Here is a 191,946-nt window from a genome sequence, read left to right on the forward strand (position 1 = left end):
ATATGCGTCTATTTCTTTTTAGTCTAATACTTATCACGTGCTCGCTTTGGTCTCAATCGACACAAGTTGAGCCTTACGACGTATCCGTAAGTGTTTTTTACCGACCCAACCAACCAGAACTCCCCACGACTAAACGTTTGATCGATTTAATGCAAGAAGACAAGACCATCAGTATCCAGCAATGGGGTGGAATTGAGTTGCCTGGTGGCGGCGCCAAAGCTAGTTTGATGATGTCCATCGCCGGTGACACGGCACCCGATCTTGGCGAAGCTTGGTTCCACGTCATCGGTTCCGAAGTACGCAATGGCTTTCTTTACCCACTCAATGAATGGATTGGTGAAGATGAAGATGGCAACGGAATAATTGATGATCACGAAGCTAAATGGGATGGCTGGAAAGATGTCCCCACACTCTGGCGTAAAGTTGCTATGCATGATGGCAAGATCTACGGTATTCCTCAAGCTACAAAAAGTACCATGGGGGTCATCTTCAGAACTGACCTAGTTAAAGCGGCTGGTTTAAACCCCAATAACCCACCTGAAACCTGGGAAGAATTCCGTCATTGGTGCGATGCCCTAACTCAGAAAGATAAAACGGGTTTGATCACTCAACGTGGCATTGGCTTACAACCCTATGGTTTCACCTTCCTCCCATGGATCCAAAGTGCTGGTGGTTCACCAATTGTACAGTACAAAACCAGCCCCACAAGCGGCGAAAAAATTGCTTTTCCAGCTGATGCAATAAGTTTCAAAAGCCCCAGTGGAGAAGATTTATCTAATGTCCCCTCTGAATGGCAAGCTAACTTTGACTCTCCAGAAGCTGCGCAAGCCGCAAAACTCTATCACGATCTCATCTGGCAAAAATGGATTAAGCACCCGGAGACGGGCAAAAGCATTTATTTAACGAAGGAGGATATTGCCAAAGGTGCCGTTAAAATTGATGGCAAAGAGATTTCATTTACTCAAGCAGAGCTCTATACAGGCACAGCCATTGGCCAAACAGGTCAACGCGGTGAGAGCGCCTTCGATTATTTAGCTAATGGTCGTACTGCTATGGTCACTTGGTTCGCCGATGACCTCAACAGCATGGGACAAAAAGTTAATATAAGTCCAGATCTCCTTTCTTGGTTTCCTTTCCCAAAAGGCCCCGGCCCTAAAGCAACGCAAGCTGTCCAAATCCAGAATCACTATATCGTCATGTATGAAGGTGTAGCTAGAAGATCCAAAGCTGAAAGAGATAAAATCTGGGAAGTGGCTACCGCACTAAGCGATAAAGAAGTGCGTGATAATGCCGTCAAACAAAAAGTCCTTTCCGGCATGGCCCGTTTTGCCAAGCCCAGCGATCTAAAGCGCCTCGGTTATGATGAGTATTTGGCGGAGATTCCCCAAGCGATTAAAGATAATTTCAAAAAAATGGATAGTGGGAAAATTGCCGCTGCGACAGAGCCTTACATGGGTTTCTGGAATACCGTTGATGGCGCTCTAAATCGCGAAGTCCTAAGTTTAATCATTTCTCAAACAGGTGAAAATTTTGATTACGACACAGCATTAAAAGCAGTTAATACCAAAGCCAACGGCGGCATGATGTTTGCCATGACAGACGAAAAACTTGACCAATATCGACCCAATGCCCGCATTATTTTCGGAATTATAGTCCTTATTATGGTCTTATTGGTGGTCAAAATCGTCAAAAACAATCTCAAGAATAACGATTCTAAACTTACTAAGAAAGAAGGCGCACGCAATGTCTATAATAAATATCTCGCTTGGGGCATGGTACTGCCAGCATTACTCCTTATAGCTCTTTGGTCTTATTATCCACTCTTTAAGGGTATGGTTATGGCTTTCCAAGACTATAAAATCACTGGTGATTCACCATTTGTTGGATTGGACAACTTTATTGCTCTCTTTTTAGACAAGAGCTTTTGGGCTTCCATTGGTCGAACTTTTTACTTTGTGGGGCTCAATATGATTTTTGCTTTCACCGCTCCTATTCTTCTAGCTGTTATGCTGACTGATATCCCTAAATACAAGATTTTTTATCGTACCCTATTCTTCTTACCACAGATGTCTTCGGGCCTAGTCATTGCTCTTCTCTGGAAGTTAATGTACGAACCCACTCCCCAGGGTTTCTTTAACCAAATCATCACTTTTATGAACCACATCCCCTTTGTCAACATCGATCATCAACAATGGTTACAAGACCCCCAATTAGCTATGCTTTGTGTGGTTATACCAACGGTATGGGCCTCTATGGGTATGGCTTCTCTGATCTACTTGGCGGCATTAGGCTCGATTCCAAGAGATATGTATGAGGCAGCGGACATTGACGGGGCATCAATTTTTCAAAAATTTAAGAAAATCACCCTACCGAGCATTCTCCCATTAATCATCATCAACTTTGTAGGAGCCTTCATCGGTACTTTCCAAAACATGGGCAATATCTTCCTCATGACTTTCGGGGGGCCAGGTGAGTCCACCACAGTTGTGGGCCTCAAGATTTGGATAGAAGCTTACAATAACCTACGCTTCAGTATGGCCACCGCCATGGCTTGGGTGCTGGGTTCACTCTTGATCGGATTTACTTACTTCCAGATCAAATTCCTCGGTAAAATCGAATACAAAAAAGCTAAATAGGAGGAACTGATATGTCACATTTACCAACCGTAGGTCGCAAGCACTGGAAAAGCCGTTTCTATCTCTTCTCGCTATACATTTTATTGTCTTTTATGGCGATAACCATGGTCGTCCCCTTCCTCATTACTGTTGGAGGCAGCGCCACTAATGACTTCGATTACCAACGCTTCAGTCCTGTGCCGCGTTTTCTTTACTCACAAGAAGATCGTTATGTTAAGGAGCTGACTAAGTACTTTAATAACTACCGAGGCTGGGACCGTCAGTTCCGAGCTTATTACACTGAGGCTCCAGCTCATTGGTCTTCTTGGATGAAAATTGGCGAAAACACCGAACTCTCGGATGAGTTCGCACTCAAATACCTCAAGGTCTTTAGATCAGATCGTGAACGCCAAGAATTCATCGCACAAGATTACTCTGAGTTCATGGACACTTATCCCATGATGGATACACAAGTTAGTCTTGAGCAAATTGAGGCTATCGAATTCCTTCGTCAGTACTACACTGATCAATACCTGCAGCAACACCCTGAGGCAAAAAATCTTTCCAACAGTGATCTAAGAGCTGCCTCGCTAAAACTTCTTTCAGATACTTGGCAAACGCCCTACGCCACTTATTACGCAATCAAGTTTCGCTCTGAAAGTAAATACCCTATGGAGTTCCAATCCTGGTACCCACCAGCTATGGACCCCAAATACGCTGATTATCTTAAGATCAAGGATGCTTACCGCAAGCAAATGTTTGTTCCAGGTTTAGAAGATCAATGGCTCGAATACGCTCAGTCAAAAGGTTTAGCTGCCAAGTTCCCCATTGCGCAAGATGCCGATCAAAAAACTCTCGACACTTGGCAACAATTTAAGGCTCAACAAGCACCTGCTTCCATGGTTATCCCCTTTGCACTTAGAGCAGAATGGTACCGCTTCCTCAGTGAAAATGAAATAGCACAAAACATTGCGGGAATTGCTCTATCGCAAAAATTCACTATTGCCGAATACAATCAACTAGCGGGTACAAACTATACTCAGCTCAACACCACTCCTTTTCCTATCCCACAAGATTTTGGACCAAAAATGCAGGAGCTATGGAAGTATTTTGTAAAAAACAAATACCCCCTACGCCTCAGCTCTTTCGAAGTAACTGCAGAGACACAAAAACTCTACACTCAATTCATTGAGAAAGAGATAAAAGTCATTCGCATTGCCAATGAACTCATCGGTACCAACCATGATTCTTGGGATCAATTCCAGGTTACGGGTTCTGCACCCGAAGGCTTTAGCAAAGAGGAACAAAATGCTCGTTCCATTTGGATGAATTTCATTAAGTCTTTGGAGCTCAAGTACCACCAAAAAACGTCCTCGGAAATTGCCTACCAAAAATTCCTAACAGAAAAATACGGCAATGTGGAAAAAGTCAATCAAACTTACGGCTGGGAACTCGCCCGTATTGAAGAGGCCTTTCCTCCCCTTGCCACGGCCTACACATCAACTTTCCTCAAAAACGAAGGCGCCATGACCAAAACTCCAGTGCTCAAGAATTACCGCATGATTTTTGATTTCTTAATCCTCAATGGCAAGGCCCTTGGCGTCACCTTTATCTTGGTATTACTCACCATCATCGCGACTCTAACGATTAATCCAATTTGTGCTTATTCACTCAGTCGCTTTAACCTTCCCGGTCAAAGTAAAGTCATCCTCTTCATGCTCGCCACAATGGCCTTCCCTGCCATGGTTTCGGCCATTCCAGCCTACCTTTTAATGCGCGACTTAGGCATGCTCAATACCTTTACTACCTTAGTTCTCCCTGGTGCCGCCAATGGCATGGCGATATTTATCCTCAAGGGCTTCTTTGACTCCTTACCCCAAGAACTCTATGAGGCTGCCACTATTGATGGTGCCAGTGAAATGCAAATCTTTAAAATGGTTGCCATGCCCATGGTTAAGCCTATCCTAGCCATTAACTGTGTGAGTGCTTTCATTGGAGCCTATAATGGCTGGGAATGGGCTCTCATTATCTGTCAGGACCAAGATATGTGGACCCTCGCAGTTTGGATGTACCAAGCCTCACAATGGTGGAAGGAATCCCCTTGGATTGTTAGCGCTGGATTTGTGGTTATTTCCATTCCGACCATGATCGTCTTCCTCTCAACGCAAAAAATCATCCTGAAGGGAATTGTTGTCCCTTCAATGAAATAGATCCATGCAAACACAAACTATTTTCCACCATCAGCCCGCCGGGGCTGATTGGAATCGTGCCTTTCCTGCTGGTAACGGACGACTTGGCGCCATGGTCTTTGGCGATATCGACGAAGAGCGTATCGCCCTTAATGACGACACCCTCTACAACGGTGGTCAACGCGATCGCTTTAACCCCGATTGCCTACCAAACTTAGACTGCATTCGCCAACTCATTTTTGACGGCAAGCTCAGCGAGGCCGAAGCCCTTACCCAAGAAGCCGTGACGGGTCTTCCCCCCATCATGCGCAACTACGAGCCCCTAGCTGATTTGCTGATCTCGCAAAAGTATTCTAAAGAAGCCTACAAACAGGTCGATCCCAATAATTTTGACCCCATGGATTTGGCCTACGGAAAAATTTATCAGGCGGCTTTTAGCGATTACCGCAAAAGTTTAGACCTAGAGAATTCCATTATCACTACCGAGTTTGAAGTAGCGGGAATCAAGTATAAACGCGAGCTCATCAGTTCATTTCCAGACGACCTCATTTACCTACGTTTAAGTGCTTCCGAAAAAAAATCCATCAATGTTAAACTGCGTATTGAGCGCGGCGATGCCGCCATGTACTCAACTCGTCATTACGACAAAGTGAGTAGCCCAGTGGAAAATAGCTTATTCATCGAAGGCAGAACAGGTTCCAATGAAGGTATAGATTTTGTCGCTGGCCTACGTACACAAGTGCAAGGTGGCAGCTGTGAAAAAATTGGTGAGAGCCTAATTATCAAAGATGCCGACGAAGTAGTGATTGCTATCTGTGGTCACACCTCAGTGCGACAAAATTCACCCATGACTTCACTCAAAAAGAGCCTAGAGAAAAACTTTGATTGGCAAGAAGTATATCTTCGTCACAGAGAGGATTACCAAAAGCTCTACAAGCGCGTAAAACTTGAAATTGCTCATCAAGATGATGAAAACCTCCCCACCGATGAACGTTTGCGCAAAGCGCAAAATAATCAAAGTGATGTAGTTCTGGATCAGCTCTACTTTAACTTTGGTCGCTACCTGCTTATTTCTTGTTCACGGCCGGGAAGTATGACCGCTAATTTACAGGGCATTTGGAACGATAGCTTCTCTCCAAGCTGGGGCAGCAAATACACTATCAATATCAATATTCAGATGAATTACTGGCCCGCTGAAGTTTGCAATTTAAGCGAATGTCATGAACCACTTTTTGATATGCTAGAAAAACTCCATATCAATGGTCAGGAAACAGCCAAAAAAATGTACAATTGCCGTGGCTTTGTTTGTCACCACAATACTGATAATACTTACGATACCTACCCTACTGATCGCAATGTTACCGCCTCTTACTGGCCCATGGGTGGTGCTTGGTTAGCGCTGCATTTGTGGGAGCACTATAAATTCACCCAAGATCGTGATTTTTTAAGTAAATATTATCAAATAATTCACGATGCCGCCCTCTTCTTTGTGGACTTCCTTTGTGAGAATCCTAAGGGGCAATTAGTAACGTCCCCTTCAGTTTCACCGGAAAACACCTACTTGCTCCCCAATGGGGAATACGGCACCATCTGTGCTGGCCCCACTATGGACAACAGCATTATTCGTGAAATTATTCTCGCCACTCAAGAAGCTTCGAGGCTTCTCAATAAAACCTTAGACCAAGACTACGACGGCATCCTCGCCAAACTTCCTCCTCTAGAAATTGGCAAACATGGACAAATCATGGAATGGAGTGAGGACTGGGACGAAATCGAACAAGGTCATCGTCACATCTCGCAACTCTTTGCTCTCCACCCAGGTAATGAAATCGATGTAGACAAAAACCCTGACTTTGCGCAAGCCGCAAAAATCACCCTAGATCGTCGCCTCGCCGATGGCGGTGGCCACACGGGCTGGAGTCGCGCTTGGATCATCAATTTCTTCGCTCGTTTGCGCAATCCGCAAAAGGCCTATAAAAACTTCCACGCCCTGCAAAGTCATTCCACCTTACCCAATCTCTTTGACGACCACCCACCCTTCCAAATTGATGGCAACTTTGGTGGCACCGCTGCGGTAGCAGAAATGCTCCTGCAATCCCACCAAGGACGCATTGACCTACTTCCATGCCTACCAAAGCAATGGGCCACAGGCCGAGTCTCTGGTCTAAGAGCTCGTGGTTCAGTTCAAGTCGATATAGAATGGCAAAATGAAAAAGTAACTAGCTTCCAGCTCCTCTCAGATTTTGATCAAGAAGTCACTGTGACTTTCAATAGTCAAAAACAAGTTATTAAACTGCAAGCCAAAGAGCCTTATCAGTATTAAATTATCAATCTCTTTCAGCGTGATCTAAGAAAACAAAATCTGGGAGTTTTTTTTCAAAACTTCTAAGTAGACTTTCTTCATATCATCTGACATAAAAGACTTATTGATCAGCTTGTAACTATGAGCTATTGTTGAATTTAAATCTTCATAAGCTTGATCAATAAGTCTTGTTTGAAGCTTCATCCTCTCAGCCATCAGTTTAAAGTCATTTGATTTTAAGTTGTTCTTTTTGCCATTGATAGTTAAGGCACTCTGCTCAATATCTTTAAACTCTTTATCATAAAACCTATAGACTGCGGTCGTATTTAATAAATCATAGGCTGGCGATAGCTGAATCACGCCTTTTTTAGTAGTGATAATAGAATAATTCTTGAGGTGCATGTCTTCATTTCCAAAGACAAAATTAAACAGAAGTAATCTAAAAATCTTAAGCATCTCGACTTTAGGAAAACTGCAATAAGTCTCAATCAAAGTCATCAGTTTTTCTACGCTATAATTATACTTCTTTTTTCGATTCAGTTCTGCTAATTGAGAAAAGTCTTCTACATGCAATTTTTTATTCCTAGCAATGCGATCAAAACGCTTGATGAAATAGGACAAGGAACCATCCGAACACCTAACTAAACCATTGAGTGGAGTTTCTATGCCATAATGATCTGCCATGTGCATCGTAAACGCTTCATTTTCAGGAAACTGAACCCACTCAGGATTTTGAGGTTTTACGATAAAAGTTCCGTATTTTTCTACTAAATCAAAACATTCATTTTTCAAATTAAGCCGCACGCTATATTTCGGCTGTACCCCTTGAATAGAAATTTTATCTACTTGATTTCTACTGATAATAATCTGCTGTTCTTGTGTATAGTTTAAGGTATTCAATGAACGAAGTTTAGGATTTAACTTCCTTAGAACTTTAGCTGTGTAGTCTGCTTGAGAAACATCTTCCATTGAGATTAAACAGGTCTTCATTCTACCAATTCCCTAACTGAAATGGCTCCTACAAAATCATCCCCAATAGCAATAAGTTGGGACATGTAATCATCTTCATCAATCTTCATACTTTTTAATAGGTACTGCAATTGTAAACCTTCCGGTAATAAACCATCAAAGAATGCAGGGAAATGATCAAACTCATAGATTAATGATGAAGCTGGTAGAGCCCTTGAAATAGGGTCTCCATTGTAGGCATCTAAATATTCTAAAGAATAATGATTTTGATCATATTCAATAAGTACTGCAGCTACCTCACCATGTAAGGAGACCTCAACTTTCCTCATCTAAATCACCTTTAACTGAGCTCACTAATTTTATTTGTATATTCAGTATATCTATTACCTTAAGTAAGTTATCAAATCGAACTGACTCTTTCCCCTTTTCTATATCAAAAATAGTCGTTTTCCCTACTCCAGATAGATTTGCTAGGTCTATCTGACTTAGGCCCGCTAACTTTCGATGTTCTTTGATTATTTTCGATATCTCTTTCATAAAATCCATCCTTATCACTGTTATAGCAGTAAAATATTACTGACATAGATTACAGTCAAGTTAATATATATAAAAATATGAAATAATTACTGCTACAGCAGTAATAAAATCCCTTAAGAGCTTAAGGAGAGAAGAATAAGTCCTTCTCAAACTTAAATTACCACCTAAGCAGTAATTTTATGTAAAAAAATCACCCATATATCAAATATCTACTATAATTTGGTTAACACGACAATCATGTACGGTTAATTAAAAGGTTTATTTTTAAATATAAAAATTATATATATAAAGTTAAATATATCAATTTATCCTTTATATAAAATAACTTATTATAACTAGAAAATACTGAAGAAAGAATTCTTGCGAACAATACAAAATACCTATCACACGATCTCAGAGTTTAGAAAAGTCACTCACAAGTATTATACTTTCTCCACCACCCCATTCTGGGCGATGATGTCTGAATAAACATTAGCCGATAACTTAGGCGTCCTCTCTTGCGTTTCGTAATCTACATGACACATACCAAAGCGCTGGCCATAGCCGTGGGCCCACTCAAAATTATCCATCAAAGACCAGGCAAAATATCCCCGTAAATCCACCCCCTCTTCTATCGCCTGACCAGATGCTTTTATATAGGATTTATAAAAATCTGCGCGCATAGTATCATTTAATGCAATTTCTTTATTGGGCTCATCACAAGCACAGCCATTTTCAGTTATATAAATAATAGGATTACCATAACGTTCTTTTATCCAATGAAGCAAACGTCGACAACCATCAGGTACGATATTCCACCCCATATGAGTTTGCTGCCAGCTGGGGTCAACTGATAAATGGACATTTTGGTCATCAATCATACCTCCATTACCAGCTAAATTAAGCTCTTCCAATTGACTTGCATTGGGTTCAGAAGCTAACATGGAACTGTAGTGATTAAGACCAAAAAAGTCGCTAGAACCCACCAGTTCTTTTTTCTCATCTTCAGTAAAATTCGGTAAACGATCACCTAAGACTTCCCTCATAACTTGGGGGTAATCACCCTTCCAAACAGGATCGGCAAACCAGGCTAAAAAGAATTCTAAACTGCGTTGTGCCGCCTCTCGATCTTGCGCTGAGTCCGTCAATGGATAACGGTAATCACAGTTATTCGTGATGCCAATGACTCCACCTTGATCTTGAAACTCTGTTTTATAAACTTTAACGGCTCTTGCGTGGGAAAGTAATAAGTTGTGCGCCGCAAGGTAAGGTTCAACTTTAGAGACGCGACCGGGGGCATGCTCGCCTAAACCATAACCCAAGACAGCTGAACACCAGGGTTCATTAAGGGTAATCCAATGCTTGACCCGATCACCAAAATTCTCGAAGCAAATTCTAGCATATTTCTCAAAATAACTAACTATATCTTTATTGAGCCAGCCATCGTGCTCTACCTGTAATGCTAGGGGTAGATCCCAGTGATACAGTGTTACCCATGGCTCGATATCATGTTCTAATAGGCAATCAATGAGTTTGTTATAAAAGGCTATACCCCGGGGGTTAACCTCACCTTTACCATCAGCTTGAATACGTGGCCATGCAATAGAAAATCTATACGCTTTTAAGCCTAAAGACTTCATCAATTTTACATCTGCTTCAAAACGATGATAATGATCACAAGCCACATCGCCTGTTTCATTATTGGCAATCTTTCCAGGGGTGTAACACATCATATCCCATATAGACATCCCACGACCTGCTTCTTTAACCGCACCCTCTATTTGGTAGCTAGCAGTAGCTGAGCCCCATACAAAATCTTTTGGAAACATAATCAAACCTCTTAATCATCATTTTTCTAGAAAAGTATTGTACAAAAATACATGATAACCTTATATAACTTTTTTGAAACTAATTTAAATAGTTTATTTCAATAAATTTGCTGACACATCTACCTATTAAGAAATAGTGACAATATCACTCCCTTAAATATTAAAAATAACTTGAATCCATTTAAAAATAACCTAATTTAACTTAATAAATGTTAGGAAATATAGATATGACTCCAGAAAACCCCGACTTCCACGCCCAGCACTCCCCGATGGGGGCACACAGCTCTTTCACATTAGGAATGCACCACGCCAATAGTGGTGCCGTATCAGAAAAAGGCTCCGTTGCTGAAGGCGCAACTCTCGTAGGCTACCGCACTGCATCCGGTCAATACCATTATTTCCCTTTCTTCGAAAAGCTCGAAAGTGAAAAAGATCGCTATGTCAGCGATGAAAACGCCGAAATTCTTCCCGATGTCATTTTTTCTAAGGAAAATATTGAGCGCGAATACCTCTGGGCCACGGATAAGTTCTCGGCACCGGGGATCCAAATGGAAGTCATATCTCCCTTTGACAGCATCCCCGATCCCGCACAAGCAAGTGATGATGAAATGCGTTTTGCCACCTGCCCCGCCACCCTAGTGCGATTGACTTTCGACAATCAGAGTAGCGAAGACTGGCAAGGCTTCTTTGCCCTCAGTCCCGACACGAGATGGACAGCTCTAGACAGCGACAACAATCGACAAGTCATCGGCGGGGTGAGTCGTGATCAACTGGCTGTGGCGACTACAGATCAAGAAGCTAAATCCTTTATGGACTTCACCCATGATACGGCTTTAGATCCGGACCATAGTCGACCCCACTTCTTACTGGGGCAAACCTGTGGCCTAGAAATCACAGTCCCAGCTGGAGAACAAAAAGAATTAGTTCTCTGCATTGCCTATTATTTAGAAAACAAAGCCACTTTTAATCGTTCGAGCAAATACTACTACACCAAGCTTTTTACCGACATCAAACATGTTATCAACTATGCCATGACGGAACAAGGTCGTTACTTTGCGCTGGCCGCAAAACGCGACGAAGAGCTGAGTTTGCGGACAGACCTAAACGATGAACAAAAATTTCTCATCGCCCATGCCACGAGAAGCTATTATGGCTCAACTGAATTTTTAATTGAATCAGATAAGCCTCTATGGGTGGTCAATGAAGGTGAATACTTGATGATGAACACCTTTGACCTCACAATTGACATGCTTTTCTTCGAGCTTAAATTCAATCCTTGGACGGTTAAAAACGTTCTCGAGAACTTTGTTTCCCACTACCGTTATTACGATGAGGTCTTTTCACCGGAGAATCCTGAAAAGCTCTACCCCGGTGGCGTATCTTTTGCCCACGACATGGGGGTTGCTAATCAATTCAGTCCTGAACCCTACTCCAGTTATGAGTCTTCTGGCCTTGATCGCAAATGTTTCTCTTTCATGACCTATGAACAACTCTGTAACTGGGTTTTAACTGCCGGGGTTTACCTTGGTCAAAATAAAGATACTGACTTCTTCACTCGTCACCGAGGTATCTTCCAAGATTGTTTAACGAGCTTACTCAATCGCGATAATCCCGATCCCGCAAAACGCAATGGCCTGATGTCTTTTGAGAGTTCTATGACCAAGGGTGGCGGCGAAATAACTACCTATGATTCACTAGATCACTCCCTCGGTCAATCGCGCAACAACATTTATTTAGCAGGCAAAGCTTGGGCATCCTACCTCATCATTCACGACCTCTTCAAAGGTCTTGATACAAAACTGAGCGAAGAAGCCTTCTCTGCTGCTCAGTTAACGGCGAAAGCCTTGTGTGCAGGTTATGACGAAGACCTAGGCTTTATCCCCGCTGTTTTAGAAAATGACAACAAGAGTGCTATCATTCCAGCCATCGAAGCCCTGGTTTACCCATGGGAGTTTGGTTCCAAAGAATACTGCTCCGAAGACGGTCCTTTTGCTCAATACATCAAGGTGCTCAAACGCCACTTTAATAATATTCACAATACCGACGCCTGCCTTTACCCCGACGGAGCCTGGAAGCTATCCTCGACCGCGGACAACTCTTGGATGAGCAAAATCTCTATCTGCCAATACGTCGCTCGCGAAATCCTAAAGATTGACCTCAAAGATGCCTCGGCACAAGCTGATTTAGCCCACGCACGCTGGCAACGGGAAGGCGCCAAGTACCATGCCTGCTCAGATCAATTCACTTCCGGCCAAGCCATTGGCAGCCTCTACTACCCAAGAATAGTCAGTAACATCCTTTGGCTCAAAGAAACTTGTTAATCATAAAAAATAATCAAGTTGTATTACGTAAAGAACTTCACTTAAAGAATCTTATTAAAAATTTGAAAGTGCTTTCTCTGAGCCAAAGAAACAAATTTTACAATGAGCATAAAAAACAAATTGTAAGCCCTTTAGAAATAGTTAAAATAGACAAATTTTAGGAATCAGCACATGAACTTTATTCACGACGACTTCGTACTTGAAAATCAGTACGCCAAAGACCTTTATCATCAGTTTTCAAAAGATCAGCCCATCATTGACTACCACTGTCATTTGATCCCCCAGGAAATTGCCGAAGATAGGCGCTGGGAAAACATCACTCAAATCTGGCTTTATGGCGATCATTACAAATGGCGCGCCATGCGCAGCAATGGCGTGGATGAACGCTTTTGCACTGGAGAGTCTTCCGATTGGGAAAAATTTAAGGCCTTTGCCGACTGCATGCCTAAACTCCTGCGTAACCCACTCTACCATTGGACGCAACTGGAGCTCAAACGTTACTTCAATATCGATAAGCTTCTAGGACCTGATACAGCCGAGGAAATTTGGAACGAGGCCAACAAAGTTGTTCAAGCAGATGACTTTTCAGCTCGTCAACTGATGGTTAAGAGTAAGGTAAAACTCGTCTGCACAACAGATGATCCCATCGACGATTTGCGTGGGCACAAACAAATTGCTGCCGATCAATTCCAAGTAAAAGTTCTCCCCACCTGGCGTCCTGACAAAGCCATGGCCGTGGATCAAAGCCAAGTCTTTACTGAATGGTATGCCCAACTCCAAGAGATCACCGATTTCCAAATCAATAGTTTTGACGATTACCTCAAAGCTTTAAAAATCCGCCAAGACTACTTTCATGAAAATGGCTGCCGCCTAAGTGACCACGGCATTAATGAATTCTACGCTAGCGAATACAGCGATGCGGACATCGCAAAAATCTTTGATAAAGCTCGTTCTGGTGAAAAAGTTAGTGAACGGGAAGACCTGCAATTCAAATCTTGCATGATGTATCATTTTGGCCTGTGGAATCACGAAAAAGGCTGGGTACAGCAATTTCATTATGGCGCCATCCGCAACAACAATACCAGAATGTATAATCAACTTGGGCCCGACACGGGTTTTGATTCCATTGGTTCGCCCAATACGGCATTAGCTATGAGTCGCTACTTTGACCGCCTAGATTCCAGTGATCAACTGGCAAAATCCATCATCTACAACCTCAACCCCGGCGACAACCATGTGATTGGTACTATGATTGGCAATTTCCAAGATGGCTCAGCTGCGGGCAAAATGCAGTTCGGTTCAGGCTGGTGGTTCTTGGATCAAAAAGATGGCATGGAAAATCAAATCGAAGCTCTCTCTCAACTTGGCTCCCTATCACAATTTGTGGGAATGCTCACCGACAGCCGCTCATTCTTGAGCTACACTCGCCACGAGTACTTCCGCCGCATCCTGTGTAATATTCTTGGTAAAGACATGGAAAAAGGCCTAGTCCCAGCCGACCTCAACTTAGTTGGCCCCATGATTGCCGATATCTCCTACAACAACGCCGCCAATTACTTCGATTTTAATCTTTAAAAAAAATTAAAGTCATGAATTCATTCATGACTTTATTATCAAAAACCTTCTTTATAGAGGAAGTTTTCGCAAGCTTGACACCATTGACTTGCTTGATTGCTGCTTCGAGCCAGGTCTTTGGCTAAGCCCAAACCGTGGCGTCCATCTGGGTAAACATGGAGTTCATGACGAATTTTATGTTTTTGTAGAGCCATGGCATAGAGGTAGGCGTTTTCCACGGGAACGGTTCCATCTTCAACCGTATGCCAAATAAAACTTGGGGGAGTTTTTGCGTGAACCGCATTTTCCATGGAGGTTTTTGCCACTAATGCCTCACTGGCCTGCTGGCCCAATAAATTTTCTTTTGAGCCCAGGTGAGCGAATTCTCCCCAAGAGATAACGGGGTAACACAAATAAGGGTCTATGCCCGCAAGGGAACATACCCTGTAGTTGATTTTAGCTCTTAATCAGCCTTCTGTCTCCTCCTGTGGTTTATTTTCAATTAGATCTATATACTCCTGAGTCAAAGATTTCGATAATCCTGTAGCGGCAGCTATTTTTTCGACTTTCCAACCTTCCTTTAAGCAAGTCTGAACTCTTTTGAAATCATTGGTATATCGCGTAACAGCTCGAACTGAGTGTGTTGTTTCCCGAGCGGTTTGTTCAATAGACTTTCCTTCATAACAATGTTTTATACAAATAATACGCTTATGAGTCAGCGTGGGACCAAGATCATGAATTGTACCTCGCCGAGGGACCAATCTGTTATGTTCTTTTTCATATTCTCTTAGATATGAAGAGATTGTACTTGGAGAAAGCCCCATGATGGCGCCAGCATCAGCAAGGGTTAAGACGCCTCCCTGTTGATAAGTTTGATCAAAGATTCGAACAACCTTCGTTATATTGCGTTTACGTTTCTTCTCCTTGGCTAAATACGCTTCAATATCATCATCGTGAATCATATCTAAAACAACAGGAACGAGCTTACATCGTTCAAGGGCTTTGCCATAACCGGCTGTTTCTGCGGCATCAACTGCGTACCACAAAGCTTGTCCCATTTTCATTCTTTCTGTTGCTGGATAATAGGTTTCAATAGTTTTAATGAGCTCTAAAACAAGACGTTCTACTAAGAGCTCGCCACCGAGCTGCGGACAATGCTGAAGAAAGAAATTCATGAGTACAGCTTTAAAATCCTTTTTAGTCCAGGCTGGCTCAGGTTTCGACTCTTTTTTATTAACGAGTTTATCTTTCATGTCTATTGCCCAGCCTTTTTTTTAGAGTCTACACTTTCCCAAAAACGGGTGCCCATAGTCTGTATTTCTTCCAAGCGCTCACGGTACGCAGCTGTTTTCATATACTGATCTCGAAGGTCAAGGCATTTGTTGGTCAAAGCTAATGAACAACCTACGATCAAGGATGTTTTCAAAGTATCAGAAACTTCGCTTTGACAATGGACTATACGACAAAAAGATGTGATATACGCTCTATAGCCCTGAGAGATGTTGCATATTACGGGCTATATCCTCGGGACATTCACCTTGGATAAACTTCTCTATGGCTTTTGTTCTGTGGGTAATACCTGGGCCGATATCTTTTTTGTTTCCCCGGGTTGGAACAAGGCATTCATGTTTCTTTTGATAATCACGAATGTCATTGCGCACCGTTTTTACATCACAATCCAGTATGCAAGCTAAATCTTCCTGAGTCAGTAAACACTCCTGATCATAGCATTCCTCACACATCCGAACAATTTGATTGGCTCGCTTGGCTGAGCGGCCATACTTCAAATACACTTCTTGATCATCCTCAAGCTGGTGAACCGTAAGGGTGATGATTTTGAATTGACAAGCTGCTAGAGGTTTTCCCGCAGGTTCCAAAGCACTTATTGCCTTCCATTTCATTTGACCTGGCTGCAGTTCGGCGTCTGGACTATATGGGCCGATGCCAAATACCTCCACTGCTTTGTCGGCTATGACTTCTGATTCAAAGCGTGAGCAACTGGTTCCCTCAACAATGACATTAACCAGGGTTGAGGTATTACTTCTGAGCGCAAGTCGTTTGCTACTGTCTTCTTTACGATTTATTGTATCTGATATCATGGGATACTCCTTATTGTTTTTGCTTTTTCACAATTAATATAAGGGATGTCCCATGCTATTTTTAGAGCCCTAAATCTTTAGCGGGTATACGCCCGTATCGGAAAACGCTCAAGTCTGGTCTAGCGCTCATCTTCTCCAATTCATCATCATAGTCTTGCTTGACTTCTGAATAGAGATTACTCAAACTAGCGGCGAGGTGCCCTCCAGCCGAAAAGCCCATCACACCTATGCGTTGGGCATCTATGCTTAATTCTTCGGCGTGAAAACGCAAGAACTGCATGGCACGTCGCGCATCCATCAAGGGCTGAGGATAACGAGCCGGCGCCACGGAGTATTCCAAAACAAAGGTACTTATGCCCAAGCTATTGAGCCAAGCGGCTATGGGAGCTCCTTCGTGCTTGGCACATGTGTGATAGCCTCCCCCGGGTAAAATTAAGAAAGCTGGTAAGTGTGCACCATTTTCAAGAGCGAAATTTTGCAAAGTCACTTTCTGTGGCAAATCCGGCCAAAGATCCATTTTTTCGTAGAGCTTAAACATTGTATTTCTTTTTAAGTTCCTGGATAACATTTTCGGCGGGGTCTAAGTGTAAACAGTAATCTTTCTGGTACTGAGTAGATAAATTCTTGAACTTGCTAGGTAATGATTCGTAAAAATCCCAAGCTTGATCGTAATCTCCGATGCCTTGAATAATTGCTTCTTTATCGTCATTACGTACCGCAGCATCAGCATAAAAGAGCGAACGATAAATCATTGCCACGCCTAAACCATAGTGAACAGAACCTTTTGCGAAGTCCGCAAGTTCCTCATCTGGCCAAGAAATTTGATCTGCTAAGGAACACATTTCCTGCCATATTGCCACGGCCTCATCTTTTAATGCTAGGCATTTCTCGATGGTCGCTTGATCGTCATGAATGTACTTAGGCCAAGCAAATCCCATATCTCTGGCCCACCACAAGTCCACATCACCTTCTAGGGTATTTCGCATGCGAATCACACCGTCTAAACTCAATAAGCACAGCTTCCTAAAGTGTTGACTTGATGCCTCATCTAAATTGAGTTTTTCCTTGCAATAACGTTCAAAGACCTGTTCTTCACTTTGGCTGGTATTTTGTGCCCAAGTGGCAATCACCCAGGCATTGAGCTCATACCACAATTTATTAGCTGCGAAGGGGCCATTCCAGCCACCGCCACGGCACCAAGTCCAAACCCCGGCATAAAGCTCTGGCGTCTGATCAACAAAAGTTTTGAGGGAATAGATCTCTAAACCCTGATTAAGGTTTTCCTCAAAGCCATTGATTACCCCAGCGGCGATGTAATTGGGGTGGGCTGCCTTGCCCTCATACTCGCGAGAACACTGAACTTCAATAATCTGGGGATGACGCCCCTGCCCTATGATTCGACTAAAAGCAGTACCACGGTGGAAATCATCTTCACTGTGTTTTACAGCTAAAGTTAAGTACTCATGAGGTTCAACTTCCTGATTGATGAGAGCGTATTGTTCGGGATCGCGGTCAAAGCTTAGCCAAGATCTGAAAATCAATTTTTTCTTGTGCTTTACGCAAATTTCTTCGCGCAACAAATTGATCAAAGGAATGATGGTCTCTTGGGTATTGTCTTTATCTTTAATGGCTCCTTGATGATGTGGGGCATCGTGCAAGTAGGTCTCGCCAATACGAAAAAGAAAACCATCCAAGTCGGGGAATTGCTCAAATGATTCGGCAATCTGTTTCTTAATCAAATCCACCACAAGAGGATTTTTGGGGTCACCAAATTCTTTTTCAATACCATAAGCTTGAATAAGACTTTTGGGGAGGAGCACCATGTCCGCTTGAGCATAGATAGCCAAGCCCGCAGCACGACATTTTGCGTGTTGCGCAAGAATGCTCTCACGCTTTTGCTTTAGCCACTTTTCTGACTCAGAACCCTCTGGAAATACATCCACGTCCACACTGCGCCAATCAATTGCTAAACTGGGGGACTCGAAGAGAAAATAAGCTTTGGCATTATAGCCAATTTCAGCTATGTAATCCGCCTCATTAAAAGGTGTTTCAAAAAGGGCTTCACCTGGGTTGTGGTGAACCATGTCCATAATGAGTGGAGACATTATTTTACCTCAATAAGCTGAGAGCTACGCGGCGCTAGTTCCACGCACAAATACTGACCATTGACTGTTATGGACTCATGGCTCCAAAAGTCAGACAATTGCTCCTTAGCAGAAAGTTGAGCTTTATCTAAAGAAAGGGTGATGAGCTTGCTTTCATTGGACCAGTTAAAGAAGGCAATATGTTGCTTCACGCCAGCTTGTTTCATGGGGCCGTCATCTTCGTAGCGCACCTGCAAGATCTCTGGCAAGGGCTCTCCCGTGAAGGCTTTGTCATCGAGTACATGTACTTTATTTCCACGATCCGCATTAGTTAAGAGCTTATTAAAGATGGTGAATTGTTCGGGTGTATGTTCTTCCAACTTACCACCAAATTCTAAAATACCTTGCGTGATGTAGCACCAATTGAGACGGAAAAACTGTTCGTTTTCTGGGTTGTCACCAAAGCCAAGGCTATCCATGTTAAGGAGGAAGGTATCTTTGCCTTTAATCATGGTTTGAGCCAATGTGCCCGAGCAAGCTCGAACCTGCTCGCTCCAGGTTCCATCGTGGATATCGAAACCACAACGATAGGAATCGGCATTTAGACCGGGAAAAGGGTTGCCTGCACTAAAGGCAATACAGGTCATAAAAAAGCCTTCATCGCCAATGCGTTTGCGGATTTCGCTAAAGGCAAAATCACGCCATTCTATACCACTTTTATGGCCAAATCGACTATCTTCTTTCAAGAACCACTGAGTCATAAAATCGTATTTCACACCCTCAAAACCCCACTGAACAAAGAGTGCATCAAGAACTTTTAAATAGAACTCTCTGGCTTCGGGATGGGATAAATCAAGAAAACTCGATTGACCAATAATTCGAACTGAACCATCTTTATCTTTCTGTAACCACTCAGGTTTTTCCTTTGCTAAGGGTGAGGACAAGTAAACTTTTGGCGATAACCAAATACAGGGTTTTAGACCTAAGTCACGAATGCCATCGGCCACGATTTTCATACCATTGGGGAACTTTTCTTTATCGTAACCCTCAACTGGTACAGGATAAAATGAATCGATACCAGCATTGGGATTATTATAGGAATTGCGTAATGCTTGGTAGCCATCATCGATCAAGAAATGAGTACAATTAGGCATGTTTTCAGCCATGGCCTTGGCTCGATTTAGAATCAAATCTTCTGTGATATTGCCAAAGGTTCCATAATTCCAAGTACAAAACACGCCTTCGCGCAACATCTTTGAATTCTTGCCTTGAAAGTTATGGTGCTGGTTAAGCTTTGCCACATAATCATCGAAGGCATATTGAGGGTGAGTATCGTACTTTAGTTGATAAAAGACTCGAGAGACTTCAACTCTCTCACCTGCAGCAAGGCTAAAGCCATTACTTAATGTAAAACGCTGAATCCCTTTGTAAGTCTTGGCTAGTTTAGATTCAGAAATGCCATCCAAGCCGAGCTCCCAAGAACGCTCGAATTGTACTTGGTTTAAATCACCTTGCACCAAAGTACAAACATAATCACGGTCAGCAGTAACACCGAATACCGGAAAGTGATTGGCTTCATCGTGATTGAAATGCACCGCATCATAAGGAATACATTTTACATAGGGATGCTCAACACGGAAACGTGGAAACTTTTCAGTTTTGATATTCGACGAATGAAAATAACGTAATTTATAATAATCAATGGGACTAAAAGGTTCATCAAAACAAATTTCTCCATCGGCGCTCAGGATTCCATCACTAACCGATTTAAATACTAATGGAGAATCCTCGGTATTGGTGATGGTTCGGCTTACCACAAGACTGGATGCAGCTGCATCTGTAGTAAAGTGAATCGTTTCGTTTACGCCCTGCCCTGCAAGTTTTACAGTTCCACCAGTGGACGTGATCTTGTTTTCTAATTCGGTATAACTAGAACTGAGTTGTCCGTTGAGTTCGAATTGAAAATTCTTCCAACCATGTCCAGATGTATCAAAAAAACTGAAACTCCCTAGTTCATATGTAAATTGCATTATTTATTCTCTTTTGTTTTGTTTTTATTATAAAATTTCACGATTAGCCAGCTAACATTGAAAAACTTGATACAACTAATTTTTTTATAGAATATTAATTACGTCTAAAAAAGGAGATGTATTATGTCTAAAAATAAAGTTCAATTTCAAGTAGAATTTAGTGCTCTTGAGTTTATCGACAACTTTGCATACAATTCAGCAATATCCTTGACGAAATCCAAATAAAGCACACGTAAGTTGTGACCACCCTCATCGGGATGTTTGCACTTTAAGATGCGATCGGCATCGGTTGAAGTAAAAAATCCAAAAACGGGAATACCAGGGCATCTATTGAATAAGACAGGAATAACTTTTAAACCAAGCTTGCGATTGATCTCGATTTATTTTTGCAGCTTACGCAAAAATAATTCACGGTTGACCCACCAGGCATCAAGCAACAACCAAATACGTGTTGTGTTGTACCAAGGGAAATAGTTAATCCCCCGGCGCAGTTCCTCTTCAATTGTTGCAGTATTAAAACGATCCAGCCAACGGGGAATACCGTGACCTGCAAAGGAAGGTTGGTAGTTAAAGCCACGTATGTGACTGAGGGAAGTATTGTTAAGTTTCATTATTATTACCTAAGAATTGACCTTTAAATTGAAATGGTTTTAATTTCTTTATTTTGAGCTTTTTCATCTAAGAAAATGACCGAGATATTGGCCGCTGGACGCTTTTTCTCTTCTTCTTTATCAGCGTAAGCTTTTTGTTGCAGGTAAAGGCGGAAGTTCCCCTTGGCATTAAATTGAATAATACAGGCACCCTGCTCGGCTTTAATGCTAGTGATGATTTGTTTGTTAGTTGGATCATCAAGAGGGGCAATGGCTAATTCACCTACACCCGCTTTAGCTGTTACAACGGTAATTAAGTTCGGCATTTCGTTTGTCACTTTAAAGTCCCAATAAGCCGCGATCTCTTTGTTTGCTTTCCATAAGTTCCCTGCTTGATTTGGTGAACCAGCCTCTTGGCCATCAACAATTAGATTCAATTCACGCTTCTTAAGGCTGTCGTGCAAGCGATCCTTACGAACCGTCTTTTCATTAGTAACTTTAATGAATTCAAAAGGTAGACCAACATTGAAATGAGGTTCGTAGCCTTTTGCCTGATAGCGAAATATAACATAGCCCTTTGAGCCTACCTGATTCGCTTGCAAATTGCCTTGACCAGCTAAATCAATGCTACAAGCAGCTTGTCCTTGATTAAAAGCCTGGGAACTTATAGCTAAATCACCTTTGACGTTTGAATAAACGCTGACATTGCTTGCGACTTGCGCAAATAAACCTTGAATGAGTAAGAGTAATGTTGATAAATATTTTAGTTTCATTTTTGTTTTCATGTTTTAATTGACGGCTAAAAGCAGTCATTTTTAATGATTAGAATATCAATCTACAAAGACGACTGCAGTACCATCTAAGCTTTTATTTATAGGGACTTATATATATCCAAGCTATTTAGTAAAAATAATAATTTTGGATGAAACTGTCAACCAACCTGTTGTTATAAGATTGAGGTATGCAGCTGTGCAGTTATTGGGCAAATCAGCGGTTATACTATTGTTTTCAATATTAATTTGTGCACTAAGAGTATGCCACTCACGTTCTGGCCAATTACACTTGTCTAAAGTCATAACAAGATTCGCATGATGTAGATGCTTAGCATCATCGTATTGAATAGATATTGTATTATTATTAATAACAGGAGAGCTTACATAAGGTAATTGACGACCTTCCATAAGGTAGGTATTTAAAAAACTTTCTAGCTCTGGTGTTTCTTCGGATTCTGGTATATGACCATGGGGCCAACGTACTTTCATACATAAGTGAGATGGGCCTTTAACAGTATCAATTGATTTTTGCCAAGCTGATGGCCAATAAGCAAAGTCATTAGTACCATTTAACCAAAACATTGGTGTTTTAATCTGCTGTAAAACTTGTGAGGGGTCGAAGTTTGCTTTCCAAAAGTCTGCTTGTTCATTTGTCAGACCATTAATCGCTCCATTTTCTGTCCATTCGCTACCTTCAGTAATAAAACCACATCCATATACGGGCGCAGCTACTTTAAAACGCGGGTCAATTCCTGCCACCATACAAGTTAAATAACCACCCCATGAAATACCAGTTAATCCAATTCTTGAAGAATCAACTTGAGGATATGAAGCTAGTAAGGTGTGAGCTTTTATAACTGCGGCTGGGGCATGATAACACCATTGATCCTCAGGAGCCCATGTCGCTTGATCCCACCCCCCCCAACCTTTGGGACCTGAATGTTGATGTCTTGGCCAATCTGCATTGCCAATTATTCCAGTATTAGGTAATGGCATTGCACCACAACAATCCATGGCAATAGCCGCATAACCTCTTTTATTCCACCATTTAACCCATCGTGAAAAAGCACTACCACCGCCTCCATGAATTAAAACTACCCCAGGTACAGAGTCCTTATCTGTAACACCATCAGGTAACCCAACCCAAGCAAAGACCCTTGTGGCTTTCTTCTCAAAAGGAATGCTCTCATAAAACAAAGCTTCTAGACCTTCTTCCTCTAAATGCGAACATAACCATGTTTTAGGTGGTGGTTCATTTATCCATTTTTCAGCAGCTTTCGATAAAATACTCATTGTTGTATAAAACTCATTTGAATTAATCCCTACATACTCTTTTTATATTTATCTTTAGTTTAGTTGTAAGCTAAACTAATTGATTTAGAGAGCTCCAAACTAAATAATTTGTGTGCTTATTATTCAGGATTTTTAATAAACTCTTTTCGAGCAAATGATCCTAGTTTTCCAAAATAGTTATTTTTAATATCCACTTTATCTGAATAATTTATGCTAATTACGCCAGTTGCTTTTAAGCGAATATCATTACCTGATTTATCACAATTTAATAAATGTGTATTTGAAAAAGTATTGCCTTCGACTGTTACATTGTCTGCAGAGGTAATTAATAGGCCTGGACCACCGACCCTCTCAATTTTATTATTGAGAATGCGAATATTACGGTTTTCTTGCACATATTTAGCTGATTTATCATGAAGAAAATGAAGTAAAACAATTGCACCTGTATTAGCTGCATTTTTATCAAATGTACGTTCATCAAAACAAGAGTCCATTATCGTATTATTTTTTACAACTATATCTTCAATCCACCCCCCCTCATTATGAATTGCATGGGGCCCTAGACTTATAGGAGTTGATTTTATACGCTCAAAACGATTCTGTTCAATCAAACCATGGGAAGCTCCTAAGCGTAAGCCTCTTGCTCTGTGATCATGAAAATAGTTCCGACGAAAGACGAAATTAGGGCAAGCAATTGCTGGTACCTCAACTTTATTTCCAGCTTCTGCATTTACCTTCTTATCTAGCTTTACTTGGCTATAAAATATTTTAGCTTTAGTGGGAAGTCGCCATTTCTTACGTAAATTTTGATCTAGTTCCTGGGGAGGGATAATCTTCATAAGGTTTAAAATCTTTGCTTCATTGATCAAACCGAAATCATTCCCATCAAGTATTCTAATTTTATCACCTGGCAGTACTTTTTGAAGTGGTTCATCTGACCAAGCACGGCCAATTAAAAATGTACTATCATCTATTTTCTTAACTACACTCATAAATGATCCATGTAAATTTACAGCATCATCGCCCATATAGGAAAATTCGCATTCCTCCATGGTAACACCCTGCCTGGAATAGGCGAGATTGAACCCATCTGCAATCGTACTCAATAAACGCTCATGTACGGCTCCCTTTGGTTTTGGCCCTTTTTCTATTTTACAGCGTTTCATTATCACTTTACCCGTACAGGTTCGCATTAAGAAGCCAGCTCCGGGTCCGGTATTCACTATGACATCCTCCATTGTGACATCACCACACCCTTTAAATAAAAAAACATTCCCATACATATTTTTAAAAGCAACATAATCACCTACTTTTATATTTCTGTACCCTTCCATTAGGTGTTTGAATGTAAATTGCCCTTTTCTTAGACTGATGCTTGTACTGTCTTTTGTATACAGATCAGGAACATTATCTTTCCATCTCAATGTCTTGGGGTCAAAGACAAAAATACCACTTCGTCCGATTGTTTTGTATTTTGGGAAGGCATCTAAACTTGGGTACCCTGGGTGCACTTCGTATTCATATTCAAGATGATCGTCACTAATTTTAGTAATTGTCCCCTGAGTGAATGGTAGTGGGTCACAATCAACGGTTAAGTTTTTTATGTGAATATTTTGTATGTTGCTAAAAAATAATAATTCGCCTTTGGGAGGCATGATCAAAGTGGAACCATTTCCATTAATGGTGAGAGATTTCGTATTGTTTATATGGATAGCCTCAGAGATTTTGTATCGACCTTTGGGTAGGTTTAGCTCTGTTTTTCCCTGAGCGAGAAGCTTTGTGATCTCATCTTTTAAGTCGAGCGATTCCATTTTCATCTTTTCCTCTATTTTTCTACTTACACAGGAAAATAAAGATAAACATAACAACGGTAAATATATTCGTTTCATTATTATTTTCATTTCTATATATCCTTATAGTATTCTAATTCTTTGGGCCACACCATTTTTTGAACTGTTTTTAACAGCTCCTCACGAGTTGATCGGTATTCAATATAGCGATTAAACAGTTCCTTTGAACAACCAACATTGTGAGGTAGTTGTTGGTATTGATTTTGTATGGGGCCTTTAAACTCGATTTCAATAGGAGTAGTATTTACCATATTTTCAGGATTCTCTTGCCCCCATTTTACAAGAGGTGATTTTTGGAATGGGGGCTTTTTACCCCATTCTAAAAGTACTGACTTTGAATAAGATGAATTCTTAAGCACAAGAATATTTTTTGGATTTGTATCTCGAATATGAATGCGACCATTCTCTAAGGCCAATATACAGCCCTCAAAACAAGCACTACTTTTATCAACACGAATTAGACCAGATCCAATGATTGTTACACTTTTAATCATGACATTCTCGCCAGCTTCAATACCAGTCTGAGTCTGATTGTCTGTAGATGCATCTGAAATGGCTAAAATATTTTCCATATTTGATTGGTGTGTTTTGATTGGACAATTGATGGCTATAGAGTTTTCAATGACTCCTCTTACAGTACCTTTATCATTTTTAAGACCACCTGTATTAGGACTATCAACAATCACATTACGTATGATTGTTGAAGAATTGTTTACATTGTGAATACCATTTGAACAATAGAGGAAAATGCCCCCATCAAGGGTAGTTTCACACTGACCATGAGAGCTAAAGCCTTCATCACCTGTAAAAAATGCGTTGCAATTTTCAAAGCGAATCTGTTTGGCCTTTCCATGAATATTGTAACCATCATTACTTGTATAGGCTACATTCAGGTTTTTAAATGTTATATGCTCATTCACATGATTGATAGTAACTCCACTTGGTCTTAAAATAGCCATCATATCTACCGGTTTTTCACCTGTGTGTGGACGGTAATACAATTCTTTGTCTTGAATCATACAGGAAGTGCCTTCTGGCAAGCGATCTAGGGCCGGAGAATCTAACAAAGGTGCTTCTACTCCATTTATTTGTATGGATTTAGGCGCCTGTTTAAAACCCCGCAAGCGTTTTAGCTTCGGGTTGTGCCTGTAGTTTGTATGTCCCCATTCAGCAGCTTCTACTTCTCGTATGCTTCCATCTCCTAAGATAATCTTAAACTTATCTGATTGATATGTATCTGTTGTGTAGAAATATAAAATATTAAATTTTTCTTTATACCAAAATTCACCTGGTTTTAAAGCATCAACATGATCTAGAACTGGAATTTTTTCTTTGTTTTTATATAGCGGGATCCCAAAATGGAATGTTCCTTTGAGTCCCTCTAACTTATAAACCTCCTTGGACCCATTTGGAGATAAACTCCAACGATCATTTGCTAAAGGGTCTATACAAGTTATCCAAGAATTATTGCCCTCTATCGTTATTTTTTGGGTCTCTTTACCTGACATCTCTTTAGGAATATTAATACTTTGGCGGTAGATTTTACCAGTATTGATAATGTGTAAGGTATCACCAGCTTGCAACATATGCAGTGCTTTATTAATTGTTTTTAGTGGTCCAGAATCACCTTGGATTTCACTCGATCTGCCATCTCTTTTATCATCACCAATTTTATTACTGACATAGTAATCTGAAGCAAAAGTTGATAATGCTAACATATAGATCGTTATTTTTGCAAGTTTCATCATGTTACGTGTTTCCTTAAGTTAAAAGTTGTACTCATTTGCTACAAGCCGCCTTGATAAGTAGAATAAGGCCAAATCCCTTGTCCTCCATATGCACCATCTTTACCTGAATTGCCTCGCTTAAAATCCCACCAACCAGCGGCGACACCACTTGGGACATTGATCCATTTTGCATGCCCATCAATATAGACACTATTCAAGCCCTCTGCTTCATGACAGGCTAATGTGTCATCGCCTGCATTAGCGCCAACAGCATCAAAATAACATTGGTAGTAGCTGGTCGCTGGGATCCCAGTACCACTATTTTGATAGGGGGAAGCTGCGTCATTATAACCGATGTTTTCACCTTCAAATCCAAACAAGCCTTCTTTCTCATAAAAAAAGTACCCACCGTACATATAGCTGGAATAAACGGCTGGAGAGCCATTTGGGTTGTTGAGTGCAGCGTTAAATCCACTCAAAAGCTCATCTCCATTCTTCGCATATACCGAATCTATCTTATTGCTTTCTGGACATAGTAAATTGTCTCCGACATTGATATAATCTAGAGATGCGACAAGTGCGATCCCAAAAAATTGTCGTTTCTGTATGCTCGAACCATAGGGAAAGCCATTTGAAAAAAAGTTACGATAGTGACCAGGGTTATTAAATCCGTTCCAAGACGCAGTTGGTAATTTTCCATCAAAATCTTCGCTATACATACTTGTGGCAAGATACATTTGTTTAAGATTGTTCATGCAACTGGTCCGTAATGCTTTAGACCTTGATTTATTTAATATAGGTAATAGAAAACTGGCCAGTATACCAATTATTGCAATTACGACCAATAGTTCAATTAAACTGAATTTCCTGGCATATCTATGATTCTTGTGTTTCAAATCATTTAGCTCCGGCAAGGCGTATGCAGTGTAATCACGATGTTCTTTTTCTATGATTGCTTTTAGTTCGGCAAAGATTTCAGGATTATCAGATTTAATATCTCTATCCTCATGAATATCTTCGTCTAGATTGAATAAATGTTCTTCTCCTTTAATATCCTTTAAATACTTCATCGCTCCTCTACGAACAGCAATTTGTCCTTCAAATTCAAAGTAAAGATACGCATGTTTTTGTTGATTTTCCTCATCTCCTAGCAATACGGGCTTCATACTCAGACCATCATTAGGACCCTCTGCTTCTAAGCCTGCTAATTCACAAAAAGTATTCATTAAATCAGGAAAATAGAACAAATCAGAATTGACTTGACCTGCTGGTATTCTACTAGGACAATGAGCTATAAAAGGTACCCGGATCCCACCTTCATGTAAGCTGCGTTTATATCCTTGGAAAGGACCCGCCGAATCAAACATTGTCACCTTGTGACCACCTTCTTCATGGGGGCCATTATCGCTTGAAAACAAAATAATTGTATCTTGATCTAGATTTAGTTCTTTTAATTTATCTACTATTTTCCCGACAGATTCATCGATACGTTGCACCATGCGCGCAAAACCTTTCTCATTATCTTTCCAAGGTTTATCTTTGAACTCACCATAATGATCCACTTCCATTCCATCTGCCGTATTTCCACCTTCATTGTTTGCATGAGGTAAGTTGGTACAATAATAGAGAAAAAAAGGATTGTTTTTATGTTCTTCAATAAAATCTAAAGCTTTAGATTCTACCATATCAGGCGAATAATCGATTTTTGTTTCAGCTACCCCAACACCAGTCTCCCACTGTAAAACATCTCCTTCTGGTGGGAGGTTACGAGTAAAAAACTTTTTGCCATTCTCCAATAACCATGGCGGGAAAAAATTATGCGCATGCTTCATACAATTATAACCATAATGAGAACCAAAGCCCTTCTGTAAGGCATCATCGTGTTGTTGCCCATTACCCACACCATACTTGCCTTGTATGCTACTTACGTACCCGGCCTTATTAAAAACTTTTGCAATATTATTATAATCGTTTGGTAAATATGGGTCATTTAATTCTCGAATCGGCAAATGACCTGAATGTAAACCAGTCATAATAGATGCTCGAGCTGGTGAACAAACTGGTGACGTGGAATAAAAATTACTAAACCTCGTCCCCTCTTCTGCTAGTCGATCAATATTTGGTGTTTTAAGTGTTTTTTGTCCATAACAAGACAAGTCACCCCAGCCTAGATCATCACAAAGAATAAAAATTATATTTACAGGCTTCATTAAACAGCTCCTTGATTTTAGATTAAATATAATTTATATACACTTTTATTTTATTTAAATAGTATTAATTTATAATTTATTATACTATAATATGATTTATGAATATTGAAGCACTTAATTATTTAGAGCACATCATAACTGATGGTGGTATAAAAAAACTATACATCAGCGACCAAAGTGTATTAGCGTTAGCCAAGCATAATTTTAGTTCTGGTTATCGTCTGGCTATTCCTTTGGATGGTTGCCATCGTATGAAAATCCCCTTAAATGGAAAAATTGAAACTATTTATCCCAAAAGGTACTCGGCAACTTTCATGCCTAAGAATAGCTGGAACTTACCCGACTGGGAGCTACCCGTAAAAGTCGTAACTTTGTTATTCAACGACGATGGCTTTATTTGTAATTACGTCAATACTCAGGGTGGATATGATCACTCTAAATTAAGCCAGAAAAGTATATACTGGTCAGGATTAGAAGGTCACACCGTCCTTAATTTATTGAAAGCGAGCCCTAAGCACGACCTACAAAAGCCCTATATACACTTAGTTAATGCTTTGCTGTTTTACTGTTTAAATTCATCAAGTAATCAGCTCGAGAATAAAAGCAGTAGCAAGGCCGAAAATACTTTTAAAAACATTTATCTATATCTCGAAGAAAATTATTCTTTGGTCAACTCTAGGGAAGATGTTGCCACTAACTTCAAATTAACTCCCAATTATATCTCACACTTATTTAAATCTCAAACTGGCATGAGCTTTAGTCATCACCTTACTACCATACGTATAAATCAAGCTTGCTACTTGTTGAAAAAATTCAATCAGAATATTGATGAAATTGCACGTGTATGTGGATATCATGAAACGAGCTATTTTTGTAGAGTCTTTAAAAAAATCAAAGGGCACACACCCAGTGCCTACAGGCTTAAACATAGTGTACGAAGCTATTAACTTTCTTTTCAAGATTGAACATTATAACAAAGAACAATTGCAATCAGTACTCATTGATCTCACTCCAAAAATTATTCATGTACACACAAATGGGCTAAACGTAAATGCAGACTCCTCTTTGGGCAGGGCAACTCAAGGTGATTTAATTGATGATCATTGGGCCCCGTCCCATATTCAATCCTCCCCCTTAATGGGAGGGAGCTTTAACCTAAAAAACTCAGTTAAACCAATGCAAGAGGTAACGCAAGCCCCATTATAAAATGGAGAAGAGTCATTAAACTAAGGCTGCTTTTTGCTGGATGAACTCCGACGGTTCTCTAAAAAGGCTATTAAAATAGTGTAAAAGAGTAAATCTTTTACCTTACCTGTTATATTAAAGATACTTACACACAAAAACAACACAGAGAAAACTTTATGGACTTTACACTTATCCCCGATATTTTTTTAATGACAAACTTAAAGAAACTGCAGGAATTTTAAGTGGTCTGCTTAGTATTGCGGGTAAAATCCTACAAAATCCAGATTTTGATGAGATTCAAAAATCAATAGAAAATGATCAAAGAGAACTCAGTAAATCTCGAGCTGCCTCTTTAATACTAGAGTCACCTTGCAACCTTCCACCAAGGTAATCTTCATACAGCATTAACATGGCATCTGTTGTATTGTCACCATGATTGCCGATATCTCATACAACAACGCCGCCAATTACTTCGATTTTAATCTTTAAAAAAATTATGAGCTAGTTCTAATCCATGGAACTAGCTCGCTATAGTTCTCGGTCTTAACGACTATTTTTTCTTATTTAACTTATTCAAGCGATCAATAAGAACTCCTTGAAAGTCTTTTTTGTCATCATTACTGAGTAAACTCTTTTCAATCATTTCCAAAATAACATGGTGACCTTTATTGAGTTTAGATAAATGGCTATCTAAAAGTTTAGTGGACACACCCGCTAGCTCGTACAAATAAGCAAATGTCTGATATGAGCTATGACCATCTCTTAGATAAATTTCTGATTCATAATCCCTGAAAAAATCTATGGCCATTTCATAGCTATGTCCTGGCATATTTCTAAGTAAACTTTCTGTATTGATGCAATCATACAATGGGCTTAGTCTTTTATATGTCGAATTTTTTTGAATATCTATTAGGGCAATATTCTTTAAATGAAAATCATCATTACCTATATAAAATTGAATGAGCAAAGCATGTAAAAATTCAACGACTGAAAAAGTATTGCTATGTTTTTGAATAGCTGTACAAACTTCTTCATAAGTCCCATCAAATTGATCTAAGTTTAGTATTTGTGATAAATCTTCAAAGTGGTGTTTTTTATTTCCTCTATCAAAGCGTTTGGTCAAATAAGCCAAATTTCCATCTTGTAGTTTAATCAAAGCACATTCAGCAAGCTTTCCCTTCAAAAGTTTTTCTGAAATTTTCATGCTTAGGTGTTCATAGATTGCTGATTGCTTTAAATCAGCAATGGCTGGTTTCAAAATAAATTGGCTACCAACTGCTTGTGGTTTCAACATTCCTTCTTCTAATACAACACCAATTTTTACTTGCATACCAGACATCGAAGCTCTTCTTACATCAGCATAAACTCGTAAATCAAAATCGCTTCTACTTAAAGGAACCACTGGTTCTTGTGTACTTCCGAAAAATTTCTTTAAACATTTTAAATGATAATCTGAATCACATGTCTCGAGACAGATCAGGCACATCCCTTCTCCATGAGAAATTTTATTCTTTACTGAATAATCATTTCTCAGTAAGGGAGTCATTTTTTCCACAGTTTTGAGTTCTACTGCACCAGGTAAATCTAAGCCATTCACTGCAAGCAAAGTAAAGGTATCTTTCGGATCAATACGATCTAAATTAAGTAGAGTCTTTTTATACCACCCTTGAGGCTCTAAACCTCTAAAAAAACTATGTAAATGCTCGGATAAAAATTCCTCGTTTCTCAATGGTAAAGTACAGGATATGGGTAAGGCATATTGATCTTGCAAATAATCACTTGCATAACGAAAAGAAAAACTAGCCTGATTACGTTCTAAATAACCCGCTTTCTTACCATCGTAATAAACGTCTACTCGATCTATCTTATTCATTAAAGAAGACCTTTAAACCTACCGCATGAGTAACTTTTAAAAAATTCTCTAACTTGACAGTTAAATGTCCAGCCTCAATGGCGGCAATAACATTTTTACTAAGACCTAAAGCTAAAGCAAAATCGTTCTGAGTAATCCCACGATCTTTTCTAAATCCCTTAATAAAAGGACCTACTTGTTCCAACTCAATAGCTTCTTCACGTTTCTTTCTTTCGTGCAATTCGAGGACTAAAGATTTGAAGGCATCTATATCTTGCAATACTTTTTGAATATCTTTCATAGTTAATAAAAAGGTTTATTATAAATAAAATGTAATTATAACACTATAAAACGACTATTATAAAATAAAAAGTATTTATAATAACTATTTCATATACAAAATATTAAAATAGACTTTTTATCAACTTTTTTGTATATGGATCTAAAAACCTTCTTTATAGAGGAAGTTTTCGCAAGCTTGACACCATTGACTTGCTTGATTGCTGCTTCGAGCCAGGTCTTTGGCTAAGCCCAAACCGTGGCGTCCATCTGGGTAAACATGGAGTTCATGACGAATTTTATGTTTTTGTAGAGCCATGGCATAGAGGTAGGCGTTTTCCACGGGAACGGTTCCATCTTCAACCGTATGCCAAATAAAACTTGGGGGAGTTTTTGCGTGAACCGCATTTTCCATGGAGGTTTTTGCCACTAATGCCTCACTGGCCTGCTGGCCCAATAAATTTTCTTTTGAGCCCAGGTGAGCGAATTCTCCCCAAGAGATAACGGGGTAACACAAAACGCTCAAGTCTGGTCTAGCGCTCATCTTCTCCAATTCATCATCATAGTCTTGCTTGACTTCTGAATAGAGATTACTCAAACTAGCGGCGAGGTGCCCTCCAGCCGAAAAGCCCATCACACCTATGCGTTGGGCATCTATGCTTAATTCTTCGGCGTGAAAACGCAAGAACTGCATGGCACGTCGCGCATCCATCAAGGGCTGAGGATAACGAGCCGGCGCCACGGAGTATTCCAAAACAAAGGTACTTATGCCCAAGCTATTGAGCCAAGCGGCTATGGGAGCTCCTTCGTGCTTGGCACATGTGTGATAGCCTCCCCCGGGTAAAATTAAGAAAGCTGGTAAGTGTGCACCATTTTCAAGAGCGAAATTTTGCAAAGTCACTTTCTGTGGCAAATCCGGCCAAAGATCCATTTTTTCGTAGAGCTTAAACATTGTATTTCTTTTTAAGTTCCTGGATAACATTTTCGGCGGGGTCTAAGTGTAAACAGTAATCTTTCTGGTACTGAGTAGATAAATTCTTGAACTTGCTAGGTAATGATTCGTAAAAATCCCAAGCTTGATCGTAATCTCCGATGCCTTGAATAATTGCTTCTTTATCGTCATTACGTACCGCAGCATCAGCATAAAAGAGCGAACGATAAATCATTGCCACGCCTAAACCATAGTGAACAGAACCTTTTGCGAAGTCCGCAAGTTCCTCATCTGGCCAAGAAATTTGATCTGCTAAGGAACACATTTCCTGCCATATTGCCACGGCCTCATCTTTTAATGCTAGGCATTTCTCGATGGTCGCTTGATCGTCATGAATGTACTTAGGCCAAGCAAATCCCATATCTCTGGCCCACCACAAGTCCACATCACCTTCTAGGGTATTTCGCATGCGAATCACACCGTCTAAACTCAATAAGCACAGCTTCCTAAAGTGTTGACTTGATGCCTCATCTAAATTGAGTTTTTCCTTGCAATAACGTTCAAAGACCTGTTCTTCACTTTGGCTGGTATTTTGTGCCCAAGTGGCAATCACCCAGGCATTGAGCTCATACCACAATTTATTAGCTGCGAAGGGGCCATTCCAGCCACCGCCACGGCACCAAGTCCAAACCCCGGCATAAAGCTCTGGCGTCTGATCAACAAAAGTTTTGAGGGAATAGATCTCTAAACCCTGATTAAGGTTTTCCTCAAAGCCATTGATTACCCCAGCGGCGATGTAATTGGGGTGGGCTGCCTTGCCCTCATACTCGCGAGAACACTGAACTTCAATAATCTGGGGATGACGCCCCTGCCCTATGATTCGACTAAAAGCAGTACCACGGTGGAAATCATCTTCACTGTGTTTTACAGCTAAAGTTAAGTACTCATGAGGTTCAACTTCCTGATTGATGAGAGCGTATTGTTCGGGATCGCGGTCAAAGCTTAGCCAAGATCTGAAAATCAATTTTTTCTTGTGCTTTACGCAAATTTCTTCGCGCAACAAATTGATCAAAGGAATGATGGTCTCTTGGGTATTGTCTTTATCTTTAATGGCTCCTTGATGATGTGGGGCATCGTGCAAGTAGGTCTCGCCAATACGAAAAAGAAAACCATCCAAGTCGGGGAATTGCTCAAATGATTCGGCAATCTGTTTCTTAATCAAATCCACCACAAGAGGATTTTTGGGGTCACCAAATTCTTTTTCAATACCATAAGCTTGAATAAGACTTTTGGGGAGGAGCACCATGTCCGCTTGAGCATAGATAGCCAAGCCCGCAGCACGACATTTTGCGTGTTGCGCAAGAATGCTCTCACGCTTTTGCTTTAGCCACTTTTCTGACTCAGAACCCTCTGGAAATACATCCACGTCCACACTGCGCCAATCAATTGCTAAACTGGGGGACTCGAAGAGAAAATAAGCTTTGGCATTATAGCCAATTTCAGCTATGTAATCCGCCTCATTAAAAGGTGTTTCAAAAAGGGCTTCACCTGGGTTGTGGTGAACCATGTCCATAATGAGTGGAGACATTATTTTACCTCAATAAGCTGAGAGCTACGCGGCGCTAGTTCCACGCACAAATACTGACCATTGACTGTTATGGACTCATGGCTCCAAAAGTCAGACAATTGCTCCTTAGCAGAAAGTTGAGCTTTATCTAAAGAAAGGGTGATGAGCTTGCTTTCATTGGACCAGTTAAAGAAGGCAATATGTTGCTTCACGCCAGCTTGTTTCATGGGGCCGTCATCTTCGTAGCGCACCTGCAAGATCTCTGGCAAGGGCTCTCCCGTGAAGGCTTTGTCATCGAGTACATGTACTTTATTTCCACGATCCGCATTTTCTAAGATTTTGTTAAAAATAGCAAACTGCTCTGGGCTATGCTCTTCTAATTTACCTCCGAACTCCAAGATTCCCTGGGTGATGTAGCACCAATTGAGACGGAAAAACTGTTCGTTTTCTGGGTTGTCACCAAAGCCAAGGCTATCCATGTTAAGGAGGAAGGTATCTTTGCCTTTAATCATGGTTTGAGCCAATGTGCCCGAGCAAGCTCGAACCTGCTCGCTCCAGGTTCCATCGTGGATATCGAAACCACAACGATAGGAATCGGCATTTAGACCGGGAAAAGGGTTGCCTGCACTAAAGGCAATACAGGTCATAAAAAAGCCTTCATCGCCAATGCGTTTGCGGATTTCGCTAAAGGCAAAATCACGCCATTCTATACCACTTTTATGGCCAAATCGACTATCTTCTTTCAAGAACCACTGAGTCATAAAATCGTATTTCACACCCTCAAAGCCCCACTGAACAAAGAGTGCATCAAGAACTTTTAAATAGAACTCTCTGGCTTCGGGATGGGATAAATCAAGAAAACTCGATTGACCAATAATTCGAACTGAACCATCTTTATCTTTCTGTAACCACTCAGGTTTTTCCTTAGCTAAGGGTGAGGACAAGTAAACTTTTGGCGATAACCAAATACAGGGTTTTAGACCTAAGTCACGAATGCCATCGGCCACGATTTTCATACCATTGGGGAACTTTTCTTTATCGTAACCCTCAACTGGTACAGGATAAAATGAATCGATACCAGCATTGGGATTATTATAGGAATTGCGTAATGCTTGGTAGCCATCATCGATCAAGAAATGAGTACAATTAGGCATGTTTTCAGCCATGGCCTTGGCTCGATTTAGAATCAAATCTTCTGTGATATTGCCAAAGGTTCCATAATTCCAAGTACAAAACACGCCTTCGCGCAACATCTTTGAATTCTTGCCTTGAAAGTTATGGTGCTGGTTAAGCTTTGCCACATAATCATCGAAGGCATATTGGGGGTGAGTATCGTACTTTAATTGATAAAAGACTCGAGAGACTTCAACTCTCTCACCTGCGGCTAAACTAAAGGCATCGCTCAGTGTGTACTTTTGTAAACCCTCATAAGTTTTGATAAACTTGCTATCAGACTCACCTTCTAGCCCCAAGTTCCACGAACGCTCAAACTTAACTTGATTTAAATCTCCTTGGACTAAAACAACTGAATGCTCACGATCAAACTCTACGGCAAAAACCGGAAAGTGGTTCGCTTCGTCACTATTGATGTGTACCGCATCATAAGGAATACACTTGATATAGGGATGCTCCACACGAAAGCGGGGATATTTTTCCGTTTTGATGTTGGATGAATGGAAGTAACGCACTCGATAATAATCAATCAATTTCATCTCTCTTGTGTAACATAATTCTGCGTCACTAGCCAAGATGCCATCTCGGATTGAATTCAGTTCCAAAACTTGCTCAGACGTATTGATGATACTGCGGCTTAAAACCAGACTATTGCTCTCGCCATCAAGAGTAAAATTAATCTCTTCTTGATAGCCTGAACCCGACAAAAGCACAGTGCCACCTTGATCAGATAACGTATTGGATAATTCTTGTAGCTTAGAACTTAAGACTCCATTGAGCTCAAATTGTAAATTCCTCCAACCATTACCCTCTTGATCCACAAAGGAAAAAGCTCCATCTTTATAAGTAAAATTCATCTTATTCAACTCTTTTATTTAGCCTGTGGCGGCCAAGGTTTTTTTGTTTCATAGACTTTTATTAGGTCGCTGTAGTAAGCCTTCTCTTTCTGCAAAAGTGCCGAGAAACTATGCTTTCTTTTTTTATTAATAACTTGATCCAGTTCATTATAGGTTTTTCGCTGATAACTCATATGGTAATTGAGTACTTGCTGCATCAAATCCATGCGAATGCTTTGGTAGTCGGCATGGGACCACAAGTTGTTTAATTCATCCGGATCATTGCCGCGATCATAAAGCTCACCCTCACCCGTCTCACGATAGTAAACAAGTCGGTATTGCTTAGTACGTATGGCAGTAGAAGTGTGATGTTCGCAAATAATCGCATCACTACCCTTGGCTTCACCCTTAGCGACTGGAACTAAACTGCGGCCATCCACATTGTCTGGAGCCTGGATATTGCACAAATCACATAGTGTCGCGTACCAATCAACTGATTCAACCAATTCTTTGTTTTTTACACCTGTTGGACCGCCGGGCCATTTGAGTAAAAATGGAATTCGATGAATCGATTCATAGATGCCAAGATTCTTTAAAAAGAGTCCATGCTCACCCGCAAAATCACCGTGATCGGCTGTATAAAAAATGATGGTGTTATCGTACTCTCCCGTTTCTTTGAGGTGATCAATGACGCGACCAATTTCTTCATCAATCTTAGTGATCAATGCATAATAACTGGCCAGGGCCCGTTTGAGTTTGGCTTCATCCGCTACACACATGGGGTAGTCGCCAGGATTCGCCACATAATCTTGCATGAATTGCGGTTTACCAACAAACTTATTCTCAAATAAATCGCTGATACTCTCTGGCAAAACGATATCTTCTGGATTGTACATATCGAAATCTTCTGGAGCCGGCGTAATAGGGTCATGGGGACGCTGAAAACTCATCTTTAAAAAGAAGGGACGATCCTGATCGCGATTTTCCAAAAACTCCAAACTCTTATTGCCCGTGTAATGCTCAATTGAATGCTTATAAGGCAAAGAAGCTGGCTGTGAACCATCGAGTGTCTGTTGACCTTCTTTTGGAGAACCCTCTTCGTAGTGATCTGCTAGGCCACGCTGAGCGAGGTAATCGAAGTAGTGACAAGTATGGGGATCATTATCATCTGCATCACACATATCCGTGTAACGAATGTATTCAAAGCCCTCTTTGTCCCAGCCCGTAATCATGTGACTCTTGCCAACGAGTCCCGTTTGGTAACCAAAACGGCGAAAGAGGCTTGATAGAGTATTAGGATTAGGAGTCGTAACATCGTTATTTCTATTGCCCAAATAGCCGTGATTATTGGTGTATAAGCCAGTGATAAAACTCAGGCGAGAAGGACTGCAAATGGGATTGTTACAAAAGCCCTGTTCAAATTCTACTCCCTCATTAGCCAAATCGTCTAGATTGGGAGTTTTCACATTTGGGTTACCTGCATAACCGGTGCAATTAGCATTGTGCTGATCACTCATCAGCCATAAAACATTTGGTTTAGACATGATTCAACCTACTTATTTAATTTCCATTCATCGTGGTAAACCACATGGGCAAAACGATTATTTTTTTTATCGAATTCGACGGGTAGCCAGACGTAACGAGAATCACCCAAATCATCCTGATTCCAGCGGTCCGCCATAAAGATTACCTGATCTTCTTTGCCGTCTTCCTGAACCACAAGAGCAAAGGAGCTTTGTGACTCAAAAGTCGTCGCTTGGTGCTCGGGGTCACCCTTAAGGCATTCACCACCACGTAGAGTAAACCAATCGCCCATGATGTCTTCTGCTGTAGTCAACCATGCACGGTTATCATTCCAGCCCGTACAGGCGGAAGTGAAGAGATAATAATAGCCATTTTTCTTAATGATTGCGGGTGCTTCGCGAACCATATTGATTAAGATACGGTGCGGTTCCCCTACTGGCTTGGTAAAGCTTTCATCCAGCAAGGAAATATGTATTGTTGAGTTATTCTCAGAAGTATAAATTAAATACCCCTTACCATCATCATCTTTAAAGAGGGTCATATCACGCAACATGCTGTCATTGGGTTGCATACTGCCTAGGTATTCAAAAGGACCTGTTGGTGAATCGGCAATGGCCACCCCACCCTTTGCCCAGGAGTAATCTTCGGCATCCAAGTGGAACCACATGACATACTTGCCTGTCGCATCATTATAAAGTACTTTTGGACGCTCCAAGACATTGCGTGGATGCAATTCATGGCCTTCTTCATTAACAGCTTCAAGAGCCAAGCCTTCATACTTCCAATTGTAGAGGTCTTTGGAGGAATAACAGGATACACCAATTAGCGGAGTACGAGCTGTCCCCAAGGAATTGACCGTTGTTTCGGCATCTTTATTTTCGCCATACCAGTAGTAGGTATCGTCAATTTTGATAATACCACCACCGTGGGCCTGAATTGGTTTACCATCTACATCATTCCAGACTTTTCCCGGTCGAAAGCTATCATAGGGCGCATTGGCATCCGCTTGTGTGTCAAAAGGATTATTTTCTATTGGGTACTGAGCCACCACATCGTTGATGGCTTCATGACCTTTGCGAAGCTGACCATTTTTGCGGATAAAGCAAAGATCTTCTGGAGCGCCCCAGCCATAGACTAAACCAACTTCTTCGCCGTGGGCATCCATCGCTGGACTCTCGCAAAGAATATAAGGAACCATGCCGGCACCAATCTCGAGAAAGACACTTAGTCCAGGGATATTCTCTGCGCGCTTCTCATCATCCCAAGCACCCCATGAGCATTCATTTACACACCAGGGTAAATTGTGCTTATTACAAAAATCAACGGTTTGCTTTACATTCTCACGAAATTTTTCAAGCGTCATGCAGTGAGGCACGTAATAACGGTGTGTTAAAATACAATCCACAAAGTGCACCACTCGCTCGTCATCACGCACGGGACCAAAATTTCCGACTCCAATAGGCGCCTGAACACCATGTGTACGCAGTTCTTCAGCTGATTTTTCAAGTAGCAGGAAGATCGCTTCACGAACAAAATCGCCTTCTTCTTTGTATTCCAGCCCTGGTTCATTACATAAATCCCATGCAGCAATAATATCATCCTTTGCATACAATTCAGCAATATCCTTGACGAAATCCAAATAAAGCACACGTAAGTTGTGACCACCCTCATCGGGATGTTTGCACTTTAAGATGCGATCGGCATCGGTTGAAGTAAAAAATCCAAAAACGGGAATACCTGGAACTCCATTAAACAAAACAGGCATGACCTTTAGGCCGAGCTTACGATTGATCTCGACTTCTTTTTGTAGGTTCTTTAAAAACAGTTCACGGTTATCCCACCATGCATCAAGCGACAACCAAATACGTGTTGTGTTGTACCAAGGGAAATAGTTAATCCCCCGGCGCAGTTCCTCTTCAATTGTTGCAGGATTAAAGCGATCCAACCAACGGGGAATACCGTGACCTGCAAAGGAAGGTTGGTAGTTAAAGCCACGTATGTGACTGAGGGAAGTATTGTTAAGTTTCATTATTCTTACCTGAGTAATTGACCTTTAAATTGAAATTGTGTTTATTTCTTTATTTTGAGCTTTTTCATCTAAGAAAATGACCGAGATATTGGCCGCTGGGCGCGTTTTTTCTTCTTCTTTATCAGCGTAAGCTTTTTGTTGCAGGTATAGGCGGAAGTTCCCCTTGGCATTAAATTGAATAATACAGGCACCCTGCTCGGCTTTAATGCTAGTGATGATTTGTTTGTTAGTTGGATCATCAAGAGGGGCAATAGCTAATTCACCTACACCCGCTTTAGCTGTTACAACGGTAATTAAGTTCGGCATTTCGTTTGTCACTTTAAAGTCCCAATAAGCCGCGATCTCTTTGTTTGCTTTCCATAAGTTCCCTGCTTGATTTGGTGAACCAGCCTCTTGGCCATCAACAATTAGATTCAATTCACGCTTCTTAAGGCTGTCGTGCAAGCGATCCTTACGAACCGTCTTTTCATTAATAACTTTAATGAACTCAAAAGGTAAGCTCACATAAAAATAAGGTTCGTTAGCATCCCACCAGCCTTTTGCCTGATAGCGAAAAATAACATAGCCCTTTGAGCCTACCTGATTCGCTTGCAACTTGCCTTGACCAGCTAAATCAATACTACAAGCAGCTTGTCCTTGATTAAAAGCCTGGGAACTTATAGCCAAATCACCTTTGATGTTGGAGTAAAGGCTGACATTGCTTGCGACTTGCGCAAATAGACCTTGACTGAGGATGAGTAATGTTGATAGGTATTTTAGTTTCATTTTTGTTTCCTTTTTTTTATAATTAAATTTTCTCTGAAGTGAAAGATGGCTGTAATTTTTTAAAATCGTTCATCTTTCAAGGACCCCTGCCTCACCACCGGCAAGACAGATACTTTCAATGCGCAGTTCCTGTGCTTCATCCTTGCTCAAAATTGGTCTTATTTCCAAAGTATGAATCGTATTGGGATCAAGATCAGTCATTAATAATTGATAATGCTGACAGTTGCCTCCGAAACGTTTTGAGGAGGCATCAAATATCGTTTTTTTCTTACGACTCCATGTGCAAGGTTTACCATCAACAAAAGCCTCATATTTTCCAGATTTTATGGTTTCTTCTCCAAAAATCAAAACACTTTCAGCTTTGAATTTTACGATTAAAGGCTCAACCAATAATTTGTTTGTGATTGTTTCTTTGGTCTTCTTGTCTTTCTTTACATCCATATTTTTTGCCGAGACAACATCATCGAGCCAGCGTGGCATATAAGCATCATACCAGGCAGAAGTAATGGATGGGTACGTGACTTTCCAACCTTTTGGAAGCGCTCTGAGTTGCGAGAGGCGATTGCGCGACCAAGTCATATAAATGTCTTTATTCAGCATCTTTGCCGGTGGGGTGCAAGTCATGTTTTCGCTGATACCTTTTTGGAATGCTTGCCAAGCTACGTCAGCAAAAACTTGATAGCCGTAATCGCCCGGATGACCATTACTAAGATCAGTATAATATTCCCAAATTTTATCAATAGTATTTCTATCTGTGTCAACCAACTTTTTGATGTGAAGGACCGCATCTCCGACTGGTACGTGATAAGCCTCGGCTATTTTAAGGTGAGCCGTTCGCCCTCTCATCTTCTCGAGAGTACGCCCGGGGTTATAATCCCATGGGAAAGGAAAGATAACCTGTACAAGGGCAGCCTTACCCTCAGTTATAATCCTGCGCACCAATGATTCGTATGCCGCAAGCGTCTCAGGGTCATCACTGTAAATATTATCGTTCGCCGAGAAGTCCAAAAAGACAAGATCAGGCTTATATTTCAAACAATCGCGTTGCAAACGAAAGACACCGAGGTTTGAACGCGTACCACCAATAGCACCATCAATGAAGGTAAAGTGCGCTTCTGGATATTTCTCTTGCAGCTTTTCCGCTATTCTCGCCCTGTATGAAGTGCGAGATTGGTCGCTGGCACAGGCTCCCCACGTTAGAGATGCTCCAAAGAAAGCAACCGTCAGTCGCTCCCCTTTTTTTGCGGCTTTATCAAAAGCAGAAAAGGAACAATCCTGTGCAGCAACAGGCATGGCTAATCCGACAACTGACAAAATAACAATTGAAATAGCTCTCATTTTTTCACCTAATTTTAAACATAAGAACTAAACTTTAGGAAATTCAAAGTCATCATTAATTTTTTGAGCCCAAGTTCTAATTAAATTATTTAATTCACTTCGTTTCTCATGAAACGCAGTATTAAAAGCTAAATTATTTTGCTCATAGGGGTCATCATTAAGATTAAACAGCAACCACTCGCCACCTCTTATGCACGCATATTTCCACCCATCCCGAGTAACCACACAGCGCCAAGCGTAAGCAGACTCTCTATCCCCAATTAATTGTGAATAAGCACTGTCCGGCTCTTCGTACACCCGTTTTTCTAAGTTCACTCCTGTGCGCCTATGGGAGTAATCAAAACCTTCCATCCAATCGGGGATGTCGACCCCACAAAGCCCTAAACTTGTGGGAGCGATATCAACATGATTCACAAGGCCAGGAGTATTCCCACATCGACGTCCATCATAGGCCATTGGCTTACCACCACCTATAATAAATGGTATACGAAGTGACTCCTCATATGGCACGCATTTACCGAATCGGCCCTGACTTCCCATCTGATCACCGTGATCACTAAAGAAGACGATGTGTGTATCTTCAATCATCTCATTCTCTCTTAGGTAGTCAACAATTCGTCCAACATTGGCATCGACATTTTCAATCTGAGCATAATATCCTGAAGACTGGAAACGCGCTTCCTGTTCTGTATCGCTTGGAATATTTGGACGAAGCTCAAGTTGTTGTGCTTGATAACGACGATGCTCTGGAGGAGCTAAAGTTGGTAAATGTGGAGGTTGCACAGACACAATCATAAAGAATGGATTGCTAGAATCCTTATATTTTGAAATTCGTTCAATCGCCATATCAGTCAGACAATCTGTTTCATAGCCAGGTAATCGATAGTGATCAATCTCTTTGCCATCTTCATGCCCGTGCACCCAACAGTCCCATTGACTATTATTATTATCGTAGCCGATCCATGTATCAAATCGACCCCGATCAATTACAGGCACTGTCTTAAGTGCTGAACGACCTTTCTCTTCTTTAATTCCTGCTAAATGCCACTTCCCAAGATAAATTGTATCGTACTGATTATCATTAAACACGTCAGTTATTGTAGTAGTAGATGGATCAAGTCTATCCTCATGGATCTGAACTGAATGATTGTTTGCATATTTGCCTGTTAGCATGCTCGCTCGAAATGGGCAACACAAAGGATATCCAGATATCGCATTAGGAAAGTTCGTTCCACAAATTGACATGTTGTCGAGGTTAGGTGTAAAGATATTTGGATCGCCGTTAACACCCATTGCCTGCCCTCGCATCTGATCGGCTATAAACCAGATTATATTTGAACGTTTTTCTTTCATAGAAATATTTTTTCCTTAAATCTTAACAATAAGCTGTCTCAGACAGCGATTATTTAATCCACAAAGATGGCGGTGATTGCTGCTGGCTTTCTCTTTTTCTCAGCAATCTCTTGATCTGTGTATGGGGCTTGCTTTAAGTTCAAACGTACTTTCCCCGAAAAGTTAAACTGAATCACACAGAGGCCTTCATCACCTTTGAGTTGAATCAATTGACGTTCTTCACCCTTGGCATTTGTTAAGCTAAAGCTTTGTTGACTGGCTTGATCAATGATGATAGTCATTTGGTGGAGCTTGTCATCTTTCGCCTCAAAATCCCAGTGAGCCACTTGGGCTTTCTTTTGTCGAGGCCATAAGGCCCCACCGAGAATTTTCTTAGGACCTGCAAGAGATTTACCATCTAAATTCATGCTGATCTTTCTGACTTTTGATCCAGCATAAAGACCATCATTAAAACGTCCAATTTTATGATGCTTAAAGCCAATCTTGTCACTGAGTTTCACTAGTGGAACATCATCGCTAAACCAGTCCTTGGCGTAAGGGCGGAAGATCACAAAGCCCAAACGACCTATCTTATTATCTCTCAAGGTCCCTTGACCCGACCATAGAATTTGCGCTTGATTATTCTTTATATCTAACTCACCCGCAAGGCCAGTGTATAGGTCTACCGCATCGCCTCGTTCTTGGAGTAGCTCTTCAAAACTCAATTTCTTTTCTACTTTGAGCTTAAGCTCGCCCCATAAGGCTGGCTTTAAAAGAGATTCTTCCGGCGCATCAAAGAGCATCACGGTATTTTTATTACTCCAATAAAGGCGACGTGTTGTGGTATTGCCATTACCTAAGAGCACACCAATATCACCCGTGATTTTCTGTCCCTGTGGATTCAAGCCAATAAGCTTCAGAGGAACTGCCACTTCATAGGCATCACCATTGCGTAACTGAACTTTGGTCCCAAAGACCACATTGGTATCGTGATGAGCGACCTTGGTTTTCCCTTGTGCCCATTGAACTTGCTCACTCACATCGGCAATGTAATCAAATTTCACGGTGCGATTCGGTGACGCAATTTCACTCGCATGACCTTGGTGTTTTGATTTCTGCTCGTAGTGAATGGCTCTGAGCTTGCCATTGACCTCACTCATTAAAAGACGTTGATCCCCTGATTTAGGATGACGCTTGTCATTTCCTGAAGTCGATATCATCAGATCTAAAGCTCCGCCAGTCTTGAACATGCCTTGCCAGGGATCTGAACCCGAGTTTTTCACTAAGTTTTTGTGAAGGGTTTTATACGCGAGGTATAACTTGTCCTCTGATAGACGCATGGCACCCCAAGTACGATCATCAATCGCCAGCCAATCGGCTCCAGCCCAATCATCTAAGTTGCCATCCAAAGCAATCTCATCTTGACGAATCGCCACTTTCGCAGATTTTTTACCCAAAGCGGCCTGTCGTTGGGCTTCTGCCTTGGAGAACCAAGCCAAACAGTCATCTAATTGTGTTTTACTTACATTAATTGTCTGTAAAGGTAAACGTTGCAAGCTATTCAAGCCATTGACACGATTAATCGAACTCGTATGATTCATTGCTTGAACGTAGACATTCCCATCTGCCGTCTTGGTAATGGTTTGCCAAAATCCCTCACCATCGCTGGTGTAATCATCCATAGCGATGCCACGCTCTGCTTTTAGGGGATTGGCTTTGGCAAAATAACCGTGTTTAAATAGTGCCGTCACAAACAAACCATCCGTTGTGAAAAGATAGATTTGACCTGAATTGGCATTTAAGGCCCAAAGTTCTTCTTTATCCTGACTAACCTTGAAGGTGGTTCCAATGACTTTTGTTGTACCAATGATGTCACCCGGCTTAGGTTCACGATTAATCGGATAACTCTGAGAAGCATGTAAACCAGTCCATTGATTTGGGTAATACCAACGGCGACCATCAGCTGTGATGCCACTGACGGAGCCATAGGCTTTGCCGTTGGGCTCTAACTCAACGAAGCCACAAAATGCGATGTCACCATTGCTAGCTGGAATGAGTACGGTATAGGGGATGGGAACACCGAGAGAACTAATGCGCTGAGCACCCTCCAAATCATAGTGTGGAACACCTTTCTTATCTATTTTAGAAACAGCTATTTTTAGAGCATCAGCCGTATAAAAGTTAAGCTGTTCATCTTGGTTCAAACCGCCTACTTTGCCGGCTCTTAGCTGTACTTCTTCGACTTGAATCTTCTGGTCATCATTCAAATCTGACCACGCATAAATCACCGCATTTTCATAAGGCTGTGTTCGGTCACTACGCCATTGCTGATTTGCAGGCACTGTAATGTCGTGTTCCGCAGGGATTTTATCCTTATAAGCCTCAGTTTTAAGGAAAGACTCAAAATTTGCCTGGCCAAGTGCTGCAACAGGTTTAGCAATACCATCTTCCACCAACCAAATTGTCGCTGTAACTCCGCCTCTAACCGGGTGCCCTGTGTAGGTATTGGTCATATACTGACGACCATTGATATAAATAGGAGTTTCGGGATTACCCGCTAAATCCCCTTTGTAGCTTGAGAATGGGATATTGTTTGGCTTATCTCGACGATAGAAAATATTTGTAATTTTATCTGTGCCCTTTTCCCAATCGAGCTCAAACTCCATTCCGAAGTAGTAGAAGCGCGTCTTATCTAAAGGATCAATTTTTCCACCACCACCATATTCGGTAGAACCGTAGAAAGCCTTTTTAAACGTGCCTTCTTTTGACCAGATGCTCACGCGCTTGGGTTGGTAATCTTCTTCAGCAACCCAAAGTTCACCAGAAGATGTAAGGGTCAAGCCCATGGGATAATGCATTTTTGTTTCGTCGTATTTGCCCACACTCGGTTTGCCTGCAGTACCAATTGTACGAAGTAACTTTCCTTGGGTATTGAATACTTTTACTTGGTGCGCATCGCCGTGATCCGAAATATAAAAGTCGCCATTCCCATCAATGATCAATTCTTGTGGATCCGATAAATCTTTTGTATTGACTACTTTTACCTGAACAAGTTTTTTACCATCGATTTTGAACTGAGTCAATTGCTTGGCATGTAAAACAAATAAATTGCCCTTGGCGTCAAAAGCTAAGCCACGGGGATCTTCTAGAGCATGGACAAAGTTTGGCTGACTCAGCTGTTTGCCGCTCGATAGATCAAAAAAGGCCAGTTCTTTACGCAATGAGTAAGAAATCACCGCTAGTTTTTTATAAACTGCTAAGCCCGCAACGGGGTAATCAACGATGTAATGACTTTTTTGATGCTTAATCTTCTCTTTGCGGTTAAATAAAGTTTTGTTTGCCTCTTCACCAATGGCAACAATGGACACTTCGCCGTGCCTTGACGCACCTAAGCCGTAGGCTAAAACATCCTTGTCCTGCCCGGCTTTATCCAGCGTTAAACGCACTGCGCCGGCCCAACCACCGCCAATGCCTTGAACCCCACGGATCTTTTCACCTTCAATATCTGTCCAAACGAGACCATGAGCACCTTCTGCTAATGAACTGCCAATCAGCATTTGCTCACTCGATGGCAGGTAGAGAACAGAACTTGGTGGCGTATGATCCGCCAACCATTGGCCCGAGGCATCGGCATTTCGCCAACTCGGGTTCGTAGGGCTGTAAGGTGTAAATTCATAGGTAATATCAATTTTATCATGAATCAAGGTGCGAACCGTGTATTGTCCTGGATCAACTAGCCGACCCGTTTGGGTATAGTTCCCATGGGGACCAATATTGGCACGTCCATGGTCATCCATGCCATCCCAATACACCCAGTGAGAACCCGCTTTAAAAAACTGATCTTTGAGTATGTTGCGTACACGTGTCCCCTCTTGATTTTCAATCACCATGGTTACATGGCTGTCTTTTTCAAGAACTAAGGGAATAGCTATGGGCGCCTGATTGCTATCCTTGCGCGGCATTTCCACTGAAGGTGATTCAGAAACCTCGCTTTGAATTTTTGTATCAGGACTCTGACATCCCCAAAACACCAAACTTAATGAAGTTGCTAATATGATTTTTTTATTGAACATTTAATTCACCCCAGTTCTTAGGATCCAGTTTTAATTCAAATACTTCATCGTTTACCAGTCCTGTGCTTTTATTACTCCAGTAGTTGCGAAGTACTGTATCTGTTCCTTTGGCATCACCATAAGTCACACCAAAGTCAACTGCTAACTTGTCTCCAGCTTTTGGTTTGATTCCCAGAACTGACCATGGAATGGAGGCTTGTACCCAATAGTTTTCACCACGAATCGTACTTTGAACTTTTACTGATGGTTCAACAGCAACATAGTCAACAGGGAAGTCGGTAATCACACCGGAACTGAAGGACATAGGCTTTTTCTCTGCAGATTTTTCACGGTAAAGCACTGCCATATCTTTGCCTTTTAGATTACCGATAGATAGACGTTGGTATGCCTTCTTCCCTTTGTAATCAGCCGCTTGAATTTGTAAGTCCACGGTATCGCCACGGCCATACATGTATTGCGCTTCTTCTGCACCGTTAATCCATGGTGTCTTATCTTTGACTTGCCAGCCCACATAAAGGTTCTTGTCATCGTACGATGCCACAACTCTCACGTGGGTATGAGTCGTTTTCTTGAATTTAATTTGTTCTTGACCTTTAAAGTCGGCATTTAAGTTGGCGAAATAAGCATCTGGCGTGTGCTTCTTGATTTTGTAAATGGAGGGTTCATCCTTTTCCTTTGCCATTTTCATGGTTAGATCCGCCGCCTTTTGGAAGTCTTCAGTCGTCACCTTAACGCTTGTAACAGCTAAGCGCTTTGTCTTGTCAAACCCTTTCAGTTCAAGGGACCAAAAAGCCGTATGACCACTTTGTGCATACACTTTGCCATCCTCGGTAACTTGTACATAGCCACCAAAGTCTTCTCCACCTCCACCTGATGGGGCACCATTCATACTCGCTCCATACTCAGGTTTTTCAGGCCATTTCCAATTCAAGTAATCGCCATTAAAGAGGTGAGTCAGATAAAATCCTTCTTCGGTGAGTACATGCCATTCACCAACATTAGTGGTAAAGACCCAGGCATTATCAATGGGCTCTGGAAGTTTAACGCTGCTTAGCGGCCCATAAGAACCACGAATCAAACCAGTCTGTGGAAATGCTGGCCCCTTATGAGAACCTTGAACCCCAACAAAGGTATTTGGATATTTCCAAAGTTCTTCGCCGGTTTTTCGGTCATAAGCCGTATACCAGGAATTATATTTACCCCAGTCCTTACGGCTGTAGGACAGCATCACATCGCTATTGATTGATCCCACACCTGCAACCGGCATGATCTCAGGATTGTTAATTTCAAAGATTGGCGCATTGCACTTTGTAAAGCCTTTGACAGGAAAAGCTTTTTCAGCTGAATAGAAAGTAAAATCACTCCACACGTGAAGGTTCCAAGGGTTAAAGTGTAAGATTTCATCAACCGTCGTTACTTCATTGTCCTGCTTTTCACCATCACCGTTTTGGTCCGCCCAGTAGTGGGTCTTTTTAGGTATCGAATCGTCTAATTTCTTCTTTTTCCCAAAGCGTCTTTTCCCTTCGTAAGTAAAGCTAGCTCGTTTAACAAAGTCACCATTGCTAATGCGTTCAAAAATATCCACATCACCGGCACGCCATTCTGTTGCTGAAATAAAGTAGACGCGACCATTGGATGCTTTAAATGCAACCGAGTTATCGGTGTTTTTACGAGTAATCACCCCGAGGCATTTAAAGGTCTGTGTTTTAGGGTCAAGCTCCCATTCCGCGCTATTACCCATCATCTTATTAGGATCGACCGGGTTAATGGCTGCACCAATAGCTCCGTAATTGGCCGCACCAAAGAATTCTTTAGAAAATGCACCTGTCTTGACATCCCAGCGACTAAAACGTAGAGGGTGATTGTCCGCTTCACAAACCCAAAGCTGATTATTTTTATCAACAGCAACGCCAGATACAAAGCGCATTCCATTTTGATCCCATGGCCCAGTTAGAGGACGTCCACCTGCTTTACCAATTTTCTTGAGGAGTTTTCCCTTAGCATTGTAGACATAGACCTGGTTGGCTGGTTCGCGTATGCCAATGTATACTTCACCTGCTTTATCCACATAAATACCGCAAGCATTTTTAAGCCCAGCAAAGGCAAGTCTTGTTGCTTTTTTTGTTGCTGTATCAAGCTTATAAATTGATTGACTTTCTACGACTTTTGGTTCATGAATGCCATTATAGCCATTGGGATCAAGGGTATAATCGCCACCACTTAGAACGTACAGATTACCCTGTGGGTCACAACTGATCTGCGCTGGCTTAGGAACATCAAATTCCGCAAGTTGTTTACCCGATTTACTATCGTATGCTCGTATTTTATTTGCCTGACTAAAGCTCAGATAAAAACGATCCGCAAAAGCTGCAATGGCTGTTGCTTCTTGCAGCTCTGCGACATCACTCATCTTGTTGATTGCCAACTCAGCTTCCGGTGAACCTTTCCATGTTTTGTAGAGGCCTGTTGCCTGATCTATTTTGTACACCGATGCACCATTAGCACTTTTGCCACGGGAAGGACCACCCAATACAAAGAGCGTATCTCCCGCAGTCGCCAAACCTTTGACTGAACTCATGCCGCCGAACTTTTTGCGCCACATCACCTTTCCATCAAAATCCGTAGCCACCAACGCTCTGCCGGACTCCGACTTAAACCAACCAAGAAATACGCCTTTATCACCAGTCGCAATGGCTGTTGGAGAACCGTGGTCTGCTCCCCAATTTGTTTTTGGACCATTTTCCCATGGTGTTTGTGCAGAGGAACCTGCCCAACCACGCCACATAATCTCATACTCTGGGTGCCATAAGCTATGAACAGTATATGCACCCGGTTGAATAGGCATGCCTAATGTCTCAAAATTTGGTGTTGACAAAACATCCCAGTTAAGAACATTCTTACCTTTTTTGACCTTCTGATTATTGGCTAAATGACGAACGATCTTTCCGTCTTTGTCTTTAATGATTGTTGATAGGTAACCATCTTCAGGGGCGTTTACTGCAATATTTTTAAACCCATCACCCTTCACTTCCTTCTTTAGCCCCGTCCAATCAATACTTGGTTCCTTACCATTCATAATCGTTGGAAAAATTCTGCCGTCACTCAAGCGAACGTCCAAAGGCTTGGAAACAGCTTTATCAGCTAGAGTGACATAACCCCAAGGACGAGGGTCTCTATAAGTAAATATGCGATCGATGGGTGAATTTGGGTCCCAGTTTCCCTTGATAGTAAGGCGTCCACCATTATCTAAAGTAAAGTTGGCTTCTGCAGCGAGTCTGAGTTTATCGCCTTTAACAAGCGCCTGTTTGTCCTTGGTAATCAATTCCCAGGGAATCGCCAGCTCTTGGATATAACCAGAACCATCATTACGTACAGTAAAGCCCTGCTTTACACCATTTAATTTGGCATTTTTTATTACAAGCTTTTTTCCTTTTACACCAAGATTACCGTATTGAAAGGTCACGATATCACCGCCCCCAACACCACGCCAAGCTGTTACATGGGTAATTTTTCTCTCTTTACCTTCCCCTGTCATGATACGAATTTGTAGAGAATCACCATACCAGCCATGATCTGCACTCACTTGTCCAGGATTATTCATGGGAGTCTTGTCATACCAGTAGCCGAGAAGATACAGATACTTTTCATCATACTTTGCACCGAAACGCATGGCGTAGGTTTCGGCATATAAATGTACGTCGTTACAGATAAAGATGGTTTGGGATAGATCCCAATCATCGCTTTTACCATCGATCTCAAGCTTGCCACCGGCTGACAAGGCATTAAAACCATAATTTTCACTTGGTGTTGCCATAACTTGTATCGAAAAAAGACACAAGGTGATCATGACTATATATTGATAAGCCTTCATTATTTTTCCTTTATTTATTATAAATTTCCGTAATCAAAAACATTTTTTCCGGTGACCAACCAGCCTCCTGGGCGACCAGATGTTTCAACATTTCCTGATCCATTATTCTTGAGAAAAAAGCTGGATATGGGTTGTAAAACTGAGCCATTAAGAGGACTTTTAGCTAAACTATTTTCTGTGGGAATATTCCCTCCGTAGTAGCGATACCAAGATACCGAACCATCTAAATGACTCACATTTGAACCGTCTGGGATGGACCCTTTTTCATGATTGGTATCTGCTGTTGTTCCGTAGGGCGTTGTACCGGTGAAGGCCATATCCGCCCACATGGCGGGACTGGACCCCCATGGTCCATTAACACTTGCATTTGCCATGCTAGAAAATCCTCTTTGCGCATCTGCCATACTCATTTTTATATCATTTGATGAACCCGCAAATAAACCATAGGAACCATATCTCCCTGACCAATAACTGTCCTTGGGATTACTAGGGCAAATATAAAAACCCGGTGGGTTAAATTTCACTGCCTCTTTAACACTAGACTCACCTTGCTGACCTCCACCAAGGTAATCTTCATAGAGCATTAACATGGCATCTGCTGTATGAGCACCATACCAAGAACCACTCTGGCTTCCCAAAGCTGGTAGTGACTCAAAATCCATTTCATAGGCAATGGTGGCGGTACTCAATTGCTTTAAATTATTCTTACAAACAGCTTTACGAGATGTCTCTCGAGCTTTCCCCAGAGCTGGCAGAAGCAATGATGCTAAAATGCCAATAATGGCGACGACCACTAAAATCTCTATAAGTGAAACTTGCTTTTTTCTCATTTTTTTTCTCCTTAGCTTATGGCTACAAGCTGGCTTACTTTTAATAAATTTTTTGAATGCTCTATGGCGCATAATTCTTCTTCAAATTTGGGCTCAACCAAAAGCTTGCTTTCCACCTCTTCTCCGAGCCTTTGTTTATTGATGTGATTGATGATCTGTTGAAATATATCCCGTACATCATAACCAAGACGCAAGCACGAATGCTTACTTTTCTGCAATAAAGGAAAGTTGGCGTGGCTCAAAACTTGCACCTTGCCAATCAGCTCCAACTGCTCCAAAACTTCTTCAACTTCTGGTAAAAAGTTATCGTCAAAGACAATTAATGAATCCGGTTTTTCTTCGGCTTTGAAGATCAGTGATAACAAATTTTTCGTCCATGATAAATGATGAATATCCAAAGATTGAAGCATGGACGCATCCATCTCTAGCCCCAAGCTCTTGGCCTGAAGAATTACAGCATCTTTTTGTTCATCATTAAATCCCATGGGCATTAGGGCTGCTACCTTTTTAGCCTGTGAAGACTTGAGTTTAGTCAAGGCCTTGCTAGAGAATGTACCCCTAGAAAACCTAAGAGAAGGAATATTTAAATTGTTGTGACTGAGAGAAAACCTTTGCAATTGTTGTGACTCCAAGACAGCTGTTCCAAGAAAGTCCTCTGGATTCATCGCAAAAACAACTCCGGCTAAACGCTGGCTTTCTACATCATCTAAAAGCTTGAGGTAGGACTCCGATCGAGTCTCTGCATTAACATCTGTTCGAACTTCAAAATTAAAGCGACTATTTTTGCTGATTTCGCCACAGACCGTTTGGATCACTGACCAATAATTGGTCCAGCCAGGTGAATCAGCTTTTGATTTGATGAGAACTGCAAAGTTATATTTGTGGGGCAAGTAGTCAGCAATATAGGTTCCTCTGCGCGGCACAACTTTAAGAAAGCCGCTCTGCACAAGTTGGTCACAGGATTTCTGTATTGTCTTAGGAGTTGTGGAAAAGCGCTGCTCCAACTCGGCTCTCGGTGTGAGCTTATCCTGGGGCTTTAAGTTCCCCTCAATAATCCATGAACGAATTTCACCAGCAATTGCTTTACTCAAATTGTATTCATTCTTAATCATGATCATCTCTGCTATATTTCATTAAACTACATAAGTATAGTACAGATAACGTGAGACTTCAAGAGCCGGAAAAAGATAAATTAACCTTTTATAACCTAAGCTTGTTTAAGGCTTGCGATTTCCGCAAGGACTGAGCCCGATAGGTGAATATGCTTTTGCATTTCTTTTAGGGCTTGGCTCTTTTTATTTTCTTTGCAATAACGCAGTACGTTTAAATGATGAATGAGACCAGAAAAACTCCCCTCATCTTGCTCACGAACACGTAAAGTATTGTAGATAAAGAAACTAATCAACAACTTATAACGATCAAAAAAACGATTAGAACAAGCTTCGGTCAAACCATGATGGAACTTATTATCTAACTCCATAAACTGCTCAATTCCATAATTTTCCTGATTCTTCAACATCTCCTCATGCAAATCATAAAGAGCTTCAAAACCTTCTCTAACAGGGTCATCGGGATCACGCTCCAGCATCTGTCTCAAAGCAAAGAGCTCAATAGCCTCGCGCAAGTCCACTACTTCCCTAGTACTCTCAACATTAATAGGAACAACGCGCCACTGACTACGGCCCTTCTTAAGAACCAAGCCATAAGATTGAATAGACAACAGCACTTCTCGAATGAGAGCTAAATGACAATCGTATTTTTTAGCTAAGTCGGTTTCGCTTAAAGCTTGGTCCGCTTGGTAATGGCCTGAGCCCAAGTCCATAAGAATCTCTTTCACAATCTGCGTCGACCTCTTCTCCGAACTCTCAGATATCTCAAAGTAATCATCACGAATAACAGCTCGACCAAAAGATTTTTTGTGGCCCTTAATGATCAATGTACCATTTTCCTCTAGAAGAGATTTGGCCCGTTGTACAGTAAAACGACTCACATCAAGTTTTTTCGATAAGTCACCATCGGTCAACAAAGCGCTTCCATCCTTATCTTTTAATAGATCAAGCCAGGAATTATAAACTCGCTTTATATAAACACTTAAATCTTTACTCATTAAATTCGCCTTTCTTTCGCTCCTAAAAATTAGAGATAAAAGCGCACTTTACCAAACAATCACAGAACTAATTTTTGAATAAAATATATAAAAATGCATTGTTTTGCATTTTTTTAGATAAAATGCAATTTGATAATACCCTATTATAACTTAATAGTATTTTTAGTTACAAAATATAAACAAGAAATGCTATGGATACACACACAGAAAAAATTCAATGGCAAGAGACTTGGACTGAGCAGCTCAAGCAAGCCTGCCCCAAAGCCCAAGTTTTGACCGATCAAGCCGAGCTGACCGTTTACGAAAACGATGGCTTAGGATTTCACCGCTACCTTCCCGACTGCGTCATCATTGTTAGTCATGCTGACGAAATTGCTTCCATCTTAAAAGTAGCAAAAAACTGCGGTTTCCCTTACACTGTTAGAGGTGCTGGCACCTCATTATCTGGTGGTCCTGTCGCCCTCGAAGGTGGGCTCATTATTCATCTCTCACGCTTAAATAAAGTTTTAGAGATCAAGCCAGATGATATGTACTGCGTGGTTGAGCCTGGCTTGGTCCTCAACCGACTCAACACATATCTAAAAGAGTATGGACTATTCTACCCACCAGATCCCTCCAGTGGTTTTGCCTCCACTCTTGGAGGCAATGTGGCTGAAAATGCCGGTGGCATTCGTTGCTTCCGCTATGGCGTGACTGCCAACTACGTTTTAGGCATGGAAGTCATCCAGCAAGATGGTCAATTAGTACGCTTCGGAGGTCCTAGTGCCCAAGGCGGCTCAGCGGGAACTTTCCACTGGAATAGCCTCATGGTAGGTTCCGAAGGCACCTTAGGCATCATCACCAAAATTTGGCTTAAACTCAAACCTATCCCAGAGAAAGTATGGACTTTCCTCGCCGAATACAAAGACTTACAATCTTGTACTAAAGTCATTAATGAACTAGTGCATATGCCCACCCCACCGGTGGCTATTGAGTTCATTGACAATGCTGTAGTGCAATTAGTAGAGAACTCAAACATGGCCGTTGGCATCGATAAAAAGTCCTGGGTAATCCTTACCGAAATCGACGGCCCGGCGCCCCTAGTAGATTGTCGTGTTGAGCAAGTTAAGCAAATCCTCCAGAGCTACAACGCAATAAAAGTCAGTGCCGAAGATGATGATGAAAAACGCCTCAAATTGTGGAAGGCTCGCAAAGTTGCTGGTGGCCTCATGGGTCAATTAAGTCCCGGCCTGATGATTCAGGATGCGGTTATTCCTCGCGCTCACTTACAAGAAGTCTTGCAATATATTTATGATTTGGGTGATGAATTAGACATACCTGTACTCAACGTATTCCATGCAGGTGACGGTAACCTTCACCCCAATTTTCTCTTTGACGATCGCGTTCCTGAAGAAATGAAAAATATTAAAACTTTATCCAATAAACTTATCGCCAAAGTTATTGAGCTAGGGGGTACCCTATCTGGCGAACACGGCTTAGGCAACGATAAGAGCTGTTACTTGGATCAAATTTTTTCTGCCGAAGAAATTGATTTTCAAATGAGCTTACTCCGTGCTCTCAATATCAACGACCAAATGAACCCGGGAAAAATCATTCCACAAAGATCCTTTGTCGGTTGTTGCGCTCCCCACAAACACGAAAGGAAAGCCTAAAATGACGCGACTCAAGCACTTTTATGATCCAGATGACATGTCTATTTGTGTTCCTGCCCATATTAAACTCTCTGAGCTCAAATCAAGTATTGAGGCAGATCAGCTCTACTTCCCCTTAGCTTGGGATGATGATGCTAGCCTTTTAGAGATGCTCAAACTCAGTCCCATATCGAGCTATTCCATGATTTACGGTTCTTGGGCTGACAATATCTTGGGCATGAACATTTCTTACAAAGGCCAAGACATTTCCATTGGTGGTCGCGTGGTTAAAAACGTCACTGGCTTTGACTTTACCCGCGCCATTGCCTATGGTGGCTGGTCGGTACTCGAGCCCAAGGATTTAGTCCTGCGTTTACGCCCCCTCAACAAAGTTCAGTCAGTTAAAATCAATGGTGAACTGGAGGATCTCTTATCCTTTTGCTCAGCCTTAGCCCGCAGTCCCTGGGCTCTTGCCATTGATGTGCTGGACCTGAACTACAGCCAAAAAGAAGTTTATGTAAGCTTCCACGGCGAACAAGTCGAACTAGAAGTCCTCTTACAAGAGATGGCTAGACGCGCCAAAGAGAATGATTTATTTATTGCTCCTCTCGATTACAAGTTTCCCTTTAAGATGGAAGATGAACTCACCGTTATTCACTGCAAAATCAGTGATAGCATGCAGTGGTGTGAGCTCATGCAAAAAGGGCTGGGTGGCACGGGGGTCCTGCACTATGGCAATGCTAGTATCATCTGGAAATCTGAGCAGGCTTTAGCTCCAGAAATGATCGATCAATGGAACAAGGAACTCGCCATTGACGGCGGTTTCATCAAAAGCAAAAACTACAGCCCAGTTATAAATGAAAATAATGAAGTCAGCCACCACAAATACCTCGAGCAATTAGGATTAACTCCATGAGCAACGAATTACGCATTCAAAATTTACTGACCCAGGAATCCGACAAGCTTCTGAACTGCATTCACTGTGGTCTCTGCCTAGATTCATGCCCTACTTACAAGCTTACGGGCAATGAAAATAACTCACCACGTGGCCGCTTAGCTATGTGGCGAGCAGAAGATGAAGGTCGAACTCAGCAAGCAGAAAAAATCAATCACTACACAAGTGAATGCCTCGGCTGCCTCGCGTGTGAAACGGCCTGCCCCGCCAATGTCCCCTACGGAGAAATCCTCATGGAACAGCGCATCAAGCAAGTTGAGCAAGGCGAAAAAGTTAACACCAAAGTCAAAGCTATTGCGGGCTTAGCAAAAAAGCCAGCTCTCATGAAAGCCGCTACCCTACCCATGCGCTGGCTGCGCAATGCTGGCATCCAAGTGGACCCACTCATCCCTCCGGGCAAGACAAGTCTATTTAAATCTAGTTATAGTTATGCCAAAGAAGCTCAAAAGCGGGAAGAATCAAAGGGCGAAACCATACGGTTTTTCACTGGTTGTCACACCGAGAACTTCTATCCCGAGATCAACTTTGCCACCATTGACGTACTAGCGGCTAATGGCGTTCAAATTGAAGTCCCCAAAGAGCAACAATGCTGTGGTGCTATTCACGAACACTCTGGCTTAAAAGATAAAGAAGAATTGGACAAAAAGAATCAGGCGGTCTTTGATCAAAACAAAGAAAAAGCTGTTCTCACTAATGCAGCTGGCTGTGGTTTGAGCCTGCAACACGCCCTAGCAAGCCCCGTTATGGACGCCTTGTCCTATTTGGGAAAAATGGAGCTCAAACAACCAAAAAGATTACAAAGTGCAAAAATCTTTATCGACATGCCCTGCCATCTCTACCACGGTCAGGGAGTTCAAGAAATCCCCAAAAATGTACTGGAGGTTTTGGGCTTAGACGTCGCTTATGCCCCCTCCTGTCAGGACTGCTGTGGTGCAGCTGGGACCTACAATATTGAAAAGGCAGAGAACTCTGAAAAAATCATTGACGAAAAAGTCTTGTTCCTCCAAAAACACACAGGACAAGAAGTGATTATCACCACCGCCAATGCCATTTGCATGCAGCAATGGTCAGCCTCTGTAAAACGCAATTTCCCCAATGAAAACTTTCGTGTGCAACACATCATGACTCTTTTAGCAGAAAATTATAACTAAGGAAACACTATGAAAAGATATGAAAATCAAGTCGCCGCCATCACGGGTGGCGCGACAGGTTTAGGTAAAGCTATTGCTCAGCGCTTCGCAGAGGAAGGCGCAAAACTTGCCCTGATTGACTTTAATGATGAGCTATTAGAAAAAACTAAAGCAGAATTCGAAGCCGCTGGTTACGAAGTTTTAACTTGCCAGGGTGACATTTCTTCTGAAGCAAGCGTCAATGCCGCTTTTGATAAAATTGAAGCAACTTATGGCCAACTCGATGTGATGGTAAATTCAGCTGGCATTGTGGGGCCCACAAAAATCAATTTTGCAGATGTGGATCTGGCTGACTTTGAAAAAGTTAATGCAGTCAACCTGACTGGCTCATTCCTCACGGCCAAAGCTGCGGTAAAAATAATGGAGAAACGCAATTATGGGCGCATCCTCCTCATTGCTTCAATTGCCGGTAAAGAAGGCAACGCGGGCATGACTTGTTACTCAACTTCAAAAGCTGGTGTGATTGGCTTAGTGAAAGCCGCTGGTAAAGAATATGCTGAAACGGGCATCACTATTAATGGCTTAGCACCGGCAGTTATTCGCACTGCCTTCATCGAAACTATTCCAGATGATCAAGTTAAGTACATGACCGATAAAATACCCATGAAACGCTGTGGTACACTAGATGAAGTCACTGGCATCTGCGCTTATATTTGCTCACCTGAAGCCGCTTTCAATACTGGTTATACTTTCGATATTAGTGGTGGTCGCGCAACCTATTAATTTTTAAAGGAGCAACAGATGCTATTAAAAGAAAAAGTCGTCATCGTCACCGGTTCTGCCAATGGACTTGGCAAAGGCATAGCCCGAGCCTGTCACGCCGATGGAGCCAAAGTTGTCATTGCGGACTTGGAACAATCTGCCTGTCAATTAGTCGTGGATGAACTCGGGTCAAATGCTTTGGCCGTAGCCTGTGATGTATGTAGTGATGAAGCACAACAAAATGTCATTGATAAGGCTATTGAGAAATGGGGTCGCGTGGACTGCATTGTCAATAATGCTGGTATCAACTTTGCTAAACCTTTCCTAGAAACCACTAAGCAAGACTGGGACAAGGTTCTCAACACCAATTTGCGTGCGGTCTTTTTCTTTATGCAAAAACTCTGTAAATACTGGATCGACAATCAAACCAAGGGGTCAATTGTGAATATTTCCAGTGTTCACAATCAAGCGACTTTACCAGGTGCTGGCCCCTATGCCGCTACTAAAAATGGCTTGTTGGGAATCATGAAATGTGCCGTCAATGAATTGAGCAGCAAGGGTATTCGCGTCAACACCGTCTCACCGGGTCTATGCAACACGAATATTTGGCAGGACATCATTGAAGCCGCACCTAATGAAAAAGAATGCCTAGATTATTGGAAGCAACAAATACCTATTGGTCGCCCCAGTGAACCAGAAGAAATTGGTTACACGGTGTCTTTCTTACTCAGTGATCGTTCCAGCTCCACTACAGGCACAAACATCTATTTGGATGGCGGCATGACGAGTCAACTAATCAGTCAAGCCCCTTATGATTCAGAGAGTATCGACTAAGACTAAAAAATTAATTTATAACACCATAAAAAACTTAAACTCGCCAGAAATGATATGACTAAAGATACCTGTAGCCCCTACGTGAAACGGACTAATTGCTGGCAGTAAATAATTAAACTAAAAAAAGGAAAATAAAACAATGAAACTCATTCGTTTTGGTGAAAAGGGTTCAGAGAAACCCGGCGTATTACTTGAAGATGGAAAAAGAATTGATGTCAGCTCAATTGTAGCTGATTTTGATTATGATTTTTTCAAAAACGATGGACTGAATAAACTCGCTCAAGCTGATTTATCTCAATGCCCAAGCGTAGCAGCTGATGTGCGCTTAGGCGCCCCGGTTAAACGTCCTGGCAAAATCATTTGCATTGGTTTAAACTTCAAGGATCACGCGGAAGAATCAAATATGGCCATCCCCGCAGAACCCGTGGTCTTTTTCAAAGCTACCAGCTCACTTGTTGGCCCCAACGATGATGTCATCATCCCAAAAGATTCGGAAAAAACTGACTGGGAAGTGGAGCTCGCCTTTGTCATGGGCAAAGATGCCTCTTACGTTTCTCAAGAAGAAGCCTTGGATTACCTCGGGGGTTATGTACTTCACAACGATGTTTCTGAGCGTGCTTTCCAGTTGGAAATGGGCGGTCAGTGGGTTAAGGGCAAGAGCTGCGACACCTTTGCACCCCTCGGTCCCTACATCGCTACTGCCGATGAAATTTCCGATATCAACAATCTTAAAATGTGGTTGACGGTCAATGGCGAAACGAAACAGGATGGCACAACGGCTAACCTGATTTTCGATATCCCCTACATCATTTCTTACCTCAGTCGTTTCATGACTTTAGAGGCTGGTGATGTGATCTCGACTGGTACGCCGGCGGGTGTTGGCTTTGGCTTTAATCCACAACAATACCTCAAGGATGGCGACGTGGTGGAATTAGGTATTGAGGGTCTGGGTTCTTCTAAACAAACCTTCAGAGCCTACCAAGCTTAAAATATCCTGCCCCGACCCTTTGTTGGGGCTTTCACACAAAAGGAAAAAGATGAAAAACTATCAGGCACAAATTTGTTTAGAGCAAAAAGCTCAACTAGGCGAAGGCCCCCTCTGGGATCACGACAAGCAAGCCCTTTTATGGGTAGATATTCTCGGCAATAAGTTACAATGCTATGATCCCGAGACGGAACAGAATCAAGTTCTTGCAGAAATTCCCCATGTCTCAACTGTTGTTAAGAGAGCGAATGGTGGACTGGTGATCACCACGCCTGATGGTTTTTATTCCTTTAATGAAGAAACAAAAGAGCTCTCCCCCATCAATTTACCTGAGCAAAACAATCCTCAAGTTCGTTTTAACGATGGTAAATGCGATCCTGCTGGTCGTTTTTGGGCGGGAACTATTGGCTATGAAACCAAACCCGAAACCGCCAAGCTTTATTGCTTAGAAGCCACTGGTGAACTCAGTGAAAAATTGGACAAGATCACCATTTCCAATGGCATTTGCTGGAATGGTGATAAAATGTACTACATCGATTCTCCAACTAAACAAATTCACCGCTTTGATTACGATCAAGCCACTGGCTCCATAAGCAATAAGCACATCCTCTTTGACGTGGGTCCAGAAGGTGGCTTCCCCGATGGTATGTGCCTGGATCAAGAAGGTTGCCTATGGGTAGCTTTTTGGGGAGAATCCATGGTGCGCCGCATCTCTGCCGATGGTGAAGAATTAGCCCAAGTTCACATACCAGGAGCTAGCCAAGTTAGCGCCTGTGCTCTAGGCGGTAAAGCTGGCGACACCCTCTTCATCACCACTGCTGCAGTAGAAATGGAAGACGAAGTCAATGCAGGTAAACTTTTCTCAGTAAAAGTCGACGCCAAAGCTGCCCCCACCTACTGCTTCGCTGGGTAAATCAACACGAACAAGTTCTACAGACACTTCCCCCCTTCCTACAGATTTCTATTTCAAATAGAAAATACATCTACCCAATACTAAATTTGAAGAAAAAAGATATATGTTTTCATATAAATCTGAAGAAAAAAGATATATGTTTCTACAGATATTTGAAGAAAAAAGATATATGTTTTCATAGAAATTTGAATAAAAAAGATATATGTTTTCATAGAAATTTGAAGAAAAAAGATATATCATTATCTTTAGAGTGAAGGGTAAAGATATATAAAATCTGGAATCATAATGTATAGAAGTAAAGAAACTCATTTACAAAAGTGGTACTCTAAAAATCGCCGAAAACCACTTGTCATTAGGGGGGCTAGACAAGTTGGCAAATCCACACTAGTAAGAAACTTCGCTAAATCACAGGCTATTGACCTATTCGAGATAAATTTAGAAAGGCACAAAAACTTAGAATTTATTTTCAAAGAATCAAATACAAAAGAAGTTTTGAAAGAACTCTCTTTTGCTATCGGTAAAGGGAGTATTAAAACTGAAAATAGTCTCTTATTTTTGGATGAGATACAAGCCACTCCAAGTGCTATACCTCTATTGCGTTATTTGTATGAGGATTACCCTAATTTAGCTATTGTATGTGCGGGTTCCTTATTAGAATTCACATTGGCAGATCACAGTTATTCTATGCCAGTGGGAAGAGTTGAGTATATGTATTTACAACCTATGTCATTTTCAGAATTTCTTTTAGCTCATAACATTTCTGATCTGTATGAACTCATTACAAATCTTACTACACATTCTATCCCTCTATCAGCACACCAAAGATTGATAGAACATTTTCGAGATTATTTGTTAATAGGCGGCATGCCTGAAGCTGTCCTAGCCAGTAGTGAAGGTGAAGACAGTGAGAGTATTTTTGATATACAAGCTTCGATAATCGAAACATATATAGATGATTTTGCTAAATATGGTAAAGGTAATCAATTAAATCGTTTACAATATTTGTTTAAATATATACCTGCCAATTTAGGGCAAAAAGTAAAATACTCACACATTGATCCCCATAGCCAAGCTCGCGACATAAAGCCAATTATTGATTTACTCGATAAAGCTGGAATCATATCAAAAGCTTATCACTGCAATTCTAATGGCCTGCCTCTACGCTCAGAAATAAATACCAAAGTACAGAAGCTATATTTCCTTGACGTAGGCTTAGTCAATAAAATATGTGGTATTCAACATATTAGTTTAGAAGATTTAAAGAGTATAGACTTTATCAACAAGGGTCAACTAGCTGAACAATTTATAGCTCAGCAGTTTCTTGCTACTGAAAAAGCCAACCAAATTCCTGAATTAAATTATTGGGTCAGAGAAGCCAAAGCAAACAATGCAGAAATTGACTTTATAAAAGTAATAAATGGAGATATTTATCCTGTAGAGGTCAAAGCTGGTAAATCTGGAACAATGAAATCATTACATCTTTTCATGTATGAAAAAAAGTCCTCTAAAGCTCTTAGATTTGACCTTAACCCACCGAGTACACAGCAAGTAAAAACTAGCTTCAAATTTGGTATAGGCTCAGCGGAAGTAAGTTATGACTTAATCTCACTACCTGTTTATATGGCTGAATTTGTGCAAAAATTTATAAATTGATAACCCCAATTCATCGCATTTGAATAAAACTTAAAATTTAATAAAATAGCTTACGAAATAAAATCGCAGATTCTCTATCTTTAAACCTATAAAGATAGAGAGCACAATTACTCGGTGATCCACAAAGCTTGTAGGCAGGCAATAAAGCCCTTGTTCTGGAACCAATCGTTGAGCACCGCGGTTTGATTGGATCGTAGACCGATTCTCAGTGCATCAATTTCCAGCTCTTTTAAGTCAACTTCGAAGCTGTTGATCGCTTGCTGATTACGCACTTTAGGGATAGTCCAAAGCTGAGTGAATTGACTCAGTTCTTTAAAGCCACTTTTGACGGTGAGTTCATATTCCCAATCTAAGTTTTCGGGTGAATGACACATCAAATAAACTTTAAAGTTTTTCCCAGAGTCTATATAGCCTTGTAAATTTTCTATCTCGATATACAAACCACGGGGGTGGCACCAATAGGATTGACCGGGGCCGAAAGCAACACCGCCATCGGCATACTCTTTTGCCTCAAGACCTTGCGCATGTGCAATGACAGTGCGATCAAAATGATAAGCACGGCTTTTTTCTTCCGTAGTCGCATCGCCAAAACAATCCATGTAATAAACGATTTGTTCATCACTAGGGATTTGTTCTTTGACCCATTGATCTTGTTCCGCTTGTATCTCCGCCAAGGGTTCGCGAAGTTTTTTATCATAATCACTTGGCGCAATATAATTTTCTTTTAAAAGGTCCACAATTTCTTCATTAGGCTGCAGGTCTTGCGCATCGAGCCCCCAAAAGCGAATCCATGGCTTGCGACCACTGAAACGCAAGGTCATTTCATCACCTGCTTGATAAGACTCCATGGCTTGATCAATATCATCTAAGCGACAGGCTTTGGGAGCCTTTAGAGTCAATTTTAGGTCCTTTAATAAAGGCATATCTAAATACAGTACACAGTGTTTACGCTCGCCCTCGCCTATTGTATGAACTTTCCATGCTTCGTGCCCTAGTCCTTCAAACTCGGCAAGATCAAGGACGCTAAAATACCGATAATGGCAACCACTACCAAGACTTCAATGAGAGTGAATTTTTTCATCATAAATTCTCCGCTTTAAATTTGAGGTGAGTCTCTGATTTTTTATAATCCTGTGATGAAATAGCGTGAATTGTCATTTCCAAAGCTTGTTGCGCCAAATGCTCAATATCTAGCTCAATTTTTCGTACGGGAGTCGAATAATAAAGTGGCACCTGTTTGTTACTTTGAATTATCAAGGGATTTGTTAAACCGTGCTGGCTCATTAAAGAACTAAGCTCTAGAGCTACCACATCATTGCGAACTATAATGTTATCAAAGCCCTTATTTTTGATCAATTCTAACAAGCTATCTACCGGCGTATTTGTAGATAGATGAACAAATTCTTGATAGTTTGTTAAGTAATGATGATGAGCTTTTTCGTCCAAAGATCCCAGATACAAAATTTTATCACCCTCATTTAACATATTTTGGGCAAGTGCATGAAAACTCTCTTCTGAATATTCAATTTTTAGCTGATAATTTTCATGTTTACCTAATTTACAAATAGGAATGTGATAACCCATGGCCTGATCAATAGCTGTTTGAGAAAAGTAAGCCGAAGAAATAATACCATCTAAACGCCCTGCCTGGCAGTCATTCTCCAACATGCCAAAGTGACTTAATTCGTGCAATTGATCTTTCTTATCATAGTTCAAAACATAAAAACGAATATGACAATGATTTTTTTGACTCTGTTCCTGTAAGTAACTGGTGAGAACATTTTGATACTGACTCTTGTGATTCACATCCATTAAACCGAAAGCTAAACCAATGCGCCACAAACCTTTTGGTTGGGATTTTAGGTTAAGTACCACGGTCCCTAAACCACGCTTGCGCCCCAGCATACCAGATTCAACCAAGAGATTCATTGCGGGAGTTACAGAGTTATGACTGTAGTTGAGAACTTTACGCAACTCTTCTTGACTGGGCAATTTATCTCCTACTGACAATTCATTGCTAGCAATATACCTCACTATATCGCGACAACATGCTGCCACCTGACTATCTGGATTTACTATCATACTTATTCACCTTTATTATATATACTCATATAAGAGTATAACTAAAAACAAAGAAAAGCAAGCCTTTTAAACTTACTTTTTAAGCTTTTACACTGAAAGAATATCGAAACTAAAGATGTGTGCCTCACCACTCCAGCCAACCACATTCTTTAATGTGATTTTAGAATAACTTGTATTTAATGGGATTTTGATCAAACGTTTAAAGTTCAATTCTAGCTTAATCGTTTCGACAACAGCACCATTTTCGTCACTTAAATCAAGCTCAAATGACTTGATCAATTGACCTGGCATTTTCGCTTTTTCATCTTCCAAAGTATCACTACATGGCATGCGCTTTTTACGACTAAAATCACTATCGCCAAGCAAGCGAATGACGCCCCCACTTTGCACTTTAGCAAAGCTCCAAGTTACACTGTCATCGGACTTGAGCCACAATCCATTATCACGCCCCTCTAGATCACGCTCCAGCTCGTTCAATAATGGATCTGCCTTGTCACAACTGGAAGTCAATTCACCCCCTATTTTTAAAGCTGATAAGGCTTGTGTTTTCCATGGTATATACTGGTCATCTTCGATGAGTTGGCGCTGCAATTCTGCTATGTGATTCTCATACACACCACGACAGTCTGTTTTCTCTTTAAAAGCTAAAGCAGCCGCTGCACCAACAGCCTGCCCCATCACTGCAGTTGTCCCCATAACTCTGGTAGAACTCATAGCCATGTGAGTGGCAGAAATATTGCGGCCAGCAAAGAATAAATTACTGATATCTTTAGAATAAAGTGAGCGATAAGGAATGCCGTAACAATGGGGTGTTTCATGGAAAATCGTCGGAAATCCGCGGTAGGCTATAGCATCGGGGTGATGGTCATCCATCTCCCAACCACCATGACAGACGCGATCATCAAAACGTCCTTCTTTTTCCAAATCATTTTGAGTTAATAAATGATCTCCAACGTAACGAATATTTTCGCGCTTTCCAGGTAAGGATCCCACCCATTCTAAGGTCCAATTATCACATATTCCCGAGGGATCATTTTTCATCATACCCCAAACACCATAAGCAATGGACATGGCTTCATCGCGAATGTCATCTGCATCATCTAAAGTATCCATTAATCCACCAAACTCCAACCACCAAAAGTTGTTGTGCTTAGGTGTTAAATTCCTACTCTCTAATTCTTCTCTTTTAAACTTCCTCGCCCAGGGAGGTGCCACGAAAGGCTCTTTATGACCAGGCACTTCACGCAATTGCATGAGGATAGAACTACCCATGGTTTTATCATCAGCTTGCTCAGGGGCATGTGACTCATCAAATTCCCCACGAGCTTCTCGGCCATGCCTAGTTTCCGCTCCACTTATACGCAATACAGAGTCCCCAGAACAATCGGCAAAGAAGTCAGCTTGTACTTCTACCCAGCATTGACGAGTCAGATGCCATGCGGCTACTGATCGAATCTTCGAACCTTCAGTTTTAACTTCATTAACGCTACAACTATAAATGACTTCTAAATTTTCTTCTTCGCGACAAATGCCGTATAAAACATCATCCCAGAGGGTGTATTTCATTTCACTATTATAATAAATATTACGCAGCATAATCTCTTCAAGAATACCCGCTTCTTTATTATCAGCGCCCCGCGCCCCGCAAATCCACATGCGAATTTCTGACGATGCATTACCTCCCAATACTGATCTATCTTGAATCAAAATTGTTTTCAAGCCTCTACGAGCTGCTGCAATAGAGGCACAAACGCCAGCCATGCCCCCACCGACAACACAAAAATCAGCTTGTTTCACCTCTCGAGGAAAATTATTTTCATTTAAAACAACATTATACATAACAAAACCTTTTTATTATACTCATTAATAAGAATAACTATATAACCCAAAATAACCTATACAAATCTAAATTGTCATAAAATCTATAATTGCGGCATAAGTTCTATAACTAAGCCCTTATAATCTTCGACTCCACTAAGGGATAAGACCTTAGCTTTTAAGCTCAAATTGATGTGATCTTGCTTAAACACCTGCCCTATTTTCCAATTACCTTCAAGCTCATACTCAATAGAGCTTGGCGCATTTTCAAAGCTATGTATCACTAAATAAGCACTCTCTTTTGCGTAACGCGCGAAGATTTGATATCCCTTCGGGTGCAAGTAACTACTCACGCCATGGCGAACAATGCGAATGTATCCTTGAGGAATGGACTTTTTTATCTGTAGGTACATTTCTTGACCCGCCTGCATAATCTGCTTTTGTTGCACATTCAGCAAAAATAAATCGCCACTCAAACACATACGCCCCATAAAAGTTGCCGCCATTGAATAATAAACTCGGCTCACATTATCATCTTCTCGCAAAACGGCCCAAATTTGATTCTTGCGCATGGCAATTTGCATGGCCGTATTGGCCGCAATAATAGGAATATCTGTTCCTTCATGAGAATCGGAAAAACCGCCCATGCTCGCCAAATCCATAAAACTAGGTTCTAAACGGTGGCCACCAGAACTACAGACCTCAATCACTAAATCGGGGATTTCTTCACGCATGCGACGATAAAAAGCCTGCACCCCTGCTAAATGCTGACGAAGACCTTCGCCCAAGGATTCAGCGCCATCACAACCCATTCCAATGGTATCGTTATAATCTGTTTTAATGTAAGAAATGTGATTATTTTTTAAGGTCTTAATAACTTTTTCGGCTAAATAATCGTGCACTTCTTGTTTGCGAAAATCTAAAAAACGGCGAGTCCCTCGCTGCAAGACAAAGCCATCAACTTTAAGCAAAAGCTCTTCTCGATGGAAAAGCTCGGAACCTTCGGTACAATTTTCTAATTCAAACCAAATACCAGGAATAAAACCTTTTTCTTGTAATTTCAAACATAGGTTTTTAAAGCCATTAGGATAAATAGTCTTGCTCACATTCCAGTCACCTAAGCCCTGCTGACAGCCAGGCTCATCATTAAACCAACCATCATCCATCACTAAATACTTAACATGTGAGCCAGCTAAAGCATCAGCAATTTTTAAAATATTATCTTCGGATGGGTGCCCCCAAGTGGTACACCAATCATTAAACACTATGGGAAGATCCTGCTCAGATTGAGGGAGCGATTCAAGTTCTCTTAATTGGTATTGCACCAAGCGATTTTGTAAATCCTCTATGCCACCACAACAAGTACTCACAATGGCTTGTGGAGTCGCAAAACTCTCATTTGGCTTAAGGTTCTTTAGCCAATGAGCGTGTTCACGATCACCTTGACCACCACTCAAGGAAACAAAGTCACCACGACGATAAAATTCCATTTGCCAAGAACCGGGTTGCGCTAATTGTGCCCCCCACATCACTTGATGCTGACGATCTTCTAGACCAATAAAGGGAAAATAGTCCTTAACAGGCATGGACCCCACTTGTCCATAACGCATTGTTCTAGCGCCGTGACCACTCCACGACCTCTCAAAGTTACAATCCTCAGCAGAACGTACTTCATGTTTACCTTCAGCTGACCAAGTGCTTAGAAAACGATGGAAATAATAAGCTCCTTCCCCGTCGTCTTGCTGAAAAGGCGAAAGGCCATCTAGGCAAAATGAACTTACATTCTCTAATTTTACTTCAGTTTCACCTCGATTAATCACTTTAGATGAAAGAAGCACATAATCATTTTCATGATTAAACTCCAACTTATGCTCCACTTCTAAATCAAAATATTTGTGTTTCAAGATCGTAATCACCCTATTACCTTCCACTCGCTGATCTTGAAAAAGGAGATTACTTTCCGTACTGCGCATGCTGCTACCCGCACTAAAGGCTCCCGGCGAAACCTCCCCTACACACTTAATCTGGACTAAATCATGCACTTTATAAGCTGGCCAATCACCTCCAAAAACTTTGATAATGGGAACGCATGTGGCCAAATCATTAATATTTTTGCGATGTTCCACGAGCTCATTCTTTTTAGCTCTGGGGTAAAGACTGAAGCCCACAGTCTGATCCTCGTTTATAAAATAAACAAATTCAGTATCATGGGAACTAAAACGTGACAATTCTTTAATGGGCATAATTTATTTCCTTTTATTATTACATCCTAACTTTACAAATGATTTTTATCGTTTAAATATAAAAAAAATGCTATTTATGGTAAAATCATGCTTAATAAATTTAATCAAATTAAATATGGAAATACTAATTTATTCTTTAAAAATATAAATTTTGAGCTTCCTTATAAATTATTAAATTTCGGCCGAGAAAGAGTCGTTTCTAGCGACTACAGATGGCACGGTCTAAAACGTGGCAAGTTGGAAACTGCCATCTGGCAATACACTTTATCCGGCTCTGGTAAGTTAAGAAGCAATAATACGACTTACACTATTCAACCTCATCAAGCCATGTTAGTCACAAGTCCGGATGATCACGAATACTTCTTTGATTCCATGGACTCCCACTGGGAATTCATTTACCTAAGTTTTTGTGGTACAGACTTAGTTCAACACTACAAAAACTTAATTGCCAAAACATCGCCTGTTTGTAGCCTACCCATCAATTCCAAGCTGATAAGTTTATTTTTGCAGCTCACGCAAAACCCTCACTTAAGCGATAGTCAAACACAAGTCCAGCACTCACAACTATGCTATCAATTTATTATGGAACTCCATCAAGAGATCTTAGCCGACAAACAAAAGCCTCTCCCCCAAGCAATACAAAATGTTTTAAATCATATCAACCACCACCTCAATCAAGCCATCAGCATCGATGAAATGGCCTCGGTCGCCAAATTGAGTCGCTATCATTTCTCTAGAGTTTTTTCAAAGGCCATAGGCATAAGCCCCAATGAATACCTCATCAAAACAAAAATGGAATACGCCCAAAAATTGCTTTTCACGCAAAACCTCAGCGTCAAACAACTCGCCCACGAATGCGGCTATCACGACCCCAGCTACTTTTGCAAAGTCTTTAAAAAACATTTTGGTCATTCACCTAAAGCCGATTTAAGCTAAGAAAATATTAAAAAAGACCTTGAATTATACATACCAAGGATTGAATTTACAGTGATATAACTTATTATAACCATAAATACACAAATTAATCTTCATACAAATAAAGAGTAGAGACTTAAGGTAACAATATTATGAAAAAAGCTGTTATTATCGGAACCAGCTTAAATGTGGATTCACGGTCTCAAGAGTTGGCTCAAATTTTTGAAGAAAAATTGACGAATAAAAAGGTTGATGTTTGTAGATTTGATATGAGAGAATTCAATCTACCATTTGCGGGAGCTTCAGGATCTTGGGATTCTGAAGAAACAAAAAAAATACATGAAGAGGTGGTTTCGGCATCTCACATTGTTTTTTCAGTCCCCATATATTGCTATGATGTCAATGCTGTTGCCAAAAATATCATTGAATTGATTGGTCATTCTTTTACAGATAAAGTTATTGGCTTTATATGCTCAGCAGGAGGCTCTAGTAGCTATATGTCTGTCATGGGATTTGCGAATCACCTTATGTTAGATTTTAGAAGTGTCATTGTACCAAGGTTTGTCTATGCTGAGGATAAAGATTGGTCTGAAGGTCAGGTAAATGAAATTATTAAGGAGAGATTTGATCTACTTATTGATGATTTATCGGCTATTCAAATAGCAAGAAACGAGCAGGTATGACTATAGAGAAATTCATCTACTCCGCTCGAGAATTCACTCAGTTAGAACTTTAGCTTATTGGAATTAATAAATGAAATTACATTTAATTAGACATGCTAAGACTAGGGCTAATGCTAATGGCTTCTTGTCTTGTGAAACTGAAGAGCCTTTGAATCAGGAGGGCTTCCAACAAGCAAGCTTGTTGGCAAAGTATATTGCCACAATTCAGTTCGATAAAATTTGGTGTAGCCCCCTTTTAAGAGCTATACAAACACTTGCCCCATTTATAGAGTCAGCTCGGTTTACGCCTGAATATTGGCCTCTTTTATGCGAGGGCCAATTAAACTTTAATGCTTTGGCTCCTATTTCTACCCCCGAGTTTTCCAAAGAATCAAATCTTCCTAAAGCTTCCGAGTCTGTAGGTAGTTTTCGGGGTCGAGTTTCAGAGTTTCTTTCAATGATAGCTAATGAAAACACAGATAAAATAGTTATTTGTATCACCCATGGTCACTTTATTCGTGAAGCCTTAAATCTATTTTTAGGTGCGTCAAATTATACAAGATTTCCAGTCGGTAATTGCTCAGACACTTTAATTGAGCTAGGTGAGCATCAATTTATTCACTACGTAAACCGAACTACAATCTAAGAAAAAGTGTAATTGAGTCCTTATATGCCAACAAAACCCTTTCATATTCTCGCCAAACCTTCGGGACCTATTTGCAACCTGGATTGTGACTACTGTTTCTACTTAGACAAGGTCGAACTCTTTGAGAATGAAAAGTCTTTTAAAATGCCTCCAGATGTGCTCGAACAGCACATAAAAACCTACATCTCTTCCCAAGTCAACAATGGCGCAGAAATCAACTTTGCCTGGCAGGGCGGTGAACCCACCTTGATGGGACTGGATTACTTCAAAAAGATTGTTGAACTGCAAAAGAAATACGCCCCAGCTCATGCAAATATCACCAATGCCATGCAAACCAATGGCACATTATTAGATGATGAATGGTGTATCTTTTTAAGGGAGAATAATTTTCTTGTGGGTATCAGTATTGATGGACCCGAGGATCTGCACGATCACTACCGCAAAGACAAAGCTCGCCGCGGTACCTTCAATCAAGTTATGAGAGGACTTTTGTTGCTCCAACAACACAAGGTTGAATACAATACTCTCACCGTGGTCCAAAGCCACAACGGCGATCATCCTCAGAGAGTTTATGAATTCCTCAAATCTATTGGCTCACAATTTATGCAATTCATCCCCATTGTTGAGCCTACGCATGGCTCAAAGGTCAATGAGCGCTCTGTACGACCCAAGCAATGGGGGGACTTTATGATCAGTATTTTTGAACAATGGCGCAAAAATGATATTGGGAAAATTTTTATTCAGCATTTCGATGGTGCCTTAGCTAATGAGCTCAAAATGCCCGGTTCCATCTGTGTTCACTCACCAGAGTGTGGCCGTTCTTTAGCCATCGAACACAACGGGAATGTCTACAGTTGTGATCACTTTGTCTACGACAAAGATCTAGTAGGTAACATCATGACACAATCCTACGAGGAAATTGTAGACAGCCCACAACAGCTGCAATTCGGTCGCGATAAATATGAAAAAATGCCCAGTAAGTGCCTTAAATGTCCTGTTCGTCCCCAATGCCATGGTGGATGCCCAGCTCACCGCTTTACCAGTACTTCCAATGGAGAGAAACACCTCAATTACCTCTGTGAAGGGTATTTTGATTTCTTCACTCATCTCAGCCCTTATCTAAAAGCCATGGGAATGGCCTTGCGCAAGCGCCTCCCTGCCACTGAATACTACCAATTCATGCCTAAACAAGATATAGGACGCAACGATCCATGTCCTTGCGGAAGTGGTAAGAAATCCAAAGCCTGCCATGCCTAAAACACCCATCATCACCAGCACACATAACTAAAAATCAAACAGTTGAAAAAACGGTAAAAAAGGTTGCAAAACTATCGAAAAAGGGAGCAGTTCCTTGCTTAGATGATTGTCTGGGGGACATGGTGTCGCAGGTTCAAATCCTGTCGTTCCGACCATTTACTAAAAAGCACTTACATTTCTGTAAGTGCTTTTTTTTTGGAAAAATAGGTTTCAAAACTCATCAAAGAGATTTGGCCTTCCAGTGATTGGGATAATGAATTCCAATACACGGGCTTATGTCTGTAAATCTTAGAAGTTAAATTTTCTGCTGATTAATTTAGTTCTATAATAGAGAGCTTTCTGTACCAAACGGGTTGGCCGTGATATTGAACGCCGATGCGACCATTATGAGGCAAATCCTTGAGTGCTGTTTTAAATTTATTTTTAGTGCCATCTGGATTTTTATTTGCTGTGTTCCAATCGTTGATATTTAGGTTCTGAACCTCGACTCCATTGAGTACCACCTTGATTTTTGGCCCTTTACAGGTCAAAACCATAGTATTCCATTCTCCATCGGGTTTAACAGCGATTTCAGAAGGTTCTTTAGCGTCGTATAACGAGCCTACTACGTGCTTACCATTGTAGAGCCCTGGTGATGCCACCTGTATTTCAAAACCTTCCTGTACTGGATTGTTTATATTCGTTCTAAAAAATATTCCACTATTGCATTCTTCAGAAGTTTTAAACTCGACAGTGAGCTCGAAATTTGAGAAACTCTTTTTAGTCCAGACGATGTAGCCTGGTTTTTCCGATGGATAAAGTAAGCCGTCTTTTAATACCCATTTGCTATTCATTTCAAGCTCGTCAGCGCTTAATAAATTGATGGCTTCATTCTTGCCAAAAGATGATAAGGATAGAAAGCTCAGTGCAAGTAAAAATTGTATTTTGAGAAGTTTTTTCATATTGGAGTTCCAAATATTTAAGATTATAAAATAAAGTTTTTGTTAAGAATACTACTTTGCCAATGACTCCATGTAATCAATGACATCAGTTAGTTGTTTTTTGCTCATATTCGGTGCCAAAGTCGGCATGATTGGCTGGTAGCCTTTAGCTACTTCTTCTGCTGGTTTAGTAATTGAGCGACGAAGGTAAGCGCGGTCCGCGTGGACTTTTTCTTCTTTGCCATTTTTAATGACCGTTCTCATGCTTTTAGCCAAGCCTTTAAAAGTCGGCCCCACGAGTTTAGACCCATCGAGACTATGACAAGACATGCAGAGTGCACGATAGACTTCTGCACCGGGATGTTCATTACTGGACGTAAAAACATTTGAGATAAGCTCCACATGAGATGGTACTGATTTGGCAATCATTACTTTATTTTGTGGTATTTTATTGAGTGTGTAGTAAGCATCACCAGTAAAGAGCTGGGCTCCGGATTTCGATGCAAAATTATTCGCTAAGCGCAAGTTAATGACATGCTTTTCTTTCATCCCAGCGATTTCAACAAAGACCTTTTTTAGATCTTGGCTTGGTGTGACCGAAAGCACCTCTAATTGTTGCTTATCAATTTTTGGCCCTCCGTAATTACGAGTCGGCTTATATGTCCACTGATTAATGCGATAAAGACTTTTAGTCCAGGCAATATTTTCTGCTACGGGTTCAGTAAATTCGATCTCTATACCATTGCTCTTTGCGCGGATCGCAAGCATCTCGAAAATTGACTGATCATAGAGTTTAACACGCATGATGCCGTCATGCTTTAAACCCTCTGTAGCCCAGTTCCCCCCCATACCACAACCGCCTAAATATAAGTAATTGTCTTTATCAAAAATCGTTCTGTTAATTGAGGCTCTCAAATTCTGAGTAAAACGAAAGGCAGCTGATTGATATTCGCCATCAATTTTTTCAAAGAAAATTCTCTTTAGACCACCATGGTGAATGTCACCAATGAGCAATTGATCTTTATATATTCCATGGGGAACAAAAGAACCTTGAGTTGGTGAGTTAGCTATTTCATTTTGCTGCAACCACGCGGCGGGTTGTGTGACTTCTTTATCCGCAAAAGCATGTTTCGGCGAGTAGGTATGATTATAAAAAGCACCTTCTTTAATATGCATAATTTTGTTTGCGGGTAGATAATCTCCCTGATTATCTGCTACAAACATGTCTCCTGCGGCATTAATCATTAAGCCATTTGGAGTGCGCAAACCAGCAAGCACAACACGGTAATCACCACTTTTGGGATCAATCTCGATAATGGTCCCACGATCTTTTGTCTGCGGATTAGTCGTAACTCCACCGGGGTTAACTGCCACAGCTAGAGCAATATAAAATTTACCATCTTTATAAAGTGGTCCAAAAGAAAATTCATGAAAATTTGTCGTAACGTCCCATTTATTTGAGATACAGACATACTCATCTGCCACACCATCTTTATCGGTATCATCCAAGCGTGTCAATTCACTTTTCTGTAGAACATAAACTTGATCATCGACTACCTTTATACCTAGGGCTTCATGTAAGCCCTCTGCATACTTAATGTATTTGTGCTCTTCTTGTGGTGCGAGAGGATTCTCTAGAATATAAACCCTTCCCTTGGCATCCCATAGAGAAATAGCTAAACGGCCATCGGAAAAGAAATCAAATCCACTGACGCGAAATTTCGAAATATTTGGACTAATATCTTGGTAATCAATGCTGGGATTAATACTGAGTAATTTTTCACCAAAGCCAGGAGAGCGATCAAATACATGGCTAGTGGCATTAACGGGATCTGCCATAATACCTGGTATTAGACTAAAGAGGCTTAATAAGATAGTTTTGTACATTATTTAACCTCCAAAGTAATGGAACCATTTTGGCTCACTTCAAATTTATTCAAGTTGATTTTTTCTCCCTTTTTGAGACCTGAGATAAGAAAATTACGGTAAAATCTCCCTTGCTTGAATTCGGGACTTTCGATAATTTTAATACTTGAAGCATCTGACCTAAGTATTTTACATGTCAGGGTTTTTCTCACTGGTGAATAAGAGACATATTGAGCTTCTTTCGCGCCTAGAGACCACACATCCTGAGTCTTACGTTCCACAATTATTTCACCATGTGAAATGGGTTGAGGACCATGTCCCCCCGAATTATACACGGCACCTACAAATTCAACACCAGGCTTTTTATCAGATGCCTGCCAATACTTCCAAAAGCTCCCCTTATGAGTGTCGTAGGCGATAAAATCCTTGCTAAACTGAAAAACTAGAATTCTTGCCCGTAAATCTAAATTACAGCGAAAAGCTCCTTCTTGAGCATAGACTTGGCTACTGATAGCCATGATCAAAAGTAGTAAATACTTCATAATTTCCTTTTAAGTTTTATTATAATGTTTGTGATTAATTTATTAGTAAATATGATGAGCTAAATCAATAGCCCATAGCCGCTTCCATATACATTTTTTTAGCAGCTCTATCCGTCAATCCATAAGGTAAAAAGTATTTAATGACACTGCCATCAGTGACTAAGAGATTATAATTACCGGTATTATTATGGAATTTGGAATCTCCTGCAAGTCCTCCTGATTGAGTAAATGCATCATAAACAAAGGGTTTGCGTGTTTTTTCCGACCATAATGTGTAATTATTGGGGTCGGCATGAAAACCTAAAGCATAGACTTGATCCCATGTTACTGGGTATCCAATATTGCGGGACATAAAACCCTGGTATGACCTGTCTTTAAAATTCCATTTATCAGCAAGATAGTAATCCGAACTTTGATCTATTTCAGTGGCCGGGCAGGCATAAACAGCTGAATCTCTAGGCCCTAAGTAGGGTTCTAAAAAGGGCGCACCATCAGAATGGATATTCACATTGGACCATTCATTTGGACTAGTATTTACATTATATACGCTTAAGGTCATCCAATCAGGGCCCTGATCATTTGTAAAAACCATATTGTCATTGTCATCGGCAAAGAGTACTTGAGCCGTGTAAACTTGCTTCAAATTACTTTTGCAGACAGCAATTCTCGAAGTCATGCGTGCCTTGGAAAGGCTGGGCAGTAATAACGAACCCAAAATTCCGATAATGGCCACTACAAGCAATAGTTCAATCAATGTGAATTTCTGTTTCATCTTTACCTCGTTAATAAAGTTTATTATTCTAATACTAAAAATATAAGAGGCGCATGTTTAATCAGCGTAACAAATGACTAGAAAAATTTTTATTAAAAGTTAGGTGTTTTTACACGGACATCTGTGAAATTATTTAACTTGGCTGAGTTTATCATTGATAAGCATCGCCTTATCTTTAACGAAGAACTGAACTTCCAGCCAAGGGTTATTCCCTTCATTATTGTTGATAATTTTAATTTCATTATCACCATCGCTTGCCTGGCATTAATTATTTCTGATGGGAGGCTCTTTTAGTTTATTCCAGTTCAGGTCGTAAACACCTACAAATTCAACACCAGGCTTTTTATCAGATGCCTGCCAATACTTCCAAAAGCTCCCCTTATGAGTGTCGTAGGCGATAAAATCCTTGCTAAATTGAAAAAATTAGAATCTTGCCCGTAAATCTAAATTACAGCGAAAAGCTCCTTCTTGAGCATAGACTTGGCTACTGATAGCCATGATCAAAAGTAGGAAATACTTCATGATTTCCTTTTTAGTTTTATGATAATGTTTGTGATTAATTTATTAGTATATATGATGAGCTAAATCAATAGCCCATAGCCGCTTCCATATACATTTTTTTAGCAGCTGTATCCGCCAAGCTATAAGGTAGATAGTATTTAACGACACTGCCATCAGTGACCAAGAGATTATAATTTCCGGTATTATTATGGAATTTGGAATCTCCTGCAAGCCCTCCTGATTGAGAAAATGCATCAATAACAAAGGGCTTTCGCGTTTTTTCAGCCCATAGCCTTGTGTGTATACTAGCACTATCAAAACCTAAAGCATAGACTTCATCCCATTTAACTGGGTATCCACTATTCCTATCCATAAACCCCTCGTAGGACCTATCTTTAAAACCCCATTTATTAGTGGGATAGTAATCTGAAGTTTTATCTATTTCAGTAGCCGGGCAAGCATAAACCGCGGAATCACTTGGTCCTAAATAGGGTACTAAAAAAGGCGATCCATCTGAATGAATAAACTGTCCAGCGTATTTATTTTTAGGGAGACCATCAGAATCAAAATTTTTATTAAACTTCGTTAAAGTCATCCATTCAGGACCCTTGTTATTTGTAAAAACCATATCGTCATTGTCATCGGCAAAAAGTACTTGAGCCGTGTAAACTTGCTTCAAATTACTTTTGCAGACAGCAATTCTCGAAGTCATGCGTGCCTTGGAAAGGCTGGGCAGTAATAACGAACCCAAAATTCCGATAATGGCCACTACAACCAATAGTTCAATCAATGTGAATTTCTGTTTCATCTTTACCTATTTAATAAAGTTTATTATTCTAATACTAAAAACATAAGAGGCGCATGTTTAATCAGCGTAACAAATGACAGGAAAATTGATTATAATTCGCGAATTTTTATATTGCGGAACCAAACTGGATCACCGTGATCCTGCAAACAAATAAAGCCTTGCTTATTTTCCGAAAAACCGGGATACTTTTTGAACTTTGAACCCGCAATCAAAGCTCTCCATTCCGCACTCTTCACATCAAAATCGGCCGTCTTGACTCCATTGAGAAAAAACTGATAATGACTGCCCTTTACAATGATATGCACATCATTCCATGCCATTGCCTTATTAACGGCTCCCTCTGGCGCTGCAATTAAATCATAGCAGGACCCTGCTTTGGTCAATGGATTTTTTGCATTGGGATGTTTCTCGTCATCAAGAATTTGCATCTCTACTCCTGACATCCATGGATACTGATATCTCTCAGAACTTCTGATAAAGATCCCACTATTGCCACGCTCAGAAATCTTCCATTGCAACTTTAGTTCAAAGTCTTTAAAGGGCTGATTATAAACAATGTGCTGACCTCCCTTTTCTGTTAAGTGAATAGCACTATCTTCTACGATCCATTTTCCATTAATTCCCTGACTGTTATAATTCCTCCAGCCTTGTAAATCTTGGCCATTAAAGAGGCTCTGCCATTCATTATTTTGATTTGAGATACAGCCGGTCAATAGAGCCATTAAACTGATTAAAATATACTTCATTTTTGTTCCTATATGTACTAAAATATTGTTGAAAAATTATTTAACTTGGCTGAGTTTATCATTGATAAGCATCGCCTTATCTTTAACGAAGAACTGAACTTCCAGCCAAGGGTTATTCCCTTCATTATTGTTGATAATTTTAATTTCATTATCACCATCGCTTGCCTGGCATGAATTATTTCTGATGGGAAGCTCTTTTAGTTTATTCCAGTTCAGGTCGTAAACACCTACGGAATCCCCCCCCATATACCAGAGGTAATGTCCTGATTTAACTTCACCAACTATGGTCATTTCACCTTCACCAATCTGAATGACAGGATCTTTCAACACTGACTCTTTCTCAGGTAAAAAACGCAGATCTTCTATTAGCACGGAGGTTTTTGATTTTACATTATTAAAGCCAATTCCAATACCAGTGATTTTATTTGACCTCCAGCGCTTGTAGGCATTTAGAAATGGCCAGCGCGCATCTACCCAGGAGACCTGAGGAGATGGGATTTCTATATATCTTTTTCCCTTAAAGTCCAAATGGACAATATAATCCCTGGAACCATCGCCTTTGGTGCGAACGACCAAAGTAGAGCCACTGCCATCACCGTGCACAACAAGTCCTAGGCCACCAGCTTGGTCAATATTACTATTTACTGGATACCAAGATAGCGTATCATTTTTACTGTTCACTTGATTGAGTTGTACATCAGAATTATTGGCACAAGTAATGCGAACTCCATTTGATTCTTGAGTAAAAGTTACGGACCCCTTGACTCGAATTTTCTTTTGTGGGTTTTTCTCATTGGGATTGGGCATAATGCGATAATTAATTTTTGTATTCTTATCATTATCAACTTTTTTCTCTTCAATCACTACGCCAGAGGCACCCTGAAACTTATCCAGCATATCATTGAACTTCTTATCTTCAGCACTTTCAGTTTTTGATAGCGCATTCACCACATCAATATTTCTTTTAAAGTCAGACATGACGCGAATAATAAATTCAGGATTTTGCTGGTCATAAGGATTCTCCACTTTCATGCTTTGACCGGGGCGCAAGTACTGGTAAGGATACACTGTCCCATGTTCCTGGTGATAAGTCCAGCCACGATCATTTTTGCCTTTCATCATTCTGAAAGGAACCACGCTAAGCGCCTCCCCCTCACCCTCAAAGCGAAAGAGTTCATCAATCAATGAATAACGCGCTTCCCATGGATTCTTATACCATGAATTGAAGATGCGTTCTCTAATGTGTGCAGGTAATTGGCTCCCGTATTTACTCCATTGCTTAAAAACCTTGGCATAAAAATCAATAAGTCCGTGCTGATTAATAATTTCTGTTGTCACGTCGTGAAAACCAGCTTGCGCTGATACAGCCAGCTGACGCCCCGCTGCTGCATTGGCTGGAATTGCCCAGACATAGGCATAGGGACTACTCGCCGACCAATGACTTTGGTGTAAGCCCAACTTCATATCAACAGCGTATGGAATCCCTTTAGGTCTTGTAGCTCTCCATGGATCTTCAGCCATTTTTACTGAGTTAAACATCCCTTCAATAAAGCCCCAAGTGAGTCCTGGTCCCGAGGTGCTGCCATGCATTGGCGTTTTAATATGCTTATAGACTTCACCCATGAATTTGGTGTCGCCGTAATTATACATCATTTCGTGAACCTCAAGTGCATCAAAATTAACAATACCTGCATTTATATCGTTATGAAATTCACCAAAATTCTTTGCCATTTCTTTCATTAACTTAGAGTCAGGGTCTGGTGCAAAAGCAATGCCGTAAATTCTGTAAAGCCCTCGTGCTGGGCTGTCTACTTTGTGATTAGTGGCAACTGAATTACCAAAACCACGCTTGCAGCCTTTCAAAGTCCAGGTCTTGTCACCATTATCAACAAAGGATTTAAAAGTGATGAGCTCATTGCCTATTTGAATACATTTACGATTAAAAATATTGTCCCAGCGATAATTAGTATCAAACTCTGTTCTCTGCTCATTCGTTTCAGTCACTATGATTTCAGTGGCCTGTGAACTAATATCTGTAGCAAGCTTACCTTTCCACCAAGTCGCCAATTGCGCATGGGGAGTTTCGCCAAGATACTCTGGGTGCTTCCCTCCTAATGCATAACTTATACTTCTAAGAGTGAGCTGCATATCTTTATTTTTGAGCAATTGGCCAAAGGCCTCCATATCTTTACGACCATCTGGAAAGATATCATGATTGACCTCAAGGTTATCTCGGTCATTAGCCCAGTAACGCCCTCCCCAGGAATTTAAATGCATGTAAAGTTTTGAGATACCAAATTTATTTGCCACTTGTGAAATCTCTTTCAAATCTTCTGGTTTGCGAGGACCTATGATCATTTCACTTGTATGCTTTTTACAAACTAATTCTATGTAATCAGCAATCCACTGCTTGGCACGTTCCACAGTCCATTCACCATCGACATTTGGATGGGGCATATCTTCATTGGCCCATACTTTGTAAAGTACTTCATCTTCTTCGAGTCCTTCTTTTGAGGCCCACATAGAGATACTACCAAGCGGCAAGTCATCTGAGCGCTGCAACACACCAAAAAACTTAGGATCATCCTTGAAGCGACTACTTTTTTTAGTAACGCTATCCAGTGGCATCCAACTGGTATGTGCCAGTTTTCTCATGGTTAAAACAGTTGCATTTTCATTCTCAAGATTTTTCATGGAAATGAGTTTAAGAATGAAGTAATCACCCTTGTCAATTGTCTTAAAAGTAAAACTTGGGAGTTCTCCCTTCGCAGGAGCCACAGTAATTTCACCTTGATTGTATGAAGCATGCTTCAGTTCTACCGTACGTCTTTTTCCATCCTTGAGTCCATAGACATTTTCAAGCAAGGTCACACTAAACAATGGACCTAGCTTATTGTATTGATTTAAGCTTTCACCATGGGACAGGACTTTTCTAAGTTTGCCATTTGAATTTATGCTTATACTCAGTTGATCATTGCCTAAGTTAAAATTACTTAAAGACGAATTTAAATGTACGTCCGCAAAGAGAGTCAGACTTACAAAGACCGTGAGAAAAATTTTATACACCATTTTTTACCTTTATTTCATTAAATTATTTGCTAAAATAAGAGGAAAGTGTTTAATAGCGTAACAGATGAACAAGCCATAATTCAATCTTTTCATTAATTACATAATAAAAAAGCCTCTTTTATGACATAAAGCCTAGGCAAATTTGTATTAAAAAAATAAGAGACGTCTATTACAATATGAAAGATCAGTATAAAACACGCTTCACCCTCATTCAGCGAATTCAAACTGAGTCTCGCGATGATAAAACATGGGAAGACTTTGTAGCGTCCTACGAAAATTATATTTATGTGATTATCAGAAGCTTTAAACTGAGTCCAGCACTATGCCAAGACCTACTTCAAAATGTCTTACTGCAATTATGGAAAGACCTACCCAAGTTTGAATACCGTCCCAATAAATGCCGCTTTCGTACTTGGTTGAGCGTAGTTACTAAAAATGTAGTAAGAACTTATCTCAAATCAAAAGCTGGACGCAACGAAAAGCAAAATATTGAATACTCCAGTGCATTGCATTCAGTCGATAATATTAGTGATGCAGAAATAGAGCAAATTGCCGATAAAGAGTGGAAAATCTTCATTTTAGAGAAAGCCCTAGATAATTTAAAATCATCGATCTCAGAAAAAATCATGATCGCATTGCAGGATTCATTTGATAATATCCCTACAAGAACCACTGCAGAAAAACTTTCTACCACAGAAGCTTCTGTAAGAGTTTATCGTCAACGTGGAACTAATGCACTAAAGAAAGAAGTGCTAAGGCTCAATACTGAACTGGATATGTAATCGCTCCGCTGATCAAACCTCACTGCAAGCAAAAGTCTAAAACCTAATTTGGGCGAGCCAAATATTTTATTGTGGCTTATTTCATCTAACTCATGCTTACTGCATTCAGAAGATCATTCTGTGCTCAGCCCTCCTAGGATTTCAAGGCTCTGTGAAAAACACAATAAAGGTGCAGCGCACCGATATACAATAGCGTGCGGTAAAGCCGCACGTACGAGATAATAAAATGAATGGAGGGCTCGCGGATGTGAGTCCGGCATAGAGTGTCGGACCCAAGCTTGGGCCCTAGATTAATTCCGAACCCATTTTCATGCCCCTGACGGAGCATGCTACATTCTAGCGGACTCACAGTTGAGCCCTGAAAATTTAGATATTCTGAGTCATGCAGTTTTCATGTATGCTAAAAATTGTAGGCTCTAATTCGTTTATTATTTATTTTTCATACAGCCACTTACCTTATCGGACTTGTTTAAAGTATACTTTCTGCATTAACTACTAGTACATTTCTATATGATTACCGAATAACTAGGGCTTACTGAACGGGATGTTTTTATCTGATTATCAAAGCATTAAGAAAGTAATTTTGATTTTTTCTGCAAGAGAAGCAATAAGCTTTATGGAATTGCAGTTCATAACCGATCCCTATAAACCGTTTTTTGAAAGAATAATTGCGCCTACGGATCGTAGTATTTTTATACAACTTCGCCTTGTCACAAATCATTCTTCCTTAAAAACGCAATTATTCAGCAAGCCCTAACTCAATAGCTATTCTGAGTACTTGCTCACCCCAACTCTATTTGGGTATAGAATTGAGTGTGTAATAGGCTTTCGATAGAAAGGCACCTACGGTTTTGCCAAAGCTAGTCTGCGTAAGATCTAGGTAATAGACTCTTGAGGTATGGCCCGCAACTTTTTCATCCTCAATCTTAAAGCTTTTAAATTCCACCGAGCAAGTCTTTTTGTCCGCACTCCACTTAATTGATGATATCTCTTCAGAACGACCACCTTTCTCTGGAGATCCATAATGGCGGGAATCTTCGTAATACCAAGAGCTCACTTTAATAGGACCAAAATTTTGACTGTCTTGAGCTTTGATAAAATGAATATCGAAGCCCTTGGCATTTACCTTAATAGTGTAAATCGCATTGGGCTCTTGACCGTTAAAGGTGATCTTCTGTAGACTACTTTCTGCCCCACCTCTTGCTCTCCAACCTCGGCCAGTTTGACCTACCCATAGGCTCTTATCTTTGGGGTCGAAAGTCAAACGCATGACCCCTGATGCCAATTTGTTTGCAAAGGGCAGTACAACACCTTGATCAATCCCATTGATGGTTTCAGTGTCAATACGATAGATGCAGGATTGAGTTTGATCACCAAGAAACATTTGGTCTTTGAATGGGCCAAAAGCGCCTTTTGTGAGATCCCAGGTTGGATTACCAGGGGCATTCATGACCTTATTATGAGGGAGTAAGATCATGGCGAGTTCACGCTTGTCTTTGACGGCATCCCATTGCACCTCTGGACTTTTAAAAGTATGTCCTGGGAGATCGACGAGACCCGTAGGATTTCCGTAGAACTTCCCTTTTTCGACTTTGAAAACTTTTGAAGTACCGACGTATTCTCCTTGGTTCTCGGTATAAATGATTTCTTTATCTGGTGAGAGCGATAAACCTGCTGGACTTCTGAAGCCATTGGCAAAAGTCGAAAAGTTACCATCTTTATCGACGTAACACATCCAGCCCTTTAAGCCTCCTCCAGTCCCCATAAAATTACCACCGGCTTTGTAATTAGAGGGTAAGTTGTGAGTAAGGTTTAAGTTGTAGAGGTAGCCACCTTTGTAGGAAATCGGGCCGTGTAGGTATTCGTGGTAATTACCACTGAAACGGAATTGATCAGAAATGTTTTCGCGCTTGTCGGCCCAATTATCGCCGTCGCTGTCTATGAGGCGAGTTAAACCTGGCTTTTCGCCAATAACTATAGAATTTTCTGATTCGATGACCAAGCCGAGTGAATCGTAGTGACCTTCCGAGAAAAGAAACCACTTGTCATTAACAACTTTCCATACACCCGCAGTTCGGGTTGTGACAAAAGCAATGTCCTTATTTAAAAACTCAATCCCCAGCGGCTCAAAGAGTTGTTTACGACCGTGAATATCTTTGGGGACTTCTGCATTGTAAAGTGTATAGGCTTGGTCCATACCGGCTTTTTTCTGCTCAGCATCATTGGCTTTGGACCACTGAACTTTTTGACCAAGGAGATTTTCTCTTGGAGCAGAATTCACTCCTGCAGTATGAACTTTTTTGAGCTTAGACTTGCGCTTAGCAGTGAAATTAATATTTTCATGAGAGCCTGCAGGAATTGTCCATTTACCATCCAAAACAGTGCCCACGCTAGCCGTGAAATCGGTAAAGTTACTTGTGGGAACACTAAGGCTTAGGTCACGTTTAAGTTGGGCATTAAAAATAGCTTTTATTGAGTTGTTTTTTAAGACCTCAAAAGTGAGCTCCAGTTGATTCCCCTCTACCTCATAATTAAATTTTGGGAGCTTGCCTTTTGAGGTTTCCACAGATAGCAACTTGCTATCCATTTTGCGGACCTCTTCTAAATAATCACCTTCAAACTTTAAGTTATTTGAGACGTAATGGGAATCGGCTCTCGCCGATTCAGTAAAGGAACGATCAAGCAATCGACCCGATTTCAAATAGGGAGTAAAGAAGTCACTCGTCCCTTGCGTCCACAATATGGCTTTATCGCCGATTGAATTGCTCTTGCCACGACCGTTCATCATGCCATTAATACTCACAAAAGGACCATTCCAAATCATCGATATCCCCATGCTGCGCGGATCAAAGCTGTAGTTGAGGTTTCCAGGTAAACCAACAAAATAGGATCTTGCCGATGTCCCAGGAATGTCTGCCCGCTGCATACGAGGGCGATCCTGCACAATGACTGATCCACGATCTTTCCAGATATTGTATTCATCCTTGGGTTTATTAAGCCAGCTAACTTTAGGGCCCGCATTTTTTTCTTCATTGAGAGTGATGAGGTAATGATATAAGGCTTCGATTTCACTATCTTTTAGCGTTTCAGGTGTGAAGGCCGGCATGATAGGCAGAAAGGCTTTGTTATTATCTTTTTTATTGAGAGAGAGGTGCGCGGTAGGTTCACGTAGAGATTGATAGAGGTAGGCTTTGTCCGCAGGAAGATTGACAATGTGATCCTCGGCACTTTCTTTAACTGTTATGCTAATAGGTTTCTTTTGAAAGATTCCATAAATGGCAGGTCCAGTTTTAACGATCTGGTCATTTGTCGTAGTGTTGTGACACTCTATACAGCCTTTGTTTTGAAAAACATCTTTACCCATGGCTACCATGTCTATCATGGGATCTCCATTTTGTGCTAAAGGGCGTTGTTCATCTGGAGATAATTTCTTTGTTTTTATATGACTTAAATCGATTTCCTTAACGGTCATCTTCCGGATGACAATGGGGCCGTGATCACCTTGGATCATGATGGGTCCTTTTGGAGCTTCGTCATTGTATTGAGAAGAGCGAGTCGGTCCAACAGCATAAAGGTTCTCTTGAGCCAGCTGACCATTGATTTTGACTTCTTTGAAGAATGCCTGAGAAACTCTTCGACCTGTTTCATCAAAACGAGGCGCCCGAAAAATAACATCCATAGTTTGCCATTCACCCGGCTTCTTTGCGGCGTTGACTTTAGCTGGAACACCAGCACCACGCTGTGGAGGCCAGCGCTGATAGAGACCACCCAAAACGTCAAAACCCCACTTATCTTTTCCATAGGAATCGAGGATCTGTATTTCATAACGCCCCATAAAGTAGACACCAGCATTTGAGCCTTTAGCCAACATGAATTCGAGATGGAACTCTATATCTTGATAATGTTTTTTCGTAGAGATGTTATTAGTCTTGCCTGTGCGCCCGTTGATCAGCATTCCTTCGCCTTCTTCAGTAACAATGAGTTTGTGACCTACTGCTTTAGCATCGGCAATATCTTCCCATCCACCAGGCTTGAAAAAGGCATCACGAAGTGTCGGACTTGCATTGGTAGCTACTCTAGGTCTTGGCTTGATACTTTTCTTTGCTGACTTACCCAAACTTAGGTAATCAATATTCAAACATTGAGTTGTAGATTCTTTCATTTTAAAAGATATGGCATTAGTACCCTGTTTCAGGGAAACTGGAATACTGACCTCGCTCCATATTTTCCAACTCCCCGTACTTGGCATGGAAAATTCTTGCTCTTCCTTATTGACACCTAGAATTATGACGGCATTTCCAAAACCAGCTGCGTAGCGAACGGTAATGTATTGTGGACCAGTTTTTTTGGCTTGAACTGTGAAAGTCAGTAATCCGTCAGCATTGTTATAGAAGCCTTCTACAAAGCCCTCTCCAGAAAAACCCAGATGGTTATTCTTAATAGTTAGTTGGTCTCTTTTTGCATCCTCTGCTTCATAAATTTTATGAAAGGGTTTAGTATCTCCCATAGCACAAAGGGACATTAATAAAATATTGAAATTAAAAAAAGATTTAAGTGTTAAGGATTGCATAGACTCCCTTTGATTCGATAAAAATTTAATTGTGTAAAACTGTTTTTAGAAAAAAATTATAATTACTAAATACTGTCATTTAGTAGTACAAGAGGCTAATCCACTGCTGGCGTAACAAAAAACATCCATAAAGTGAGAATTATGACCTTATTAGTGAACACCAGATTCTTCTCACTAGAAAATCTTCACCCTAAAAAAACGAAAACACCTTACTATAAACTAGGCAATCATGTTAAACTTTACTAACGCTTCCCCGTTATATACAAACTTTTTTTGGGGATCTGGAAAGTCAGAGCCACTACTGCTGATGCTAACAAACGGGAATCTGCACCATAGCCATTACTATCCCTGTTAGGTTGATAATAAAAAGTTTTGTCATAGCATTGTGATAAAGTAAACCAATAACGGTTGGCTTTCATAAGTCTTTGAAAGTTGTTTTTGTCTAAAGCCGCTCCCAAAGCCGTGTAACCCATTCCCATCAAAGGTGATGCATGGGTATCTGGGAAGCTGAGTGGAAAATCACCGATCAATTTTGATTGTAATAAAGCGTGTTTTTTATATTCATTAGAGGAATCTGATGCTAGGCTGTGAGCAATGGCACTTACCCCAGTCCGCCCCATATCTGCGTACTTATTGTGAGCTGAATGCTTGTCTGCATACCATGTGTAACCATTATTTCCCGTTCCACGATGTAGAAAATCAAAGGCCATTTTTAATCTATCTTGATCAACTTCGATTCCACAAAGACTCATGAGTGTAAGAGCAAGTGCTCCTTTGCCGGTAATCATTGCGATCGGCCCATAACCTTGATATCCCGGATTATGCCCCCACCCACCTTTCGCTTGCTCTTTTGTTGGGTTTTTACGATTGGGGTTACCCAATGGATCCCTTTTACTCACCTGAGAATAATCAGTATATTGAGATTTATATAAAAAATCATAGGTCAACTGAATTGCGGGCAGAATCTTCCGATCCCGAGTTTTTAAGTAGTATTCACTCAATACGATCCCAGCCGTGACATAATGCCAATTAATTAAACCTTCATTCCTGTTTTTATAATTTTCCACCGACCTTGCTTGTAGGTACACATTCTTTTTCACGGCCTTCATTGATTTGCGATCTCCGCTAGCCATCAAGGCAAGAGGACACCAAAGGTCATCTACTGGGTGACCAAATCCCCCATTGGGGAATTGATTTTTTATAATATAATCTAGAAGTTCTTTGGTGATTTTTTTACTTTTTTGACAATTGACTGGATAGCTATCAGCATAAGCTCCGTACTTAGTTGAAACTTTTAATCTCACCTGTACCGGCTTATTTTTTCGAAGAATATTTAATGTTAAATAGCCCCTACCCTGGAAAGTCTGTGCTTTTTCCAGCACATGAGCAAATTCTTCAATTGGACCTTGCGCTCCAAATTTATCCATTCCATAGCCATTTAAATGATCTTTCTGAAAATTCTTGCCATTGACACCAACAATTAAATCATTCACATAAACCTTTTTAGAAGCCGGTGATTTTGCAAAGACATACTTAACTTGAAGTGCCTTTAGGTTTACGGGGTCTAACTGAACTCTGATTCCAGTGATACCCAAATTATAGTACCAGCCAGGCACCTCGGCATCGGGTCCTGTTTTTGTCCGTGTACTCCATGGTTTGCCATCGTCTTTATAGTGAACCTGCCCAAGCAAAGTATTAAAATTCACAAAATAAATAATTAAACTTAAAACAAGGGACTTAGTCATCAAGCTAGACAAGGGATTTATGGAAAATTTCATATCACTCCTTATACTTAGATTCTTTTTAGAATTAAGAGTAAATTTTTTAACAGCGTAACAAATTGAGTAGTTTTTACTAAATAAATCATTTTAGGATTTATACACTCTAGAGCAGATTTTATATAAAAATCTTAAAGCAAAACTTCCTGTAAATCTTACTTTTTTAATCGTGAATCCATGAGCCTGTAATAATATTTTTCGAAAAAAAATTGAGCTCAAAAAGTATGATTTATTAATTATTTATCATTAAATACTTATAAAATTTTCAAAAAAGTGTTACGCCCCATATAAAGGCGCCTCTAATTCTTCTGTGATTATAATATAAATATTAACAAAGGATAATGATGAGTATTAATCGCTTAAGCTATGAAAGAAATTCAGCGCTCTCGAAAAAGAGTGAGATAAAATTATGAAAACCAACACTAGATATTTAAAACTCACCCAGAAGGCAAAAAGTTTATTTTTACTTATCGCCTTATTTTTTACGGCTTTTACTTATGCTGATGATACAAAAGTACTCATCATTGGCTCGGATCAAGACCTCGGCGATAAGTATGGATCCGACTCTGCTGCGTTTTCGCCCACTGCTATTGCAAGCGAACTACAGAGTATCCTTACTCAAAACGGACCCGGCGATGCCACCGTCACGGTGGCAGAACGCTTTAATGATATTAACCCATCTGGGTTTGTATATAATGGCCATACTTTCGGGTCGAGATCTTACAACCTGACTGGTTGGTTCCACTACCCGCTCCCAGCCGGTGCGGAAGAAGCTCGCTGGGCGAACCTGCGTGGAGAAGGCGACCATGTCTGGGATTATGTCGTGATCATTGGCGACCCTTACACCATGGAAAAGACTCCCGGTATGTATGCCCAGGGCGTGGCTAAAGTAGCCGAAGAAGTTGCCAAAGGTGCCGATCCCGCAGAAGTCATCCTATTGATGAACTGGCCAGCATCTGCATCTTCATCAACAGTTGATCATTATAAGGAAATCGTTTACCGCGCTGGTCGCTCTGGCGGCTACAAGGTAGCACCTGCTGCCCTGGCCTGGCAGGAAGCCGGTTCTCCAAGCGGTGGCAGTCACCCGAATGCGGACGGCGCTTATATCGCCGCGGCTTCGATCTACAGCCGTATCTACAATCAGAGCGCCTCAAATTCCGATTACACCTATAACGACACTCTGGCCAACACGGTGCAAACCACAGTTGCAGCCAACGTGGGTCAGCCTCAATACTCGGGTGATTTTAACTTTATAAATCCCTACCTGATGCTGGGCGACAAGCGTCGGGATGTGCATTTCAGTGAAAATGGCACCAGCACGGAAGAGGATTTCAAGAACGCAGCGAAAGCAGCCATGAACCGTAGCCGGGTGACACACAACACAATCGATTATTGCCCCGGCGGTAGTTCTTCATGGGCTACCTACAATAGCAATACCCCGGAGGACGACGGCCTAGGCTGGCCTGTCGGCAATGAGATGCCGATTGCCTGGAACCACGGACGATCCTATCCAGATGGTAGAATCAAGCTGAATCCAGATTACTGGCAGCTGGGACTTGGCTTTGAATATCAATGGAATACCACCGCCTATTCCACTGAAATCGCCAACGATCACTACATCGCCATGATGGATTATTACGACACTGGCAGAGCCAACGATAGGCTCTCAGATGCCGCGATAGGGGCACGCTGGATGCCCACCCGCATGCTCTGGGCGCAATTTCATAAAGAATATCCGGACCGAAACCCAATGCGAGATAGCAACCATCTCAACTGGGACCAGACCCACGCCGTCGGAACCTACATGTACACGCTCTACTCTGGGCGCTGCCCGCTGGATCCGGAGCCCTCACCCATGACCGAGGTCTGGATGGCCCAGAAGATCGGTTATGAGACTGCCTGGCGTATGGGCCGCTGCCAGACCCGAGCACCGGGATTCAAGGTGATGCCATCTGCGGCATCGGCAAAATCGGTCACGCCAAGCAGCTCGGACACTATGACTGTTCAGTTCATCATGGCGCCAACCCATGACGTCACCGTCAACATCGCCTCGAGCGACGCTCTCAAGGGCAAAGTCAGCCCAAGCCAGCTTACCTTCACACCAGAAAACTACAATGTACCCCAGACGGTCACTGTTATTGGAGAAACCGGAGCTGCCGGATCCTTCGAATTTGATGCCCAGTTCAGCACCACTTCCACCGACCCGGTTTACGATGGCCTCTCCGACACCTGGACCTACACCAACACCCGTACCCAAGGTCTAAGTCAGGTTTTGGGCAATGATGTCGTTATAGAAACCGGCGACACAACCCCGGATCTTACGGACGGTACAGACTTCGGTTATGTGGATGCCTCGCTCACCAAGGTGTTCACCATTTTAAATCAGTCCGCTACCGATACCGTTAATCTCACAGGTTCACCTCGTGTCACCCTCTCCGACGCATCCGGCAACTTCACACTGACGCAAGATGCCGCTTCCGGGGCGATTGCGCCGTTGGGATCGACCACTTTTAGCATCACCTATGATGCCACTGCCGATTTAAGCGGAGGCCTGCACACAGCTACAGTCTCTATCTCCAGCTCAGACCCACTTCTCCCAACATACACCTTTACCGTTCAGGCCCTTAGCCCCGGACAACCTACGGTGATTAATGCGGGGGCCACCGGCGGCCAGCTCAGTTCCACACTCGAGGGGCAGCTGAGTGTCGGAGTCACCGCCGATGTCATTATCTACTGGGGCGCTACCGACGGTGGCACCACTCCCGGCAATTGGGAGAACGCTGTCCCGATCGCTGCGGCAACAGAGGGAAATAATTTCTCTGTAGAGCTGACTGATCTAGTTGCCGGACGGCAATACTACTACCGTGTTTTTGCGAGTAACTCCAAGGGCGAGGCATGGTCCGAATCCACTGAACTGTTCATGACTGAGGCACCTGTGACACAGCCGAGCACCCCGGTTCGCTGGGGGGCTCCAGCAAAGTACTGGAGTATTGAGAAACTTAATCCGGCTCTCTGGCTTGACGCCAAAGACCTTGATGGTGATGGTATTGAAGAGGGTAATTCGGAGAGCGGACTGAGCGGATCAAATGTGTTGACTTGGGCAGACAAGAGCGGAAATGGCAATGACGCCACAACCGGAATTGGTAATCCGGTTTATGACGGCAATGTGTTAACATTTGATGGAGACGACTATCTTAATGTCGCACACGGTGTCATGCCAGATACCGATGAGCCATCTATGGTGTTTATCGTAGGAGAAGCAACAGGCACATACCAAGGCTTTCTCTCAAATGGACGATTTCAAAATAACAGTCAGTCATATTCGTTCAGAATAGGGGATTCGGCAAATGAGATAACATGGTATGCTTGGGCTAATGACTTGACGGGAGGAACTTCAACTACAGGGTCACATATTTGGGGTATCAATCTAAGTACGGACAACTCGACAATTTCTTTAAAGAGCGATGGAGATTCTGTTGCATCTAAAAGTTTTACTGGTATAGCAAATGGTGGTAGCGAGCTAGGATTGATTGGTGATACTTATGTGGCTGATGAGGGTCTCACAGGCTCAATTTCAGAAATAATTGTTGTTAAGGGAGAGCCTGATGTCGATACCCGTCAAAAAATAGAAGGCTACCTGGCATGGAAATGGGGGCTTGAAAGTAACCTTCCAGTGGATCATCCCTACAAGAGTGTTGATCCCCGACTTGAAATTGTCAGTAACTCCGCAGACATAGATAATTTGCCGAAAGCTCTCTGGCTTGACGCTTCCGATGCCTCGACGATCACCGAGAGTGGTGGTGCGGTTTCGCAGTGGGCCGACAAGAGTGCAAATAATAATCACGCATACCAGGGCACGGCAGAACGCCAGCCCACCTTGAATGGTGATCAGATAGACTTTGACGGTGGTGATATATTGTCTGTTACGAATGACGTCTTCAAAGACCTACAGAATCCCTGTGTCATCGTTTTAGGTAAATGGGACAGCTCATCTGGATGGGGCAATGCCTTTGCCGCCTACCACGGAGAAAACGGTGTCGGGTGGCAGTTACGGCAGCGCTCTGCAGATGTTGATAAGCTTACACTCACTGTGCGTGGTACTGCAGGAGCTGGTGACCCTGACCCTTCCGTCACGGCTAACACCAGTTTCTTTATTGGAAGCGCCTATCGGAGTAATGCCAGCACCCGAACCATAAGACACAACGGAACGCAAACATATACTGACACAGGTGACACAGGAACAATTACTTATAGCGGGTCAGAACGCTCTTCTATTGGAGGTCGGTATCATGGAGATGCTTTTTCGGATCCTGCGGGATTCCTGAATGGCAGCATAAAAGAGATTATAGTGCTGGATAATGCGACAGACCAGCAGGTCCAACAAATCGAAGGCTACCTGGCATGGAAATGGGGTCTTGAAAGTAACCTTCCAGTGGATCATCCCTACGCTAGTGAACCGCCTGCCAGTGCAGAGCACATGGTAACAGCTGATGTTAGCATGAGTGCAGCAGATAGCTACAATGCTTCCACACCGATCAGCCCCGCTCTTGGCGTCAACGATTATTACCTTACCGATATCACCAACCGTACGCCGGAATTTTACGGTGCGCACCAGGCCGGCCTCACCATCAAAAGCGATGCGACACAAGGCTATGCCGAACTGGCAGAAGAGATGATTACTGGGGATCGTACTAAAGCCATGATGGTCTGGAAAAAGACAGACTTCCTGGCCGACCGGAACGTCACTCCTACTCGTTTCAAGCTAGACCTAATCGGGTCGGCCGATCTGAGCTATGAAAACCGCTGGGTGGTGGAGAAGGACGGCCAGTTCTACATCAGTGATCAAACCTTTACCACCGGCAATCAGGATGTGGATGTATCCACCCTGACTTGGAGCGAGTACACACCGCTGAACGGTGGTTCCGACACCATAGGGGCACCTGCGACGATCTCTCTCCATGGCCTGGATTCCATTGGTTTCTATGTTAACGCTGAGCGAACGGCGAACAGCGGTGACAGCTGGATGCGGACATCCGTGTATTATTTCGTCGTGGATGGCGATGAAGATCCGGATCTGAGCGCGACGGTCAACTACGTCACCTACGAGGCTGGTCCTAACGGAAGTATCACTGGTATAGCCACACAAGAAGTCATCTACGATGGTAGCACTACAGCAGTAACAGCCACGCCGGATGCCAATTATGAGTTTGTCAACTGGAGTGACGGCAGCACCGCCAACCCACGTTCCGATACCAATGTGACGAGCAGCCAAACCTATACGGCCAACTTTGCACTAGTAAATCTTAATCAGGCTCCGACTGCTAACGCCGGCGAAGACCAGACAGTTGAGGACACAGACAACAACGGAAGTGAGAGCGTAACACTCGATGCTTCTGCTTCAAGCGACAGCGACGGCACAATTGCTAGCTATGTTTGGACAGCGAACGATGTGGAAATTGCAACTGGCGCAAATCCGACTATCGATTTGGCTGTAGGTTCCCACACCATCACACTGACGGTGACTGACGATTACGGAGCTACTGCTTCGGACTCAATCCTGATTACAGTAAATGCGGCTCTTACCCATGAAGTAACTTTTAATCTCAATGGAGGAAGCTTAGTGAGTGGCGAACTTGTACAAAATGTACTTGATGGCGAAGCTGCTACTGCACCAACTGTGGCAGCGCCAGCAGGACAGTCATTTACGGGATGGGATACCAGCTTCACAAATGTAAGTTCCGATCTCACTGTCACAGCTCTCTACGAATCAAAACAATTACAGCTTTCATCTTTAACGATGTCGAATCCGAGTTCTCATACCCTGACTTGGACAGCTCTGGACAATACGGCCTACTACTATTTAGCCGTTGGTACATCTGTAGGCATGGATGATCTCTATGGCATGTACCTTGATTCCGATGTTACGACTGTAGATCTTAATCTCAGTGGCTATGAAAATGTCTATGTGCGCCTGTGGACTTATGCCAATGGCGAATGGCATATCGAGGACTCGGTAATTACCGATCCTAATTTTACTCCGGCAAATGCCTCGTTCACTTCCTATAGTGGCGATGCCTCTGAGCTACGTATCGAATGGAACAGAAGTACTTACGATGGCTGGTACTACATTCAGCTAGTGAATAAATTTACTCAGGATGTTGAATGGAGTGATTATTTTGCTCGAACAAGTGCTGAAGCACTCGTGGGTGCAGTGAGTCAGCCATTGGATTACTATGAAGTTCACATTTGGTCCTATGATATGAATCTTGGGCAATGGAATCAGGATATTAAGGACCTGGCCACAAGTGAAAATCAGGCCGCGACTTATGCTTCCCATGGTCTTGACGGTACGAGTTTAACTCTCAACTGGAATCAAAGTAACTACTTGGGTTGGTACTACATTGAGCTAGAAAGGATCTCAGACGGAGCCTTTATCGATGGCTCCTATTTCGACTGGAATGTGGATTCAGGTGTTTTTGATATCACCGGTACGCTAGTTAATGATATTCGAGTTAGAATTTGGACTTACAATGCGGACTTAGGTGAGTGGAACTCATCACAAAGTGACCTAAACACCCCCTAAGTATTAAAAACTGTAAACTTACGGGACTGTCGAGAATGAATTCTCGACAGTCTAGGATCCCCCTGTGCTTTTTACTGCAATTTGAGGATCAAGCATCTGTTTACACAAGATGGAAACAAGGAGATAAAATGAGAAAAATATTACTGGTATTCGGGACTCGTCCTGAAGCAATAAAAATGGCTCCCTTGGCACTGGAACTAAAAAAATCTGCGCACCTGAAAGTAAAAATCTGTGTCACGGCTCAGCATCGTGAAATGCTCGATCAAGTAATGACTTCCTTCGGTTTAAAAGCAGATTATGATTTAGACCTCATGCGTGCGGGTCAAAATTTAAATAGCATTACTTCTGATGTTGTGATGGAACTCAAGCCAGTTCTTCATGACTTCAAACCTGATTTAGTTTTAGTCCATGGTGATACTACAACCACAATGGCGGCATCTTTAGCTGCATATTACGAGCAAATTCCCGTTGGTCATGTTGAGGCCGGCTTGCGGACTCATAATATCTACAGCCCCTGGCCTGAAGAAATTAACCGCCAATTAACGGGTAGAATTGCCAGCTATCATTTCGCTCCCACCGAAGAAGCTGCCATGAACTTGATGAAAGAAGGTGTGGATCGTGAAAAGATTTATGTCACGGGTAACACGGTTATCGATGCCCTACTATTCAAAGTAGAGAAAATACGCAATGACCTCGAACTGAACCAGGGCTGTCATCAAGCTATTTACAAATCTGGGTATGACCTTGATACAGCTAGGAAATTCATTTTAGTTACAGGTCATAGGAGAGAGAATTTTGGTCAGGGTTTTGAAAATATATGTCTGGCACTTAAAGATCTTGCCAAGCGCAATCCCAATATTGATTTTGTCTACCCAGTACATCTCAATCCCAATGTAAAAAAACCAGTAGAACAGCTGCTCACGGGCGTATCCAATATACATCTGATTGCACCTCAGGATTACGAACCCTTTATCTACCTCATGGATAATTGTTTGCTAATCATGAGCGACTCAGGTGGGATTCAGGAGGAGGCTCCAAGTCTAGGTAAGCCCGTTCTAGTGATGCGCGATACAACCGAGAGACCTGAGGCTGTAAAGGCCGGAACGGTTAAACTTGTGGGTACTGAAGTCGACGCTTTAGTTAAGGAAACTCAGCAGCTGATTGATGACTCCAAACTCTATGAAAAAATGAGCCGAGCTCACAATCCCTATGGCGATGGAACTGCCAGCAAACGAATTTTAGATATAATTTTAGCCAAAAGAAAAGAGGTAGCAAATGTTTAGCAAGAAATTATTAATTGGGCTGACCCTTATGAGTATGGCAACAGCCCTCAATGCCCAGCAAAACGGTAAAAAATTTAAGTATGATGGGGAACGTTATTACTCAATAGAAAAAGGCCCTGAACTAAGCCTAGAATCAATTCGGTTAGGCTATAACTATGTTGACTTAAGTGACGGCTTGGATGATGTCAATAATTACAGTGTTTTAGCTCGAATGAGTCTTGGCGAGCAGTGGAAACTGGGAGCTGAAGTATTTTACACAGATTTCTATGATCAGGCCATTGGCGGTGGAGCTTTTGCGGAATACAAAATTGATGGTCATTGGAGCCTCTATGGTGATTTATTTTTAGGAAGTGAAGGTAATGACATCCCCAAGCATAACTGGGCGACTGGAATCGTTTATGACGATAAAGTAAGTCGTGTCTACAGGGCCACATACCGCAATAAACGTTTTCGTAATAATCAGTCCATCTCGCTTTTGAGTATGGATCTTGTCCAGTATTTCACTGCTCAGCACGAATATTTCTCTGTGGGGCAAATTAATATCACACCCGAATACCTTGATCAAGACAGTAAAACTGGCTACAGCGCAAGTGCGCATTATAGCTATGGCAAGATACATGATTGGCGTTTAGGTGGTGAACTTCTCATTGGCAAATCAAATTATATTTCTGTAGTGGATAAAATCACCGAGGTGAAGCAAGATATCTGGGGCTTTAGTTTAGAAGCAGGAAAGTTCCTTAAAAAAGACCTGGAGCTTGGCGTTGAGTATGCATATACAGATGTGGAGTCCTATCACTCCCATTCAATCTTGATAAGCGCTACATGGTTGTTTTGAAATGATATTCTTTTTTATCTATATTCTAGTGGGGCTCATTTTACTTAGGTCCTTATTCATGACTTTTTATACTCTCTCAAATAATGAAAAAAACATTGATGAGGGATTGGAAATTGATGAGGAGTACAACCCAAAGGTTTCCGTTCTTGTTCCGGCACATAATGAAGAGGCTGTTATCGAAGGTTGCCTAGAATGTATGAATAAACTAGATTATAAAAAAGACCAATTGGAGGTAATTATTCTCAATGATCGCTCCAGTGATGGTACCAAAGATTTAATCGATAATTTCTTACGCAAAAACCCCAAAAGTCATATTCGAGCTCACCACCGCCCCATGAGCGCCGAGCCGGGTAAAGCTGCAGCCATGAAAGAGATTATTGCGACCCTGAAGTCAGAAATCATTGTGATCTTTGATGCTGATTACCTTCCTCAAGCAGATTTGATTAAACGCCTCATAAATCCTTTCAAAGATCCTGAGGTTGGCGCCACGATGGGGCGAGTTGTTACCTACAACGCCAATGCCAATATTATGACGAAACTCATTGATTTGGAAAGACGCTCAGGTTATGCAATCGACCAAAATGTAAGAAATCATTTTGATCTGCTACCGCAATTTGGTGGTACTACTGGAGGTATTCGATTGAGTGCATTAGAAGACGTAGGGGGATGGGACACTCGAACCCTCACAGAAGATACTGACTTGACCTACAAGCTTTATCTCAATGGCTACAAAATCAAATATCTCAATGCGGCAGCCTGCTTCGAAGAAACGCCGGAAACCTGGCAGGCTAGGTACAAGCAAGTGCGTCGCTGGGCTTATGGTCACAATGACTGTATGATTAAGCACTTTATTCCAACACTCATGCATACGGATAAAAATCTGTTGAGAAAACTGGACGCGCTCCTGTTGCTGACTATTTATGCAGCTCCAGCGGCATTACTGGTTTTATCCATTGTAGCTTTTTTATTTGGTAATATAAGCGTGAATATGTCAGCTTCCCTCATTACTTTATTTTTATTGTTTTGTGGATTTGGCAATTTCAGTCCTTTCTTTCAAATGTTTGCCGCTTGCATCAAAGATCGGCAACCTCATTGTATTCGCTACATTCCCTATATTTTTGTATCGTCTACAATTAGTATGCTAGCTTCCACTCATGCCCTTCTTTTGTTGCCTATTGAAAAGCTGGGACTTAAAAAATCTTTGAGCTGGGATAAAACACTTAGGTATAGGAAAAAGGCTATCTCATGATTGTTTTTATATTAATTGCTTGTCTGTATCTCATGATTCAGTTTTCTCAGCATAGCCTTTTGAAAAAATTTAATCATTGCAGTCGGCTCAACTTAGACGAAAAACAAAAACTTATTTGCATAAAAAAAATTACCTTTACACATGGCTTAGTCCTTTTGTTTGGCTCAATAATTTTTTATTTTAGCTTACAATTCAGCCCCAAAAATCATATGTCTAATCTTCTTGTTGACCCACAAACAAAAACCTGGGTCACGGGACTTGTTATGATGGCTTTTTTGCTAACTTTAAGGTGGCTCACATTGAATAAAAAAGACTCATTATTTTACCCAGTTTTGAGCTTTGTCATGATTATTATTTTACTTGCGGGCCTAAAAGACATGATTCAACCCGAACTTGTAAAGCAATTTGGCTATTATTATTTCTTTAGTCAAACTATTATTTTTATTGCTTTTGTTATAGCCATGATTTTTTCGTCTATTTATTTTTTCAAACGACAAGTAATAATTCACCTATTAAGATTGTATCTTTTTGCTAGCTTGAGTAATATTTTGGCCTTTGTAATTTCACAGTACCTGGCTCATTATTTGTACTCTAGTTTATATTTTATTACTTGTATTGCACTTTCAATTTATCTGCCCATGTGGCTCTCCTTGGTCAACCTTTGTCACATCTTTAATGACTACGATAACTTGGATGATGATTCAAGTGTGCAGGAAATTCAAGCATGACCAAGTCTATTGGTATCGCCTTATGTGTAATTGCTGCATTAGCTGCTTTTTTTATTTCAAATCACAATAATCAACACGAAGAAATTGAGCCTCAAATAAAAGAAATTAAAACGAACAAAAAAGACTTGAAAGAAAAAGAAAAACCAGCTTTAAGAATGAGCAAAGCACTTAAAGAAACACCTTCAATCATAGAAGCTGAAGCTCGTCTTGAAGAAAAAAAGCCAAGAGTAAAAATAAGAGGTGAAATCAGCACTCCAAGAATAGAGGCTGTTGACATTAGTGAACAAACTAAAGTTCACAATGAAAATATTGACGAGTTGAGAAAAGTCAGTCAATCTATTGAAAAAAATGTTTTGAAGAAATACACACCATTTCTCATGGGCCTTGATGATGAAAAATCATTAGAAGTCTATGAGGTTTTATTTGATCACCACATGAATATATTCGATAAAGTTGCTGCTCAGGAGAACATCGACATGAACGCTGAAAAAACTGCGCGAGATAATAAAATCAAAGAGCTTATAAATGAAAATGAGTTTAAAAAGTATCAGCTCTTCCTCAATTCAAAACTGTAAGAAGCTTATGATTTTATAACCTGAAATAAAACAACTTTAAATCGCTACGAAACAAAAATTGCGCTACTAAACAATCTTTTAGTTAGCTTTTTCAAAAGAATAAACTCAAATTATTGGCGAATTATAACTTCTAAACCTTTTGCGTACTTGATAAAGGATGGGTATTGAGACTCTTTGGCACTTACAGTTATTTTTTTTAAGTTTTTATAATGCATCAAAAAACCATAATCAGTCAACCTGCAATGGCTGACATCAAGTTCTTCCAGGGGCAAGTCCTTGAGAAGTGCCATTCTAAAATCCTTGATTCCACTTCCCGAAAGGTTCAAACCTGTGAGAGGCATACTGCGAATCCCTACGACACTGTGCACATCTGGATTATTGGATAAATCTAAAAAATACTTACCCTCTTTTTCTGTGAGTTTTATATTTAGATTTTCAACACTGTTATTTTTAACATGAATCATTTTCTCTACGGCCTTGATATGCTCATAAATATCCGAGTAATGGAGAATTTCATATTCATAAGAACTCCAGGCATGCTGTATATTGAATGCTTCCAATTCACCTAACAATTCAACAAAATCATCGCCTTTGAGCAAAACTTGATCAGAAGATTTTCTTTTTGCATACTTTCTCGCCATCGTGAGCAAAAATTTATTATTTCGTTCTTTGGTTCCCTCTAACAACGTAAGAGCTTTATTGTATTGCTGCCGATAAAATGCGACTCGTCCAAACAAGTCTCTCACCTGTATTTTCTGAGCTTCAGTAAATTCGCTTTCGGGTATTTGTTCAATAACCTTTTCCGCTTCTTCAAAAGAGTGAAAAACTACCATTTGTTTGGCTTGTTTGATGAAAAAATCAACCCCAAGGTCACTGAGGTACTGACGCTTCTCTTTTTCCTCTTGAGCTAAAGCTAAGGCCTTATTGGCTTTATCTCGCTCGTTTTTGAGTGAATCAACATAGGCGAATGATAAAATTAATATTAAAATAAAACTGGCTAATAAGCTGAAACTAACGGCTATATTGCGTTTAATGAACAAAGAGAAAACCTTCCATAGCCCTTTTTCTTCAGCACTTGTTAGGTAGCCATTTCGGTAGGACAAAATATCATCTTTCATAGTACTTACAGAATTATAGCGATCTACAGCTCTCAAGCTCATTGCCTTGAGACAGATCGATTCCAGTGCCTTAGGGATATTTTCTCGATGAACTGAAGGTTTGCAAAAATCACCCTCTAGGGTTTTAGCTATAATCGCATTGATATCCCCTCGAAAAGCTTGTTTGTAAGAAAGGATATAATATAAAATGACTCCCAGGGAGTAAACATCTGTGGGGATACCTTTACGATCTTCAGTACTGCCTGCTTGCTCTGGAGCCATGAAGCCAGGTGTTCCCTTAATATATCCATCAACAGTCAATTTATTCATATCTTCTTGGTTGATGGAATACTGTTCAAGCGAGCCAAATTCATCAGTAATTTTATCCGAACCATCAATCAATCTTGCTAAGCCCCAATCACAAAGCTGCACATCGCCAAAATTATCGATTCTTATATTCTCAGGTTTTAAATCGAGGTGTAAAACCCCGTTGGAATGAGCGTAACTAGTGGCATCACAAATTTTTAAAAAGATATCAATCAGCTCTGTTCGACTATACTCTGCGGAAGTTGCACTCTCATTTTTACGCAAAGAGCGAATGATATCCGCCAAAGTTCTACCATGGACAAACTTCATTGCGAAAAAGGGTTCATCTTCATTAATCCCTATATCATAGACAGGTACAATATTGGGATGCTGAAGCAAGGCATTGATTCGCGCTTCACGGAGAAAGTTTTCTGTTTGTCCTTTAGTCGCACTACCCTTCAGTTTAGCAAAGGCCACCTGACGCTGAGTCATTTGATCCTGAGCTTTAAAAATGGCTTTACTACCACCCTCTTCGTAAAAATCAAAACCAGTGTAACGCTGATTACAGTCCAGTATAGAATTGAGAATCGAAGCTGAACAATCATCGCCATTGATGACTTCATCAAAAAAGTCTTCTAAATTGTCACGCCTTTCGTTCAATGAGCCTTATCCTTTAACTTGTCAGTTATCTAAAATTAATCCTACAATCATTGTACAAACTTCATAAATCAAGCCTGTACTTCACTCATAAGTGAAAATCGCTAAGCCGAAATACAATTGATACCCCTCACATCGAGTGAGGTGAAGCTCTGTTTTCCAGTTAATTCCCCCCTTAGTAAACATAGCATACATAAGCTTACGCTCTGGGTTCATTTTACTTTTCACTAAAAGACTGCAGATAAGCAATAAGATCAGTGAATTGCTGGAGGCTTAGGCCATCAGTTAAGTGAACCGACATCATATTGAGCCCCGACTCGCGTTTCTCCACTTGTGATGTGGCAATTTTCCTTGGCACACCAGCAATATTGTGAAGAATGATTTCGCTCTTGGATTCTTTAACAATCGTGCCCATATAAACTGATCCATCTTTTAAACTTAGGTTGACCCAACTTTTTGCGATGCTCGCACCTGGCTTAATAATAGATTCTGCCAGATCAGCTTTACTGAGGTGACTTAGTTTACTTAGATCCGGCCCCTTAACCGTCATACCTGGAGCCGTATTATGACAACTGATACAACCCACGGTATTAATAATTTGCGCACCTTTCTTCGCATCACCTTTATTTTTATCGATGTAGATAACAATATCTTCTATCGCAGAATCTGCGATTTTGATATCTCCAAGCTTTTTTGGTTTAGCATCTGCAACTTTAACTTTGCCATCCAGGTTACAACGATTTTTCTCTACCGCCTTGAGGGCTACAGCCTTTTCACTTGCAGATAAAGAGGCTAAATGAAGTTTTATAATACCTGCAATACGCGTCGACTGTTCCCAATTACTTGGCTCAAAATATGGACCCGTCGGATCGGGACGAGTGCTCCACCAAGTACTGCCATCCCAGTCAACATCTTTTTGCTGAAGTCGCATCAGAGTTGAAATAATATCCTTTTTGAGCTGAGAGTTAGCTTGATTATAAGCTCCTTCAAGAGCGTCAATGACTTTTTTATGATGCATAAACTTCATAACACCGAGTGCACTCTTCTGCAGTTTGCTATCCCCACTATTTAAAGCATCTATGACCAGGTCATGGGCACCTAAGTTTACCAAAGCCTGACGCGCGACGTGAGGAACAATCATATCAGGATTCGGATTTGAACACTTAGTCCCTGACTTAACGGGTCCCTCCTTCTTTATCTTTTCGCTTACGATGAATTTAAAGGATGCGCTACTACTCGCACCTTTTGTTATCGTCCCTTGAGCTTTGAAGGTCACCGCATCTTGAGGGAGAGTATAAACAATATTGGATGTCGCATGAGTACCGATTCCCTTCAGAGCTTCACCTTTAAGGTTCTGAAGTGCATTACCCTGGCAGTCTTTATTAACTAGAGTTTTACCCCAAGAACCTTTAGCCTCTTGCCATTTTACTTTGGTTAAATCAATTTCCTTACCATTTTTTAGGACAACAACAGGATTCACCCAGGCGGCATGATCGCCGGTATCCCAGTCAAGACTGTCGATCGTGAGTGTAAGAGACTTGAACTCACTAATATCAAATTCTATATCGACAAGTGAATTATTGGGATCAACTTTTTCAGAGGTGAACTTACTGACCTGATCTGCATTTTCGTCTTTTGGGGCAGCCTTTGACTTCGGAGCTATGGCCATGGCAAGGAGTTCTTTAGCTGCAGCCACATTATTCATTCTACCCAGTGCAACACTAGCAGCCACACGAACGCGAGGATTCGAATCATTCAAGTATTGAACCACAACTTTTATATTAGCTGATTGATTAAAACTCTTGCGGTCTCCAAGCAGACGAATCGCATGTTCTCGAAGTAGCGGATCTTTTGCAAGTTTTTCCAGTGCAGGAAAAGCTGATGCTTTTGCTAACTGGGCCAAAGTATACACAGCGGCAACTCGTGCTTCGAGAGTATTTGCACTGTACGCTAACTTAATTAAATCATTGCTCATGGAAGTATCATTTCTTCGCAAAATTTCCTGCTGCGCATAAACACGTGCCGTCGCACTTTCAGAATTAATCAGGTCAAGTAGCTGATCATTAGAATTTTTTGTTAAAGAAGGAAACTCCTTGTACTGCCAGCCTACAGGCACATAACGCTCTACGTAGCCCTTGCTAGAACTGCCTTGGTAACCCGCACCTGCCCAAGCGGCCACGTACATACGCCCGGAAGCATCTACGTCTAGATCTGCAACCTGAGGAACTTCTAGAAATTTTTTAGGTTCATTGGTGAAGCTTGGCCCGTCGGGAGTGACTTCGTGAATAATTATCTGGGAGCGTCCCCAATCAGCCATTAAAGCTTTGTTATTATATTTTGCTGGCCAGGAAGGTTCCTGAAGAAAAAGTGCCCCAGTGCCAGAGCCACCACCATACATACCAAGAGCCGGAATCATTTCATCGATAAAGTTTTTATAGAGACAAGGGTAGCCATATTCTCCCGATTGGATGTAATGAGTAAATCGGACCCACCAGCCAACACCATCGTTCGTGTTCTCTCTTGAAAAAACATTCATAAAAGGATCTATGGCCACGTCGTAGACATTTCTCGTTCCGTGAATAAACATTTCCAGTTCCGTACCATCGGGTCTAACACGAGCGACACCCCCACCATAACATGTAAGCTTTTTGCCATCCGTTCCCTCGGCGTCAACAAAACCAAAATCACCTACAGAAATATAAAGCCAGCCATCGATACCTAGACGAATATTATTTGTACAATGATCGGCACCACGACTCTGTATGAATTTCGGATTACCAATGCCTTTAACTAAGACCTTTCCAGGACCATCAGCCACACCATCGTCATTTGCATCTGTAAAAACAGATATGTCCTGACCATAAACTTTACCGTCTTTCTGAGTACAGTGAAGAACAATCAATTTATTTCCAATGGAAACAATTCCACGCGGGTTATCAACGCTAACATAATGACTTACTTCTTCAGCAACACCATCATTATCATTATCCCTTAGACGTTTAATGGATCCCATATTTATCTTTTTACCCAATGAGCCCTGCAAGTCTAATCCAACAAAAACATCTCCATAAGGCGACGCTGCAATGACCGCAGGTGAAGGCGTTTGAGTTTCATTAGAGAAACGAGTTTTTTGAAGATCAGCAGATCGTCCATACATTGAGACTCCAAGCAATACGGAGAAGAGAATTCTATTCATGAATAGGCCTAGTTATATTTTTACATTATTTATAATAAGAGTAAATATTCTCGGCACTGTAACAAGTTTTAGAAAAAACTTAGATCTTCATAAAAGTTAATCTGTAAGTTGAATCACTGAGCTACTACTTCGGCCAGTATCTAGATTGAGAAATGTCAATTTTAATGCAGTCGGCATGTTATCGTTTAAGCTCATGGCATCAGACAAGTTAATTAGCTAGAGCTCTACCCTTCCTTCACAATTCGAAGCTCAGCTCATGATGATTGCTTCAAAGCCTAAAAAATAATATTTATTTCAAATACTTGTTACGCTCGCAGACAAATCTCCTCTTGTTTATTTTTATAAATTCAACCTTAATCTTGCTGAACAATTAGATACATAATGAAATTTTTTTGTAAATATTGCCAACAAAAACTCGATGCCCCTCGAGAACTTTACGGTTGCGAACTTGATTGCCCTTCATGTGGGAAACTCATTTCAATTGCGGTTTCAAATGACTGTTGCGAACTTACTGAATTAGAAAATAGTGATGAGCCATGTGCAAGTGCTGAAAAATCCCTCGACAAAAAAATAAACGCACAGCCAGAGTCAAGTCCGAGGAAGAGGACAAAAAAATTCACCGCCGTCAACCGGAAGAAAAGGAGCACGCCCCCTAAATCAGCAAATGACAAGAAAAAAAGCTCCTCTAAATATGCTGTCTTTTCTACCTTTATTTTTGCGGGCTTAGCTATTGTTGCTTACTTCTTAATTGTATCAGATCCTCAAGATACTGAAATTCATCAAGCCTCAATAGAAAAAAACTTTCATGCCGATCAAGAAATACAGACAAACTTAAAATCACTGACCGAAATCGAACCCTTCATAAACAAGTATTGCACCGACTGTCACAATGCAGAAAAGCAAAAAGGCAATCAAAGGTTGGATAACCTCGATTACGATTTAAAAGAACACTCATCAGTTGAAAACTGGCAAAATATTCTTGATGCGCTCAACCTGAGTGAGATGCCCCCTAGGAAGGCCGACCAACCACAGGATAAAGAGCTAATGATGGCAATTGCGACAATCACCGAAAAACTGAGCCAAGCTTACAAAAAAGATATTCAAACTGGTGGCGTCATAAAAATGCGCCACCTCAACAAAAGAGAATACCGCAACAACATTAAAGATCTTTTTGGTTTTTACTTAGCGGATAACTTTATGCCAGATGATATAGCAGTGGGCTTCGATACCAACGGCTCTAATCAGCAATTTTCATATAATGATATCGAGAATTACCTAGAACTTGGCAAATGGATTGTTAGGACAAATATCGATACCTTCCACAGAGGTTGGCGAGCGACCAGGCCTAAACACAAAAAGTGGGATTCAAACCCTAATGTAGAGGCCTTTAATCACTTATTTAAAGATGTCCGCGGTGGCCATCGCTATAAGTTCACTATTCAAGCTTACAGCGAAGAAGACGTCAAAGCCAAAATAACCATGAGTGATCCCAATGTTCCTGGAACACCTGAAATTATTGGCTGGCTCGACCTCAAAGCAAAAAAAGGTGAAAAACAAAAGTTTGAGATTTTTCATCAAACTAAAAAAAGTCATAACGGTCATATAATAAATATAGAAGTCGGACGAGCCAAAGGGGCTTATATTGCTGAAATTCTACGAGAGGGGCCAATCAAAGAAGATAGTCTTTTTCACGATCTTATCAAAAGTTTACCTAAGAAAAACCCAAGCGAACAAGACATTGCCCGAATTTTGCGCACCTTTGCCGAAAAAGCCTTTCGCTACCAGGGCTTTGACCCCTCATACCTAAATGGCCTCATGTCCATTTATAAAACAAACAAAGAAAGTGGCAAAGATGTATTAGCCGCCCTTGTAGAACCATTTTCGATCATTATCTCCAGTCCTTCCTTCCTCTACATTAAGGAAAAAAGCATAGAGAAATCCGCTCTTTTAAATCAACATGAGTACGCCATAAGACTAGCTAATTTTTTATGGAGCTCACCTCCTGATGAGGAGCTTTATAAACTCGCCAAAGAAGGGAAACTTAACGATCCGGCCATTCGCAAAAAGCAAATGTACAGAATGCTGCAATCCAGCAAAGCTGAAAGCTCTCTGGAAAGTTTTATTAATCAATGGTTGGGAATGATCCGTTACGATGAGACAGATATTCCGGATGAACTGGAGAAGTCCGGCTTTAGAGCGTCAGCGCGCCAAGAACCCGCGGAATACTTCAAATACTTAGTGCGCCACAACAAACCAGTCGATGAGCTTATCGATGCCGACTTTGTCGTTGTCGATCACGTTTTGGCTAAACACTACGGTATTCAGGCCGATATCAATGAATTCCAAAAGGTAGAACTTCCCCAAGATCACCCACGCGGTGGCCTACTGACACAAGCGGCGTTTCTAGTAATGGGGAGCACAAATGGCCGAACTTCACCGACTATACGAGGAACTATGCTGCGCGAGACTTTTCTTCACAATCCACCGCCCTTGCCACCGCCAAATGTGCCGATGATTAGTAGCGAACTCAACAATTCAGCAACGGTCAGAGAATTAGTCGAATTGCACCAAAACACACCCCAATGTGCCTCCTGCCATGACCGCATAGATCCCATCGGACTGGGCCTCGAAAATTTTGATTATCTGGGGCAATTTAGAACGACTGAGTGGGTCAATGAAAAAGACCGGGTGATGCTCGGTGACTTTGAAGGCGATGACTATACAAAATGGCATGCTAAAGGCGATGCATTCTTACCAAAACGAGAAGTTGGACACAACAGCAGCCCCATAAAATACTGGGTTAATAAAGGCCTGGCAATAACTACCGGCCGCAGTGTCGGAACCCTGACGTCTCCTGAATTTATCATAGATCACAAGTATTGTAATTTTCTCATCGCAGGCTGTAAGGACAATAAAGTACGACTCGAACTAATGGTGGAAAATGAGGTCGTCGACGTCGCTTTAGGTAATAGTACTCATTTGAAATCTAATTATTTTGACCTCAGTGAATATAAAGGCAAAAAAGCACAACTTAGAATTGTCGACGAAAACAGTGGCGGCAGTGGAGATGGATTGCGAATTCTCAATGGAAACATCGCTCTAGATGAAGTATTCCTCGCCAATTATAAAGTCAAAGAAGATGTAATTATTGGCAATTTTGAGGGAAAGGACTTTGAAGACTGGAAAGTAACTGGCACTGCCTTTGGCGATAAACCCGCAAACGTTCATTGGCGGGATTTCACTGGGACTGTTGCGAGCTCTCACTCTGGAACGAAAAACGCCATAGGAACTCTGACTTCACCCGAATTTCGTATTACGCATAAATATATTAACCTGCGTGTTTCGGGGAAAAAGAGTAAATACCTTTCAGTGCAACTCATACAAAATCATAAGGTCATAGATACTATCTACGGCAGTGAAGGCTGGGTTCCAAGAACTTTTGATGTCAGAAAATTGCTAGCCCAAAAAGTTCAAATAAAAATTATCGATGATGATAAACGTACTCGCGGTAGTGGGAATCGCCTTCAAGGCATGCACATTCTCGTAGATGATATACGCCAGTCAGACAGCCCTTTCATGCCAGAAGGAAATGAAGGCCTCGAAGAAGTGCCTGTCGATGCCACCGGCTATTTGCCCAGCGGTGAGGAATATACTGATTCCAGAGGTCTTAAAAAGAGCCTCATGAAAAATAAGCGCAGACTTGCCGAGTCAATCTACTCATCTTTACTTTCATACGGAATTGGCCGCGAAATTGAATTTATCGATCAAGACGAAATCCATCAGTCCTTAAATGATCTACAAGTCAGTAATTTTCTCCTTCAGGAATTGCTTTACGAAGTCATTAATTCCCCAATATTTTCAAAAAAATAATCCTTGAGGTTCTTAGATGAGTCAAATAATTAACTTTTCACGCCGTTCTTTTTTAAAGTCCTCAAGCGCTTTCTTGGCACTTCCTTGCCTTGATACTTTTGCCAAACAAAAAGTTAGCTCTACAAATAACAATACCAAAATGATCTTTCTGAGCAGGGGCTTCGGATTCGTTGAAAAAAGCTTTTATCCCACTAAAGCGGGGCGCTTCTCCGATATCGGCCTCACTGAAGGTTTGGCTCCATTGGAAAAGCATAAAAATGACATCTCCCTGCTCGGCAACTTGGTAAATCTCGGCCATAGCTCGGCCCATGAAGGCAGTTTAACCTTTCTGACGGGGGCTCCTTATAGCCATCCCTATAAAATGAAAAATACCATTTCTTGTGACCAACTTGCAGCTGAATACCTTTCTGAAGATGTCCGCTACAAAAGTTTAGTGCTTTCTACAGATGATCGAAACGGTCATGGGGCTATAGCCGTATCCCTATCCATAGACAAAAAAGGTACGAAAATACCAGGGATCATTAACAGCCTAGATTTGTATAGGAAACTGTTCTCTTCAAATGAAAATGCAGAACAAATAAGACACAGAATAAACCATAAAGGCAGCATACTGGATGTGGTCAAACTCGATCAAAAAAATATCTCGCGCCGAATCGCCAAAGCCGACCAAGAAAAGCTGCAAGGATATTTCGATGGCGTCAGAGATATTGAGAATAAGCTAAAGAGGCAAACGTTCTGGTTAAAGACCCCAAAACCGCAGGCTCCTTTTGAATATCCCGCTGATATGGATGGAGAAATGGAAGTTAAACTTATGTTCGATATGATCGTTCTTGCCATGCAAACAGGTCAGACAAACATTGCCACTTACATGATGCCACAAACGGCTCTGCTACGCAGTATGGGCAGTAAACTCGGACCTCATGCTCTATCACACTATGGCCATGGAGAAAGACTTGAGACCGCCAAACAACTGGACGCTAAAAAAATGGAGCTTCTCAGCTACTTTATAGACAAACTGAAATCAACCAAAGATATCAACGGTCAAACTCTCTACGACTCAACTCTTCTGGCCTATGGCACGAATCTTCGTACGGGTCATACGACTCGTAACTTTCCAGTAATTTTATCCGGTGGTGCCATCAAGAACTTAAGACTTGGAGAAAGCCTTATGCTGCCCAAAGATACACCGCTGCAAAATGTCTGGCTGACGCTTCTTCAAGAAGCAGGAATTCCCATAGATAAATTCAGCATTAGTACCGGAAGAGTCCCGCAGTTGTTGAGTTAACATAATATTTTAAGAAATTTGATAACGATCATACAATAATCACTCCTAAAGTTCGTTTATATTAAAAACAGAACTTAGGAGAACTCGATGACTAAAACAACACTATGCTTACTTTTCTTTTGCCAGTTCGCATTTACACAGCAATCTAAGAACGAAAAAGTGATCTGGGATAAAACTGAATATAGTGGAGAGAGATCTGACAAAGATATAAGGATGGCTCTGCTTTCAAAGTCATTTTCATGGTTAAGTGGTTCACCGGCAGATAACGAAAAATTATCTGTTGGTAAAACTGCACAGTTTTTTGGATTTGTATCTCTTAGATATTCCAGTGGAAGAGCTGCACAAAGAGGTGCTATCGGAAGAGCTTTCTACGACTTGGCTACAGTTACACAAAGAACTCTGCTACTTAAAGCAGTCAAAGAAGAAGACAAGACTTTAAAAGAGTGGTGGGCTAAGCGAAGTCAAATTCTAAGAATACTGGAAGCACATCTCTACACAGGGGAATCAATAAAACTGAGCCAGCTCAATTTACTCGCTAAAGAATTTGGCTGGCTTAATTCTAAAGCCGCCCTTTTCGAAGCTAAGGCTTTCGCGGCTCTTGAAGATAGTTTAACTAAAGAACAATGGGCACAATTGTCGGCTTTCCGCAAAAACCCGGATTTAACTAATTCCGGTTCACGAAAAAAGAAAATCAAAAGCGGTACTCTAAGTAAAGAACAATCAGCGCAATTCGAAGATTTATTTGCCAAATGTTTTACCTGGCTAACCGGAACTATGAAGGACAATCAGGTTGTCCCACTGGGACAACCTGCACAGTTTTTTGGATTTGTATCCATAAGGCATAAAAGCGGTCATGGAGCCAGCCGGGGAAAAATTTCTAAAGAATTTGCAAAAATTCTCAATGACTCTCAAAATAAACTTATTAATCAAGCCGTCATGGAAATAACTCCCTGGGTGAAAAAATTCCTAAGCACAAGAAATGATCTGCTCCTTGAGTTAGACAAGCTTAGAAAGAAACCAGCTGAGTTCAACTTTACTACCTTTAAAAAGCTTTCCGAAGATCTTGGCATTTTAGAAATACAATGTGCCCTAATAGAAGCTCAAACTTATCATAAAATACGCAAAACTATGAGCGAATTACAATCAAAAAAAATGATGGAACTTCGTTCTAATTATGTCCTGGATTCAAAACAAATGGAAAATCTTAGCATGAATCAAAGAGGTCAAAAAGTCTTTACACTTTGTGCTGCCTGCCACAGCAAAAATTCACAGTTAGCTCCCGACCTAAAGGGTATTTTCAATAGTCCTATAGCAGAAAAAAACTATCCATATTCAACAGCTCTAAAAGAATATGCTAAAAATGGTAAATGGACCGCTGAAAAACTTAACAGTTTTTTAAAATCACCAATGAAAACAGTTCCCGGAACGAAAATGGCATTTCAGGGACTCCTCAATGAAAAAGACCGTGTCGCCGTCATCGAATATCTTAAAAATTTAAGGTAAATCAACATGAAGTATTTCTTAGTTATTTGCTCCCTTATTATCTCTGCAATTGCAGATAACAGGCCAAACATTATTTTTATGATGGCTGATGACCAGGGATGGGATGGGCTCTCTGTTCAAATGCACCCTGAGATTAAAGAATCGAAACATTCTTACATCCAGACTCCGGTGTTAGAAAAAATGGCCAAAGAAGGCATGCGCTTTTCGTCAGCTTATGCCCCCTCTCCCGTATGTTCTCCGACAAGAATCAGTCTGCAAACTGGTAAATCACCAGCAGCACTTCATTGGACAAAGGCTGCGAAATCTATTTCAGGAAGTCATAATTTTAAGCTTCTACCACCAAGAAATATCAAAGCACTTTCTGAGTCAGAAACGACAATTGGCGAAATTTTGCAAAAAGCCGGCTACAAAACAGCACACTTTGGCAAATGGCATATTAATGGAGGCGGACCGGGCAAACATGGTTACGACTTCCACGATGGGGATATCGGCAATGAATATGCGTTCAACTATAAAGACCCAAATCCTGCCGATATTTACGGAATGGCAAAAAGAGCCTGTAATTTTATGGAGTCGGCAAAAAAAGATGGTAAACCATTTTTCATCCAAATGTCATTTCATGCTCTTCACGCGCCACAAAATGCAATGAAAGATAGCATACAAAAATACGAAAAATTAGCCACTAAAGGAAATGAAAAGGAAATTGGCAGAGCAGCACTCTCCGAAAACCTGGATACTGGTGTCGGTATTGTTCTTAAGCACTTGAACAAACTGGGGCTTGATAAAAAAACCTATGTCATTTACATGTCCGATAACGGTGCAGGAGGTAAAAAAGGTATTCTCAGAGGTGGCAAAGGAGATGCATGGGAAGGTGGCATAAGATCTCCAATGATAGTCAGAGGTCCGGGAATTAAAGAAAATTCATGGTGTCATCAAAGAGTTGTGGGCTATGACTGGTATCCTACATTTTGTCACTGGGCCGGGGTTGAGAACTTGCCACAAGGACTTGAAGGCGGAGATCTGAGTAAAGTTTTAAAAGACCCCTTAGAGGGAAAAGTCATACGACCAAGAAATGAACTTGTCTTTCATTTCCCCCATTACCAAGGAGACACTCCTCATACTGCATTAATCTCAGGAAACTGGAAACTGATCAAATTCTATGAGACAAATGAATTTAGGCTTTTTAATCTGGGAAATGATATTTCAGAGAAAAATAACCTGGCCTCAATAAAACCTGAAGTCACAGCATCTCTAAAAGAAAAAATGATTACTTATTTAAATGAAGTCAATGCTCAAATGCCTTCAAAAAACCCTGATTATGACCCAAACAAGGAGTCGACTCCATTAAAGGGTAAAAAAGGGAATAAGAAAGATAAAAAGAAGAAAAAGTAACGAGTCCTCAAATGAGCAATAAAATCAACATTTCCTTTATTGCATAGCTAAAAAGCTTTAAAATCTACAGAGTCTTTGCTACGCTCCTCAGAACGACTCCTCCTAGCTAAAAAAACAACTAGGAGCTCTTTTAAAAAAGCTTTTATCCACCTTTATCATCTTGAGTGCATTCGCTACTCAACTACATACCTCTGAAAGGCCGAATATACTTTTTATCTTTGCCGATGATTGGAGCTGAGGCGATATGAGTTCAATTTGCCACTGCTTCAAATCTCATGGTAAGATCGAACACAAAAACACCATGTTTAAATACGGACTCTTTAGGGGGGTAGATTCAGTGATAGTAAATAAGCGTCGAGTAAAATCAGACAATTATTCACCTATTCTTAAATAAACAATTCATGTCTCTTGGCATAGAAGCACTTGAGCTTAAGACGGCACGGGACAGTTTAAGTATTTTACACAAAAAAAATAGCCTGTGGCTTCATCCACCTCACGGCGGAGGCTATTAACTATCGCTGCCTTGCACCTAAAAGCTGAAACACTTTGGGCGATCGTATAATGCAATAGAGTCATCTATTTCATAGATCAACTGATGCTTAGAAAGTCAAAGGCTACCATCTTCAATAGCAAAAAACAATATTTATTTCAAATATTTGTTACGTTCGCTTAAGTCAGGCTTCTTATTGAAAATAGGTAAAGTAAAAATATTTGGATCAAATGAAAATCAGAAAATTCTTATTACTACTCGCATTTACACTTCTAGCCTTCTCAAATGGCAATGCGACTGAAATAAAAACAGAAAATATGACGATGAAATTTGCGTCAGATGGTAAGCCAAAGTCCCTCACCCACAAAGGCAAAGAATTACTCAACGTACGTGATCCTGGTAAAGGCTTTGAAATCTGTGGTTTTGCGTACAATTGGCTTGCTCCAATAAAAATCCATCTCAATAAACTAAGCTACGATGGCCGCAACTTGATAGCAAAAAACAACCACATCAGCATAACAATGGAAGTCACAGAAAAGCATGGTGGACTTGTTTTTAGTCTGAAGCGCGTGCAAGGGCTTTCTAAGAAAAATCAGCTCTGGTTGAAATTTGGACTTAACTGTGATGCATCGCTTAAAGCAGTCCCTCTCGACTATGTTACGGAATGTGACAAGGGTAAGCAAGGTATAGAAGTGTCCCTCCCCTGGTTATGGGAAAGAAGTGAAACTGTTCCAATGGGTAGCTTCGCACTGACTCCGAGCACACAAAGTATTAAATTGCCGAGCAAAGCAAAGTGGAGTGATCTCAAGGCAAAGTTGCTTAAAGATAAATGGTATAAAAAAGTACAAAAAGCTTTTACAGTAAAGCTGACTGCGTCCAATAATGAAGGTTCCTTGCAAAATCTCTTGGACCAAGACAAAGACAATCGTTATACCACCGAATCCAACATGAAACCAGGCATGTGGCTTGTCATTGAATTCAGCGCAGCTTATCTCGTAAACACACTCATTCTCGATGCAGGAAAATCCGCTGGTGATTATCCTCGGGAGTACCGCATTTTTGTCAGTGAAGATGGTAAAAACTGGGGTAAAAGCATAAAAAAAGGGACAGGTCAAAAATTAACCAAAATTGAAGGTATCGATAAAAAAGCCAAATTTGTTAAGATTGAACAAACAGGTTCAAATAACGTTTGGTGGTCTATTCATGATTTAAAAATTAATGGCATCTCTTTAAGCAAGCCAAGTATGTTAGCCGCAGAATCAAGACCCAATAAAGTAGTAAAAGCTAAGACAGACCCAATTCGTATAGAAACAAGTAAGTACTCGCTGGAGATCAGCAATAATGGTCAATTCACATCATTTAAGTATGGCGGAAAAGAATTAATTAATAAGAAGAAGAATTTACCTGAGTTCCAAGTCAGCGGATTTAATCATGAAAAAAGATCATTCGAAAAGTATCGACTTGGTAATGCCAAGTATAAAAACGGTAAACTGTTACTTAAAAATGGCCCATTTGCAGTGCTCTTTGAAGTAAAAGCAGAAGAGCATTACCTTGCATTTAAGATTTTGAAAACAAAAGGTTTCAATAGTAGCGATTTGACCATTTTCGGTTTCTTTGGTTTTCTTGAATCAGCTATCAATGTGTTTCCTCTCGATTACATGACTGATTGTGGAAAAAGCCACACGGGAGAAACTAACGTCAAGTGGAAATGGAAGTGGGCAAAAGGAAAAGATCTTCCCCGTGGTGGTTTCGCATTTATCCATGCTACAACAGATGACGAATACGATGAAGCGCTTCACCATATCTGGGTGAAGGAAAACCAGCCTCACCCCAAAATAAATGGCGAGTGGACAGTTGAAAGATCAAAGCAATGGATGAAAGAATGGCAGGAAAAAAACATGGACCGGAGCCGATTTATTCTAACCGCTCATTCCATGGATGACCTCTTTTACCTTGCAGATAAGGCAGAACAACTCGACATGAAAGAGATCTACCTGCACACAGATACGTGGCGAGGAGAATACTGGCCCATCAAAAGAGGTTTTTTAACCGTAAACCCTAAAATATTCCCTAATGGAGAAAAAGATTTTCAACGTTTCTCAGGGTATTTAAAAGAAAAAAATATAGGTTTAACCATTCATACTCTTAGCTGCCCTATTGCCAATGAAGATCCGGACTATACCAAACCTACGATAGACCCCAGACTTGCAGATTGGGTCAAAGGCACACTGGCAAAGCCCGCTTCAGCGACTGATAAAACTCTTTACTTTAAAGCACCTCCAGGCTCAGAATTACCAACCATTGAAAAAGGCGTGTTTGGGCCTGAAAGTATCCAGCCCTGGGACAATATTAATACCTTTCAAATTGCTGATGAGTTTGTAACAGTGGGGAGTTTTTCCGATACAGACACTGGTGTTTGGAAATTGAATAACTGCCAACGCGGTAGCATCAATACAAAAGCCTCTGCGCATAAGGCCGAGATAAAAGCAAGGGGCTTAATCAGGTCATACGGTATGGTCTTTATTCCCGGCAATGATACCGATATGGTCGAAGAGCTTGCCAAACGCTATGCAGAATTCTGCAACAAGAACGGTGTAACTCATTGCGAACAGGATGCAGCAGAAGTTCATACTGCAGAAAACAATTGGGGGTATCATAAATTTACCGAGTACGTATATAAGAACATTGAGCACATGGTGACCAGCAATAGCTCTAGCGGTCGTCCAATGCCCAGCCAAATGGAGTATAAATTCCGGAAATCCCGGAACGTTGTGAAGAACCGTCAAGGTTCAAAATTCGGCATGAACCTTCACTATATTGCTCGTGTGTCTACTGGGCCATATGACAATAGCCCAACATGGTCTGGCGCTGCAGCTTCCGGTAAACGCACCTTCTCAATGGAAAAGAATGAGCCTATGTTCGGTATCACCCGTGACATTCTTTCCAGCCACGGCTTAACAGATACGTTTATAGAAAAACAGAATCATTGGAAGAAAGCAACTAAGCTACTAAGCGCTGATCAGAGCAAACGAATTCGAAGTAAGCGAGAAGTACTTTATGCCCAAACAGCTACCCATGAAATTTTCGATATCGACAAGACTGAACTCGGCTATGCAATAACTCCCAAACAATTGATGCGTCGGGAGGGAATTGAAACTCCATGGGCTCTTGGTTCAGAATTTGGCCCGGTCGCTCCCCGACAATACTTGCAATCCGGAGACACATTAAAACTGAATAATCCATATCCGGAGTCTGAACCAGAAGTCATTATTCGAGTGCTTTCGGCACTAGGAGATGGTCAAACTGATTCTCCTCAAAAAAGAAAAGAAATTAATGAAAAAGCAAATGATGCGATTGCCGCCTATAATATCGGAGCCGGGCTACAAAAGAAACGGCACCCACTCGAAGGCGCGAAGCATATTTGGGTCGCTGGTGGTGAACCTAAACATGGTAACTGCTGGATGAGGAAAAAATTCACCCTAAAAGAGCAAGCCGTGTCAGGCTTTTTGTTTCTTCATGCCGATGATTCCGTGCAAGTTTATGTAAACGGACATCAAGTTGCCAATGTTAGTGGGTGGGATAAGGGACATATCGTGGACGTGCAGAAATACCTCAAAAAAGGGGATAATGTCCTTGCAGCCGAGGTAAGCAACGATCATGGCGGTGGTTGCTTTACTGGTGCTCTAACTATCGAGACCAGTAAAGAAGCTTTTAGTTTTCTCAGTGATAAGACCTGGTTGACCAGTTCAAAATCACAGAGAGAATGGAATCAAATCAAATTCGATGATTCAAAATGGAAATGTGCCCACAGTTTTGGCACCTTTGGGAAGAGCCCCTGGCCCAGGGTACATCTGAAACCGGTTTCTCCAAGTTACAAATTGCAGCCACAGGCTAAACAAATCAAGCAAGTTGGTGACTATCAATTTACGGACGTAGACAATGCTCTGCGCTTGCGTTATAGCAATCAAAGGTCCAAAGCCATAAAGAACGAAAATTTCCCAAGTTGGCGGGCAAGCGGAAGTATGCGTGGTGCACGTGGAATCGGTTTAACCGTAGAGGGAGACGGAAGCGGAGCCATACTGGTGGTACAGGTGTCTGCCGGGGGGCATCGCGATTACATTGTCCCCTTGGATTTTAAAGGAAAAAAAGATATCGTGATTCCCAGCGGTGAAGTATCGTGGAGTGATTTACGATGGGGCTTCCGCTTCAATACCAAACATATGAAATATGGCTCAGTTTCCCAGGTAAGTCTTGGCTTGGGAATAATTCCAAAAGAAACAAATGTTGATATTAAAGTATCCAACCTAAGATTACTTGTGGAGCAGCCAAGCGAACTTAAAAACCCCGTGATCAAAATAGGAAAAGGCAGTCTGCAGGTCAAGGGCAGCATTAAAACGGATCATTACCTTTGGTTCAAGGGCGGGTCAAGCGTTGGCGTCTATGACCTGAATTGGAATAAGATCAAAGATCTGCCAGTTGTAAAGAAAACCTTTGTTACTAAACAAGGAAAAAATAGCCTTGCCCTCAATGCTCAAAAACAAAAGAATTCACCTTGGCTTGAATGCCAGTTTATCGTCAAAGACAAGAAACTGTTAGTTAAAGAAAAACAGGAACAAAAATGAGAATGATGAAATTAAGCGCGGGCGCGCAGCGACTAGCGTTGAGATTCTTAAGGGGCCTTTGCCAGGCGGGCAATAACTTTTTTGCCTGTACGGCAGTTCCTTGAGCAGGGTGTGGGGCAGAGCCCCATATGTTATATTGCCTGTGTGGCAACACCCTTCGACGAACGGAGAGACCCCGCGGGCATATTAAAATTATTAGATCTAAGCTTAAAAAGCTCTTAAGTTTCCTACCATTAGGTAGCGAACCTGGGGACTCATGTTCAAATATGACAAAATTTAGCCTCAGATCCGCTTCACTTTAATAAAAGTCCTTAAGGTCTTAGCAGAGTACTCATGATGCAAATAGAATATTTCTTTAAAAAAAATTATTTTTATTGTTACGCCCCGCCCCGCCCCGCCTCTTATATCTTTGAAAACCTTACTAAACGACAAAACTTGGGACGAAAATTATGCAACTTTTCATTTTAAATAAAAAAGGTGATTTCATGAAATCAAGGTTTACTTTGATCGAACTACTTGTGGTGATAGCCATTATTGGAATATTAGCATCTTTACTCTTACCAGTTTTGTCCAAAGCAAGGAGAACCGCGAGGGCGGCCCTTTGTGTTAGTAATGAACACCAGATCGGGATTGCTAGTGCTATGTATCTTAGTGATAATGACAATCGTTTTACTGGCGGAAATTGGCAGAGCGGCGCCTATGATGCTGGAGCTTATTATGGTAGTAATTTGACAAATGCAAAAGGTCCAAGTGCTACTTGTTATAAACCAATTTATCATTTCAATTATATGTCTAACTGGGATGTATTTGTATGTCCAGTAACTCAAAAAGGTGATGCTCCTGAATGGATGCAATGGAGGAACAGCTATCCAGGAAATGCCCAACTTCGGTATAATGTGAAATTGACTTCTATTCCTACCCCTTCCGAAGTAGCTTTCACTATGGACGGATGGAGTGATGGGGTATTTCTTGATTGGAGGGCCTGGTTCATCTCCCCGCGGCATGATAGCAAAGCAAACGTTCTTTTCACTGATGGTCATGTAAAACCCATGAGAGATCTGACAATAATTCAAAACCCACAAATGCTTGGTTTTGGGCGAGGTGACTTGTGGAACTGGCCAAATGGTGGCTGGCGCCTGGGAAACCTCAATTATGACAATTAGTTTTTATCACCATAATACAGACTTTTTTGCGAAATAGGCAAGTAAGCTCTGCTAAGCAGCAGTTCACTTCAAATCAATGGTGACACGGGGATAGCTTAAACATATCACTCTATGCCGTTCCTTCAGAACTCACAATAGTGTTTTTGTTTAGTAGTCCTAGCCCTTACGGGCCAGGCTAAATTATGCCGTGCTTTCAGCACTCAATTTACCTAATAAATCAAGCCTTGTTGTACCGTACTTTCTGCACTTATTTTGAATGCCGAAGGCATGATATAACACAGCCCAATGGCGTAAGCCTTGGGATAATGACAGAAGTTCATTCATCAGAATGCCAAAGGCATGACATAGAGCTCTATGCCGTTCCTTCAGAACTCACAATAGTGTTTTTGTTTAGTAGTCCTAGCCCGGGCCAGGCTAAATTATGCCGTGCTTTCAGCACTCAATTTACCTAATAAATCAAGCCTTGTTGTACCGTACTTTCTGCACTTATTTTGAATGCCGAAGGCATGATATAACACAGCCCAATGGCGTAAGCCTTGGGATAATGACAAAAGTTCATTCATCAGAATGCCGAAGGTATGATATAGAGCTCTATGCCGTCCCTTCAGAACTCACAATAGTGTTTTTGTTTAGTAGTCCTAGCCCTTACGGGCCAGGCTAAATTATGCCGTGCTTTCAGCACTTATTTTGAATGCCGAAGGCATGATATAACACAGCCCAATGGCGTAAGCCTTGGGATAATGACAGAAGTTCATGCATCAGAATGCCGAAGGCATGACATAGAGCTCTATGCCGTTCCTTCAGAACTCACAATAGTGTTTTTGTTTAGTAGTCCTAGCCCTTACGGGCCAGGCTAAATTATGCCGTGCTTTTAGCACTTCTTTTGAATGCCGAAGGCATGACATAGACCTCCTACCCTTTCTTCACAACTCGATGCCCATCTAATTCATCGCCAAATAGCTAGCTTCACAACCTAAAAAAATAATATTTGTTTCAAATACTCGTTACGCTGACTGCATCCACTCCTCTAGTTTAGTCAGAAGAACACAACAGCACCTTCAGAACACTCTGCAGTGATGCTAAAAAAAAATAAGCTAAGGATATTAAATGAAAAAAATAACAATGTTGCTGATCATACTTTTTACAAGTATCGCATGTGCAAGTACTCAAGTTAAACCCATACAAGTCTTGATGATCACAGGTGGTGGCTGGCATGATTATAAAAAACAAGCCCCTGTTTTAAAAGAGGCTATCGAAAGTCAGATTAATGCTGAAGTTACCATAAAGTGGACTTCTACCAAAGAACATCCACTTAGCCCCACTGAAAACAAACTTCCAGAAGTTTTTAAGGGCGACTTCTGCAAAGGTTATGATGTGGTTTTCCACAATCACTGCCAGGTCTTTTTTAAGGATGATGACGCCATTAATAAAGTGATAGATAATCACATCAAAAACAAAGTCGGTGTTATCATGACTCATGGCTCTTTCCATACTTGGTTTAAAACAAAACGTGAAGCGTGGGATAGAATCTGCGGTATCAACAGCATTCGTCACCACCACAATTCCCCGCTTAAAATAGAAGTTACGGACAAAACTCACCCGGTCATGAAAGCTCTCGGCACCGATGGCTGGCAAACGGAAAAAGGCGAACTCTACGAAACAAGCCTTAAAAAAACGACTCAATCTCTAGCAACAGGAACCACTCTTACAGGCGCTAAACATACTGAGGAATGTATTTTTTCTCACACTAATTTGGGGATTAAAATGTTTGGTACCACACTAGGTCATGACACTTCAACTATGGAACAAGATGTCTACAAAAAAATGATGGCCTTGGGTATTCTTTGGGCGGCTAATAAGCTCGACAAAGATGGTAAAGTAAGTCCAGGATATCAAAAGAAAATAACTGTTTTAAAGTAAGCTGACCCCTTGAGCTAAATTTTAATAAGATCGTAGGATTTTGTTTTCAGAACTTTACAACTTTTTGCAGTATTACCCCTGGCCTTAAAAAAGTTGTAAGTCAATGAAGTCAAAAGATCAAGAAGTTTAGCTTAGTATAGAACACGAATTTGGGAATTGGACAACCCAGATATAAATGAACTCAGCTTCAAGGAAACTGAGTTCATCTACCCTCCAAAATAAACACAAGTAACTTAAGGTGAATTCAATGAAATCAAGTCGTTTAAACTATAGATTTTTAAGTGTACTAGCCTTGTTCATCTCAATGAACCTCTATGCACAAACACCTCAAACAAAAAAAGATACTGAGCGCCCAAACATAGTCCTGATACTCTGTGACGATCTTGGCTATGGCGACCTGGCTTGCTATGGGCACAAACAAATAAAAACACCAAACCTCGATCAAATGGCTAAAGAAGGCATACGCTTTAACCATTTTTATTCAGCTGCACCCGTCTGCTCCGCATCTCGCGTTGGCCTTTTAACGGGTCGCAGCCCGAATCGAGCTGGTGTCTACGACTGGATCCCCCATAGTTCAGAGAGTTCGAGCCCCCACATGCGCAAAAATGAAATCACCTTTCCTCAATTATTACAGAAGGCTGGATACGCAACATGCTTATCGGGCAAATGGCATTGTAATGGAGCGCTAATCAACACAAATCAAGCTCAACCCCAAGACGCTGGCTTTGATTACTGGTTCGCCACACAAAACAATGCTGCGCCATCTCACAAGAATCCCGTTAATTTCATCCGAAATGGCGTAGAGCTTGGCCCCATAGAGGGTTTTAGCTGCCAAATCGTCACAAACGAGGCCATTAACTGGATGGAAGATCACGTCAAACAAAATGAAAAGCAGCCCTTTTTCATTTACCTTTCTTTTCATGAACCCCATGAACCCATTGCTTCTCCTCAAAAGATTGTCGACACTTACAAAGGAATTGCTGAAAATACCAATCAAGCTGAGTATTTTGCTAATGTAGAAAACCTCGACAAGGCTGTTGGCAGCTTGATGAATCAACTCAAAAAATTAAAAATAAATGACAATACCTTAGTCATTTTTACTTCAGATAATGGGCCTGAAACGCTTAATCGTTATGAAGCAGCGAGTCGGTCTTATGGTTCACCAGGTGAACTCAAGGGAATGAAGCTCTGGACTGCCGAAGCTGGTTTTCGCGTACCGGCTATCATGCACTGGCCAGAAAAAATAGCTACGGGTCAAATCAGCGACCAAGTCATTTCAGCCTTAGATTTCTTCCCAACTTTTTGTGATTTAGCACAGGCATCTAACTCTAAGTCATTAAATTTAGATGGCAGTAATTTCACCCCTGCTCTCCACAAGAAAAAAATGACTCGCCATAAGCCCCTGCTCTGGATTTATTATGCGGCCCTCAATGAGCGTCAGGTCGCAATGCGTCATGGTGATTGGAAGATCAGTGCAAAATTAAATCTTCCTAGGTACCATAATATCACTTCAAAAAACTTCCCCAAAGTCACAGCAGCAACTTTATCTGATTACCAACTCTATAATCTCAGCAAAGACAAATCAGAGGCTAATGATCTTAGCAATCAAAACCCAAAAAAATCAGCTCAAATGATTAAATTTCTCAAGCTGCAATATCAGGATTTACTTGAGGATTCACATACATGGAAATAAGCAAATATCTATTCGTACATACGAAATCTAACTCACTTAATTAGGACTTTATATGAATTATATCTTAATCTTTTTTATCACAACTTTTGCGATCTATGCACAAAATTCTCCCTCCTTAATCGACTCTAACAAAAGTGACTATTTTCTTACTATAAGTTCAGTAAAAAAAATAGAGGCCGAAACTTTTAACAAAAAATCCCAAGGAATGAAAATTGAAAACTGCTCAGAAGGTGGAAAACACCTTGCATACATTAATAATGGACACTGGATTATGTTCAAAGGGATAAAAAACCCAGATGGTTTTAGCCGTTTTACCGCTCGAGTCTCCTGCGGTAATAATCATGGTGGCACGATAGAAATTCGAATGGGAAGTCAAACTGGTGAATTAATCGGCTCTTGCCACGTTAAACCTACGGGAGGCTGGACTAATTGGGAAAGTGTCTCATGTGAAATCAAGGAGCTGAAAAGTACCGTAAATCTCTATCTTGTTTTTACTGGCAACGCCAACGGCATCTTCAACTTAAATTGGTTTGGCTTTGAAAAAGGCGCCACAAAAATCAAGAAAAGCCCTAAGCTTATATATATTTAAACTGAACATTTTGATATGTGCTCATAAGAAATTTTAATTTGTTACGCTTATTGATTTTTCACCGCTTAGTATTAATAACACCATTATTAACTCGGTTGAATTCTATGAAAAAAACGTTTCTAAGCCTCATGCTTATCAGCTCTTCCTTACTTGCAAAAGACGTCGCCCCATCAGTTAATGAACTCATTGCAAGCGGAGATTCAGTTTTAACTGCCAACGATCATTACCGCACTTATGAAATCAAAGGCGGAGCTGCTGAATTCTCGTGCAATCACTTACGCCTTCGTATTGCCGCCAATACTAGACTTGTCTCCATTAAACATCTCCCAGACGGCAAAGAGCTTCTCAATACAAATTTTCCTAGCTTGGGTTTTTATCTCATTGGACGCAATGCTAAGCCCATTGCATTTGCTTCTCTACATAAGCTTGAGGACAATAGCTATATGGTGGTCTCTAAACGCGGCTCACAGAAAGTTATTTTTTCGGTCATAGAATCAGAAGAGTATATTGCTTTTCGAATTAAATCCCTTGTGGGTATCCCCAAATCGTCCAACTACACTCTTGCTTTTGGAATCAATGGTGACCATCGCTTACGTCCCATGCCATTAGACTACATGACTTTTTTCAGTGGCATGGACCCATTAAACCGTAAATTTCCTGTCACATGGCCTGCACTCTGGATGGGTTCAGAAAACTACCTAGGTGAGCCTTTACCACGTGGTGGTTTTGCACTCTATTACGACGAAGGAGATGAAGCGGAGGACGAGATCTTCATTAATATCTGGGCCAATGAAAAATTGCCCCACCCAAAGGTTGAATACGATTGGGATATTGCAGGAGTTAAGCGATGGATGAAAGACTGGACCAACACTTTCTCTGATCGCAGTTCTTTTTGGTACTCACATGTCAAAGGAAGTGATGAATTTGAAAGGCTACTTCCCCACATCGATAAAATGGGGGTGCGTGAGGTTCATCTCTACCACTGGACATGGCACGACAGCGCTCATCACTGTCGGGTAAAAAAAGGAGGCTTCTTTACCAATGGTCGCGAAGATCTAGTTAAGTTTGCTCAAACTTTAAACAAAAGAGATAAAAGCCTCTCGCTGCACTATAACTGGTGTGAAATCAATCAAAATGACCCTGTTTTTATTGGGACCTCTCCTCGAAAAGATCTAGCCGACTGGGGTAGTGGTACTCTAGCAAAGTCCATTGATGCAGATGAACAAACCATTTATTTTATCCCTGAAAAAGGACTTGAATTGCCAAGCAGAGAATGGCATGATCAGCCCGCACCCGCACTCAATCACTGGGTGCACTATAACTTTATTCATGTTAATGATGAAATTATCAAGTTTGAGCAGGCTTTGAATACCGAAGGCAAAGTATGGGTTTTACGCAATTGCACTCGGGGCTTCGGCTCAACAAACCCCGCAGACCACACAAAAGGGTCTTCAGCTAAAGGTCTCTTGGCTAATTACGGCTCTCAGTTTATTCCCAAAACCCACAGTCCTCTTTTTTATGAAATGATCAATGAACAGGCTGACTTATGGAATGAAACCCAAATGACCAACATGAACTATGATGGCGCCAACCCTCATTACTGGAGCGGAGCCAAGGGTATTCAGATTAGACTTTGGCTTCAGGAAGCTTACAAAAGATTTGATCATCCCACCTATTATGATACCGGACACGGATGTCAACTTTGGGGGCACTTTGAACACTACATAAATACTTTCAAAAAGGCTGAACCTGTGAGAATGGGCTTCCGTGGTGATATGGGCGTTCGCCCACGCACCGCAAGTATCTCTCGCGCTGCTGCCACAGTTGACGAAGCTCATTTACGCATGGCTCAGGTCGCCTCTGTTAAGCATAGTGATTTTTCTATGCACCTACCCCTACACTACCCTGGTGACTGGGAGAAGTATGGCCGTTTCCAGGACTTGGTGGATCTTGTACGTGACTGGAAAGATATCAGCCCTAAATTAAGTAACTCGCAGCGGAAAAGAATTAGATCAACGATGGAACCACCCCTAAATCGCGGCTTCACATCCAAAATGGTGTGGTGCTTGAAAAAAGAAGATGGTAAAACAAAAATCTACCCTCAAAAAAACCCTCTGACGCGACGTAAAGGCGATGTTAAATGGGGCTGTCAGGGTGGAGAAGTTGGATGGGTAACTCCTCAGCAATACATTAAGTTCGGAGACAGCTTAGAACTTGAAAACCCTTTCCAAAAACAAGCACCTCAATTTACTCTACGCGTGATGTCCAAGGTGGACCCTAAAGACCATGAAAACATATCTCTTTTTGATCATTTTGAAGAAATTACCAATCCTACTGAGATGAAGTTAAGTCAAGTAGAAAATGGCTTAACCATCGACTTTAATAACCGTAATAAAAGTACCTTTAATGGCAAGGGTCACCCCATGCTAGCCACCTGGAAAAAGACACTTAACTTGCGCCAACACCGTGGCATCGGAATGACGGTAAAAGGTGACAATTCAGGTGCTATTCTATTAATTCGAAGTGGCACTAAGCGCGACTATGCCATTAAGATAGATTTTAAGGGAGAAAAATATATTGAGATCCCCAATGGAGAAGCCTACTGGGCTGGCAGTGATTGGGGAGGTCCTCACAGATGCGGAGTTGCAGCGGATAATTACATGCCTAAGCAAATGCAAATTGGCCTAGCTCACGTGCCTGCGAATACGAATGTCAATATTACGGTACACAACATAAAAGCACTTAAAGAGCACCTTGAAATCGTTCATAATCCTCGCATTGTTCTCAACGGTGGCAAAGGTAGCCTCACTGTGAAAGGTTCCATAAAAAGCGGTCAATACTTAGATTATCGTGGTGGAAAAACTGCGCAACAATACGATAAAAACTGGAACCTCATAACCAATTTACCTGTTAAAAAAGATTCATATCTCATCGAGCGCGGTTACCAGAAGTTCCAAGTTACTGCAGATAACACCCCAGATAAGGTATGGTTGTCAACCCGTTTTCTCACCGAAGGCAAACCTATCATTGTGGAACATGACTAAGACCTAAGGAAGACTCATTTTCTTTTTCATGAATTAGTGTCAAAAGTTGTTACGCTTAATGATTTTTCACCGCTCAGTATTTATAACACAAGTATTAAATCGGTTGAATCCTATGAAAAAAACGTTTCTAAGCCTCATGCTTATCAGCTCTTCCTTAATGGCTGAGCAAGTCACTTCTCTTTATGAGCAAGTAAAAGCACTCAGCCCTGCAGAAAGCATGAAGACTATCCAAGTCCCCGAGGGCTACAAGCTACAAGTTGTCGCCTCTGAGCCCATGATCACCGAGCCGGTTGACTGTGTATGGGATGCCAATGGCGACATGTATGTGATTGAGATGAAAACCTACATGCAAGATGCCAATGCGACTGGTCAGTTTGACAAGACGAGCCGCGTTATGAAATTGACTGACACAGATGGCGATGGCACAATGGATAAGTCTTCCGTTTTTATTGACGGCTTAATGCTTCCCCGCATGATCCTACCCCTTGATGATCGCATTCTTGTGTGCGAAACCAATACTTTCGATATCTACTCCTACCGCGATACCAATGGCGATGGGGAATCCGACGAGAAAAAAATATGGTTCAAGGGTGGACGTCGGGGTGGAAATATGGAGCACCAAGCCAGTGGCTTGATATGGAATATGGATAATTGGATTTACACTACTAAAAGTGAATTCAGCCTTAAAATCGTCGATGGCAAAGTCCAAAAATCTTATCGTGGAAATCTAAAGGGCCAATGGGGATTAGGTCATGATGATGACGGCAATCTTGCCATCGGTGCTGCGGGTTATGAAAAAAGTTTTGAACATTTCCAAAACCCTGTCCTTTATTCAAATAGCAAGTTTCCCAATGAACTGGAAAAGGATTTTAACAAAGTCTGGCCCATCGATAATATTCCCGACACTCAAGGAGGTCATAGAAGACTAAGAAAAGACAATACGCTCAATAATGTCACTGCCGCCTGTGGACAAACTGTCTATCGCGGAGAGCTCATGCCTGAGTTTTATGGAAACTACCTCCTTGCAGAACCTGTGGGTCGCCTGATTCGCATGGCAAAAGTCGATACCTCACTTGCTTTCAAACAAATGCGTAACGCTTACCCCAATTCAGAATTTATTCGCTCCACAGATGCTAATTTTCGCCCCATCAATTTAAAAACGGGCCCTGATGGAGCCCTCTATATCGTGGATATGTACCGTGGTATCATTCAGGAAGCTAACTGGACAAAAAAAGGTTCCTACCTACGTGGTATTATAGATCAATATGGACTCGCTAAAAATATCCAGATGGGCCGTATTTATCGCTTAATACCAAAAGACTACTCAGCCAAATTTACTCGCCCCGATATCTTGAATAAAAGCTCCGAGGATATCATCCCCCTACTCGCAAAGAAAAATGGCTGGATGAGGAGCACCGCTAGGAAGGTACTCATACTTCGCAATGACAAGAGTATTGCCCCTCAGCTCAAAAGGGCTTTGTCAGAATCAAAAAATACTCAAGAAAAAATCGAACTCCTCTGGACTCTTGAGGGACTTCAAGCTTTGGATCCTAATTTTCTTGTCACACAAATGTCTTCAAATGATGAACGCCTTGCGGTTCACGCCATGCGAGCTTCTGAGCCTTGGCTCAAAGAAGCCAATAAAGATATCTTAGCCAGCTTTAAAAGCATTATAAACAATTCTCAATCTAACTCGATACTCACGCAAGCTTTCTTGAGTCTCAAAGACTCAAGCGCCAAGCAAAGTCTTCAAGAATTCTTGGCCAAACATCATCAAAATGATGCACTTAAACATCATTTCACTCAATGGAATAAATACAAGGAAAACAAGCGTAAACAACAAGAACAGTTAGACTCTCTGGCTGGTAAGGGACCCATCTTTCAAAAGATTATGACTGCGGGTGACAAGCATTATAAATCATTGTGTTTCGCCTGTCATGGTGCTAACGGCGAAGGCACCCCAATGGCTGGCACTGACACCATGCTCGCCCCGCCTTTTAAAGGCTCAAAAAGAGTTCTTGGCAACAAAGATAAGTTGATAAAAATAGCTCTTCACGGTCTCATGGGGCCCGTAGACGGCAAAACTTACCCAGGCGCCATGGAGTCACTTGCTTCCCACGATGATAAGTACATTTCTGAGGTTTTGACTTACATTCGCAATTCATGGGGAAATTCAGCTCAATTAGTTTCTCAGAAAGATGTAAAGCATACTCGAAAACACAATAAAAAACGTAAAACACCATGGACTTTGAAGGAACTTAAATAAGAGAATTTATCCTATTCATCTTAGGCCAAGCAGTCCTACTTAACTAGCTCTATAAAACTCAACCAGAAAAAGGCTTATGCAACTAAAAAATATATTAAACTTAGTCCTAATCTTTAGTAGCAGCCTGTTATTAAAAGCAGATGACCTTTCTGAACTGAGGGGCCAAAAGCTCTATGAAACCATCTGTTTTTCTTGCCATGGCAATAAACTAGAAGGAGCCACGGGGCCTAATTTAAAGGATGCTCAATGGCTTCACGGCAATTCAAAAAGTGATATAATTAAAAGTATCACTAATGGCTTTCCTGAAAAAGGCATGCTGGCATTTGGCACACTATATAAGCAAGAGCAGATAAATGATCTAGCTAATTTTATTCTTTCTAGACAAGAAGGTTTAAGAAATGTTAAATACAAAATCTACCACGATCTTAGGCTAAATGACAAAGTCGATTTAGGTCAAATTAAAGCTAATAAAGAAAGATTATTACAGCCCCCTCATTTCAACCCTAATCTCCCCGAGGTCAATCAATTTGCGATATCTTTCACCGGTCAGCTTTTAATCCCCAAACACTTAGCTGGAAAATTTGTACTTGCTGGCGTAAGGAAACAGAGTGATGGTATAGATCTCTATATTGATGGAAAAAAAATCCCATTTCCAACGAGTAAACAACATCAGATCAAAATCCCTATAGAGCTCAGGGCGGGTACCCATGATATTCGACTTGAGTACATTAAGGATTTCAAAAGCACTGTCTTTTTTCTTGATCTAGTTGGCAAAGAAACGATTCCCTTGACGTCTGAATCCTACCGAAGGTCGATCACGAGTAGCCATATTCCCAAAGCAGAAAATGCATTTTTAATTATTCGTAAAAGAATAACTCAAGCACCTCCCGGTTCCATTATAGTTAATCACATGGATAAGATAAGCTTTGCCATTGACCCAAAAACTTCCGACGTAAAAGCCCTATGGTTGGGTAAATCCCTAGATATAGGCCCTAATATTTACGCCCGTGGCCAGCAATTTGCTAAGCCCCTTGGCACCCATTTACTTTCTGCAGAACAATCCATTAACTTATTCATTAACGAAAAACCAGCTAAACTCAAATATATTGGATATTCAGACAAGCCCCTACCTAAATTCATCTTTAAATCATCTGAAGGTGAAATATCACTCCAAAGTAAAATTGAAAATAATGCCCTCAAGTTGAGCTACAGTATAAAATCAAATCATGCCTTAGACATCAACTTAAAAATCCCCCAAGAACTCAATACAAAACTATCAAAAGGTAAAACAAAAAACGGTCTCTTCACTCCTGAATCACCACAAGACTTTTTTATCTCTATCCCTATCAAGGAGCTTAAATAATGCAAAAATTTATCTTTTTAGGCTTAATCATACTGACGCAGTTTTTATTGGCAAACCCCAAAGGTTATAGCATAGAAACTATTACCACACCCAAGGATGTTTACTTTCATATTGCAGGTCTTGATATAGATAAACAAGGTCGCGTTTACTGTGCCACTAGATACGGCGATGTATGGATCTTGGACAAGGGAAAATGGATTCAATTTGCCAAAGGTTTACAAGAACCCTGTGGTTTAGTGATCGATGATGACGGCTCTGTTGTGGTGACTCAGAAACCAGAGATGACTCGCTTGGTCGATTCTGATCAAGATGGTGTAGCCGACCTCTACCTAAACCTTTCCCATGAATGGGGCTTTCATAACAACTACCACGAATTTAACTTTGGTGGTATAAAAGATAAGCAAGGCAACTTTATAGGCTCACTCAACCTTGCGGCCGGTCCCAAAGTTCCCGGACTGAAGCTAAGCGCCATGTCCACTGAGGGTGGCTACCGTGGCTGGGCATACAAGGTGAGCCCCGAAGGAAAATTCACCCCTATTGCCTCTGGTTTAAGATCCCCAGCTGGCTTGGGAAAAAATCCGCAAGGAGAACTCTTTTTTACTGATAACCAGGGTGATTATCTGGCAAGCTCTACTCTGAATCAACTTGAACCTGGAAAATTTTACGGCCACCCAATTTCACTACTGGATAAACCTGAGTACAACATGACTACTCTTAAAAACATGGATGATCAGGAATTCGATAAAATGAGAACCCTGCCCATTGTATGGATCCCCCAAGAAGAAATCGCCAATTCACCGGGCAATCCCGAGTGGAATGCCACAAAAGGCAAATTTGGTCCCTTTGAGAATCAATTTTTTATCGGCGATCAATCACGCTCAAATATTTTTCGCGTTTCACTGCAAAAGGTTGCTGGTCGTTACCAGGGAGCTGTTATTGATTTTATGTCTGGATTTCAGTGCGGTAATATTCGCTTAAAATTTGATCTAGAGGGTAATTTATGGGCTGGACAGACGAGTCGCGGCTGGGCCTCTCGTGGATTGCGTCCCTACGGCTTACAAAAAGTTGTTTGGGACCAAAAAACTATCCCCTTTGAAATCCTCGATGTAAAGTTGCAAAAAGAGTCTTTCAAAATTTACTTCACACAAAAAATAAATCCCCAAGATGCCAAGAAAATCAAAATATCACGTTGGTGGTACGAATACAGCCGTATGTATGGCGCACCTAAATCTGAACTTGAAGAACTCACTCCACAAGCAATTAAAATTAGCGCCGATGGAATGAGCATGACTATTTCTTGTGCCTTGATGAAAGAACGTGTTTACTGTTTCGATTTCAGCGAACTCACCAATAACAACAATGACAAACTAGCGAATAAAAAAGCTTATTACACCATCATACACCTCATTGAATAACGCAATCATTTACATATAGGGACTTAAATAAAGAATAAGAAAGAATGAGGGACATCCATTTAGAATCTCTATAATCTTTTAGTTTAAATTTATTTTTATTGTTACGCCCTGCCTCCCCTTGCCTCTTATATCCTAAAGAACGTTACTAAACGACAAAACTAAAGGAGCAATTTCATGCAACATTTCTTTTTAAGAAAAAAAGGTGATTTTATGAAATCAAAATTCACTTTAATTGAGCTACTTGTGGTGGTAGCCATTATCGGGATTCTTGCATCTTTACTCTTACCAGTTTTGTCCAAAGCAAGGAGAACCTCCCAAATTGCTGTCTGCTTAAATAATGAAAAACAAATGTATCTTGGATTCTTTTTATTTTCCGAGGATAATGATGGGCGATACCCACCAGCTCAAAGTATTGATGGTCAGCTAAGTCACAACGGTAGCTGGGATCGAAACATAGACCCTTACCTCGGAAATTCGATGGTAGATCAATGGGATATAACAGATGACGACGGTGACTATGATATATATCAATGCCCTTTAGATACCGAACGTACTCACACCAATAGAAAAGCTATTGAAGTAGTTCTCGAAAAACGAGGCTATATTACGATCATTAAAAAGGAATTAGTGTCAACCCTTTTTTGAGTCCAAATGGAGACAGTTCGGCTTGGTAGCACAGTTAAGTAAGAACATATAAAAAAGAAGTACAAAATAATAAGGAATAACGAAGATGAGATTACAAGTACGATTATTACTGGCCATTATTTTTGTGGGCGTTGCAAAAGTAGAGGGCACAGCTGAGGCCGAGACAAATAACGCAGCCTATATCTTCACGTCGTTTAGGGGTGATGGGAAGGATGGACTTCACCTAGCCTACAGCAAGAACGGCCTGCAATGGACTGCTCTCAAGGGTGATAAGTCATTCCTGAAGCCTATGATCGGGGGAAAACTAATGCGTGACCCCTGTATCATTCAAGGACCAGACAAGGTCTTTCATATGGTCTGGACAACGAGTTGGGGCGATAAAGGCATCGGTATTGCCCATTCTAAAGATCTCATCAATTGGTCAGAACAAAAATTCATTCCTGTTATGGCGCATGAGCCAACGGCTCGAAATTGCTGGGCACCTGAGATTACGTGGGATCCGGACGGTAATCAGTATGTAATCTACTGGGCAACAACACTTCCTAACAAGTTCAAGGAAACGATCAAAAGCGCAGACAAGGGGTGGAATCATCGGATGTACTGTACCACTACCAAGGACTTCAAGAGTTACACGAAGACTCGTCTCTTCTATAACCCTGGCTTCAACGTAATCGATTCGACCATCATCCGTGTCGAGAATCAATACCTTATGATCACCAAGGATGAAACCAGATATCCGCCAGCTAAGAACCTTCATTTAGCAACTAGTGACAAGGTAACCGGACCCTGGAAAAGATCTCCGAGCCTTTCTCCCCCAAAGGGCTTTGGGTGGAAGGCGCAACGGTCCTAAAGGTTAAAGATTACTGGTACGTATATTTCGATGCCTATATGAAGCATAGATACGGGGCTATGCGAACGAAGGACTTCAAGAGTTGGGAGGACGTTTCGGACAAATTAGAAGTTCAGAAAGGGATGAGGCACGGAACAGTACTCTCGACTTCGAACGAGATACTGAATGGACTACTGAAGGAAAAATAGAACGTCCACAAGGGTGTTGAAGGTTTTATCGCTAGCAGGTGGTTCATTAGATATGACCTTATGGAATAGGTTAGTTCAGTGAACTACATCAAAAAAATAACTTGTGGTTCTATTAGGACCACAAGTTATTTTTCTAGACTAGAAAAGCTATTGAAGCAGTTCTCAAAAAACGAGGTTATATTACTGTCATTAAAAAGGGATTAGTGTCAACCCTTTTTTGACCCCCCAAATGGAGGCAGTTCAGCTTGGTAAGGGGCCTTGGGGGACAATTATGCCATTAATTCATATGCAACAAATAGTTTATGGTCGTGGTTTACACCCCAAGACACAACACCGTTAAACACTGATTTTGGAATAAACAGTAAATTTATTGGTAGAAAAATGTCAGAGATAAAAAGTGATACGATCATATTAATGGAAGGCATGCAAAGTCGAGTTGGCTTTTCCTGGTGGAGTTCACTAGAAACACATAACAATCAAAACATGCTTGATATCCAGGATTTTGATCAGCACAAGAATGGTAAAATGAACTTCCTATTTAACGACGGAAGTGCCGCGGCGAAAAATAACTTGGGACCAAAAAACCATCCCTTTCGAGATCCTCGATGTAAAGCTTCAAAAGAATGGTTTCAAAATTGATTTCACTCAAACAATAAATTTCCAAGATGCCAAAAAAATTAAAATATCACGTTGGTGGTACGAATACAGCCGTAAATATGGCGCACCTAAATCTGACTTTGAAGATATCACACCCCAGTCAATCAAAGTCAGCGAAGATGGTATGAGCATGACTATTTCATGTTCATTGATGAAAGAGCGTGTTTACTGTTTTGATTTCAGCGAACTCACCGATAACAAAAATGAAAAACTGGCTAATAAAAAAGCCTACTACACCATCATACACCTCATTGAGTAACGCAATCATTTACATATAGGGACTTAAATAAAGAATAAGAAAGAATGAGGGACATCCATTTAGAATCTCTATAATCTTTTAGTTTAAATTCATTTTTATTGTTACGCCCTGCCTCCCCTTGCCTCTTATATCCTAATAATCTTACTAAACGACAAAACCTAGTTTGAATTCTCACAAAATTTTAATGTAAATAAATTTAGGTAATCTTTAATGAACCTCACAAAAATCTATAAAGCGATGATGCTACATTCCTTTCTAATAGTAGCACAATTCACTTCAGCGGATGTTTTAGAAAAACAATCATTTAAACATTATGTCGACAAGTTTAACCAACAAGATAAAGAACTTTATCCTCAGCACGTTCCCAATAAAGATGCCTGGGTATTTTTGGAGGAGAATATCCCCTTCTTTGAGTGCCCTGACAAACAGATTGAAAAAAATTACTATTACCGCTGGTGGACCTTTCGTAAACATGTGAAGTCTACGCCGGATGGTTATGTTGTCACCGAATTTCTACCCAAAGTACCTTGGGCGGGGAAATATAACACAATCAGTTGTCCTGCGGGGCATCAATTCTATGAAGGGCGCTGGCTTCATGACACCAAAATCCTGGATGACTACTCATCCTTCTGGTTACGCAAGGGCGGAGAGCCGCGACGCTACAGTTTCTGGATCGCCGACTCATTTTATAAGCGTCACCTTGTGACTCCGAACAAAGATTTTATCATCGATTTTCTGGATGATTTAATTAAAAATTATCAGGCATGGGAAAAATCTCATAAAAAAGGCGACGTGCTATTTGCTCAATCCGCAGACAGAGATGGCATGGAATGGGCTATTGGCGGCGACGGCTTCAGACCGACGATCAACTCCTATATGTACGGTGATGCTCTAGCTATTGCTGAAATTGCCAAGCTTGCTGGCAAAACTGATATCTCACAAGAATACAAGGCTAAAGCTTTAGAGATTAAGCATGAAGTTCAGGCGAAACTCTGGGATAATGACGCAAAGTTCTTTAAAGTTCTGCGACCTCATAAAAATCAATTAGAAAAAGTTCGTGAGCTTCACGGCTACACTCCGTGGTACTTCAATCTGCCGGATAAAAACAAGGACTACGAAGCGGCTTGGGAGCAACTGATGGATGCCAAGGGATTTTACGCACCATATGGTCCAACCAGCGCAGAGCAACGTCATCCTGGATTTCAAATATCCTACAGGGGTCATGAATGTCAGTGGAATGGGCCAAGCTGGCCATTTGCAACATCTCAAACTTTAACAGCTCTCACCAACGTGCTGAACCATTACCCACAGAATGTAGTATCTAAAGAGGACTACTTCGAAACCTTGAAGATCTACACCAAAAGCCACCAATTGAAGCGAGAAAACGGAGAGGTGGTTTCGTGGATTGACGAGAACCTGAATCCATACACAGGTGATTGGATCTCCAGAACAAGGTTAAAGCAATGGAAGAATGGCACCTGGGATAAAGGCAAAGGCGGCAAGGAACGCGGCAAGGATTATAATCACTCCACGTATAATGATTTAATCATCACCGGATTGGTAGGACTGCGTCCTCGTGCCGACAATGTGATAGAAGTAAATCCCTTGCTGCCGGATAAGACCTGGGACTATTTTTGTTTGGATAAGGTCCGCTATCACGACCGAATCCTCACGATCATCTGGGATAAGAGCGGAGAGAAGTACGGCAAAGGAAAAGGACTTTCCGTATATGCAAACGGTGAAAAGATCGCGGCAGCTCCAACCCTGACAAAGCTTACGGGAACACTTGACGGTATTGCGCCTATTCCCTACGTGCAAAGAGCTCCTATTGCCACGGATGACTCCACTCATTTGAAAGTGCTGGCGGTAAGAGCTTCGCATACAAACACAAGTGACACGACAAGCGGTCTGATCCAAAACAGTACCCCCTATGGATCAGGTGACGAGAGCATCAAACGATGGACCTCATGGCCGCAGACAGGCAAAAGCCAGTGGGTAGAGTTGGATCTCGGCGACAAAGCATCGGTTAAATCGCTCGGGGTATTCTGGTTTCAGGACAATGCTGGTGTCAAAGTTCCAACATCGTGGCATATAGAAGCCTCTGACGATCAGGCCGGTCCATGGCTTAAAGTGCCCTCCTCTGATGGTCAGTTCGGTGTCGAGCTGGACGACTATAATACCGTTCAGTTTAAAGAAACGCTAAAATCTCGCTATGTACGCATCCTTATGACACCCAGCAAGGGTAAAGCACTCGGAATTTTATCAGTAAAAGTAAAGACGATTAAGACAGTAAAAACCAAGAAGATTAAACCAGTAAAAAAGTATATAAATATTTAGCCTATAAACTTTTGAAACGGTCCTTTTGTCAAAGGAATTAGTCCCTTACTAAGCGATACAACAGAAAATTTATTAAGAAATCGATTTGGGCTGAAATGGCCTGACTGAAAGCAAATTCCTTAAGGTCTTAGTAGCGTACTCATTATGCGAATAGAATATTTCTTTCGAAAAAATTTATTTTTATTGTTACGCCCTGCCTCCCCTTGCCTCTTATATCCTAAAGAACGTTACTAAACTACAAAACCTAGGACGAAAATTATGCAATATTTCTTTTCAAGAAAAAAAGGTGATTTTATGAAATCAAAATTCACTTTAATCGAATTACTTGTGGTGGTAGCCGTTATTGGGATTCTTGCATCTTTACTCTTACCAGCTTTGTCCAAAGCGAGGAGAACCTCCAAAACTTCAGTCTGCTTGAACAATAACAAACAAATTTATTATGGATTCTTTTTATTTTCCGAGGACAATGAGGGGAGACACCCACCAGCTCAAAGTTTTGATGGTCTTAGTGAAGATTACAACGGTAGCTGGGATCGACACATAGACCCCTACCTTGGGGATTCGATGGTAGCTGGTGCTATAACAGATGACAATGGTGACTATGATATATATCAATGCCCTTTAGATACCAAACGTACTCGCACAGGGGCATTCGGGGGGGGGGGTAATGGGAGGGAACTTAAGGATTTTATCCCTCCCAATTATTCAGTAATAGAACTTTAATTTTATCATTTTTTGGCTATAATAGATATGTTTATAAACATATCTAATTGGATGTAGAAATGGAAAAGTTTGAGTTGTTAGAAAAGCTGAATGAATTAAAGACTGAGTTGATTAAATCACCGTACTGGGTGGCTGGTACGGTGATTGAAACTACGAGGAAGCAAAGTAAAAAAGAGAAGCCCTTTTACTACCTATCTCAAAGTATCAAAGGTAAAACCAAAACGACCTATATAGCTGCTCGCCATTTGGAGGTGTTTAAAAAAGCAGAGGCTGAAGGTGAACGAATTAAGCAACTAATGACTGAAATAAATCGTATCAATATCCTTTTGATAAAAAGCGAGGTGAGTGATGCTTAAAAGTAAAAAGTCGATTCAACTTGTGGAGAAGATCGAAAATATCTTTAGCGCTGAAGAACGGGCTATAGATACTACTAAAAAAGGGCGTTTTCTCGAACGCGTATTTTTACTGTAAAGGTATTATTAATCTCATTATTAGCCAATGCACAGTCAGGGTTCAAACTGGGGTATAAACAATTACTCGCTCAGCTATTTGAACTCAAACTTTTCCCTGGAAATACCATTCCAACTGACAAATCATTTAGTAAGGCTTGTGACAAACTTCCTTTTAAAGCCGTAACCACATTACTCTCAGAATCCCATAAACAGGAATTCGATAGTTCTGGTCGCAAGTACCATGGATTAAAGATAATTATTCCTGATGGCACTAAGATTTCACTACCACGAAGTACAAGCACACTTGAGCAGTATGGCCAAGCTTATGGACATTATCCACAATGTCTTGCGGTTGGTTTTTTCGAGCTCTCCACGGGAACATTTGATGATTTCAAAATAGCTTCAAGAAGATTGCCCTGAACGAACTTTAGCATACGAGCATATGTTAGAGAATTCAGAGAAAAGTTTATACATGGCAGATGCAGGATATAACGGCATGGCGTTTATTGCCTTAGCAAAAGAGTTGGGCCACGAAGTTTTAATGCCGTTGAAAATGAGTCATCTAGCTCAGAAAATGAACGATTCTAAGAAACGATCTCTTGTTCACGAGATTAAACTCACTCGTTCACACCTTAAAAACTATCCAGATCATCAACATTTACTAGGAACAACTCTTAAAATTCGTCTTATCAGAACACTGGGAACGTCCAAACTTAAATCGCAGGTTTTAATCACGACCTTACTGGATGACGCCAAATTCTCATGGAAAGAACTCTCAGGTTTATACCGTCAGCGCTATCTTGTGGAAGTAGCCTACCGACACCTGAAAGTTAACCTTAATCTGGAGTCGATTCGGAAGCGAAAATTTTCAAGAATTAAAAAGTTTATGTATGCCGCCATTGCTTTATACAACCTAGCGGCGGTATTACGGAATCGAATTAAACTACCTGAGATATTGCCAGAGGATCACGGCACGAAGATGTACTGCTTTTCCTTTTGCTTAAACCGTATTTGCGTTTTTTGCCTCGCGATCCTTAATCCATTTAGAGGCTCGAAAAAAGCATTGGCGAATTGCTTAAGAGCAGTCAAAAGCTGTTGGTATATTTATAAACCATGGAGGTCTTCTCCTAGAATATGTAATACTCCACCTTCAAAATTCACTGTGCACAAAGGAAAAGTAAAATATAAAGAAATTGAAACTGCGCAATTCCTCAATGCTGAGTATCAAATATTAGGGGTTCAATATGGCCAGATTTCATGATGAAAAATCCTTAAGTTCCCTCCCATTAGGGGGGGGGGGGACAACTATGCCATTAATTCATATGCAACAAATAGTTTATGGTCGTTTTTTACACCCCAAGACACAACACCATTAAACACTGATTTTGGAATAAACAGTAAATTTATTGGTAGACAAATGTCAGAGATAAAAAGTGATACAATCATATTAATGGAAGGCATGCAAAGTCGAGTTGGCTTTTCCTGGTGGAGTGCACTAACACTAAATGATCAAAATATGCTTGATATCCAGGCTTTTGATCAGCACAAGAACGACAAAATGAACTTCCTGTTTAACGACGGAAGTGCCGCAGCGAAAAACAACATAATTGTTAATGAAACTTCTGAATACTTAAAAATAAAATAAAAGTGTAGAAATGAGAAAATTATTAGAATTGGCAATGCTTGGAGTACTTATTACAGGGTGCACCACAGCAAAACAGAGTGGTGCTTTAAAACTGAACAAGTCAGAGTTTGTAAAAACTATCGACGGTAAGAGGACAGATCTCTATGTACTCAAAAACAGTAACGGTGTAGAGGTTGCTGTAAGCAACTACGGAGCCCGTACAGTCGGTATATCTGTTCCCGATAAAAATGGTCAATTCGAGGATGTCATCAGCGGTTTTAATACACTAGATGAATACATCAACTGCCCGGAGCCTTTTCACGGCCCCATAGTAGGTCGTGTAGGCAACCGTATTGCCAAAGGTAAATTCAAACTTGAAGGCAAAGAATACAATGTGTCGATCAACAACGGCCCGAATCACCTGCACGGCGGTCTCAAAGGCTTCCACCATCGTGTCTGGGATGTAAAAAGTGTGAGCGTTAAGGCTATCCACCTACATTACCTATCAAAAGATGGCGAGATGGGCTATCCGGGAAATCTCAGCGTCGATGTTCGCTACGCTCTCAACGATAAAAATGAATTGTCCATATCCTATAAAGCAACAACGGATAAGAAAACAGTCGTCAACCTGACCTGGCACCCCTTCTTCAACCTTGCAGGAGAAGGCACGACAATCAATGATCATATCATGGAAATCAATGCCGATTACTACACACCGGTTGATGACATTCTGATTCCTCTTGGGAAAAATGTAAGCGTGAAAAATACTCCTTTTGATTTTCGCAAAACAAAGGCCATCGGCCGTGACTTGGATCAACAGAAAAACAATACACAGCTGAAACACGGTGCCGGATATGATCATAACTGGGTGCTTAAGCGTCCTGATGACAATTCTATGGCCTTTGCTGCACGGGTTACTGAACCAAAAAGCGGTCGAGTTATGGAGATCTACACTCAGGAGCCTGGACTCCAATTTTACGGAGGAAACTTTTTTGATGGAAAGACGAATGGTAAAAACGGCAAGCCGCAGATCTATCGCGGTGCCATGGCACTTGAAACACAAAAGTTCCCCGATGCTCCGAACCAGCCGAATTTCCCGTCTGTCGTTCTTGATAAAGGTGATACATACGCAACAAAGTCGATATATAAATTCACAACAAGCAAAGAATCGCATGTAAAAAAGGGATCAATCGAGAAAAATTAAGCACCTCCCTCACGATAGCTGCCCAGCCCTGTGCCGGTCAGCTATCTGCCCTGAAACTTTTTACCTCGCCCCGGACGAAAAAGCTCACCGACTAAAAAAAGTGTTACGGCCTGTCTCCCCCCGCCTCTTAAGTTTAAGTATCATGCTTAAATGATGAGAAATTTAATACTGTATTTTATACTTAAAATTAATGTAGGAGCGTTACGCATGAAAGCACTTAAGAATTTTACCAATGACAGACTTGTTAAATCACCTGATGTACTGAATAGAGTGAAGAAATTCACTCTTATCGAACTATTGGTGGTAATTGCGATTATCGCAATTCTTGCATCATTGCTTTTACCGGTATTATCCAAGGCCAGGGAGAAAAGTAGGCAGGCAGCATGTTTATCCAATGAGAAACAGAATATTACGGGTTACCATATGTTTGCTTCGGACAATGATGGAAAATTTCCTTTGTCACCCGGAAAAGGCCTACACGAAAATGTAGGTAACGGCTCAGGCTACGGCTCATTTCCTTCATATGCTGACCGTTACTATGGTTTAGGTCGACTCTATAAAGATTACAATATTGATCCTCATGTATTCTACTGTCCGTCCGATGAGCTTGTTACGTATGACGGTCCTAATGGCTGGAAATATCATACAGGGAGTTGGAGTGGGGTTTGGCTTGCCGTTAGCTACTTTACAAGGGTAACAGATAAAGATCAACAGATATTATCAACAACGCATGACCCCGGTATGGCAATTATTTCCGATCCTCTTTCACTACGAGTAGGAGGGCCTAAGTATTATGACGGACCCCTCCATAGAAATGGGTTTAATGTTGCATATGTTGATGGTTCGGCGAAACATGTTTTAAACTCAGGGAATTTGATGGCTATACCAGAACACCATAGAGACTGGAACAATCATAATATTATATGGGAACTGATGGATAGAGATTAACTAAAGATCGGTTGAAACCGTACAATAAGCGCTTGGGACGATGAGTGGAAGAAAATCACCCACTTCTAAAAAGTAGGCAGCCCCAATCGAAAAAATTAATAAAAGAACATAGCATGAACACCCAAAAAATAATAACCATGCTCACGGTAGTTGCCCTGGCCCTGGCCGGCCAGTTATCAGCTGCAGAAAACTCCAAGCCGCTTGCGGTGAGCAAGTCGAAACCGAACATCATTCTGGTTTTGACCGATGATATGGCGTGGGGAGAGTTGGGAATGAGCGGCAATCCAAAGATCAAAACGCCCAATATTGATCGACTCTCTAAAGAGAGCCTTCGATTCACAAACTTTAATGTTGCTCCTACGTGCGCACCCTCAAGAGCTCAGATTATGAGTGGTAAACATGAATTTTCTGTTGGGGTGACTCATACGATATTAGATCGTATGAACCTCAGGGATGATATAACCATACTTCCTCAAATAATGAAACAAGGCGGTTATCAGACCGGTATGGTTGGTAAATGGCATCTTTCAGAACCCGGTCACAAAACAGGTCTGACAGGGAAACCGTTGGAGCCTCATCGTCGTGGGTTTGATACAGCGATCTACACCTTCAATCAGTTAGGGCGATTTAACCCGACTCTATCTCACAATGGAAAGAATAGTAAATATGAAGGTTATTGTGGGGATGTTGTTTTTGATGAGGGGATAAAATGGATGGAGTCCTGCTCAAAAGAAAAGCCCTATTTTGCCTACCTTGCGACCAGTATACCTCATACCCCACTAGCGGCCCCACAGCGCTACAAAGACTTGTATTCGGGTGCCAAGCTGAAAAATAATGAAAAAAACTACTATGCTATGATATCCGCAGTTGATGAGAATATAGGGAAGTTGATGACGTGGATGGCGAGTCGCAAAGACGATCGGGAGACCATTTTAATCTTTATGACAGATAATGGTCATGCCATTTCCGGACCAGACGGTGCTGGGCATAGTCGCGATGGAAGGTTGAAGAAGAACGGGCTCTATAATTTTGGTTTCCGTGGGGGAAAAACTCAATCATGGCGGGGTGCGACTTGTGTGCCATTCTTGATCCGGTGGCCTGGAGTGACGACCTCGAATACAGAAAATAACACCTTGGCAAGTGGGATGGATATTCTTCCGACCTTTGCAGAAATTGCCGGAGTAGGCATAGATGATCTGGGGGTTCAAGGAGTGAGCCTGCTGCCTGATATTAAGGGTGAAAAATCAAACGTCACTAAAGACCGGTTATTGTTTAGTCATGTAGGCCGATGGAACGCCAGTGATCTTATGGAAACTTATAAATATAGATATGCAGCTATATTCAACAATCGCTACAGGTTGACCTGGGGAGAAAAAGGACACCCGGAGCTAAAAGATTACCTAAATGATCGTGAAGAGGAGAAGGATATAACATCAGAACACCCAGAGCTGGTTCAGCGATTCAAACAAGAGTATGAGAAATGGTGGGAAGCTGCAAAAACAGGAATGGTCAATGATCTTCATCAGCTCAAAACGGGAAAAATAAAGCGCCGCAAGGGAGGCGATTAGAGACCTTCGTCGCTGCATCTTTGCGGGCATCCACTAAGCAATCTCTCGGAAGCTACCGCTGGATTGTGTGGGCAGTATCCCCTGTCACCATAGCGAGTGGCGGTGAAAATACCGCATTTCAAGAACTCTCGGTTGAAACCGTAAAATAGGGGTCTAGGGACAATAGTCGGATGGTGCGTTCTTCACTATTTCGAATCACATTTTTTCAAAGGAAAAAATCGAATCGGAGACCTAAGCGACGGCTTCGATTATGGTAATCCGTAGATCCCAAGTCGCCTAAAGGAAAATTCAAAGGTAAGTTGCTAAAGTTGAACGTGAAATGATTTCAGCAGCGTTCGAAAAAATTAATAAAGGGATATAGCATGATCACCCAAAAAATAACAACCATGCTCGCAGTAGCTACCCTGCCCCGTGCGGGTCAGCTATCTGCCCTGAAAATTTTCACCTTGCCCCGGACGAAAAAGCTCACCGACTAAAAAAAGTGTTACGCCCTGCCTCCCCCTGCCTCTTAAGTTTAAGTATCATGCTTAAATGATGAAATTTAATACTTAAAATTAATGTAGGAGCTCTGCGTATGAAAGTTTTCACTCTAATTGAAGGCTAAATATTGGCTAAGACCGTGGGCAAAAATATAAAGCAATTACTGTGACAAATACTTGGGACTTTTGTAATATTCCTCGTACCAGTTCCTCAAGTTTTACCAGCTCGTGAAAAAAACAACATCCTGTTTTGTCTTTTATAGATTCCCGCTAAACCAATACATAAACCCTAAGCAAAAATTCTTACACTTCCCATAGCCTATTTGCTAGAAAATAGACCAAAATATACTAGCTCAGTTAAACCCTAATATAGATTACTTTATGCGCTTTATTTCACTTTTAATTCTCCTTGCGATCAACGCAATGGCCTCGCAACCAAATATACTAATTTTCTCAAAAACGGCTGGTTTTAGGCACGATTCCATTGAAGTTGGAGCTCAAGCCTTAAGTCAACTACTTGAAAAAAATGACTATAATTGCATACACTCAGAAGATAGTCAGCTTTTTAATGATAAAAATTTAAAACAATTCCGCGCAATTATTTTCTTGAGCACTACGGGTGATATTTTAAACAAAGAACAACAATTAGCATTTCAGCGTTTTATCCAAGCTGGAGGTGGTTTTGTTGGCATTCATGCTGCTAGTGATACCGAGTATAACTGGGCTTGGTACATGCGCTTAATCGGGGCACAATTTTCTAGTCACCCACAAACACAAACTGCTGTTCAAGAAAAATGTGCCTGCGAGCACCCCTCCACGGATTTTTTACCCAATCGTTGGAGTCGTAAAGATGAATGGTATAATTTCAAAAATTTCTCTCCCAATATCACCCCACTCCTCAACTTAGATGAATCAACTTATCAAGGAGGTCAGAATGGCGACTACCATCCCTCGGCTTGGTTTCAAGAATACGATGGCGGGCGAATGTTTTATACCGCTGGTGGGCACACCAAAGAATCTTTTAAAGAACCCCTCTTTCTCAAGCACATCTTAGGGGGGGTCGACTACGTCTGCTCAGGACCTGAAATAGACTACAATAAGGTTTTACCCGATGATGAAAATTTTTCAATAAAAGAATTGAGCTCAGGTTTAGAGGACCCTATTGCAATTGCGGTCAGCGCAAGTGATCAAGTCTTCATTATTGAGCGCAAGGGTGCTGTAAAACTTCAAGCTCAGGGCCAAACGAAAAAAATATTTCAGCTCGATGCCATACATAAAGAGATCGCTCAAGGTGGCGATAATATCGCCAAAGAATGCGGAGGCCTTGGAATCGCTTTAGATCCAGATTTTTCACAAAATCAATATATCTATATTTATTATTCGCCAAAAGAAAAGTCGTGTAATCGTCTGTCTCGCTTTACTTTTAAAAACAATACTTTGATTAACGAGGTCAAAATTCTAGATGTCGATACTGATCGCACTCATCAAACCTGCCACGAAGGTGGTAGCTTAGCCTTTGGCAATAATCGTCAACTCTTTATTTCCACAGGAGATAACACCAACCCCTTTGCCTCCAATGGTTCTGCTCCAATTAACGAGAAGCCCGAGCAAAAATTTTACGACGCTCAACGTTCGGCTGCAAATAGTAATGATCTACGTGGATCCATTTTACGGATCACAATTAATAAAGATGCTAGTTACAGCATCCCGGCGGGAAACCTTTACCCACAAGGACAAGCTAAAACACGGCCCGAGATTTATATCAAAGGCTGCCGTAACCCCTATAAAATGTCGCTTGACAAGGATACTGAGACTATTTATTGGGGAGAAGTTGGCCCCGATGCCAGCAATAATTCTAGACGTGGTCCCATGGGTTATGACGAATTAAACCGTGCTAAGCGTGCTGGTTATTATGGTTGGCCCTACTTTGTCGGTGATCAAGCTTATAGTGACTTTGATTTCAAAACAGCTCAGGTTTCGGCACCCTTTGCCAATCCCGCTAGTAATGATTCTCCCAATAATACGGGGCTGAATAAACTACCTGAGTTTAATGCCCCAATTTTAATGTATCCCTATAAAAAGCTTGATAACTTTCCTGATTTAGGCAATGGCAGTCGTAATGCCATGGCAGGCCCTTTTTATAATCAACAAATGCGCAGCAAAAGTTTTCCCGCCTACTTTGATGAGACTCTTTTCTTTTATGATTGGGCCCGCGCAAAAATCTTCCTCATAAAATTTAATGAACAAAATAAAATCCATTCTCTGACGCCCTTTTTGAGTAATCATTCTTTAGTTCATCCTATAGATATTCAACAAAGCCCAAAGGGAGAAATCTATATTTTGAATTATGGTTCTGGTTGGTGGAATAATAACGATGGTACACTCAAGAAAGTTACTTTTGAGGGCTTTAATCGTCGACCCATCATTAGTATGAGCGCTGATAAGCGTGATGGTCCCCTTCCCTTACAAGTTCAATTCTCAGCTCGCGATAGCTATGATAAAGATGGCGATAATTTAACTTATCACTGGGATTTTGGCAATGGTCAGAGTTCGCAGGAAATCAATCCAAAAATCACCTACACTAAGCCTAGTATTTATACTGTAAAATTAACCATAAAAGATAGTGCTGGTAAAATGAGCACTAAACAAATACAAATTTTTGCTGGCAATGAACGGCCACAGGTCGAACTCCTAAGTCTGAGTACCGGCCCTAAGCTGTTTACATGGGGTAAAGAAATAAGCTATGTGGTCAAGGCTACAGATAAAGAAGATGGCCTTATTGATCCCAGTTTAATTGAAGTCACTGCGGAGTATCGCCCAGATGGCTCCCTCCCCACCACTAATGATGAGCTTGCAGACCCACGCCTTGAAGGAATGAATCTATTACATGAAGGAACTCAACTGATCGTCTCTAATAATTGCTTGACTTGTCACCAATCACAAGCTAAGTCGATTGGGCCTTCTTATGCGCAAATCGCAGAAAAATACGCTGATAGTGCCAAAAATAGGAATTACCTTATCAAAAAATTAAAAACTGGTGGTAATGGCGCTTGGGGTCACATGCCCATGCCTCCACAAGCTCACATTAATGATGATAAACTCAATAAAATGGTCTCTGCAATCATGGAGATGGCTAAGCCATCCAACTTAATTAGTAAAGGCAAAAACGGTCGCCTACGCTTTATCGAAAAACCCAAAAAACAGCGCGATAGCCAAGGCATTTATGTTGTCAAAGCCAGCTATAAAGATAAGGGCAATTCTTTGGTGCCAAGCCTCATGGGTACATCAAAGACCTTTGTACTCTCTCCAGCCATTTTAATCGATGACAACAAGGCCGTACTAAATACACGTCAAGCTATCATTGATGGTACTCATGCCCGCAAGGAAGGTGATCATAATATTGGTTATTATGAAAATATCGATACGTCTATCTATTGGAATTTATATGTTGATAATCCAGGTAAGTATAATGTTACCTTGTACCAATCTTGCCCCAAAGATAAAGCAGGTAGTAGCTTTGAACTGCAAGTTCCCGGTAGTCAATTAAAGGGGATTATTAAAGGTACTAATAACTGGACGGATTACACCAGAGTAGAACTCGGGGTGATAAATATACCTCACCCTGGCACACAAAAATTTATCTTTAAGCCTACACAAATTAATCATGGTGTCTTAGCCAATATCAAGAGCATCGTTTTACAGCGACTGAAATAGTTTAAAGTTCAATGACTAAGGTGCTGAATGAGCATCCATAAGCACCTGAGTTCATCTCTTTCCACAAAAACTTAGTTAAACAAACAACAACAAACCAAACATGATAAAAACACTCATATTCACAGTAGTTGCACTGACCATGACAAGTCAGTTATCTGCCGCCGAAACAGCTAGCAAAAAGCCCAACTTCATGTTTATCTTTGCCGATGATCAAAGCTATGAATCGATCGGTGCGTACGGACAATTGAATATAAAAACGCCGAATCTTGACCGTTTGGTGAAACGTGGGATATCATTTACCCATACCTATAATATGGGAGCTTGGGGTGGAGCAGTATGTGTTGCCAGCCGGGCCATGCTCAACTCGGGTCGCTTTGTCAACCGAGCTGAGAAAGGTGTGAAACAGTACCCGCACTGGTCTCAAATTATGAATAGCGCCGGCTATACCACGTACATGACAGGTAAATGGCACGTACACGGTAACCCGCGTTTTGACGTCATGAAGGATGTACGTGGTGGTATGCCGAACCAGACTCCAGCACGCTACAAACGTACCTTTAAGCCCGAGCTCTATGAGAGCGAGTGGTTGCCGTGGGACAAAAGACAGCAAGGGTTTTGGAGAGGCGGGACCCACTGGACTCAGGTGGTGGCCGACAATACCCTGACCTTCTTTGAAAAGGTCAAGAATGATAACAAGCCCTTCTTCATGTACCTGGCCTTTAACGCGCCCCATGACCCTCGTCAGGCTCCGAAAGAGTATGTGGATATGTACCCGCTTGATTCTATCAAAATCCCGGAGAACTATATGCCTGAGTACCCGTATGCAGCAGAGATTTGCGGAAAAAAACTACGAGACGAAGTTCTGGCACCCTATCCGCGTACGACGTATGCCGTAAAACGAAACCGTCAGGAGTACTATGCCTCCATCACCTATATGGACCACCATATCGGGCGTATGCTGGATGCTTTGGAAGCGAGTGGAAAAGCGGAAAATACCTACATTATCTTTACTGCTGACCACGGTCTGGCTGCAGGCCATCACGGACTCATGGGCAAACAGAGCATGTATGAGCACTCCATGCGTCCTCCTTTTATTGTTGTCGGGCCGGGAATCAAGCAAAATTCCAAAATTGATACGCCAATCTACCTTCAGGATGCGATGGCTACAGCAATTGAGCTGGCTGGAGTGGAGAAGCCGGCACATGTGGAATTCAAAAGTCTGATGCCTTTGATCAAGGGAGAGAAGACGGTTCAGTACGATAGGATTTACGGCAAGTATATGAACACTCAGCGCATGATTCTGAAGGATGACTGGAAACTTATCTTCTATCCACATGCGGCAAAGAAAATGCGCCTTTTCAACATTAAGAACGATCCGGCTGAGATGAATGATTTAATCGATAACCCTGAGTACGCCACAAAGATACAGGAGTTAAAGAGAGAATTTGTTGAACTTCAGAAAGAGATGGGAGATCCACTCGATGTTGATAAGCCCGGTAAACTGATTACGTGGGAGTCACAAAACAAAGGGTACGCTGACAAATTGACGCGCCATTGGGCTGCGAATAAAGGGCATAAGAATGCTGCCACAAAATCATCAAAACCACGACTGGATGCGTCGGTCAGTGCCAGTGCAAACACTGAAGGCAAACACAGACCAGAGACACTGGTGGACGGGAACTACGGCACCAAATATTTCCATGGCAACCCCACATTTCCGGCCTCCTTTGTTTTCTCATTAAAAGGGTCGTCAATGACAGCAACAACATACACCATTGTCAGTGGCAATGACATGCCTGAGCGCGATCCGAAGTCATGGGAGCTTTTGGGCTCCAATGATGGAAAAAACTGGACGTCGCTGGATAAACGTACCGATGAGCAGTTCACCTCCCGTCTTCAAGCGCGAGATTTCAAAGTAGCCACTGGTCAGGCATTCAGCAAGTACAAACTTGTGGTTACAGAATCAGTTAAAAAGTCCTCTGGTCTTCAATTCGCCGAAGTACACCTGGACACAAAGCCAGCAGCTTCAAAGGCTGAATATTAAAAAATCCTTAAAGGATATAGCATGATCACAAAAAAAATAAAAACTAGCCTCACGGTTGCTTCCCTAGTCCTTGCCGGCCAGTCATCATTCGCGAACGATAGCGATAAGCATAAGCCTGCAGGGGAGTTCGTTCAATCGAAAGAGGCCGAATCGCTAACGCCGGAGAATGCATTGCCCGTGTACGACGGCAGTTGGGAAGCACTGCAAAAGATGCCGGTCCCCGCCTGGTTTGATGACGGTAAGATAGGGATCTTCATTCACTGGGGACCTTATAGTGTGATTGGCTACCACAAGAACGGACGCGGCTATGCCGAACATGTACCCAAGATGATTTACAGGGATAAGCATAATTATTACGGCTCTATGAAGAAGCGCTGGGGCAGTAAGCCTCCAGAATTTGGATATAAGGACATTATTCCCGAGTTCAAGGCCGAAAAATGGGATCCCGACGCGTGGGCTAAACTGTTCAAAGATGTCGGCGCTAAATATGTGGTACTGACGGCAGAACACCATGATGGCTGGGCCAACTGGGATTCCGAACTTACACCGTGGAATGCCGTCGATAGAGGTCCGAAACGGGACATTGTCGGCGACCTGGGCGAAGCGGTGAAAAAACTGGGACTCAAATATGCGCCTTCTTATCACCGAGAGCGGCACCAGACTTTCTTTGCGAAGAAATCTTATACGGTGAACGCGGAGCCTCTGCCGGATATTGCGGAGGAGATAAAGCGCGTGCCTGAAGCTGCCTCCCTCTATGGCCCATTTGGCGTAACGAAAGCATTTGTCGATGACTACGTGGCGCGTTGGAAGGAAATCCAGGAGAAATACCATCCCGACTTTCTGTGGATGGATGACTTCCCGATCTATACCCGTGATGGCAACAATGTGCGAGCAGGAGTCGCTAGACCGGAGGTCAAATATTTCGACGACCAAGTCCGAGGCATGATCACCGACTTCATGAACCACGGTGCTGCGCGTGGACAGGCGGTCTACGTGAACAACAAGGGTGGCAACCGCAACTGGCCGGATGGGGTCGGGTGTCTCGAGAAGGACAACCTGAAGCTCAAGGTGATCGGTCCAAAGTGGCAAAGCTGCACGACCTTTGGCACCTCTTTTGGCTTCCTCGAAAATGATCAATATAAATCTATAAAAAACATTATCCACGAGATGATCGAGGTCGTCAGTCGCAACGGAAACTTCTTGGTCAACATCGGGCCGAAAGCCGATGGGACGATTCCGGAGCCGCAGATGGAGCGTTTGCGTGCCATGGGCGAGTGGTTAAAAATCAATGCCGCTGCTATTTATGGTAGTCGTTACTGGAAAGTCTGTGGTCAGAAGCGTGACCATATCGCCTTCACCACCAACGGAAAGAAGCTCTACGCGATCAAGCTGCAAGAACCGAAGGCCGCTTTCACCATCACCGGCACGGCAGGCTGGAGCGCGGAGCAGATTCAGGGCGTTCGCTTGTTAGGCTCGGATGCTACAATTGCATGGCAGATGACTGAACAAGGCCTACGCATTACACCGCCCGCAGACTTGGGCACGAGCATGTACGCATGGACTTTTGAGATCATGACTGACGAGGAGCAGCATACCCCCAACGTGATCGTCAAGAGCGCTGCGATAGCCCTGAAGGGAACGAAGCAGGTCGATCTTGACGGGTACCATCATGGTCCGGCTCGTCACCCAAAGGTAAAGCCTTTCATCATCGAAGGAGCCGCGATAAGCACCGAAGTATCGTCAAAAAGAGATGGATTTAAGAAAATATCAGCCCCAAAGGCATCTGAATATCAGGTATATTCAAATCAGCCAACGAACAATGACCCCATTGCGACTTTGACCGATGGTAAACTTAGTAATGGCTTCGGTCCCATTTTTGGCAATGGCACCCACAATGGAGCTTACAAAATGGATCTCGGCACGGTTAAAGAAGTGTCTGCTATTACGACTTGGTCGGCGAATAAAAAGAATGTTCGCGGCGCACAAAAATTAGTGATCTATGCGAGTCGCTCGGAGACCGACCCCGGTTGGGATCTAAGTAAGTACAGCGTATTGGGAATCATCGACACAGGTAAGGCGAAAGAGACCTTCGTCGCTGCATCTTTGCGGGCATCCGCTAAGCAATCTCTCGGAAGCTACCGCTGGATTGTGTGGGCAGTATCCCCTGTCACCACAGCGAGTGGCGGTGAAAATACCGCATTTCAAGAACTCTCGGTTGAAACCGTAAAATAAGGGTCTGGGGACGATAGTCGGATGGTGCGTTCTTCACTATTTCGAATCACATCTTTTCAAAGGAAAAATCGGATTTTCAGTGGAATGTTCTGCATGATTTCCATTAAGACTTAGTTAAATAAACAACAAGGAATGAAATAAAATGAAAGAAAAAAACAAATATCACCTCCAGCTTGTGCTGGCGCTAATAATGGCCCTGCCATTTATGACGGCAAGAGCCGATGAAATAGCTGACAGCGCTATGGATAAACTTTGGGGAGAACGCCTCGAACTCGATGCCGGTGAACGCGGCTCCTGGTTCAAACAGGCAAAATATGCCATGTTTATTCATTGGGGCCTTTACTCAGAATTAGCGGGTGACTGGAAGGGAAAGACCTATTTTGGAATTGGCGAATGGATCATGAATAAGTATTTGGCGGGTATATCGGTTGATGATTACCGCGCTTTAGCAAAGGATTTCAATCCGGTAAAATTTGATGCCAAGGCATGGGTTAGCTTAGCTAAGCAGTCGGGCATGAAATATATTGTCATTACGGCTAAGCATCACGATGGTTTTGCCATGTATGGCTCAAAAGCGAGTTCATATAACATCGTTGATGCCAGTCCCTTCAAACGCGATCCGCTGAAAGAACTGGCAGATGAGTGCCGCAAGCAGGGCTTAGGCTTTGGCTTTTATTACTCTCAGTATCAGGATTGGAACGAAAAAGATGCCTATGGTAATGCATGGGACTTTAATCCTAAAGATGCTCAGTTTGATAAATATTTCAAAGAGAAGTGTGAACCACAGGTGAGAGAATTAGTAACTCAATACGGTGATTTGGCGGTATTATGGTTTGATACACCAGGTAAGATGACTAAAGAGCACTCAATGGCCTTGGTTAATTTGGTGAGAGAACATCAGCCCCGTTGCCTAATCAACAGTCGCATTGGTAATGGCGTTGGTGATTATTCATCTCTAGGTGATATGGAGATCCCACCCGAGAATGTCGGAGGTCTATGGGAATGTGTTGATACGACGAATAATTCTTGGTCCTATGCTTGGTATGATCAGAACTGGAAAAGCACGAAACAAATTGCTAAGAATGTAATTTCAGTGGTGGCCCGTGGGGGTACCTATATGCTCAATATCGGTCCTCGTAGCGATGGATCCATTCCTGTGAATGCTCAGGAATCTTTACTTGGTGCGGGCAAATGGATCAAAAGTCACGCTGCGACAATCTATGGTGCGCAAGCATCTCCTTGGGAGAAAGCTTTTTCATGGGGTGATGTAACGGTAAAAGGGAATAAGCTTTACCTCCATGTTTTCAAATGGCCAAGCAGTGGCAAAATTTATCTGCCTGGACTCAGCAACTCGATTAGTGAAGCTTCTATTATTGGTTTATCCTCTCAAATAACAATTGCTAAAGAAGGCGATTGGACCGTAGTCAACATACCGAAAATTCAACCCAATGATATGATACCCGTGATTCAGTTGAACCTAAAGGGTGAACTAAAAGTGGATCATGGACTTGCTTTTGATGGTGAGACTCCTGCTTCGCTCTTATCGGTTTTTTCGAAAACAAAGAATTGCGAAGTCAAGCAACTACGTTGGATGGAGAAGTTTGGTGAGTGGAAGCATGCCGAGATGGTGAATGGCTGGAGCGAGTCCTCTGAGGTGACCTGGGAAGTCAATCTTAGAAAGCCAGGTAAATACGCCTTGGAGATGACTTATTCCTGTGATGACAAAGCTGATTTTAGTGAATTTGAAATTTTAACCGGTTTGCAAGCCATGACGATCCAAGCCTTGGATACGGGCGATCGCACACCTTCCAAGCGCATGTTTGGACGAGGTCTTTTACCGCGTGTGCGAACACTTCGCTTAGGTGTTGTGGAGTTTGATAAAGCGGGTAAGCAAAAAGTCATATTCAAAACAAAGAAAGGGACTTTTGAAGGCTTTAACCTGAAAGCGCTGGAATTAAAAAAATACCAGTAAGTAGGCCAATTGTTTGTGAGCGTAAATGCTTTAAAGCTGACACAGCTTGCCACCATGATCATTTACGTTCACAAACCACCATAATTGCAGTCGGAAAGGTAGCTGACTTAAGCTTTTCAGAGCATGAACAATTACTGAATTATTTACATGACCGAAGAAGATAGTCGCGCAAAAAATGATTATGTATACTACCTCAAATAAAAATTAACTCTCATCAATCTAACTATTCAAATAAATGAGATTTTTTATATATGAAAATTTTTGCTCTATCAGCTATCCTTTATAATTCACTTTTAGTTGGGACAAATTACAAAGTAAGAAAATTGTTGATCAAAGTTGTACCCAAGAGATTTATTGTACTTATCTTGCTGGCATTTGGTCCTGCTGCACTAGCAGCGGATCGTCCAAACATCGTCATCATTCTCGCTGACGATGCGGGATTCTCGGATCTTGGCTGTTTCGGCGGGGAAATAGAGACTCCCAACCTTGACTCTCTGGCAGCCAAAGGGCTTCGCTTCACCGAGTTTTATAACTCGGCACGCTGTTGGCCGAGCCGAGCTGCCCTCATGACCGGGAGTTATGACAATTATCTCAATAAAAACCGCATAACCATACCTCAGGTTCTTAAGACAACGGGATATAAAACGGCCATGGTTGGAAAATGGCACCTTGGAGGGAAAAGCTTTGATCCAAACGGTCCGAACGCTCCGATGAATCGGGGATTCGATGACTTTTACGGCACCCTGCATGGAGCTGGTTCCTATTATGATCCAATGACTCTGACCCGCAATAGAAAGAGCATGGAGCCCGACCATGAGAGCTTTTACTACACCGACAAGATCGGCGAGGAGGCTGTTCGCCAGATCAAAGCTCTGGCCAAAGCTGAACAACCCTTCTTCCAATATATTGCCTTCACTGCACCACATTGGCCCATTCACGCTCCGGAAAAAACCATTCAGAAGTATATCAAACGATACGAGGGTGGCTGGGAGAAACTGCGCAAAGACAGGTATACGCGCATGCTCAAGATGGGGATCATTGATGAAAAGCGCTTCCCTTTGCCGCCGATGGAGCCGAACGTCAAACCATGGGACAAGGTGGATCATAAACCCTGGCGCATCCGCAACATGGCCGTCTATGCCGCAATGGTTGACCATATGGACCAGGCTATCGGCCGAGTCATTGATGCTCTGAAAAGCTCCGAACAATTTGACAATACATTCATCTTCTATTGTCACGACAACGGTGCCTGTTCTGAAGTACTTCACGGAAATGGCTGGGGTACTGCCGACAACATCCTGGCCAAGGTCAAACAACAGGGCAAAAAGCTTGCCGTGGGCAATGTTAACAGCGTCCCCATGGGAGGACCGTTGACTTACGGCAGTGTGGGCCCGAACTGGGCCTGTACCCAGAACACTCCGATGCGCCGTTACAAGAAGAACGTTCACAATGGCGGCGCATGCACACCCGCAATCATGCACTGGCCCGTCGGTCTAAAGGCGGAACCCGGCTCCATCTCCCGGCAAAGGGGGCATGTGGTCGACTTGATGGCTACCTGCCTTGAGCTTGCAGGTGCCAAGTATCCCGAAACGCTTAACGGCATTCCCCTCAAACCGCATGCAAGCCTCTCTCTGGTTCCTGCCATCGTCGGCAAGGACCTACCGCGGGATCATGCTTATTTCTTTGATCACGGGGGCACGCACGCCCTTGTAATAGGCAATTACAAGCTTGTTCGCGAACCCAATAGCCCCTGGGAGCTCTATAACCTATCTGAGAACCGAACCGAGACCAAGAATATTGTCCGGGAACACCCTGAGGTGGTCAGCGAACTCTCCAAGCTATGGAAACGCTGGTCCACAAAAAAACTCAATTAGCAAGAGATTGCATGTAAAAAAGGGATCAATCGAGAAAAATTAAGCACCTCTCTCACGATAACTGCCCTGCCCTGTGCCGGTCAGTTGTCAGCCGCGGAAACTGCCACCACCTCCCCTAACCTTATCGTCATTTTTACCGATGATCAAGGCTACGAGGACTTGGGCTACTTCGGTGCTCCCAAAATCAAAACTCCCCATATCGACCGCATGGCAAATGAAGGCATGCGCTTTACCGACTTCTATGTAGCCAACTCGGTCTGCTCACCTTCACGGGCAGCGCTTCTGACAGCTTGTTATCCGGATCGCGTCGGAATTCCCAATATACTCTTTCCAGGCCAAAGCCTCAATCCGGAAGAAACAAGCATTGTCGATTTGCTCAAGGCCAAAGGCTACGCCAACATGTGCGTGGGTAAATGGCATATAGGTCACAAGCCGGAACGCCTCCCTACTCGTCACGTTTTTGACGCCTATTACGGCATCCCTTATAGCAATGACATGGAACTCGATCCCACTGCTATTTTTATAATCTCCTGTCCCTCTAGAATCCCCCTGTCCCTCTAGAATCTCCCTCTAGAATCTCGCTCGATGGTAACTGAAAGAAAGCTCGAGAATGAGATGTGAATTGATTCCATCCTCGGTAAGGGCGAATAAGAAACGCAGAGTTCGCCACCTTCGGCGACGCTTTGTTATTTAGGTTTTTTCCCTGGGTTCCCTACGGTCACCACAGGGCTAAAATTATTTGCCACCTTCAGCGACACCTTTTAATCGTGGGAACCTTTCTATTAATAAAATAATTTGCGGACCTCGCACTATACATCTTGCTAAGCTATCGAATGATCTCTTGATGATAGCACAAGAAAGAGGGACAATTGCCCTCCCCTTTACACTCAAGTATTACTTACTTCTTCGCTTATTATTTTATCTTACTCCACCAACTTTAATTCTTTTAATATTAAATGATTAGGTCAAAATCATTTTTCATTCAATGATTTAAGGTATTGGAAAATGGCTTCAAATTGCTTCTCGGCATCATTTCCATAATCCGGCAAAGTTGATTTACCCTCGTCATCGGCATATTTGGGCATGCGCGTGGTTGGCACAATATGAGCCGGGTTCATCATCCAGCGATGATAAAAATCATTATTTAAGCGATCAGCTGAGTATTGAAGATTGACGCCCTTGACCTCAAAGGCCGCCATGGCTTTCTCGATCCCCACATCATGACAAATGATACATCCAAAGCCACCAGTACCCACGAGCTTTTTACCCACGGTGAATTGCTCAGAACTGCCTTGCTCGTCTTCATTTAATTGATATGTCCCATGCTCTAAGGCCATGCTTTTGGCTAATTTTTCTGCTCTTGCAGGGAAGCTTGGCATGCGCGCTAGCAACCATTCTCTACTATTGTATTCAAGGCTTCCATCCAAGTACTTTTGTAAAGTATGCTTTTGAATTTTTTCACCTGCATAAGTCAACTGCGGACGACTTTGATCTAAGTGGCCACGGTCTTTATGATGAGTTTTTAAATCCTTGATATCATTGGCAAAGGATTCCCACTTTGCGGCTGCATTATCTCGACTATGGCAGGCATTGCAATTGAGAGTTTCGATTTGTCTCTCACTGAATTCATGGGGTGACTGCGATTCTATAGCATGCTTTTTGTCATTAAATAGAGTTCTAAATACATATTTATCTTTGCCAGTAAAGCCAAAGTTTATTTTAGGTCTCCAGCCCAGGCATCCCTTGCGTTTTCCTTCGAGATCTTCGAAGGGAATTGCCGCAAAATGATTTTCATGATCACCACCATGACAGTTGATACATCCACGTTCAGAAAAGAGCTGTTTACCCAATGATTTATCGGCTTTAAAATCTGCAATCTGCGACGCACCTGACTTTTTCAATAAGTAGGCACTTAAATCGGAGGCCTCAGTTTCGGATAATTTAAAGTTGGGCATTTTTGTCCATTTAAACAATTTCTCAGGTGATAAGAGGTAGTCCTTAAGCGCCTGACTTTTAAACTTATTTGCCACATTACTGAGCAATAGACGTTCGCCTTTAATCTGTGTTTCTTCAGGTCGAGTGTGACAAGAGATACATCCCAGATCATAGAAGAGCTCGGCTCCAATTGTGCTGTTTCCTTTGATCGACTCAGACTTATCTTCCTCCATTTCACTCGCAAGAAATTCCGCAATATGTTTTGCTTCCTGTTCATTCGCCAGGGATGGCATATTGCTGTGCTGATTGAATTTCTTGGGGTTGGCAATCCACTCCGCCATCCAATTTTTATTTAAACGCCCGCCAACATTGACTAAGGAAGGTGAATCCATATAAAATTCCGGCATTAAATTCTTGTCATCCGTTTTGTGGCAGGAAATACAACGCGACTCAGCCATTTTTAAACGTCCATCTCGCATGCGTTTAAACTCATCTGCCATGGCATTTATTTTGTGACGCAAGCTATTTGGACTTATGGGACCTAAGGGAAACTTCTTACCTTGCCATTTGAGGTTAAAATAAGATTCTTGCTCGGTAGTGGATTTGAAAGTCAATTTAAATTTGTGCGCACCCGGGGCCAATTGTATGTGATCTGAACTAATTGTCTTGTTGAATTCCTTGCCTGCAAGAACCGTTTTGCCATTTAATTCAAAATGAAAATCCCCCTTCAGCAAAGTACTAAATTTAACTTTATCATTCTCGGAAGAAATCAAGTAACCTTCATAAGTTTGGCTAAAAGGTCCCTGACCTAAAAATGGACTCGGCAAGCTTCCCTTCTCAAGTTGCAGGGTAAGCAAACGAGATACTTTCACGTCGTATTCCCAGTCATTGGAGCTCTTCATTTCGAGAGCCGCCCCCAAGGGATAAGTATTAATTTTTTCCTGCAACTCAAGATCCGCAACAGAAATCATGTCCGCAAGTTCTCTATTGTCTTCAGCTAATTGATAAATGGTATTATATATCTGTGAATTTAGCTCCTGCCCCCCTGCTGTTTTCACTGCATAACTCACTTTCATATTATCGGCTGGCTTCATGTTGTGAAGCTTTAGAAAAACCGTTTTTTGATCATCCAAGAGTGTAACGGCTTTGACGTATACCTTTTCACCATCCTGATTTTTTGGAAAGCCAATGCGCCCCACTGCTTTACTCTGACGCTTTTTAAATTCTTCCAAAACCTTTTCAGGCGTATCTGTTGCAAAATGAGCTGAACCATACTGTTCGGAGTAAAGGTAGTTCCATCTTTCAACGGAGTAGTTATCTAAACTTTTCACTGATTGCTCATCGAGTTTTTCATTAAAAGTTAAGTAGAGGCCTTGAGTCGTTGATCTGACTTCAAGTGGGCGAAGCATCTTTTTACCCTTGTAGCGCACACGGTTTATAGCTGTATTCAAAGTGGCGTTGGTCTGCCAGCCTTTGAAGCCTGTAATAATAGCCTCTTCACTTTTTATTGGATTAAAACGTATGCGCATGCCAGATGACATTAATTGAATGGGCAACTCAACAACGCCACCCTGAGTCTGGCCATTAACCTCCTCTTGAAATACTGTGTAGGCCTTACTCTGGCCATAGGATAAATGAATTAAGTTACCACCTAAATCACCCCAGGAGTTTTCGGGAACCCAAACTTGACCTCCGCCGGAATTGTCCAAACTGATGGGAAGATAACACAAGGGATCTTGATATTTATCTGTCTCTTTCATACCATTTCCAGGATGCAGGACACCAGCATAGTCGCCCTTTTTAAGATAATTGATTTTACAGGCTTGTACGTAAGTCCCCTCATTTTCCCCAGTCGTGGCTATTGTTCCTTCCTCATTGATCGCCATGCCCCCTGGTGCCCGTAAACCACTGGCAAAAATTTCTGAATTTTTGCCATCAGCGCTAACCTTATAGACTACGCCATGATGCTCGTGAGTCTCGTCAAAACCGCGACCACCATGGAGAACTGGAGCCGCCTTAGCAAAATAGAGATTGCCATATTTATCGGCGTCTAAATCAAAAGTAAACTCGTGAAAGTTTTTAGTGATCTTGCAATCATTATTAAAATTCTCATAGAAGTCAGCTTCCCCATCCTTGTTGAGGTCATGTAAACGGGTGATTTGATCTTTACCGTTGACAAAGATTTCATCATTCACAATGCATAGGCCTAGGGTCTCATTCATACCTGCAGCAAAGCGTTTCCACTCTACATTTTGAAGATCATCATTTAGATTAGATACGATCCAAACATCGCCATTCCAAGTACAAAAAGCCGCCTTATCACCATCCGAAAAGTAATCAAAACCAGCGATTCTCATGAATGAGCCCCAGGGATTTTTTTCGGGAATGGGGATTTGATCAACGATAAAATAATCTGACTCGTAGCCCTTCAATTCCCCCTTCATATTGATCACTTGAGGCCAACGAGCATCGCTACCTTGAGTATAACTTTGCAAATCACCTCGAGTTTTAATTTCACTCAATGGCTTTGCGGAATAGGATACGGAAAAATGAAGATCTTTCGATCCTGCTGGAATACGAATAAAGTGGAGACCCTGACCATTATTCTCAATTTTAAATTCAGATGCCTTAATAAAGTAATTTTTACCAAGTTTAAGATCTTTATTATCAATTACTTTTAAAAGTAACTCTTCTTTACTTGCAGCAATACTAAAATGACGCGTAAAAACGCCCTCATTATTAAGCTCTGGCATTTCAAAAACAGAGCTTACCTTATCCCCTACAGTGTAGGAATAAACGAGTGAATCTCCGTGGAGATAATAACCTTTATAATGCACGTAATTTTTAGGCAATGGACCAAAGTCCTTTTCCCTTGGATCCTGCCATGAGCCCTTGTAAGCCCAAGCCAAACTTGGCGATGAAGATAAATACATATCGCCCTCAATAATCGAATTCCCCCCATGAGCCCCATCCCAAGGTGTGCCCTTGAAGGAAATGCGACCTGCACTCAGGTAGCGAAAGTTCATTGAACCTGAGTCGTAATAAGCCGTGACTTTATTTTTCCGCTGATTAAACTCGATGGCATGACCGCGTAAAATAACCGGGTCATCTTTATAGGAAACTACCTGAGAAACTACAGGTCCGAAATCGTAGGTATTGTACCAGGGACTCGCCATCACTTGAAATAAGCAAGAGCTAAGCAAAGCAAATAAAGTTTTCTTGAACATAAGGCCTCTATAAAATTGGAATTAAACTTTCTATTCCTAGAGGAACCAAACTCAAAAGCGTAACACTAAATAAACTAAAACTCGATAAATTTCACCCTAGCCTATCAGAGAAATATAAAACTCAGTAAATGATGAGATAAAAATACTACAAAAAATTAGCAATGTAGTGAAATTATCACGAAAGGTAAATATGGATCATTTTAGAAAACCCCTTTCAGCAAATAGATAAGCTTTAACAATAAAACCTTGACTAACTCACCCTTGAAATTCTCTAATCATTTAAAATTAATCAACATGTCAAAAAACAGCCAAAAAGGTTTCAAAACTACCCAAAAAGGGATCATTTTCTTGCTTAGATGATTGTCTGGGGGACATGGTGTCGCAGGTTCAAATCCTGTCGTTCCGACTTTGACAATCAAGCACTTACAGAAATGTGAGTGCTTTTTTGTTCAAAAAAAAGCTTGCAAAACTCAAGATTGCCCTTCCGCTCGTCGATGGCTAGCAAACCTCGAAGGGATGGGGACAGCGTCCCTACACTTCCGACTCAATTCTTTTATGGGATCGCTGAGCTCCTGCTCGGCATCAACTCCAGAATAAACTTCCTCAACCTCTTCCGCCCGCGGTGGCAGCCGCAACCCGCTGTTAAGCGAAGCCCTTAGACTCATTCCATCTTTGCGGACAACGCAATTCAAAACTGCTCGGCATGTCTTTCTTGGCGCCTTAGCATCTTGACGTGAAATATTATATCCATTTTGTTGTCGGATTAGAACATGGAATTGTCTCTAGGACTCTCTCGCGAAGACGCCAAGACACGAAGTTTTTGTTCCGTATTTAGTTTAAGAAACTATTCACCATAGAGCGCGCAGAGGTAAACAATTCAAAATTTATAATTCAACATTCAAAATTACCCTTTTCCGCCCGCGGTGGCAGCCGCAACCCGCTGTTAAGCGAAGCTCTTAAACTCATCCCATTTCAATTCTGACCATTCATAATTATCCTTTCCCTTACTGCCCCTCTCCCCCCTTATTTCGGTGGAGGCAAACGCAACTTATCTAGGGGACTTGTCACGTTGGATTTATGCTTGCCCATGACATGCGTATAAATTTGCGTTGTATTCACATCATTGTGCCCCATTAACTCCTGCAAGGTTCTTATATCATAACCATCCTCTAGCACATGAGTCGCAAAGCTATGGCGTAGGGTATGAATTGTTGCGACCTTCGCAATCCCTGCCGCTCGCAGAGCCTGCTTATATGGCCCACTTAAATAAGACGACAACACATGATGCCGGCGAATTTTATTGGCTCGTGGGTCATTGGATAAAACATTGGCAGGAAAAAGCCAAAACCAGCCCCACTCTTTCCCCGCATTGGGATATTTATTCTCTAGTGCCCCAGGTAAATAGCAGCCCTCTACCCCATTCGAACGATCCTCATCATAGATCTCTCGTATTTTCTTTAAATGTTCATGTAACTCTTCTACCAGACTTTCTCCTAGGGGAACTTCACGATCCTTATCGCCCTTGCCACTTTTTACCGTTAAGCACATGCGTTCCATATCCACATCCTTCACACGCATGCGATAGGCCTCACTATGCCGTAAACCACCCCCATAAATCAATCGAACCATCAACAAAGGCACCCCTTCCATCTTTGCCATGATCTTACAAACTTCTTCGCGAGTGAGGACTAATGGCAACTTGCTCTTTCGTATTGCTCTTAGAGTCTGCGACAAATCTCCCACTTCTTTTTCTAAAACATAACGAAAGAAAAATACTAAAGCATTGAAAGCTTGGTTTTGAGTAGAAGACGCCACATTTTTTTCAACCGCCAAATGACTCACAAAACGACTCACATTCTCGCCACTTAATTCTTCGCCTTTCACGAAAACCAAGTAACGTTGAATCCAGCTGCAATAAGCCTGCTCAGTCTTGTAACTCTTTCTCTGCAAACGCATCACTTCAACTAATTTAGCAATGAGTTCTGCCAAAGCTTGATCGTCTGCCCCACTCACTTGTCTAGCTTGAGGTACCGACACATCAGTTTTTCGACGCCAATAAATATAATGCCTCACGGCTTTGCCCGCTTGTTCAACTTGCCAATCTTCATGCGATGATCGCAAACGAGTTTCATACCCTGTCAAAGATTCACTCTGCCAGGGCTCGATATTTTTAGACTTACAAAACCTAGCAAAATCCTCTACCCAATGACAATAATACTTGAGCTCCTTTTCCTTTACCCGCTGACCCTTTAAATAGGCCTCAAAATCCTTCATTTTTGCCATCATTCATCTCCATACCTTTCCATTTAATTTCAAATCACTCAATCAAAAAAACATTTCCGCCCGCGGTGGCAAACGCAACCCGCTGTTAAGCTAAGCTCCCCTACAAACCGACTCAACACACTGCTGACAACTCACATTCAAATTACCCTTTCCCTTCTGCCCGTCGATGGCTGGCAAGCCTCGCAGGGATGGGGACAGCGTCCCTAAACTCCCGACTCAACTCTTCCCTGGGATCGCTGAGCTCCTGCTCGGCAGCTCCTTCAAAAAAACTTCACTTTATAAATTATCTAAAGGACTACGAATCCTCCGTTTATTGAGCTGCGTTAAATCATTATAGATCATGGTTTGCCCCACTTTTTGATGTCCTAATAATTTCTGTAACGTACGTATATCTCCCCCACCTTCCAAATAGTGCACCGCAAAACTATCTCGAAACGAGGCTAATTTAAAAACTCCCTTGTGCCCCATCTCATCGAGAACTTGACTGAATTTCCGTCGCAAAATTCGATCACTAAAACACTTCCGCTGCAGCTTCAAACCTTGTTGATTACGATGTAGATCTAACGCTGGAAATAAATAGTAAGTCGACCAATCATCCGCAACCCCCAATTTATAATCATTCTCATAAAGTTCCTTGACCCATTTGAGATGATTTTTGAGTTCTTTGTGCAAAATAATTGGAAGAAAATTAACGCGCTTCACTTTCCCTGAACCATCCACAACTCGTATAACTTCTTCACTAAAGTCTATATCACCCACACGAAGTTTGTATAACTCTCCACTCCTAAGCCCACAACCATAAAGCATTTTAACCATGACGAATTCTACACCATTTAATCGACTAAAAATTTCACTGATCATTTCTCGACTCATAATCATTGGCAGCCGAGTTTTCTTGCGTGCGCGCAAAGCTTTGCTTTCTTCTCCCACACTAATAAACAAAACTTTTTCATAAAAGTAATTTAAGGATGTGATTGCCTGATTTTGAGTATTTACTGACACTTGATCTTCTAACACAATTTTATTGACATAAGCCCTAAAATCATCAATCCCCCAACCTTTCTCCCTGTCACTCCACTTTAAAAATTTATTTATCCAAGCTGAATAGAGACATTTTGTTTTTTCTGACTTAGCATCACCCTGTAAAACTTCTTTAAATTTACTAAGCAAATTTTCAAAGAGTATTTCTTTCTTTCCCTTTCGCCAATACATATATTGACGAATGGCATCTTCTGATTGAACCACTTTCCAATTGGCATTCAAACGCCCATTCTCTAAAAGATAATTCTGAAGACTTTCCTCCGCCCAATAATCCAATTGGCGGTCATCGCAAAATTGCGCATACTGCCTCACCCAAGCAAGGTAATAACCCGCCTGCTGTGTCGTCAATCCAATTGACCCCAAATACTTTTTAAACCCTTCCACCTTTCCTCACTCTATTTTTTTAGGCAAAATATCGGAGATGTCCGCTATTTTGCCTTTTATCCATTTCCAAGCTCAAAATCCGTAAAAATTTAGTCCTTTAAAATTCACAAAACAAGCTTTTTACCATTTTTGGTCAAATTTCGGACAAGTAAGTGCTAACCATTTAGGATAATTATCGGACATGTCCGATAATTATCCTAAAAAGTTATCATTTACATAAATCCACCTTCTTGAACTGCGCTTTCACTTGAAAGATTTACAGCGCAATACTAAACTAAATCACATTAAAACTGGAGAGGAGTTTTCATAAGCACAGATAAAATACTTACTTTTTACACTCATGCCCACGGCATTTGTGATGCGGAGCCTGCCTTGCCCAACTCAACTACCACAACAAATTCAACTAAAAACATCAAGCCCAACATCATCCACATATCGCCCAAAAACCCTAGTCCGAAAATGACCCCTTTTTCAAAAAACCGCCCCAAAACACCAAATCCCAGCAAAAAACAGTCATTTACGACCACTGGTCGATAATAACAATGTTGTACTAAAAAACAATTAAAAAAACATACTAAGAATTGTAAGCTAAGCTCACATGTATTATTTACCTAAATAAGGTAGGTAAAAGGTATGAAACAAAGGACAGAGCATAGTGTAGGAGAGGTTTTCGACGATTTGGTCAAGCTTACGAAGCCACACACGGATTGCAAAAAGAGCAACGAAAAACATTACAAGATATAGCTATGTGCCGAACTGCCTACCTTGGAGGACATAAGGAAATATGCTGTAAATGCGGAAATGAACGGCCAGTCTATAATTCATGCGGAAACACCAACTGTCCAATGTGTCAGGGTATACGCCGAAGAAGATGGTTAAAAGACCGATTAGATGAATTATTACCCGTATCTTATTTCCATAGTATTTTCACCCTGCCTCATGATCTGAACCCGATAGCAAGATTTAACCAAAGAGAGATTTATAACTTACTCTTCAGAACTGCCGCAGACACACTGCTTTATCTGAGTCAAAAATATCATGATGCGACTCCCGCAATTATCGCCACACTTCATACTTGGGGTCAAGATTTATGTCTCCACCCTCATGTACATATTCTGGTCACAAGTGGGGGAATGAAAAAAGATGGGACATGGAAAGCTGGAAGAAACGACTACTTATTTGACGTTTTTGAAGCCTCAGAAGAATTCAAAAAAAGGTTTCTCCGAAAACTCAAAAATCTCAACAAACATAAGAAGTTAGTGAATGCGCAAGGCTTCCCTGAAATATATAAAATCATCGAAGAGAAACCCTGGGTCGTGAATATTCAAAAACCCTTTTCAGGTGCTGAAGTTGTTGTCGAATACTTGAGTCGTTATGTTTATCGAAGTGCCATCGCTAATGGTAGAATTACAGCAGTTGAAAATTCATTCATAAGTTTTGATATCAAAGATTATAAAGATTTGGACGAGAAAGGAATTCCTCGACATAAAGATATCAGAATGAAACCTCAGGAATTCATCAGAAGATTTATGCAGCATGTACTACCCAAAGGATTTCGAAGATCAAGGTTTTATGGCCTTTTTGCAGGAGCTCAACGAACCACAAGTAAGGAATACTGTAAGATACTCTTTGCTGAACTACTCAAAGAATTCACCGGTAGCGAACGATTCAAAGAAGATGCTTGGCAACCCAAAGTCTGTGATTGCTGTGGCTACAGTGATTTTAAACGCGGCCAGGATATCCAGAATGAGAGACCTCCTCCAATACTCTTTCACTATCAGGGGAGAAGGTTACATGCATAAGAAACGAATCAGAGAGTCAACAATCCCTGACAAGAAGTACTTGATGCCGAAGTCGATAAAAAGAGCTCTTTATAAGGTAATGAAGCCTCTAATAGATGAAAATTTAGAGCCACATAGTTTCGAAGCCCGCCTAGACAGTAAAAAGCACCTGATCACAGCATCAACTACACCCATATTAACTTGTTCAACAAAACAAAAACAGTTAGTTTAGCACCATAGGGAAAGGAAATATGGGATCATCAATAATTGAAATAAAGTACAACAAATCGTTGGAACTGAGGTTCTCGCTTAGGCTCGAACACAGCTCAACTCGAACGTTAGACTAGAATAAAAAATGAAAAAATATTACTCAATAAAATGCATTTTTGTATATGAACCCGAAGACTCTGAATACCTTTACAGGTATGAAGAACGGATAACGCTTTGGCACACAAAAGATATGGATGAAGCAATTAAACTAGCTGAGGAAGAAGCCACACAATATGCGAAAAAATCTAATAGTGAATATATAAAATATTGTGTCTCACATAAACTAGATGAAAAATATGGCGAAGGTAAGTCAGTCTATTCAACCAAAAGAAACTCAGATTTAGAGCCTGAACAATATTTAGATAATTTTTATGATACAGGAGATGAATGTATAATTAGTGATGATCCTATTGGTGAATTGGAGAACTGTCTAGATTACGAACAAACTCTTCTAAAAGCTCTTGAGATGAATAAACGAAAAATCAAAAAATTGAAAACAGAAATATAACACAAAGTCTAACCAAAAAATCGAACTGATATTTTCGTTTTGAATCAAATTTTAAATAGAAAATACAGCTCATTTAGGTCGTTCTACATGAATAAAATAAAGGATAGAATTTGATAATGGACACAGGAACTATTGGTGCAATTGCTGGAGCAATAATTGGCTTATTAGGATCATTTATTGGTGTCTATTGCAGTATAAGCCAGAGTAAATCAGAAGATGAACGACAGTATGTTATTAAATCTAGTGTTGTCTTTACATTTGGTGTTTTAGCCTTTTTAGGACTCTTGTTTTATTTACCAAAGCCATATAATCATTTGATATGGATTCCCTATTCAATCTTGCTCCCTATCTCAATTAAAAAGATGAATAAACGAATAGAAGAAATTAGAAATAAAGAAACGAAAATGTAGAACCAAAAGCCGGAAGGAAGATTTTCGCTAAGGCTCAAATCTCCCTCAGCTTAGACGTTCTGCATAAATAAAATATGAATAAATCAGCAGCAATAATAAATAATCAAACGAACTGTTCTGTAGTTCAAATGCCAGATAGAAAATTCCCTGGAATAGTTCTTCAGGGTGATAGTCTAAATATTATTTATTCTAACTTGATGAAAGTTCTTGAACAAACAGAAGGTAAAATTTCAAAAGAAGAATTTTTAATTATTCTAGAACAAGCTGAATTGATTGAAGGTTATTTAAATCAATATGAAAAGTCTCTAGATGAATCATCAATTGAATTACCCTATTCTAAATCATTCAATAAAACGACAAAAGATTATAAACATTACTGGGAATAGAAAAAGCAGAACCAACAAATCGAAGGAAGATTTTCGTTTCACTCAAATCTCCCTCATTTAAATCGTTAGATCAGAATAAAATTTATAAGAATTGATGGAAATTCGCATCTTAAAAAGCAACTCACTTTATTCTTGGAATCACAGAATTAAGCTGAATAAATGCGAACTCAGCAATTCACCAAAAGTGAACGCAAACTGTGCATCAAATACGATTCCAAGTATATGCGGAATCAGCAATAAAAAAGAAAAATTAGTATTATTATCAACACCTAAATCGTACGATTTTATTTCCCAAAGGTCGTGATACGCGTGTATAGACTATTTTAGGCATTACAAAAGGGATGATTTTTCTCCTTGAAGTCCATCTCGTTTATCAATTTGACTCCATTGCTCCAGAGATCAGTTTATGGAGTTTTTCGATCTTCAGATTGTGATTTCTGTGTATTTCATCCATTATTTGGGCGTGAGGATCCTGGCGCTTATTGAAAAGCACCCGTTTTTAAAATGTATATTCAGCAACTAAAGAACAGGAAGAACCCAAGGCGTAAGTGATTTCTCCCATATTTGATCAAATTTCAACTCCCTCATTTTCCATGGGGTAATTTTGAGTGTCAATGAGCGTCCTTTATTAATGATTTTTCCTGCTAAATCAAAAAGTTTACGACGTACCGTAGTGGGGTAGCAGTTCCAAGAAAAACCCGCAATGTTGCGTTTGAAAATCTGAAAGAGATTGAAGGATACAATACCCATTGAGTACCAAAGGGAGTTAGCGTGAAAGTCGAGACATGGCATCCTCTCACTTGCGAAATCTTTAGCTGCACGGTGAGTGAGTTCATCAGCTCCGCGGGAATGATCATAATCAATTATTTCTTGATCGGAGCAAGATTTTACGTCAAGATTTGTAAGGATAATACGACTTTCTAAACCTAATAAAGCTTCGCCATTCTCTTCTGTAGGCCGTAAAAACAAAGCTCGATACGCCATCTCTTTGGGCCAAGATTTACGACGTTCTTGAAAAGTAAGGTAATGCCAAGTACAAGCTTTTTTACGATAGACGCCATCGAAGTTTTCGAGTTTTGTATTGGCATGAATCTTGTGATCTGAATAGCGTTTCCCTGCACAAATAAAGTTGATTTTAAGCGCGTCGCAAGCAGCAAAATCTTTTGATCGTAATAACCACCATCCATTCGACGATGACTGAATGTCTTCTCCAAGATTTTCACGAATCATTGGTACGATTTCTTGTAACATCTCAATAGCAACCCCATCGTGATTTGTTGAGCAATGACCTGATTGGAAATAAGTATCGATATACATGCCGTCCCATATGAGGTTGATTGGGTGATAGCCTTCTTTTTTCTTGTAGGTACATTTTACTCCCGCGCGGCATTTAGCGCCGTCGTTATCGTAGACACTGGAGTCTAGAAAGAGAATGACTTTATTCGGATTTTTAGCTTTGAGCGCACTAAGAAAAACCCTGCGGATTAAAGGACGAATCATCTCAACATCTACTGTATAAGCTTTGTGAAGGATTCTTTTTAATGCAGCCGTACCTAGAGCAACTTCACAGCCTAAAAGTTTTTGCCAAGCTTCGTTTTCCTTCAGCGTATCAAAGGTGTTTAAACTACTTTCACGACCGTCCGCAAAAAAGAGTACAAGCTGTAAAAAAGCTTCTTCAAGCTCTATGCCTTTCTTGCTTTTTCTTAGATCTTTAAATACCTGTGCGAGCTCATCACAAATACCTGTGCCATTAATGAAATTAACAAAAGGTGCTAATCCTGCTTGAGAACTTAAGCAGTTTGTGGTGATTCCAATTTTTTTGATTTTTCTTCGACATTCTTTCTTGGATTTTCTAGTTTTTTTGATTTTCTTGGGCATCGTAAGTACGTGGTTTTTGGGTTGAGGTTTTTTGGTCGAAGCTAATTTAACCCAAACTCCACTTTTCACCCACCCAGTGAAGCTTTTATACACAATTCGTACTTCTTAGGCAACAGTAAAAAAGAAAAATTAGTATTATTATCAACAGTAAAAAAGAAGAGATCTAACCATTAGATGCACCTGATACTCTCGTACCTCGAGCACAGGTGATCTAGGACGTTCGATAATAAAATGAAAAACTTACAAACATTAATCTGTGCATTAACGATATGTATTTATTTAAGTATAGGGCTAATTGGATCTATTTTAGCAAACCCATTAACACATAACTATAATAGTGGTAACCCAAATGCAGGATTAACGGAATTTGTACTTGTTTTTTTCGAACAAAATCAACCTTTATTTTTCTACACCATCACGCCGTTTGTTATCTGCATGAGTTTATTTTCATTAATTTCTCGAACAAACATAAAAATCTCTAAGTTATTTTGGTATTTTTATCTAACTCAAATTTTAGTATTTATTTTGTACCTAGTTACAATTATTTTTTCTTTTGCTATTAACGAAGTGTCATTGATGCAAAACATGTATTCTGAACGACCAAAGGAACTTAATCAAATGACTATTATTTTATTTATAGTCAATCTAAGCTTTATAATTGCAAGCTATCCTATATACAAACTAAATCGAACAAGTGAATCGAAGGAAGATCTTCGCTAAGGCTCGATCTCCCTCATTCTAGTCGTTAGATCAGAATAAATTTAAAATATATTTTATCTTATTACATCATCTACTTAGCGACTCACTTTATTCTTGGAATCACAGAATTAAGCTGAGTAAATGCGAACTCAGCAATTCACCAGAATTCAACGCAAACTGTGCATCGAATACGATTCCAAGTAGATGCGGAATCAGCAAATAAAAAGAAATAAAAATCTAATTATCAACAGTAAAAAAGAAAAGATCTAACAAACGGATCGATCTGATACTTTCGTTATGAGTCAAATTTTAGATAGAAAGCACAGATCATCCTCGACGTTAGATCAGAATAAAATTCATAAGAATTGATAGAAATTCGCATCTTAAAAAGCGACTCACTTTATTCTTGGAATCACAGAATTAAGCTGAGTAAATGCGATGTCAGCAATTCACCAAAAGTAAACGCAAACTGTGCATCGAACACGATTCCAAGTATATGCGGAATCAGCAAATAAAAAGAAATAAAAGTCTAATTATCAACAGTAAAAAAGAAAAGATCTAACAAACGGATCGATCTGATACTTTCGTTATGAGTCAAATTTTAGATAGAAAGTACAGATCATCCTCGACGTTGTACTAAAAAACAATTAAAAAAACATACTAAGAATTGTAAGCTAAGCTCACATGTATTATTTACCTAAATAAGGTAGGTAAAAGGTATGAAACAAAGGACAGAGCATAGTGTAGGAGAGGTTTTTCGACGATTTGGTCAAGCTTACGAAGCCACACACGGATTGCAAAAAGAGCAACGAAAAACATTACAAGATATAGCTATGTGCCGAACTGCCTACCTTGGAGGACATAAGGAAATATGCTGTAAATGCGGAAATGAACGGCCAGTCTATAATTCATGCGGAAACACCAACTGTCCAATGTGTCAGGGTATACGCCGAAGAAGATGGTTAAAAGACCGATTAGATGAATTATTACCCGTATCTTATTTCCATAGTATTTTCACCCTGCCTCATGATCTGAACCCGATAGCAAGATTTAACCAAAGAGAGATTTATAACTTACTCTTCAGAACTGCCGCAGACACACTGCTTTATCTGAGTCAAAAATATCATGATGCGACTCCCGCAATTATCGCCACACTTCATACTTGGGGTCAAGATTTATGTCTCCACCCTCATGTACATATTCTGGTCACAAGTGGGGGAATGAAAAAAGATGGGACATGGAAAGCTGGAAGAAACGACTACTTATTTGACGTTTTTGAAGCCTCAGAAGAATTCAAAAAAAGGTTTCTCCGAAAACTCAAAAATCTCAACAAACATAAGAAGTTAGTGAATGCGCAAGGCTTCCCTGAAATATATAAAATCATCGAAGAGAAACCCTGGGTCGTGAATATTCAAAAACCCTTTTCAGGTGCTGAAGTTGTTGTCGAATACTTGAGTCGTTATGTTTATCGAAGTGCCATCGCTAATGGTAGAATTACAGCAGTTGAAAATTCATTCATAAGTTTTGATATCAAAGATTATAAAGATTTGGACGAGAAAGGAATTCCTCGACATAAAGATATCAGAATGAAACCTCAGGAATTCATCAGAAGATTTATGCAGCATGTACTACCCAAAGGATTTCGAAGATCAAGGTTTTATGGCCTTTTTGCAGGAGCTCAACGAACCACAAGTAAGGAATACTGTAAGATACTCTTTGCTGAACTACTCAAAGAATTCACCGGTAGCGAACGATTCAAAGAAGATGCTTGGCAACCCAAAGTCTGTGATTGCTGTGGCTACAGTGATTTTAAACGCGGCCAGGATATCCAGAATGAGAGACCTCCTCCAATACTCTTTCACTATCAGGGGAGAAGGTTACATGCATAAGAAACGAATCAGAGAGTCAACAATCCCTGACAAGAAGTACTTGATGCCGAAGTCGATAAAAAGAGCTCTTTATAAGGTAATGAAGCCTCTAATAGATGAAAATTTAGAGCCACATAGTTTCGAAGCCCGCCTAGACAGTAAAAAGCACCTGATCACAGCATCAACTACACCCATATTAACTTGTTCAACAAAACAAAAACAGTTAGTTTAGCACCATAGGGAAAGGAAATATGGGATCATCAATAATTGAAATAAAGTACAACAAATCGTTGGAACTGAGGTTCTCGCTTAGGCTCGAACACAGCTCAACTCGAACGTTAGAACAGGAATATACAATGACGATAATTATCCCAACAATATTCTTTATCATTGCATTAATCTCTATTTATAACAAAAAACGAAACGCTTCATTAATTGCGGTATCCGCATTATTTATTTCTATTTATTTGCTGAATATGCAAAATACAGTTCATCATGGTTATCAACACAGTGCTTCAATTAAAGCATTTTATAAAATTTCGGAAGAATTAAAAAAACAAAACGTACAACCAGTAATTGAGTCAATTGATGAATCTTTAAAGATTAGTTGGGAAGAGCAGTCTGGAGATAAATTTATTGGTTATATGATTGATGAAAGAATTAAAAAGAAAACAAAAGAAATTGAGAAAGAAAAAGTTCTAACCAACGGATCGAACTGATGACCATGCTACGCATGGACATCAATCCGATCCGTAGTTAATTCACAGCTCATCCTCAACGTTAGTTTGTAATAAAATTAAAAATAAATTGTAGAAATGAGAGTCCAAATAAATCGCAGATGCACGAATTTAGAATTATCTGAATTAAGAGAATTTTAGAACAAAACTAGATCTGAATTATTTATCTCAAATAATAGAATTTTATAAATATAGAAACAAGAAATAAAAGACAAAAACTAACAAACGGATCGATCTGATACTTTCGTTGTGAGTCACAATTTAGATAGAAAGTACAAATCATCCTGGACGTTAGTGTAACACATAATGAAAAGTCCGCATAAAAGAATTATTCTAAGCAGTATTCTGATTCCCATAATTGGAACTATTCTTACTATTTCTTCAGGAATTTACACAAGTATATCTGAAGGAGAAGAAATCATTCTAATTGAACGTCTAGAAGGAATTCCTCTATTACTAATTTTTGCATACTTCTTTGTAGGTTGTCAAAGTGTTCTTTTTTCTTTAGCCCTAGAGCTGGTAATACAAAACAGAATAAAGGTCGAATTTCAGTTTTATATCATATCTACAATCTTAGGTTTTTTATTAGGTATGAGTTTACTTCATATATATTTCGGAATAATTGGAGCAATTACGGGATTAATAATTGGAGTAATTGTACGAACTAATTATCTAAAACACAAAACACTAACCAAGGATCGGAGTGAATACTCTCGTACCTCGAGTATCACTCAATCCAGACGTTAGACTAGAATAAATAATATGAAACACAAAAGCACATTACTTTTATCCACAGTATGGATCGTATCCAGCATTTATAGAATCAGAGGATTTTGGGAAGACACAATATGGTTTATTAAATTTGGAGAATTAGACTCTAGAACATTACCAATGATCGAAAGTTCAAAAGTATGGAATGCAAGTCATGGAATCACACTATTAATTGGTATAATTGTATTTAGTATTTTTGGAGTCAACAGTGCTCTCCAAATAATGATAGAAAGAAAAGAAAATGAAAAAGTCTAACCAGAAACTGGAGTTGATACTTTCGTTGTGAGTCACAATTTAGATACGAAAGTACAAACTCAGTTTAGTCGTTAGACATACACAAAATATGATTAAAAACGAATATTCAACAAGAACACCTTTCATACTCATGATTGGATTAATATTCTTTTGGGGAGCCGTTGCTGTATTTCACTATGGAACTAGTAACTCAAAAATATATGTAATTATTTTTTTGATAGTTCTATCAACAATTTGTTTATATAAATTCATTGTTCCTTGGAAAGCTCATGGTCATATTTCCACAAATGAAATAACATGGTCTGATGGCAAGAAATTAGAACAAATATTAAAAAACGAAATAAAAGATATCACATTCAGTTTAAGAGGTGAATCATCTGAAATGATTATTCGAACTACAGGAAAAAGAGTAACAATAAATGAACCTTTTTGTTACTTTGGTGATCTAAATAAAGCCATTAAATTCTTAAAAGAAAACGGATATAAAATAATAGAAAAATAGTCTAACCAGAAACTGGAGTTGATACTTTCGTTATGAGTCAAATTTTAGATAGAAAGTACAACTCAGTTTAGACGTTAGACAATAATAAAAAATGAAACCTACTACACAAAAACAATGGCTTATACTTGGAGCCATATTCATAACACTTCCATCAACTGTATCACTTTCATATGGTCTTATACACAAAACTCACATGGCTATTCATTACCCGAATTCCTCAAATATAGGAGTTTTACCGTTTTGGGGAACAATGATTTATTCCTTATTCTCAATATGGAAAATGACATATTATTCACTTATGAAAAAAGTGGAATCTAAGAGTTCCCTAAAAAAACATACACGTATAATGTGGATCGCTCCTATAGTAACGACTTTAGCAATTCTAGCATGTATTGTACCTGATCTAACTTTTATTATGAACATTTTCTTCTTTCAAGAAGAGTTCAAATTGTTAGCTGTGTTTTGTCCACTTACGATTATAACTATTCATATCCATTATAAATTCAGACACTATGATTATGAGCACAACAAATAAAACCATGTCTAACCAACGGATCGAACTGATGACTTTGCTACGCAAAGTTCATCATCTCGATCCACAGAATTACACAGCTCATCCTGAGCGTTATCTATTAAAAATAGGAAATAAAAATGAAACTAAAAGTAATAATCTTTTTACTAACATTCACATTCAGCATTTATCCTCAATCTCTTGAAAGCGAATTTAAAAAATTTGGAGAAAAAATATTACAAGAAATCATGAAAGGTGATTTAGAACTTACTAATTATATAGCACCTCAAGAATATAGAATTAAAATTTACGCTGCATCGGAAAACTTAGATGAAAAAGAACTTAAAAAAAGTTGGTCAAACGTAGAACGTAATGAAAAAAAATATTTTAAATATTTCAATCAAAAATATGAATTGTTTCACATCAAAAATGAAGAGTTCAGTATTTCTGAAGATAAAATACAAATAAAAAAAATGAAGGGACTCAACCTAGGGGGTTATGAATCAATTTTTTATACAAAAAAAGCAAAATATGAATTCAAAGCAAGTTTAGTAAAAATTGATAACAAAATTTATTTATCATCACCTGCTGGTATGGGTGCTATAATTACTTTGGTAATTACTGGCAATTTTAAAGTTAACAAAGGCTCGAACCTATCAAGAGATACCAATAAAGCTTTAAAAGTTACTAAAGATTATATTGCCTCTATGTATAATGGAAATTATGAAGCGTTCAAAAAAGTGTTAGATAAAAAGTCATCAGAAGATTTAACATCAAAAACATCTATTTTTCATCAAAAAAGTCAAAAAGAAATTTCTGAAATGTTGAAAAAATTCATTAGTCAAGAAATTGGACCTAATGATGGTACTCACACATATAAATATGATAAAAACTTAATGACTGTATACATTTATCGAAACAATAAAAAAACTAAATTTAAAATAAAATTAATTGAAGAAAACAAGCAATTAAAAATAAAATTAAGATAACCAACGGATCGAACTGATGAATTCGCATAGCGAATTTCATCAGCCCAATCCGATTTTAATCACAGCTCATCCTCAGCGTTAGATCAGAATAAATTTTAAATATATTTTATCTTATTACGTCATCTACTTAGCGACTCACTTTATTCTTGGAATCACAGAATTAAGCTGAGTAAATGCGAAGTCAGCAATTCACCAAAAGTGAACGCAAATTGTGCATCAAATACGATTCCAAGTATATGCGGAATCAGCAAATGAAAAAAAAATAAAAGTCTAATTATCAACAATAAAAGAGAAAAGATCTAACAAATCACTGGAGTAGATACTTTCGTTTGGAGTCAAATTTTAAATAGAAAGTACTACTCAGTTCAGACGTTAGATTGTAATAAAATTAAAAATATATTTTATCTGATCACGTCATCTATAAAGCAAATCATCCTAAGCTCAGAGTCATATTTTCAAACACAATCTATAACACACAGTCTTAATCTGTATAAATGCGAAGTCAGCATTTCACCAGAAGTAAACGCAAACTATGCATCAAATATGATTCCGAGTAAATGCGGAATCAGCAATTGATCGAATCAGAATTTGAATCAAAATAAATCTAATTATCAGCAATTAAAAACATAAAATCTAACCATTAGATCCACCTGATACTTTCCTCTGGCACTCAAAATGCGGAGCATTTTTCATGCCATCAGAGTACAGGTGATCTAGGTCGTTAGTCAAATAAAAAATGAAATCGAAAAAACTCATACCATTATCAATTCTAAGTCTCATAGCTGCTATATGCACATTTGGGACGGGAAGAACAATGTTATTCCTTTGGAGTAAAGTCTTAGAAGGTGAGCCTCTTCCAGATATCACGATAGTTGGAACAAAATATGGTTTTATATTACCAATATTATTTTCTATAATTACTCTTATTTCCCATTTTAAATTTGACGATAAAAAGAAAGATTTGATTTATGAAATAATAACAAGTTTAGAGATATTATATTTATCCGTAATTGGGTTCACATATTTCATGCCTCTTACCAAAATCACATGGAGTATGTAGAAATGAACAAAAGACTAACCATGAGCTGCAGTGAAGATTTTCGCTTAGGCTCAAATCTCACTAATCTCGGTCGTTAGGTGATCAAAAATTATGTCGAATAGAACTTACCTATGCATTAAATGCAGAACATCTAAACGAGCAGAAGCTAGATACGGATTAAACTCTAATTTTAGATGCTCTAATTGCCAACAAGATCTATGGGAATTAGAATGGAGATGGAGAATTCCAAAAAAAACAGATGACAAGGCATGGGAAGAGTTAGAAGAAAAAGTTATTTCTGAATCGGAAGAATGGTTAAAACGTAGAACTGAAATTGGACAAGAGAAAATAGAAAAGATTGAACGGTTAATTATTCATTTTGAGAAACAAAAAGATTCAGAAAGAAAATACAAAAAACTAAAATCTCTAAAAACAGAAATCGAAACAATTAAAAAGAAATACACCTAACAAACGGGTCGAACTGATACTTTCGTATGTCATGAAACATGTTTACACATGTTATCACGCCATACTCGTACAGCTCACCCTCAGCGTTAGATCAGAATAAATTTAAAATATATTTTATCTTAATACGTCATCTACTTAGCGACTCTCTTTATTCTTGGAATCACAGAATTAAGCTGATTAAATGCGAACTCAGCAATTCAACAGAAGCAAGCGCAAACTACGCATCAAATACGATTCCAAGTATATGCGGAATCGCAAATAAAAAGAAATAAAAGTCTAATTATAAACAATCAAAGAGAAAAGATCTAACAAATCACTGGAGTAGATACTTTCGTTTGGAGTCAAATTTTAAATAGAAAGTACTACTCAGTTCAGACGTTAGTTTGTAATAAAATTAAAAACAAATTGTAGAAATGAGAGTCCAAATAAATCGCAGATGCACGAAGTTAGAATTATCTGAAGTAAGATGATTTTAGAACAAAATCAGATCTGAATTAATTATCTCAAATGATAGAATTTTATAAATATAGAAATCAGAAATAAAAGACAAAAACTAACAAATCACTGGAGTAGATACTTTCGTTTGGAGTCAAAATTTAAATAGAAAGTACTACTCAGTTCAGACGTTAGTTTGTAATAAAATTAAAAACAAATTGTAGAAATGAGAGTCCAAATAAATCGCAGATGCACGAAGTTAGAATTATCTGAAGTAAGATGATTTTAGAACAAAATCAGATCTGAATTAATTATCTCAAATGATAGAATTTTATAAATATAGAAATCAGAAATAAAAGACAAAAACTAACAAATCACTGGAGTAGATACTTTCGTTTGGAGTCAAAATTTAAATAGAAAGTACTACTCAGTTCAGACGTTAGTATATAATAAATTTAGATGATAGAAACGATTATCCCAGAATCGCGGATGCACGAATTTAGAATTATCTGAACCTATAATTTTAGAGCTAAATTGAATCAGAAATAATGATCCGATAATGATCAGAATTTTTAAATAAAAAACAAGAAAAAGAAAAAATACTAACAAGAAACTGGAGTTGATACTTTCGTTGTGAGTCACAATTTAGATAGAAAGTACGAACTCAGTTTAGACGTTAGTTTATAATAAAATTAAAAATAAATTGTAGAAATGAGAGTCCAAATAAATCGCAGATGCACGAAGTTAGAATTATCTGAATCAAGATGATTTTAGAACAAAATCAGATCTGAATTATTTATCTCAAATGATAGAATTTTATAAATATAGAAATAAGAAATAAAAGACAAAAACTAACAAACGGATCGATCTGATACTTTCGTTGTGAGTCACAATTTAGATAGAAAGTACAAATCATCCTGGACGTTAGATCAGAATAAAATTCATAAGAATTGATGGTAAAACACATCTTACAAAGCAAGTCACTTTATTCTTGGAATCACAGAATGAAGCTGAGTAAATGCGAACTCAGCAATTCACCAGAAGTAAACGCAAACTGTGCATCGAATACGATTCCAAGTATATGCGAAGTCAGCAAATAAAAAGAAAAATAAGTCTAATTATCAACAATTAAAAAAGAAAAGATCTAACAAGAAACTGGAGTTGATACTTTCGTTGTGAGTCACAATCTAGATAGAAAGTACGAACTCAGTTTAGACGTTAGTATATAATAAATTTAGATGATAGAAACGATTATCCCAGAATCGCGGATGCACGAATTTAGAATTATCTGAACCTATAATTTTAGAGCTAAATTGAATCAGAAATAATGATCCGATAATGATCAGAATTTTTAAATAAAAAACAAGAAAAAGAAAAAATACTAACAAGAAACTGGAGTTGATACTTTCGTTGTGAGTCACAATTTAGATAGAAAGTACGAACTCAGTTTAGACGTTAGTGAGAAATAAAAATATGAATAATAAAATAAACAACATCGAATTCAAAAAAGAACGTTGGAGATACTTTTCATTTGCATACATAAGTATAGCATTTTTTCCCATTGTTCTAGGAATGTCCTACGAATCAATACAATCAAAAAATTCATTCGGAATTGCTTTATGTAGCATACTTACAATTTCATACTTGATAATAATTGTGAAATCATGCGTTAACCTTACCAAGATTGTAAAAGCTATTAAAAACAAAAAAGAATATATTGATATAAGCCCAGTTAATATCGTAACATCAGTCACTAATAGATCACTAGAAAAACGGGAATATAAGTTCTTATTCGCGTTTGCTACACTGATTTACATATCCATAATAATTGGAATAATAATGGAAAGATAATCACTAACCAACGGATCGAGCTGATACCTACGTATGTCATGAAACATGTTAGAGGTATCAACTCTTAACGTGAAACATGTTTCACGCCAAACGGGTACAAGCTCATCCTCAACGTTCTGTAGGAATAATGAAAAATAATTTTAGAGCAAAGCGAATCTTAAAAAGCAACTCACTCTATTCTTGGAATCACAGAATTAAGCTGAGTAAATGCGAACTCAGCAATTCACCAGAAGTAAACGCAAACTGTGCATCAAATACGATTCCGAGTATATGCGGAATCAGCAAATAGAATGTAGTCTTATAGAAATGAAAAATAGAAAATACAGAACAAACGGATGCACCTGATACTTTAGCTTGGCACTCAAAATGCGAAGCATTTTTCACGCCAATCTAGTACAGGTAATCCTCAACGTTCTGTAGGAATAATGAAAAATATGTTTTGAGTAAAACGAATCTGAAAAAGCAGATCTCCAAAGTCTCAATAATTAATCAACCATTTCAAGAAACTACGGAACATAAATCAATCACATCAAAGTGAATCACCTACTCTACTGAACGCAGATTTAATCTGAGTAAATGCGGAATCAGCATTTCACCAAACTTAAACGCAAATCATTCCTCAAAAAACGATTCCGAGTATATGCGGAATCAGCAATTAAAAAAAGAATAAAAGACAATACAGAACCAACGGATCGATCTGATACTTTCGTTATGAGTCAAATTTTAGATAGAAAGTACAGATCATCCTCGACGTTATACTAAAAGGAAAAAATGAAAAAATGAAAAAAATATTATTATCCACAATCACTTTTTTGATCCTTCAACTGAGTAGTTATGCCACTACTAATTCAAAATATGATTTAATGAAAACCCCCACATATTTATTAGATAAACGTTTTGATTATAAAAAAGCGACTGTTAATGGAATTAAAATTGGAGATGAAATTTCAAAAATTAATTCTGACAACATAAAAGAGGATATATCTGACTATATTCACATGAAAGATGGAAGTCGCTATAAAATCAAAGATCAAACTGTAGTTGCTATAGGACTCCCACCTAATGTAGTGAAAAATTTAGGCATTAATTCTGAACAGAAATTATTTAAAATTTTTGGACCTCATACTGATAAAAGAAGTAACGCTGTAATGATAAGGTATTATTTTGAAAAACAACATTTAAACTTTTTTTGGAACCATCGTAAGTCAAGAAATGAACACTTATTCATTGGTAATAAATTTTAAAAGTATAACCAGAAACTGGAGTTGATACTTTCGTTATGAGTCAAATTTTAGATAGAAAGTACAACTCAGTTTAGTCGTTAGATCAGAATAAAATTCATAAGAATTGATGGAAATTCGCATCATAAGAAGCGACTCACTTTATTCTTAGAATCACAGAATTAAGCTGAGTAAATGCGAACTCAGCAATTCACCAGAAGTAAACGCAAACTGTGCATCGAATACGATTCCAAGTATATGCGGAATCAGCAAATAAAAAGAAATAAAAATCTAATTATCAACAGTAAAAAAGAAAAGATCTAACAAGAAACTGGAGTTGATACTTTCGTTGTGAATCAAATTTTAGATAGAAAGTACGAACTCAGTTTAGACGTTAGATCAAAATAAATTTAAAATAAATTTTGTCTCAATACGTCATCTAGTGAGTAACTCACTTTATTCTTGGAATCACAGAATTAAGCTGAGTAAATGCGATGTCAGCAATTCACCAAAAGTAAACGCAAACTGTGCATCGAACACGATTCCAAGTATATGCGGAATCAGCAAATAAAAAGAAATAAAAGTCTAATTATCAACAGTAAAAAAGAAAAGATCTAACAAACGGATCGATCTGATACTTTCGTTATGAGTCAAATTTTAGATAGAAAGTACAGATCATCCTGGACGTTATGTGACAACAAATAAACAATGTATACACTCATAAAACACGAAAATAGAACTAGAGGTTGGATTCCAATTATAGTTGCAACCATATTTTTGGGCCCATTAACACACGATGGAGAACTGATAGAAAAAAACAGTGAAATTCAAAAAATTTCAGACTATTTTATAATAGAAAATTTCATACTTCTATTTTGTCTGTTTGGTATATTAAATGGAATTAAAATTTTTATAAAACCTTATCATTTTATGTCGTGTAATTATAAGGGAATAAATATTGGTAAGAATAAACAATTTTTCACTTGGGAACAAATAGCTGACATATCCAAAGGCCAAATACAAACAGGAGGTAAGATTAACGACCCTAAATACAGTCCTGCAATAGTTATAAAGTTAACTAATGACCTTTTTGAACATGGCATGTTCATGCATGAACATGCAAAATATATAAGTGAAAATACATTTACGTTTAAAGATGATAATCCAGAAGAAACAATAGATAACATCCTTAAATTTTGGACCAATGATCATAAATCTAGTATACAAAATGAAATGGATCCTGAAATTAAACAATTAGTAGAATCAGGAGACACTTTAAATGCTCTTAAATTATGCAAAGAAAAATTGAACTTATCTCTCAAAGAATCACACGACTATATTAAGAAAAGCACATAACAAGAAACTGGAGTTGATACTTTCGTTGTGAATCAAATTTTAGATAGAAAGTACGAACTCAGTTTAGACGTTAGATCAGAATAAAATTTATAATAATTGATGGAAATTCGCATCTTAAAAAGCAACTCACTTTATTCTTGGAATCACAGAATTAAGCTGAGTAAATGCGAACTCAGCAATTCACCAAAAGTAAACGCAAACTGTGCATCGAATACGATTCCAAGTAGATGCGGAATCAGCAAATAAAAAGAAATAAAAGTCTAATTATCAACAGTAAAAAAGAAAAGATCTAACAAACGGATCGATCTGATACTTTCGTTATGAGTCAAATTTTAGATAGAAAGTACAGATCATCCTCGACGTTAGTATAGAATAAATTTTAATGGTAGAAACGATTATCCAATAAATCGCGGATGCATGAATTTAGAATTATCTGAACCAAGAATTTGTTAGAACAAATTGAATCTGAAGTTTTAAATAAAAAACAAGAAATAGAAAAAAAATACTAACCAGAAACTGGAGTTGATACTTTCGTTGTGAATCAAATTTTAGATAGAAAGTACGAACTCAGTTTAGACGTTAGGTTGAACATAAAAAATGAAAAATAAATCCATATTCTTCTTGGTAGCAGCTACCTTTTTATTCTCTGGAATTATCATATTATCATCTCATGAAAACAAAAATGTAGAATATGTAATTACAGATTCAAATGGACAAATAATTGAAGCACCCGAAAATGAGAATTCTCGAAGATTGAAGCGACTTGGGTACTTTCAATTCACAGCTAGTTTTATCTTTCTAATCTATGGAATTAAACTAAAAAAGAACAAAACCTAACAAGAAACTGGAGTTGATACTTTCGTTGTGAGTCACAATTTAGATAGAAAGTACGAACTCAGTTTAGACGTTCTGTAAAAAATAAAAAAGAAGAGAAACAATGGAAAACATAATCAACTATTCACTGTTTATATACCTACTAACACTCCTGATTTTAATCACTCCTCTAGAGTGGTCACAAAACAGCAACGTAAAGCATATTAAAACACTATTTGGTATACTTACATATTTTGGAGTTATGGCTACAGGTTATACAATTGGTATATTACCTGCATTAGGGACATGGGTTATTTTTACCGCATATAGTATGGGTATGTTTTATTATGTCGGTCATTTAAGAGTAAATGTATATAAAATACCTCTAGATGAAAAAAACTCTTTTTTATCAGTCTTTATTATGCAGTTTATATGTTGGCCTTTTAGCCAAGGTAATATTCACAATGTATATAAATTTTCAGTTTTAAGAAAAACAGGTGCTATTAGTCCTCATAAAACTGAAAAGAAATTAAAAATTAAATCTGTTGATCAATTACTACAAACAGAATTTAATGATTGTGGTTATTGTTATGGTGTTAGTTATAGAACTGACTTAAAATTCAGAAATTCTGATGCAGTTCAAATGTTAGCTCATGACATAGGGCACATGGACTCTCACATTCCTCCCAACGGTATCAAGACATATCTTGACCACATGAATATTGACATTGTTGCACAAGGGTTAAAAACCCTTAAAACGCTTAACTCACCTAATCATACCATTTTGAAAAATGCAATGAATAAGGTGGAAGTGGATGAAGAAGGATATATAGAAACAGAAAACTATAACGATTTAGAGGATTGGGATCAATGGGATTACGATGATGAAAATCGTTTCAAAGAATTTTTAGAAGAAAATAGAGATAAATTTAAATAAATAATACAGAACCAAGGATCGCAGTGAATACTCTCGTTCCTCGAGTATCACTAAATCCAGACGTTAGGCTGTAATAATAATGAAAAAAGATAAAGATCATTTTGGATTAGGAACATTATTTGGCATAATTCTTTTTGGAATAAAAATCATATCAAATGATTCGTTGCTCATTCAAATTACTGAAAAGAATTATTATCAACCCTCAAAAGTTGCATGTGTTCTATTTTTAATAATTGTTGCCATATACTTATTTTTGAAAATTTTTAAAGAATATAAACACTTTACGAAATTCATAAAAACTTATATAACTTTAGATATAGCCATATTAATAATTATCTTTTATATAGATATATTTTTCGATAAATACTTTTCTTATAAATCTAGATCATACTCAAGGTACAATTTTTCTGGACTGTACCCTTTAATAATCTTTATCTGTACATTCTATAGTTTAATCACATCTATCAAATCACTAAAAAATAAGACAATAGCCTAACAAGAAACTGGAGTTGATACTTTCGTTATGAATCAAATTTTAGATAGAAAGTACGAACTCAGTTTAGACGTTATGGTAATAAATAAAGACAGAAAATAGTGCGAACCCCACTTACAAAAAAAACTCAGATAGTTATAGCTATTTTTATTCTTTTGTTATTTGGCCTAAGTTTAAAATTTAAATATTCTGAATCTAACATAAAAGATTTTAAAAAGACTTGGGCAAACACTTACTTAAAAAAGTTTTTCAACATAAATCAGGTTAACTCAAGAAAACAATTTCAATTAACTGATTCTATGATGGGACGCACATATTGTGCGTTAAAAGGATCAGCAACAGTTAAAAGTGAAAAATCATTAGAGAGCTTCATAAAGAAATTAAGCTCACAGAAAGTTAACAAAATTGAAGTTCTCAATGACAAGCAATTAATTTTACACTTTGTACAAAGAGAAGTTCATTTCTTTTACCCCAATGCGAAATCATTAAGAAATCAAATTATGAATCGCGCTCAAGGTTATGTTTATTACTTTTATGTAAACGAAGGTGCTCCTATTCTCATTTTCAAAAGCGATGAAACTACATTTAAAATCAAATCCTATTTCCCATGGAACAACACAGTACTCGAAAAAGGAAAACCATAACCAAGGATCGGAGTTGAGATTCTCGTACCTCGAATCCAACTCAATCCAGACGTTAGATCAGAATAAATTTAAAATATATTTTATCTTAATACGTCATCTACTTAGCGACTCTCTTTATTCTTGGAATCACAGAATTAAGCTGATTAAATGCGAACTCAGCAATTCAACAGAAGCAAGCGCAAACTACGCATCAAATACGATTCCAAGTATATGCGGAATCGCAAATAAAAAGAAATAAAAGTCTAATTATAAACAATCAAAGAGAAAAGATCTAACAAATCACTGGAGTAGATACTTTCGTTTGGAGTCAAATTTTAAATAGAAAGTACTACTCAGTTCAGACGTTGTACTAAAAAACAATTAAAAAAACATACTAAGAATTGTAAGCTAAGCTCACATGTATTATTTACCTAAATAAGGTAGGTAAAAGGTATGAAACAAAGGACAGAGCATAGTGTAGGAGAGGTTTTTCGACGATTTGGTCAAGCTTACGAAGCCACACACGGATTGCAAAAAGAGCAACGAAAAACATTACAAGATATAGCTATGTGCCGAACTGCCTACCTTGGAGGACATAAGGAAATATGCTGTAAATGCGGAAATGAACGGCCAGTCTATAATTCATGCGGAAACACCAACTGTCCAATGTGTCAGGGTATACGCCGAAGAAGATGGTTAAAAGACCGATTAGATGAATTATTACCCGTATCTTATTTCCATAGTATTTTCACCCTGCCTCATGATCTGAACCCGATAGCAAGATTTAACCAAAGAGAGATTTATAACTTACTCTTCAGAACTGCCGCAGACACACTGCTTTATCTGAGTCAAAAATATCATGATGCGACTCCCGCAATTATCGCCACACTTCATACTTGGGGTCAAGATTTATGTCTCCACCCTCATGTACATATTCTGGTCACAAGTGGGGGAATGAAAAAAGATGGGACATGGAAAGCTGGAAGAAACGACTACTTATTTGACGTTTTTGAAGCCTCAGAAGAATTCAAAAAAAGGTTTCTCCGAAAACTCAAAAATCTCAACAAACATAAGAAGTTAGTGAATGCGCAAGGCTTCCCTGAAATATATAAAATCATCGAAGAGAAACCCTGGGTCGTGAATATTCAAAAACCCTTTTCAGGTGCTGAAGTTGTTGTCGAATACTTGAGTCGTTATGTTTATCGAAGTGCCATCGCTAATGGTAGAATTACAGCAGTTGAAAATTCATTCATAAGTTTTGATATCAAAGATTATAAAGATTTGGACGAGAAAGGAATTCCTCGACATAAAGATATCAGAATGAAACCTCAGGAATTCATCAGAAGATTTATGCAGCATGTACTACCCAAAGGATTTCGAAGATCAAGGTTTTATGGCCTTTTTGCAGGAGCTCAACGAACCACAAGTAAGGAATACTGTAAGATACTCTTTGCTGAACTACTCAAAGAATTCACCGGTAGCGAACGATTCAAAGAAGATGCTTGGCAACCCAAAGTCTGTGATTGCTGTGGCTACAGTGATTTTAAACGCGGCCAGGATATCCAGAATGAGAGACCTCCTCCAATACTCTTTCACTATCAGGGGAGAAGGTTACATGCATAAGAAACGAATCAGAGAGTCAACAATCCCTGACAAGAAGTACTTGATGCCGAAGTCGATAAAAAGAGCTCTTTATAAGGTAATGAAGCCTCTAATAGATGAAAATTTAGAGCCACATAGTTTCGAAGCCCGCCTAGACAGTAAAAAGCACCTGATCACAGCATCAACTACACCCATATTAACTTGTTCAACAAAACAAAAACAGTTAGTTTAGCACCATAGGGAAAGGAAATATGGGATCATCAATAATTGAAATAAAGTACAACAAATCGTTGGAACTGAGGTTCTCGCTTAGGCTCGAACACAGCTCAACTCGAACGTTCGATTGAATAAATAATCATGTCAAATTTTAAACTTAGAGACGCATTAATCGTAATCGCCATACTTGGCATTATTACAAGTGTAGTTTTATCCAAGCTAAGTGTTGCTAGAGATAAAGGAATGCAAAAAAGTTGCATAAGCAACTTAAAGCAGATTTCTACATCGATGTTAGCATATTATTCACTTCAAGATACGTATGTATATATGCCCAAAACTTTAGGTAATATTAACTCTGCAGCTGATCCACAAAATGCATACAATATGTGGGACTTAGAATACAATAACTTTAATTGTTATGCAAAACACGACATACCAGTTAATAAGGAAAGAGAAAATGAAAATAGTTATTCATTTTGTGAACCACAAAATAACGGAATTACACCTGGTATTAAATATTCTGAAATTGAGTCACATGAAAGACCAGTTGCAGGTGATAAAACAGTTCATACAAATGGAAGAAAAGCAACTATTTTTTATGCAGATGGACATGTAGAAACACAACATTTAAATGCATTACAAATTAAATACGAACCTAAAAATAAATAAAAAATCGAACAAGAAACTGGAGTTGATACTTTCGTTATGAGTCAAATTTTAGATAGAAAGTACAACTCAGTTTAGACGTTATACATTAATAAAATGAACTCACATATATACCAACATAAAATATCCACTTACGATATTGGTCGTAAAGATCTAAAGAAAACTATTACAATATTGGTTCTCATATTAGGCCTTTTTAATTTCTCATTTTGGGAAACTAAAAATACTCACCCAGGATTTTTCTACCCATTTAATTTAGTATCAATGGTTTTTGCTATTTATAATATTTATAAAAATGTGATCCCTAAGATGAAAGGTGATGCAGAGTTTTCATTCACCATTTATCCTGATAAAATATCATGTGTAAGTCCATCTAGATCTACTAAAGAGTCATTTATAATTCCATTATTGGACATCAAATATATTCTTGACATATACATCCCTCCCACAGGCGGCCAAATTAACGATAATAATTTCTATTATATAGTAACCGATAATAAAAAGTTTGAAATAACCCAAAAATATGACAACCCTGCTTATGAAATATGTAAGAAAATAAACAATATCAACCCCAATATTGAGATAAAAAAACAAGTATAACAAACGGATCGATCTGATACTTTCGTTGTGAGTCACAATTTAGATAGAAAGTACAAATCATCCTGGACGTTAGAGTATTAATAATTAAATGAAAAAAATTGGAATCACAATCAGTATTATTGGCATATTATTGCACATGAATACATGCTTTATCCAAAGTGATACGACATTCGGTTTTAATATTTTGTTACTAGTATTTTCTAGTATTCCATATGTTTCATCACTGATTATTTTAAAAAATAAAAAATCTGAATTAATCGGATCATTAGCACCAGCACTCCCAATTATAACTGACTCAGTTGCTTATTATTCTGTGTTTATTGCTCCAAGTTCCTCTACAGCTCCATTAGCATTAATATTTATTCCTTTATGGAATCTAATTATTTTTATGCCATTAGGAATTATAACAGGACTAATTATTCAAAATCTAAAAAGAAATAAACTCTAACGAATAAGATTAGATTTCGCTGATATTAAAGGGAACCCAAAGTAGCCGGAATCTTAATCAATGGTTGGACGAGCCCCATGCTCGGACCCCGCCCTATGTATTTAGCTTTTTAGCCTGAGGGAGATGAAGGGGTCAATTTTGCCCCAAAAAAGGCAATGGATACGCCTGTTTGACTAGATGGACTCACTACTTTTGTGAAGGTCGAGTCTTTTCCTAGGATTAATCGCAATCGAAAGATTTTTTGAAGGGCATTTATACTGAAATTCCTCAAATTTGGGCATAGGGGATCTATGACCCAAAGTTTTGTACTGAAAAAATTAATGAATAAACTTAGGAGATTGAAACTATAGGCGGCGAGCGTGCCCCTACTGACACTAAAGATTCTTGCTTGAGACGTCCTTCACTAATGACTCGGCCAATGGGCAGCATAATGCCCTGACAAAGACTGCAGCGTAGCGCAGGTAATTTTGGCGGAGGATCATTGGGAATTTTGACTTCCAGTAAGTTCTGCATAAGAAAGAGTTTTTTCTTGGCTGCAGGAGCGAGAAAACCGTATTCCCGCACGCGATGGAAGCCCCTTGGCAAGACGTGCTGAGCGAGGCGCTGTAAAAACTCCACGGGTCCAAAATCTTTGGAGTCCATCCGCTTGGTCTGCGAATCCTTATACCGCAGTCGAACTTTATCCTCTTTTTCGGACAAGGATTGCTCTGAAACTACACCTCGCATGAGGTAGCGACTAAGGTATTCGAGGGCATGAAGCCCTTGGCCTACACTTCGGCAATCCACATTCCACTTTTTTGCATAAAGCGAGGATTGGAAGCCAATTTTGTGCTCAGTTAAGGCTGCGAGAAATTTACCACGATACAATGCGCCTAAAGCTTTATTGTTGACGAGATAATTTTTCTTGATCACTCGTAAGAGCTTTTCCTGACTATTGAGTACGAGCCCGGGAACGATGTAGTGAATATGAGGATGATAGCACAAGTCTCGCCCATGGGTATGCAGAACGCCAATCATGCCACATTCACCACCAAGACGATCTTTACACATCTCTTTGAGAGCTTGACTTGAGGCCATGAACAAGGCATCAAACATCTCTTTTCGTCGCCATCTTGGAATGGCACGCAAAGAGCTCGGCAGAGTAAAGGTCACCATGAAGTAAGGACATGGCAAGAGACGCTGTTTTTGTCGATGAAGCCACTGGCTCGCCCGATGGTTTTGGCAACGGCTACAGAAGCGGTTTCCGCAAGATCGGCAGTGATAATGAACATGTCCACAACTCGTGCAGGCATAGTAAGATCCACCTGCACTCTGCTGACGGCAATTCATCATAGCCTTAAAAGCGCGTCTCTGATCCTGATCAAGTGTCGAACTCAGCTCGTCCCAATATCTTTCGCTGAGCTCGACTAAATCCATCATCGCAGAGCTCCTAGGCGCTGCATCAATTTGTTGATCATGCCATCGGAGTCCTGTATCACGGGTTTTGATAAATGAGAGTAAATCGCCGTGGTTGCCGGAGAACTATGACCGAGGATTTCTTGAATTACTCGCAAGTTCACTCCCGCTTCCACCAAATGTGTTGCATAGGAATGACGCAGGGAATGCACCGACACCTGTTTGGCGAGGCCACTATCAGCCAAAGCCGCTTTAAAGGCCGACTGCACCCCGCCCTTATCCATGTGCAAAGTCGTTTTGGAATTGCTACGACTTTTCCCGGCATAACGCGGAAATAGCAGTAGCGGATTGCGGTGCATCACCCAGTAATCCCTTAGCATCTGGTAAGTCACTTGGGGCAAGGGAACGAGACGGTCTTTGTAGCCCTTGGAATTGCGCACATGTAAACGCATGCGATCCTTGCAAATGTCGCCCGTTTGAATTCTCACACCCTCGCTGATGCGTAGACCCATGGAATAAATTGCTGTGAGACAAGTTCGATAGCGAGCTTTTTCCAAATGAGACAAAATCAGTAAAGTTTCATCTTGGCTGAGGATATCGGGTAAGGATTTTACTCGGGGGATACGAACAATTTCGAGCCATTTCCACTCGCGCTTGAGCACGTATTGATAAAAAAAACTTAGGGCACAGCGATCCATCTTCACCGTGCTCCAGGAATAAGTATCCACCAATTCAGAAAAGTAGAGCTTGAGCTCCTCTTCTTTAAGTTGATCAAGAGGCGAAGCAATCAAATCATTGACGCGACGCAAAGCTCGCAAGTAGTTGTCCACTGTACTCTTTGCCTTAGCTTGGAGCTTAAGCTCCAATTGCATCGCTCTATAATATTTTTGGAATGAATCATTCATCATTTTTCTCCGTTTAATTAAGCCAGAACACAAAACTGTGTCCTTGATAAGCTACAGAGAAAAACTA

General features: G+C 40.5%; 131 protein-coding genes and 1 pseudogene. 79 read left to right on the plus strand and 53 right to left on the minus strand.

Going from position 1 to position 191,946, the window contains the following annotated elements:
• The 3 genes from LNTAR_RS11375 to LNTAR_RS11385 form a co-directional block, all read left to right on the plus strand.
• The coding region (locus tag LNTAR_RS11375) for an extracellular solute-binding protein (RefSeq protein ID WP_007278854.1) at positions 1-2,636 on the plus strand (2,636 nt) is incomplete at its 5' end.
• Positions 2,637-2,647: 11 nt separating this feature from the next.
• On the plus strand, positions 2,648-4,825 hold the full coding sequence (locus tag LNTAR_RS11380; protein ID WP_007278855.1) for a carbohydrate ABC transporter permease: 2,178 nt from the start codon (positions 2,648-2,650) through the stop codon (positions 4,823-4,825).
• A gap of 4 nt (positions 4,826-4,829) precedes the next feature.
• Entirely contained in the window at positions 4,830-7,127 is a 2,298-nt protein-coding gene (locus tag LNTAR_RS11385) for a glycoside hydrolase family 95 protein (RefSeq protein ID WP_007278856.1), read from the plus strand.
• Positions 7,128-7,151: 24 nt separating this feature from the next.
• Here LNTAR_RS11385 and LNTAR_RS11390 read toward each other — a convergent pair whose 3' ends face one another.
• The 4 genes from LNTAR_RS11390 to LNTAR_RS11405 all read right to left on the minus strand — a co-directional run bounded on the left by LNTAR_RS11390 (position 7,152) and on the right by LNTAR_RS11405 (position 10,420).
• Entirely contained in the window at positions 7,152-8,096 is a 945-nt protein-coding gene (locus tag LNTAR_RS11390) for a HipA domain-containing protein (protein ID WP_007278857.1), read from the minus strand.
• Positions 8,093-8,404 carry a HipA N-terminal domain-containing protein gene (locus LNTAR_RS11395; RefSeq protein WP_007278858.1) on the minus strand — a complete coding sequence of 104 codons (312 nt, stop codon included), beginning with the start codon at positions 8,402-8,404 and terminating at the stop codon, positions 8,093-8,095. Before LNTAR_RS11395 ends, LNTAR_RS11390 begins: the two co-directional genes overlap by 4 nt.
• Entirely contained in the window at positions 8,391-8,612 is a 222-nt protein-coding gene (locus LNTAR_RS11400; RefSeq protein WP_007278859.1) for a type II toxin-antitoxin system Y4mF family antitoxin, read from the minus strand. Before LNTAR_RS11400 ends, LNTAR_RS11395 begins: the two co-directional genes overlap by 14 nt.
• A gap of 422 nt (positions 8,613-9,034) precedes the next feature.
• A complete protein-coding gene (locus LNTAR_RS11405; protein ID WP_007278860.1) occupies positions 9,035-10,420 on the minus strand; it encodes a GH1 family beta-glucosidase in 1,386 nt (461 codons plus the stop codon).
• A gap of 227 nt (positions 10,421-10,647) precedes the next feature.
• Between LNTAR_RS11405 and LNTAR_RS11410 the strand changes: the two genes are divergently transcribed.
• Together LNTAR_RS11410 and uxaC are read left to right on the plus strand one after the other, a co-directional pair.
• Positions 10,648-12,741: a glycoside hydrolase family 52 protein gene (locus tag LNTAR_RS11410; RefSeq protein WP_007278861.1), complete on the plus strand. Its 2,094-nt coding sequence runs from the start codon at positions 10,648-10,650 to the stop codon at positions 12,739-12,741.
• A gap of 171 nt (positions 12,742-12,912) precedes the next feature.
• Positions 12,913-14,316: a glucuronate isomerase gene (gene uxaC, locus LNTAR_RS11415; RefSeq protein WP_007278863.1), complete on the plus strand. Its 1,404-nt coding sequence runs from the start codon at positions 12,913-12,915 to the stop codon at positions 14,314-14,316.
• A 38-nt stretch (positions 14,317-14,354) separates the two neighbouring features.
• On the opposite strand, the gene LNTAR_RS11420 is transcribed toward uxaC, so the two are convergent.
• The 12 genes from LNTAR_RS11420 to LNTAR_RS25600 all read right to left on the minus strand — a co-directional run bounded on the left by LNTAR_RS11420 (position 14,355) and on the right by LNTAR_RS25600 (position 28,951).
• Complete coding sequence (locus tag LNTAR_RS11420) at positions 14,355-14,708, minus strand: alpha/beta hydrolase (protein ID WP_007278864.1); 354 nt, start codon at positions 14,706-14,708, stop codon at positions 14,355-14,357.
• Positions 14,709-14,762: 54 nt separating this feature from the next.
• The gene (locus tag LNTAR_RS11425) at positions 14,763-15,548 is read right to left on the minus strand and encodes a DUF1670 domain-containing protein (protein WP_007278865.1); all 786 of its coding nucleotides are present in this window, start codon (positions 15,546-15,548) and stop codon (positions 14,763-14,765) included.
• A gap of 231 nt (positions 15,549-15,779) precedes the next feature.
• The gene (locus LNTAR_RS11430) at positions 15,780-16,394 is read right to left on the minus strand and encodes a DUF1670 domain-containing protein (protein WP_007278867.1); all 615 of its coding nucleotides are present in this window, start codon (positions 16,392-16,394) and stop codon (positions 15,780-15,782) included.
• 61 nt (positions 16,395-16,455) lie between these two features.
• Complete coding sequence (locus LNTAR_RS11435) at positions 16,456-16,932, minus strand: alpha/beta hydrolase (protein ID WP_007278868.1); 477 nt, start codon at positions 16,930-16,932, stop codon at positions 16,456-16,458.
• Positions 16,925-18,499, minus strand: coding sequence for a hypothetical protein (locus LNTAR_RS11440; RefSeq protein WP_007278869.1), 1,575 nt, complete (start codon positions 18,497-18,499; stop codon positions 16,925-16,927). Before LNTAR_RS11440 ends, LNTAR_RS11435 begins: the two co-directional genes overlap by 8 nt.
• Positions 18,499-20,508: an alpha-galactosidase gene (locus LNTAR_RS11445; protein ID WP_007278870.1), complete on the minus strand. Its 2,010-nt coding sequence runs from the start codon at positions 20,506-20,508 to the stop codon at positions 18,499-18,501. Before LNTAR_RS11445 ends, LNTAR_RS11440 begins: the two co-directional genes overlap by 1 nt.
• A 380-nt stretch (positions 20,509-20,888) precedes the next feature.
• A complete protein-coding gene (locus LNTAR_RS11450; protein WP_007278872.1) occupies positions 20,889-21,119 on the minus strand; it encodes a hypothetical protein in 231 nt (76 codons plus the stop codon).
• Between the two features lie 23 nt (positions 21,120-21,142).
• Positions 21,143-21,871, minus strand: a complete 729-nt coding sequence (locus LNTAR_RS11455) for a hypothetical protein (protein ID WP_040914775.1) — start codon at positions 21,869-21,871, stop codon at positions 21,143-21,145.
• A gap of 123 nt (positions 21,872-21,994) precedes the next feature.
• Entirely contained in the window at positions 21,995-23,164 is a 1,170-nt protein-coding gene (locus LNTAR_RS11460) for an alpha/beta hydrolase family protein (RefSeq protein WP_007278874.1), read from the minus strand.
• 119 nt (positions 23,165-23,283) lie between these two features.
• Positions 23,284-25,065, minus strand: coding sequence for a right-handed parallel beta-helix repeat-containing protein (locus LNTAR_RS11465; RefSeq protein ID WP_083800021.1), 1,782 nt, complete (start codon positions 25,063-25,065; stop codon positions 23,284-23,286).
• 2 nt (positions 25,066-25,067) lie between these two features.
• Positions 25,068-26,762 carry a hypothetical protein gene (locus LNTAR_RS11470; RefSeq protein WP_007278876.1) on the minus strand — a complete coding sequence of 565 codons (1,695 nt, stop codon included), beginning with the start codon at positions 26,760-26,762 and terminating at the stop codon, positions 25,068-25,070.
• A 38-nt stretch (positions 26,763-26,800) separates the two neighbouring features.
• The gene (locus LNTAR_RS25600; protein WP_007278877.1) at positions 26,801-28,951 is read right to left on the minus strand and encodes a sulfatase-like hydrolase/transferase; all 2,151 of its coding nucleotides are present in this window, start codon (positions 28,949-28,951) and stop codon (positions 26,801-26,803) included.
• Positions 28,952-29,049: 98 nt separating this feature from the next.
• Here LNTAR_RS25600 and LNTAR_RS11480 point away from each other — a divergent pair, with 98 nt between their 5' ends.
• Positions 29,050-29,898, plus strand: a complete 849-nt coding sequence (locus tag LNTAR_RS11480) for a helix-turn-helix domain-containing protein (protein WP_007278878.1) — start codon at positions 29,050-29,052, stop codon at positions 29,896-29,898.
• Positions 29,899-30,686: 788 nt separating this feature from the next.
• On the opposite strand, the gene LNTAR_RS11490 is transcribed toward LNTAR_RS11480, so the two are convergent.
• The 15 genes from LNTAR_RS11490 to LNTAR_RS11560 all read right to left on the minus strand — a co-directional run bounded on the left by LNTAR_RS11490 (position 30,687) and on the right by LNTAR_RS11560 (position 54,643).
• The gene (locus LNTAR_RS11490; protein ID WP_007278880.1) at positions 30,687-32,009 is read right to left on the minus strand and encodes a type II toxin-antitoxin system HipA family toxin; all 1,323 of its coding nucleotides are present in this window, start codon (positions 32,007-32,009) and stop codon (positions 30,687-30,689) included.
• On the minus strand, positions 32,002-32,289 hold the full coding sequence (locus LNTAR_RS11495; protein ID WP_007278881.1) for a helix-turn-helix domain-containing protein: 288 nt from the start codon (positions 32,287-32,289) through the stop codon (positions 32,002-32,004). Before LNTAR_RS11495 ends, LNTAR_RS11490 begins: the two co-directional genes overlap by 8 nt.
• Before the next feature lie 141 nt (positions 32,290-32,430).
• The gene (locus LNTAR_RS11500) at positions 32,431-33,219 is read right to left on the minus strand and encodes an alpha/beta hydrolase (RefSeq protein ID WP_007278882.1); all 789 of its coding nucleotides are present in this window, start codon (positions 33,217-33,219) and stop codon (positions 32,431-32,433) included.
• Positions 33,212-34,786 (minus strand): hypothetical protein, encoded by a 1,575-nt coding sequence (locus LNTAR_RS11505; protein ID WP_007278869.1) that lies wholly within the window; start codon positions 34,784-34,786, stop codon positions 33,212-33,214. The genes LNTAR_RS11500 and LNTAR_RS11505 overlap by 8 nt, the downstream gene beginning before the upstream one ends.
• Positions 34,786-36,795 (minus strand): alpha-galactosidase, encoded by a 2,010-nt coding sequence (locus tag LNTAR_RS11510; protein ID WP_007278883.1) that lies wholly within the window; start codon positions 36,793-36,795, stop codon positions 34,786-34,788. The genes LNTAR_RS11505 and LNTAR_RS11510 overlap by 1 nt, the downstream gene beginning before the upstream one ends.
• A gap of 14 nt (positions 36,796-36,809) precedes the next feature.
• Positions 36,810-38,318, minus strand: a complete 1,509-nt coding sequence (locus tag LNTAR_RS11515; protein ID WP_007278884.1) for a sulfatase family protein — start codon at positions 38,316-38,318, stop codon at positions 36,810-36,812.
• An 8-nt stretch (positions 38,319-38,326) separates the two neighbouring features.
• Positions 38,327-40,327 carry a glycoside hydrolase family 43 protein gene (locus LNTAR_RS27735; protein ID WP_007278885.1) on the minus strand — a complete coding sequence of 667 codons (2,001 nt, stop codon included), beginning with the start codon at positions 40,325-40,327 and terminating at the stop codon, positions 38,327-38,329.
• 24 nt (positions 40,328-40,351) lie between these two features.
• Positions 40,352-41,092: a hypothetical protein gene (locus LNTAR_RS11525; protein WP_007278886.1), complete on the minus strand. Its 741-nt coding sequence runs from the start codon at positions 41,090-41,092 to the stop codon at positions 40,352-40,354.
• 69 nt (positions 41,093-41,161) lie between these two features.
• A complete protein-coding gene (locus LNTAR_RS11530; RefSeq protein WP_007278887.1) occupies positions 41,162-42,430 on the minus strand; it encodes an SGNH/GDSL hydrolase family protein in 1,269 nt (422 codons plus the stop codon).
• Between the two features lie 27 nt (positions 42,431-42,457).
• Positions 42,458-43,783, minus strand: coding sequence for a sulfatase family protein (locus LNTAR_RS11535; RefSeq protein WP_007278888.1), 1,326 nt, complete (start codon positions 43,781-43,783; stop codon positions 42,458-42,460).
• 53 nt (positions 43,784-43,836) lie between these two features.
• Complete coding sequence (locus LNTAR_RS11540) at positions 43,837-47,835, minus strand: hypothetical protein (RefSeq protein WP_007278889.1); 3,999 nt, start codon at positions 47,833-47,835, stop codon at positions 43,837-43,839.
• On the minus strand, positions 47,825-51,706 hold the full coding sequence (locus LNTAR_RS11545; RefSeq protein ID WP_007278890.1) for an outer membrane protein assembly factor BamB family protein: 3,882 nt from the start codon (positions 51,704-51,706) through the stop codon (positions 47,825-47,827). Before LNTAR_RS11545 ends, LNTAR_RS11540 begins: the two co-directional genes overlap by 11 nt.
• Positions 51,707-51,723: 17 nt before the next feature.
• Positions 51,724-52,536, minus strand: coding sequence for a type II secretion system protein (locus LNTAR_RS25605; RefSeq protein WP_007278891.1), 813 nt, complete (start codon positions 52,534-52,536; stop codon positions 51,724-51,726).
• 11 nt (positions 52,537-52,547) lie between these two features.
• Positions 52,548-53,648 carry a GntR family transcriptional regulator gene (locus LNTAR_RS11555; protein ID WP_157473509.1) on the minus strand — a complete coding sequence of 367 codons (1,101 nt, stop codon included), beginning with the start codon at positions 53,646-53,648 and terminating at the stop codon, positions 52,548-52,550.
• Positions 53,649-53,743: 95 nt separating this feature from the next.
• Positions 53,744-54,643: a GntR family transcriptional regulator gene (locus tag LNTAR_RS11560; RefSeq protein ID WP_007278893.1), complete on the minus strand. Its 900-nt coding sequence runs from the start codon at positions 54,641-54,643 to the stop codon at positions 53,744-53,746.
• A gap of 191 nt (positions 54,644-54,834) precedes the next feature.
• Here LNTAR_RS11560 and LNTAR_RS11565 point away from each other — a divergent pair, with 191 nt between their 5' ends.
• The 8 genes from LNTAR_RS11565 to LNTAR_RS11600 all read left to right on the plus strand — a co-directional run bounded on the left by LNTAR_RS11565 (position 54,835) and on the right by LNTAR_RS11600 (position 63,506).
• Positions 54,835-56,295, plus strand: coding sequence for an FAD-binding oxidoreductase (locus LNTAR_RS11565; RefSeq protein ID WP_007278894.1), 1,461 nt, complete (start codon positions 54,835-54,837; stop codon positions 56,293-56,295).
• A 1-nt stretch (position 56,296) separates the two neighbouring features.
• Entirely contained in the window at positions 56,297-57,190 is an 894-nt protein-coding gene (locus LNTAR_RS11570; protein ID WP_007278895.1) for a hypothetical protein, read from the plus strand.
• Complete coding sequence (locus LNTAR_RS11575; RefSeq protein WP_007278896.1) at positions 57,187-58,380, plus strand: (Fe-S)-binding protein; 1,194 nt, start codon at positions 57,187-57,189, stop codon at positions 58,378-58,380. The genes LNTAR_RS11570 and LNTAR_RS11575 overlap by 4 nt, the downstream gene beginning before the upstream one ends.
• A gap of 9 nt (positions 58,381-58,389) precedes the next feature.
• On the plus strand, positions 58,390-59,142 hold the full coding sequence (locus tag LNTAR_RS11580; protein ID WP_007278897.1) for an SDR family NAD(P)-dependent oxidoreductase: 753 nt from the start codon (positions 58,390-58,392) through the stop codon (positions 59,140-59,142).
• An 18-nt stretch (positions 59,143-59,160) separates the two neighbouring features.
• Positions 59,161-59,955 (plus strand): SDR family NAD(P)-dependent oxidoreductase, encoded by a 795-nt coding sequence (locus LNTAR_RS11585; protein WP_007278898.1) that lies wholly within the window; start codon positions 59,161-59,163, stop codon positions 59,953-59,955.
• Between the two features lie 139 nt (positions 59,956-60,094).
• Positions 60,095-60,943 carry a fumarylacetoacetate hydrolase family protein gene (locus LNTAR_RS11590; protein WP_007278899.1) on the plus strand — a complete coding sequence of 283 codons (849 nt, stop codon included), beginning with the start codon at positions 60,095-60,097 and terminating at the stop codon, positions 60,941-60,943.
• 49 nt (positions 60,944-60,992) lie between these two features.
• Positions 60,993-61,853: an SMP-30/gluconolactonase/LRE family protein gene (locus tag LNTAR_RS11595; RefSeq protein WP_007278900.1), complete on the plus strand. Its 861-nt coding sequence runs from the start codon at positions 60,993-60,995 to the stop codon at positions 61,851-61,853.
• Between the two features lie 285 nt (positions 61,854-62,138).
• On the plus strand, positions 62,139-63,506 hold the full coding sequence (locus LNTAR_RS11600) for an ATP-binding protein (RefSeq protein ID WP_007278901.1): 1,368 nt from the start codon (positions 62,139-62,141) through the stop codon (positions 63,504-63,506).
• Positions 63,507-63,613: 107 nt separating this feature from the next.
• Here the strand turns inward: LNTAR_RS11600 and LNTAR_RS11605 are convergent, their stop codons facing one another.
• From LNTAR_RS11605 to LNTAR_RS11620, 5 genes are all read right to left on the minus strand, one after another.
• The gene (locus LNTAR_RS11605) at positions 63,614-64,405 is read right to left on the minus strand and encodes a hypothetical protein (RefSeq protein ID WP_040914780.1); all 792 of its coding nucleotides are present in this window, start codon (positions 64,403-64,405) and stop codon (positions 63,614-63,616) included.
• Between the two features lie 92 nt (positions 64,406-64,497).
• A complete protein-coding gene (locus LNTAR_RS26630) occupies positions 64,498-64,590 on the minus strand; it encodes a type IV pilin protein (protein ID WP_085955262.1) in 93 nt (30 codons plus the stop codon).
• The gene (locus LNTAR_RS11610; RefSeq protein ID WP_007278904.1) at positions 64,587-65,588 is read right to left on the minus strand and encodes a GntR family transcriptional regulator; all 1,002 of its coding nucleotides are present in this window, start codon (positions 65,586-65,588) and stop codon (positions 64,587-64,589) included. The genes LNTAR_RS26630 and LNTAR_RS11610 overlap by 4 nt, the downstream gene beginning before the upstream one ends.
• Positions 65,589-65,675: 87 nt before the next feature.
• Positions 65,676-67,427, minus strand: coding sequence for an FAD-dependent oxidoreductase (locus tag LNTAR_RS11615; RefSeq protein ID WP_007278905.1), 1,752 nt, complete (start codon positions 67,425-67,427; stop codon positions 65,676-65,678).
• Between the two features lie 83 nt (positions 67,428-67,510).
• Entirely contained in the window at positions 67,511-69,649 is a 2,139-nt protein-coding gene (locus LNTAR_RS11620) for an alpha-galactosidase (protein WP_007278906.1), read from the minus strand.
• Between the two features lie 87 nt (positions 69,650-69,736).
• Between LNTAR_RS11620 and LNTAR_RS11625 the strand changes: the two genes are divergently transcribed.
• The 4 genes from LNTAR_RS11625 to LNTAR_RS11640 all read left to right on the plus strand — a co-directional run bounded on the left by LNTAR_RS11625 (position 69,737) and on the right by LNTAR_RS11640 (position 73,129).
• The gene (locus LNTAR_RS11625; protein ID WP_007278907.1) at positions 69,737-70,585 is read left to right on the plus strand and encodes an AraC family transcriptional regulator; all 849 of its coding nucleotides are present in this window, start codon (positions 69,737-69,739) and stop codon (positions 70,583-70,585) included.
• A gap of 131 nt (positions 70,586-70,716) precedes the next feature.
• Positions 70,717-71,247, plus strand: a complete 531-nt coding sequence (locus tag LNTAR_RS11630) for an NADPH-dependent FMN reductase (protein WP_007278908.1) — start codon at positions 70,717-70,719, stop codon at positions 71,245-71,247.
• A gap of 70 nt (positions 71,248-71,317) precedes the next feature.
• Positions 71,318-71,872, plus strand: a complete 555-nt coding sequence (locus LNTAR_RS25610) for a histidine phosphatase family protein (protein WP_007278909.1) — start codon at positions 71,318-71,320, stop codon at positions 71,870-71,872.
• Positions 71,873-71,896: 24 nt separating this feature from the next.
• Positions 71,897-73,129 (plus strand): anaerobic sulfatase maturase, encoded by a 1,233-nt coding sequence (locus tag LNTAR_RS11640; protein WP_007278910.1) that lies wholly within the window; start codon positions 71,897-71,899, stop codon positions 73,127-73,129.
• A gap of 311 nt (positions 73,130-73,440) precedes the next feature.
• Here the strand turns inward: LNTAR_RS11640 and LNTAR_RS11645 are convergent, their stop codons facing one another.
• The 4 genes from LNTAR_RS11645 to LNTAR_RS25615 form a co-directional block, all read right to left on the minus strand.
• Positions 73,441-74,070, minus strand: a complete 630-nt coding sequence (locus tag LNTAR_RS11645; protein ID WP_007278911.1) for a 3-keto-disaccharide hydrolase — start codon at positions 74,068-74,070, stop codon at positions 73,441-73,443.
• A gap of 51 nt (positions 74,071-74,121) precedes the next feature.
• Positions 74,122-75,936, minus strand: a complete 1,815-nt coding sequence (locus LNTAR_RS11650) for a c-type cytochrome (protein ID WP_007278912.1) — start codon at positions 75,934-75,936, stop codon at positions 74,122-74,124.
• Positions 75,936-76,457, minus strand: coding sequence for a hypothetical protein (locus LNTAR_RS11655; protein ID WP_007278913.1), 522 nt, complete (start codon positions 76,455-76,457; stop codon positions 75,936-75,938). The genes LNTAR_RS11650 and LNTAR_RS11655 overlap by 1 nt, the downstream gene beginning before the upstream one ends.
• A 64-nt stretch (positions 76,458-76,521) precedes the next feature.
• On the minus strand, positions 76,522-77,229 hold the full coding sequence (locus LNTAR_RS25615) for a type II secretion system protein (protein WP_007278914.1): 708 nt from the start codon (positions 77,227-77,229) through the stop codon (positions 76,522-76,524).
• A 123-nt stretch (positions 77,230-77,352) separates the two neighbouring features.
• On the opposite strand from LNTAR_RS25615, the gene LNTAR_RS27190 reads away from it, so the two are divergent.
• Entirely contained in the window at positions 77,353-77,523 is a 171-nt protein-coding gene (locus LNTAR_RS27190) for a hypothetical protein (RefSeq protein ID WP_157473512.1), read from the plus strand.
• A gap of 292 nt (positions 77,524-77,815) precedes the next feature.
• On the opposite strand, the gene LNTAR_RS26635 is transcribed toward LNTAR_RS27190, so the two are convergent.
• From LNTAR_RS26635 to LNTAR_RS11675, 3 genes are all read right to left on the minus strand, one after another.
• A complete protein-coding gene (locus LNTAR_RS26635; protein WP_007278915.1) occupies positions 77,816-78,538 on the minus strand; it encodes a prepilin-type N-terminal cleavage/methylation domain-containing protein in 723 nt (240 codons plus the stop codon).
• Between the two features lie 89 nt (positions 78,539-78,627).
• Positions 78,628-79,284 (minus strand): 3-keto-disaccharide hydrolase, encoded by a 657-nt coding sequence (locus LNTAR_RS11670; RefSeq protein WP_007278916.1) that lies wholly within the window; start codon positions 79,282-79,284, stop codon positions 78,628-78,630.
• A 36-nt stretch (positions 79,285-79,320) separates the two neighbouring features.
• Complete coding sequence (locus LNTAR_RS11675; protein WP_040914781.1) at positions 79,321-82,353, minus strand: hypothetical protein; 3,033 nt, start codon at positions 82,351-82,353, stop codon at positions 79,321-79,323.
• A gap of 176 nt (positions 82,354-82,529) precedes the next feature.
• Here LNTAR_RS11675 and LNTAR_RS11680 point away from each other — a divergent pair, with 176 nt between their 5' ends.
• Positions 82,530-83,135, plus strand: coding sequence for an RNA polymerase sigma factor (locus LNTAR_RS11680; protein WP_007278918.1), 606 nt, complete (start codon positions 82,530-82,532; stop codon positions 83,133-83,135).
• A 793-nt stretch (positions 83,136-83,928) separates the two neighbouring features.
• On the opposite strand, the gene LNTAR_RS11685 is transcribed toward LNTAR_RS11680, so the two are convergent.
• Complete coding sequence (locus LNTAR_RS11685; protein ID WP_007278919.1) at positions 83,929-87,705, minus strand: 3-keto-alpha-glucoside-1,2-lyase-like domain-containing protein; 3,777 nt, start codon at positions 87,703-87,705, stop codon at positions 83,929-83,931.
• 242 nt (positions 87,706-87,947) lie between these two features.
• On the minus strand, positions 87,948-89,483 hold the full coding sequence (locus tag LNTAR_RS11690; protein WP_040914782.1) for a DUF6288 domain-containing protein: 1,536 nt from the start codon (positions 89,481-89,483) through the stop codon (positions 87,948-87,950).
• A 409-nt stretch (positions 89,484-89,892) separates the two neighbouring features.
• Here LNTAR_RS11690 and LNTAR_RS11695 point away from each other — a divergent pair, with 409 nt between their 5' ends.
• The 6 genes from LNTAR_RS11695 to LNTAR_RS11720 all read left to right on the plus strand — a co-directional run bounded on the left by LNTAR_RS11695 (position 89,893) and on the right by LNTAR_RS11720 (position 100,736).
• Positions 89,893-96,066 carry an InlB B-repeat-containing protein gene (locus tag LNTAR_RS11695; protein WP_007278921.1) on the plus strand — a complete coding sequence of 2,058 codons (6,174 nt, stop codon included), beginning with the start codon at positions 89,893-89,895 and terminating at the stop codon, positions 96,064-96,066.
• Positions 96,067-96,194: 128 nt separating this feature from the next.
• The gene (gene wecB / locus LNTAR_RS11700) at positions 96,195-97,349 is read left to right on the plus strand and encodes a non-hydrolyzing UDP-N-acetylglucosamine 2-epimerase (RefSeq protein WP_007276912.1); all 1,155 of its coding nucleotides are present in this window, start codon (positions 96,195-96,197) and stop codon (positions 97,347-97,349) included.
• Positions 97,350-97,377: 28 nt separating this feature from the next.
• Positions 97,378-98,184: a TonB-dependent receptor gene (locus LNTAR_RS11705; RefSeq protein WP_157473143.1), complete on the plus strand. Its 807-nt coding sequence runs from the start codon at positions 97,378-97,380 to the stop codon at positions 98,182-98,184.
• Between the two features lie 58 nt (positions 98,185-98,242).
• On the plus strand, positions 98,243-99,433 hold the full coding sequence (locus LNTAR_RS11710; protein ID WP_007276948.1) for a glycosyltransferase family 2 protein: 1,191 nt from the start codon (positions 98,243-98,245) through the stop codon (positions 99,431-99,433).
• Positions 99,434-99,732: 299 nt separating this feature from the next.
• Complete coding sequence (locus tag LNTAR_RS27950) at positions 99,733-100,161, plus strand: hypothetical protein (protein WP_238527704.1); 429 nt, start codon at positions 99,733-99,735, stop codon at positions 100,159-100,161.
• Positions 100,158-100,736 (plus strand): hypothetical protein, encoded by a 579-nt coding sequence (locus tag LNTAR_RS11720; RefSeq protein WP_007278922.1) that lies wholly within the window; start codon positions 100,158-100,160, stop codon positions 100,734-100,736. Before LNTAR_RS27950 ends, LNTAR_RS11720 begins: the two co-directional genes overlap by 4 nt.
• A gap of 110 nt (positions 100,737-100,846) precedes the next feature.
• On the opposite strand, the gene LNTAR_RS11725 is transcribed toward LNTAR_RS11720, so the two are convergent.
• Together LNTAR_RS11725 and LNTAR_RS25625 are read right to left on the minus strand one after the other, a co-directional pair.
• Complete coding sequence (locus LNTAR_RS11725) at positions 100,847-102,799, minus strand: serine/threonine-protein kinase (protein ID WP_007278923.1); 1,953 nt, start codon at positions 102,797-102,799, stop codon at positions 100,847-100,849.
• 214 nt (positions 102,800-103,013) lie between these two features.
• On the minus strand, positions 103,014-105,992 hold the full coding sequence (locus tag LNTAR_RS25625; RefSeq protein WP_157473515.1) for a DUF7133 domain-containing protein: 2,979 nt from the start codon (positions 105,990-105,992) through the stop codon (positions 103,014-103,016).
• A 381-nt stretch (positions 105,993-106,373) separates the two neighbouring features.
• Here LNTAR_RS25625 and LNTAR_RS25630 point away from each other — a divergent pair, with 381 nt between their 5' ends.
• The 31 genes from LNTAR_RS25630 (at position 106,374) to LNTAR_RS11880 (ending at position 156,938) form a co-directional block, all read left to right on the plus strand.
• The gene (locus LNTAR_RS25630; RefSeq protein ID WP_007278925.1) at positions 106,374-109,862 is read left to right on the plus strand and encodes a DUF1592 domain-containing protein; all 3,489 of its coding nucleotides are present in this window, start codon (positions 106,374-106,376) and stop codon (positions 109,860-109,862) included.
• 16 nt (positions 109,863-109,878) lie between these two features.
• Positions 109,879-111,147 (plus strand): DUF1552 domain-containing protein, encoded by a 1,269-nt coding sequence (locus tag LNTAR_RS11740; protein WP_007278926.1) that lies wholly within the window; start codon positions 109,879-109,881, stop codon positions 111,145-111,147.
• An 87-nt stretch (positions 111,148-111,234) separates the two neighbouring features.
• Positions 111,235-112,650: a c-type cytochrome gene (locus LNTAR_RS25635; protein ID WP_007278927.1), complete on the plus strand. Its 1,416-nt coding sequence runs from the start codon at positions 111,235-111,237 to the stop codon at positions 112,648-112,650.
• 6 nt (positions 112,651-112,656) lie between these two features.
• Positions 112,657-114,042 carry a sulfatase gene (locus LNTAR_RS11750; RefSeq protein ID WP_007278928.1) on the plus strand — a complete coding sequence of 462 codons (1,386 nt, stop codon included), beginning with the start codon at positions 112,657-112,659 and terminating at the stop codon, positions 114,040-114,042.
• 720 nt (positions 114,043-114,762) lie between these two features.
• Positions 114,763-119,154: a discoidin domain-containing protein gene (locus LNTAR_RS11755; RefSeq protein WP_040914784.1), complete on the plus strand. Its 4,392-nt coding sequence runs from the start codon at positions 114,763-114,765 to the stop codon at positions 119,152-119,154.
• Positions 119,155-119,603: 449 nt separating this feature from the next.
• Positions 119,604-120,317 carry a prepilin-type N-terminal cleavage/methylation domain-containing protein gene (locus LNTAR_RS26915; RefSeq protein WP_007278930.1) on the plus strand — a complete coding sequence of 238 codons (714 nt, stop codon included), beginning with the start codon at positions 119,604-119,606 and terminating at the stop codon, positions 120,315-120,317.
• A 1,107-nt stretch (positions 120,318-121,424) separates the two neighbouring features.
• Positions 121,425-122,237 carry a ThuA domain-containing protein gene (locus LNTAR_RS11765; protein WP_007278931.1) on the plus strand — a complete coding sequence of 271 codons (813 nt, stop codon included), beginning with the start codon at positions 121,425-121,427 and terminating at the stop codon, positions 122,235-122,237.
• A gap of 247 nt (positions 122,238-122,484) precedes the next feature.
• A complete protein-coding gene (locus LNTAR_RS11770; protein ID WP_007278932.1) occupies positions 122,485-123,930 on the plus strand; it encodes a sulfatase-like hydrolase/transferase in 1,446 nt (481 codons plus the stop codon).
• Positions 123,931-123,982: 52 nt separating this feature from the next.
• Positions 123,983-124,519 (plus strand): carbohydrate-binding protein, encoded by a 537-nt coding sequence (locus LNTAR_RS11775; protein ID WP_007278933.1) that lies wholly within the window; start codon positions 123,983-123,985, stop codon positions 124,517-124,519.
• Positions 124,520-124,623: 104 nt separating this feature from the next.
• Positions 124,624-127,563 (plus strand): hypothetical protein, encoded by a 2,940-nt coding sequence (locus LNTAR_RS11780; RefSeq protein WP_007278934.1) that lies wholly within the window; start codon positions 124,624-124,626, stop codon positions 127,561-127,563.
• Positions 127,564-127,675: 112 nt separating this feature from the next.
• A complete protein-coding gene (locus LNTAR_RS11785; RefSeq protein ID WP_007278935.1) occupies positions 127,676-129,829 on the plus strand; it encodes a DUF7133 domain-containing protein in 2,154 nt (717 codons plus the stop codon).
• Positions 129,830-129,905: 76 nt separating this feature from the next.
• Positions 129,906-131,192 (plus strand): c-type cytochrome, encoded by a 1,287-nt coding sequence (locus tag LNTAR_RS25645; RefSeq protein ID WP_007278936.1) that lies wholly within the window; start codon positions 129,906-129,908, stop codon positions 131,190-131,192.
• Complete coding sequence (locus tag LNTAR_RS11795) at positions 131,192-132,607, plus strand: DUF7133 domain-containing protein (RefSeq protein WP_007278937.1); 1,416 nt, start codon at positions 131,192-131,194, stop codon at positions 132,605-132,607. The genes LNTAR_RS25645 and LNTAR_RS11795 overlap by 1 nt, the downstream gene beginning before the upstream one ends.
• A gap of 210 nt (positions 132,608-132,817) precedes the next feature.
• Complete coding sequence (locus tag LNTAR_RS26645) at positions 132,818-133,252, plus strand: type II secretion system protein (protein WP_238527757.1); 435 nt, start codon at positions 132,818-132,820, stop codon at positions 133,250-133,252.
• Between the two features lie 85 nt (positions 133,253-133,337).
• Positions 133,338-134,102, plus strand: a complete 765-nt coding sequence (locus LNTAR_RS11805; RefSeq protein WP_007278939.1) for a glycoside hydrolase family 43 protein — start codon at positions 133,338-133,340, stop codon at positions 134,100-134,102.
• 569 nt (positions 134,103-134,671) lie between these two features.
• Complete coding sequence (locus LNTAR_RS27195; RefSeq protein WP_157473521.1) at positions 134,672-134,929, plus strand: hypothetical protein; 258 nt, start codon at positions 134,672-134,674, stop codon at positions 134,927-134,929.
• On the plus strand, positions 134,841-135,206 hold the full coding sequence (locus LNTAR_RS11810) for a hypothetical protein (RefSeq protein ID WP_007278942.1): 366 nt from the start codon (positions 134,841-134,843) through the stop codon (positions 135,204-135,206). The genes LNTAR_RS27195 and LNTAR_RS11810 overlap by 89 nt, the downstream gene beginning before the upstream one ends.
• A gap of 210 nt (positions 135,207-135,416) precedes the next feature.
• Positions 135,417-137,543, plus strand: coding sequence for an MGH1-like glycoside hydrolase domain-containing protein (locus LNTAR_RS11815; protein WP_007278943.1), 2,127 nt, complete (start codon positions 135,417-135,419; stop codon positions 137,541-137,543).
• A gap of 294 nt (positions 137,544-137,837) precedes the next feature.
• Positions 137,838-138,266, plus strand: coding sequence for a type II secretion system protein (locus LNTAR_RS11820; RefSeq protein ID WP_238527758.1), 429 nt, complete (start codon positions 137,838-137,840; stop codon positions 138,264-138,266).
• A gap of 59 nt (positions 138,267-138,325) precedes the next feature.
• Positions 138,326-138,622, plus strand: a complete 297-nt coding sequence (locus LNTAR_RS11825; protein ID WP_007278945.1) for a DUF6788 family protein — start codon at positions 138,326-138,328, stop codon at positions 138,620-138,622.
• 538 nt (positions 138,623-139,160) lie between these two features.
• Positions 139,161-139,979, plus strand: coding sequence for a transposase (locus tag LNTAR_RS11830; RefSeq protein ID WP_007278947.1), 819 nt, complete (start codon positions 139,161-139,163; stop codon positions 139,977-139,979).
• A gap of 156 nt (positions 139,980-140,135) precedes the next feature.
• Entirely contained in the window at positions 140,136-140,363 is a 228-nt protein-coding gene (locus LNTAR_RS11835; protein WP_007278948.1) for a hypothetical protein, read from the plus strand.
• A gap of 34 nt (positions 140,364-140,397) precedes the next feature.
• Complete coding sequence (locus LNTAR_RS11840) at positions 140,398-141,546, plus strand: aldose epimerase family protein (protein ID WP_202944946.1); 1,149 nt, start codon at positions 140,398-140,400, stop codon at positions 141,544-141,546.
• Positions 141,547-141,753: 207 nt separating this feature from the next.
• Complete coding sequence (locus LNTAR_RS27955; protein WP_007278950.1) at positions 141,754-142,494, plus strand: type II secretion system protein; 741 nt, start codon at positions 141,754-141,756, stop codon at positions 142,492-142,494.
• A 44-nt stretch (positions 142,495-142,538) separates the two neighbouring features.
• Positions 142,539-144,062 (plus strand): arylsulfatase, encoded by a 1,524-nt coding sequence (locus LNTAR_RS11850; protein ID WP_202944947.1) that lies wholly within the window; start codon positions 142,539-142,541, stop codon positions 144,060-144,062.
• An 860-nt stretch (positions 144,063-144,922) separates the two neighbouring features.
• A complete protein-coding gene (locus LNTAR_RS11855) occupies positions 144,923-148,255 on the plus strand; it encodes a ThuA domain-containing protein (protein WP_007278952.1) in 3,333 nt (1,110 codons plus the stop codon).
• 100 nt (positions 148,256-148,355) lie between these two features.
• Positions 148,356-150,299, plus strand: a complete 1,944-nt coding sequence (locus LNTAR_RS11860; protein WP_007278953.1) for a sulfatase-like hydrolase/transferase — start codon at positions 148,356-148,358, stop codon at positions 150,297-150,299.
• 21 nt (positions 150,300-150,320) lie between these two features.
• Complete coding sequence (locus LNTAR_RS11865) at positions 150,321-152,531, plus strand: alpha-L-fucosidase (RefSeq protein WP_007278954.1); 2,211 nt, start codon at positions 150,321-150,323, stop codon at positions 152,529-152,531.
• Between the two features lie 142 nt (positions 152,532-152,673).
• Positions 152,674-154,503: an alpha-L-fucosidase gene (locus LNTAR_RS11870; RefSeq protein WP_007278955.1), complete on the plus strand. Its 1,830-nt coding sequence runs from the start codon at positions 152,674-152,676 to the stop codon at positions 154,501-154,503.
• A 251-nt stretch (positions 154,504-154,754) separates the two neighbouring features.
• Positions 154,755-156,377, plus strand: a complete 1,623-nt coding sequence (locus LNTAR_RS11875; RefSeq protein ID WP_007278956.1) for an arylsulfatase — start codon at positions 154,755-154,757, stop codon at positions 156,375-156,377.
• An 84-nt stretch (positions 156,378-156,461) separates the two neighbouring features.
• Positions 156,462-156,938 (plus strand): sulfatase-like hydrolase/transferase, encoded by a 477-nt coding sequence (locus LNTAR_RS11880; protein ID WP_007278957.1) that lies wholly within the window; start codon positions 156,462-156,464, stop codon positions 156,936-156,938.
• Positions 156,939-157,348: 410 nt separating this feature from the next.
• On the opposite strand, the gene LNTAR_RS11885 is transcribed toward LNTAR_RS11880, so the two are convergent.
• The 3 genes from LNTAR_RS11885 to LNTAR_RS11900 all read right to left on the minus strand — a co-directional run bounded on the left by LNTAR_RS11885 (position 157,349) and on the right by LNTAR_RS11900 (position 165,247).
• On the minus strand, positions 157,349-161,539 hold the full coding sequence (locus LNTAR_RS11885; RefSeq protein WP_007278958.1) for a cytochrome c: 4,191 nt from the start codon (positions 161,537-161,539) through the stop codon (positions 157,349-157,351).
• A gap of 1,023 nt (positions 161,540-162,562) precedes the next feature.
• Positions 162,563-163,825, minus strand: a complete 1,263-nt coding sequence (locus LNTAR_RS11895) for an integron integrase (RefSeq protein ID WP_238527759.1) — start codon at positions 163,823-163,825, stop codon at positions 162,563-162,565.
• Between the two features lie 273 nt (positions 163,826-164,098).
• Complete coding sequence (locus LNTAR_RS11900) at positions 164,099-165,247, minus strand: tyrosine-type recombinase/integrase (protein WP_007278960.1); 1,149 nt, start codon at positions 165,245-165,247, stop codon at positions 164,099-164,101.
• Positions 165,248-165,880: 633 nt separating this feature from the next.
• Between LNTAR_RS11900 and LNTAR_RS26650 the strand changes: the two are divergent.
• The 5 genes and pseudogenes from LNTAR_RS26650 (at position 165,881) to LNTAR_RS11925 (ending at position 168,602) form a co-directional block, all read left to right on the plus strand.
• Positions 165,881-167,049: pseudogene (locus LNTAR_RS26650) on the plus strand (IS91 family transposase).
• Positions 167,042-167,260 (plus strand): hypothetical protein, encoded by a 219-nt coding sequence (locus tag LNTAR_RS11910; RefSeq protein WP_007278963.1) that lies wholly within the window; start codon positions 167,042-167,044, stop codon positions 167,258-167,260. Before LNTAR_RS26650 ends, LNTAR_RS11910 begins: the two are co-directional and overlap by 8 nt.
• A gap of 123 nt (positions 167,261-167,383) precedes the next feature.
• The gene (locus LNTAR_RS11915; protein ID WP_007278964.1) at positions 167,384-167,806 is read left to right on the plus strand and encodes a hypothetical protein; all 423 of its coding nucleotides are present in this window, start codon (positions 167,384-167,386) and stop codon (positions 167,804-167,806) included.
• Positions 167,807-167,922: 116 nt separating this feature from the next.
• Positions 167,923-168,216, plus strand: a complete 294-nt coding sequence (locus tag LNTAR_RS11920) for a hypothetical protein (protein ID WP_007278965.1) — start codon at positions 167,923-167,925, stop codon at positions 168,214-168,216.
• Between the two features lie 74 nt (positions 168,217-168,290).
• Positions 168,291-168,602, plus strand: a complete 312-nt coding sequence (locus tag LNTAR_RS11925) for a DUF6959 family protein (RefSeq protein ID WP_007278966.1) — start codon at positions 168,291-168,293, stop codon at positions 168,600-168,602.
• A gap of 519 nt (positions 168,603-169,121) precedes the next feature.
• On the opposite strand, the gene LNTAR_RS11930 is transcribed toward LNTAR_RS11925, so the two are convergent.
• Complete coding sequence (locus LNTAR_RS11930; protein ID WP_007278967.1) at positions 169,122-170,573, minus strand: IS1380 family transposase; 1,452 nt, start codon at positions 170,571-170,573, stop codon at positions 169,122-169,124.
• A 138-nt stretch (positions 170,574-170,711) separates the two neighbouring features.
• Here LNTAR_RS11930 and LNTAR_RS11935 point away from each other — a divergent pair, with 138 nt between their 5' ends.
• From LNTAR_RS11935 to LNTAR_RS27210, 17 genes are all read left to right on the plus strand, one after another.
• Positions 170,712-171,200: a hypothetical protein gene (locus tag LNTAR_RS11935; RefSeq protein WP_007278968.1), complete on the plus strand. Its 489-nt coding sequence runs from the start codon at positions 170,712-170,714 to the stop codon at positions 171,198-171,200.
• Between the two features lie 698 nt (positions 171,201-171,898).
• Positions 171,899-173,068: an IS91 family transposase gene (locus LNTAR_RS11940; protein ID WP_052607318.1), complete on the plus strand. Its 1,170-nt coding sequence runs from the start codon at positions 171,899-171,901 to the stop codon at positions 173,066-173,068.
• Positions 173,061-173,279, plus strand: a complete 219-nt coding sequence (locus LNTAR_RS11945) for a hypothetical protein (RefSeq protein WP_007278963.1) — start codon at positions 173,061-173,063, stop codon at positions 173,277-173,279. The genes LNTAR_RS11940 and LNTAR_RS11945 overlap by 8 nt, the downstream gene beginning before the upstream one ends.
• 124 nt (positions 173,280-173,403) lie before the next feature.
• Positions 173,404-173,766 carry a hypothetical protein gene (locus LNTAR_RS11950; protein ID WP_007278969.1) on the plus strand — a complete coding sequence of 121 codons (363 nt, stop codon included), beginning with the start codon at positions 173,404-173,406 and terminating at the stop codon, positions 173,764-173,766.
• A 780-nt stretch (positions 173,767-174,546) separates the two neighbouring features.
• Positions 174,547-174,810 carry a hypothetical protein gene (locus tag LNTAR_RS27550; RefSeq protein ID WP_007278971.1) on the plus strand — a complete coding sequence of 88 codons (264 nt, stop codon included), beginning with the start codon at positions 174,547-174,549 and terminating at the stop codon, positions 174,808-174,810.
• A gap of 88 nt (positions 174,811-174,898) precedes the next feature.
• Positions 174,899-175,312 carry a hypothetical protein gene (locus LNTAR_RS11965; RefSeq protein WP_007278972.1) on the plus strand — a complete coding sequence of 138 codons (414 nt, stop codon included), beginning with the start codon at positions 174,899-174,901 and terminating at the stop codon, positions 175,310-175,312.
• Between the two features lie 651 nt (positions 175,313-175,963).
• On the plus strand, positions 175,964-176,812 hold the full coding sequence (locus LNTAR_RS11975) for a hypothetical protein (RefSeq protein ID WP_007278974.1): 849 nt from the start codon (positions 175,964-175,966) through the stop codon (positions 176,810-176,812).
• Between the two features lie 1,150 nt (positions 176,813-177,962).
• Positions 177,963-178,319: a hypothetical protein gene (locus LNTAR_RS11985; protein WP_007278977.1), complete on the plus strand. Its 357-nt coding sequence runs from the start codon at positions 177,963-177,965 to the stop codon at positions 178,317-178,319.
• Positions 178,320-181,384: 3,065 nt separating this feature from the next.
• The gene (locus LNTAR_RS11995; protein ID WP_007278979.1) at positions 181,385-181,849 is read left to right on the plus strand and encodes a hypothetical protein; all 465 of its coding nucleotides are present in this window, start codon (positions 181,385-181,387) and stop codon (positions 181,847-181,849) included.
• 684 nt (positions 181,850-182,533) lie between these two features.
• Complete coding sequence (locus LNTAR_RS12000; RefSeq protein WP_007278980.1) at positions 182,534-183,181, plus strand: hypothetical protein; 648 nt, start codon at positions 182,534-182,536, stop codon at positions 183,179-183,181.
• A gap of 937 nt (positions 183,182-184,118) precedes the next feature.
• Positions 184,119-184,931: a hypothetical protein gene (locus LNTAR_RS12010; protein WP_007278982.1), complete on the plus strand. Its 813-nt coding sequence runs from the start codon at positions 184,119-184,121 to the stop codon at positions 184,929-184,931.
• A 792-nt stretch (positions 184,932-185,723) separates the two neighbouring features.
• Positions 185,724-186,068, plus strand: a complete 345-nt coding sequence (locus tag LNTAR_RS27205; protein WP_157473524.1) for a hypothetical protein — start codon at positions 185,724-185,726, stop codon at positions 186,066-186,068.
• Positions 186,069-186,500: 432 nt separating this feature from the next.
• The gene (locus LNTAR_RS12025) at positions 186,501-187,670 is read left to right on the plus strand and encodes an IS91 family transposase (RefSeq protein WP_052607318.1); all 1,170 of its coding nucleotides are present in this window, start codon (positions 186,501-186,503) and stop codon (positions 187,668-187,670) included.
• Positions 187,663-187,881, plus strand: a complete 219-nt coding sequence (locus tag LNTAR_RS12030) for a hypothetical protein (RefSeq protein ID WP_007278963.1) — start codon at positions 187,663-187,665, stop codon at positions 187,879-187,881. The genes LNTAR_RS12025 and LNTAR_RS12030 overlap by 8 nt, the downstream gene beginning before the upstream one ends.
• A 125-nt stretch (positions 187,882-188,006) precedes the next feature.
• Complete coding sequence (locus LNTAR_RS12035; RefSeq protein WP_007278985.1) at positions 188,007-188,534, plus strand: type II secretion system protein; 528 nt, start codon at positions 188,007-188,009, stop codon at positions 188,532-188,534.
• 93 nt (positions 188,535-188,627) lie between these two features.
• On the plus strand, positions 188,628-189,131 hold the full coding sequence (locus LNTAR_RS12040) for a hypothetical protein (RefSeq protein WP_007278986.1): 504 nt from the start codon (positions 188,628-188,630) through the stop codon (positions 189,129-189,131).
• A gap of 88 nt (positions 189,132-189,219) precedes the next feature.
• Positions 189,220-189,579 (plus strand): hypothetical protein, encoded by a 360-nt coding sequence (locus LNTAR_RS27210; protein ID WP_007278987.1) that lies wholly within the window; start codon positions 189,220-189,222, stop codon positions 189,577-189,579.
• A 330-nt stretch (positions 189,580-189,909) separates the two neighbouring features.
• Here LNTAR_RS27210 and LNTAR_RS12045 read toward each other — a convergent pair whose 3' ends face one another.
• Both LNTAR_RS12045 and LNTAR_RS12050 read right to left on the minus strand, forming a co-directional pair.
• Positions 189,910-190,998 (minus strand): IS91 family transposase, encoded by a 1,089-nt coding sequence (locus tag LNTAR_RS12045; RefSeq protein ID WP_007278988.1) that lies wholly within the window; start codon positions 190,996-190,998, stop codon positions 189,910-189,912.
• Entirely contained in the window at positions 190,995-191,882 is an 888-nt protein-coding gene (locus tag LNTAR_RS12050) for a tyrosine-type recombinase/integrase (protein ID WP_040914789.1), read from the minus strand. The genes LNTAR_RS12045 and LNTAR_RS12050 overlap by 4 nt, the downstream gene beginning before the upstream one ends.
• Between the last annotated feature and the right edge of the window lie 64 nt (positions 191,883-191,946).

The organism is Lentisphaera araneosa HTCC2155, from assembly GCF_000170755.1.
GTDB classification, from domain to species: Bacteria; Verrucomicrobiota; Lentisphaeria; order Lentisphaerales; family Lentisphaeraceae; genus Lentisphaera; species Lentisphaera araneosa.

Excerpts from the sequence above, each read along its gene's own strand:
- LNTAR_RS11380 (WP_007278855.1), top strand. The coding sequence starts at position 2,648 with ATGTCACATTTACCAACCGTAGGTCGCAAGCACTGGAAAAGCCGTTTC.
- LNTAR_RS11385 (WP_007278856.1), top strand. The coding sequence starts at position 4,830 with ATGCAAACACAAACTATTTTCCACCATCAGCCCGCCGGGGCTGATTGG.
- LNTAR_RS11390 (WP_007278857.1), bottom strand. The coding sequence starts at position 8,096 with ATGAAGACCTGTTTAATCTCAATGGAAGATGTTTCTCAAGCAGACTAC.
- LNTAR_RS11395 (WP_007278858.1), bottom strand. The coding sequence starts at position 8,404 with ATGAGGAAAGTTGAGGTCTCCTTACATGGTGAGGTAGCTGCAGTACTT.
- LNTAR_RS11400 (WP_007278859.1), bottom strand. The coding sequence starts at position 8,612 with ATGAAAGAGATATCGAAAATAATCAAAGAACATCGAAAGTTAGCGGGC.
- LNTAR_RS11405 (WP_007278860.1), bottom strand. The coding sequence starts at position 10,420 with ATGTTTCCAAAAGATTTTGTATGGGGCTCAGCTACTGCTAGCTACCAA.
- LNTAR_RS11410 (WP_007278861.1), top strand. The coding sequence starts at position 10,648 with ATGACTCCAGAAAACCCCGACTTCCACGCCCAGCACTCCCCGATGGGG.
- uxaC (WP_007278863.1), top strand. The coding sequence starts at position 12,913 with ATGAACTTTATTCACGACGACTTCGTACTTGAAAATCAGTACGCCAAA.
- LNTAR_RS11425 (WP_007278865.1), bottom strand. The coding sequence starts at position 15,548 with ATGAAAGATAAACTCGTTAATAAAAAAGAGTCGAAACCTGAGCCAGCC.
- LNTAR_RS11430 (WP_007278867.1), bottom strand. The coding sequence starts at position 16,394 with ATGATATCAGATACAATAAATCGTAAAGAAGACAGTAGCAAACGACTT.
- LNTAR_RS11435 (WP_007278868.1), bottom strand. The coding sequence starts at position 16,932 with ATGTTTAAGCTCTACGAAAAAATGGATCTTTGGCCGGATTTGCCACAG.
- LNTAR_RS11440 (WP_007278869.1), bottom strand. The coding sequence starts at position 18,499 with ATGTCTCCACTCATTATGGACATGGTTCACCACAACCCAGGTGAAGCC.
- LNTAR_RS11445 (WP_007278870.1), bottom strand. The coding sequence starts at position 20,508 with ATGCAATTTACATATGAACTAGGGAGTTTCAGTTTTTTTGATACATCT.
- LNTAR_RS11450 (WP_007278872.1), bottom strand. The coding sequence starts at position 21,119 with ATGAAACTTAACAATACTTCCCTCAGTCACATACGTGGCTTTAACTAC.
- LNTAR_RS11455 (WP_040914775.1), bottom strand. The coding sequence starts at position 21,871 with ATGAAACTAAAATATTTATCAACATTACTCTTACTCATTCAAGGTTTA.
- LNTAR_RS11460 (WP_007278874.1), bottom strand. The coding sequence starts at position 23,164 with ATGAGTATTTTATCGAAAGCTGCTGAAAAATGGATAAATGAACCACCA.
- LNTAR_RS11465 (WP_083800021.1), bottom strand. The coding sequence starts at position 25,065 with ATGAAAATAATAATGAAACGAATATATTTACCGTTGTTATGTTTATCT.
- LNTAR_RS11470 (WP_007278876.1), bottom strand. The coding sequence starts at position 26,762 with ATGATGAAACTTGCAAAAATAACGATCTATATGTTAGCATTATCAACT.
- LNTAR_RS25600 (WP_007278877.1), bottom strand. The coding sequence starts at position 28,951 with ATGAAGCCTGTAAATATAATTTTTATTCTTTGTGATGATCTAGGCTGG.
- LNTAR_RS11480 (WP_007278878.1), top strand. The coding sequence starts at position 29,050 with ATGAATATTGAAGCACTTAATTATTTAGAGCACATCATAACTGATGGT.
- LNTAR_RS11490 (WP_007278880.1), bottom strand. The coding sequence starts at position 32,009 with ATGAATAAGATAGATCGAGTAGACGTTTATTACGATGGTAAGAAAGCG.
- LNTAR_RS11495 (WP_007278881.1), bottom strand. The coding sequence starts at position 32,289 with ATGAAAGATATTCAAAAAGTATTGCAAGATATAGATGCCTTCAAATCT.
- LNTAR_RS11500 (WP_007278882.1), bottom strand. The coding sequence starts at position 33,219 with ATGTTTAAGCTCTACGAAAAAATGGATCTTTGGCCGGATTTGCCACAG.
- LNTAR_RS11505 (WP_007278869.1), bottom strand. The coding sequence starts at position 34,786 with ATGTCTCCACTCATTATGGACATGGTTCACCACAACCCAGGTGAAGCC.
- LNTAR_RS11510 (WP_007278883.1), bottom strand. The coding sequence starts at position 36,795 with ATGAATTTTACTTATAAAGATGGAGCTTTTTCCTTTGTGGATCAAGAG.
- LNTAR_RS11515 (WP_007278884.1), bottom strand. The coding sequence starts at position 38,318 with ATGTCTAAACCAAATGTTTTATGGCTGATGAGTGATCAGCACAATGCT.
- LNTAR_RS27735 (WP_007278885.1), bottom strand. The coding sequence starts at position 40,327 with ATGAAACTTAACAATACTTCCCTCAGTCACATACGTGGCTTTAACTAC.
- LNTAR_RS11525 (WP_007278886.1), bottom strand. The coding sequence starts at position 41,092 with ATGAAACTAAAATACCTATCAACATTACTCATCCTCAGTCAAGGTCTA.
- LNTAR_RS11530 (WP_007278887.1), bottom strand. The coding sequence starts at position 42,430 with ATGAGAGCTATTTCAATTGTTATTTTGTCAGTTGTCGGATTAGCCATG.
- LNTAR_RS11535 (WP_007278888.1), bottom strand. The coding sequence starts at position 43,783 with ATGAAAGAAAAACGTTCAAATATAATCTGGTTTATAGCCGATCAGATG.
- LNTAR_RS11540 (WP_007278889.1), bottom strand. The coding sequence starts at position 47,835 with ATGTTCAATAAAAAAATCATATTAGCAACTTCATTAAGTTTGGTGTTT.
- LNTAR_RS11545 (WP_007278890.1), bottom strand. The coding sequence starts at position 51,706 with ATGAAGGCTTATCAATATATAGTCATGATCACCTTGTGTCTTTTTTCG.
- LNTAR_RS25605 (WP_007278891.1), bottom strand. The coding sequence starts at position 52,536 with ATGAGAAAAAAGCAAGTTTCACTTATAGAGATTTTAGTGGTCGTCGCC.
- LNTAR_RS11555 (WP_157473509.1), bottom strand. The coding sequence starts at position 53,648 with ATGATTAAGAATGAATACAATTTGAGTAAAGCAATTGCTGGTGAAATT.
- LNTAR_RS11560 (WP_007278893.1), bottom strand. The coding sequence starts at position 54,643 with ATGAGTAAAGATTTAAGTGTTTATATAAAGCGAGTTTATAATTCCTGG.
- LNTAR_RS11565 (WP_007278894.1), top strand. The coding sequence starts at position 54,835 with ATGGATACACACACAGAAAAAATTCAATGGCAAGAGACTTGGACTGAG.
- LNTAR_RS11570 (WP_007278895.1), top strand. The coding sequence starts at position 56,297 with ATGACGCGACTCAAGCACTTTTATGATCCAGATGACATGTCTATTTGT.
- LNTAR_RS11575 (WP_007278896.1), top strand. The coding sequence starts at position 57,187 with ATGAGCAACGAATTACGCATTCAAAATTTACTGACCCAGGAATCCGAC.
- LNTAR_RS11580 (WP_007278897.1), top strand. The coding sequence starts at position 58,390 with ATGAAAAGATATGAAAATCAAGTCGCCGCCATCACGGGTGGCGCGACA.
- LNTAR_RS11585 (WP_007278898.1), top strand. The coding sequence starts at position 59,161 with ATGCTATTAAAAGAAAAAGTCGTCATCGTCACCGGTTCTGCCAATGGA.
- LNTAR_RS11590 (WP_007278899.1), top strand. The coding sequence starts at position 60,095 with ATGAAACTCATTCGTTTTGGTGAAAAGGGTTCAGAGAAACCCGGCGTA.
- LNTAR_RS11595 (WP_007278900.1), top strand. The coding sequence starts at position 60,993 with ATGAAAAACTATCAGGCACAAATTTGTTTAGAGCAAAAAGCTCAACTA.
- LNTAR_RS11600 (WP_007278901.1), top strand. The coding sequence starts at position 62,139 with ATGTATAGAAGTAAAGAAACTCATTTACAAAAGTGGTACTCTAAAAAT.
- LNTAR_RS26630 (WP_085955262.1), bottom strand. The coding sequence starts at position 64,590 with ATGATGAAAAAATTCACTCTCATTGAAGTCTTGGTAGTGGTTGCCATT.
- LNTAR_RS11610 (WP_007278904.1), bottom strand. The coding sequence starts at position 65,588 with ATGATAGTAAATCCAGATAGTCAGGTGGCAGCATGTTGTCGCGATATA.
- LNTAR_RS11615 (WP_007278905.1), bottom strand. The coding sequence starts at position 67,427 with ATGTATAATGTTGTTTTAAATGAAAATAATTTTCCTCGAGAGGTGAAA.
- LNTAR_RS11620 (WP_007278906.1), bottom strand. The coding sequence starts at position 69,649 with ATGCCCATTAAAGAATTGTCACGTTTTAGTTCCCATGATACTGAATTT.
- LNTAR_RS11625 (WP_007278907.1), top strand. The coding sequence starts at position 69,737 with ATGCTTAATAAATTTAATCAAATTAAATATGGAAATACTAATTTATTC.
- LNTAR_RS11630 (WP_007278908.1), top strand. The coding sequence starts at position 70,717 with ATGAAAAAAGCTGTTATTATCGGAACCAGCTTAAATGTGGATTCACGG.
- LNTAR_RS25610 (WP_007278909.1), top strand. The coding sequence starts at position 71,318 with ATGAAATTACATTTAATTAGACATGCTAAGACTAGGGCTAATGCTAAT.
- LNTAR_RS11640 (WP_007278910.1), top strand. The coding sequence starts at position 71,897 with ATGCCAACAAAACCCTTTCATATTCTCGCCAAACCTTCGGGACCTATT.
- LNTAR_RS11645 (WP_007278911.1), bottom strand. The coding sequence starts at position 74,070 with ATGAAAAAACTTCTCAAAATACAATTTTTACTTGCACTGAGCTTTCTA.
- LNTAR_RS11650 (WP_007278912.1), bottom strand. The coding sequence starts at position 75,936 with ATGTACAAAACTATCTTATTAAGCCTCTTTAGTCTAATACCAGGTATT.
- LNTAR_RS11655 (WP_007278913.1), bottom strand. The coding sequence starts at position 76,457 with ATGAAGTATTTACTACTTTTGATCATGGCTATCAGTAGCCAAGTCTAT.
- LNTAR_RS25615 (WP_007278914.1), bottom strand. The coding sequence starts at position 77,229 with ATGAAACAGAAATTCACATTGATTGAACTATTGCTTGTAGTGGCCATT.
- LNTAR_RS26635 (WP_007278915.1), bottom strand. The coding sequence starts at position 78,538 with ATGAAACAGAAATTCACATTGATTGAACTATTGGTTGTAGTGGCCATT.
- LNTAR_RS11670 (WP_007278916.1), bottom strand. The coding sequence starts at position 79,284 with ATGAAGTATATTTTAATCAGTTTAATGGCTCTATTGACCGGCTGTATC.
- LNTAR_RS11675 (WP_040914781.1), bottom strand. The coding sequence starts at position 82,353 with ATGGTGTATAAAATTTTTCTCACGGTCTTTGTAAGTCTGACTCTCTTT.
- LNTAR_RS11680 (WP_007278918.1), top strand. The coding sequence starts at position 82,530 with ATGAAAGATCAGTATAAAACACGCTTCACCCTCATTCAGCGAATTCAA.
- LNTAR_RS11685 (WP_007278919.1), bottom strand. The coding sequence starts at position 87,705 with ATGCAATCCTTAACACTTAAATCTTTTTTTAATTTCAATATTTTATTA.
- LNTAR_RS11690 (WP_040914782.1), bottom strand. The coding sequence starts at position 89,483 with ATGAAATTTTCCATAAATCCCTTGTCTAGCTTGATGACTAAGTCCCTT.
- LNTAR_RS11695 (WP_007278921.1), top strand. The coding sequence starts at position 89,893 with ATGAAAACCAACACTAGATATTTAAAACTCACCCAGAAGGCAAAAAGT.
- wecB (WP_007276912.1), top strand. The coding sequence starts at position 96,195 with ATGAGAAAAATATTACTGGTATTCGGGACTCGTCCTGAAGCAATAAAA.
- LNTAR_RS11705 (WP_157473143.1), top strand. The coding sequence starts at position 97,378 with ATGAGTATGGCAACAGCCCTCAATGCCCAGCAAAACGGTAAAAAATTT.
- LNTAR_RS11710 (WP_007276948.1), top strand. The coding sequence starts at position 98,243 with ATGACTTTTTATACTCTCTCAAATAATGAAAAAAACATTGATGAGGGA.
- LNTAR_RS11720 (WP_007278922.1), top strand. The coding sequence starts at position 100,158 with ATGACCAAGTCTATTGGTATCGCCTTATGTGTAATTGCTGCATTAGCT.
- LNTAR_RS25625 (WP_157473515.1), bottom strand. The coding sequence starts at position 105,992 with ATGAATAGAATTCTCTTCTCCGTATTGCTTGGAGTCTCAATGTATGGA.
- LNTAR_RS25630 (WP_007278925.1), top strand. The coding sequence starts at position 106,374 with ATGAAATTTTTTTGTAAATATTGCCAACAAAAACTCGATGCCCCTCGA.
- LNTAR_RS11740 (WP_007278926.1), top strand. The coding sequence starts at position 109,879 with ATGAGTCAAATAATTAACTTTTCACGCCGTTCTTTTTTAAAGTCCTCA.
- LNTAR_RS25635 (WP_007278927.1), top strand. The coding sequence starts at position 111,235 with ATGACTAAAACAACACTATGCTTACTTTTCTTTTGCCAGTTCGCATTT.
- LNTAR_RS11750 (WP_007278928.1), top strand. The coding sequence starts at position 112,657 with ATGAAGTATTTCTTAGTTATTTGCTCCCTTATTATCTCTGCAATTGCA.
- LNTAR_RS11755 (WP_040914784.1), top strand. The coding sequence starts at position 114,763 with ATGAAAATCAGAAAATTCTTATTACTACTCGCATTTACACTTCTAGCC.
- LNTAR_RS26915 (WP_007278930.1), top strand. The coding sequence starts at position 119,604 with ATGCAACTTTTCATTTTAAATAAAAAAGGTGATTTCATGAAATCAAGG.
- LNTAR_RS11765 (WP_007278931.1), top strand. The coding sequence starts at position 121,425 with ATGAAAAAAATAACAATGTTGCTGATCATACTTTTTACAAGTATCGCA.
- LNTAR_RS11770 (WP_007278932.1), top strand. The coding sequence starts at position 122,485 with ATGAAATCAAGTCGTTTAAACTATAGATTTTTAAGTGTACTAGCCTTG.
- LNTAR_RS11775 (WP_007278933.1), top strand. The coding sequence starts at position 123,983 with ATGAATTATATCTTAATCTTTTTTATCACAACTTTTGCGATCTATGCA.
- LNTAR_RS11780 (WP_007278934.1), top strand. The coding sequence starts at position 124,624 with ATGAAAAAAACGTTTCTAAGCCTCATGCTTATCAGCTCTTCCTTACTT.
- LNTAR_RS11785 (WP_007278935.1), top strand. The coding sequence starts at position 127,676 with ATGAAAAAAACGTTTCTAAGCCTCATGCTTATCAGCTCTTCCTTAATG.
- LNTAR_RS25645 (WP_007278936.1), top strand. The coding sequence starts at position 129,906 with ATGCAACTAAAAAATATATTAAACTTAGTCCTAATCTTTAGTAGCAGC.
- LNTAR_RS11795 (WP_007278937.1), top strand. The coding sequence starts at position 131,192 with ATGCAAAAATTTATCTTTTTAGGCTTAATCATACTGACGCAGTTTTTA.
- LNTAR_RS26645 (WP_238527757.1), top strand. The coding sequence starts at position 132,818 with ATGAAATCAAAATTCACTTTAATTGAGCTACTTGTGGTGGTAGCCATT.
- LNTAR_RS11805 (WP_007278939.1), top strand. The coding sequence starts at position 133,338 with ATGAGATTACAAGTACGATTATTACTGGCCATTATTTTTGTGGGCGTT.
- LNTAR_RS27195 (WP_157473521.1), top strand. The coding sequence starts at position 134,672 with ATGTCAGAGATAAAAAGTGATACGATCATATTAATGGAAGGCATGCAA.
- LNTAR_RS11815 (WP_007278943.1), top strand. The coding sequence starts at position 135,417 with ATGAACCTCACAAAAATCTATAAAGCGATGATGCTACATTCCTTTCTA.
- LNTAR_RS11820 (WP_238527758.1), top strand. The coding sequence starts at position 137,838 with ATGAAATCAAAATTCACTTTAATCGAATTACTTGTGGTGGTAGCCGTT.
- LNTAR_RS11825 (WP_007278945.1), top strand. The coding sequence starts at position 138,326 with ATGGAAAAGTTTGAGTTGTTAGAAAAGCTGAATGAATTAAAGACTGAG.
- LNTAR_RS11830 (WP_007278947.1), top strand. The coding sequence starts at position 139,161 with ATGTTAGAGAATTCAGAGAAAAGTTTATACATGGCAGATGCAGGATAT.
- LNTAR_RS11835 (WP_007278948.1), top strand. The coding sequence starts at position 140,136 with ATGTCAGAGATAAAAAGTGATACAATCATATTAATGGAAGGCATGCAA.
- LNTAR_RS11840 (WP_202944946.1), top strand. The coding sequence starts at position 140,398 with ATGCTTGGAGTACTTATTACAGGGTGCACCACAGCAAAACAGAGTGGT.
- LNTAR_RS27955 (WP_007278950.1), top strand. The coding sequence starts at position 141,754 with ATGAAAGCACTTAAGAATTTTACCAATGACAGACTTGTTAAATCACCT.
- LNTAR_RS11855 (WP_007278952.1), top strand. The coding sequence starts at position 144,923 with ATGCGCTTTATTTCACTTTTAATTCTCCTTGCGATCAACGCAATGGCC.
- LNTAR_RS11860 (WP_007278953.1), top strand. The coding sequence starts at position 148,356 with ATGATAAAAACACTCATATTCACAGTAGTTGCACTGACCATGACAAGT.
- LNTAR_RS11865 (WP_007278954.1), top strand. The coding sequence starts at position 150,321 with ATGATCACAAAAAAAATAAAAACTAGCCTCACGGTTGCTTCCCTAGTC.
- LNTAR_RS11870 (WP_007278955.1), top strand. The coding sequence starts at position 152,674 with ATGAAAGAAAAAAACAAATATCACCTCCAGCTTGTGCTGGCGCTAATA.
- LNTAR_RS11875 (WP_007278956.1), top strand. The coding sequence starts at position 154,755 with ATGAAAATTTTTGCTCTATCAGCTATCCTTTATAATTCACTTTTAGTT.
- LNTAR_RS11885 (WP_007278958.1), bottom strand. The coding sequence starts at position 161,539 with ATGTTCAAGAAAACTTTATTTGCTTTGCTTAGCTCTTGCTTATTTCAA.
- LNTAR_RS11895 (WP_238527759.1), bottom strand. The coding sequence starts at position 163,825 with ATGATGGCAAAAATGAAGGATTTTGAGGCCTATTTAAAGGGTCAGCGG.
- LNTAR_RS11910 (WP_007278963.1), top strand. The coding sequence starts at position 167,042 with ATGCATAAGAAACGAATCAGAGAGTCAACAATCCCTGACAAGAAGTAC.
- LNTAR_RS11915 (WP_007278964.1), top strand. The coding sequence starts at position 167,384 with ATGAAAAAATATTACTCAATAAAATGCATTTTTGTATATGAACCCGAA.
- LNTAR_RS11920 (WP_007278965.1), top strand. The coding sequence starts at position 167,923 with ATGGACACAGGAACTATTGGTGCAATTGCTGGAGCAATAATTGGCTTA.
- LNTAR_RS11925 (WP_007278966.1), top strand. The coding sequence starts at position 168,291 with ATGAATAAATCAGCAGCAATAATAAATAATCAAACGAACTGTTCTGTA.
- LNTAR_RS11935 (WP_007278968.1), top strand. The coding sequence starts at position 170,712 with ATGAAAAACTTACAAACATTAATCTGTGCATTAACGATATGTATTTAT.
- LNTAR_RS11940 (WP_052607318.1), top strand. The coding sequence starts at position 171,899 with ATGAAACAAAGGACAGAGCATAGTGTAGGAGAGGTTTTTCGACGATTT.
- LNTAR_RS11945 (WP_007278963.1), top strand. The coding sequence starts at position 173,061 with ATGCATAAGAAACGAATCAGAGAGTCAACAATCCCTGACAAGAAGTAC.
- LNTAR_RS11950 (WP_007278969.1), top strand. The coding sequence starts at position 173,404 with ATGACGATAATTATCCCAACAATATTCTTTATCATTGCATTAATCTCT.
- LNTAR_RS27550 (WP_007278971.1), top strand. The coding sequence starts at position 174,547 with ATGAAACACAAAAGCACATTACTTTTATCCACAGTATGGATCGTATCC.
- LNTAR_RS11965 (WP_007278972.1), top strand. The coding sequence starts at position 174,899 with ATGATTAAAAACGAATATTCAACAAGAACACCTTTCATACTCATGATT.
- LNTAR_RS11975 (WP_007278974.1), top strand. The coding sequence starts at position 175,964 with ATGAAACTAAAAGTAATAATCTTTTTACTAACATTCACATTCAGCATT.
- LNTAR_RS11985 (WP_007278977.1), top strand. The coding sequence starts at position 177,963 with ATGTCGAATAGAACTTACCTATGCATTAAATGCAGAACATCTAAACGA.
- LNTAR_RS11995 (WP_007278979.1), top strand. The coding sequence starts at position 181,385 with ATGAAAAAAATATTATTATCCACAATCACTTTTTTGATCCTTCAACTG.
- LNTAR_RS12000 (WP_007278980.1), top strand. The coding sequence starts at position 182,534 with ATGTATACACTCATAAAACACGAAAATAGAACTAGAGGTTGGATTCCA.
- LNTAR_RS12010 (WP_007278982.1), top strand. The coding sequence starts at position 184,119 with ATGGAAAACATAATCAACTATTCACTGTTTATATACCTACTAACACTC.
- LNTAR_RS27205 (WP_157473524.1), top strand. The coding sequence starts at position 185,724 with ATGATGGGACGCACATATTGTGCGTTAAAAGGATCAGCAACAGTTAAA.
- LNTAR_RS12025 (WP_052607318.1), top strand. The coding sequence starts at position 186,501 with ATGAAACAAAGGACAGAGCATAGTGTAGGAGAGGTTTTTCGACGATTT.
- LNTAR_RS12030 (WP_007278963.1), top strand. The coding sequence starts at position 187,663 with ATGCATAAGAAACGAATCAGAGAGTCAACAATCCCTGACAAGAAGTAC.
- LNTAR_RS12035 (WP_007278985.1), top strand. The coding sequence starts at position 188,007 with ATGTCAAATTTTAAACTTAGAGACGCATTAATCGTAATCGCCATACTT.
- LNTAR_RS12040 (WP_007278986.1), top strand. The coding sequence starts at position 188,628 with ATGAACTCACATATATACCAACATAAAATATCCACTTACGATATTGGT.
- LNTAR_RS27210 (WP_007278987.1), top strand. The coding sequence starts at position 189,220 with ATGAAAAAAATTGGAATCACAATCAGTATTATTGGCATATTATTGCAC.
- LNTAR_RS12045 (WP_007278988.1), bottom strand. The coding sequence starts at position 190,998 with ATGATGGATTTAGTCGAGCTCAGCGAAAGATATTGGGACGAGCTGAGT.
- LNTAR_RS12050 (WP_040914789.1), bottom strand. The coding sequence starts at position 191,882 with ATGATGAATGATTCATTCCAAAAATATTATAGAGCGATGCAATTGGAG.